The organism is Blautia sp. MSJ-9 (assembly GCF_018919065.1).
GTDB lineage: Bacteria > Bacillota > Clostridia > Lachnospirales > Lachnospiraceae > Blautia_A.
In genome coordinates this window covers 1-182,374 of record NZ_JAHLQG010000031.1, presented here as the reverse complement: position 1 = coordinate 182,374, position 182,374 = coordinate 1, and the positions used below count along the sequence as shown (strand labels likewise).

The window sequence follows — 182,374 nt, the reverse complement described above, 5'->3', positions numbered from 1 at the left end:
CCCCTTCCGGTAACGGAAAGGTCTTTGCTGGAGGCAAAAGTCCCTTCGGTAAAGCGTAGAACCTCATGTGTTTATGCAGATCTGAAAGAACTTCATTTACAAATGGAAATCTTAAAGGCAGCATAAATGCAGGCAGATATACAGCGGACTACCTGCAATGTGGGAACCTGCCATATCTGGCATGGAAAAATGCGCATAACTGCGCTGGCCTAAGTTACAGGCGTATCCGCCGATATTTAGTCTGACGCCTAAAGCGTCTGGAAGCACGCGACTTCAGTCGTGTGAGGATAAAGTTTTTAATTCACGGTTTATCCATCTGGAAAAGGGAAGAATATCGCAAACTTCAGGGAACCTATCCTGTGATATATATGAGTTTTGCAAATATTAGAGGAAGGGGAACAAACACTGCAAGACACCGTAGCAGCAGCCAGAAAACAGATACAGGACAAACAATATACCAGAGAACTGGAAACAAGAGAAATAAGGCTGGAGAGAATACGGTGTTATGGATTTGCGTTTCAGGGGAAAAATGTATTAATTGGATGAAAGAAGAGGCATTTAAAAACTCTCTTTTGTACAGGAATTGATTTTTCTTGAGTATCTCGTATTATTAATTTTAAGATATGTTTGTCGGAACTAATTTAACCAAATCAAGTAAGTCCCCTGCTTCAATTGCGAAAAGCAATAAACAGTGGGTGGGGACTTGCTTGTATCAGGAAGAGTGCAAGCTCTTTCTGATAAACTGCGGAGCAGTTATTTGGTTATGAGCAAGTAGCGAAGCGGATTGCGAATATCCGCTTGACTGCTTATAAATGGAGGAAATCGTTATGAACAGAATAAAGATTCAAGACACAGACCTGGAGTTATCCAGACTTGGATTGGGATGCGTGAAAGCCGGTGTGAAATGGGACGGACAGGAAGCTTTTAACCTGTTTGATGCGTTTCTGGATATGGGTGGAAATGTATATGACACTGCAAGAGTGTATTCAGACTGGATTCCGTCTGAGAGAGGCCGCAGCGAGCGTGTGATCGGCCAGTGGCTGGCACAGAGCGGTAAGCGCCATGACATTGTTCTGGTAAGCAAGGGCGGCCATCCGGATATGACAAAGCCAAATCCGGACATGCATCAGTCAAGGATCAATGAAAGAAGCGTAAGATATGATCTGGAAGAGTCCTTAAGAGTGCTGGGAACAGACTATATTGATATTTATTTTTATCACAGAGATAATGAAGAAATTCCAGTTTCCGAACTGATAGACCTTATGGAAGATTTCAGACAGCAGGGAAAAATCCGCTACTATGCATGCTCCAACTGGACAACTGCCAGAATGAAAGAAGCAGATGTTTATGCTGTGTCCAGAGGCTATCGTGGTTTTGTAGCAAATGAGGCATTATATAATGTGGGTGAACCGTGGATGAAACCTATGGCAGATGACACACTTGTAATGCTGGATGAAGAAATGCAGAAATATCATGAAGAGAATCCACGAAGCCTGGCAATGCCATATTCATCTGTCTGCAATGGATTCTTCCACAAACTTTTTGCAGAAGGCAAAGGCGCAGTTTCCGGTTCGGAATATTACACAGAAGGAAACCTGAAGAATGCAGAACGTCTTCACGAACTGATGGAAGAGTACGAGATCTCTGTCACACAGGCAGTTCTTGGATATCTTACCTGTCAGAAATTCCCTTGTCTGCCGTTATACGGCCCAAGAAATATTGCAGATCTGAAAGAAGCTATGGAAACATTTAGAATTCCATTCAGACTCGAAGACTATCCACAGAAATAGAATGGAAAAACGCTTATTTATAAGAGAATGCCGGAAAATGGTATAAATTCTCAATAAAAAACAATGGAAGAACAGATGCCAGAAAAAGTTTAATTTTATAGAAGAACATAGCTTAAGGGGCGAACGTTTCGATAGGACACCTCCTAAGTAGACAAGGTAAATAATCAAAATCTACTTAGAAGGTATCCTATCAGTTAATGTTCGTCCCTTATTATAGGTTGTTATTTAATTCTGAATTTCAGCAAGTGCCTTTTTAAACTGAACCGCAAATAATGCGGATGTAAAGAGTACCGCAATAATATCAGCGATCGGTTCTGCCATATATACACCAGTAGTTGAATCAGATACCATATGTGGCATAATATAAATAAGCGGGATCAGCAGTACGAATTTACGGACAACTGCAACAATAATAGAATTTACCGCTTTTCCAAGGGAAGTAAATGTCATCTGGCAGGCAATCTGGATACCGAACAGGAACAGACCGCCAAGATAGATTTTCAGCATTGGTGCAGTAAATCCGATAAGATTTGTATCTGCAGTAAAAATGCTTACGAACACTCTCGGAATAAGCTGTACAGTAGCCCAGAGAATTGCAGAATATGACAGACAGACAATCAGAAGTAAACGGAAAGTTTTCTTTACTCTGTCTGCATTTTTTGCTCCATAATTGTAGCTGGAAATTGGCTGTGCTCCCTGCGCAATTCCCTGAAGCGGAAGCATGGCAAACTGCATAACACTGGTCAAAATGGTCATGGCTCCAACTGCAATATCTCCTCCGTAACGGAGCAGAGAAGAATTAAAGCAGATAGATACAACGCTTTCACTTGCCTGCATAATGAAAGCAGCAAGGCCAAGTGCGACACATGGAAGAATTACCTTTGGTATCAGACGCATATATTTCTTTCGGAGATGAAGCTGAGTCTTTTTACTGCAGAGAAACAGAACTACCCAGATTGTAGAAATTGCCTGAGAAATAATAGTTGCCAGCGCTGCACCTTTTACTCCCATATGAAGAGCAAAGATAAAGATGGGGTCTAACGTAATATTGCAGACAGCACCGATCAGGACAGACACCATGGAAATGGTTGTAAATCCTTGCGCAGTGATAAATGCGTTCATACCAAGAGTTAACTGTACAAACAGAGTACCGAAAGCATAGATATTCATGTAATCTACGGCATAACTGATCGTGTTTTCACTGGCACCGAAAGTCAGTAATAAATCTTTTCCCCAGATCAGCAGGATGGCTGTCAGAATAACAGAAAAAATGATCTGGAGACTAAAACAGTTACCTAATATATTCTCGGCGGAGTCATTATCCTGTTTGCCCATATAGATAGAAGCTCTTGGTGCGCCACCGGAACTGACCAGCGCTGCAAAAGCGGAAACGATCATGATGATTGGCATACAGACTCCCACACCGGTAAGTGCCAGACTGCCGTCTCCTGGAATATGGCCGATATAAATTCGGTCTACAATGTTATAAAGCATGTTGATAAGCTGGGCGATCACTGTTGGAACAGACAGCTTCAGCAGAAGCTTTCCAACAGGCTCCGTACCCAGAAAATTTTTTGTGTTCTGCATGGACGTAACCTCCCTTTTTGAATTGTATTAAATGATACGATATGGTGGAAGGAAAGTCAACGTAAGAGATAATACTTTTGGGCAGGGATTGATTTTTCTTTGAGTATCTCGTATTATAAATCTTAAGATGTGTTTGATATGACTATGGGTATAAAGGAAAAGTGTAAGGCATGCAGATAGAAGAAATTTTACAGGAAATCATACGAATATGCAAAAATAATTCAGTAACAAAAGTTATACTGTTTGGCTCAAGGGCAAAAGGAACTGCACTGGAAAGAAGTGATATAGATATTGCTGTATGCGGTACAAAAGATATCGAGAAACTCCGAGAAGAACTGGAAGATATTCCTACATTATATACAATTGATGTAGTTGATATGGATGAATGTAGAAATGAATTATTATTGGAGGATATAAAGCAATATGGACGAAAAATTTATGAGAAGATATGAATCCTTTAAAAACTCACTCGCTTCTCTTTCAGAAGCACGGGAACGTGATATGTCAGATTCTTTTGTATTAAGTGGAACAAGTGCTAAGTTCAGTATTACTTTTGACCTAGCGTGGAAAGTAATGAAAGATATTCTGGTTCAGTATTATGCGATTACCGGATTTGTTGCAGGCTCACCGAGAGAGGTTCTGCGAGAATCTTTTCAGGCAGGAATGATCCAGGGAGATGAATGGCTTACAATGTTAAAAACCAGAAATCAACTGGCACATGACTATGATGGAGAAATCGTGAAGGCTTGTTGTGATACGATTGTGAATGTGTATCTGGTTAAATTCGAAGAATTTCAGAAGCGTGTAGAGCAGTTGCTTTCAGAAGAGAATTATTAAGGGGAAAAGAGCACATATGAAAATTACAGCATATGAAGTAAGAGAAGACGAAACAGAAATCATGAAAAAACTTGCAGATAAACTTGGAATAGATGAACTGGTCACCACAGCAGAACCACTGACACTTGACACTGCACATCTTGCAAAGGGAGCAGCAGTAATCAAAAATCTGTCCGGTTTTGGATGTAAGATCCTTGCACATTCCAGACATGAAGATGAACAGATTGGTGCACTGGCTCTGGATGTATTCGAAAACGAAAACGGTATTTATCACCACGATCGAAAAACTGACATCATCAAAAACAAAGAATTGTACGGATCGTTTACAGGGTTGATCAATAATGATACTTGTTTTACCGTTTATCTGGATGAAGATATGACACTGGGAATGAATTCTAATATTGTGAATGAGTGAGCATAAGAAATAAAAAGGCTGACTGATCGTACGAAAAGAACTCGATCAGCCAGCCTTTTTATTAAACGCTATGATTGGTATAAATAACAATAAAAAATATAGAAAACAGAAATAAATGTTACATATACTATATTAATCCAAATAAAAATTATATATATTAAGTGCAACAAAACAAATTATACAGAAAGAAATACATAAGGAGGAAATTGAAAATGAAAGCAGTGATCGCAATTGATTCATTAAAGGGAAGTTTAAGTTCCATGGAAGCAGGTTATGCTATCGCAGATGGAATCCGCAAAGTTCATGGACAGGAAGCGGAAATCGTAGTAAGACCTCTGGCAGATGGAGGGGAGGGAACTGTGGAAGCATTAGTAAGCGGAATGAACGGAGTGACACAGAATGTAATGGTAACAGGACCTCTTGGAACACCTGTAAACTGCGAATATGGTATCATTGAAAGTAGCCACACTGCAGTTATCGAGATGTCCGGTGCAGCAGGAATTACACTTGTTCCGGATGAGAAACGTAACCCGCTTTACACCACAACTTATGGAGTTGGAGAAGTGATCAAAGATGCCATTGCAAAAGGCTGCAGACGCTTTATCGTAGGAATCGGCGGAAGTGCTACCAATGATGGCGGGATCGGAATGCTTCAGGCATGGGGATATGGGTTCCTTGACAAAGAAGGAAAACAGGTTCCTTTCGGTGCAAGAGGACTGGAAGTGCTGGAAGAGATTACAGATGAATATGTACTTCCGGAACTTGCAGAATGTGAATTCCGTGTTGCATGCGACGTAACAAACAGCTTGTGTGGAGAAAACGGCTGCAGTGCAGTATTCGGTCCACAGAAAGGTGCAACCCCATCCATGATCATGCAGATGGACAAATGGTTGGAAAACTATGCCGCACTTACAGAGAAGAAATACACAAAAGCTAATGCACACCAGGCTGGTACAGGTGCAGCAGGCGGACTTGGGTTTGCATTCTTAAGCTTTACCAATGCGGTTCTGGAATCCGGGATTAAGATTGTTTTAGAGGAAACCGGGCTTGAGAAATATATGGAAAATGCAGACATCGTAATTACAGGAGAAGGCCGACTGGATGGTCAGACTGCAATGGGCAAAGCACCCGTCGGAGTTGCCCGTCTGGCAAAGAAACATGACATTCCTGTCATTGCTTTTGCAGGAAGTGTAACAAAAGAAGCCGTTGCCTGCAACCAGAACGGAATCGACGCATTCTTCCCAATCCTCAGAGGTGTGGTGACACTGGAAGAAGCCATGAAACCGGAGAATGCAAAAGCCAACATGACTGATACTGTAGAACAGGTATTCCGCCTATTAAAAACTGCAGAAAAAAACGGTTGATAATTTTAGGCAAATATTCATAAAAAAAGTTCCGGTAATCTATCTGAGTAGATATCCGGAACTTTTTGGTTAATTGAGTCAGGTAAGTAGTAAATGCGTATAATTTATTGGTTTGACTAATAATGCTTCAAGTCAGGCGGATATTCGCAATTGAAGCAGGGGATTTACCTGATTCGGTTAAAATACGATTACTATTGAATTATTGAAACATGTTTTGGAAATTCGAAAACAGATCAGATAGTGATCACATAAGCTCTGTTTCCTTTATAATACGGGCGACCATCCACACCGCTCAGATCATAGCTCATGCGGTAATACCGTTCAATATTTCCAGTGCCTTTTGCCCAGTTTGGATCGCAGACTTCTCCTTTGATCTCGGCCCATCCATGTCCACCGGAAGAGATAACCTTGGCTTCATATCCGACAGCATTTGCCAGATAAGCGAATGCAGAAGCAAATGCGAAGCAATCACCACGTCCACGGTAGAACATGTCTTCTGCGTAGCTGACATCCCAGTTGGAATAATAGTAACGGAAATCATAATCATTGCCTGTTCCGCCGTATCCATAGCTGACTGCTTTCAGATAACATTTCCACAGTTTCTCAGGTTTGGACATATTTCGTTTGGTTGAGTGACGCATGATCTGATTGGCAGTGACCATCAGGTTCAGTTTCCGTTTTTCCTCACTGTTATAACGTGCTTTTCCATTCTTGGTAAGGTAAATTCCATTGACGCGCTGGGAAGTTACCATATAAGCGTAGGAACCATTACGGATCTGGAAGAAATAATAGTCTCCTTTGATCTTCTGCCAGCCATTCTGCTGGATTCCCTTTTCATTAAAGTAATATTTTTTTCCTTTAATGGTGACCAGTCCCTTTACTGTGTGACCGTCTTTATCATAGTAATAGATATTTCCGCTTGGTTTGTGGTCGAATTTGCTGCGGATCTTAGATGCTGCAGATGCGGAAACCGGGAACATCAGACAGCAGCAGATGGCAAGAAGAATTGCCGAGATAGAGAATACTTTTAACTTTTTCATGAGACACCTCCGTTTATTTGTTGAAACAGGTGTATGCTTTTTTATTCATGTGAATAAATCTGACATCTTGTGAATATCTGAAAGAATTGCCTGTCTCAATTGTAAGATATACTTTATTATATAAGACGATTTCACTTTGCGCAATACACAAATAAGTGAGTATTTAGTTACTGTTCACTTTGTGCCCAGCAACAGCATTTATCCAAATCTGATACAGTAAGTCTCCTTCGAACAGCAATAAGCGGTCAGATACCAGTTATAAACGAACAGCAAATATAGATTGCCAATATTGCTTTAAAGGGGAAATTTTACGGTGATAATCATGTAATGAAATAAAATGCATAAAAAACCCCCTTTAAAAAAGAATTTCTCCCCTCTTTTGCACAAATAAAAAATGCCGTATGATTATGACATAGAAAAAAAGAACAAAAAACAAAGACAAAAAAGCTTTGAATGGGGGAAAATATATGAACGAAGTCATTGTCTCCATGAACAATATAAGCAAGACTTTCCCGGGTGTTAAAGCTCTGGATAATGTACATTTTGAGTTACGTTCAGGAGAAGTTATGGCACTGCTTGGTGAAAATGGTGCAGGTAAATCCACACTTATGAAAATATTGAGTGGCGTTTATACCAGAGATGGTGGTACCATGGAGATATTCGGAAAGTCATATGATGACTTAACACCGAAGCAGGCACAGGAAGCAGGCGTTGCCATTATCCATCAGGAATTGAACATGTGTAAGCATTTATCAGTAGCAGAGAATATGTTCCTTGGTCGTGAGATGGTTGGAAAAGGGATCCTGGACAACAGAAAAATGCGTCAGGAAGCAAGAAATATCCTGAACGAACTGAAAATCGACATTGATCCGGATCAGACAGTCGGAGATCTGCCGGTATCCAAACAGCAGATGGTTGAGATTGCCAAGGCATTATCCATCCATGCGAAGATCCTGATCATGGATGAGCCGACCTCAGCGCTGACAGCAAGAGAGATTGAAGATCTTTTCAGGATTATCAAAGATCTGAAAGCACAGGGATGCGGAATCGTATACATATCACATCGACTGGAAGAACTGGCAGAGATCGTTGACCGTGTAACGATCATGCGAGATGGCCAGTACATCACAGACGGTAATTTCAAAGACATGACTATGGATCAGATCATCACAAATATGGTCGGTCGTGAGATCAAAGAGAAATTCCCGAGAGTCACCTGCACAAAGGGCAAGAAAGTATTCGAAGTGAAGAATCTGAATGCAGGAAGAATGGTAAGAGATATCAACTTCTCCCTTTACGAAGGTGAGATCGTAGGATTTGCCGGACTGATGGGTGCAGGAAGAACAGAAACCACCAGAGCAATCTTTGGAGTAGATGCAAAAGAAAGCGGCGAGTTTTATCTGGATGGACAGAAAATAGAAATCCACAATCCGATGGATGCCATCAAAAACGGCGTCGTACTTGCACCTGAGGACAGAAAGAAAGATGGTCTCTGTACCAAGCTGAGCATCAGACAGAATCTCGCACTTCCAAATCTGGATATCATTTGTAATAAACTGGGAGTGATCAGAAAACAAAAAGAAGATGGGCTTTGTGCAGAAGCAGTACGAAACTTAAGGATCAAAACCCCTAATGTAGAAATTGATTCCGGAAATCTTTCCGGTGGTAACCAGCAGAAAGTAGTAGTTGGAAAATGGCTTGCAAGAAATTCCAGAGTGGTCATCTTTGATGAACCGACCAGAGGAATCGACGTAGGTGCAAAAGTAGAAATCTATAACCTGATGAACGATCTGAAGAAACAGGGAATCGCAGTTATTTTTGCAAAAAATCAGAATACACTTACAGAGGAAGTTCTGGAAGATACCTACCATATCTATCTGAAACCAGGATTTATCTAGGCGTTTTGCCTGAAGATGGATTGTGAGGAGAATGCACTTGGAAATTTATCGGTTGATGTACTGATGGACAAAGCAAAGGAGATCCTTGAGAGGAATCTGAAGGATAAATGCCTGGAGCTGGCAATGGAAATCAGGGGATTTTACTGTCTTGGATTTGTAAATTATGAGGGCAGATATCAGGATGAGATCCGTCGTGTGCTGAAGAATGCGCTCAATCAGATTGAAATACAGAAAGCAATTTTTAAACAGGTGGATTTCTCCATGTCACTGGGAAGTGCATCAAAAGAACTCCGGGAACTGCCGGACTCTGCACAGGAAGCCCAGAAGCTGATCTATCAGAGGCTTGTGAAAGGAAGTGGACGTCTTCTGGAATATATGGGGGAAGAGAATTCCATGCAGGGTGAGAAAATGCTGGACCGATATCTGCGGGAGATTACCCATGCAGCGGAAACACTCAGCACAGAACTGGCAGATCAGGCAGCAGAATATCTACAGGAGAAAGTCCGTACGATCAGAAATCCAAGGGGATGCGAGATTCAGGAACTGATATCCTGTGCCGCAGATATTTTTGGAGCCTGTGTACAGATGCAGGACAGATTGGCAGAACTTGAAAAATTCAGGAAACAATGTGAACAGTGTTCCAGTGTGGACAGACTGTTTGAATGTCTGAAGAAGTTCCAGCAGGAGTATATTGAGAAGATTGTAGAGAGCAGAGAGAATGAGCGGGTACGCCCGGTACGTAAGGCAAAAGAGTATATCCAGAATCATTACGGGGAACCGTTATCTCTGGAAGAAGTAAGCGAAGAAGTTGGTTTAAGTCCGAATTATTTCAGTGTTTTATTTAAGAAAACCCAGGGTGAAGGATTTGCCAAATATCTGATCAATGTACGAATTGAGCAGGCAAAAGTGCTGCTTCGGGAGACGAATTATCCGATTGTGGAAATCTGCCGCAGAGTTGGCTACAATGACCTGAAGCATTTTACACAGACCTTTGAGAAAGTGACAGAGATTAAACCATCTACTTATCGTAAACTTTATGGATGATCTGATGCACGACAAAGATATCTGCCATAGGATTTCACGCTCTGATAGGCTTGATTAAGATGCATTATTTTAGAGGATTGTTATAGATTGGGAAAGGAATCCGTATGGATAAAAAGAAAGATACACTTTATATATCTGACAGAGTTTGGCGCCTTGGTTTATTTGTACTTGGAATGATAACAGTAATGTTTTTGCTGTCTATCTGGGAATATGTGAGGGAACAGATCCCTTTGTGGCCGACAATACTGACTGGGATTTTCGGGTTGTCCTACTGTCTGGCAGGATGGTTCTGGATCATAAAACCTTACCGTAATTCTGAAAAGATCATAGAACGATTTCTGGAAGGATATCTGGTTTCTGAAGCTGATGCGGCGCAGGCAGCACTTCTGACACCTTATACTGCCGAACAGGTGAAATTCATGGAGAAATTTCTCTATTCTCCTAAACTGATGGATCTGAATAAGAGACAGGCACAGTATCTTGCACTGCAGAATCAGATCAACCCACATTTCCTGTACAATACACTGGAGAGTATCAGGGGAGAAGCACTGATCGCAGGACTTGACGGTGTGGCAGATATGACTGAAGCACTGGCGAAATTTTTTCGCTATACTATTACAAAGGTAGAGAACCTTGTATCTGTGGAGGAAGAACTGGACAACTGCGAAACCTATTTCGGAATACAGAAATATCGATTTGGTGACAGATTGAAGCTTCATATAGAATATGATCCGGATGAATATGAAAAGATCATGAACTGCCGGATTCCGAAGCTGACGTTGCAGCCAATTCTTGAGAATAGTATCATACATGGAACAGAACTGAAGCTTGGAGCAGGAAATCTCTATATCCGCTTTGCCTGCACTGAGGACAGACTGATCATCTGTGTTTCGGATGATGGAGTAGGAATGGATGAGGAGATTACCATTCCTCTCACAGAGAATGACAGAGAGGTAAAGAACCGGAGTGTGCTGAAATGAGAAAAGAAATTTTCAGAATGGAAAGAGTCACCTATAAAGAAGCAGAGATTACCCGTCTGGAAGACTTCAATCTTCAAATTTATGAAGGAGAGATTATGGGAATGGTGCCGTTTAACGGTTTTGGAATGGCAGCATTTCTGGAACTTCTTCAGACGAATCTTCCTATTTATGATGGTTATATTTATTATAACGGAGAACTGGTCAATTCCTGGAAAAAATCGCCGGGAACACATAATCGGATAGGCATTATACAGGCAAAGAGTTCTCTGGTGGAAACTATGACGATTGCTGATAATGTGTTTGTTATGCGTCCGGGATTTAAACAGGAACTGATCCGGACAAAGCTTCTTAACAGGCAGTTGCAGCCATTTTTAAAAGAAATTGGAATTGAGATACCGGCAGATGCGAGAATTGAGAATCTGTCGGTTTTTCAGCGTGTGGTGATAGAATTGCTGCGTGCAGTAGTGGCAGGCAGTCACTTGATCGTGTTGGAAGAAATCGGTGCGTTGATCAGTTACAGAGAACTGAGACAGCTTCATGAGATTATCAGGCATTATGCTTCCAAAGGCTTTTCTTTTCTTTATATCTGTCCGCATTTCGAAGAAGTAAGTAATATCTGTGACAGAGCAGCTATGCTGACGAACGGAAGGATCTGGAAAATTATTTCCAGAGATATGCTGCGGGTAGAAGTGAGGGAAGTTTATTCTTATACAGAGGAATATGACAAGATGGTCCGAAGTCATCTGCAGAAAAGAGAACAAAATGGCAAAAAAACAGAAGAAATCCTGAAATGGAAAAGTTACAGTGAGTCAGCAGGGAAAGAAATTTCTTTTCCAATATATAAGGGAGAATACCTGGCAGTCCAGATCCATGAAAACAGGATTCTGCAGGAAATGACAGAGATTTTAAAGGAAGATTTTTCCGGCAATGCGAAAATGTCTGTGATACAGGAATCGCCTACAGTGAGTATGATTTTTCCAGAACTGGATTATATGGATAATTTGTGTATGGCTTTGTCCCGAAGGATGGGAAATTTCTGGCCAAATCACAAAATAAGAAATAACATTCGGCAGGAATATAGTGAAAAATTAGGAAATGAAGTATTTGAGATGCCTGTGGAGGCGTTGAGTGAGAAGCAGAAATACCAGTTAGTCTATTCCAGAGTGATGCTTCAGAATCCACAGATCGTTTTCTGTATGAAACCATTTAAAGGGGCAGACCTTACTCATCGAATGGTGATATGGAAACTTTTGGAAGACTTTCTGGATAAAGGAATTACAGTTGTGGATCTTTCTTTGAATTTATCGGATTCTTTATCACTGGCAGATCGGCTGCTGCTGATCCAGACAGATGGAAGCATCCGGGAAATATGCAGAGAAGATTTTGCATCTGTTTCCCGACAGATTCCATGGAGACATGTGTATAAAGAAAATTCACCTCTGGCGGATAAATGAGAATTGTTACTGAGAATTAACAGAAGACGGGTTATTGCGCGGATACAGTTTGTGGTGTATAATTAATCGCAATAGGCTTTGTGGACAGCAGCACTGTAATTTAAAGCAAGGATATAAGGTGGACAATTTTGAAGAAGACGATAGAAGAACTATTAAGTGGAAAATTCAGATACGAACATCCGCAGCTCATTTTTTCACAGGATAAGATAGAAGTGATTCTGAAGGCAGGAGACGTGTATAAAGGAGAACTGTATTTTGGAGCAGAGGATGACCAGAGAATTCGTGGATATATTACCTCTTCTAACAGACGCGTGGTGCCGGGGATAGAGAAATTTTCGGGAACTGCCGTGAGACTGCAGTACGGAATTGATGGCGTAGGAATGCGTCCGGGTGAGAGACACGAAGGATGGATCTGCTTTACGACCAATATTGGAGAATATAAGCTTCCGTTTCTGATCCAGACGGAGAAAGCAGAACTGAAGAGTATAGCCGGAGAAGTTCCGGATATGGATACTTTTGCAGAGATTGCGAAAGATGATTTCAAGGAAGCATACCGCATTTTTACAGATAGTAAATTTGAACTTCTCTTAAAAGACGCTGATAAGAAAGAGAAAGCTCTCTATAGAGGACTTTCCAGACAGCCGGTAACTTTCCAGAATGTAGAAGAATTTCTCATCGGAACAGGAAGAAAAGAACCTGTAAAGATTGAATTGAAAGCAGACCATAACAGCTTTTATGATATCAGTGAATCTGTTAGGGAATCTTTTGTCATTCAGAAGAGCGGATGGGGACATCTCAGACTGGATGTGGAGACAAAGGGAGATTTTCTGGAGGTTTCCAGACATGTGGTTACGGATGAGGATTTCATAGGCAGTTATTATCAGGTAGAATATGTGATCCATAAGGAGAGATTGAAGAAGGGACGTCAGTTTGGCGAAATTATCGTAAAGAGCCCTTATCAGCAGCTGACTTATCAGATTACCGCATCTGTAGAACCGAAAGTGCAACTTCGAACGGAGATTCATGTGAAGAGGCACAAACTGGAATTGCTACGTGATCTGCTGGAATATTCCTGCAGGAGAATGGACAGCAAAACATGGATTGGAAGCAGCCGATTTGTGATCAATCAGCTGAAAGAAGAGGGCTGCGATTATCCGGAATATCAGATTTATGAAGCATATCTTCTTTATATGGAAGGGGAAGTAGAGCAGGCCAGAGAGATTCTGAAAACATTTAAGAATCAGAATTTTACCAGAGAGAATCTGGAACTGGCAGGTGCGTATCTGTATCTTTGTTTTCTTACCGGATTATATAAGGATAAAGAGCAGGCAGCCAGACGCCTGCGCAATTTCTTTCTGCAGAAAGAAGATAGTTTCCTTCTGTTTAAACTCTGGCTGGAGATGAATCCGGAGGATCAGGGATCACCTTCCAGACTTGTTTTTATGATGGAGGAGCTTTTTGACAGGGGATGTAGAAGTCCGTTCCTTTATCTTGAAGCGTGGAATTATATCAGTAATGATACGTCGCTTCTGCATAGAATGAGCAGTTTCTGGACGCAGGTGTTTTTGTTTGCAGGTCAGAAAGGTCTTCTGACAGAAGAACTGGTGATGAGATTTGCTTATCTTACCGGATATGAGAGAGAATTCAGCAGAAGTATGTACAGAGCACTGGCGCTGGGATACGATGCCTTTGAATCGGATGATACGCTGGAAGCAATCTGCCGATATATCATGCTCGGAGATCCGCGGAAACAGGAATATTTCAGATGGTTTTCTCTGGCAGTGGAGAAAGGAATCCGTCTGACAAGACTGTATGAGTATTATGTGGAAACAATGGATACTTCTTATCAGAGAGAACTTCCGAAGCCGGTTCTGATGTATTTCACATATAACAATACATCTCTTGGAGATGACAAGAAAGCATTCATCTATGCAAGTATTATAGGCAATAAAGAGCGACAGCCTCAGGCATATGCCGATTATCGTGATCATATGAAAGTTTTTGCCATGCGTAAGGCAAAAGAGGGACGCATGAATGAGAATTATGCAGCCCTTTATCAGGAATTTCTGAACAGCCCGAAGACAGAAGGGCAGGCAGAACTGCTTGCGCAGAAGATGTTTACCTGCAGACTGTACTGTGATGACAGAAAGATCCGCTATGTGATCGTGCGTCATGAACAGCTTAGAGAAGAAGAGAACTATCCGTGCATTCATGGTGTGGCTTATCCAAGAATTTATACAGATGATGCAGTGATCTTATTCCAGGATGAGAAGCAGAGACGCTATGCGGCAACTGTAGATTATAATGTCAAGAAATTATTTAATGAACGGGAAATGATCGACAAAGTTCTTGCCTTTGATATCGAAGAAAAAGGATTAGTACTTCATTGCAGTGAGAATACAGAGCCAGATGCACTTAATCTGAAAGTATTTCAGAGAATTCCGGATACAGAGGGATTTTCGGATGAATACCAGAGAAATATCAGGGAGAAATTGTTGGTATATTATGCGGAGCATATCTGTGAAGAGGATATGGACAGTTATCTGAAACAGATGGATTACCGAAAGTTTGCAGAAGTGGACCGTACGGGACTTCTGGAAGTACTGGTCGGCAGAGGTCTGTACAGACAGGCGATGTCAGTTGTTTCAGAGTATGGATATGAAGGAATTTCTATAGAGAGCCAGCTTAAACTGACCAGCAGGATGCTGACAAGATGTGAGATGGAAGAGGACGATGAACTACTTGCACTTGCATCTGATGTATACAGACATGGAAAATATGACGAAGTGATCCTGAAATATCTGATGGATTACAGATTTGGTCCGATCGACGAGCTGATGGCAGTGTGGAAAAGTGCTCAGGGATTTGAAATGGATACCTACGAACTGGAAGAGAAACTTCTTGGTTTACTGATGTTCACAGCAGATTTCCGCAAAGAGGGAGAGAAGATTTTGGAGGACTATGTCCATCACAGTGGAAAAGAGCAGATCACAGGCGCATATCTTACACAGGTGGCATATGGAACTTTTGTAAGGGAATATCCGATGAGTACTTTTGTGAGAGGACAGCTGGAATACGTATACAGAGAGAAATGGCCGGTTGATTTTGTATGTAGCCTTGCTTTGCTGGAAGCTTATTCAAAGGAGAAGAATCTGGATGAAGAACAGCTTCAGAATGTAAAAGAAATCTTGCAGAAATGTGTGAAGAATGATATGCGTTTTGCATTCTTTAAGAAGCTTCCAGTATCAGTTCTCAGTCCATATCAGTTGGATGATAAGACTTTTGTGGAATATCATACAGACCCGGATGCAAAAGTTACTCTTTATTATGCGTTGGATGCTGGACTTGGAAATCAGGTGAAATACCAGACTGAGCCGCTCCGAAACTTATATGAAGGTATTTACTCAAAAGCATTTACACTGTTTTATGGTGAAACATTGAGATATTATTTCAAGGCAGAGAAGGGTGATCAGGTAAATCAGACACAGGAACGCGTAATTACCATGAGTAAGGTTGAGGGTGCGCCTGTAAGTAAGTATCATATGATCAATCAGATGCTTTCTGCACGCAGACTGGACAAGAACAAAGAAGTGCTTTCTCAGATGAAGAAGTATCTTCGCCAGGAGCAGTATGTGCAGAACATGTTTGGGATTGAGAAGGAAGGACAGGAGCAGATTACTCTGAAACCAGGAGGAATAAATGAACGAAATTCGTGATATAATTGTTGGAATTGATTTTGGCAGAGAATATTCGCAGATCTGTTATTATGATCGAAAAGGAGATGAAGCCAGATCTCTTTCTATGAAAGTAGGCGGAAGTCAGGATGAAGCGCCGAGCTGTCTTTGCTGGAGACCGGAGCAGAAAGACTATTGTGTAGGTCTTGAAGCAGAGTATTTTGTCCGTGAGAAGGGCGGGATCATGATCGACAATGTTTATGGGCTCTGCGAGAAGAGAGATTCTGTTCTGATCGAGGGAAGAGAGATTGCGCCCTGGGAAATCCTTGCGCAGTTTTTACAGGGAATGCTGAAATTTCTTGGAGTGACAGAGCTGACCAGAAATATCAAGTGTGTAGCTGTGACACTTCAGAAACTGACAGTGATTCAGGTTGAGAACTTTCAGAAAGCGTTTGAATCCCTTGGATTTCCGCATGAGAAATATATGCTTCTGGATTATGGAGAAAGTTTCTTCTATTATGTATTATCCCAGAAGAGAGAAACCTGGAACCGAAGTGTTGCCTGGTATACATTCAGACAGGACGGCGTATCTTTCCGCAAGATGACCATGAACGGAGCAACGAAACCAGTTACAGTAAAACTTGAGGAAGCCGTAGAGACATCTCTACCTGAGGATGGAGAAGAGAGAGACTCTGAATTCTGTAAATTTGCGAAGAAAACTCTCGGAAAGGATTTGTATTCCAGTATTCAGATCACTGGTGAAGGATTTTCACAGGACTGGGCAGAACAGTCAGTCAGACTATTGTGCTATCAGAAACGCAAAGTTTTTTATGGAAATAATCTCTTTGCGAAGGGAGCCTGCTCTGCAGGGAAAGAGAGACTGGAGAATAAGGCTCTGAAAGGATATCGTTTCTTAAGTGAATCTCTGGTTATGGCAGACGTGGGTATGGAGATGAGAGTGATGGGATCTCCGACCTATTATCCGCTGATCGAAGCCGGAAACAACTGGTATGACAGCAAAGCATCCTGCGAATTTATCCTTGATGACACAGAGGAGCTGGTTTTCGTGGTAAGTACTTATGACAGACCGGAGAAGAGACGGGTAGGTATGATGCTGCCTGGCATCCCGGTACGTCCAAACAAGACTACCAGACTTCTGCTGGAATTACAGTATGTTTCTGCAACAGAGTGTAAGGTGACGGTAAGTGATCTGGGATTTGGAGAGATGTTCCCTTCAAGCGGCAAGACCTGGACAGAAACTGTAGAATGGTAAAGGAGAGGGATGAATGAGCGGATATATTTTATGTCAGACAAAGAAAGCAGAGCATCCGTATTTTATTGAGAATATCAGTATGAATATCTATTCTATAGAAGAACTCTGCTATTATCTGTACCACAATCTTTACCTGGCAGATCATACGATCTTTAATGAAGAATTATGTACCTGGATCAAGGAGGAACTGGAACTTCCGGCACTGGCAGCAAAACTGAAACAGAGTCTGGAGAGAAATGTAAGTGCAGAGGATATGCTGTATCCGATTTTTAAAGAGATCAATTATCTGACTTATGAAGAGATGAAGGAACTTAACAGTCAGCTTGCAGCACTTGGCAAAGAGCGTACAGCAGTCCGTCAGAAGAGAAAAGGGGATGCTCTGGTTGAGAATGGGATGTATGTAAATGCGATCCAGATATATCAGAAGATTCTGGAGAGAGATGACCTTGCTGAGCAGAGAGCCGGATTTGAGGCTTCTGTGGTGTATAATCTTGGCTGTGCATACAGTTATCTTTTTCAGATGGAGAAGGCAGCAGAATGCTTCTTACTGGCTTATCAGAAAGAGCAGTCGGTAAAGAACCTGCAAGCTTATCTGCTGGCATACAGAAGTATTCATGAAAAAGTGGACTATGACAAAATACTGTTAGATCTTAAAGTAGAAGAAGGATTGGGAAAAGAAGTCAGGGAGAGTGTGAAACAAGCACTGAATTCTTTTGCCGGAATTCCAGAGAAAAAAACAGAAGAAGAGAATCTGGACGGGCTGCTTGAAACGCTTACCAGAGAATATCACAGAAGTACAGGATCATGAGTAAAAAAGAACTGCAATAGCGGTTCTTTTTTAAACTTGACAGAAGAGAAAGTGTGTGATAGGATTAACACATACTTTCACATGGTAGAGTGGCTGTGTGGTAAATAACAAAACAGATAAAGAGGAGATATTTATCATGAAAAAGAGATCTTTAGCAGTACTCATGGCAGGGATTATGGCAGCTTCTATGATGACAGGTGTTGTTTCTGTATACGCAGATGCTGACAGCAAGACATTAACTGTAGGATTTGACGCAGAGTATCCTCCTTTCGGATATAAAGACGATAATGGAGATTATGTAGGTTTCGACCTTGATCTTGCACAGGAAGTATGTGACAATCTTGGTTGGCAACTTGTAAAGAAACCAATTAACTGGGATTCTAAGGATATGGAACTGAATTCCGGTTCTATCGACTGTATCTGGAACGGATTTACAATTAACGGACGTGAGGATGACTATACATGGTCAGATCCATATCTGAACAATGAGCAGGTAATGGTTGTTGCTGCTGATTCAGGAATTGAGAAGCTGGATGATCTGGCTGGTAAGAATGTAGTCGTACAGGCTGCTTCTGCTGCACTGGATGCATTAAACAGCGATGACAACAAAGATCTGACAGCAAGCTTTGGTTCTCTGACAGAGAATCCTGATTATAATACAGCATTTATGAATCTGGATTCCGGAGCAGCAGATGCGATCGCAGTAGATATCGGTGTTGCCAAATATCAGCTTTCCCAGAGAGAAGAAGGCAAATATGTGATCCTTGACGAGCCGATCCAGAGCGAACAGTATGGTATTGGTTTCAAGAAAGGTAATGATGAACTGAAAGATACTGTATGGGCAGAAGTTCTGAAACTGTATGATGCAGGTGAAGTTGACAAGATTGCAGAGCAGTATGAAGTTGCAGATATGCTTTGCATCGGAAGTGATGATGAAGAATCTGCAGACAAGAAAGATGATACAGCAGATGATGCTGATGCAGATGTTTCTGAGACAGAAGATACAGAGGAAGCTGCAGAATAGTACACTGTGCCTGATCGCTGTGGTCAATGAATCACTGTTTATAGATTGAACAATATAGAGATAAAACAGTGATAATGTAATGGCGATGATAAAAAGTAATGATACAAGAGGACGGGTTTGTGCAGGTCTGTCCGTATTATAAAAGGAATGGAGGGTACATTTTGTGCACCCTCTTTTCTTACTGTACAGGAGAAATTTTTTGGAGGAAAAGTTATGTCTTTAAGTGTAATGCTGCAGCAGCTTGCCAGTGGTATGGTAGTTTCTGTAGAGATTTTTGTAGTGACATTGATTTTTTCGCTTCCATTGGGACTACTGATCTGCTTCGGCAGAATGGCTAAGAATCCGGTGATCCGTGGAATCGTGTCTGCCTACATATCAGTTATGAGAGGAACTCCGCTGATGCTGCAGTTGATGGTAGTATATTTCGGACCGTATTTTATTTTTGGAATCCGTATTTCCATGGGATACAGTCTGATCGCGGTATTTATTGCATTCAGTATCAACTATGCTGCATATTTTGCAGAGATTTACAGAGGCGGTATTGAATCTATTTCTGCAGGACAGTATGAAGCTGCGAAGATTCTTGGATATAGCAAAGTACAGACATTTTTTAGGATTATCCTGCCGCAGGTGATTAAGAGAATCCTTCCGTCTGTGACAAACGAGGTCATCACGCTGGTAAAGGATACGTCACTGGCGTTCGTGGTTGCAGTTGCGGAGATGTTTACCATTGCAAAGCAGATCGCAAGTGCACAGACAACCATGATGCCGTTCGTGATCGCAGCGGTGTTCTATTTTATCTTTAACCTGCTTGTTGCAATCGTGATGGATAAGCTGGAGAAAAAACTGAATTATTATCGTTAAGAGTCAGGCCGGGAAAAAGTTTTTATTTCCCGGCAGTTTTAACAAATCAGGGAAATGACAAAGTGGATGATGTTGTCTGTCTGATCTGAAAAAAATATCATTACTGTTCACAAACGATGTTCTGTAAATTGTATTACCAAACGCAGAGTGAACAACCAAATATCATATTTGAGAGGAAAATTATTATGGTATTATTTGAAATGAAACATATAAAGAAGAGCTTTGGAAGTCTGGAAGTACTGAAAGACATTTCTCTTCAGGTAGAGGAAGGTAAGGTTTTAAGCATTATCGGTCCTTCCGGTTCCGGTAAATCCACACTTCTTCGCTGCGCAACAGGGCTTGAGACACCGGACAGTGGTGAGATCATCAAGCAGGGAGATGTGGGACTGGTATTCCAGAATTTCAATCTTTTTCCGCATTTTTCCGTATTAAAAAATATTACAGATGCGCCGATCAGAGTGCAGAAGAGAAAGAAAGAGGAAGTTTATGTGCAGGCAAGAGTGCTGTTGAAACAGATGGGACTTGCTGACAGAGAGAATGCATATCCGTTCCAGCTTTCCGGTGGACAGCAGCAGCGTGTATCCATTGCCCGTGCATTGTGCATGAACCCAAAGATTCTGTTCTTTGATGAGCCGACTTCTGCACTTGACCCGGAACTGACAGGTGAGATCCTCAAGGTAATCAAAGACCTTGCTGCAGAACATATTACAATGGTGATCGTTACTCATGAGATGACATTTGCAAGAGATATTTCCGATCATATCATCTTTATGGACAAGGGGCTGATCGCAGTAGAAGGAAGTCCACAGGAGGTATTTGCCTCAGATCATGCACGAATGAAAGAATTTCTTGGTAAATTCCATCAGGGATAAGGTTTTTGTAGTTGCTTTTAGAAGAATGATGTTATATAATTTCAACGTACGTACTGATGTGCCGGTCTGCCGGCATTTCAGAACAGGTACAGAAGCGAAATAAAAAAGGATAAAGTCCTATAAGAAACAGGAGAGTGAAGATGAGTACAGACAGATATGTAAGTCCTTTATCAGAACGTTATGCCAGCAAAGAAATGCAGTATATTTTTTCTCCGGATATGAAATTCCGTACATGGAGAAAACTCTGGATCGCACTTGCAGAGACAGAGAAAGAGCTTGGCCTTAACATTACACAGGAGCAGATCGATGAACTGAAGGCACATGCAGAGGATATCAACTATGACGTTGCCAAAGAACGTGAACGTCAGGTACGTCATGATGTTATGTCTCATGTATACGCATACGGTGCACAGTGTCCGAAAGCAAAAGGGATCATCCATCTGGGAGCAACCTCCTGTTATGTAGGTGATAATACAGATATTATTGTAATGACAGAAGCGCTGAAGCTTGTACGCAAGAAACTGGTCAATGTCATTGCTGAACTTTCTGCTTTCGCTGATAAATATAAAGAACAGCCGACTCTGGCGTTCACACATTTCCAGCCTGCACAGCCGACTACAGTTGGTAAACGTGCAACACTCTGGACACAGGAATTCCTGCTTGATCTGGAAGATCTGGAATATGTTCTTGGAACAATGAAGCTTCTTGGATCCAAGGGAACAACCGGAACACAGGCCAGCTTCCTGGAGCTGTTTGACGGAGATCAGGAGACCATTGATAAGATCGATCCAATGATCGCAGAGAAAATGGGATTCAAGGAATGCTATCCGGTATCCGGACAGACTTATTCCCGTAAAGTAGACACACGTGTTGCTAATATTCTTGCAGGAATCGCAGCAAGTGCGCACAAGATGTCCAACGATATCCGTCTCCTTCAGCATCTGAAAGAAGTAGAGGAACCATTTGAGAAATCTCAGATTGGATCTTCCGCAATGGCTTATAAGAGAAATCCTATGAGAAGCGAGCGTATTGCCTCCCTTTCCAGATATGTAATGGTAGATGCTCTTAATCCGGCAATCACATCCGCAACTCAGTGGTTTGAAAGAACTCTGGATGACTCTGCAAATAAACGTCTGAGCATTCCGGAGGGATTCCTTGCAATCGACGGAATCCTGGATCTCTGCCTGAACGTTGTAGATGGACTGGTTGTTTATCCGAAGGTTATCGAGAAACACATGATGGCTGAGCTTCCGTTTATGGCTACAGAGAATATCATGATGGATGCTGTTAAGGCAGGCGGTGACCGTCAGGAACTTCATGAACGTATCCGTGAGCTTTCCATGGAGGCAGGCAAGACTGTCAAAGTAGAAGGTAAGGATAACAATCTGCTGGAGCTGATCGCAGCAGATCCTGCATTCAATCTTTCTCTGGAAGATCTGCAGAAGTCCATGGATCCGAAGAAATATATCGGACGTGCGAAAGAGCAGACAGAGAGATTTGTGAATACAGTAGTTCAGCCAATCCTTAATTCTCACAAGGAGCTGTTGGGAGTTAAAGCTGAGATCAATGTCTGATCGTAATTGTTCAGTATTTACACAGAGTTGTGTAATAATGAACAGTTATATCTGATTTATATGTGATCATAACAAAACAAGATAAAAATGCAGCAAGCCGGGATCTGTTCTGTGAGACCCCGGTGTTGTTGCGCAATAACAGGAGGAATTCTATAATGGTAAAAGCAGTTGTTGGTGCTAACTGGGGAGATGAAGGTAAAGGTAAGATTACCGATATGCTCGCTGAGAAAGCTGATATTATCGTAAGATTTCAGGGTGGTGCAAACGCAGGCCATACAATCGTAAACAACTATGGTAAATTTGCACTTCATACTCTGCCGTCAGGTGTATTCTACAATCACACTACAAGCGTGATCGGAAACGGTGTTGCCCTGAATATCCCGGTATTTTTCAAAGAGTACAATGAAGTAGTAAGCAGAGGTGTTCCGGCTCCGAAGATCCTGATCTCCGAGAGAGCACAGATGGTTATGCCATACCACATTCTTTTTGATCAGTACGAAGAAGAGCGTCTGGGCGGTAAATCCTTCGGATCTACCAAATCTGGTATTGCTCCTTTCTATTCAGACAAATATGCAAAGATTGGTTTCCAGGTAAGCGAACTCTTTGACGAAGAACATCTGAGAGAGAAACTTACAAGCGTATGCGAGACAAAGAACATTCTTCTTGAGCACTTATATCACAAACCGCTTCTTAACGTAGATGAGCTGTTTGCAGAATTAATGGAATACAAGAAAATGGTTGAACCATATGTATGCGATGTATCCCTGTATCTGTGGAACGCATTAAAAGAAGGCAAGGAAGTTCTTCTTGAGGGACAGCTTGGTTCTCTGAAAGACCCTGATCATGGTATTTACCCAATGGTTACCTCTTCCTCCACACTGGCAGGATATGGTGCAGTAGGTGCCGGCCTTCCTCCATATGAGATCAAACAGATCGTTACTGTATGCAAAGCTTACTCCAGTGCAGTAGGTGCAGGTGCATTCGTTTCTGAAATCTTTGGCGAAGAAGCTGATGAGCTGAGAAGACGCGGTGGCGACGGCGGTGAGTTCGGTGCTACTACAGGACGTCCGAGACGTATGGGATGGTTCGACTGCGTTGCTTCCAAATATGGATGCCGTCTGCAGGGAACTACAGATGTTGCTTTTACAGTTCTTGATGTACTTGGATATCTGGATGAAATTCCGGTTTGTACAGGATATGAAATCGACGGAAAAGTAACAACAGACTTCCCGACAACTACACTGCTTGAGAAAGCAAAACCGGTTCTGGAAACACTTCCAGGATGGAAATGCGATATCCGCGGAATCAAGAAATACGAAGATCTGCCGGAGAACTGCAGAAAGTATGTTGAGTTCGTAGAAGAACATATTGGATTCCCGATCACAATGATCTCTAATGGTCCGGGACGTGATGACATTATCTACAGAAATAAATAATTAAAAGCTATAAATAAGACGATATACGCCGGGGGAATTCTCCGGCGTGTCTTTTATCCTGAAGATTGTATGATACCAGATATCGAGTTAAGGGCAAAATGTCTTTTGACCCTGACATTAATTTACAGGAATAGTACAAATTCTGTAAAGCATGAATCTTTAGTAAAAAGTAATATATTGGAGGATTATGAAAAAAGACAATAATAAATTAAAAAAAATCGGGGCATGGGTGGCAATCATCATATTGCTTCTTGCGTGTTGTATGCCTATGTTTTTTGCATTTGGAAATGGTGAAAACGCGCAGAGTTATTTTAAGGCGTCACTTGCAGTAGCGATTATGGTTCCATTGCTGGCTTATGCGATGTGGATGGTATATAAACTTTTGAATAAGAATAAAAAGGTGGCAGATTCGGATATGGAGAATATTATTTTTGATGTCGGTAAAGTCCTTGTGAAATATGAATGGGAAAAATATCTGGACGGTTTTGGATTTCCGAAAGAGGAACGGGATAAACTTGCAAAGGTTGTTTTTCAGAGTAAAACCTGGGATGAGAGAGACAGAGGCAGTGAAGAGGAAGAATATTATATAGAGCAGATGATAAAAGAAGCTCCGGAATATGCAGATGATATCCGCGAGGTCATGCGCCGTTCAGGTGAGACTATCGAGATGATGGATTATGCAGAAACCTGGATCAGATATCTGAAAGATAAAGGTTATCATATTTATATTCTCTCTAATTATTCGACCTATATGTTAGAGAAAACTCAGGATGAACTTACATTCCTTAAATATGCAGACGGAGCTATTTTCTCCTGTCAGGTAAAACAGATCAAGCCGGAACCGGCTATTTACCAGACATTGCTGAACCGTTATCATCTCGACCCGGAGAAATCTGTATTTCTGGATGACAGAGCCGAGAACTGCGAAGGAGCCAGAAAAGAAGGCATTCATGCGATTCAGTTTGAGTCTTTCAAACAGGCAGCAGCAGAACTGGAGAAATTGGGTGTGAAATAGTTGATAGCAAATTACTGTTTACACACTACTATTCCGAGACATACAAGGTTACTGTTTACTCCGTGCCCAGTAACCATACAAGTCAAAATTCACCAAAAATACAAAGAATATGGTTTGTATTTTTATCAAAAAGATGATATAATAAAAAAGCTTGTGGGAGGAATGTTTTCCATATGTTTCCGCACAGGCATAATACCTATGAAATATTGGAAAAGAGGATAAAGGAAATGAGCGATAAAACAATCTTAGAGCAGTGGCGTTCCATCGCCTATGACCAGCAGGCAGACCGTAACAAACTTCAGAGATTTTGGGCAAACTATTTTAATATTGAAAAAGGAATTTATGAGCAGCTTCTTACTAACCCGGACGAAGTAGTAACCGGTACAGTTAAGGAACTGGCTGAGAAATATGGTCAGGAAGTTCTGACAATGGTTGGTTTCCTTGATGGAATCAACGACAGTCTGAAGATCCCGAACCCGATCGAGACAATGGATGAGAATACAAAAGTTTCTCTGTGCTTCGACAAAGAACTTTTGTACAAGAACATGGTAGATGCACGTGCTGACTGGCTGTATGAACTGCCACAGTGGGATGCAATCTTCACACCAGAGAAGAGAAAAGAACTCTATCTTGAGCAGAAGAAATCCGGAACAGTAGTTAAGGCTAAGAAGATTGGCCGTAATGATCCGTGTCCATGCGGAAGCGGTAAGAAGTACAAATACTGCTGCGGAAGAAATGCGTAAGCATCCAAATCTGGAATATATTATCGTGCTTGGTGCCCATGTAGAGGGTACCCGGCTTACCAAAGCCCTTCTGGAACGTACCAGGAGGGCTTTAGAGTATCTGGAGGAGAATCCTGATACGAAAGCAGTGCTGTCTGGTGGAAGAGGAGAGGGAGAATCTATTACCGAAGCACAGGCGATGTGTAATTATCTGACAGAACATGGAATTGACAGGGATCGTCTGATCCTGGAGGAGAAATCTACCAGTACAGCAGAGAACCTGAAATTCAGTCTGGCGCTGATTGGTCTGGATCATTCCGTGGGAGTGGTTACAAACAATTTCCATGTATTCCGCGGCACTGCTATTGGAAGGAAATGCGGATGCAGAGAAATTTATCCGATTCCGTCCAGATATTGCTCCTGGAGACTGCTGATATATATTCCAAGAGAAATCCTGGCGATCATAAAAGATAAAATAGTGGGAAATTTGTAATAAAAAAACGTCACAAAATGAAATTCGATTCAATGAATGCGGAAGAAATCATTTTATGACGTTTTTGTTTTTGGGTATTCAGTTAATCTTTAATCGAATCAAGTAAGCCTTCCGCTTTAATTGAAAATATCCGCTTGACTAAGATCAAGAAAGCCATCGGTTCGTTTCTGTTACGGATATCCTCCTGATTCAGATTGATCAGAGAAACAGATGTCGTATCTGAATTTATTTTACAGAGAAATATTTCTCTTTGATAATAGAAACCGGCATATCCTGTCCCATCCAGATCTTAAAGGCTTTGGCACCCTGATGAAGGAGCATGTACATTCCGTTAAAGGTCTGACATCCGACAGCTTTTGCTTCTCTGAGAAGACGGGTTTCCTGAGGTTCATAGACAACATCTGCAACTACCAATCCCGGGCGGAACAGGGAAGTGTCTTTGATAATGGTATCATCAATATCAGGAATCATACCTACGGAAGTCGCATTGATCAGCAGATAACTTTGCGCGATGGAATCTTTCAGCGCTTTATGGTCATCATTGTCAAAAAGACAGACCTCACATCCTGTTTTGGCGCTGAGGTTCTCGGCAAATTTCTGAGTACGGTTCCAGTATCTGCTGGTACGTCTGGCGAAGATATGTACAGAATTTGCTCCATCCAGTGCGGACTGTGCACAGATTGCCATGGACGCTCCACCTACTCCCATAACTGTGATATTTTTTCCTGTGATGTCATGTCCTGCATCGCGTACAGACTGCATGAAACCATATCCGTCAGTGTTATATCCGATCAGCTTTCCATTATCATTGAGAACCGTATTGACAGCTCCGATCAGCTGCGCCTCAGGGGAAAGTTCATCTACCAGTTCTACAATCTTATTCTTATTCGGCATCGTGAGGTTGAAACCACGGATACCGCATGTTCTTAAACCTGCAACTGCTGCAGGAAGTGTCTCTTCATTTACGTCAAAACACAGATACACATAATCAAGTCCCAGAAGCCGGAATGCCTCATTGTGCATTAAAGGGGAAATGCTGTGTGCTACGGGACTACCCAGAAGTGCAGTAAGACCTGTGTGTCCGGTGATTGTACTCATACTCATATAAAAAAGTCCTCCAGTCTGTTTCGTATCAGGTATGCCGCTGCTGTCTGCAGGAGGCCAAGTATAGGTTATATATAAAAAACACCTGCATAAAACATAGAAATTATCTATCATTTTATTCTATGTTGTGGAATATGTCAATAAAACCGGTAAGAAAAATTCGTCGATTTAGTGCGATAAATTCTAAGCGGCACATCCGCTCTTTTGACAAAATCCGCGCGTTTCATCCCGTATAATGAGTAACACTTACCAAAGTGAATGTCTGGCTGACAGCAGACGGGAGGAAGGAAATGCGTTATGAGATATACATAGATGTGGTATTTTTCACAAATCTCCTGATAGATTACATACTACTCAGATTTACAGGAATTTTATTCCAATGTCCCAGAAACAGAAAACGAATACTTCTGGGAGCAGTAACAGGAGCACTATTCTCCTGTGGGATTATTTACCTTCGTTCCTGTCTGAAAACTGAGATTTATCTTCCGGCACTGGTCCTGCTACATGGTGGCTGTGCAGCGGGAATGCTGGTGATCGGATGTGATCTGAAAAGGGGAAGCCTGCTGCTTAAAGCAGTTCTTACGCTATATTTTGCTGCATTTCTGTGTGGAGGATTCTGGGAAGTAATTTCCAGTGAGAATCTGACACCGAAGATGTTTCTGATCCTGGCAGCCGCGACTTGGTTTGGAAGTACTGCATTGTCGTATTTGATGGATTCTTTGAGAATACGGGCAAAGAACATTTATCCTGTGACGATCTTTTACAGAGAAAAGGGATATGAATGTCAGGGGTTTTATGACTCAGGAAATCTGCTTGTGGATTCCGTGAATGGAAAACCGGTATCAGTAGGTACGCTGGATATTTTGTCCGAGATATGTTCGAAAGAAACAGTGAAATGTTTGAAACACCTGAAAGAAAATCCTGGGGAGATACAAAGTACAGAAGTCACAGGGCTTCATCCACACTTTATTTTTTTTCACAGCATTGGAAAAGAGCAGGGGATGATGCTGGCTGTTACGCTGGAGAAACTTTGTATTCAGACTCCGACAAAAGTTGTCTGTGTGGACAGACCAGTGCTTGCATTTTCGCTTGATACATCCGCTTTTGGTAAGGAATACGAAGTACTTTTGAATTCCAGATTACTTTAACGGGAGGGGTTGTGACTATGAGCTGTTATCCATTTCAGGTAGTTTCGAGAATGGTGATGAACCGTTCGGGAGATGTTTTTTATATTGGCGGGAACGATGTTTTACCTGCACCGCTGGAACCGCAGCGGGAGGCGTTTGTACTGCAGAAGCTTGGAACAGGGCAGGAAGAAGAGGCGAAATCAATTCTTATTGAACATAATTTAAGGCTTGTGGTATATATTGCACGGAAGTTTGATAATACAGGAGTCGGAGTAGAGGATCTGATTTCTATTGGAACCATCGGTCTGATCAAAGCAATCAATACATTTAATCCGGTAAAGAATATTAAACTTGCTACTTATGCATCAAGATGTATCGAAAATGAGATCCTGATGTATCTGAGGCGTAACAGTAAGACCAAGATGGAAGTTTCCATTGATGAGCCCCTTAATGTAGACTGGGATGGAAATGAACTGCTGTTGTCTGACATTCTGGGAACGGATGAGGATGTGATTTCCAAACGTCTGGAGGATGAGGTGGAGATTTCCCTGCTTTCCAAAGCAATCAGTAAGCTTTCACCAAGGGAACAGACCATTATCCGTCTGAGATTCGGCCTGGGTAAGGATAACAGCACAGAGAAAACACAGAAAGAGGTGGCAGACTTTCTGGGTATTTCCCAGTCTTATATTTCAAGGCTGGAGAAGCGGATTATGAAACGTCTGAAAAAAGAAATTGTAAAATATGAATAGACGGGAACAGGGAATGTAGTATAATGGATTTACGTATCAGTGAGGCTTATGCCGGAGAGATAAAACTCTGAAATGAAAGAGAAGTCATCGAAAAGAGCATAAGAGAAAAACAGAACATCATCCGTGATAAACGGGTATTTTCAGAAAAACATAAGAGAAAAGGACAGAGGAAAGTGAAAACAGGTACATTAGAGATACAAAAATGTGGAGATAAAGCGGAAACACAGAAAGCAGAGAACCAGAAGACAGGAAACAAAATCCTTGAAAACTGTAGTTTATGTCCGAGAAACTGTAAGGCAGACAGACTGGCAGGAAGAACAGGTTATTGTGGAATGGACGGGAAACTGAGAGTGGCGAGAGCAGCATTGCATATGTGGGAGGAACCGTGCATTTCTGGCAGCAGAGGTTCAGGTGCGGTTTTTTTTACAGGATGTAACCTGAGGTGTTGTTTCTGTCAGAACAGGGATATAGCGATCGGAGACAGTGGACTTGAGATTTCAGTGGAGAGACTTTCTGAGATTTTTCTGGAACTGCAGGGAAAAGGCGCTGCCAATATCAATCTGGTAACAGGAACACATTATATCCCCCAGATTATCACAGCACTGGATCTGGCAAGAAAACAGGGATTAAATCTTCCGGTTGTCTATAACTGTGGCGGATATGAAAACGTGGAAGCATTGAAACTGCTGGAAGGATATGTGGATGTTTATCTGCCGGATTATAAATATGCCCAGAGTGAGCTTGCCCAGAAGTTTTCCCATGCATCAGATTATCCGGAGAAGGCATTGCTGGCAGCACAGGAAATGGTGCGTCAGACAGGCGCGGTGCAGTTTGATGAGAATGGTTATATCCGGAGAGGTACGATTGTACGCCATCTTATCTTGCCGGGGCATACAAAGAATTCCAAAGAGGTGCTGAAAGTTCTGCACCGGACATTCGGAGCTCAGATTTATATCAGCATTATGAATCAGTACACACCAGTCTTTGAGCAGAAGGAATATCTGGAATTGAATCGGCGAGTGACAGGAAGAGAGTATGAAAAAGTTTTGGATTATGCATTTGAGATCGGGATTGAAAATGGATTCTTTCAGGATGGAGAAACGGCCAGAGAGAGTTTCATTCCGGCATTTGATTATGAGGGAGTTCAAAAAAGCGTTATAAAATAAAAAAACTCCCATAAATGGAAGGAGGCCGGTACTTTCGTACCGGCGCGTATGAAAAAGAAAAATATTTATAAGAAAGACTCATCGTCTTTCTGAATATCATTATATCTAATAGTTGTGAATAAAGTATGAACATAATGTAAAAAGAAAAACTTTTTTATCAGAAATATTTTTAAAATTTCTTCCATGTATCTCTTACGAATAACAGCAGCAGTGGAAAGATTTCCAGTCGGCCTGCAAGCATATCGAATGTGAGAACCAGTTTGGAGAAACAGGAAAACATACTGAAGTTTCCGGTAGGTCCTACGAGTTCAAGACCAGGTCCGATGTTATTGAATGTTGCCACAACTGATGTAAAATTCGTGATCAGATCGAAATCATCAAATGCGATCAGGAATATGGAGGCTGCGAAGATCAGCACATATACGATAAAGAAAATATTAGTAGAACGGACTACTTCGTGAGGGATGGCTTTGCCATCCATTTTTATTTTCTTTACAGCATTCGGATGCAGGAAAATATGCAGCTCCTTGCGTACCGTTTTGCACAGGATCAGGATTCTGGAAACTTTGATACCACCGCCTGTACTTCCTGCGCAGGCACCGATGAACATCAGAAGTACCAGTATTGTTCGTGAAATCTCCGGCCACATATTGAAATCAGTGGTTGCATATCCGGTGGTAGTAATAATAGAACCAACCTGGAAGGCAGCCTGCTGGAATGCTTTTCCAGCACTTCCGAAAATATGGTAGACGTTGCAGGTGATGATCAGGATGGCAGCACCAATGATTCCGAAATAGTAACGCACTTCTTCCATCTTAAACGCCTGGGCGAACTTCTTGGTGAGAATAAAGAAGTAAGCATTAAAGTTGACGCCGAATAAAATCATAAAGACGGTAATGACATTCTGCAGATACGGACTGTAACTTGCCATACTGTCATTCTTGATACCAAATCCACCGGTACCGGCTGTACCGAAAGCTGTACAGATCGTATCAAAAAGAGGCATGCCGCCAAGGAGAAGTAGAATCATTTGAACAACAGTCATTGCAAAATAAATGGTATACAGGATCTTTGCAGTTGACTGTACTTTTGGAGCAAGTTTACTCACAGAAGGTCCCGGGCTTTCGGCTTTCATCAGGTTCATGTGATAGCCGCCGGTAAGAGGCAGAAGAGAGAGGATAAAGACCAGAACTCCCATACCTCCGATCCAGTGAGTGAAACTTCGCCAGATCAGCATACAGTGAGGAAGTGCCTCTACGTTATTCAGAATACTGGCTCCTGTTGTGGTAAAACCGGAAACGGTTTCAAACAGTGCATCAATAGGATTTGGAATACTGTGACTGATCACAAATGGAATCGCGCCCATGATACTCAGAACGATCCAGCTCAGTGCTACAGTTACGAAACCTTCTTTTGTATAAAAAGCCTTTCGTGTTGGCTTCTTCCATGTAAGAGGAATTCCGATCGCCAGACACAGTATGATAGTGATCAGAAAAGCAAAGCCGGATGTTTCCTGATAAATCAAAGAGGTGACGATAGGAAGAACCATGAATGCTGCCTCAAGTTTCAGGATCATTCCGATGATATAAATAATAATGGAATAATTCATAAGCCGGCTCCTTTACTTCTCCAGAATGTCTGTGATATCACGCAGTCCTTTGTGGGTGGTTACGATGATTACAGTGTCACCAACCTGAATGGTATCCTGACCACGTGGAATCTTTACCTGACCATTCCGGTTCAGATAACCTACAAGAAGATTCTTTTTCAGGTTCAGATCAGACAGTGGAATGCCGACTACCGGTGAATTCTCACGGATGGCAAATTCCAGAGCTTCTGCCTGATTATCCAGGATGTGATAGAGGGTTTCAATGTTACTTCCGATACTGTTCTGCATGGCACGTACATACTGCAGGATATAGTCGGCAGTAATATATTTCGGATAAATAACACTTCCGATATCAAGACTGTCAATGACATCATCAAAGGAGAGTCGGTTTACTTTTGCCACCAGTTTGGCTTTGGAAATTGTTTTGGCAAAAAGTGCCAGAAATACATTCTCCTCGTCCATATTGGTGAGTGATACAAACGCCTCTGCGCGGGCCAGGCCTTCTTCCATAAGAAGAGAACGGTCTGTACCGTCACCGTTGATGATCGTTGCGTCAGGAAGCAGATCGCTTAAAGCTTCGCAGCGCTGTTCATTCTGTTCGATGATCTTTACAGAGATGTTCATGTCAAGCAGAGCTCTTGTCAGATAATAAGAGATGGTACCGCCGCCGACGATGATTGCGTTCTTTACCTGATTGGTTTTAAGTCCGATCTTTTTGAAAAATGCTGCTGCATTTACCGGTGATGCAAGGATGGAAACCATATCTCCATTGTGTATCACATAATTACCACCAGGGATGGAAACAGAATCACGACTCTCTACTGCGCAGAACAGAACATCGCAGCGAAGCTTCTCTGTAATGCGGGAAATAGTCATGCCATCCAGGTCAAATTCAGGAAGAACTTTGAATTTAAGCATTTCCACACGGCCTCTGGCAAAGGTGTCAATTTTGATCGCAGAAGGGAAACGCAGCAGACGGGAAATCTCCTGTGCAGCTGCAAGTTCCGGATTGATGATCATGGTAACACCAAGGCGTTTCTTGATAAAACTGATTTCGTTGGCATAGATAGGATTACGGACGCGGGCGATGGTCTGGCAGTGTCCGGTTTTCTGTGCGATCAGACAGCACAGAAGGTTCATTTCATCAGAACCGGTTACTGCAATCAGGATATCCGCATTCTCAATTCCTGCTTCCATCAAAGTATTGATGCTGGCGCCGTTTCCGACGATTCCCATGGCGTCAATGTCGTCCTGAAGGGAATTGATCACGTTAGAAGAAACGTCTATCAGAGTAATATCGGATTCTTCTTCCTGAAGCTGTTCTGCCAGGGTACGTCCAACTTTACCGCACCCAACAATAATTATCTGCATAATTCCTCCAATAAGGGGGCTGTCACATAAAGATTTATATGAAACAGCCCCGTTTATATAATGTATTTGCTTTTTTGTTGCTAATAAAGCAAGGATACTATAGCACTGTTAGAACTATTTGTAAATATGAAATTTTTGTGATTTAACGAAACCAAATTGCCGCATCAAATCAATGTCTTGCTTCAATCGAAAAGTTCTTTTGGGGTATGTCATATTTTACGTATTCTTGCCAGTTATTATTCTGTGAGATGTTATGATAAGTATATGTTTTTTGACAGATGCTGTTATGATGAAAAGCACAAAACAGAAGATATAACATAAAATATAGAGTAAACAAAAAACTTTAATATAAAGAAAGGAATTGTTTATGGAGAATTATCGGATGGGACGCGCATGCAGCAGGCCTTATAACAGAACCTGCGGTATGAACAGACCTCAGCCTGCTGACAGGGAAATGAATAACCAGGAATGTTCCTGTAGAAATAAAAACTCCTGTAATTGTGTAATGCCTGAAAGTAAGGGGAAAAATGATGAGATGTTTTCTCATTTGCAGCATCTGGAGCCTGCGATGGCCTATGTACCCTGCCAGGAATTTACCGAGAACTTTCCATTGCAGTATGCGCTGAATGTGGGAACCATTTTTCCTCAGTTATGCAAGCCGTTTTGCGGAAAGAGAGGTGTGCGTCGATGAAACAGAATTGTTCCAGACAACAGCTTATGGCCCGAATTAATGAGGTCAGTTTTGCTGTAAATGATATGAATTTATATCTCGATACACATCCCTGTGATGAAAAAGCCCTTGTCTATTGCCGGGAACTTGTACAGGAGCGAAAGAAACTATTGAAAGAATACGCTGAAATATACGGCCCTCTCACCATCGACAGCACAGTCTGGACCGAGGAATCTGTCTGGAAATGGATGGAGCAGCCATTTCCATGGGAAAAGGAAGGAGGGTGCAGATAGTTTATGTGGAATTATGAAAAGAGACTCCAGTATCCCGTAAATATTACACAGCCCAATGCGAAGATCGCACAGTATATCATGAGCCAGTATGGTGGCCCGGACGGAGAAATTAGTGCATCTATGCGGTATCTTTCACAGAGATTTACCATGCCGAACCGTATGGCTGCGGCTGTGCTAAACGATATAGCCACAGAAGAACTGGCACATCTTGAGATGGTATCTACGATCGTGCATCAGCTCACGCGTGACCTTTCTATGGAAGAAATTGAGAAGTCCGGTTTGGGTCCTTACTATATTGATCATACAGTAGGTGTCTGGCCACAGGCAGCCGGTGGGGTTCCGTTTAATGCCTGTGAATTCCAGAGTAAAGGAGACCCGATCACAGACTTGTTTGAAAACCTTGCTGCAGAGCAGAAAGCACGCTCTACTTATGACAACATCCTTCGTGTGGTGCGCGATATGCCTGAAATTGCAGATCCAATCAAATTCCTTCGTGCAAGGGAAGTGGTACACTTCCAGAGATTCGGGGAAGCACTCCGCTCTATTCAGGAAGAACTGGATGCCAAGAATTTCTATGCATTTAATCCAAGTTTTGACAATCCATGTACTGCGTCCTGTGAAGGATGTAAGTGATGTTACTGTCCATTTCGTGTCCGGTAACAAATGATATATAATATAGAAGAAAAGTGTTCTGCGAAGATGGAACACTTTTCTTTTCTGTGGTATACTTACAGGAAAGAGAAATTGCTGTACCGGCAGCAGGAATCTTTGGAAGAGAAAATTCAAATGAAATAACCGGAGGTATACAGAGAAATGAAACTTACAATACTGGGAACCGGAAATGCGAAAGTAACAAAATGCTATAATACCTGCTTTACTTTAAATGAAGGCAGCGAATACTTCATGATAGACGGCGGTGGCGGAAGCACGATTCTGAAACAGCTGGAGGATGCAGGAATCAGCTGGAAAGATATCCGCACGATTTTTGTTACGCACAAGCATATCGACCATCTGCTGGGAATTATCTGGATGTTACGCATGTACTGTCAGGGAATGGCAAGAGGACAGTTTGACGGTGAGGTGACAATTTACGGACATGATGAAGTAATCAGCCTGTTGAAACAAATGTCCGAGATGCTCCTGACACCAAAGGAAACAAAGTACATTGGAGAGAAAGTTTATCTGGAAGAGGTAAAAGATGGAGAAGAAAGAGAAATTCTTGGACATAAGGTAACCTTTTTCGATATCCTGTCTACAAAAGCAAAACAGTTCGGGTTCTGTATGGAATACGCAGACGGTAAGAAACTGACCTGTTGCGGAGATGAGCCATATAATGAATGCGAACAAAAATATGCGGTGAACAGCACCTGGCTTCTTCATGAAGCGTTCTGTCTGTTTTCCCAGGCAGACAAATTCAAACCGTACGAGAAACATCATTCTACAGTTAAGGATGCCTGTCAGCTGGCACAGGAACTGAATGTGGATAATCTGATTCTGTACCACACAGAGGACAAAAATATTTCCAGACGAAAAGAACTCTATACAGAAGAAGGAAGAGAATACTATAAAGGAAATCTTCTGATCCCGGATGATCTGGAGACATTTGAATTATAAGATATTTTTATCAGTTTGACTATTTGAAAATAACGGATCTGGAAGAACAATACCCGGATTATGGGAAATTATATTATTAAATTAAATCAGGAGAATTCATTTATGAAAAGAAAAAGCAAACTACAATCAATAATTTTATCTCTGCTTCTTTTACTTTTCACATTGGTTCCACAGTCAGCGCTGACAGTAAATGCGGCAGCTGGCGGGGATATGGCAGTTCATTTCCTCGATGTTGGACAGGGAAATGCCATTCTGGTACAGTCTGGCGGACAGAATCTGCTATATGACGGCGGAGATCAGAGTCATGCAGACCAGGTAGTATCTTATTTACAGCAGCAGAATGTAGAGACGATCGACTATATGATCTCTTCTCATTATGATGAAGATCATCTTGGTGGTCTTGTCAAATGCTTAAACAGCTTTAATGTAAGCAATGTTCTGGGATCAGATTACGTTCATACATCTAATCTGTTTAATACATTTATGAATACTGCAACTGCAAATGCGATCATTGTACAGTATCCATCTGTAGGCGACACCTTTGATTTTGGTACCGGAAGCTTTACTGTTCTTGCACCGGATGGTATCAGCCAGAACAGCAATGATAACTCTGTTGTGATCAAACTTGAAAATGGTTCTAACAGTTTTATCTTTACAGGAGATGCGGAAGAAACCAGTGAGCAGGATATGATCAGTACGGGAATGAACCTGGACTGTGATGTTCTTTCAGTAGGACACCATGGATCTGCAAGTTCAACAACATGGGATTTCCTTGAAGCAACATCTCCATCTTATGCAGTGATCAGCTGTGGAGTGAATAATCAGTATAATCATCCGTCAGCAGAGACAATGGGACGTTTGTCCGATATGGAGATTCCGGTATTTCGAACAGATAAGCAGGGAACTATTATTGCGGTATCTGACGGAACGACAATCTCCTGGTCACAGGATCCATGCAATGATTATTCTTCCGGTGATGCAGTACAGAGTCAGCAGGAGACAGCAGCTGCTTCTGAACAGATACAGGCTCAGGAGCAGGAACAGGTACAGGAACCGGCACAGGAGGAAAATTATGGAACTATGGTATGGATTCCTGCAACCGGCGAAAAATATCACAGTATTCCAAATTGTGGCAGAATGAACCCTGATACAGCCAGACAGGTGACACAGTCTGAGGCAGAAGCGATGGGATATGGCCCATGCAGTAAGTGTTTCTGACAGAATCGGTCAGACAGAGAATTCAGAATGGAAAGGAGCGACTGATATGAGATATGAAATTAAAGGTGATACCCTTCCGGTAGTGATCTGTTATCTGGATAACGGAGAGAAAATTGTAACAGAAGGCGGCGGAATGTCATGGATGTCCCCGAATATGAAGATGGAGACAACTTCCAATGGTGGGATCGGAAAGATGTTTGGACGAATGTTCTCGGGTGAGAAAATGTTTCAGAACATTTATACAGCAGTTGGAGGCAACGGAATGATCGCATTTGCGTCCTGTTTTCCGGGATCTATCCGTGCATTTGATATCACACCGGGAAATGAGATCATAGCACAGAAAACGGCATTTCTTGCCAGTGAAGCAAGTGTGGACTGTTCCGTATATTTCAGCAGAAAGTTCAGTGCAGGACTCTTTGGCGGTGAAGGATTTATCATGCAGAAATTCTCCGGAAACGGAACGCTTTTTGCTGAATTTGACGGACATGTGGTGGAATATGAACTGAAAGCAGGACAGAAGATCGTAATTGACACAGGACATCTGGCCGCTATGAGTGCGAGCTGTCAGATGGAAATTGTAACAGTTCCGGGTGTGAAGAATATGCTCTTCGGTGGCGAAGGTGTATTTAATACAGAAGTGACCGGCCCTGGTCATGTATGGCTTCAGACTATGCCGATCAGTAACGTGGCAGGTGTACTCAGACAGTATATCTCTACTGGAAAAGAATAGAAATTATATAAAACAAAAGAAAGCTTCGAAATATTCAGATACAGGTTCTGATTTTCGAAGCTTTCTTTTGTTTTATATAATAATATAGATAGAGAATCCGGCTGCTATGCACTGTGATCGATGGCATCCGCAGGAGGCAAGGCTGCGCAGGTGTTGTTATCCTGGGCAAATGTTTCCATGATCCCTGAAATTGTCTTGTGCAGATAAGGACGATACTCCGTCATAGGTACTGGCTGCTGATACAGGATACAGCTATAACATGTGGAGCCTACCAGTTCAATGATGGTAAAGAGCATCAGTTCCGGATTCTTATAATGAAGTCCATTCTGCGCCAACATATCCAGATAGGACTGATAGAAGTTATATTCATCATCCGGCATTTTCTCTTCAAAAGCACCCTTAAATACGCCCCATGCCAGATTCTTGGAAATAAAAAGAAGAAGGTTCCGATCCTGTCCAAGCTCCGTGAGGATATAATCTACGATAAAATGCACCTGCTGGTCAAATTCAGTTATCCGGGAAGCCTGCAGTGCCTCATGTGCACGGAAAAACAACTCACCTGTTTTATGGGAAACCAGTTTGTTGCGGATATCATACTTATCCTTAAAATAAAGATAAAAAGTACCCTTGGCAACCCCGGCCTGATTTACAATATCTGAAATTGTGGTTTTGGTAAGCCCTTTTGTTGTAAAAAGTTCAAAGGCGGTGTTAAACAGAGCGTCCTTTTTCTTTTTCTTATTTAAATCCAGCTTTCCCATTACAGATCCTTCTTTCATACATTCTTAATTTCATTTTAAACAAAAATGACTAAAAGTCAATATTATATTTTTTTCCCATATTTTTGAACAACAATTTTTGTCAATGTGTCTATATTAACTGGTGGAAAAATTTAGACAAATTGTGAAGAATGATTATTGACTGACAGTCAGTTTTGTTATATAACATTCCATGAGATAAAAAATGACTGTTGGTCATAGAATGATTAAACAGTATCAATAAGAAAAGAGAAAAGGAGAAAAAGATGATTAAGGTAGGAAAGTGGATTGCAAAACACAAAATACTGATCATTATCATCGGAATCGCATTACTGATTCCGGCGTATCTCGGTATGGCTGCAACCAGAATCAATTATGATGTATTAAGCTATCTGCCGGATACCCTGGAAACAGTTGAGGGTCAGGATATCATGGTAGACCAGTTTGGAATGGGAGCGTTCTCCATGATAGTCGTGGAGGATATGGAACTAAAAGATGTAGCTGCTCTGAAAGAGAAAATAGAAGCAGTAGACCATGTAAAGAAAGTTTTATGGTATGACAGCATCATGGATGTTTCCGTTCCTGTAGAAATGCTTCCAAAGGATTTGAGAAATGCATTCTTTAATGGAGATGCGACAATGATGATTGCGTTGTTTGACAATACAACATCATCTGAAACCTCTATGGATGCGGTAACCGAAATCCGTAAGATTACTTCTGAGAACTGCTTTGTCAGCGGAATGACAGGTATCGTTACTGATATCAAACAGATTGCACTGAAAGAGATGCCGATCTACGTTGTCATTGCATCCTGTCTCTCATTAGTAGTACTGCTTCTTGCAATGGATTCACTGGTTGTTCCGGTACTCTTCCTGCTCTGTATCGGCGTTGCAGTTTTATACAACCTTGGAAGTAACATTTTCCTGGGTCAGATTTCCTATATCACTCAGGCACTGACAGCAGTCCTTCAGTTAGGTGTTACCATGGACTATTCCATCTTCCTGCTGAACAGTTATGAGGAGAACAAGAAACGATTTGAAGGTGACAAAGAGAGAGCTATGGCACATGCCATCAATGCAACTTTCAAATCTGTAATCGGAAGTTCCATCACAACAGTTGCCGGATTTATCGCACTTTGCTTTATGACCTTTGCACTTGGACGTGACATGGGTATTGTAATGGCCAAGGGTGTTGTTATCGGTGTTTTATGTTGTGTAACTTTACTTCCTGCTCTGGTACTTACCTTTGACAGAGCAATTGAGAAGACAACACATAAGCCGCTGCTTCCAAGCTTTGATAAAGCATCTGCTTTTATCACAAAGCATTATAAAGTATGGCTGATCATTTTCCTGGTAATGCTTTTCCCGGCTATCCACGGAAACAACAACCTGAAAAACTACTATAATATTGATAAATCACTTCCTTCTACTCTGGATAGTAACGTGGCAAACGCAAAACTTCAGGATACCTTTAACATGAACAATGTACATATGGTATTATTAAAGAAGGGACTGACATCAAAAGAAAAGACAGAAATGCTCAACCAGATCAAAGATGTTGACGGTGTGAAATGGGCACTTGGAATGGACTCTTTCGTAGGCGCTGCATTCCCGGATACCATGATCCCGAGTGATCTGAAGAAGATGCTGGAGAGCGATGAATATGAGATGGAATTTATCTGTTCTGAATATAAGACAGCGACAGACGAAGTAAATAACCAGATCGATGAGATCCAGAAGATTGTAAAAGGCTACAGTCCGGAATCCATGGTAATCGGTGAAGCACCTCTGACAAAGGACTTACAGGATGTTACAGATGTAGACTTAAAGACAGTAAATACAGTTTCCATCCTGGCGATCTTCATTATTATCATGATCGTATTCAAATCAATTTCTCTTCCGTTTATCCTGGTTGCAGTTATTGAGTTTGCGATTTTCGTTAACATGTCTGTTCCGTATTATCAGGGAAAAGAAGTTGTATTCGTAGCAAGTATCGTTATCGGATGTATCCAGCTGGGTGCAACTGTTGACTACGCGATCCTGATGACCAGCAGATATCAGAAAGAGCGAGGCTTTGGAAAGAGTAAGAAAGAATCCATTGCTATTGCGCATAAGACTTCCATGAAATCCATCGTGATAAGTGGATGCAGCTTCTTCGCAGCGACCTTTGGTGTTGGTCTTTATACACAGGTTGATATGATCGGAAGTATCACAAACCTGCTTTCACGTGGTGCGGTTATCAGTACATTAGTCGTACTTTTGGTACTGCCGGCAATGTTTATGATATTTGACCCGCTTATCTGCCATACATCTATTGGATTTGCCAAGAAGAAAACGGCAGAAGAGAAGAAATAAGAAAGAAAATTATATAAAGAAGCTTATTGTTGTAAAGAGAGAATATAAAGGAGTAATCTATTATGAACAGAAACAGAAAGAAAGCAGCTGCAGCGTCACTTGCAGCAGGAATGGCCGTAGTTCTCGGAGCAGGTACTGTAATGGCAGCTGTTGCTTCAACAAGTGACAACAGTGTTCAGAAAGAAGAGACTGTTTATGTAAATACAACAGCAGCCGGAGATGTAACAGATGTTACTGTATCCAACTGGCTGAAGAACTCGGGAGACAGCTCAGGATCTGAGATTAAAGATACCTCTGATCTGACAGATATCAAGAACGTAAAAGGTGATGAAACTTTTACACAGAACGGTGATAACCTGACATGGAGTACAGACGGAAAAGATATTTATTATCAGGGAAAAACTGATAAAGATCTCCCAGTTTCCGTAGGAATCAAATACTATCTGGATGGTACAGAAGTTTCTCCGGATGACCTGGCAGGAAAGACCGGTCACCTTAAAATGGAAGTTACTTATACAAATACTTCCAAGACAACTAAGAAAGTAAACGGAGAGAAAACAGATATCTATTCTCCATTCGTTATGGTAACTGGAATGATCCTTTCTACAGACAATTTCTCCAATGTAACGGTAGACAATGGAAAAGTAATCTCCGACGGAAGCAGAAATATCGTGATCGGTCTTGGAATGCCTGGAATGAAAGAGAGTCTTGATCTGTCCGATGATATCGCAGATGATGTTGATATTCCGGAAGGATTTACAATGGAAGCAGATGTTACAGACTGCGAGATGAGCTCTGCATTTACAGTAGCGATGTCAGATATCTTCAGCGATATTGACTTTGATAATATCGATGGACTGGATGATCTGAAGGATTCCATGAAAGATCTGACAGATGCAGCAGTAAAATTGGTAGACGGTACAAAAGATCTCTATGATGGAACAACGACACTGAATGATAAATACAAAGAATTTTATGATGGAATCGGTACTCTGAAATCCGGTGTCAGCGACCTTAATGATGGTGCGAAAGAACTGGATGACGGTGCACAGCAGTTAAGCAGTGGAGCGCAGACATTAAATACAGGAGCACAGTCTTTAAGCAGTGGAGTTTCTTCTTATACTTCAGGAGCAGACACACTTTCAGCAGGAATTCAGCAGTATACAGCCGGTGTAGATACACTGGACAGCAAGATGGCAGAATATGAAGAGGGAATGAAAACCCTTACTGAGGGCGTAAATGCATACGTTGCAGGCGGTAATCAGCTGGCAGGAGGTGTACAGAGTTATGTGAATGGTACAACTACTCTGACAGACGGCATGCAGCAGTATATTGCAGGTGTTAATCAGCTGGCAGGAGGTGTAAGCCAGTACGCAGGAGGTATTAAGAGTCTGGTAGAGGGTATTGGACAGATGACTCCTGGAATTAATTCAGCAGTAACCGGAATCCAGACTGCTGTAGATAAAATGACAGCTCTTTCCAGCCAGATTAATGCAAATGAGCTTGCTAATTTCAGTCAGAATATTACAGCTTATACAACAGGTGTTTCTACTTATACTTCTAAAGTACAGGAGTACATTGAGAGTGTAGAGAAACTTGCAGCAGGTCTGGAACAGCTTGAAACTGCCCTGGAAGGTATGAGTGCTTCGACAGCTTCTGAAGTACAGGCGAGTGCGCAGGCAATGTCCGGTCAGTTAAATGACAGCGCAGATACAATGAACAGCCAGGCTGATGCAATTGAGTCCTGGATCAGTGATTCTTCTGATGTTTCTGTTGATGCATCTTCTGTAGAAGCAGGAGTTGCAGCAGTCAGCAGTCAGCTGGAAGCAGCAGAATCTGCTTTATACAATATTGACACAAGCAATATGGATGATGAGACAGCTGCTGCTGTAGAATCTGCAATTAACGGTGCTTTAGGTTCTATTCAGGCAGCTGAGGACAGCGCATCTAATATTGATACTTCTACAATTACAACTTCTGCACCTGACACATCTGCACTTCAGGCAGCAGCAGACAGCTTAAGAGCATCTGCAGACAGTGCTGAATCAGCAGCAGATACACAGGAAGCAGCAGTAAACAGCAGCATGGAACAGCTTCAGCAGCAGTTACAGGCATTAAGTCAGGGAATGCAGCAGGTACAGGCAACTGTAGCACAGTTGAATGCAGGGGCAAAGGAACTTACTTCTAATGACGATGCACTGACAGCCAGCGGAAGTCAGCTTGCAGCAACAGGAAATGAGATTGCAAATGGTGTGAGCACTCTGAGCGGACTGTTTGGAGGTCTTGAGCAGCAGTTACCGGAAATGTTAGAGGGAATCAATCAGCTTAAGAGCGGATCTGACCAGCTGACAGCTGCAAACAAAACTCTGCAGAGCGGATATGAAAGCCTTGCAAAAGCAAGCACAGAGCAGATGATTTCAGGTGCAGATACACTTCTCAGTTCAGGTAAGACATTAACAGCAGGAATCACACAGCTTCAAGGTGAGAACAATGCCAATGCGCAGGCATTGTTAAAAGGTGCTAAGACTCTTAAGAGTGCCAGAAAGAGCCTTACAAGTGGTATGTCACAGATCAGTTCTGCAACAGGTCAGCTTGTAAGTGGTGTAGATACTCTGTCATCCAACAGTGGAGCGCTTTACAGCGGAGCGTCCCAGCTTTCATCCAACAGTTCTACATTAAACAGTGGAGCATCTCAGCTTGCATCCGGAGCACAGACTCTCGCATCTGGAGCACAGACTCTTGCATCCGGAACAGGCAGCCTTGTTTCCGGAACAAAGACATTACTTGATGGAACAAATGAACTGTCAGACGGCAGTGATCAGCTCAAAGATGGTATCAAAGATCTCAATGACGGTGCAAAAGAATTAAATAAAGGACAGAAGAAGTTCTACAAAGAAGGTATCAAGAAACTGGATGATACTGTAAATGGAGATCTTCAGGATATCCTTGACAGATTCGAAGCAATTCAGTCTGACGATGTGATGTACACAACATTCACAGACAGATCCAGTGATATGGATGGAAATGTTAAATTCATCTTTGAATCTGACCCGATTGAAATTGATGATGAAGAATAATTTTGTGGAATTGTTACGGGAAAGAACAGTGACTAATAAGAAATGTTGCTGAGAATGGAAAGAACAGCAGCGGCGGACTTAGTGGGGCAGATGCATTGTGCAACTGCCCCATTGCTTATAAGAAAGGTTTCTGCTATAATGAGAACGAAATCCGGGGAAAATAGATCTTATCACTTCGGAACAGATAGGAAATCAAGTTTATCTTTCACAGAAAAATAAATTTAGAAAGCAACAGGTGATTAAATGTCAAATACAAAATCACAGAAGCAATCATACAGAACTTCGGCGGGAAGGAGCAATACACGGCGAAAGACCAGGGCAGATTATTATGACTACAGTCTGGTTGCTGTTATTGTACTGCTGACCTGTTTTGGACTTATTATGCTGTACAGTACAAGCTCGTACACGGCGGAACTGAAATATGGAGACGATATGTTTTTCTTCAAGAAACAGGCGCTGATCAGTGTGGCGTGTATTATTATGGCACTGGTCATTTCCAAGATCAACTATCGTATTCTGAATCGTTTTGCAACGATATTGTATGTAGCGGCGGTCGTGCTGATGATGCTGGTTAAGACCCCTCTTGGACAGTCTGCAAACGGAGCCCAGAGATGGCTGAATCTGGGACCGATTCAGTTCCAGCCGGCTGAAATTGCAAAGATTGCAGTTATTGTTTGCCTGCCATATATGATCGTACATATGGGAAAGAAAGTAAAGACCTTAAAAGGATGTATGGTGCTTGGCGGTGCAGGAGCATTTCTTGCATTGATCGCATATGTATTTACCGATAACCTGAGTACAGCGATCATTATTTTCTGTATCACTGCAGGATTGATCTTTGTTGCACATCCTGATATAAAGATTTTCCTGATCATTGCAGGAGTTGTGATTGTTTTGGGCGTTATAGGAGTTCTCTTCCTGAATGCAACATTAAGTGTTGATGGAAGTGGAAGTTTCCGTCTGAGACGAATCATGGTATGGCTTCATCCCGAGGACTTTGCAGATACCTGGGGATATCAGACGATTCAGGCATTGTATGCGATTGGTTCCGGTGGATTCTTTGGCAGAGGACTTGGGAACAGTATTCAGAAGCTGGGAAGTGTACCTGAGGCTCAGAATGATATGATTTTCTCGATTATTTGTGAGGAACTTGGAATTTTTGGAGGTCTGATCGTATTGATGCTGTATGCATATCTGCTGTACAGACTGTTTTTTATCGCACAGAATGCACCGGATATGTTTGGCTCTCTGATGGTCAGCGGAATTTTTATCCATATTGCGCTGCAGGTTATCCTGAATATCGCAGTTGTTGTAAATCTTATGCCGAATACGGGTGTTACCCTGCCGTTTATCAGTTACGGAGGTACGTCAGTTCTGTTCCTGATGGCGGAGATGGGCCTTGCACTGAGTGTGGCAAGGCAGATTAAGTTTGAAGAATGACCTGAAATAAAAAATAAGAATGTTTCAGGAATCAACTTGTCGACAGGTACTGTCGATACACAGGCGTTAAAAATTAAATAAAATAGTGCTTGACAAACAGAAGTGGAGAATATATACTTTGAGCATCAAAGTAATTGGGCCGTATGTAACGACTATGCTGATAGAACTGAGTATCATACTGTCCGGTTAGAAATAAGCATGAAAGCGGATAAATCCCGCTTAATAAAAATAAAAACAAGAAAGAAACAAGTAATATCCGGAGCTGGAGACAAGAGAAAGAAATATCCGGGGCTTGAATTAAAGGAGAAGAGAACTATGTTAGAAAAAATGAGTGAAATGATCGCAGAACAGTTAAATTGTGACGCAGCAGAGATTAATGCTGACACATCTTTCAAGGATGACCTTGGAGCAGATTCCCTTGACCTCTTTGAACTGGTTATGGCTCTGGAAGACGAATATAATATTGAGATCCCTGCAGAAGATCTTACAGATCTGACAACAGTTGGCGCTGTTATGGATTACCTGAAAGATAAAGGTGTAGAAGCTTAATCTTACAGACAAAGATAAAAACTCCCCGGAGTCGGAAATGGCTCCCGGGAGAAATTTTTTGATATTATAATTTGAATATCAAAATATTTTAAAATAAAATAATTTGAAACAGAAACAAAGAAAGGAAACAGATATGTCCAAAATTGCATTTGTATTCCCGGGACAGGGCGCACAGTATACAGGTATGGCAAAGGATTTCTACGAGAAATTCCCTGTAAGCCGTGAGGTGTTTGAGAAAGCATCCAAAGCATCCGGTCTTGATGTGGAAACTTTGTGTTTTGAAGAAAATGAGAACTTAAATATTACAGAATATACACAGATCGCCATGCTGGCAGCAGAGATCGCAATCTTAAGAGCAGCAGAGGAATCCGGGATCACATCCCAGGTAAATGCCGGGTTAAGTCTTGGCGAGTACGGTGCTCTTGCAGCGTCCGGAGTAATGACAGAAGAGGATGCCTTCGCAGTAGTGCGAAAAAGAGGAATCCTGATGCAGGAGGCATATCCGACAGGCGGCGCAATGTCAGCAGTCCTTGGAACAGATGCAGAACTTATCGAAAAGGTCTGCCAGGAGACAGAAGGAATTGTATCCATTGCAAATTATAACTGCCCTGGACAGATTGTGATAACAGGAGAAGAAAAAGCAGTCGCAGCAGCAGGAGAGGCATTAAAAGCAGCCGGTGCAAGACGTGTGATCCCACTTAAAGTCAGCGGACCTTTCCACTGCGGACTTCTGAGAGAAGCCGGAGAGAAACTTGGACAGGCTCTGGCAGATGTGGAGATTCAGAAGTTTGCCATTCCATATGTGACAAATGTAACTGCACAGAACGTGACAGAGCCTGAACAGGTAAAGGAGCTTCTCGTAAAACAGGTGTCTTCCTCCGTGCGTTGGCAGCAGTCTGTAGAGCAGATGATCAGTGATGGTGTAGATACATTTATCGAAATCGGACCAGGAAAGACACTGACCGGATTTCTTAAGAAGATCAACAGAAATGTAAAAGCCTTACATATAGAGAAAGTAGAAGACCTGGAAGCAGTAAGAAAGGAGTTGTCTGTAAATGCTGGAGAATAAAGTAGCACTTGTCACCGGTGCAGGACGCGGGATCGGACGCGCTATCGCCATTGCGCTTGCAAAAGAAGGTGCAGAGGTGATCGTCAATTACAATGGCTCCGAAGAGCGTGCAAAAGAAGTAAAGCAGACCATCGAAGAAAACGGTGGAAAAGCTTCTATATATAAATGCAATGTCAGCGATTTCGAAGCCTGCGAAGCCATGATCAAAGATGTGGTAAAAGAATACGGACATCTGGATATTCTGGTAAATAACGCCGGGATCACCAAAGACGGTCTGATCATGAAAATGAAAGAAGAAGATTTTGATTCCGTATTAAATGTAAACCTGAAAGGCACATTTAATACCATCCGTCACAGTGCCCGTCAGATGCTGAAACAGAGAAGCGGAAAGATCATCAATATTTCCTCTGTTTCCGGAATCCTTGGAAATGCAGGCCAGGCAAACTATGCAGCATCCAAAGCAGGAGTTATCGGCCTGACAAAGACAATGGCAAGAGAACTCGGAAGCCGCGGAATCACAGTAAATGCCATTGCACCGGGATTTGTAGACACAGAAATGACAGAAGTACTTTCTGAAGAACTGAAAGAGAATGCTTGTAAGCAGATCATTCTGGGACGATTCGGAAAACCGGAAGATATTGCAAATGCGGCAGTATTTCTGGCATCAGACAAAGCAGATTATATCACAGGACAGGTCATCAGTGTGGATGGCGGTATGAATGTATAAAGCAGAGACAGATAAAAGTGTCGGAAGAAGATGCTTATTTGTCAGAAAGATTGAATAATGTTACATAGATGAGGAGAAGAAAATGAGAAGAGTAGTGATCACAGGTATGGGAGCTATCACTCCTGTAGGTCTGAATGTAGAAGAATTCTGGAACAGTGTAAAAGAGGGCAAAACAAATTTTGCAGAAGTAACCCGTTTCGACACAACCAAATACAGAGCACACATGGCAGCAGAAATCAATAATTTTAATGCCAAAGATTACATGGATTTCAAATCAGCCAAACGTATGGAACTTTTCAGCCAGTATGCAGTTGCAGCAGCAAAAGAAGCCATCGAGCAGTCCGGTCTTGACATGACAAAAGAAGATCCGTTCCGTGTAGGATGCAGCGTAGGAAGCGGCATCGGAAGCATGCAGGTAGTAGAGAAATCCTGCGAAATTCTGGAAACAAAAGGACCGGGCAGACTGAATCCACTGATGATCCCGCTTCTGATCTCCAACATGGCATCCGGAAATGTATCCATTCAGTTCGGCCTCCGTGGAAAGAACATCAATGTTGTAACAGCCTGCGCAACAGGAACCCACAGTATCGGTGAAGCATACCGCACCATCCAGTGGTCTGATGCAGACGTAATGGTCGCAGGTGGAACAGAAGCAGCCATCACACCAACAGGCTTCGGTGGTTTCGCAGCCTTGACAGCTTTGACATCTTCCACGGATCCGAAGAGATGTTCCATTCCTTTTGACAAAGAAAGAAGCGGTTTCGTTATGGGTGAGGGTGCAGGTGTCGTAGTTTTGGAAGAACTGGAACATGCAAAAGCCCGCGGCGCAAAAATCCTTGCTGAAGTCGTAGGCTACGGCGCAACGGGCGATGCATTCCACATCACATCCCCTGCAGAAGACGGCTCCGGTGCAGCCAAAGCTATGGAACTTGCAGTAAAAGAAGCAGGCATTTCCACAGATGACGTATGGTATGTAAACGCTCACGGTACAAGTACACACCACAACGATTTATTCGAGACCATCGCCATCAAGAAGACATTCGGTGAGCATGCAAAAGAGATGAAAGTAAACTCTACTAAGTCCATTACAGGCCATCTTCTGGGAGCAGCCGGTGCAGTAGAAGTGATCACCTGCGTGAAAGAACTTCAGGAAGGACTGATCCACCAGACCGTAGGCTATCAGGTACCGGATGAACAGTGCGACCTGGATTATGTAGGAAACGGCCCGGTTAAGATGGATATCAAATATGCACTGTCAAACTCCCTGGGATTTGGCGGACATAACGCATCTTTACTTATTAAGAAATACGAAGACTAATCTTACAGAAACAATAATTAATACAGATCCGGCGGAGCGAAAAATCAGATATCTGTCTGGATCAGACAGTCTGAATATTCATTTGATCGAATAAACTGAGAATCATTTATTCGGTCATGAGCAGGTAGAAGATTTTATTCGCCTGATATCAGGCAGGAGGAAATAAATGGAATTATCAAATATATTAGAACTGATCCATGCAGTCAGCGATTCAAATCTGACACAATTTAATCTGCAGGACGGAAATTTAAACATCTCCATGTCAGCAGAGAAAACAATCGTGCAGCAGGTAGCAGCAAATGCAGATGCAGCAGCATTTGCTGCCCAGTATCAGGCAGCAGTACAGCCAGTTGTGCAGTCAGCGTCCCAGTCTGCCGGACAGAATGAGACAGGCGCAGGCATAGTATCTGATGAGGAAACACTCACAGGAAATGTAGTGAAATCCCCGCTTGTAGGAACCTACTATGCAGCCTCATCACCTGACAGCGCTCCGTTCGTAAAAGTCGGAGATAAAGTAAGCAAAGGTCAGATTCTTGGCATTGTCGAAGCAATGAAACTGATGAACGAGATTGAATCAGAATTCGACGGCACAGTTAAACAGATTTTGGTAGAAAATGAACAGATGGTAGAGTTCGGACAGCCTATGTTTGTGATAGAATAGAGAAAAAGATAGTTACTGTTCACACGCCACTATTCCGCGAGGTGCTTTGGCATGAGTATGCCAAAATTCTGAGACATACGGCGCGAAACGTGTTACTGGACATGGAATGAACAGTAACAAAAGATAAGGAGGTATTTATAATGAAACTTACAACAAAAGAAATCATGGAAATTATTCCCCACAGACACCCGTTCCTCCTGATCGACACAATCGAAGATCTGGTTCCGGGCGTAAAAGCAACAGGAAAGAAATGCATCACTTACAATGAGCCGCAGTTCGCCGGCCACTTCCCACAGGAACCGATCATGCCGGGAGTCCTGATCATCGAAGCACTTGCCCAGACCGGTGCAGTTGCAATCCTGAGCAAACCGGAAAACAAGGGAAAAATTGCATACTTTGCATCCATTAACAATGCGAAATTTAAGAACAAAGTAGTCCCGGGCGACACTCTTACACTTGAAGTAGAAATTATCAAAGAAAAAGGTCCGATGGGAGTCGGCAGAGCAAAAGCCACAAATCAGGACGGTAAAGTAGCAGTGATCGCAGAACTGACCTTTGCAGTAGGAGCATAACAGATGTTTGGAAAAATTTTGATCGCCAACCGAGGCGAGATCGCAGTGCGCATTATCCGTGCATGCCGCGAAATGGGAATCCGTACAGTTGCCGTATATTCAGAAGCAGACAGAGATGCCCTGCACACACAGCTTGCAGATGAAGCAGTCTGCATTGGCAAAGCACAGTCCATAGACAGTTATCTGAACATGGAACGGATCTTAAGCGCAACTATCGCCACAAACGCAGAAGCCATTCATCCGGGCTTTGGTTTTCTCTCAGAGAACAGCCGTTTCGTAGAGATGTGTGAGAAATGCAACGTAGCATTTATCGGTCCATCCGCGGAAGTCATTTCCAGAATGGGAAATAAATCCGAAGCAAAAAACACAATGCGCAGAGCCAAAGTCCCGGTAGTCCCAGGCACAAAAGAGCCGGTCTACACAGTGGCAGAGGCACAGAAAGCAGTAAAAGAAATCGGCTTCCCGGTCATGATCAAGGCTTCTGCAGGAGGCGGCGGAAAAGGAATGCGTGTAGCCAGAAATGAGCAGGAATTTGCTAAATTATTCGAGACAGCACAGCAGGAGTCCGTCCATTCTTTCTCCGACAATACCATGTATCTGGAACGTTTCGTAGAGAATCCGAGACATGTGGAAGTGCAGATTCTTGCAGACAAATACGGAAATGTGATCCATCTCGGAGAACGTGACTGTTCCGTCCAGAGGCGTCACCAGAAAATGATCGAGGAATCCCCGTGCATCGCGATCTCTGACAAACTGCGAAAGAAAATGGGTGAGACCGCGGTCCGCGCCGCAAAGGCAGCAGGTTATGAAAGCGCCGGAACCATAGAGTTTCTGCTGGATCAGTCCGGCGAATTCTACTTCATGGAAATGAACACCAGAATCCAGGTAGAACACCCGGTAACGGAGTTTGTATCAGGTGTAGACCTGATCAAAGAGCAGATCCGCATCGCAGCAGGCGAACCATTAAGCGTTCAGCAGAAAGACATAGAAATCCGTGGTCATGCCATGGAATGCAGGATCAATGCCGAAGATCCTGAGAGACATTTTATGCCATGTCCCGGCAGGATCACAGATCTGCATTTGCCCGGTGGCAACGGAATCCGCGTGGATACAGCAGTCTACAATGACTACGCAATTCCACCATACTACGATTCCATGATCGCCAAGATCATCGTCTACGACAAAGACCGCCACAGCGCCATCCGGAAAATGATCAGTGCACTGGGGGAAGTTGCGATCGAAGGGGTAAAGACAAACGTAGACTTCCTGTACGAACTGCTGAACCAGCCGGACTTCCAGGAGGGGAATATCACTACGGATTTCATTCCGCAGCATTATCCGGACTTATAAAAATCTGGTGTAAATATATTCTGCGGTTCGATAGAAATTACATATTTACTGAAGGGTAATATTTACTTTATTGTTTGAAAACAATATTGAATTGGGTTACATAAAGGAGCAGGATTTTTAATGGCAGACTTGAAGAGATTTTTTAAGAAAACAGTTTCAGAAGAGCGGAATAAACAGTCCGCATCTGTTTCCGTACCTGAGGGTTTATGGATCAAATGTCCAAAGTGCGGAGAAATGGTTTACAGAGAAGACGTAATATCCAACGCCTACGTGTGCCCGAAATGCGGAGGATATTTCAGGATCAGCGCGAAACGCCGTATCAAAATGATCGCAGACAAGGGAAGCTTCAAAGAGTGGTTTACAGGAATCGAAAACAGTAATCCTCTGGATTATCCGGATTATCCGCAGAAAATCGAAAACCTAAAAGAGAAAACAAAAATGGACGAGGCAATCCTCATCGGAGAAGCCACCATCGGAGGCATCCGCACTGTAATCGGAGCTATGGACGCCAGATTCCTGATGGCCTCCATGGGATATGTAGTAGGCGAAAAAATCACCAGCTCATTCGAAGAAGCCACACGTCAGGGCCTTCCGGTCATTCTGTTCTGCTGCTCCGGCGGCGCCAGAATGCAGGAAGGAATCGTATCACTGATGCAGATGGCAAAAACCTCCGCAGCCATCAAACGCCATTCCGAAGCAGGACTTCTCTACACATCCGTACTGACAGACCCGACCACCGGCGGCGTCACTGCAAGCTTCGCCATGCTCGGAGATATCATCCTTGCAGAACCAGGCTCCCTGATCGGATTCGCCGGCCCAAGAGTCATCGAACAGACCATAGGCCAGAAACTCCCGGAAGGCTTCCAGAGACCGGAATTCCTTCTGGAACACGGCTTCCTCGACGGAATCGCAGAACGTAGCACCATGCGAGATACCCTCTCCCTCATCCTGAAACTGCACAGCATCAGAGATCAGTACGGAGAATTTCCACAGGAAACTCCGGCAAGAGCCTTCGACACCTTTGGCAAAAAGAAAAAGCAGAAGAAACCAAAGAACCTCACCGCCTGGGACAGAGTCCAGATCGCCAGAAGCAGCGACCGCCCGTCTGCTGCAGAATACATTGACACGATCTTCAACGACTTCATGGAACTTCACGGTGACAGAGGCGTCAGAGACGACAATGCCATCATCGGCGGCATCGCCACACTGGACGGACAACCCGTCACCGTAATCGGAATCCGCAAAGGACACACCACAAAAGAAAACATCAAATGCAACTTCGGAATGCCATCACCCGAAGGCTATAAGAAAGCCCTCCGCCTGATGAAACAGGCAGAGAAATTCGGACGCGCAGTCATTACATTTGTAGACACTCCAGGCGCATTCTGCGGACTCGAAGCAGAAGAACGCGGCCAGGGTGAAGCCATCGCACACAATCTCCTTGAAATGTCAGACTTGAAAGTGCCAGTACTTTCTATCGTAATTGGCGAAGGCGGCAGCGGCGGTGCACTTGCACTGGCAGTCGGTAACGAAGTCTGGATGATGGAAAACGCAACCTACACCATCCTCTCACCGGAAGGATTTGCCTCCATCCTCTGGAAAGACAGCAGAAAAGCACCAGAAGCTGCGGAAGTTATGAAAGTAACAGCGGCTCATCTGAAAGAACTGGGAGTCATCGAACGCATCATACCGGAGGAATATCCGGCAAGCGAGGAGAATTTACCTGAAATCGCAGAATATATGAAAATCCGGATGAAGCAGTTTCTGGTGAAACAAGCTGGTAAGAGTGGAGAACAGCTTGCACAGGAACGGTATGAGAGATTTCGCAGGATGTAAATACATTAAAAAGGGACGCGCATAAAAATATTTTATTTCAGGTGCGGTTTCGGCATCTAAGATCTTCTAAGGCGAAAAAAATCTGCTAAAACCATGAGCCATCAAGGTCAAACTCGCTGACACTCAGACAGTGACCTTGATGGCTCATAACGCATATTTTTTTCACCTAAGAAGATCTAAGATACCTGCAAATGCACCTGAAATAAAATATTTTTATGCGCTGTTTTGTTGTATGTTAGTAGGCAATTTCTAAAAATTTGTACTGAGTGGGAAAAGTGTTATTTTGTCAGTAGCCAGATATCATCTTCTTTCTCCTTGTGCCTCTTCACAGGTTACTATTCAAAACAGAGCAGATGAAATAACAATCTTTTCAGCTTTACGCTAAAATGGTTTCATGATATCATTATTTTGATTAATTGTAATCAGAAAGTGATATTATGAAACTTTTTTATTTTACAAAAAAGATTGCCGTTGCTAATTTATCATTATGGATAAAGATAAAGGAGTACATGGATTATTTTCAAATTACATATTAGTATATTAAGAGAGAAAAATAATGATAAGAATTATGTGAAAGCGAGGCGATAAAGGTGCTGATGAATACATCTGAGTATCTCACTATTATTGAAAATATTAAGAGTGAAATTATTGCGGCACAATACCGTGCTACAATTCATGTAAACGCAGATATGCTGCTTCTTTATTATGACATCGGTTGTGTGATCAATGAACATAAGTCATGGGGCAATAAGTTTATTGATAACCTTGCAGCAGATATTCGGATAGCTTTTCCAGAAAGCAAAGGTTATTCTGTTCGTAATTTGAAGTATATGGCGAAATTCTCTGAGACTTATCCGGATCGAGAATTTGTGCAACAGGTTGTTGCACAAATTCCGTGGGGGGCACAATATTGTCCTTTTGGATAAGGTTGCGAATATGGATGAGCGCAAATGGTATATTAAAAAGTCAGCAGAAAACGGTTGGTCTCGAAATGTTCTTGTTCATCAGATTGAAAGCGGTTTGTATCAGCGGCAGGCTCTGGCAGATAAGGTTACAAATTTTGAACACCGTCTGCCATCTCCACAGAGTGAACTTGCAGTGCAGACTATGAAAGATCCGTATGTCTTTGATTTCATTCCATTCAAGGAAGATATGCTTGAACGGGATATTGAGCAGGCATTGGTTCGGGATGTTACAAAGCTTCTTCTGGAGCTTGGAACAGGATTTGCATTCCTGGGAAATCAGTATCACCTAAATGTAGGTGGTGATGATTTTTACATTGATTTGCTGTTTTATAATCTGAATCTGCGCTGTTATGTGGTTATTGAATTGAAAACCGGTGACTTTAAACCGGAATATGCCGGTCAGCTGAACTTCTATCTTTCAGCCGTAGACGGCATCTTGAAAAAAGAACAGGACAATCCGTCTATTGGTTTGCTTTTGTGCAAAAGTAAGAATAATGTCGTCGCAGAATATTCGCTCAAAGATATTTCAAAACCAATTGGTGTGAGCGAATATAAAATAACCAGCAGCCTGCCAGATGATCTGGAAAAGCAACTGCCATCTGTTGAGGATATTTAGAAACGGATTAAGTAAATCTGATTTAAAAATTTGAAATAAAGATACCAGAAATTTGTTGACTTTATAGAAAAATATATTTTTTTAAGATACAACTTCCGATAATGAGAATTATCCCTTCTGAAAATGACAGATTCGTGCTTGTCTCGTTTAATTTTTCCTTCTTGAATCAATCGTTCTTTCTCGGCATGAATATGTTCCAGAAGGACAGAAGCCGGTTCATCTGTTGGTTCTTGAGAAACGAGCTTTCCCTGAACAGCTTCTTGCAGAATGGATTTCTTTAATTTATTAGTAAAACCATTATTTAGAGATTTTGCCTCCGAGTATTTTACTCCGTATGTAACAACATATGGCAATACGTCTTTAAGTTTTTTAACGATACGTTCTTGTTCGGCCTTAGGAGGAACGGGTATCAACGCCTGATATAGTTTATTATCATTGATTGCCGGATAGGCAACTCCCTTAGCATTGTCTGTATTATTTGCATATGTATCGAAATTTGGTGACATCAGATAATAAAATAAAAACTCATTTAAAAATCCAGAATGGCAAGTAAGCACTGCAAATCCAGTGCTTGCAATGGGAGTATGGCTAAAAGAACGGTCAATGATACACATATTATGCAAATACGGACGAACAGTAGAGTAAAGAATATCACCAATAGTAACAATTTTTCTCGCTCTTGATGGTGCTTTATCCGCAGTAACAATGTTTTCTTCGATACTGAGTTTCTGATTTTTGTTATCAATAGATCCAATATCTATATAGCAAAAATCTTTAGCAGGTGTCATTTGACCTCTATTGTAAACAATTTTGCTTAGTCGTACCCACTCCCAACTTTCTGGAATCTCAAACGGTACCTCATCCGCAATGCACACCGGTTCATTTTTACCGACTTTCTCATAAGGCAAGTTATCGGCAGTGCCAGTATCTGTCTCCTATCTATATTTAGTGGCAAATATCATAAAAGATAGTGGTTACTCAAAGTTGAGAAATTTGTCTGCAGAGCAGATTGAAATTTTTAAAATATTTTTCCATCATATTGTAATAGGGGGTGGAAAAAGTTACTAATAAGAAACAAAAGATAGAAGAATACCTTTATTAAAAATGCAAAGACTACCATGAAGCAAAGGGGAGGTACCCGAATGCCTAGAAATACAATGGTTCTGAAACTGAGCCCCCCGGACATGATTGCTTCCCATGCGTCCCTTTTCAAAAAACATTAAAATTTTCCAATATCTCGACTTGAAATAAGAAAGCCTCTGACGTATAATAAACCCGAAAGTAGAAAGGCGCTGCTTTTAAGCAGGGTCTTTTTTTACAGATTTTGAATATATGAAAATTCAGGAGTGAAAAAAGTTATGACCAAGATCAGAACAAGATTTGCACCAAGCCCTACAGGCAGAATGCATGTTGGAAATTTAAGAACAGCATTATACGCATACCTTATTACAAAACACGAAGGCGGAGATTTCATTCTCCGTATTGAAGATACAGATCAGGAACGTTACGTAGAAGGTGCCGTAGACATCATCTACCGTACCCTTGCAAAGACAGGACTTCTCCACGACGAAGGTCCGGACAAAGACAAAGGCTTTGGACCATACGTACAGAGCGAACGTCAGGCACAGGGAATCTACATGAAATATGCACAGCAGTTAGTAGAACAGGGAGACGCATACTACTGCTTCTGCCACAAAGAAGAACTCGAAGGCATGAAACGTATTGTAGCAGGAAAAGAGATCTCCATCTACGACAAACGCTGCCTCAAACTCTCCAAAGAAGAAGTACAGCGCCGTCTTGATGCCGGAGAACCACACGTAATCCGCTTCAACATGCCGACAGAAGGAACTACAACGTTCCACGATGTAATCTATGGAGATATCACAGTAAACAACGAGGAACTCGAAGACCTGATCCTTATCAAATCTGACGGATATCCGACATATAACTTTGCAAACGTAGTTGATGACCATTTAATGGAGATCACACACGTAGTAAGAGGTAACGAATACCTTTCCTCCGCTCCGAAATACAACCGTATCTACGAAGCATTCGGATGGGATATCCCGGTTTATGTACACTGTCCTCTGATCACAGATGAGACACACCAGAAACTTTCCAAACGCTGCGGACATTCTTCCTATGAAGACCTGCTTGATCAGGGATTTGTATCAGAAGCGATCATTAACTATGTAGCACTTCTCGGATGGAGCCCTGCAGATAACAGAGAGATTTTTACACTGGATGAACTGGTACAGGCATTTGACTACCGTCATATCAACAAATCACCGGCAGTCTTTGACATTGCAAAACTGCGCTGGATGAACGGCGAATATATTAAGAAAATGGATCCGGATGAGTTCTATGAGAAAGCACTTCCATACATGAAAGAAGTTCTGAAGAAAGATTACAACTTCAAGAAGATCGCAGGAATGGTACAGACAAGAATCGAAACATTCCCTGATATCCCGGCTCTGATCGACTTCTTTGAGGAAGTACCGGAATATGATTCCGCTATGTACTGCCATAAGAAAATGAAAACAAATGAAGAGACTTCTCTTGCAGTATTAAAAGAAGTACTTCCGGTTCTGGAAGAGCAGGAAGATTATACAAATGATCCGTTATTTGAGACCTTAAGTGCATTCGTAAAAGAGCACGGCTATAAGAACGGATACGTAATGTGGCCTCTGCGTACTGCTGTTTCCGGCAAGCAGATGACACCGGCCGGTGCTACTGAGATCATGGAGATCATCGGTAAAGACGAGACAATCAAACGTGTAAAGGCGGCTATTGAGAAATTAAGCAAATAAATATGAAGAGAAACCCATCTCAACTCCGGGCGATCGCTCACCTGTCGGGACCCATGATGGTCCTGGCAGGCCCCGGCTCGGGGAAAACTTCCGTTATTGTGGAGAGAACTGCATACATGATCAATGAGGGGAAGATACCGGCTTCTTCTATTTTGGTTGTAACTTTTTCCAGAGCAGCGGCAACAGAGATGAAAGAACGATTTTTGAAATTCGTGGGACAGGACAGAAGTGAAGTTACTTTTGGAACATTCCACGGAATTTTTTATGGGATTCTGAAAGCAGCGTACCATCTGAGTGCTGCTAATATTCTTTCCGAAGAAGAGAAGTTCAGCATTCTCCGTGAGATGACCGAGAAATACGGACAGGAGATGGCTCAGGAAGGAGACTTCATTGAGGAGGTCGCCAAGGAGATTAGTGTGGTAAAGGGAAACTGTATTTCCCCGGAGCATTATTATGCGTCCTGCTGTTCGGATGAGATATTCAGGGATATTTTTTATGGATATAAGCAGGCGTTGAAAGCGAAACGCAAGCTGGATTTTGATGATATGATCCTCTGCTGCTATGAACTTTTTTCCCAGAGACCGGATATCCTGAATGCATGGCGGCGAAAGTTTGTCTATATCCTGGTGGATGAGTTTCAGGATATCAACAGCTTACAGTACAAGATCCTGCAGATGCTGGCGGCACCTGCCAACAACCTGTTTATCGTAGGGGATGACGACCAGTCCATCTATCATTTCCGCGGAGCAAGACCGGAGATCATGCTGAATTTTACAAAGGATTACCCGAAAGCAGAGACAGTTCTTCTGAATGTGAATTACCGATGCAGCAAGAATATCCTGCGCACAGCTATGGAAGTGATCGGATGCAATACCAGACGTTTCAAAAAGCAGCTGGATACTCCGAACGAAGAGGGTATGCCTGTAACCTGTAAGGAATTTGACAATCCAAGAGAAGAATACATGTGCGTGGTGGCAGCATTGAAGAAGAGACTGGAGCGCGGCGAGGATCTGTTGAATACCGCAATCCTGCTTCGTACCAATCAGGAATCAGAAGGTCTGATCAATGCACTGATGGAATATCAGGTTCCTTTTACGATGAAAGAACAGCTTCCCAATCTTTTCCGCCACTGGATCTGCCGGGCCATACTGGCGTATCTGGAAATGGCGGCAGGAGACAGAAGCAGGAAGAACTTTCTGGAAGTAATGAACCGTCCGAACCGATACATTTCCAGAGAAGCGCTGAAGAGTTCAAAGATTAATTTCGAGGAACTACGGGAATACTATAAAGATAAAGACTGGATGTGCGACAGGATCACCACGCTGGAGACACACCTGAGGATTCTTGGCACCCTTTCCCCTTTTGCAGCAATTAATTTCATAAGAAAAGGAATGGGATTCGAAGAATACTTGCGCGAATATGCACAGTATCGTAAAATAAAACCAGAGGAACTGCTTGAGACTCTGGACCGGATCCATGAGAGTGCAAAAGGCATGAAAACCCTGGCGCAGTGGCAGGCATATATAGAGGAATATACGAAACGCCTGAATGAGCAGGCAAGGAAACAGCAGGATCACAGGGAGGGTGTGACCATATCCACACTTCATGCAGTGAAAGGTCTGGAATACGATATCGTATACATCCTGAATGTCAATGAGGGAAGCATCCCTTACCGTAAGGCAGTTCTTGCAGAAGCAGTAGAAGAAGAACGAAGACTGTTTTATGTGGGCATGACAAGAGCGAAGAAGAAACTTGTGCTTGCCTACGTGAGACGCCAGTATGAGAAGGAACTGGAACCATCCCGGTTCCTTGAGGAGACGGGCCTATGAATAAAGGGATTATTTATTATACAAAAATACGGGAAGAGTACGCAGGTGCACATATGGAGCATATGATCGCCGAGAAGCTTTTGAAAACTGCACTCAGAAAAGAATTCAATATCGACCTGAAATATGAGCCGAGAGCAGAGGGAGAACACGGGAAACCATTTTTGTCCTACCGCCCATCTCTGCACTATAATATCAGCCATTCAGGGGACTATGTGGTATGTATCCTTGCTGATCAGGAAGTCGGGATTGATGTGCAGGTTCACCGTAAGGCCAATTACGAAAGAATGCTCAGACGCATGGTGCCGGAGGAGCAGTATGACGAAATCCTGGCAGGAGCAGATGCAGAGCAGAAATTTTTTGAACAGTGGGTGCTGCGGGAAGCTTATATTAAATGGACCGGAGAGGGACTTTCCAGAGATCTCCGGACTATATCTATGGATGAGGGAAGCCATATGCTTCTGGATATGGAAGAGGGATACAGCGGAGCGGTCTGGGCAATGAATCCCATGGAGATCAGCTGGAAGTTTGAAGACATCATACTTGGGTAAGACATGAACAAACAAACGAAGAAAGAAATCCGGAGACTGGCAGTGAAAGTGCTGGTGGTGGTATTGGCACTGGGACTGGCTTTCTGGGGATATGCCTATGTATACAGAGGCAGAACAGAGCCTCCTGCGAAATATCTGGTAACCAATCAGGATGCTGCGGTATATTCGCTGAGAGGACAGCTTCAGATGCTGTCTCAGCAGGAGGAACTGAATAACTTTGCCTTTGACGGCAGAAAAAAAGAGAAAGAGTACGGAACTTATATTATTCCGGGTTTGAAATATACAAGAACATTCCTGAATGCACAGGGTACCGAACAGGCAGTATGTACCTCCATGACCCCTCAGGGTCTGGCTGTCACAGACGAATATGTCCTGATAAGTGCCTACTGCCATACAGGAAAACATAACTCTGTCATATACGTGATCAATAAGGAAACCCACAGATTTATCAAGGAAGTGGTACTGCCGGGTCTTCCTCATGTAGGCGGACTTGCCTATGATCCGGATCATGACATGTTATGGTATTCTTCTAATACAAATGGTATTGCGCAGGCGATCAGCATTAAGATGGATGTACTGCGTGAATACAGTTATGCAGATAACCGCATGCCCGTGCAGGTGAACCAGACATGCAGCCTTTACGGAATCGTTCGTGATTCCTTTATGACTTTTTACAAAGGGTGCCTGTATGTGGGATGTTTTAATAAATATACAGAGAGTACGATCGCGAGATATGCGGTGGACGATGAGGGAAATCTGGTCAATACGTTTGACGAGGAACTGGGCATGATGTTTGAGATGGCAGTTCCGCTGGATTATTCCACGATTTCAGAGCAGGCACAGGGAATGGCTTTCTACAATGACAAGCTGCTTCTTTCGCATTCCTTTGGAATCCTGCCGTCCAGGATCGTCTTTTACGAGCAGTCGGATAAGAGACTGTATGTAAATGAAAATTCCGCCAGATCATACAGAATGCCTGAGATGATCGAGCAGATCGTGGTAGACGGAGATAATCTCTATGTACTTTTCGAATCGGGTGCCTATGCATACAGGGGGTATGCAGGCAACGTGGTAGACCGTGTTTTGAAACTGGATCTGAAAAAAATGGAAGAAGATTATTCCTGACAGAGGTAATAAAACGGGTTTGTCCACATATATTAAGTGTAAAGAGGTGAGACACATAGAAGCGCAGCAGATTGAGAACCTGTTTGCCGGAAATATCCGGCAGCTACTAATGGATGCGAAGCTTGACTATGATAAATTATATGAGATACGCCTGAGAGTAGGGCGTCCGTTATTTCTGACATATGACGGTGGAGAGTGTTTCTTAAGGAAACCCGGCCAGGAACAGTATCTGGTTACAAGGGAAGATCTGACAGAAACACTGGAATACGTGACAGGATATTCCCTGTATGCTTATGAGGATGAGATCAGGCAGGGATATATCAGTGTCCAGGGCGGTCACAGAGTAGGAGTGACCGGAAAAGTAGTGCTGGACAGAGGCAGGATCATGGGAATGAAATATATTTCCTGTATTAATGTCCGCCTGGCACATGAGATTCAGGGATGTGCGGACAAAGTAATGTCCTATATCCGCACAGAGAAATGGGTTGCAAACACACTGATCATTTCACCGCCGCGTTGTGGAAAGACCACGCTTCTGAGAGATATTATCAGACAGCTGAGCAACGGTTGGGCAAACACCCCGGGACTGACAGTTGGTGTGGTGGACGAGAGAAGTGAACTTGCAGGATGCTATCAGGGAATCCCGCAGAATGATCTGGGAATGCGCACAGATGTGCTGGACTGCTGCCCGAAATCAGAGGGAATGCAGATGCTGGTACGTTCCATGTCACCGGATGTGGTAGCGGTAGACGAGCTGGGGTGCGAAGAAGATTTCAAGGCAGTAGAGTCCGTGATCCACTGCGGATGTAAACTGATCGCAACCGCTCACGGAAACTGTCTGGAAGATGTTCTGGATCAGCCATTTTTTTATAAGCTGATGGGCGAGAAAGTATTTGAACGCTACATCATCCTTGATAAGAATGACCAGGCAGGATGTCTGGAAGCAGTGCTTGACGAAAATGGTAGGGTATGCTTAAAACAATAGGATTATGTGTAATTATGATTTCCGGCGCAGGTCTGGGATTTGCCGCAGGCAGCGAACTTACCGGACGAAAAAAAACGCTGGAAATGATCTTACGGATGATCATCCTCTTAAGAGGAGAAATACGTTATGGAAATAAATCTCTGTACGATGCCTTTACAGGCGCCTCCGGGAAACTGGCAGGAAAGTACAGAGAATTTTTTATACTTACTGCACAGGAAATGCGGCAAAAAACAGGCACATCATTTGGAAAAATCTTCCGGGATTGCGCCGAAAAATGTCTGAATCTGGACTGCCTTTCCGAAGAAGAAAGGAACCGGTTTTACTCTCTCGGAGACAAGCTTGGATATCTGGGCCTGGACATGCAACTGAAACAGCTGGACCAGATGGAAAAAGAAACAGAATATGCAATTAGAGAACTGGAGAAAGACTTCCGGGAAAAGAAAAAGCTGTACCGCAGTCTGGGTATTCTGGGCGGAATATTTGTGGCGGTGCTCTTTTTCTAAAAGTGATATGATATATAGTGCCAGCTTTGGTGAATGCATAACAAGTTCAGGAATAAATATGTTTGTGTATTTGGACAATTGTAAGTAAGAAATCAGAGGCAGAAGCCGGAAAGGAGAAATTGTGGAGATAAGTCTTATTTTTAAAATCGCTGCAGTGGGAATCCTGGTTTCTATTCTCTGCCAGATTCTGAAGCACAGCGGAAGAGATGAACAGGCTTTTCTGGTAAGTCTTGCGGGACTGCTGATGGTACTGTTCTGGATCGTGCCGTATATTTATGAACTGTTTGAAAGTATCCAGCAATTATTTGTACTATGAGCAGAGTATGAATTTCCACAAAATGATCTGCTGAAAGAGTATCTGTCGGACATGTTATTGTGGATCAACGGGAGGCATAGAAACTATGGACATTGTAAAAGTTTCGATCATGGGAATCTGCGGAATGATGCTTGGCTTTATCCTGAAAGAAACCCGGCCGGAGTTTGCAGCACTTGTGACCATGACAACCGGTTTTCTGATCCTCGGACTGGCAGCAGGAAAGGTTTCCTACTTATTTGAAACCATGAACAGATTAAAAGAGAGCTTCCCCATGGACAGCAGCTATCTCACAGTTCTGATAAAGATCATCGGAATTACATATATTGGCCAGTTCTCCTCTGCGATCTGCAAAGACGCAGGCTATCAGACTATCGGAACACAGATCGATCTCTTTTGCAAATTGTCAGTAATGGTATTGAGTATGCCGGTACTGTTGGCAATTCTGGATATGATTTCGGAGTTTATGATATGAAGCGGATTGCATGGAAAATAATACGGCATGAATCCAAAGTAAGATGCAGAATTAGAAAGAGGTGTATAATTAAATGGTGGGTTACATGTATGGAGATGCGTACTGAAAGATGGACCAGGATGCGAAGAAGATTTTCGGGAAAGATTTTGACAGATATTCTTATATTTGGAGTTATATTGTGTATTGCAATACAAAGCATTGCATTTTTTGAGAATCAGACAGTATTGGCATATGCCGCTGAACAGACAGAACAACAGGAGGATTCCACATCGCAGATATTACAGGAGAATCTGCTGGACGAAATCCAGATCGACGACATGCAGAAGATGCTGGATGAGATCATGGCAGACCATTCTTTTTCAGTCAGAAAAGTACTGACAAACATTATAAACGGGGACGACCCCATTTCAAAAGAGACTGTACGGAGCTTTTTGTACAGTCTCTTTTTTTCGGAAATAGAGAACGAAAAAGGTCTGATCATGAAACTGCTGTTGATCATTCTGATCGCTGCAGTACTGGCAGAATTCGCAGATGTTTTCGGAAACGGACAGGTTGGAAATATCAGTTTCTACATTGTTTATCTGGCTCTGTTCATGATCCTTATGGAGAATTTTACACAGCTTGGAAGCACACTGTCACAGCGCCTCCTAGGGCTTGTGAATTTTATGAAAATTCTGTCCCCTGCCTATTTCATGACAGTAACCGCTTCCACTGGTGCAGCCACAGCAGCAGTTTTCTACGAAGGCGTTCTGCTGATGGTATGGGCAATCCAGTGGCTCCTTGTAAATTTATTTCTGCCGGTCATAAAACTGAGCGTTCTCCTGAAAATGGTGAACCATCTGTCGAAAGAGGAAATGCTCACCAAGATGGCAGAACTTCTGGACATTGCCGTAAGCTGGGGACTCAAAACACTTCTGGGAACTGTAGTAGGACTTCAGATTGTGCGGAACATGGTAAGTCCCGTGATCGACACCCTGAAACGCTCCGCCATCGGAAAAACAGCAAGTGCGATTCCCGGAATCGGAAATGCAGTAACTGCAGTGACAGAACTTGTCCTGACCAGTGCAGTGATGGTGCGAAACAGTCTTGGAGTAGTGATCGTGATCATACTTCTGTTTATTTGCGCAGGTCCGGTGATCCACTATGGAAGCCTGTCCCTGATCTACCGATTCCTGGCAGCACTCGCACAGCCAATCTCTGATAAGAGAGTTGTAGGCGCACTTGGTACGATCGGAGAGGGGTGCGCATTGCTTCTGAAGCTGCTTCTGACAGCGGAAGTTCTTTGCATGTTAACGTTTTTGATCATTATTGCGGGGGTATCGTGATGAAAGAAGAATTATATTTATGGATCAGAAATCTCGCAGTATTTTACATCTTTTTTACCGCCATCCTCAATCTGGTCCCGGATCAGAAATACGAGAAATACGTCCGCTTTTTCATGGGTCTGCTCCTGATCTTCATGATGAGCACTCCCGTATTCTCTATCCTCGGAAAAGGCCCGGAACTGACAGAGAGTTTTCTGGATAACTTTTCCAAAGAAAACAGGGAAAAAGAACTTCAGGAATTTCAAAATCTCCAGAAAGTTTATCTGGAGAAAGGTTACGAGCTGGAACTGGAACAGAAAATCCGGGAATCTTTGGAAAAAAGAGGCATAGAAGTATATAAGGTAAAAGTAAATATAGAAGGAGAAGACACACAGGCAGCAGTCACACTGGAGAAAGATATTTCGCAGGAGGAGAAAAGGAGGCTTGCAGATGAACTGGTGGAAGAATGGGGACTTAAACAAAGCCGGCTTACTATCCGGACTGTCAAAGATGAGTCCGGCAAAGTGGGGAATTCTGTTACTTCTTGGAATACTTCTGGCAGTAGCGGCCATGCCGGTCTCCAGTAAACAGCAAAAGAACACCTCTGTATCCATTCAGACTGCAGATGCACAGAAGAGCGAACTGGAGGAAAAACTGGAATCACTTCTTACGAACGTAGACGGAGTGGGAAAAGTACAGGTCATTCTGATGACAGATGAGAAGAAAGACCAGCAGAGCTTTTATAATTCCGGCACCATACAGGTGACAGGAGTCCTGATCTCGGCAGAGGGCGGGGGAGATCCTGTAGTAGTCCAGAATATTCAGCAGGCGGTCATGGCATTATTTCAGGTAGATGCTCATAGAATTAGAATAATGAAAATGAAATGAGGAGAGAAATGTGAAAAAAGTCATCAAAAAAAATCAGGTCATCATTACGTCACTGGCAATTCTTATTGCAGTAGCAGGATATCTGAACTTTGCAGATGTAGATCTTGGATTTAAGGATAAGGAGGCAAGCACAGACAGCAGCAGTATCCTTGAAGATGCAGGATATGATCTCACAGATGAGACAGCCCTTTTGGATGAAAACCAGGCGGGTACCGGTCTTACAGATGACAGCCTCACAGATACTCAGGAAACAGATACTCCAGGTGAAGCTGTACTAACAGGCTCCACAGGTTTTGCAGCTCAGGCAAAGATCAGCAGAGAACAGGTCCGTTCCCAGAACAAGGCAGATCTGCAGGACATTATCAACAACGAGAGTATTGATGATGAAGAAAAACAGGAAGCCATACATACTATGGTCTCTATGACAGACCTCTCAGAGAAAGAAGCCGCCGCAGAACTTCTGCTTGAGGCGAAAGGCTTTAAGGATGTGGTAGTAAATCTCACCGGTGAAACCGCAGATGTCGTAATCCCGGATGCCGAACTCTCTGACGCACAACGCGCCCAGATCGAAGACATCGTAAAAAGAAAAACCGGGATCGCCGCAGAGAATATCGTGATCACGCCATTAAAAGAAAGCGAAGATGTAGCGGAAAGTGATACGGTAGATACTTCTGCAGACATTGGAGAAAGCACTGACACAACAGACACAGAGACAGATTCAAGTGTAGATGGTGCTGCGGATGACACTTCCTATGAGGATAGTGAGACATCCGCACAGCCATATGAAGATGCCACGATCGACACAACAGATATTTATGACTAATATACGATGAATAACGAATATCCCAAACATATATCTTGACAGGAAACCAGTGCATATACTAGAATAGGAATGCTGTAAAAAAATAGGAAACGTAGCTAATATCAGTGATTATATGCAGAAAAATTGTTTGCAGGGCATGTGTCACGAAGCATATTTTCAGGTATGCAGTGAACTGCAATAATTTTGCAATCATGGTATTAGGTAAAACGAATAAAGATACGTAACTGTCCGATATCTCTGCAGTTACGAAGAAACCAATATAACAATAATTAAGAAAGCGCACACAGGAGGCTAAACGTGTCTAAGTATACGAACGAAATAGAAAAAAGAAGAACATTTGCCATTATTTCCCACCCGGATGCAGGTAAGACCACACTGACCGAGAAATTCCTGCTGTATGGCGGAGCTATCAATCTTGCCGGAAGTGTTAAAGGTAAGGCAACTGCCCGCCATGCAGTATCAGACTGGATGGAGATCGAGAAAGAGAGAGGTATTTCCGTTACATCTTCCGTTCTCCAGTTCCATTATGACGGCTATTGCATCAACATTCTGGATACTCCGGGACATCAGGACTTCTCAGAGGATACCTACCGTACTCTTATGGCAGCAGACTCAGCAGTCATGGTAATCGACGGTTCCAAGGGTGTCGAGGCACAGACAAGAAAGTTATTCAAGGTCTGCGTAATGCGCCACATCCCGATCTTTACTTTCATCAACAAGATGGACCGTGATGCAAACGACACATTTGACCTGCTTGATGAGATCGAGAAAGAACTCGGGATCGCAACCTGCCCGATCAACTGGCCAATCGGTTCCGGTAAGAAATTCCGCGGTGTTTACGACCGTAATACAGAGAAAATCCTTACTTTCTCTGATACACAGAAAGGAACCAAAGAGGGTGTCATCGAGGAAATCCCGTTAAGCGACAGCCGTGCAGACGAGATCATGGATCCGGAGCAGAAAGCACAGCTTCTGGACGAGATCGAACTTCTGGACGGAGCAAGTGCAGACTTTGATCAGAAACTGGTAAGCAAGGGAGAATTAACCCCTGTATTCTTCGGTTCCGCTCTGACAAACTTCGGTGTGGAAACATTCCTGGAGCATTTCCTGAAAATGACAACATCCCCGCTTCCGAGAATGTCTGATGCCGGTGAGATCGACCCGATGGATGACAACTTCTCAGCATTTGTATTTAAGATTCAGGCAAATATGAATAAAGCTCACAGAGACAGAATCGCATTTATGAGAATCTGTTCCGGTAAATTCGATGCTTCCCAGGAAGTATATCATGTGCAGGGTGACAAGAAGATGCGTCTGCTCCAGCCACAGCAGATGATGGCAGAGTCCCGTCATGTTGTAGACGAAGCATATGCAGGAGACATCATCGGTGTCTTTGACCCGGGTATCTTTTCTATCGGTGATACCATCTGCGCACCTGGAAAGAAATTCGCATTTGAGGGAATCCCGACATTTGCACCGGAGCATTTTGCAAGAGTCCGCCAGATCGATACCATGAAGAGAAAGCAGTTTGTTAAAGGTATCAACCAGATCGCCCAGGAAGGTGCGATCCAGATCTTCCAGGAATTTAATACAGGTATGGAAGAGATCATCGTAGGCGTTGTAGGTGTCCTGCAGTTTGATGTTCTGAAATATCGTCTGGAAAATGAATACAACGTAGACATCCGTCTGGAAACACTTCCATATGAGCATATCCGCTGGATCGCAAACAAGGAAGAGGTAAAAGTGGACAAGATCGTCGGAACTTCTGACATGAAGAAAGTAACTGACCTTAAGGGAAATCCGCTGCTCCTTTTCGTAAATTCATGGAGTGTCGGAATGACAGAAGACAGAAATCCGGGCTTAATATTAACGGAATTCAGCAAATAACCCTTTTCATTTATCTGCCGATTTGGTATAATAAACAAAGACTATGAAAGTCCCTGCTCATTTTATTTCCGGAACAGATCTCGTAATACAGACTTTCGGAGAAACAGAATATGAGCAGTGACAAAGAATTCCTCAGGAGGTTTTCCAATGGCAGAGAAAAGAACAACATATAAAATACAGGATTTAGGCGGCATTGGTGAAGTTCAGATCGCAGACGAAGTGGTCGCTATCATTGCCGGACTTGCTGCTACAGAAGTAGACGGAGTCGCTTCCATGGCAGGCAATATCACAAACGAACTGGTAAGCAAGCTTGGAATGAAGAATCTTTCCAAGGGCGTTAAGGTTACTGTACTCGAAGGAGTCGTAACAGTAGATCTGAACCTGAACATCGAATATGGTAAGAACATCCTTGAGACAAGCAAGAAAGTCCAGGAGAAAGTCAAATCATCCATAGAGAATATGACAGGTCTTGAGGTTGCAGACGTCAACATTCACATTGCCGGTGTAGATATGGAGAATGAAAAAGGAAAGTAACCCTTTCCTTTTTTGTGTAATTAAGAAAAGAAGAGATTACTGTTCATTGAAAAATTGTTTTATAAAGGATGCGGATGGTCTGATCCGCCGGGCGAAGATAAGTGGACAGTAACAGATATAATAGAAAGGAAAGCTGTTTATACAGCGGGAATTATGCGAAGAAGAGAGCAGAGAGAACACATTTTTAAATTACTGTTCATGACAGAATTTAATTCAGAGGAAGAGATGAGTGAACAGCTTTCACTTTATTTTGACACCCTGGAGGAGCTTTCAGAGAAAGACCAGGAATACATGAGCCAGAAATACCGTCATGTACTTGAGAAATTAGACGAGATCGATGCACTGTTAAATGAGACAAGTAAAGGATGGAAGACAAAGAGAATGAGCCGTGTCGACCTGACAGCCCTGCGTCTGGCAGTGTATGAACTCAAATATGACCAGGATGTACCGACAGGAGTAGCCATTAACGAGGCAGTAGAACTTGCCAAACGTTTCGGCGGCGATACTTCAGGTTCTTTTGTAAACGGTATCCTTGGTAAGATTGCAAACAGCGCAGCTGAAGAGAAAACAGAATGAAAAATGCATATTCTGTAGGACAGGTAAACCGTTATATCAAGAATATGTTTACCCAGGATTATTTACTGCAGAAGATTTATGTAAAGGGAGAAGTGTCCAATTGTAAATACCATACAAGTGGACACATCTATTTTTCCCTGAAAGATGAGACAGGCACACTAAATTGTGTGATGTTTGCCGGACACAGACGGGGACTTGCATTTGCTATGAAGAATGGCGATAAGGTAGTTGTAGGCGGAAGTGTGGATGTATATGAACGTGACGGCCGCTATCAGATGTATGCAAAGGAGATCACCCTGGAGGGTGCCGGTGCTTTGTATGAGAGATATCTTGCACTGAAGCAGGAACTCGAAGATATGGGGATGTTTGCACAGGAGTACAAGCAGCCCATTCCCAGATTTATCAAACGTCTAGGTGTGGTAACTGCACCGACAGGTGCGGCTGTTCAGGATATCCGCAATATTTCCTATCGAAGAAATCCCTATCTCCAGATTATTCTATATCCGGCTCTTGTGCAGGGCACAGGTGCGGCAGAGAGTATTGTCAAAGGCATCGAGATGCTGGATGCAGCAGGCGTAGATGTGATCATCGTCGGCAGAGGCGGCGGTTCTATCGAAGACCTGTGGGCATTTAATGAAGAAATCGTAGCCAGGGCAATCTTTCAGTGCCGGACACCGGTCATTTCTGCAGTAGGTCATGAGACAGACTTCACGATCGCTGATTTTGTTGCAGATCTGCGTGCACCGACACCATCTGCTGCAGCAGAACTGGCAGTGGATGATTACCGAAGTGTAGTAGAGGCGGTCGGCATTTACAGGCAGAGAATTTACCGTGCCATGAGCAGCAAAACGGACCTGTACCGCAGTAAACTGGAACATTTTCAGATGAAATTTGGTTATCTGAGTCCTGAGAACAGACTGCGTGAGCAGAGACAGCGTCTGGCAGATCTGGAGGAGTCCATTCAGAACGGAATGAACCGGAAACTTCAGGATAACAGGCACAGATTGTCTATTTATCTGGAACGTTTTGCCGGACTTTCTCCACTGAAGAAGCTGAATCAGGGATATTCTTATGTGGCAGACAAGAATAAAAAGACATTGACAAGTGTAGAACAGGTACAAAATGGGGATACCATTTATATATCCGTAACAGACGGTACGATAGAGGCACAGGTTGAGAGTACAGTAAAGGAGGAGAGAATCCATGGCGAAGAATGAGAACAGTGAACAGTTACAGGAGGAGAAACCTCTGGAGGAAATGTTTGCAGAGCTGGATCTGCTGGCAGGAAAGCTGGAGGATCGTGACACATCACTGGAGGATTCTTTCAGACTGTACAGACAGGGTATGGAACTTTTGAAACTTTGCAGCGACAAGCTGGATACAGTGGAGAAGAAGATGCTGCAGCTCAATGAGGATGGTACGTTTAGTGAATTTTCAAGATGAATTAACAAAAAGAACTGAGGATGCGGAGCGCGTGATAAAGAGTTTTCTGCCTGCAGAAGAAGGCTTTGCCAGGACAATGGCACAGGCCATGAATTACAGTATGCTGGCAGGCGGCAAACGCCTGCGCCCGATCCTGATACAGGAGACTTACCGTTTATTCGGCGGTGAGGGAAAAGTTGTGGAGCCGTTTATGGCAGGAATGGAGATGATCCATACCCATTCCCTGATCCATGATGATCTGCCTGCGCTGGATAACGATGATTACAGACGCGGAAGACTGACCACTCATAAAGTCTACGGCGAAGCCATGGGTGTGTTAAGCGGTGTTGCACTGCTCAATTACGCATATGAGACCATGCTTCAGGCATTTTCTCTTACAGAAGACCAGAGCAGAGTGATCCATGTGCTGAGAGTAATGGCAGAGAAAACAGGCATTCACGGAATGCTTGGCGGACAGAGCGTTGATGTAGAAAATGATGGCAAGCCCCTGGAGAAAGAGATACTGGATTATATCTACAGAAACAAGACTTCTGCACTGATTGAGGCATCTATGATGACAGGTGCGATCCTTGCAGGAGCAGATGAACAGGAAGTTTCCGTAGTGGAAGAAGCTGCCGGAAATATCGGTCTGGCTTTCCAGATTCAGGATGACATTCTGGATGTAACCAGCACGGACGAAGAACTCGGCAAACCTGTACACAGTGATGAGAAGAACAATAAAGTCACGTATGTGACTCTTTTTGGAATAGAGAAGGCATCTGAGCAGGTAGAGCTGCTTTCGGAGAAAGCGGTTGAACTGCTGAAGAGCCTGAACAAAAATAACGAATTTCTGTATTTATTAATTGAAAAACTGATAAATCGCAGAAAATAAAGGAAGGATACAAATGATTCTGGAAAAGATAAAGAAACCCAATGATATCCACAAAATACCGTTGGCAGATTTCGAGCCTCTGGCAGAGGAAATCAGAGACTTTTTAATCCAGTCTGTCAGTCAGACAGGAGGTCACCTTGCGTCCAATCTTGGCGTGGTGGAGCTGACTCTGGCGCTGCATAATGTGCTGGACTTTCCGGAAGACAAACTGATCTGGGATGTGGGACATCAGGCATATACACACAAAATCCTTACAGGACGAAAGGATGAGTTTGTGAATCTGCGCAAAGAGGGCGGTTTAAGCGGCTTTCCGAAGCGAAGTGAGAGTGACTGCGATTCTTTTGATGCAGGACACAGTTCAAACTCGATCTCTGCAGGACTTGGGTATGTGCGTGCCAGAGATATTCTGGGACAGAAGCATCATGTAGTTTCTGTTATCGGAGACGGTGCCCTCACCGGAGGAATGGCGTATGAAGCGTTAAATAATGCTGCGGAATTAAAGACAAACTTTATTATCATCATCAACGATAATAATATGTCTATTTCAAGGAATGTAGGAGGAATGTCCACCTATCTGAGTGCCCTGAGGACTGCGGAAGCATACACAGGGATAAAAATGGGCGTGACAAAAACTCTCAAGAAAGTTCCAAAAGTAGGAACTGCGATGGTAGACACCATGCGGAGGACAAAGAGCAGTATCAAGCAGCTTTTTATTCCGGGAATGCTGTTTGAGAATATGGGGCTGACCTATCTTGGACCTGTAGACGGTCACAATATGCGCCAGATGATGAAATTGTTTAACGAAGCGAAACGCGTGGAAGGACCGGTCGTTGTCCATGTTCTGACCAAGAAGGGAAAAGGATACGGACCTGCAAGTGCCCATCCGGACAGATTCCACGGAACCGGCCCGTTTGATATTAAAACAGGAAAAGTACTGCAGAAGAAAACGGTACCAGGTTACACAGATGTTTTTTCAAAAGCGCTGGTTTCCCTTGCAGAGAAGAATAAGAAGCTGACTGCCATTACAGCAGCCATGCCGGACGGAACCGGACTTGTGGAATTTTTAAAGAGATTTCCGGAGCGTTTCTTTGATGTGGGAATCGCGGAGGAACATGCAGTCAGCTTTGCAGCAGGACTTGCGCTTGGAGGACTGGTTCCTGTAGTTGCAATCTATTCTTCATTCCTGCAGCGTGCAGTGGATCAGATGCTGCATGATGTATGTATGCAGAAACTGCATGTGATCTTTGCCATTGACAGGGCAGGACTGGTAGGAGCAGATGGAGAGACACATCAGGGCTGCTTTGATCTGTCGTATCTGTCCATGATGCCGAATATGACAGTTCTGGCACCGAAGAATGATAAAGAACTGGCAGATATGCTGGCATTTGCAGTGGACTATGACGGACCGGTTGCCATCCGATATCCGAGAGGCAGTGCATACCAGGGACTGCAGGAGTATCAGGCACCTGTAGAATATGGTAAGAGTGAGATTATCCACAGAGGAAAGAAGATCGCAGTGCTGGGAGTGGGAAGTATGATTCCGTCCTGTCTGGAAGTCTGTCAGGGATTGAAAGCAGACGGCTATGACCCGACGTTTGTAAATGCAAGATTTGTAAAACCACTGGATGTGGATCTTCTTGATGAACTTGCAAAAGACCACAATCTGTTTGTAACAGTGGAAGAGAACGTAAAGAGCGGCGGATACGGAGAACATGTATCTGCTTATATGGAAGCCTGTCATCCGGAGGCAAGAGTGTTATCCGCATCTGTTTGGGACCGCTTTGTGCCTCAGGGAAATGTGGACAGTCTGCGTACCAGGATCGGTCTTGGCGTGGCAGATATCCGACAGGCAATAGAGGATAGTGAGGAAGTAAGAGAATAATGAAGAAACGTTTAGACATGCTTATGATGGAACGTGCCCTTGCACCATCCCGTGAGAAAGCAAAGGCATATATCATGGCAGGAGATGTATATGTAGATGGTCAGAAAGAAGACAAAGCAGGAACCATGTTCCCGGAGACAGTAAAGATCGAAGTCAGAGGAAATACCCTGCCATATGTAAGTCGCGGCGGACTGAAGCTTGAGAAGGCTATGAAGAATTTTGATGTGACACTGGACGGTAAGGTCTGTATGGATGTAGGCGCATCCACAGGTGGTTTTACAGACTGTATGCTCCAGAACGGGGCAGTAAAAGTATACTCCATTGATGTAGGATACGGCCAGCTTGACTGGAAGCTTCGCAATGACCCGCGAGTTGTTTGCATGGAGAAAACGAATATCCGTTATGTGGTACCTGAAAACCTGGAAGGACCGGCAGATTTTTCCTCCATTGACGTATCTTTCATTTCTCTTACAAAAGTGCTGCTTCCTGTGAGAAATCTTCTTACAGATGAAGGTGAGATCGTATGTCTGATCAAACCGCAGTTTGAGGCAGGCAGAGAGAAAGTCGGCAAGAAAGGTGTGGTAAGAGACCCTGCTGTTCATCAGGAGGTTATTGAGAAAGTGCGTAATTATGCTATGAGCATATTTATGGAACCATGTCATCTTTCTTTCTCACCGATTAAGGGACCGGAAGGAAATATTGAATATCTTCTTCACCTTAAGAAGCGTCCGGAGGGCAGTGAAGTGACAGACAGTCTGCAGGTATCTGTAGAGGACGTAGTGGCAGAAGCTCACGGACAGTTAGATAAATAGTACTGGATCAGGAAATAACTATGGACAGGTTTTATATTATAACAAACAGTGACAAGGATCCGAACCTTAAGATCACAGGAAAAATTACAGATTATCTGAAAGAACATAACAGAAACTGCGAAGTGCAGCAGGCAGAAAGAAAGCACGAAGGTACTTATCATTATACGGATCCCGATAAGATCCCGGATAATACACAGTGTATCATTGTGCTGGGCGGTGACGGTACGCTTCTGCAGGCGGCCAGAGATGTGGTCCATAAAGAAATCCCGCTCCTCGGCATCAATCTTGGAAATCTGGGCTTCCTTGCGGAGGTAGATCTGTCATCTCTGTACAGTGCATTGGATCAGCTGATGGCAGATGACTATGAAGTAGAAGAACGTATGATGCTTGAGGGCAGAGTATACCGTGGTAAAGAGCTGATCGGAAAGGATATCGCACTGAATGATATCGTGATCGGCAGGGATGGACACCTCCGCGTTGTGCGTTTTAAGAACTATGTAAATGATGTTTATCTGAATTCTTATAACGCAGACGGAATCATTATCTCCACACCTACCGGTTCTACCGGATACAGCCTTTCCGCAGGCGGACCGATCGTATCGCCTAATGCGGCAATGACGATCATGACTCCGATCGCACCTCATACACTGAATACAAGAAGCATTATTTTTCCGGCACAGGATGTAATCACTGTAGAGATAGGAAAAGGAAGACACTGTGACTGCGAAAAAGGAATCGCATCTTTTGACGGAGATACATTTATTCCCATGGTTACCGGTGACTGCATACAGATCCGGATGGCAGATGTAAAGACAAAGATCCTGAAGCTGAACCATTTAAGCTTCGTGGAAGTGTTGCGCCGGAAGATGAGAGACAGCTGATCAGCAGGAGGGAATAGAGTGAAAGTTGCGAGACATGAAAAGATTATTGAACTGATCCATCAGTATGATATTGATACACAGGAAGAACTGGCATCCAGACTCAATGAGGCAGGATTTAAAGTGACACAGGCAACTGTTTCCAGAGATATCCGTGCCCTTAAGCTGACAAAAGTGGCAGGAAAGGACGGAAAGTCCCGCTATGCCATCATAAACAATGAATCAGGCAGTCTTGGAGCGAAATATACCAGAGTACTGGAAGATACCCTGCTTTCTATTGATGTGGGACAGAATATCATTGTGATCAAGACCGTTTCCGGAATGGCAATGGGTGTGGCAGCAGCGCTGGACGCTCTGAAATGGCCGGAGATACTGGGATGCATTGCAGGTGACGACACCATCATGTGCGCTGCAAAGAACGCAGACATGGCACTGGGAGCAGCTGAGAAATTGAGAAGTTTTGTAAGATTAAACCAGTAACAGTAAATATTACTGCTCAATTCGTGGACAATAACAAGCGTATTGTTCATGAACTGAGCAGTATTTTTGACAAATAAGTTGCGGAGCAACTATTTAACCGAATAAACTGCGTAGTAGTTATTCGATTATGAGCAAGTAGCCAAGTGGATGTTTTTATCCGCTTAACTTATGACATATTAATGGAGGCAATAAATGTTAGCTCATCTGCACGTAAAGAATCTTGCACTGATAGAAGAAATAGAAGTAGAATTTGGCCCTGGACTGAATATCCTGACCGGTGAGACCGGCGCTGGTAAATCCATCCTGTTAGGATCCATGCAGCTGATCCTGGGAGCTAAGACTTCTAAGAATATGATAAGAGAAAACGCACCCTACGCACTGGTAGAACTGCTTTTTCAGATAGAGAACGAGAAAGCTATGGAAGCCCTGAAAGAACTGGATATCTATCCAGAAGATGGACAGGTGCTTCTTTCCAGAAAGATCATGGACGGAAGAAGCATCAATAAGATCAACGGTGAGACAAGCACAGTCGGCCAGATGAAGGCCGCCGCAGCCTGCCTGCTGGATATCCATGGACAGCATGAACACCAGTCTCTTCTGTATCAGGACAAGCAGCTTGCAATTCTGGATGCATATGGCAAGGAGAACATTCTTCCTGCAAAGGAGAATGTATCTCTGGCATACAAAGAATACAGCAAATGCAAAACAGAGCTCAATTCCATGAACATGGACGAGGAACAACGAAACCGCGAACTTGCGTTTCTGGAATTTGAGATCAAAGAAATTAAGAAAGCAAATCTGCAGCCTGGAGAAGACGAGGAACTGGAAGCTCAGTACAGAAAAATGAGCAATGCCAAACTCATCGTAGATTCCCTGCAGTTAGTACATAATCTCACAGGCTATGACAGTAAAGAAGGAGCTGGAGAAACCGTGGGAGAAGCAATAAAAGAGTTCTCCCACGTAACCCAGTATGATCCGGAACTGGAGCCTCTGTCAGAGACACTTACTTCTGTGGACGGTCTGCTGAATGATTTTAACAGAGAATTGTCAGCTTATCTGGATGATATGACTTTTGATGAGAGCGAGTTCTATGAGACAGAGCGACGTCTGGATCTGATCAATGGACTGAAAGCGAAGTATGGACGTACCATTGAGGACATTTTCTCCTACCGTAAACTTCAGGAAGAAAAACTGGAAAAATTACGTAAATATGAGGAGAATTTACAGGAATTAAAAGATCATCTCAAAGAACTGGAAGAAATTCTCAGAGAAAGATCGGATGATTTATCACAGATCCGCAAAGAATACAGTAAACAGCTGGAACAAAAGATCATTCAGGGACTGAAAGATCTAAACTTCCTAGATGTAAACTTTGCCATTGATTTCCAGAAAAAGAAAAATTATACAGACAACGGAAATGATGATATCCAGTATCTCATTTCAACAAACCCGGGTGAGAGCCTGAAACCGTTAGGCCAGATTGTATCCGGCGGTGAGCTTTCACGTATTATGCTTGCACTGAAAGCAATCCTTGCAGACAGAGACCAGATCGAGACATTGATCTTCGATGAGATCGACACTGGTATCAGTGGAAGAACTGCACAGAAAGTATCCGAGAAAATGGCAGTGATCGGCCAGCATCATCAGGTGCTTTGCATTACTCATCTCCCTCAGATCGCAGCTATGGCAGACAGTCATTTCGAAATTGAAAAGCACCTGCAGGGAACCGAAACCATCACCCAGATTCATGTACTTGAGGAAAATGATTCCATCCGTGAGCTGGCAAGACTGCTGGGTGGTGCAGAAATCACACCTGCTGTTCTCGAGAACGCAAAAGAGATGAAAGAATTGGCACAGAAACAAAAAAATACAAGACTCAAATAAAAAATAGACCACATACTAAGAGAGGATAATCTTATTGCAGATTGTTCTCTCTTATTTTTTTACCGAAAGGATGTGCGTGAATGAACAGAAGAAAAAAATATAGATTTTTTGTAATATGCTGTCTTGCACTGGATCTGCTGGTGATGCTTCTGTTAGGGTACCAGTATCTGGACAGAAAAATTCCGGATGAAATCCAGATATCCAGAGACAGTGGAGAAAATGCGGAAGATGTAACAGAGGTACTTTCCCCGCCTCTGGTTACATTCGAAGAAGCAGTCACAGTTTCGCAGGACGGAGGTTATATTCTGCCCTGTAAACTGCTTGGCTATATTCCATTCAAAAATATAAAAGTAACACCCGTAGATGACCAGGAAGTCTATGTCAGCGGAAGCACTATTGGAATCTACATGGAAACAGAGGGAGTTCTTGTCATCGACACTGGAGAAATTCAGGATCAGAACGGCGAAACAAAGGAACCCGCAAAGAATATCATCAGGCAGGGAGATTACATTGTTTCATTTAATGGACAGAAAATCTCTACGAAGAAAGAACTGATCAGTGATATCGCAGAACTGGACGGAACAGCAGTTACATTAGAAGTAAGCCGTGAGGGCGAAAGCATCCCTGTGTCCGTAACTCCTGTGAAAGATACGAAAGGAGATTATAAACTGGGAATCTGGGTAAGGGACGACACCCAGGGAATCGGAACTCTTACTTACGTAGACCAGAATGGTAATTATGGAGCTCTTGGCCATGGTATCAGCGATATTGACACTACACAGCTTCTGAATATCCGCAACGGTGCTCTCTACAAAGCCCAGATTCTTGCAATCAATAAAGGAAGCAAAGGCAACCCCGGTGAACTTGCAGGTTTCATCCGTTACGATGATCGCAATATCCTTGGAACTATAGAAACGAATACTAAAAACGGAATATATGGTCAGTTTACTAAAACCGCAGACGATGGAATCACTTTAAAAAAGATGCCGATCGCACATAAGCAGGAAGTAAGAACCGGACCTGCTACAATTCTCTGCAGTGTAGATGGACAGGTAAAAGAATATGATGCAGAAATCAAAAGAATTGATCTAAATCATGAAGACACAAATAAAAGCTTTGTGATACAGGTGACGGATGAAGAATTGTTAAATGTAACAGGAGGCGTGGTACAAGGAATGTCGGGTTCACCTTTGTGCCAGAATGGTAAAATAATTGGCGCAGTAACCCACGTATTCGTGCAGGACTCCACCAGCGGTTATGGAATATTTATAGAAAATATGCTTGAAAACACCAGAAAAGTGACGTAGGGGTATTATATAGTACTGCATTCTTATTTATCATGAACAGAGAGCAGAAAAAACTCCGCAGGCTGTGGTTTGCAGTAATAAAACCCCTGTCTTTGCGTTGTTTTAAAATCTTACAGAGATCCTTGTTATCGATGATTCCGAGATGAACAGACATCTGCTCAGGGATGTACTTGGAGATGATCCTGAACGGAGAATGTGGAACGTTTAATCCGTTGCTTTTGGACAATCTTGTGGAAATCAAAGATAAGATCCGCAAAGAGATTTATGAAACAGCTTAAAATAACTTAAAAAGTTTTGACATTTGAGTGACTGCGTGCTACTATAATGGCATATATGTGGATGAAATCAGGATAGATTTTAAGTTATCATGTCTGTAAAAGGACATGATAACTTCTGAATAACAAAAATAATATGGCAAAACAATCGAAAGGTTGCGACGCAAAGCTACAGGGCCTGTAAAATGGCAGCCAGCTGCAGGGTGTTGATCAAAAGTATTGTTATTGTTATAACAATACTTTTTTCACGTTCATAAAAAGCTGCAGTGTAGCAGAAAAATTCAGTATCAGAACAATTTATAATAATGAAAGCAGAAAAGTGGGCATTTTTGTTTTTGTTAAAAGGTTATTTGAAACGAAAAGGCGGCATTTTATGAATACAGTAATGACAATGGACGAAGCGCATGAGAGCATGCGACAGATGAGACAGGTTTTTGATGTTGTCCGTCTGCTTGAAGCAGAAACTGTACAGAAGATTAATGAAAATAAGAAACATCCGGAGGGCGTTGATCCGTGCTTTGCTTTCTGGAGAAAGAGTCATCCCTGCGAGAATTGTGTATCATTCAAAGCATTAGAAGCAAAAAGCAAGAAAGTAAAAATGGAATTTATTGATTCTGTTTTATATCAGGTAGTTGCAAAGTATGTAGAGATTGATGGAAAAGCATATGTCATGGAAATGATAAATTGTCTGGACGATGACGTGATGCTTGACTCAGAGGGACGTGACAGGCTTCTTCGAAAACTCAGTGGTTATGACGATGAACTGTATATTGATGCATTGACAGGAATTTCCAACAGAAGATACTTTGAGGATCAGATCAGAAAGATGAAGGCATCAGCCGGAGTTGCAATGATCGATCTGGATGATTTTAAGATTTACAATGATACATTTGGACACAGAGTAGGAGATGTAGTTCTGAAAACAGCTGCAAAAGTGATCAGAGAGGGAATCCGTAAATCAGATATTATCATCCGTTACGGAGGAGATGAATTCCTTCTTGTAATGCCCGATATTTCAGCAGAAGTCTTTGCAGAAAAACTGAAGCAGATCCGTAAAAATATCAGCGAAGCAAAAGTACCGGGATATTCCCGGATTCATCTGACAGTCAGCATTGGCGGAACTCTTTCATCCGGAGATACAGTGGAAGATGCGATTATCAGAGCAGATCAGTATATGTATCAGGCAAAATTAAGGAAGAATATGGTTGTTACTACTGATGTAGTTTCTGACGGAAATCTGGAAGAACATGAAAGCAGCAGATTCAGACAGAAGATACTGATCATTGATGATTCAGAATTTAACCGCGCGATCCTGGCAGAAGTACTGGGAGGCGAATTCGATATTCTGGAGGCAGAGAACGGAAAAGAAGGACTGGAGGTTCTGGAACAGTATGAAAGAGATATTTCCCTTGTACTGCTTGACATTATCATGCCTGTAATGGATGGCTTTGAAGTGCTTGGGGAAATGGTAAACAGAAACTGGATCGATGATATTCCGGTGATCATGATATCCAGTGAAGACTCAGAAAATATCATCCGCCGGGCATATGAGATGGGCGTGTCCGATTATATCAACAGACCATTTGATGCACAGGTAGTATACAGAAGAGTATACAATACCATCAAATTATATGCAAAACAGCGAAGACTGATCCAGCTTGTGACAGATCAGGTTTATGAGAAACAGAAGAACAGCCAGATTATGATCGGTATCCTCAGCCAGATCATGGGCTACAGAAACGGTGAAAGCGGACAGCATATTTTAAGGATCAATCTGATCACAGACATTCTGCTTGATGAACTGGCAAGAAAAACGGACAGGTACAATCTTTCCTGGTCAAGACGGTCAGTGATCATTATTGCATCCGCTCTTCATGATATCGGCAAGATCGGGATCAGTGGGACAATCCTGAACAAACCCGAAAGTCTGACTGCTGAGGAACAGCAGATCATAAGAGCGCATACCCTGATCGGTGCTGCACTGCTGAAGAATCTGGAACTATATCAGAATGAAGAACTGGTAAAGACAGCCTATGAGATCTGCAGATGGCATCATGAGAGATACGATGGAAATGGATATCCGGATGGTCTGAAAGGTGAAGAAATCCCAATTGCAGCCCAGGTGGTATCTCTGGCAGATGCGTACGACATCCTTGTCAGCAAGAGGGCATACAAAGAAGCAATCCCTCACAGAGAGGCTGTCAAAAAGATCCTTGAAGGAGAAAGTGGTATATTTAATCCTGTTTTGCTGGAATGTCTTGTAAATGCACAGGGCAGGATCCAGAGGGAACTTGGGAGCCAGATCATCAGTTACATGAAATTCGATTGCTGTCCAAGAATATCCAATTTTGTAGAAAAATGAAAATGAACAGAAAACAAGGTCAAAAACGGTCGACAGAAAATAGGACTAAATCTCCTGTTCCAGCTTGATTTCTCCCGTATCATTCCTCTATAATATGTAATGTGCCGAAAAAAGAAAACATATTTGTAGAAGAATCAGGGAGGAGATGGCCTCATGGAAAAATTAAATGTGGCAGTTGCGGATGATAATGAGAGAATGGTGGAAGTACTTGGTCAGATCATAGAGGAAGATAAAGACCTTGAACTGGTTGGAAAAGCACATAACGGAGAAGAAATCTGTAATATTATTCGTGAAAAGGAACCAGATGTTGTTGTTCTGGATATCATTATGCCGAAAATGGACGGACTGGCAGTAATGGAGAAATTTGCCCATGACAAAAGCCTCAAAAAAACGCCGGCATTCATCGTGGTTTCTGCTGTAGGGCAGGAACGGATCACAGAGGATGCGTTCAGTCTGGGTGCAGATTATTATGTATTGAAACCTTTTGACAACAACATGCTGCTCAATCGGATCAAACATACGCGCAGAGCAGGAGTAAGGCGGATGAGAGAAATCAGCCGCCAGCAGGAGAGTGTACAGGCACAGCAGGTTCCTGTAAGAAATCTGGAGACAGATGTGACAAATATCATTCATGAGATCGGGGTGCCTGCTCACATCAAAGGCTATCAGTATCTGAGGGATGCGATCATTCTTTCCGTTAATGACATGGAGATGCTCAATTCCATCACAAAAATACTCTATCCGACGATCGCAAAGAGACACCAGACGACGGCAAGCAGAGTAGAACGCGCGATCCGGCATGCGATCGAAGTCGCCTGGAGCAGGGGAAAAATGGACACGATCGATGAACTTTTTGGCTATACGGTCAGCACTGGAAAGGGAAAACCGACGAATTCAGAATTTATTGCCCTGATCGCAGATAAAATCAGACTGGAATATAAAAATCGCTCTTTCCAATAGTCATATTTTGGAGTATAATTGTATATAACAAAGGCTACCAAGGAGGGTTTTTCGCATGAAAAATATTTTATTTGCAACATCTGAAGCTGTTCCGTTTATAAAAACAGGAGGTCTTGCAGATGTAGCAGGCTCTTTACCGAAATATTTTGACAAGAGATATTTTGACATTCGTGTGATCTTACCGAAATATGCATGTATGAAACAGGAATGGAAAGATAAAATGGAATATATCACACATTTCTACATGGATCTTGGATACAAGAACTGCTATGTAGGAATCATGCATATGGAATATGAGGGAATTCAGTTCTATTTTATCGATAATGAATACTATTTCAGTGGACCGAAACCATACGACAGTGCACCATGGGATCTGGAGAAATTTGCATTCTTCTCCAAGGCAGTATTATCTGTACTTCCGGTTATCGGCTTCAGACCGGATATCATCCACTGTCATGACTGGCAGACAGGTCTCGTACCGGTATATCTGCATGACAGCTTCCAGCAGAATGAGTTCTTCTGGAACATTAAGACGATCATGACAATACATAACCTGAAATTCCAGGGTGTATGGGATGTAAAAACTGTTCAGAATATTACAGGACTTTCCGATTATTATTTCACAGCAGATAAGCTGGAAGCATACAAGGATGCCAACTTCCTTAAAGGCGGTATCGTATTCGCAGATGCAGTTACAACTGTAAGTAATACCTATGCTGAGGAGATTAAGACACCGTTCTACGGCGAGAAACTTGATGGTCTGATGTGTGCACGTGCGAACAGTCTGCGTGGCATCGTAAACGGTATTGATTATAACACATTCAATCCGGAAACAGACCCGTATATCACAAAGAACTACAACGCAACTACATTCAGAAAAGAGAAAGTTAAGAACAAACTGCAGCTTCAGAAAGACCTTGGTCTGGAAGAGAATCCAAAGGCAATGATGATCGGTATTGTTTCCCGTCTGACCGATCAGAAAGGTTTTGACCTGATCGCATATGTAATGGATGAACTCTGTCAGGACGCAGTTCAGATCGTAGCCCTCGGAACCGGTGATGAGCGCTATGAGAACATGTTCCGTCACTTTGACTGGAAATATCATGGAAAAGTATCTGCACAGATTTACTATGATGAGACAATGTCCCATCGCATTTATGCAGCATCCGATGCATTCCTGATGCCGTCCTTATTCGAGCCATGCGGCTTAAGCCAGCTGATGAGTCTCCGTTACGGAACACTTCCGATCGTCCGAGAGACAGGCGGACTTAAGGACACTGTTGAGCCGTACAATGAATACGAAGGCACAGGAACAGGTTTCTCATTCAGAAATTATAATGCTCATGAGATGCTTGCTACTGTACGTAATGCAGAGAGAGTCTTCTATGACAAGAAACGTGAGTGGAACAAAATGGTTGACCGCGCAATGGCAGCGGACTTCTCATGGAACAATTCTGCACGCCAGTATGAAGAAATGTACAACTGGCTCATCGGAGACAAACCAGAATAAAAGATATCTGTTTATATGTAAAAGTTTATAGTTGAGAATACGAAAGAGCAGGGAATGCAGAAGAGAGTGCGTTTCCTGTTCTTTCTGTCTTAAACTGTCGTTTTTTGACAGACAAAATAAATGGGTGGAGCAGACAAAAAAGCTTGACATCCGTCGCGAAGTATAATACTATAATGAATAGAAAACGAACATAAGTTCTGAATATGCTTAAGGAGATTATATAAAAAATGATAAATGAAGAGAAACAGAAAGCACTGGAAGCAGCGCTTGGACATATTGAGAAACAGTACGGCAAGGGTTCTGTAATGAAACTCGGAGAATCCGGAGCAAACATGCAGGTAGAGACTGTTCCAACAGGATCATTAAGTCTTGATATCGCACTTGGCGTAGGCGGTGTACCTAAGGGACGTATCATCGAGATCTACGGACCGGAATCCAGTGGTAAGACAACCGTAGCACTTCACATGGTAGCGGAAGTACAGAAACGCGGTGGAATTGCAGGTTTTATCGATGCAGAGCATGCGTTGGATCCTGTCTATGCCAAGAATATCGGTGTAGACATCGATAATTTATACATATCACAGCCGGATAACGGGGAGCAGGCTCTGGAGATCACAGAGACTATGGTTCGTTCCGGTGCAGTGGATATCGTGATCGTGGACTCTGTAGCTGCCCTTGTACCGAAGGCAGAGATTGACGGAGATATGGGTGACAGCCATGTAGGCCTTCAGGCACGACTGATGTCACAGGCTCTTCGTAAGCTGACTGCAGTTATCAGCAAATCTAACTGTGTCGTTATCTTTATCAATCAGCTCCGTGAGAAAGTAGGTGTCATGTTTGGTAATCCAGAGACAACAACAGGTGGACGTGCACTGAAATTCTATTCCTCTATCCGTCTCGATGTCCGAAGAGTAGAGACACTGAAGCAGGGCGGTGAGATGGTTGGTAACCATACCAGAATTAAAGTCGTGAAGAATAAAGTAGCTCCGCCATTCAAACAGGCAGAGTTCGATATTATGTTTGGAACAGGTATCTCCAAAGAAGGCGATATCCTGGATCTGGCAGCAGACTGCGGCATCGTAAATAAGAGTGGCGCATGGTATGCATATAATGGAGACAAGATCGGACAGGGTCGTGAGAATGCGAAACTGTTTCTGAAAGAGCATACAGATATCTGTGATGAGATCGAGAGGAAAGTAAGAATTCAGTATCACTTACTTCCTGATGATGCAGCCCAGGAAGAAGAGACTGCTGCAGTGTCCGTTACAAATCAGGATGATACTGAGGAATAAATGATGAAATCAGATTCATTCGGGAGTCTGAAGGGACAGGAACCAGTCAGATCAGATAACAGAGTATCATTAGAAGAGTTTCTCAGATTAGCTGAGAAACAAAAAAGACAATTGACAGAGAAACCGGTGAGAAGACAGCAGGGAATTGCGCAGGAACCGGAAGAATACAGAGACGCACGGCATAAAGCTATGCGTCTCTTAGAACATATGGATCGTACGGAAAGAGGTCTGAGAGACAAACTGCGCCAGGCCGGTTTCAGTCCTCTGGCGGTAGATTATGCTCTGGCATATGTGGAATCTTACGGTTATATAGACGATGAGCGTTATGCCAGAACTTATATCGCATACAGGATGAACACAAAAAGCCGCCAGAAGATCATACAGGAACTGATCGGCAAAGGAATAGATAAAGAAACTGTGTCAGCGGCGTGGGAAGAAGAGGCTGCCTTAAATATGCCAGATGAACGGGAAATCCTGTATCGGACAGTAGAAAAGAAATATGCTCCTGATACGGAACTCGATGAGAAAGAAATGCGCAGACTTCAGGGGTATCTGATCAGACGTGGATTTAGTTATCCGGATATAAAAAGCGTGCTTGAGAGTATGAATATCCGGACGGCTGATCAGTGGTAAATGCTGGTAATATTCTACGGAATTCTGCTTTTGTGAGGTCAGGCGGGAAACTTTTCAAAAACGGAAAAATATTCAAACATTTCCCTTGAAAAACTTGACATAAGTATGAAAAAAAGATAAACTTGTATTGTTGTATTTGTACAATGAAAACAAAATAAGGAGGTGCTCCTGTGACAACAACAATTATTGTTGCAATTGTCGCTGTGGTAGTCGCGCTACTTATTGCGGTTCCTGTTACTTGCAAGGTCGCTGTAAACAACAAGATTCAGAAGGATGCTGAAGTCGTTGGAACAGCAGAAGACAAAGCAAGAAGCATCATAGATGAAGCTCTGAAAACAGCCGAGACTAAAAAAAGAGAAGCTTTATTGGAAGTGAAGGAAGAATCTCTCCGTACTAAGAATGAACTGGAGAAAGAAACCAAGGAACGCAGAAACGAACTGCAGAAGTATGAAAACCGTGTATTAGCCAAAGAATCCGCGGTAGACAAGAAAGCAGATGCAGTAGAGAAGCGTGAAGCGGAATGCACAGCGAGAGCAGCTGAGGTGCAGAAGAAAGAAAAACGAGTAGAAGAACTTGAGCAGAAGGGAGTACAGGAACTGGAACGAGTTTCAGGTCTTACCTCCGAACAGGCAAAAGAAGAATTACTCAGATCCGTTGAAGACGATGTGAAAGTGGATGTTGCCAGACTCTACAGAGAGCTGGAGAGCAGAGCAAAGGAAGAAGCAGGAAAGAAAGCCAAAGAATACGTAGTTAATGCCATCCAGAAATGTGCAGTTGACCATGTAGCTGAGACTACAATTTCTGTTGTTCAGCTTCCAAGCGATGAGATGAAAGGAAGAATCATTGGTCGTGAGGGACGTAACATCCGTACCTTGGAGACACTTACAGGTGTAGATCTTATTATCGATGATACCCCGGAAGCAGTTGTATTATCTGCCTTTGATCCGATCCGTCGTGAGATCGCACGTGTAGCTCTTGAGAAACTGATCGTTGATGGACGTATCCATCCGGCCAGAATCGAAGAGATGGTTGAGAAAGCGCAGAAAGAAGTAGAAGCACAGATCCGTGAAGATGGTGAGAATGCTGCAATGGACGTTGGCGTTCATGGCATCCATCCGGAATTACTGAAACTTCTTGGCCGCATGAAATTCCGTTCAAGTTATGGACAGAATGCTTTGAGACATTCTATCGAGGTAGCTCAGTTGTCCGGAATGCTGGCAGGTGAAGTTGGCGTAGATGTCCGTATGGCTAAGAGAGCCGGTCTTCTTCATGATATTGGTAAATCCATTGACCATGAGGTTGAAGGTTCCCATATTCAGATTGGTGTAGATCTCTGTAAGAAGTATAAAGAATCCCAGATCGTTATCAACACAGTTGCATCCCATCATGGTGACTGCGAACCGGAATCTCTGATCGCTTGTATTGTACAGGCTGCAGATGCGATTTCAGCAGCAAGACCTGGTGCAAGACGAGAGACACTGGAAACTTATACAAATCGTCTGAAACAGCTGGAGGATATTACGAACCAGTTTAAGGGCGTTGATAAATCTTTTGCTATTCAGGCAGGTAGAGAGATCCGTGTAATGGTAGTACCGGAGCATATCAATGATGCTGATATGGTTCTCCTGGCACGTGATATTGCGAAACAGATCGAAGCAGAACTTGAATATCCTGGTCAGATCAAAGTCAATGTGATCCGCGAAAGCAGAGCGGTTGACTACGCAAAATAATTAGTTCTTTGAAGATATAAGCTACATAGATTGTATATTATATATACAGTTTATGTAGCTTTTTTGTTATATCAAGAAATAATCTGATAAAGGTGGAGAATCTTGACTATATAAAATTTAGCGGTCAAACAGGCATACTTTCCATGAAGTACAAGTAAACTGGTACAGGGTGATGCTATGAGTATGATTGCGAAACAAAAAAGAAAATTTCCGGCGCTGATCCTGTTTCTCCTGGGATTTCTTGCAGGAAATCTGATACCAAATCTGATCTGGAAAATGAAATGGCAGCAGAAAACCTGGGCATCCATATATTTCTTAAGTACATTTGCAGGTAAAGACATTTCCGGAAAAGAATATCTTTTGGAAATCCTGAAATACAGAGGCTGTTATTATCTGCTGAATCTGATCTGTGGATTTTCTGTTTTTGGAGCACCACTTGCAGTTCTCACACTTCTGCTGTCAGGATTGTACACAGGTATGATCATGTCGGCGTCTATCCTGGAATTCGGATTTGCAGGCGGAGTGATCGGAATGGGACTGTTGCTCCCGCAGTATCTTTTTTATATTCCGGTCTGGCTCTATTCCATGGAACAGGAGTGGAAAATGTCTGTAGAAATCTGGAGAAACAGAGGAATATTCTCTCAGAAAGCAGGTGCTTATGCCGGCCGAATGTGCATTGCTGCCATCGGTTACCTGCTGGGAATCCTTGTAGAATGCTTTATAAACCCATGGATCATCAGTAGAATTTTGAATTATATAAAAATTTTTTAGAGAGTATTTTTACCATATTTAGTTGTGGTTGTCATAAAATATCCGACATATGGTATCTGATGCCGAAAAAGCTTGAAATATCAGCTTTTTCCATGAAAAAAGGGTTTGATTTTATGTAAAATAAACAGTATAATACATATACATTTTAGAATGAGAAACTGTCAGGAGCAGTAAATGCGGTAAGGAACTGCTCCTGATAACACAGGGATTAGAAAAGGGAGCGCGAAACAGGGAAGTATGGATATAGAAATAAGAGAGTTTATTACATATCTTCATAATATAAAGAAGACATCGGCTAATACAGAGGTATCTTATCAGAGGGATCTCAAGAAAATGGCAGAATTTCTGGAAGAGAGGGGAATCAGAAACTGCAATGATGTAAAGGAACTTGAACTTGAGGGATATATAAGCTATATGGAACGTGAGAAATTTGCGTCATCCTCTATCTCCAGAAGTGTTGCATCCATGAGAGCCTTTTTCCAGTATTTATGGAAAGAGGGAGTCATTGCGAAGGACCCTGCGGAGAATCTGAAACCGCCGAAAGTAGAGAAAAAGGCACCGGAGATCCTTACAATAGAAGAAGTGGACAAATTACTTCAGCAACCAAATCTGAATACTCCGAAAGGGATAAGAGATGCAGCAATGCTGGAGCTGCTCTATGCTACAGGAATGCGCGTAAGTGAGATGCTGCATTTACAGATATTTGACGTGAATCTGCAGTTTGGTTATGTTGTGTGCCATGAGAACGGTAAAGAGCGTATCATTCCGATCGGAGTTCCCTGTAAGAAAGCCATGGAACGCTATCTGGAGACAGGCAGAACTGTTTTTGTAAAAGATGATAAAGAGACCGCATTGTTTACAAACTGTTCCGGAAAAGCCATGAGTCGTCAGGGCTTCTGGAAAGTACTGAAAGGCTATGCAGATGATGCCGGGATTAAGAGAGATATTGCGCCTCATACGCTGCGGCATTCTTTTGCCGTGCATATGCTGCAGAACGGCGCAGACATCAGAAGCGTTCAGGAGATGCTTGGGCATTCAGATATTTCTACTACACAGATTTATCTTGGCATGAATATGAATAAGATGAGAGATGTGTATATGAAAACACATCCGCGTCATTAAAACAAAAAACTTCCACAGCCTGACGCTATGGAAGTTTTTTGCGTTATATAATTAGCACATTTCAGCGATTGTATACAGAAGGCGTTCAGATTCTTCCCATCCAAGACATGGGTCAGTGATGGATTTACCATAAATATGATCGCCGCCGATTTTCTGATTTCCAGGTTCAATATAACTTTCAATCATAAGACCTTTAACCAGAGTATGAAGTTCCGGATCAACCTGACGGCTGTGAAGAACTTCTTTTGCAATACGAACCTGCTGATCATACTGTTTATTGGAATTGGAGTGGTTAGTATCAACAATAACAGCCGGGTTCTTCAGATTCTTCTTCTGATATTTCTCCCACAGAAGACGAAGATCTTCGTAATGATAGTTCGGGATCGCTTCTCCGTGTTTGTTAACTGCACCACGAAGAATTGTGTGAGCAAGCTCATTTCCTGATGTTTCTACTTCCCAGCTTCTGTAGATGAAACGATGACCGCCCTGAGCTGCAACAACTGAGTTAAGCATAACTGCAATGTCACCACTGGTCGGGTTCTTCATACCTGCAGGAACTTCCATACCGCTGACAGTAAGACGATGCTGCTGATCCTCAACAGAACGTGCACCAACTGCTACATAAGAAAGCAGGTCAGAAAGATAACGGTAGTTCTCCGGATAAAGCATTTCATCTGCGCATGTCATACCGCTTGTCTGGATCGCATGGATATGCATCTTACGGATCGCAACAAGTCCTGCAAGGAGGTCTGGCTGTTTCTCGGGATCCGGCTGATGAACCATACCTTTATAGCCCTCTCCTGTTGTTCTTGGTTTATTTGTATAAACACGTGGAACGATCAGAACCTTGTCAGCTATTTTCTCCTGAACATTGCGTAATCTGGTAAGGTAATCCAGAACAGCATCTTCGTTATCTGCTGAACAAGGACCGATGATTGCAAGGAATTTATCGGATTTTCCGGTAAACACATCACGCAGTTCCTTATCTCTTGCATCTTTAATGGCCTGAATTTCAGCATCAATGGGATACTGATTGCGGATTTCTTCAGGGGTTGGTAACTTTTTGATAAAATCGAATCCCATGGTTGTATCTCCTTTGTGTCTTTTTGGCAACTTTTGTGTTGCTTTTTCGGCATTAATTATAAACCATTCCTATCTGAATGTCGATAGGGAAAATATTTTTCGGACAATGCACGGATATGAAGAACTGTGAGGATCAGCTCGCTGCAGAGGATTCCGTACAGATATCCACGTATACCGAACTGGGGGATTGCAAATAATACAAAACTTACACGGATGCAGATACTGATGATGCTGTGCATCAGGCAGATGTCGGATCTGCCGAGTCCGTTCAGGACACTGGTCAGTGTTGTATTCAGATACAGAAAAGGACAGATATAAGACATTGTCCGGATATAAACACCTGCAGTCTCGCTGTGAAACAGAAAAACTCCAAGAAAATCCCCCAGAAACAGGAAAAAGATCATGCAAAAACCGCCAAGCAGAAGACAATATCGGAAAATCTGCCCGATCACATACTGGATCCGCTTCTGATATCCGAGAGTCTGAAGTTCTGTGATAGATGGCAGAAGCATTACTGCAGCTGAGTTCGTGATGGTTGCCGGAAACAGGATCAGAGGCAGGGCCATTCCGGTGAAAACACCGTAAATACTTAAGGCATTTCTGGAACTGAGCCCGGACATCCGCAGTCTGGCAGGGATCATGATCACTTCTGCACTGCTGAGAATGGTCAGCAGAATCTTGTTCAGAGTAAGAGGTACAGAGATCCTGAAGAGATTTTTTAAGATCTGTCCTGCTTTTTTTATATGTAAGAAAGTATAATGTGTTTTACGAAAATGCATACTTATAGTAAACAGAGAAAGAAAAGCTGCAGCGGATTCTCCGATAAGATTAGCGCCCACAGCGATCAACGGTGTGACGGTACGCCCCTGAGAAATGGTGATAAGATAGAGCAGATAACATCCGCCCACACGGAAAATCTGTTCCAGAAGCTGTGTTCCGGCAGGAAAGCCGGCCTGCTTTTTTCCAAAGTAGTAGCTGTTGACACATGCATGAAAAGTACTCAGAGGAATACTGAAAGACAATAGCTGTATCAGAGCTGCTGTCTGTGGTTCTCTCAGGATCCGGACAGCCCAGAAATCTGCATAAGTATAGAGAAACCATGCAAACAGACAGGAAACACCAACAGAGAAAGCGGTTCCAGCAGCAAAGTAATCCCCCGCACGTCCAGAATGTTCACTTGCAGTTTCAGAGGCAGTCAGACGGGAAATAGCAGTCTGGATACCTGAAGCGCATACAGACATTACCAGCATCTGCAGAGGAAGTACCAGCTGAAAAATCCCCAGTCCGTGTGCACCAATCGTATGGGAGAGGAATATCCTGTAAAAGAAACCGATCAGTCTGCTGAGCAGGCCTGTGACAGTCAGCAGGAGTGTTCCTTTGATAAAAAGCTTTCTCGACATAATAAGCTCCTGGATTTATGAATGCGTTATAATAAGCAACGCTTTTATGACAATATATGTTTAAAACATCCTTGACAGAACTAGCAGTTTCTGGTAGAGTAAGTATGAAAATCCGAGGGAAACACTGGGAATTAAAAACGAGGTGAGAAAATGAAACTGTCAACAAGAGCACGCTATGGTTTGAAAGCACTGATCGATCTGGGATTACACAGTGAGAATGAAGCAGTGTCTTTACAGAGCATTGCGGAGAGACAGGATATTTCCACAAGCTATCTCGAACAGCTTATGGCCATGCTTAAGAAAGCAGGTCTGGTAAAGAGCAGCAGAGGTGCTTACGGCGGTTACCAGCTTGGCAAGCCGGCAGATGAGATCTCAGTCGGTGAAGTCCTGCGTGTGCTGGAAGGCAGTCTGGAAGCAGCAGCCTGTCCTGGGATTGAGAATGACGGAACCTGCCACGGCAGTGACGTATGTGTGGCGAAACTCGTCTGGAAGAGAATTAACGACAGCATCACCAATGCTGTAGATACCCTGATGCTTGGTCAGCTGATCGAAGAGAGCAGAAGAGTACATGAAGAGAAAATAGCAGGTCTGAACACGAAAGAAGCTGTGTCGGACGTACTTAAATAAAACAGGAGGACAAGAAAATGGGAAAAATGATTTATCTGGACAATGCAGCAACAACTAAAACAGCACCGGAGGTTGTCCAGGCAATGCTGCCATATTTTTCAGAATTTTATGGCAACCCGTCTAGTATTTATGATTTTGCAGGTAAGAGCAAAGAAGCAGTGACTAAGGGAAGAGAGCAGATCGCTGAAGTCCTTGGCGCAAAGAAAGAAGAGATTTACTTCACAGCCGGCGGTTCCGAGTCTGACAACTGGGCTCTGAAAGCTACTTTTGAAGCATATAAAGCAAAAGGAAATCACATTATCACAACTAAGATCGAGCATCATGCAATTCTTCATACATGCGAATATCTGGAGAAACGCGGTGCAAAGATCACATATGTAGATGTAGACGAGAACGGTATTGTGAAACTGGATGAGCTTGAGAAAGCGATCACACCAGAGACAATCCTGATCTCCGTAATGTTTGCAAACAATGAGATCGGATCCATCCAGCCGATCAAAGAAATCGGACGTATCGCAAAAGAGCACGGCGTTCTTTTCCACACAGATGCTGTTCAGGCTTTTGGTCAGGTTCCGATCAATGTAAATGAGTGCAATATCGATATGTTAAGCTCCAGCGGACATAAGATTAACGGACCAAAAGGAATCGGCTTCCTCTACATCCGTAAAGGTGTTAAGATCCGTTCCTTCGTACATGGCGGTGCACAGGAACGTAAACGTCGTGCAGGTACAGAGAACGTACCGGGAATCGTTGGATACGGCGCAGCAGCAGCACGTGCAAATGCTTCCATGAAAGAACGTACAGAGAAAGAAATCGTTATCAGAGATCATCTGATCCAGAGAATTGAGACAGAGATCCCTTATGTAAAAGTAAACGGTGACCGTGTAAAACGTCTTCCGAACAATGTAAATGTCAGCTTCCAGTTCGTAGAAGGTGAATCACTTCTGCTGATGCTCGACAACTATGGAATCTGTGCATCCAGTGGATCTGCCTGTACCTCAGGTTCTCTTGATCCGTCTCATGTACTTCTGGCAATCGGCCTGCCTCATGAGATCGCACATGGTTCTCTGCGTATGACACTCAGCGAAGAGACAACAATGGAAGATGTAGACTTCGTAGTAGACAAACTGAAAGAAATCGTAGCACACTTAAGAAGCATGTCTCCATTATATGAAGACTTCATGAAAAAACAGAAATAATGTTACTGTTCACTACGTGTCCAGTAACATACTTCGTAGGATGTTGCCAGTAAACAGTAACGAAATAATATTAAACAGGACAGCAATGTCAGGATAACAGGAGGAAACACAAATGGCTTACAGCGAGAAAGTAATGGATCATTTTCAGCATCCACGTAATGTTGGAGAAATAGAGAACGCAAGCGGCGTTGGTACAGTAGGAAATGCAAAATGCGGTGATATCATGAGAATTTTCCTTGATATCGATGATGAAACACATATCATCAAAGACTGCAAATTCAAAACATTCGGATGTGGCGCAGCAGTTGCAACAAGCAGCATGGCAACAGAGATGGTAATGGGAAAAACTATCGAAGAAGCTATGGAAGTTACAAACAAAGCAGTTATGGAAGCTCTCGACGGACTTCCGCCAGTAAAAGTACACTGCTCTCTGCTTGCAGAGGAAGCAATCCATGCAGCTCTGTGGGATTATGCACAGAAACATCATATCGAGATCAAAGGACTTAAGAAACCGAAGTCTGATATTCACGAAGGCGAAGAAGCAGAGGAAGAAGAATATTAATAAAAATTTTTTCAAAAATTGAATCTGTTTGTAATTTGAAATCGTTATTTATAAAGAAGGGGCGGGTGATACTCATCATCTGCCCTGTACTTTATATTCGGATATTTTTCGCCGAGGTTTTGTCTGACGTTATTCTATAAAGAAAGTCGTTAAGCAAAAGGCGAATAATAACTATTTTCTGCAGGAGGTAATACATGACAGGACTTACAAATGAACAAGTGCAGGAAAGGATTGCAGAAGGAAAGGTTAATGCCAACGAGAACCCGAACACCAGGACATACAAGCAGATTATTCTGGAGAACACACTTACATTCTTCAATTTTCTGAACCTTGTGCTTCTGGTAATGGTGCTTTTTGTAAGATCTTACAAGAACTCCATGTTTATGGGAATCATTCTGATCAATACAGTGATAGGTATTGTGCAGGAGATCAGAGCAAAGAAGACCATCGACAAACTTGCAATTCTTACTGAGAGCAAGACAGTAGTCTTGCGTGATGGAAAGAAATGGAGTATTTCCACAGAGAAGCTGGTACTTGATGATCTGATCTTTTTGAAAACAGGTGATCAGGTTCCAGCAGATGTGAAAGTACTGGAGGGAACCGTCGAAGTAAACGAGTCCCTGCTGACAGGTGAATCGGACAATCTTTCCAAGAGTCAGGGAGATGAGCTTTTTTCCGGCAGCTTTGTGACATCAGGAGAAGCCTGTTGTCAGGTGATCCATGTCGGAAAAGACAACTATGCGTCTCAGATCACCAGTGAGGCAAAAGAATTTAAGCGTCACAATTCAGAACTCCGTAATTCTCTGAATGCGATCCTGAAAGTGATCAGTATTATCATTGTACCGCTTGGGGCAATGCTGTTCTATAAACAGTATTATATTGTCGGAGACACATTAAAGGATTCCGTAGTAAATATGGTTGCCGCAGTTCTGGGAATGATCCCTGAGGGACTGGTGCTCCTGACAAGTGTGGCGTTAACTCTGGGCTCTATGGTTCTGGCAACCAAGAAGACACTGGTACAGGAACTCTACTGTATCGAGACTCTTGCCAGAGTTGACACTCTCTGTCTGGATAAGACAGGTACTATCACAGAAGGAACTATGAAAGTCGAAGATGTGCAGCTGTATGAGGGCGGACAGAATCATGAGGAGATAGCTGTCACTGCAGCCACAGAAGCCGGTTTGGTTAACCTGGAAACAGAGGAGGAATCTGTAAAGACAGAAACTGTGAATGCGGACACAAATGCAGGAATTAAGGAAACAGTTTCAAAAACAACAGAGAAAACAGAAGCAGAGAAACAGAAACTGCAGGAAATCGACCGTATTATGGGAAATCTGATGTCAGTTCTGCATGATCAGAATGCGACAGCTGATGCGCTGAGAGACCGTTTTCCTGCCAAGTCTGATCTGAAACTGATCCACGCCATTCCATTCTCTTCGGACCGAAAATACAGCGGAGCAGTATTTGAAGGAAAAGGTACTTATCTGATGGGAGCTGCACAGTTCCTCTTCCCGGAAGGAAATGAAGAGTTGTTGGCGCATTGCAGCACTTATGCGGAGGCTGGATTCCGTATTCTGGTTCTTGCTCACAGTGAACAGGAAACAGAAGGTACAGAACGTCCGGCTGGATTGGAACCAATCGGTCTGTTCCTTATTACAGATGTAATCCGTGAGGAAGCACCGGATACTCTGGCATTCTTTGACAGCCAGGGCGTTGATCTGAAAGTTATTTCCGGAGATGATCCGGTGACAGTTTCTGCCATTGCAAAGAAGGCTGGACTGAAGAACGCAGATCATTATATTGATGCCACAACTATCACAACACCGGAAGAAATGCAGCGTGCAGTTGCAGAGTGCAGTGTATTCGGCCGTGTAACCCCGCAGCAGAAGAAACAGATGGTACAGGCACTTCAATCTCAGAAACATACAGTTGCCATGACTGGTGACGGTGTAAATGACGTACTTGCGTTAAAAGAAGCAGACTGCAGTATTGCCATGGCAGCAGGAAGCGATGCAGCCAAGAACATTGCAAACGTGGTATTGCTGGATTCCAATTTTGGAGCAATGCCTCATATTGTAAATCAGGGCCGTCGCGTGGTAAATAATATTCGAAGTGCAGCATCCATGTTCCTGATCAAGACAATTTTCTCTGTTCTACTGGCACTGATCACGATCTTTTTCGGAGATGCATATCCGTTCGAGCCGATTCAGATGTCACTGATCAGTGCATGTGCAGTAGGTATTCCTACATTTCTGCTGACACAGGAGAATAACTACAATAAGATCGATCACACCTTCCTTAGACATGTATTTATGAATGCATTTCCGGCAGCGGTTACCATCACAGGATGCGTATTTACGATCATGCTGGTATGCCAGAATGTATATCATTCTAATGTCATGCTGAACACAGCCTGTGTTCTGGTAACAGGATGGAACTATATGTCTGCGCTGCGTACAGTATATTCGCCGCTGAACACATACAGAAAGGTGATCATCTACGGAATGCAGTTTGCATTTTTTATAAGTGCAGTTGTACTGCAGAATTTACTGACATTAGGTTCTCTGGAATTTGGAATGATCATTCTGGTATTTGTACTGATGACATTTTCACCGATCCTGATTGAAACCATCACAGAATGGATTCGTCGGATTTATGCGAAATCTCTGGATAAAGAAGATGAGGATAAGGGATTTTTTGCAAAGTTTCTGGAGAGAGTACAGAAATAAACGTAAGAAATAAGCGTATAAAAATAAGGACAATCTGTAGAAGAAGTACGGATTGTCCTTATTTGCGTCTGCTATAATAAGTATTTGTTATACTGAGTATTATCTGCTATTGCAGAAGCTTATGAATTATTTCTTTCTGCACAGCCAGAAGCATCCGAATGCAGGGATCATAACCCCTTTAGCTTCCATCTGGTGCTCTGTGATAAGGTCTGTATAAATACCATCATCTTCATTGATCCATGCTACCTTATCCTGATCGCCGAAGTTATAGATACCAAGGAATTTCTCTTCATCATTCTCACGTACAATAGCAAGAATAGAAGAATCCCAGGTATCAATTGTTCGAAGAGATGCAGTTGTGCTGAAAACGCTATGAGCACTTCTGATATGCTCCAGATGATCCAGTGCATGGAAAAGTTTTCCCTGTACAGTATCTGCAATATTTCTGTTTGGAGCAAGAGACCAGTTGAATTCTCCTCTGTGGAGATAACGGGAATCTGCAGCTTTGTTCGGATCATTTTTGTAAGAATAGTCATTTACCTGGCCGATCTCGTCGCCACTGTAGATAACCGGGATACCTGACTGAGAAAGCATAAATGCGTGCAGAGTAATGTCATAACGGACACTTCTGTCCACACCTTCTGCATTTCCCTCAAATCCATATTTCTCAATACCACAGAGAGAAGCAGTAGTACCGCAGAGTCTTGCATCGCCCAGACGAGGATCATCATTGTAGAGCTCACCGCGGCCAAAGGTATCCGGATATTTTCCTGTAAAGAAATCATTCAGGAATTTCTTGTGAGGAACCTCTTCGATAGAGAAGTTCTGCAGGAAGTCATAATCTAATCCCCAGCCGATATCATCATGGCAGCGCAGATAATTCTGGAATACATATTCTGTAGGAAGTGATCCGAGGATATCCAGCTGTCTGCGCAGAAGAGATACATCTTTCGTTGCGACAGTGTGCCAGGTACTTGCCATAGTAGTAACATTGTACAGGATATGGCATTCCGGTTTCTCAAGAGTACCGAAATACGGAACAACTTTCTCAGGAGCCATAACAACTTCGCCGAGAAGAAGAACACCCGGGCAAACGATCTCACAGATCATACGCATCATACGCACGATGGTATGAACCTGTGGCAGGTTACGGCAGTTTGTGCCAAGCTGCTTCCAGATATAAGGAACAGCATCCAGACGTACGATATCTACACCCTGGTTTGCAAGATAGAGCATATTATAAACCATCTCATTAAATACAACAGGGTTTCTGTAATTCAGATCCCACTGATATGGGTAGAATGTAGTCATAACATGTTTGTGAACGTCATCTAACCATGTGAAGTTTCCAGGTGCAGTAGTCGGGAATACCTGAGGGCAGGTTTTCTCATAAAGAGCCGGAACATCATAGGAATCAAAGAAGAAATAACGATCCTGATATTCTTTCTCACCTGCACGTGCACGTTTTGCCCACTCATGATCTTCGGATGTATGGTTCATAACGAAGTCAAGGCAGATATTAATGCCTCGTTCATGGCATTTTGCAGTTAATTCTGAGAAATCTTCCATTGTGCCGAGTTCCGGCTGAACGGTACGGAAATCAGCAACTGCATAACCGCCATCACTTTTTCCTTCCGGTGAAGCGAGCAGAGGCATCAGATGAAGATAATTAACATTGCATTCTTCTACATAATCCAGTTTCTCTTCCAGACCTTTTAATGTATGTGCGAAATTATTTACATACATCATCATGCCAAGCAGGTCATTGCGTTTATACCAATTCGGGTCAGATTCACGTTTTCTGTCGGATGCTCTTAATGTTGCATTTCTGCTGTTATAAAAAGCTTCCATATTAGATGTCAGGTCATTCAGGAATGTCATAACATCATCACGGTCCTGATATAATTCACAATACAGCCATTTCAGTTCGTCATAATGTTTCTGAAAACGTTCATTATATATAGTAAGATCAGCAGGAGCCTCAAGTTTCACCGGCTCCACTTTGGAAGTTTCAACTTTCGCAGGTTCAACTTTAGAGGTTTCAACTTTGACCGGTTCGACCTTGGAAGTCTCAACTTTAACCGGTTCAACTTTAGAAGTCTCAACTTTAACCGGTTCAACTTTAGAAGTTTCAACCTTAATAGGTTCGACTTTGGAGATCTCAACTTTGACTGGTTCCACCTTAGAAGTTTCAACCTTAACAGGTTCAACTTTGGAAGTTTCAACTTTCGCAGGTTCTGTTTTAGAAGTAGCAACTTTTAAAATTTCAGCCCCCTGTTTGCTGACTGTTGATGAAGCACGCTTCTTCTGGAGTCTTTTTTTTGCCATAATATTCCTCCCTGGTTTATAAATAAATATTTGTGTTACTGAAACCGAAGCGGCCAGTAACGTATTTGTAAAACATTATAGTACACGGATGACCGTATAGGCAAGTCCTCATACTATTTATAAAACAATTTTATAAAGAAATAAATTCCGGTTTGTGATCCTTAAATACTGTATAATACCGGAAGCCACAGTTTTCAAGTACAGTTGCGGCTTTGTCAAACGCATAGGCTACTTTGTCCGGTGTATGTGCATCTGCACCGATCGTAATGATCTCACCGCCAAGTTCTCTGTAACGCTTTATGACTGCTGTACATGGATTAGGTTCACCGAGTCCGTAATGGTATCCGCCTGTATTGAGCTCGATTCCTTTTCCTTTGGAAATCAGTTTCCGGAGGATCTCATCCAGAATATCTTTGTATCGTCCATAAGAATATTCCCGGTTCTTATTCGGACCATAGCGCACAACATAGTCGATATGCCCGTATACATCAAATCCGTCATAGACAGAGATGTTCTCAAGAATGGATTCAAAATATTCCATATAACATAAGAACTCCTTGCGCCCCTCAAAAAATTCCGGATAATAAGGATCATATCCGTGAACAAGATGAGAAGAGCCAATAGCAAAATCAAATGGTACCTGTGCAAGCAGAGAATCAAAATATTCTCCCAGATGCATCTGCAGACCAAGTTCAATTCCGAAACGCATCTGGATCTTATCCTTATATGTATCTGAAAGTTCTGCGAGCTTCTTCTGATAGGAAGGAATATCCAGAGAGAAATCCAGCCCATCAGGAGTAGCCGGGTAATCCGGGTCCAGATGTTCTGTAAAAGTGATCCCCTTCAGACCAAGCTCCACTGCACGCTGGATCATGGATTCCATAGGAGTATCTGAATCCGCAGAAAAAGAAGAGTGCATATGACAGTCCCATAATATCTTTCTGTCCATAATTTCAGTCCTTTCATAATATAAAATAGTGACTGTTCACTTCATATCCGGTGACATTTGTCATGGGGATAACAATATGTGAACAGAAGTAACCATTCAGCAGTCCACTATCCCGCGAGGTGTTTTGGCATGAAAATGCCAAAATCTCGAGACGTACAAGTCAAAAACCCATCGCCGCAGGCAATTTTTAATGGATTTTGACTCGTAACTGTGAAGGTACTGAACAGTTACGAACAGAAATAAAAAAGATACTGTATGCAGAAATTGTATAAATGTCTCGTAAACAGGACACACTTAAACCAGAAATTCCGCAAAACAGCAGGATGTGGGCAGCAACACGGATATTTACAGTGCACTGCATACCCAGTATACCATAGAATTTACAATTTTTACTTAATTTTTATTTGTTTTTTAGAAAATGGTCTTGAATTTTTGTTTAGAATTATGTACAATACATTACAGGTTGATGATTCTTTAACAAACAAAGGATTACCATAATTAACCACTTAATTCATAGGAGGAATTTTATCATGGCAGTAAAAGTTGCAATCAATGGTTTTGGACGTATCGGACGTCTTGCATTCCGTCAGATGTTTGGAGCAGAAGGATTTGAAATCGTAGCAATCAACGATTTAACATCTCCTAAAATGCTTGCTCACTTATTAAAATATGACTCAACACAGGGAAAATATGCTCTTGCAGACACAGTAACAGCAGGAGAAGATTCCATTACAGTTGACGGAAAAGAAATCAAAATTTACGCAAAAGCTAACGCTGCTGAACTTCCATGGGGAGAAATCGGTGTAGACGTAGTTCTTGAGTGTACAGGATTCTATACATCCAAAGATAAAGCTCAGGCTCATATCGATGCAGGTGCTAAACACGTTATCATTTCCGCTCCGGCTGGAAACGACCTTAAGACAATCGTTTACAATGTAAACCATGAAACTCTTACAAAAGAAGACCACATCATCTCTGCAGCTTCTTGTACAACAAACTGCTTAGCTCCAATGGCTAAAGCATTAAATGACCTCGCTGCAATCAAATCTGGTATCATGTGCACAATCCACGCTTACACAGGCGATCAGATGACACTTGATGGACCACAGAGAAAAGGTGACTTAAGAAGATCCCGTGCAGCTGCAGTTAACATTGTTCCTAACAGCACAGGTGCTGCTAAAGCTATCGGTCTTGTTATCCCAGAACTGAACGGCAAATTAATCGGATCTGCTCAGCGTGTTCCTACCCCAACAGGTTCTACAACAATCTTAACAGCAGTTGTTGAAGGAAACGTAACAAAAGAACAGATCAATGCAGCTATGAAAGCAGCTTCTAACGAATCCTTCGGATACAACGAAGATGAGATCGTATCCAGCGATATCGTTGGTATGAGATTTGGTTCTCTGTTCGATGCTACTCAGACAATGGTTCTTCCACTTGAGAATGGCACAACAGAAGTACAGGTAGTTTCCTGGTATGACAACGAAAACTCCTACACAAGCCAGATGGTTCGTACAATCAAACACTTTGGTAAATTACTGAACGCTTAATTTTCAGTAAGTGTAGAAGAATAGACTCCAGCGAAGGGTCCGGTCTGATATGGGCCGGATCCTTTTCGCGTTGTCTGAACAGTATGCATAGTTTGCCGCTGACAATTGGCAGACTATATGGAAATCATATGTTATCGCCCACAAATTACGCGGTAACAGTTAAAGAATATTATTAAGGAGGCACCACAAATGCTGAACAAAAAATCTGTTGATGATATCAATGTAAAAGGCAAAAAAGTTCTTGTAAGATGTGACTTCAATGTTCCGCTTCAGGATGGAAAGATTACAGATGAGAACCGTCTGGTAGCAGCTCTTCCTACAATCAAGAAGCTCGTTGCAGATGGCGGAAAGATCATTCTTTGCTCTCACCTTGGAAAACCGAAGGGAGAACCGAAACCGGAATTATCTCTTGCACCAGTTGCAGTTCGCCTTTCCGAATTATTAGGACAGGAAGTTAAATTTGCAGCAGATCCGGAAGTAGTAGGACCAAATGCAAAAGCAGCAGTAGATGAGATGAAAGACGGAGACATCATCTTACTTGAGAACACACGTTATCGTGCAGAAGAAACAAAGAATGGAGACGAATTCAGCAAAGAACTCGCTTCTCTTTGCGACGTATTTGTAAACGATGCATTCGGTACAGCACACAGAGCACACTGCTCTAACGTTGGTGTAACTAAATATGTTGATACAGCAGTTGTTGGTTACTTAATGCAGAAGGAAATCGATTTCCTTGGAAACGCAGTTAACAATCCTGAGAGACCATTCGTTGCTATCCTTGGCGGAGCTAAGGTTTCCAGCAAGATCTCTGTAATCAATAACCTTCTTGATAAAGTGGATACTCTTATCATCGGTGGTGGTATGTCCTACACATTCTCCAAAGCTATGGGTGGACATATCGGCAGATCCCTCTGCGAGGATGATTATCTTCAGTATGCATTAGACATGATGAAGAAAGCAGAAGAAAAAGGCGTAAAACTTCTTCTTCCTGTAGATAACAGAATTGGTGATGACTTCTCCAATGACTGCAACATCCAGGTTGTGAAACGTGGTGAAATTCCGGACGGATGGGAAGGAATGGATATCGGACCTGAAACAGAGAAACTTTTCTCTGACGCTGTAAAAGATGCTAAGACAGTTGTATGGAACGGACCGATGGGCTGCTTCGAAATGCCGAACTTTGCTCATGGTACAGAAGCGGTTGCCAAAGCACTTGCTGATACAGACGCTACAACTATTATTGGTGGTGGTGATTCTGCAGCTGCAGTTAACATTCTTGGCTATGGCGACAAGATGACACACATCTCCACAGGTGGCGGTGCATCTCTTGAATTTCTGGAAGGAAAAGAACTCCCGGGCGTTGCAGCAGCAAACGATAAATAGGCATTGAACACTTAATAAGGTCAAGCCGTAGGTGCAGGCCGAATTTAGTGTGAAAGCCTACCTATCTACTTAATGAAAGTGAGCCGTGGGCGAAGCTTGAATTTAGTAGATGTGGTGTTACCATATAAATAACGTCCCACAAGGGACACTAAGGAGATAAAATTATCATGGCAAGAAAGAAAATTATCGCTGGTAACTGGAAAATGAACATGACACCAAGCGAAGCCGTTAAATTAGTAGAAACATTAAAACCATTAGTAGTAAATGACGAAGTTGACGTTGTATTCTGCGTACCTGCAATCGACATCATCCCAGTTGTAGAAGCTGCTAAAGGAACCAATATCCAGGTTGGTGCTGAGAACATGTACTTCGAAGAGAAAGGTGCCTACACAGGAGAAATCTCCCCTGCAATGCTCGTAGACGCTGGAGTTAAATACGTTGTTCTCGGACATTCCGAAAGAAGAGAATACTTCGGAGAAACAAACGAAGACGTTAACAAGAAGATCCTCAAAGCTTTCGAACATGGAATCACACCTATCATGTGCTGCGGCGAAACTCTTACTCAGAGAGAGCAGGGCGTGACAATGGATTTCATCCGTCAGCAGGTTAAAGTTGGATTCCAGGGTGTTACAGCAGATCAGGCTAAGACAGCAGTTATCGCTTACGAGCCAATCTGGGCAATCGGAACAGGCAAAACAGCTACAACTGAGCAGGCTCAGGAAGTATGCGCTGGTATCCGTGCTTGCATTGCTGAAATCTATGATGAAGCAACAGCAGAAGCAATCCGCATCCAGTACGGCGGATCTGTAAATCCTGCAACAGCTCCTGACTTATTCGTTCAGAACGATATCGATGGTGGTCTTGTTGGTGGCGCTTCTCTGAAAGCTGATTTCGGAAAGATCGTAAACTACAAATAAGAATTATAAATTCAAAACTGATTATAAATAGATAATCTTTGTGCCCAGACAGAACACGCCCTGACAGTTTCGACTGCCAGGGCGTGTATTATTATCTACCGCTGGAATAGGTAGAAAGTCTTACGTATTCTCTGGTGATAAAAAGACAGAAACTCTGATTTTTACATAAATAAAAGACAGTCTCGTTTAGGAAACTGTCTTTTTAGCTTTTGTATAATATTTTCACAATGTGTATATCTTTTGTATTTCAGATAGAAATCTTTAGTGATTAGGAGATGAATCATTACAATTTTAGACGATTCTCTTTAGTGGTTTATAATTTGAACATTTGTATTTTAAATATTTATCTTTTGTATTTTAACTTTTGCAAGTTGATTACTTTGTGAGTTTATTCATTAGTAATCTGGATAACTCTTTTGTATCTTGTTTTCATCTCTTTAGTATGTATAAACTATACCACATTTTTCTACATTCGTCTACAGGATTAACCATAAATCTGCTTAGAACATTTCGACAAAATAATCTAAAATCCGACATAACATAGATTTCTTCTGGGAAAATTCTGTATAAATTAACAATTGTTTTACAGAAAAATGATAGTGAAAAATATATAAACATGATAATATAATAACTATTCGATTATACACAGACAATGAATCGTAATGACTTATCTGCCTGATAACAGCAATTGCAGAAATGGGGAGAGGGATATAAAAAAAGAAATAGAGAAAATAAGAAATGAAATGAATAAAGACCAATATTATCTTCACTGTCAGTATGTGATGGGAGTCCTGGCTGTAAAAGTCAAAATAATTGGCGAACAGTTGGAAAGCAAATATAACAGAGAAGTAATCCAGAATGTTTCGCAGAGGATAAAGACACCGGAAAGTATCTATGCCAAGATGAAACGCAAGAACCTGAAACCAGAATTTACACTTGCCAAAACCAAATTGAATGATTTAATCGGAATCAGGATAGTTTGTCTTTTTGTAGATGATGTATATGAAATTGCGAAAATGTTGAAGGAACAGAAAGATCTTACGCTTATCAAAGAAAAAGATTATATTGCAAAACCAAAGAAAAGCGGATATATGAGTCTGCATCTGATCATGGGAGTTCCTGTCTGTATTGATAATAAAATGGAAACAAAAACAGTGGAAATCCAGATTCGAACAACAGCTATGGACTTCTGGTCTGTTTTCGAATATCAGCTCCTTTACAAAAAGAATGTAAAAGGTGCTGATAAAATAGGAAAAGAACTAAAGGGATATTCTGAAGAAATTGCATCTTTGGATCGAAAAATGTTAAAATTGAGAAATAGAATAGATGCTATTTGATTGCAGGAACCTGTTTTCGCTGTTATAATTATAAAAAGTATGCAGACAGAAAGCAGGTTAATTTTTCATGGAAGAAAAAATAAAAAAATGTAGCGTATCAAAAAAATGTGGAAGCTGTCAGTATCAAGGCGTTCCTTACAAAGAACAGCTGGCTGCTAAGCAGAAGAAAATGAGCAAACTTCTTAAGAAGTTTGGAAATGTAAAGCCAATTATTGGAATGGATGATCCATTTTATTATAGAAACAAAGTTCATGCAGTATTTGACAGAGATAGAAAAGGCAACATCATCTGTGGAACTTATGAGGCAAAAACACATAAAGTAGTTCCTGTAGAAGAATGTATGATCGAAGACAGGATCAGTCAGGAAATTATCCGTACAATTCGTGATATGTTGAAATCTTTTAAAATAAAAACATATGATGAAGACACAGGTTATGGCCTTCTTCGTCATGTTTTGGTAAGAAGAGGGTTTTCTACAGATGAGATTATGGTAGTCCTTGTTGTAGCATCTCCGGTATTTCCATCAAAGAATAATTTCGTAAAATACTTACGAAAAAAATATCCACAGATCACCACAGTGGTATTGAATGTCAATGACAAGAAGACCAGTATGGTGCTGGGAGAACGAGATATTGTAATTTACGGAAAAGGATTTATCCGCGATACACTCTGTGGATGTTCTTTCCGAATTTCTCCACAGTCATTCTATCAGGTAAATCCTGTACAGACGGAAATCCTGTATAAGACGGCAATTGAGTATGCAGGTCTTGGCAGAAAAGAAACAGTAATTGATGCTTATTGTGGAATCGGAACGATCGGATTGGTTGCTGCAAAGAGAGCAAAGAATGTCATAGGTGTGGAATTAAATCCCGATGCTGTGCATGATGCAAAAATTAATGCAAGAGAGAATAAGATTACAAATGCACATTTCTATCAGGGTGATGCCGGGGAGTTCATGGAAGCAATGGCAGAGAACGGTGAGACTGCGGATGTAGTGTTTATGGATCCGCCGCGTACAGGCAGTGATAAGAAATTTATGTCATCTATGATTAAGCTGGGACCATCTAGGATTGTATATGTATCTTGTGGCCCTGAAACTCTCGCAAGAGACCTGGAGTATCTTACGAAACACGGATATGAAGTAAGAAAAATACAGCCGGTTGATATGTTCAGTTTTACAGACCACTGTGAAACTGTCTGTCTTCTGACAAAGAGAAGAGGAGACAAGGTATCTGCGAAGTTTTAACAGAATCATGCATCAAATCGAAAGAGAGTATTAGTTTGATTAAATAGAATAACAGTGGAGGGAGTCTATTGCCATGGGTGAACAGCATGTGGATGAAAAAAAGATTCTTCACACATCAAGAATCGGACTTTGGAGAGTGGAATTTTGCGATAATGAAGTAGGGCGGTTCTATGCAGATTCTATGATGGATGAACTTCTGGGGATCACAGAACCTGTAACACCGGAAGAACGTCAGGCATTTTTTTTAGAACGGATCCATCCGGATGACAGAGAACTGTTTCGGGAATATATGAGTAAACTGACAGAAACGCGAATAGAGATTGTATATCGTTATATTCATCCTGTTTCAGGTGAAATGCTGGTTCGCTGTGGCGGATGCAGAGATATGTCGGTGACAGACTGTGCCAGCATAATCGGTACGCATCAGGATATTTCGGATATCATGCGTCTGGAACGTGATAAATTTGCAGAACGCCGTCTGGCAGAACAGAATATGAATCTCAGAAGAGAACAGGTTATCCAGGAGAATTATTACAGAGATCTTCTGGATGTACAGAGTTGTGGACTGCTGACATATACACTTCCAAGTCATAGAGTTATACATATGAACAAAGAAGCACTGAGAATGTATAATGTAAAAGACATCAGGGAAGCGCAGAAGAATCTGGGCACAATCCTTAAGAAAGTATATTATCCGGAAAAGGAAACTATTGAAAAATTAAAGCGTTTGCGCGATGAAGATGTTGTAGTTGACTATGAATGCATCATTAATAAAGACAGTGAGAAAGAATGCCATGCCATGGCAAAAACAAAGTCTATTTATCTGCCAAGTGGAGAAAGAGTTGCAGTAACTACATTTCTGGATGTTTCTGATATGATGATGCTTCGAAAAGCCTTGCAGCAGGCACAGGAAGGAAGCAAAGCCAAAACAGATTTTTTGTTTGCCATGTCGCACGATCTCAGGACTCCGATGAATGCGATTATTGGGTATGCGAATCTGATGGAGAGTCATTGGGGAGAAAAAGAGAAAACAAAAGAATATTTAAACAAATTAAAAGACTCCAGCTGTTTTCTGCTGGCACTGATCGGAAATATTCTGGAAGTGTCAAGAATTGAGAGTGGGAAGGAAACGCTGCATGAAACTGTATGGGATATCAGAAAACTAAATGGAACACTGGATGTTTTGCTGGAAAATGAAATCACTCGTAAGTGTCTGAAAGTTACCCGTCATATTGATATAACTCATCAGAATGTACTGTGCGATACAATGAAATTGAGAGAGATTCTGATGAATCTTATGAGTAATGCAGTAAAATATACACCGACATATGGAAGCGTAGATGTAAATATAGAAGAGCTTTCTGCGGCAGAGCCGAATCATATGTTATTAAGGATCGCGGTGGCAGATTCTGGTATTGGGATCAACAAAGAATATATTCCACATCTGTTTGAAGCATTTTCCAGGGAAAGAAATACTTCGGAAAGCGGCATTATGGGAACCGGGCTGGGTCTGAGAATCGTGAAATCATTTGTGGAGTTGATGAATGGAACGGTCACAGTAGAGAGTACTCAGGGAAAAGGCAGCTGCTTTACAGTTGAAATCCCGTTAAAGCTGGCTTTGGCAGAGAACAGTAAACCGAATGAACAGCAGAAGCCGGAGATATCATTAAAGGGCAAAAGAATCCTTCTGGTTGAAGACAATGCCCTTAATGCGGAGATAACTTTGACGATTCTTTCTGATGCAGGAATTCAGGTGGAAATCGCAGAGAATGGAGAAATCGCACTTTATATGCTGAGAACAGCAGATGCAGGATATTATGATCTGATCATTATGGATATTCAGATGCCTGTTATGAATGGTTATCAGGCTGCGAAAATGATCCGTAAATTGCCTGACAGTCGGTCGAAGATTCCAATCATTGCTATGACTGCAAATGCATTCGAGGAAGACCGCAGAGCTGCTTTTGAAGCAGGAATGAACGGGTATGCTGCCAAACCGATTGAAATCGAAAAACTTATGCGTATAATTGCAGAGACAATAAATTAGAAACATAAAATGAGACTACTATTATATAATACGAGGGTCAATATATATGGAAATAAGAAAAGCATCTGTGCAGGATCTGGATCAGATCATGCAGATTTATGAAAAAGCAAGAGAATTTATGCGTACAAACGGCAATGCAGAACAGTGGGGAGACGACTATCCGTCAAGAGAACTGATAGAGCAGGATTTAGACCGCATGTATCTGTGCATAGAAAAGGAACAGATTGCCTGTGTATTTTACTATGCAGTGGAAGAAGATGAAGACTACAGACGGATTAATGGAAAATGGCTGAACGAAGAACCTTATGCGGTAGTTCACAGGGTTGCATCAACAGGAATTGTGAAAGGCGCCGCCTCTTACTGCCTGGACTGGGCATATTCGCAGATACCGAATATCCGAATGGACACCTATGCAGATAATATTCCAATGCAGAGACTTCTGGAGAAATGCGGGTTTCAATATTGTGGTTCTTTTGAACGTGTAGGATTAGATAAATGGATGGCATATCATAGAGCATGATCTTAGATGTTTGGGCTGATTCTTTTAAATTAACCAGAATATAAACTAATGAGAATATAAAAATGGGGACTGTAGGTTCGAATGAGCTACAGTCTCCATTTTTTAACTGAAACTGCGGAGCAGATCAGTTTTATTCGATTATGAGCAAGTAACGAAGCAGATGCTTTTATCCGCTTGACCGGATTTATCAGGTGGTAAAGAAACTATAGCTGTCTGATAAATTACATATTCTCAACAATCTGACGTGCTACATAAACACCACTTGCAGAAGCATGTGACAGGGAATGAGTGACACCACTTCCGTCACCGATGATATACAGCCCTTTATATCTGCTCTCCAGATTTTCATTAATCTCAACTTCCATATTATAGAACTTAACTTCCACACCATAGAGAAGGGTATCGTCGTTTGCTGTACCAGGAGCAATTTTATCCAGAGCATAAATCATCTCGATGATTCCGTCAAGGATACGCTTCGGCAGAACAAGGCTCAGGTCACCAGGAGTAGCTGCCAGTGTCGGGCGTACCATACCCTCTTCGATACGTGCGACGGTACTTCTTCTTCCACGTACCAGATCTCCGAAACGCTGAACAATAACGCCACCGCCAAGCATATTGGAAAGGCGTGCGATACTTTCGCCGTATCCATTACTGTCCTTAAAAGGCTCTGAGAAATGCTTTGCAACCAGAAGTGCAAAGTTTGTATTCTCGGTCTGCTTGGACGGATCTTCATAGCTGTGTCCGTTAGCTGTGACAATACCGTTTGTATTTTCGTTTACGACAATACCGTAAGGATTCATACAGAAAGTTCTTACATTATCTTCGAATTTTTCTGTTCTGTAAACAATCTTGCTTTCATAAAGCTCATCAGTCAGATGGGAGAAGATAACGGCCGGGAGTTCTACACGTACACCAAGGTCTACGCGGTTAGATTTGGTTGGGATATCCAGCTCCTTACAGACTTCTTCCATCCATTTGCTTCCGCTTCGGCCAACAGAAACAATACATTTGCTGCAATCTGTTGTACCGTCTTTTGTGATGATACGATAACCGTCATCCAGGAGCTCCAGATGTTCTACCGGAGTATTAAAGAAGAAATCCACATGCTCTTTTAATTTGGCATAAAGATTCTCCAGAACTACATAATTGATATCTGTTCCCAGATGACGCACAGAAGCATCCAGAAGTTTTAATTTATTCTGCATACAGAGCTTCTTAAATTTTGTTCCTGCAGTAGAATACATTTTTGTATCCTGACCGCCGTAGGCAACGTTAATGTCATCTACATAACGCATCAGATCAAGAGCTTCTTTCTTACCGATGTGCTCATAAAGAGTTCCGCCAAAGTCATTGGTGATGTTGTATTTACCGTCAGAGAAAGCACCGGCACCACCGAAACCACTCATAATAGCACAGGTTTTGCATTTAATACAGGTTTTTACTTTATTTCCATCGATTGGGCAGTGCCTTTTATTCAGGGGATTACCTGATTCAAAAACAGCAATCTTAAGATCCTTGTTCTGTTCCATCAGCTCATAAGCAGAAAAAATGCCGCCAGGTCCGGCGCCAATGATTACTACATCATATTTCATATAGGTTACAATCCTTTCAAGTGAATATTTTTTACGGGTTGGTTTAATTATGGTTAGCATGTTGTATAATCCTTAAAAAGTATAACATAAATGCAGAAAAAAATCCTTTGTTTTTATAAATAAATTCATAGGTTAGATTTATAAATGAGTGCATTTTGAAGGAAATTTAGAAGAAATCAAGTGTAGGATTTATGAAAGAAGAAATGCAGAAGAAACATTAAAAAATAGTGCAGATTGTTCTACCAAAAGATACAAAACAATTATAACACAAAACAGATTATTTTTCCTGAGATACAGAGCTGTCCGGGATATGTTCTACAATATCTCCGAAATCGCAGTCAAGAATTGAACATAAAATATCAAGACTGCGGATTTCTACATTTTTATTATGGCGGAGTTTATCCAGAAAAGAATTACTGATCCCATAGTAGGTATACAGGTCATACTGGGAAATTCCACGTTTTTTCATTGTCTTCCATAATTTTGCGTAACTTATCATTTGTTATAACCGTCCATTTTGTTCTTGCTTCGTTTCTATTATCAAGGTAAAATGATTCTTATAACAGTGTCTTTATAACGACACTATGAGAAGGAAAGTGATAAGATGAAGACGATCAGAAAGATAATGACAGGTGCAGGAACAGCATTGATATGTGCGGTAATGTATTACTGTTTTGTATGTGGTGCGCCGCGGCAGGGAAGAGGGCATCTGTTTTATATGGTAATAACAGGGATATTCTGTGTTTCAGTATGGACGGCTGTTATGGGAACTATATGGTATGTAAAATGGCTTCGCAGAAAGAATTCAGAGTTTGAAAATATGATAGATACTTTGCTGAAAAACATAGACGAACTTGACAAATAGGCGATTCTGCCCTAGTATAAAAACCAACGAACAAGAAAGGGGAATCCTGCAAAATGAGTGAAAAAGTCATCAAAGCCGCACTGTTAGGATTTGGAACAGTAGGAACAGGTGTATATAAAGTACTAAAGAATCAGGAAGAAGAAATGACAGCCAAGATCGGCTGTAAAGTTGAGATCAAGAAGATCCTTGTCAGAAATATCGAGAAAGCAGCAGCGAAACTGGAGGATGCATCCATTCTCACCAGCCAGTGGGATGAGATCGTAAATAATCCGGAGATTGAGATCGTGATAGAGCTGATCGGAGGTATTAATCCTGCCAGGGAGTATATCCTTTCTGCATTAAAAGCAGGCAAGCATGTAGTATCTGCAAATAAAGACCTGATTGCAGTACATGGACATGAACTCCTGGAAGCGGCACATGAGAATAAAGTAGATTTTCTGTTTGAGGCAGCAGTAGCAGGTGGAATTCCGATCATCAGACCGCTGAAGCAGTGTCTTGCCGGAAACCATATGACAGAAGTAATGGGTATCGTAAACGGAACCACAAACTTTATTCTGACCAAGATGACTCAGGAAGGTATGGAATTTAAGGATGCCCTGGCACTTGCCACAGAACTTGGCTATGCAGAGGCAGACCCGACAGCAGATATCGAAGGTCTCGATGCAGGCCGTAAAGTTGCGATCCTTGCATCTGTAGCTTTTAATTCCCGCGTAGTATTCAATGACGTATATACAGAGGGAATCGCAAAGATCACATCAAAGGATATCAACTATGCAAAAGAGATGGGACGCGATATCAAGCTTCTCGGTGTTGCCAGAAACGAAGCAGACGGAATCGAGGCATATGTCTGCCCGATGCTGATCCCGAGTTCTCATCCACTTGCAACTGTAAATGATTCCTACAACGCAGTATTTGTTCACGGAGATGCAGTAGAGGACGCTATGTTCTTCGGAAGAGGAGCAGGAGAACTTCCAACAGCAAGCGCAGTAGTAGGTGATGTATTTGATATCGTAAGAAATATCCTGATTGGATGCTGCGGAAGAATCGGATGCACCTGTTATAAGGAAATTCCGGTTAAGAAGATGGAGGACACACATAACCGTTATTTCATCCGTCTCAAAGTAGAGGACCGCTGCGGTGTACTTGCTGAAATGACCGCTATTTTTGCAAAATATCAGGTCAGCGTAGCTCAGATCATCCAGAAAGATACCAAAGTAGAAGGATGTGCAGAGGTAGTTGTGATCACTGAGAGCGTAAGAGAAGGCGATTTCAGAACTGCCATCGAAGAACTGAGAAACAGAGATTCCGTAAGAAAGATTTCTACGATTATCCGTGTATATGGCAAATAAATCAGGAATAATAAAAGATATAAGTAAAAAAAGAATTGAAAAATCCTGAAATTTTGTTACTATATAAAGAGGCAAATCAGTTACTAATGAAACACATATAAAAGGAGAACATTATGAGCAAAAAACCAACCGTATTAATGATTCTTGATGGATATGGTCTGAATGACAAAAAAGAAGGAAACGCTGTATACATGGCTAAGACTCCTGTAATGGACAAGCTGATGGCAGAATATCCTTTTGTAAAAGGAAATGCAAGCGGACTGGCAGTAGGTCTTCCGGACGGACAGATGGGTAACTCCGAAGTAGGTCATATGAACATGGGCGCAGGTCGTATCGTATACCAGGAACTTACCAGAATCACAAAAGAGATCCAGGACGGAGATTTCTTCAAGAATGAAGCTCTTCTTGCAGCAATGAAGAATGCAAAAGAGAACAACTCTGCAGTACACTTTATGGGACTTCTCTCTGACGGTGGTGTACACAGCCACAACACACATCTCTATGGATTGCTCGAGATGGCTAAGAGAGAGGGCGTTGAGAAAATTTACGTACACTGTTTCCTCGACGGACGTGACACACCTCCTGCATCAGGAAAAGAATTCGTAGAAGCTCTCGAAGCAGAGATGAAGAAGATCGGTGTAGGTGAAGTTGCTACAGTTTCCGGACGTTACTATGCAATGGACCGTGACAACCGCTGGGATCGTGTAGAGCTTGCATACAATGCTCTTACATCCGGAGAAGGCGTAAAAGGAACAGACGCTGCAGCAGCAGTTCAGGCTTCCTATGACAATGACAAGACAGATGAATTCGTACTCCCTACAGTAATCGAGAAAGACGGACAGCCGACAGGTGTTGTATCTGACAATGACTCTGTTGTATTCTTCAACTTCCGTCCTGACCGTGCACGTGAGATCACAAGAGCATTCTGCGATGATGATTTCCAGGGATTTGAGAGAAAAGCAAGACCACACGTTACATTTGTATGCTTCACAGAATATGATGATACCATTCAGAACAAACTGGTTGCATTCCACAAAGTTCAGCTTCAGAACACATTCGGCGAATATCTTGCAGCTCACAACATGACTCAGGCACGTATTGCTGAGACAGAGAAATATGCACACGTTACATTCTTCTTTAACGGCGGTGTAGAGGAGCCAAACAAGGGCGAGGACAGAATCCTTGTAAAATCTCCGAAGGTTGCAACTTATGACCTTCAGCCGGAGATGAGCGCACCACAGGTTTGCGAGAAACTGGTAGATGCGATCAAATCTGACAAATACGATGTGATCGTGATCAACTTCGCTAACCCGGATATGGTTGGCCATACAGGCGTACAGGAAGCTGCAGTAAAAGCAGTAGAGACTGTAGACGAATGCGTAGGCAAAGCAGTAGAAGCTCTGAAAGAAGTTGACGGACAGATGTTCATCTGCGCTGACCACGGTAATGCAGAACAGCTTATCGACTATGAGACAGGTGCTCCGTGGACTGCACATACAACAAACCCTGTACCATTCATCCTTGTAAATGCAGACCCGAAATACACACTGCGTGAGAACGGATGCCTTGCAGACATCGTTCCTACACTCATCCAGCTTATGGGAATGGAACAGCCTGCAGATATGACAGGTAAATCTCTTCTTGTAGAGAAATAATAGATGAAATAAATGTTGGTGGGTAAAACTCAATACTCTGAAAAGGGAAAACAGCATCAACCAGCAGTAAAAAATTAAACATAAAATTGACCTTGTAGATTTGTAGTAGTGCAGATCTTCAAGGTCTTTTTTTATTGGATTTTAGGGAAAAACCTTGATTTGTGCAACTTTTTTAGCACACAAATAAAAATCAAATTTTATTTAGTTCAGGATAATGGATATTACCTTTTGAAAGATAACGTAAATTTGCAAGAATATAGAGAAATTTAGAAATTGCATTTTAGGGAAAATAAAATAGTAGAGATTCCTGTAAAAATGGCGATTTCCAGAAATGCCTTTTCCCAAAAATGAATTTATTATGTTTTTGGGAAACAAAAATTCAATTTTGGGATATTTTTGGGAACTAAATATTATTGAGAAAGGTGGAATAAGATGAGGAAAAAGAACTATAAGGGACGTTGTGAAAAGCGTATGCTTTCAAAGTGCAGAGATATATGTCGTACTTATGATCCAATTCAAACTATCTATGCGGAAATTCTTGAAAGAGATTCTGAAATAATAGAAATTCAATGTAATGTTGTACTAGAAGATTTAGAAGATGGGATATATATGTCTGATTTCCTATGTACAAGAACAGATAATGAAAAAATGGTGAGAGAATGTGTGAAAAGAAATCATTTAATGAAACCACTGACAGTAAAATTGTTGGATATGTCGAGAGAGTATTGGCTAAGACATGGTATTGAAGATTGGGGGATAGTAATTAATGAAGAATAATTGTCTTTTAAAAAATGGTAACAATATCATACGAATATTGGATCAGCAACCAGATAAAAAACTTATAATTGATTGCATAAAACAGACAATGCCAAAATGGGTAAAAAATGAAAAAATTAGGTTGTTTTCACCTTGCACAGAACAAGAGTTACATAGTATCACAAATACAAAGATTAAATCAATGGAATCATTTGATACAGACAGCAGAAAATTTATTCATACGCATTTTTCTTTGATTGCCAGTATCTTGCCTTTTATTGCAGATAGTGCAAAGAGAAGCCAAATGATAGAAAATATCGCAGAAGAAATGCATGTAAGTAAACAAACGATACGTCATTATTTATGCTTATATTTAATTTATCAGGATATATCTGTACTAGCCCCAAAACAGAAACAAGAAAGAGAACTTTCCAGCGATCAGAAAAACATGCGTTGGGCACTTAACAAATTTTTCTATACAAGAAATCAAAATAGTTTAAAGACAGCGTATACTTTAATGCTGAAACAGAAATATTGTGATATAAATGGAAAACTGCTGCCAGAATATCCGACATTTAACCAATTTAGATATTTTTACCGTAAAACAAAAAGTATGCAAACTTACTATATTTCACGAGATGGATTGAAAAATTATCAGAGGAATAATAGACCGTTGGTTGGTGACGGCGTACAGCAATTTGCGCCAAATGTTGGGGTGGGCATGTTGGACGCAACCATTTGTGATATTTATCTTGTTGATGATGCTGGAAACCTTGTAGGAAGACCCGTGCTTACTACTTGTATAGATGCTTATAGTAGTCTATGTTGCGGATATTCGTTGACTTGGGAGGGTGGTATGTACAGCTTAAGGAATTTGATGATAAATGTTGTTACAGATAAGGTAGAGTGGTGCAAAAAATATGGAATAGTCATAAATAGAAATGAATGGAATAACAGTCAACTTCCGGGTGTATTGGTTACAGATATGGGAACAGAATACAGATCAGAGAATTTTGAACAATTGATAGAATTGGGGATTACAATAACGAATCTTCCTCCATATCGTCCAGAATTAAAAGGGTCGGTGGAAAAGTTTTTTGATTTAGTGCAGGGATACTATAAAAAATATCTCAAAGGAAAAGGCGTTATAAACTCCGATTTCCAAGAAAGAGGATCACACGATTATAGAAAAGATGCATGTTTAACGATGAAAGATTTTGAATGTGTAATATTACGCTGCATTATTTTTTACAACTCAAAACGTATCGTAGAAAATTTTCCATATACAGATCAGATGATTGCTGAAAATGTATTGCCGTATGCAAATTGTATATTTGAGTGGGGTAAAAATCAATTAGAAGCAAATATGATTTCTGTTAGAAAGAATGAAGTCATATATTCTCTGCTGCCTAGAACAAGCGGTAAATTTACTAGGTTGGGTTTAAAGGTTAATAAAATGCGATATCATCGCAAAGGATATACAGAAGAATATTTGACCGGTGGCGAAGTTTGTGTGGCATATAATCCTGATGATGTGACAACAGTGTGGGCATTGCTAGATGGTCAATATATGGCTTTTGATCTTATAGAAAGACAATATAACGGCAAAAGTATGGAGGAAACACAAATACTAAGAAAGTGTCAGAAAACACTTATATCGGGCGAAAATAGGAAAAGTACGCAAGCTCAGATAGACCTTGCACGTTATATTGAAAATATTGCGAATAATGTATGTTATAAGTCAGACGTAAAAGTGAAAGATATCCGCCAAACACGAAAACGTGAGACACGGAGGGCGCATATAGACTTTGTAAAGGACAGTGAAAAGAATGAATAAAATTCCTAATATTATAGATAATTTACCGCCGATGTTATCAGGAAAAGAACTAATATCTGCATTGAGTGTTCTGCCGGAGTATGATTCTGAAATTGTAAATGCAAGTGCAGCAGAGCGATTAATGGCGCTATCTGATATATATAGAATCTATATTCCGTCAAAAATGTCACAGGAAATATACAGTAAATTTTATCTTGCTTTAATGCGATCTCTACAGAAAAAATGTATAAATACAGCTAGGCAGCAGAGAGAGAATTTTAAAGTAATACAACATAAATCATCTTATAATGGCGGGATTATTGGAGGTTCGGATTCGTTTTCTATTATCGGAAATTCTGGGATAGGAAAAAGTGCATCTATTTTTAGGTCAATTCAGCTATTAAGGGGCAATAAAGTAATAGAAATGAAAAATCCATATGCAAAGATTATTCCTATTTTGGTTGTACAAACACCGTTTGATTCATCAACAAAAGGATTAATGCTTGAAATTTTGAGAAAAATTGATGAATTACTTGGCTCGAAATATTACGAAAATGCTATAAGATCAAAAGCGACAACAGATTCATTGATTGGTTGTGTAAGTCAGATTGCATTGAATAATATTGGATTACTCGTTCTCGATGAAATTCAAAACATATGTCATTCGAAAAATGGAAGAAACTTGGTTGGAAGTATTACGCAGCTAGTTAATAATTCAGGTATTAGTATTTGTTTTGTTGGTACGCCGGAATGTAAAGATTTCTTTGCTAAAGCAATGCATCTTGCTAGGAGAACAATGGGATTGCAATATGGGTCTATGGAGTATGGAACAGAGTTTATTGCGTTCTGCAAAATAATTTTTCAGTATCAATATATGGAAAAACATGTGGAAATCACGGAGAGAATTATAGAATGGTTGTATGAACATTCAAATGGTAATGCGTCTATAGTGGTATCAATTTTACATGATGCACAGGAAATTGGCATTCTTTCAAGTGAAAAAGAGCTAACATTGGGACTATTAGAAAAAGCATATAACAATCGTATGGAGGTATTACATAACTATGTAGAGTTTTCAATGATACGAAAATCAACCAAAAGAAAAAAGAATGAACAACAGCCAAATGATGAACTATTACTAAGCGATAGTGTCAAAATTGCAGACATTGTTGTAGAGGCAAAAGAAAGCGGAGAGAACATAGTTACATTATTAAAGAAAAATCTAACAGTTGTGGAGGTGAGAGTATGATTTTATATTTACCAGAAATATATGAAGATGAAACTATGTATAGTTTTCTATCGAGGTCATATGAAAAAGGTGGCTATGTATCGCAGACTCAGGCAATGGAAGAATTTCTAAAAAATCCAAAAGAAAGATTAGAATTTGCATTTTGTAATGATATGTCTAAGGAGATTGTTGATTATCTGACAAAAAATTGTAAGTGGGAAGATATGTTAAATAATCATACTTTATGCAATTATTATGGGCGATATTTAGATTTAAAACAAAGAGTTAAAGCTATGCAAGCACTTAGGGAGTTAAAAGGGAATTACGCCAATTTGTTTTCAATTACGCCAATTAGAAATGGAACAGAATATTTAAGATATTGTCCAATGTGTGTAAAAGAAAATAGAAACAAGTACGGAGAAACATATTGGAATAGGCTTCATCAAGTGCCGGAACTTACAGTGTGTCCAAAACATAAATGTAAGCTATTAAATAGTACAATCAAAAAGGATAGACATAAAATGCATACGTTTAATACTGCAGAAAACAATATAACGAATTTGAAATTTGAAAAGGGATCAGATTTGGAAATAAAAATTGCAGAGTATATAAGGGCAATGGTTTGTTTACCGATAAATGTTTATTCTGTCATACATCCAGGACAGTATCTTATATCACAAATGGAGAGTACGAAGTATCTTTCGAATAGAGGAAAGATTATAAAATCAAGTTTGTTATATAGTGATATGATAAAATTTTACAAAGATCTGGATAGAGGGATTCAAGAACAATGGCAGATTTCGAAAGTATTACATGAAGAAAGAATAAATCCATATGAAATTATTCAGATAGGGCTTTTCTTGAATATTTCGCCGGAAGAACTAATAAAATGTCAGTTATCTGATAAGAAACCAGAACAGAATTTTGATGACAGAGTTATAGAAATGCTTCAGGCGGGTAAAAGTACTTATCGTGTTGCGAAAGATTTATATGTTTCTACTGCACTTATCAATTTAATTAGAAGAAAACATGAAATACCTACTTATACAGATCCAAGATATATAACAAAGAAATCCGAAAATACGCAAGAGAAGATTGTTAAGTTAAGGAAAATTTGGCTTGAAACAGTTTCTAAATATCCAGGATATTCATTTACACAGATATGTGAAACATCAGAATATAAATTACAACTAAGATGGTTAAGAAGAAATGATTATGAATGGACAGAGAAACATTTTCCACAAAAATGTAAAAGTCAAGTGAAAAATAAAAGACTGGAAGAGCTAGATAAAAAATATTTTCCGCAAATGGACTCTATTATTGCTGACTATAAGAAAACAAGTGATGGAATACCTAAAAGGGTTACAGTTAATGCAATAAATAAATTCATGGGATTAAATAATCGCGATTTGTATAATATGAAGAAATGTAGCGAAACAGTGAAAAAATATGAAGAAAGTCAAGAGGAATTTTGGGCACGAAAGATACTATGGGCATTATCTGTTATTGAAGAGCGAGGTGGAAAGTTGGGATGGAACAGTGTGAAAAATTTGGTTCATATAAGTAATATGAACTTTTACCAACATAAAGATTATTTTAGTAATAAAATAGGAAAGGAAGTAATTGATATGATTAGTCCGAGATGAATAAAGAAAGGATTATTATAAGTTGTGTCTAACTTTAAAAATCTTCCTATACTATTCGGAATTATTTTGAAGTTTTGTTGAATTACATGAAAATACTTGACAAATTAGGAAAAGTGTGTTATTCTAAATAAAAATCAAACAGAACAAATGTATCTAGGTATGCTTTGCATAAGGCATAATATAATTAGGCACTAACAGCAATCAATTTTAAAATGGGAAAGCCCAAGTTACAAGGTGGATTCCCTAAAAAATTGGTTGCTTTTTTATTGTCAAAATTTTGAAAATGAGGTTAAACAAATGAGCGAAACGAAATATTATACGATTTTTTCACAAAGACTGATGAGTAAATTAATTGCACAGGGGTTTGTGCTGGTAAATATGCGACCAGATGAAAGAGGAAGTGGCAGAAATGTCTTTTACTTTCGTAATACTCCAGAACTTCGACAAGCCGTTGAAAAATACAAAAACAGATAGTTGAGGGAGAAGAAACAAATGAGTGAAACTAAATATATTTCTGAAATTATTTCGGAGGAAGAGATTAACAGATGGAAACCAGGAGATAATATCTTTCTTTATAATGGCACTGGAACGGGAAAAACAACATTTGTAAATAATAAGCTGGCTAACTTTGTGCAGTTACAAGGGAAAAAAATTCTTCAATTAGAGCCACGATTACTTTTGAAGAGGCAGCAGAGAAAAGAGGTTACTACTGCTGCCATTGATGTCGAATCCTATCAATCACTTGAGTCGATAAAAAACTTTGAAAAGTATTTAATTGTTGTGTTGGACGAGTGCCACTATCTTTTTTCGGATAGTGGAATCAATGACCTTACTGACAGACACTACAACATATTAAAGAGTTTAAACTGTATAAAAATCTGGATAACTGCAACGCCAGATGATGTTTTTGAGTATTTTCATAGTAATTTGATGGATTACAAGCTATACCCGAAAGATTATACCGAATCAAAAGTGATTAACGAGATTTATACATATAAATCCGATGAAGAACTTGAAAATATTCTTGAATTTGTGGCACATGACACAAATGTAAAAGCTATGGTTGTTATGAGCAGCACAAAGAAATTACTGAAAATGTATAGAAAATATGAAGACGTATCTTCGATTGTGCTTGGTTCTGGTAATTTAAGCGGAAAGACAGCCAAAATGAAAAAAGCAATATCATCAGAAATTGCGAAAATCTCAGAGGATAAAGTTTTTTCCGGACAAAAGTTTCTATTTGGTACATCTGCATTAGATTGTGGCGTATCTATGAGAGACTATAGCTTTTCAATCATAATCATTGATGGCATTTATGATATACAGACCATTAAACAGATTGTTGGTCGTAAGAGAAAACAGGATGATTGTGACGTAGCAGCTCTTTATATAAGAAATATCTCAAATAGTACGCTCAATGGCTTTAATTCTGCCGAAAAACGGTGGATAAAACCGGCGCATATATTATTGACGAAGGGCATTGATTACTACTTAGAATGGTATCTGAAAAATGGGAACAGATACCCGGACAAGCACCGAATAATCCGGGACGAAAAAATAAATGGTGTACTGACAAAGACAGTGAACGATAAAAAGCTGACATTTTTTGAAAATCGCATTCAGCGCACAACGGATATGATTCGCCGGGGCAAGAATGGTTTTTTGTTGACATTAAAAGATGCTTTTGGTATCAATATAAGTCCCTGGAATGACGATGCAAAGATTTATACAGAAAAATTATTGGAAGATCACTACCAGAAACAAACGGTTTGGTGGAATCGGTCGGAAACACAAGAATTTGCTAAATCACTGGGATTTACAGATAAATATCGGCATATCATTACAAGCTATAAAGCTATAAATGCCATACTTGAAAATCAATACAAGAGTACATATAGAATTGTATGCAAGCGAAAAAAGAAAAAAGTTGATGGAAAAGTCAAACGGTTTGACAATGTGTGGATGATTGAAAAGAGCAGATAATGAACAAAGGGGGGCTTTCTGACCGCAAAGCTATTATTATAACTCTGCGGTTAAAAACACCCCCCCTAGATAAAAAAGTATTATATATGGACTTATCTGGGATAAGGACATAGCGTCACGAAAGTGACAAGAGTAAAGCCAACACTCTGTGTTGTCTGCCACTCAAAGATTCGTGGCATTTTAAACAAAATCAAAGTTCTTTTCTTACATGAGAAGAATTTTGTTGTAGATATAAATATTCTTATCAGTGCATGATATCGTGCCAGAGAAGCTTTGACTTCTTATGAGGTATCGGCTGGCACTCTGCCGACCAATGAAGAAAGATAAAGGGTATTTTCATATATATATAATTTGATAAGTAGGTGGTTTGGCGAAAACTATATCATACATTTATTTTTTCTCTCTGGTTGGGGCGTTAGCCTATATATAAATTTAAAATAAGGAAAAAGGAGTAACATACTATGAAACGTCAGCAGATGATTAGAAGATATTCCGAGATACAGAATTGTACATACGAACAAGCGGAGTTTGCTATTGATACGGTGGCAACACTGATATGTGAGGGATTGACGGAGGACGGAAAAGCGTCATTAAAATATGTGGGAAAATTCGAAATCAGAAATTATAAGGAACATAAAGGATTTGACTTTCGTAATGGAAGAAGTTTGGAAATTCCGGCGCATAATAGAATTAAATTTACACCAAGCGAAAAATTACGAGAAGAGATTTTGTATAAGGAAATTGTAAATAAGTAAAATTGTATTCCTGTTGGTTGGGAGAGGGTAAGGGATAAATATAGAATAATACAAATACATAATGGATGCAGAGCATTATTCTGTTTATCTGCATTTTTGCTCGAACATTTATTACTTTTTAAGTAAAATAAGCTGAAAAGTAAGCAAAAAAGAGTTTTACCGAGCTTAGTGCAAAATATCTTTTAGCTTTTGCATTTGTTCCTTAAATTGTTGAACTTCTTCTTCAGTTTCTTTTTTTATGATTGTGAATGTACGTATGAATGTCTATTTGTTCTTTTATGGCGATTATCAAGATAAAAATTAGAACTATAAGAACTTCCATAGACGATCCTCCTGTTAAGGTTATAGAGATGGTATGGTTAGCAAATGTTTTAGTTTATTTATATCAACTTATGGTAAGATAGCCACGATAAAGTGAGCTATCCTATTGAGGCTACATAGTAGCGACAATAACAATAGAATTGTCAGCAGTAACAGTATTGGCATATGATTCAGCAGATTCTAATGTTGAAAAATGTCTTTCATTAACAATTCTGCTGCCAAATAGTCCAACTTCGACGACAATTACCTTGTAAAAGCAGTTGAAATTTAGTAACATTTGCTTTACCTCCTTATTTAGTTGGTGTGAATATAACATATTTAGGATTTAAAGTCAATAAAAAGTCAGAATAAATAAAAATAATAGTATCAGTTATCAGATTTTATTTGTATCACCTTATCAAGAAGATTGAGTAATTGTTTTATTTTTCTTTCCTGATAATTAATGTAGTGCCACATGATGCATATAATAATTGGTACGGAACATGAAAAAATAGCCGCACATACATAATACAAAGTAATGTGATTTGTGACTTTAGATGTAAAACAATGAAACATACAGAAACTCATAAATGCAATGAACAATAATGAAGTTAAGGCTTTAAATATCTTTTTCATTTGGTGGAATCCTCCCTTGAATAAATTATAGTCACTTTCCTGATTATAGTCAACAATATAACTATCATTTATGCTTAAGTATATTGTTGAAAGGGGGATGCAGTGTTGATAGAGTATAGTCCATTCTGGGATACATTGAAAAATTCGCAAGAATCAACTTATACGTTAATTCATAAGCATCATGTGTCTGGCGCTATCGTAGACAAATTGCGAAAAAACAAACCATTAAATACGACGACTCTGAATGACCTTTGCCGCATTTTCAATTGTCAGATACAGGATATTTGTCAATACATGCCATCCGACGAAGATCAAAAGTTATAAGAAAGCTTGCCAGTAAGTAAATTGGTGGGCTTTTTTTATTGCTATAAAACCGTCAAAATATCATCTACGAGAAAGAAATAAAACAAAAGTGTCAAAATATATTGACAAATAGTTAATTTGATTATATGATGAGGTTATCAAAATAACTAAAGTTTAAATGACACTATAAAAGGGGGAAAGAATATGTGTAAGACGTTTGCATATATGAGAATCAGTACAAAAGAAGAACGTGGTAAGCAGAAGTTTACAAGACAAGAACAGGCTATTGAGAGATGGTGTAGAGAAAATAATATAGAAATCCCAGAACGTAGAATCTACCGAGATGATGCAAGCGGAAAGAGCTTTGAACGTCCGTCATGGAAAGAATTAATACAGGATATACAAATAGGTGATACAATCGTATTCAAGGATATTTGCAGATTTACAAGAGAATATGAAAACGGATTTAAAGAGTATATGAAATTACTTGATAAGGGAATCAATCTTGTATTTCTTGATAATCCTACTATTAGTACTGAATATATAAAGAATATGATGGGGGTTGCAGAACGGCAGCAGAACAGGATTGCTAAGAAATCTTTAAAAGATACAATAGAGTTGTTAATCCTTGTTGAATTAGACAGAGCAGAACAGGAAAGAGAAATAACTGTCAAACGTATTAAAGACGGAATAGCTGCAAGTAATAAGAAATCGGGGCGCAAAACAGGACAGCTTGATAAGATGACACCAGAACTTAAAGCAGATATTCAGAAGTTTCTTGTGGATCGAAGCATAAAACAAGTAGATCTGATGAATAAATATCATATAAGCAGAAACACATTAAAAAAATATATTACAATTGTAAGTTCAAAAGAATGAGATAAGTCCGGGGGGAAACTCCCGGATTATTCTATTTGGGTTAAAGGGCTTATGTTTTTATTAGAATGAGAAAAGTAGCTGCCTATGTGCAAGCAGGGGGGATTATTTACATTTTTAAGAAATACCAAACGTAATAAGTCTGCTTTCGTGGTATCCATTAGTGTCATTCATTTAGTGTAAGTTCGAACAGAAAAAAGACCCGGCATAATACCGAGTCTTTTAGCTATTCATGTATGGATGTAACAATTCCATTATCCAAAAAAATATATCTGCTGGAATCATATGACCACATTTCACTAACATTGTTCGCTGTTGTAGTTTTACTGATATCCGTTGGACTTCCCCAAGTAGAATTTCTAACTTCATCAGCAGTCATTCCTACTGCTGGATCTATTTTTAAACTCTCGATAGCAGCTTGTTTTTGAAAATCATCTATATATTCTCTGAAATATTCAACTAATGCGGGTTGGATCAAATATTGGTCAGGGTAATCTAACGTATAAGTGTATACTGTATAAATCATCTCAGGTGTTACATTATCATTTAGAATGTCATTTAATTTATTTCGTGTACTTTCGTTTGCATCTTCATAGTATTTAGACATGTCACGTAAGCGTGAACTTGCGCATTTTAAACTTGCGTCTTGACCTATTGCGTCAGTGTGATTGCAGTATTTGTCATAATATTGAACCAACTCTTCAGTATTTTTGGAAAATTCCCTGTATGATGTTTGACAGGCAGTAAATGTTGTTAAAGTAGCAACAACTAATAAAGTAAATACTTTTTTCATTTTAGATATCTCCGTTATTTGATTACGTTTTTGTGTCCACAATAATCGCATTCATATGTATTGTTATATAAATTTGTGCAATGGATGGGACGATAGTCACTATAGATTACTTTGCTACAGTATGTACAGCGAACTTCGCCACCGGAATATCCGGAACTGCTGCTAAAGCATGATCCTAAGAGCGAAAAAATAGCGATTACAAAAATGATAATTATAAAGTAACCAGACCATTGAGACTTTTTCGTTGTGTTTGTACTCATTCTTATGTACCTCCCTCTATAAAAGTTGACTAAATTTGGAATAAGTTGACCATTGGATGTATACATTATAGCCTAAGCCTTTGATATAATCAAGATAAAAATATGGTTTAAAAAGTTGACTAATATTGGAAAAATGAGGTAATTATATGACATTTGGCGATAATCTGAAACGATTGCGACAAGAGAACAATTTAACACAAGAACAATTAGCAAAAAAACTAGGAATTAGCAAATCCTCGATATCATTTTATGAACATTCTAAAAAAACGCCATCTCCAGACATTGTGGCGCAATTTAGTGAAATCTTTAATGTTTCAATGGATATGCTGATGGGAATAAATAAGCCGCTAAAAGATCAAAGTATAGATGTATCAGGACTGACACCGAAAGAGATAAAAGTAATTGAAAACTTGATTGATGTAATGAGAAGTGGAAGAGATTGAGAAGCCTGGCATAAGTCGGGCTTTTATTTTGGTTCAAAAAGACTTGTCTTTTTTTAAATATATATTATAATGAAGTGTATCAAGGTTATTTCTATGTTGGTGGGTAAAACTCAATACTCTGAAAAGGGAAAACAGCATCAACCAGCAGTAAAAAATTAAACATAAAATTGACCTTGTAGATTTGTAGTAGTGCAGATCTTCAAGGTCTTTTTTTATTGGATTTTAGGGAAAAACCTTGATTTGTGCAACTTTTTTAGCACACAAATAAAAATCAAATTTTATTTAGTTCAGGATAATGGATATTACCTTTTGAAAGATAACGTAAATTTGCAAGAATAATAAAAAATGAAATAATCAGCGAAGCACTGAATGGATTCTTCGTGATTATAACGAAAAAGACCTCTGGGTTACCGGGGGTCTTTTTGTGATTATGTAGAAAATTGCGGAAATGGAAAACACATCTTGAAATGGAAAAAGTTTTCAACTATAATCGCTCTGATATCTGATGAAAAGTCAGGTAAATAAAATAATTTAAGAAAGGAATTTAGGGGGTATTGGAATGCAGACAGACATGACAGTTGGGAAACCAATGAAGATGATACTAGACTTTACTGTACCTGTATTTATAGGTAATGTATTCCAGCAGTTTTACAACATGGCAGATGCCATAATCGTAGGAAAATTCGTAGGAACCAAAGGACTTGCAGCAGTAGGCTCCACAGGAACTATCATGTTCCTGATCATCGGTTTTCTTATGGGACTCACAGCCGGATTTACAGTTCTTACCTCACAGAAATTTGGTGCAGGAAAGATGGATGAGATGCGCCAGTCAGTAGGAAATGCGGGATTGTTATCCATTATTATTTCTGTGATCATGACCATCGGCAGCATGGTGGGAATGAGATCACTGCTGACACTGATGAATACACCGGAAGATATTTTTCAGGATGCGTATACTTACATTATGATCATCTGTGGAGGCATTTTTGCCCAGGTATTATATAATATCCTGGCGAGTATCCTGAGAGCTCTGGGAAACAGTAAGACACCATTGTATTTCCTGATCCTTGCGGCACTTCTGAATATCGTGCTTGACCTGGTATTTATCATTGTTTTCCATATGGGCGTTGCAGGTGCTGCGTGGGCAACCATCACGGCACAGGGAGTATCAGGCGTACTCTGCCTAGTCTATATCATAAAATGTGTACCGGAACTGAGGTTAAAGAGAGAGGACTGGAGATTCCGTTCGGGGATTGCAAAAAATGAGATCATGGTAGGAATTCCTATGGGACTTCAGTATTCTATCACAGCGATTGGAACCATGATGGTGCAGTCAGCACTGAATATCCTGGGTTCTTATGCGGTAGCAGCATTTACAGCAGGCAATAAGATTGAGAACATTTTTACGCAGGCATACGTTGCGATCGGAACTACAATGGCAACTTACAATGCACAGAACATTGGTGCCCGCAAGCTTGACAGAGTGAGACAGGGATTTAATAGCGCACATATCGTAGGGATCATTTATGCCATTGTGACAGGTGTAATTATTTTCTTCTTTGGAAAATATCTGTCCTATCTGTTTATCTCAGATAATGCGGCAGAGGTTATTCCAATGGTTGACACTTATGTAAAATGTGTTGCAGTATTCTTCATTCCGCTGCATTTTGTCAATGCACTGCGAAATGGTATCCAGGGAATGGGATATGGACTGCTTCCTATGCTTGCAGGCGTAGCTGAACTTGCAGGCCGAGGTATCACAGCCATGATCGCAGCAGCTCATAAGAGTTACTTTGGTACATGTATGGCCAGCCCTATGGCGTGGGTACTTGCAGGCGGGCTTCTGATCATCATGTATTTCTATGTCATGAAAGATATGAAACGCAGACTGGGACTGTAGAAGTTCAGGCAGTTAATTGCCCGTTTATAAAATCTTTAAAAAAAAATTAAGAAAAAAGTGAATACTACATGCAAACTGGAAGAATTATGTTATAATGAGAAAGCTGACAAAAGCGAATGAAACAGTAACACTTATTTATCGAGGAGAAAATAGATGGGCAACAAAGAGGAAAGAAACAATACTGCATCGGAAGGCAGCACAGAGGCAGTAAACAGACCCCGCAAGTCTGCAAGACCCGGACGGATTGCATATGTGCCGATCAGTGACGAGGATCTTGCACCATACGAACCACCTGTCTGTAAGAAACATAAAGGGTTAAAGATTACGGGAATCGCAGCCGCTATGGTGCTAGTAAGTGCAGGTGCAGCATATGCAGGAATGTCATATTATTACTCTGACAAATTTTTTGAAGGAACTTCCATCAACGGCATCGACTGTTCCGGCAAGACTGCATATGAGGCAGAGCAGGAGATTGCGAAGACGGTAGATGGGTATTCCATAGAAATAGATGCCAGAGATCAGGATCCTGAGACAATTAAAGGAGATCAGATCGGCTACAGCTATGTTTCTGACGGAAGTATTCTTAAACTTCTGAAAGCACAGAAACCATATGAATGGATCCAGGGCTATTTTGAGAAGAAGAACTATACAGTAACAGAGAACACCACTTATGATAAAGAAAAACTGAAAGAACAGGTCAAAGCACTGAACTGTGCACAGGAGGAGAATCAGGTGGCACCGGAGAATGCATATGTTGCATACGGTGATTCCCAGTTCGAGATCGTCCCTGAGACTGAAGGAAGCGAGCTTAATTTAAGAGAAGCATACAACGTTCTTTCAGAAGCTGTTTCGGAGAATGAGACATCTGTCGATTTTAACAGTAATCCAGATGTTTATGTGAAGGCAGACATCACCAGCGACAGTCCGGATCTGCAGGCTTCACTTGATGCATGCAACAATTTTACAAATGCAAGCATCACTTATACTTTTGGAGATGAGACAGTAACACTGGACGGAAACACGATCAAAGACTGGCTTAACTTTGATGAGAAGGGTCAGTTGATCATGGATGATGCATCCTTCCAGCAGAATATTGCCAATTATGTGGCACAGCTTGCAGCTTCACATGATACAGTGGGAACTGAGAGAGAATTCCAGACAACAAGCGGCAGAACAGTCAGTGTCTACGGTTCCGCATATGGATGGCAGATCGATCAGGCATCTGAAGTGGCACAGCTGACGCAGGAGATCCGGTCAGGAACACAGACTACCAGAGAGCCGGTTTATTCTATGACAGCGAATGCTCACGGATATAATGATATCGGTGATACTTACATTGAAGTAGACTTGAGTGAACAGCACATGTATTATTATCAGAATGGTGCGGATATTTTTGAATCAGACATCGTTTCCGGCGATATGCGTTATTCTGACCGCCAGACTCCTTCAGGTATTTATACACTCTATTATAAACAGAGTCCGGGAGTGCTCAGAGGTAAACAGCTTGCAAACGGTAAATATGAATATGAAGCAAAGGTAAATTACTGGATGCCGTTTAATGGAGGCATTGGTTTCCATGATGCGGACTGGCAGCCGTATTTTGGAGGTGACCGTTATCTGGAAGGCGGATCTCACGGATGCATCAATATGCCGCCTGACAAAGCAGGAGAACTTTATAACATTATTGAGTGTGACGTGCCGATTGTGTGCTTCTACTAAAAAGGATATTACGGGACTGTTGTGCAGGCAATAGTCCCGTAATTTTAACCGAATCAAGTAGCGAAGCGGATTATGAATATTCGCTTGACAATGTTTTGAGTTGTCATATAAGAAAATTGGAAGGAGAATAATTGTGGATTCTTTAGATCTGATATTAACAATTGCTGCTCTTGTAATAGGCGTAATGCTTCTGACAGGACATGGAAGTGTTTTTATGAAAGGTGGAAATGCAGAAGCACGAAAGAAATTTTACGATGAGAAGAAGATGGAGAAGGGCTGTGGTGTAGCGTTGATTCTGATTGGTATTTTGACAGGAATTGATATGTTTACAACAGGAATGACTTTTAAGATTGGATACATAGTAGTTCTGCTGATTATCATTGTTGGTCTGATGTATTATCTGAGAGTAAAATGTAGAAAAACAGAAAAAGAAAAATAGAATAGAATTTAAAGGGGATTGTTCACGATTGAAAGAGCGTGTACAATCCTTTTTGCGTTTCTTGATATTTTATGTTAAGATAGAGAAAGCTATCAGAGAGTAAATGAGGAAACCAGTAAAGAAGATGAAATATAATAACATAGAAAAAGCAGTCTTTCAAAACAGACCGAATCGCTTCATTGCACAGGTAGAATTAGGGGGACATACAGAAACCGTACATGTGAAGAATACGGGAAGATGCAGAGAACTGCTAATTTCGGGAACAGAAGTAATTCTGGAAAAGAGTTCCAACCCTGACAGAAAGACGAAATATGATCTGATTTGTGTAAACAAATCCGGTCGATGGATCAATATGGATTCTCAGGTACCAAACAAAGCAGCAGCAGAATGGATCAGAAACGGCGGTCTTTTTCCGGAAGAAGTGACAGTGAAGACAGAAAAAACTTACGGTAATTCCAGATTTGACATCTATGTGGAGTCAGAACAGAGAAAAGCATTTATTGAAGTGAAAGGTGTGACTCTTGAGGCAGATAACATTGCCAGATTTCCGGATGCACCTACCGAGAGAGGGATAAAACATGTGGAAGAACTGATCCGGTGTCTTGAAGATGGTTATGAGGCATATCTTCTGTTTGTGATCCAGATGAAAGGGGTTAAGAGGTTCGAACCTAACTGGACGACGCATCATGAATTTGGCGAAGCACTGCAGAGAGCACAGAAGGCAGGTGTAAAACTGATCGCAAGAGACTGTCTGGTCACAGAGGATACGATCAAGATACAGGATCCTGTCGAAATATGTTTAGTGGAGAAAAATCATGCTTGAAGAAATTGTAATACCTCTGGTAAAATGGTACAGAGACAATAAGAGAATACTTCCATGGAGAGATAAACAAAATGCGTATTATACATGGGTATCTGAAATTATGCTGCAGCAGACCAGAGTAGAAGCAGTGAAACCGTATTTTCAGCGTTTTATCACAGAACTTCCGGATATAGAAGCACTGGCAGACTGTCCGCAGGAGAAGCTTCTGAAGTTATGGGAAGGACTGGGGTATTATAACCGTGTCCGAAACATGCAGGAGGCGGCTCTGACTGTAAAAAAAGAATATAATGGCAGATTACCTGAGGATTATCAGGCTCTTCTGTCGTTAAAAGGAATAGGAAGCTACACTGCCGGTGCCATAGCATCTATTGCATACGGAATATCAGTTCCTGCAGTAGACGGAAATGTACTGCGTGTAATTTCCAGAATTACAGAGAGTACGGAAGATATCAGTAAGCAGTCTGTTCGCAAAAAGATAGAGCAGCAGATTCAGAAGATTATGCCGGCAGAATGTCCGGGGGACTTTAATCAGGCATTGATGGAACTGGGTGCTGTTATATGTGTCCCTAATGGTCAGGCAAAATGTGAAGAATGTCCTGTGGCATCTGCCTGTCTGGCACGAAAGCATGACAAAGTGGATGATATTCCTGTAAAAGCACCAAAGAAAGCCAGAACACTGGAAAACAAAACTGTATTTATAATTCAGGATGGAGAATATACAGCCATCAGAAAGCGCCCAGAGGCAGGGCTGCTGGCAGGATTGTATGAACTGCCGAATATACAGGGACATCTGGACAGAGAGGAAGCCATTTCCTATGTTGAAGGTCTGGGACTTGATCCCCTGTATATAGAGAAACTTCCGCCTGCAAAGCATATTTTCTCCCATATTGAATGGAGAATGCAGGCATACAGAATAAAGGTCTCATCCCTGAAGAGAACACAGGATAAAGAACTTATTTTTGCAACCAGAGAACAATCCGGTAAACAATACGCAATTCCATCTGCTTTTGGAGCGTATGCAAAGTATATCAAGGAGGAAACAAGATGAAACTGTTAAGTATTGCGATTCCATGTTATAATTCTCAGGATTATATGGAGAAGTGTATAGAGTCATTATTAGTAGGAGGAGAGGAAGTTGAGATTCTGGTCGTTGACGACGGATCCTCAGACAGAACTGCTGAGATCGCCGATGCTTATGCGGCGAAGTATCCTACGATCGTGAAAGCTATCCACCAGGAGAACGGCGGCCACGGAGAGGCTGTAAATGCAGGTATCAGAAATGCTACAGGTCTGTATTTTAAAGTAGTAGACAGTGATGACTGGGTAAATAAAGAAGCATATATCAAGATTCTGGAGACTTTATATGAATTGTTAAGAGGTCCGCAGACAGTAGACCTTCTGATCAGTAACTTTGTATATGAGAAACAGGGTGCAGCCCGCAAGAAGGTTATGCAGTACCGCAGATGTCTGCCGCAGGACAGAGTATTCGGATGGGAAGAGGTAAAACATATGCCAAAGGGTAAATACCTTCTGATGCATTCCATGATCTACCGTACCGAACTGCTTCATGAATGTGGTCTGGAGTTGCCGAAGCATACATTCTACGTAGATAATCTGTTTGCTTTTGAACCACTTCCATATGTAAAGAATCTCTACTATCTGGATGTGAATTTCTACCGCTATTTTATCGGCAGAGATGATCAGTCCGTTAATGAAAAAGTAATGATCAAACGTATCGACCAGCAGATCCGTGTAAACAAACTGATGGTAGATGCTTATATTAACTGTCCAAATACAGATAAACATCTGAAAAATTATATGTTCAGCTATCTGGATATTATCACAACGATCTCTTCCATTATGCTGATCCGCGCAGATACAGAGGAATCATTACAGAAGAAAAAAGAACTTCTTGAGTACATCAAACTGAAGAACCGTGCTGTGTACAGAAGACTGCGCCACAGTCTCTTCGGCAGAGTCATGAATCTCCCTGGAAGGGGCGGCAGAAAGGTGTCTGTAGCAGCATATAAGATCAGCCAGAAATTCTATGGATTCAATTAATTTTATCTGACAGTATTTGCCTGATCTAACAAAACCAGGTAAACAGCGAAGCGCATGATTTTATCTGTCTGACTAAATTACAAATAAATTTTGAATATCAAAAAAGCAGAACACCTGATAAGAAACAAATAGTTGTTTCAGACAGGTGTTCTGCCTTTATTTTTTAACCGAATCAAGTAAGTCCCTTGTTTCAATTGCGAATATCCGTTTGACTATTAATTTTCACTTTTTTTTCTTTCTGCATTTCTGAAATAATCGGCTCTGGAAGATTCAGTCACCTTTCTTGGGTAAAAAACCACAAAGCCAAACAATGCAAGTGTAGCGCCCATACATACATCAATTACAGAATGCTGCTTCAGGAACATCGTTGACATGATGATCAGAGAAGTAAGGGTAAGGGACGCAGCCTTTACAAGCTTCTTATCTCGAAGAGCCTCACAGTTTGTAAGCGACATATGAATCGCAAGAGAATTAAATACATGGATACTCGGAAGAATGTTTGTAGGAGTATCTGTACTGTACAGCCACTTTACTGCAGATGTGAAGAAGTTGTCCCTTGGAAATTCTGTCGGGCGTAAATGCTGGGCATTCGGATAAACGTAAGAAACGATCAGAAAAACGGTCATTCCCATCATAAGATTAAATGCCAGCTGATAATATTCATGTTTATTCTTATTAAAAAAGATAAAATAGGCTACCGCCAGGATCATATATGGAAACCATAACATGTAAGGAACAATAAAGAACTCACAAAATGGAATCCAATCGTCAAAAACTGTATGTACGATATGATAGCTGTGGATTGGTCTGTGCTCCAACCAGCCAAACATCAGAATATAAACAATGCTGTAAATAATAATAACAAGTCCGTGTCGATATTTGTCAATAAAACGCTTCACAATGTCACCTTCCTTGTATGATCTGTTATGAACGATAATCTGTATTAATTCTGTAACGCTTTATTTCTTTCATTATCATATCATCTTCATACTTTTTTTACAAATAAATTTTCTCATAAAGTATATAAAAATTTTATTAAAAAAATCGGAAATAAAATGTGGGATTTTACAAAGTTTTAACGGAAAGTCAAACAAAGATTTAACGGGGAATCTTTATACTAAGACTAATGAATTAAATAAAGAGGCTTTTATTTCTGTGTAAAACAGAGATATCTGCCAGTAAAAAATATTAAAAATGGAGAAAAACAAAATGATATATTTGGTAGAAGATGATGAGAGCATTCGTGAACTGGTAATTTACACCCTGAAAAGTCAGGGATTTGAAGCAAAGGGTTTCGAGAGACCATCCCTTTTCTGGAAAGCACTTGAAAAAGAACAGCCGGTATTGTTGCTTCTGGATGTTATGCTTCCTGAAGAAGACGGTATTTCCATATTGAAAAAACTGCGCATGCGTCCTGATACTCGGAAACTTCCGATCATCATGCTGACTGCCAAGAGCAGTGAATATGATACAGTAGTAGGCCTGGACAGCGGAGCAGACGATTATATTCCAAAGCCCTTCCGAATGATGGAACTGATTTCCAGAATCCGTGCATTGCTGAGAAGAACAGAAGATGACGGTGTAGAGGAATATCAGATAGGAAATCTCTATGTCTGCCCTGCAAGACATATCGCCACAGTGGATAAACAGAATGTAAACCTTACGTTAAAGGAATATGAAGTTTTATGTCTGCTGCTGAAGAACAGCGGAACCGTTCTCTCAAGAACACAGCTTCTGAATCAGGTATGGGGATACGAATTTGACGGAGAGAGCAGAACAGTGGATGTACATATCCGAACACTGAGACAGAAACTGGGTACAGCAGGAGAACTGGTGGAAACAGTACGTGGAGTTGGATATAAGATTGATATAAAGCAGGATTGATATAAAGTAGGCAGAATTATTTGTAAATTAGACCTATCTATGCTATACTTTCATAAGAGAAAAAATCAGCGGTCAGGGCAATAGAAAACCCTGGCTGCAGATTTTTTATGCCATAGAAAATTATCAGAAAAGTATTTCATAATATTTCAATGACATAAAAAGGAGTTTATCTATGAAATCATTAATAATAGCAGAGAAGCCATCTGTTGCCAGAGATATTGCCAGAGTCCTTCACTGTACGCAGAAAGGCAACGGAACTCTGGAAGGAAAAGAATATGTAGTTACCTGGGCACTGGGGCATCTTGTGACACTGGCAGATCCTGAGGAATACGATAAGAAATATACAAAATGGGAAATGTCCACACTTCCCATGATGCCGGATAAGATGAAACTGGTAGTCATCCGTCAGACCGGTAAACAGTACAATGCAGTTAAAACACAGCTTTACAGAAAAGATATCAAAGATATTATCATTGCCACAGATGCCGGACGAGAAGGAGAACTGGTTGCCCGTTGGATTCTTGATAAAGCAGACTGCCACAAACCAATCCGCAGACTTTGGATCTCATCTGTTACAGACAAAGCGATCAAAGAAGGCTTTGCGAATCTGAAGAACGGACATGAGTACGATAACCTGTACAGAGCAGCAGCTGCAAGAGCAGAGGCAGACTGGCTCGTAGGAATGAACGGAACCAGAGCACTCACCTGTAAATACAATGCGCAGCTTTCCTGTGGACGTGTACAGACACCGACACTTGCAATGATTGCGAAAAGGGAAGAGGAGATCCGTGCATTTAAGCCAAAAGAATATTACGGGCTTACGCTGAAAGCCGGAGATGTTATCTGGACATGGAGAGAATCAAAGAGTAAGAGTTTCAGAACTTTTAATAAAGAGAAAGCAGAGGAAATCGCATCTGCTGTCCGAAATCAGGCACTGGAAGTATCTTCCGTAACCAGTAAAGAAAAGAAATCTTTTGCGCCGGGCTTATATGACCTGACTACATTACAGAGAGAAGCAAATCAAAGATATGGTTATTCAGCCAAACAGACACTGAACATTATGCAGCGTCTGTATGAGAATCATAAAGTCCTTACGTATCCGAGAACAGATTCCAGATATATCGGCAAAGATATTGTACTTACGATCAAAGAACGTCTGAAAGCCTGCGCAGTCGGACCGTACAGAAAACTGGCAGGAGCACTGATGAATCAGCCGATCCGTGCAAACGGAAGCTTTGTGGATGATAAAAAGGTCAGTGATCATCATGCGATCATTCCTACAGAACAGTTTGTCCAGCTTGATCATATGACAAATGAGGAGCGAAAGATTTACGACATGGTAGTACGCAGATTCTTAAGCGTGCTGTATCCGCCGTTTATTTACGAGCAGGTAAGTATGGAAGGAAAGACAGTTGGAGAACTGTTTGCAGCCAGCGGTAAAGTTGTAAAGAGCGTCGGATGGAAAGAAGTGTACGAGAATATGGACACAGATGGAAGCGATGACGATATAGATTCGGCTGATGAATCTCAGAAACTGAAAGATCAGAACCTTCCTCAGATGAGAGAAGGTGAGAAGCTACATATTGATAGTGTATCCATGAATACAGGCAAGACAAAACCGCCTGCGAGATTTACAGAAGCTACACTTCTCGCTGCGATGGAGAATCCTGTACGATATATGGAGAGTCACGATGTGAAAGCTGTGAAAACTCTTGGCGAGACAGGCGGTCTGGGAACCGTTGCCACCAGAGCAGATATTATTGAGAAACTTTTTAATAGCTTTCTTATGGAAAAGAAAGGCAATGAAATCCATTTGACTTCCAAGGCAAAACAGCTCCTGGAGCTGGTACCTGAAGAACTACGCAAACCGGAGCTGACTGCAGACTGGGAGATGAAGCTGGGAAATATCGCCAAGGGCAAGATGAAGCAGGAAACATTCTTAAAAGAAATCCGAAATTATACCTGCGATATTGTAGATGAGATTAAGACTGGAGAGGGGATCTTCCGTCATGATAATCTTACAAACAAGATCTGTCCAAATTGCGGCAAGAAGCTTCTTGCAGTTAACGGAAAGAATGCAAAGATGCTGGTGTGTCAGGACAGAGAATGTGGTTACAAAGAGACTGTATCCAGAACTACTAATGCACGCTGTCCAAAGTGTCATAAACGTATGGAAATGTATGTGAAAGGTAAGGAAGAAACATTTATCTGTGCCTGCGGATACAAGGAGAAACTCTCTGTTTTCCAGGCAAGAAGAGCCAAAGAAGGCGCAGGAGTCAACAAGCGTGATGTCCAGAAATATATGAGACAGCAGCAGAAGGAAGCCAAAGAACCGGTAAATAATGCATTTGCACAGGCACTTGCAGGATTGAAACTGGATTAGAGATAGAAAGGATGAAACAGATATGGCAGTACAGGATGATCATATGATAAGAAATATTCAGGATGTAGGAAGACTGATCGCAAAGCTTTTGCTCCACGAACAGCAGCCGAATTACACACTTCCTGAGAATGAAGCAGATTATACAGAAGCAGATAAACTTTTTGTAACTATTATGAAACTTGCAGAAGAAGGCAAGATCAATGAAGCAGAGAATGAACTTTATGTAGGTATGGTAGAAGATGACGTAGATTATCTGGAACTGGCACTGACCTTTTACCTGTACCTGAATGATATGGATGGAGATTTCTTGGATAATAATGGATATTCCAGAGAAGAAGTACTTGACGGAATGAAAGAACTTGCTTCTGACTGGGGAGTAACCGGGCTGGAGGCTTTCTGATGCGGAGAGAACAGACGCTGGAAGAGATTTCAGATGGAAAGTTATATGATTCCAATGATATGGTAAAAGCAGACAGCCATAACTGTGAAGGATGCTGTGACTGCTGTCAGGGAATGGGCGATTCAGTAATCTTAGACCCATTTGATGTATACAGATTATCAGTGGGATTAAAGAAACCGGCAGAGCAGTTACTGCAGGAATGTCTGGAACTGGGAGTATCAGACGGCAATATCTTGCCGCATCTTCGAATGACAGGTGCAAATGAGCAGTGTGTCTTCCTCAACAGAGAAGGCCGCTGCAGCATCCATGTTATAAGACCGGGATTCTGCAGATTATTTCCGCTTGGAAGATTTTATGAAGACGGCGGCTTCAAATATATTCTTCAGGTTCACGAATGTCCGAAAACAAACCGCAGTAAGATCAAAGTAAAAAAATGGATTGACACACCGGATCTGAAAAATTATGAGAAATTTGTAAATGACTGGCATTATTTTCTGCTGGACGTACAGGAAGTACTGTATAATGCAGAGGATTCAGAACTAATTAAGAATCTGAATCTCTTTGTGGTAAACAGATTTTATCTTAAACCATACGACCAGAACGAAGATTTCTATCAGCAGTTCTATGAAAGACTGAAAGAAGGCAGAGATCTGTTGGCACTGGCATAAAAAATCAACCTGGAAAATCATTAGAGATCTTCCAGGTTGATTCCTTTTGGACGTTCCATATGCTGGATCGTGATATCATAAATATGCTCTACATCTCCGGATTGCATGGCATTCAAAATGTCCATGTGTTCTTTATAAGTATTCTCCATTCTTCCTTCATGAGACAGAGAAAGTTTTGCAAGGCGTTTCATCCGATACATGAATGTAGCGAAAATAGAAGAGAACTGTTCATTTTCCAGATAATTAATAATTTGGGTATGAAAACGAAAATCGTATTCACAGAAATCATCAATAGAGTGGGAAGAAATCATAATCTTCTCCATCTTCTCCATAATCTTATTCAATTCTTTAAATAACTTTCCGGCTTTTCTGCTGTTAGCTTCCTTACAGATCTGTAAAGTACAGTAGCTTTCCAGCGCAGAACGGATCTGAAAAGTTTCATTTACATCTTCCTTACTAAGCTGATGCAGCATAAATCCCTTATTTGGAATAATGTCAATATATCCTTCCTGTGCAAGCCTGTGGATTGCATCACGAAAAGGAGTACGGGAAATTCCAAGTTCTTTTGCAAGTTTGGTTTCAGAATAAATTTCATGATAGGAAAACTGATTGTCCATAATCAGGTTTTGAAGATGTTGATAAGCCTGTTCATTCAATGGTGTCATTACTGTTGCCATAAAAACTCCTTAAAATCAAATAATTATTTTTTTAACAGAATATAGTATTTTTTACCCTTAAAACATTAAAAATATCATAGCGCAATCTGAAAAAACGGTCAATAGAAAAAACAAGATCACAGAAAAAGAACCGCAGAAAATCTGAATTACACAAAGAATTTCCGTGCTTTTGTGTGATATTTTTAGATATTGAACAAATAGTTAAGAAAATAACAGATAAAAAAGAGTAGTCTGTGAAAATTTTACAAAAAACAGAAGTCATAAATGGATAAAAGAGAGAAAGATAAAAAAGTTATGGGCGGTGTTTCCGACCAGCCACTTCTTACAAGACAGCAGATGGTTACGAAAGAAACAGATAATGGTGGAATTATTGTGGTAGGTTCTCATACGGATAAAACTACCCGTCAGGTAGAAGAACTGAAGAAATTAACAGATATTGAATTTATTGAGTTAAATGCAACTCTGGTAAGAGATGAGAAAGCATTCGAGACAGAAGTAAACAGATGCCTGGAACGTGAAGAAGAATGTATCAAAGCAGGAAAAACAGTCTGCTGCTATACAACAAGAGTGCTGATCACAGCTGATACTGGAGATAAAGAAGATGAACTGCGATTATCTGTTAAGATTTCTGATGCAGTTCAGTCATTGGTTGGAAGGTTGAAAGTAACTCCGGCATTTGTGATCGCAAAAGGTGGAATCACATCCAGTGATGTAGGAACGAAGGCTCTGGCAGTAAAGAAAGCGAATGTTCTGGGTCAGATCAGACCGGGAATTCCGGTATGGCAGACAGGTGAAGAAAGCAGATTCCCAATGACCCCATATGTAATCTTTCCAGGAAATGTAGGAGAAATTACAACTTTGCGGGAAGCCGTAGAAGTACTTCTTGATAAATAAATATAACAAAGAAAACTGACAGCATAGAAGAGCAGAATCGTAAAAAAAGGAAAAAAATATTAGAAAAAGGACAAGGGGTGACAAACGTTATGGATATTACGATTACAACTCTGGGAGCACTGATCGGCCTGGCAGTCGCAATCTTTTTGATCGTTAAGAAAGTAGAACCTGCTTACAGTATGATCGCAGGAGCATTTGTAGGCGGTGTGATCGGCGGAGCAGGAATAGAAGGAACCGTAACATGTATGGTAACAGGAGCACAGGGAATTATGCCTGCAATTCTCAGAATTGTAACTTCAGGTGTGCTGGCAGGAATTCTGATTCAGTCTGGAGCAGCAGTTAAAATTGCAGATCAGATTATTCGCTTGTTTGGAGAAAAAAGAGCATTATTTTCCTTGGCATTGGCAACTATGATCCTGACAGCAGTTGGTGTATTTGGTGATGTTGCAGTTATTACAGTAGCACCGATCGCCATGGTTATTGGACAGAGAATTGGATGCAACAATTTTATTCTTCTTGCAGCGTTAATGGGTGGAGAAAAAGCGGGAATGGTAATTTCACCAAACCCAAATACGATTGCGGCTGCAGAAACTTTTGGTGTAGATCTTTCTGCGTTGATGGCAGCAAATATTATTCCGGCAATTGTGGGTCTGGCAGGAACAGTTATTATTTGTAAAATTCTTTCTGGAAAGAATAAATCAGTAAATGTTGCAGATAAAACACAGTCAGTGGAAGTAAATACACAGCCAATGGGGTTACCGTCTATATGGGCATCTATTGTTGGACCGTTGATTGCAGTGATTCTGCTGATGCTTCGTCCGATCTGTGGGATTACTATTGATCCACTGGTAGCGCTTCCGGCAGGAGCGATCATTGGACTTGCCTGTATGAGAAAGATGAAGCATCTGGGCGAATACATTTCATATGGTCTGGGGAAAATGATGCCTGTAGCTATCCTGCTGATTGGAACAGGAACCATTTCAGGAATTATTAAAACTTCGCAATTTCAGGTGGATATGACAACTGTATTGAATGCAATGAATCTGCCGGCATTTCTTCTGGCACCGATTTCTGGTATTGTAATGGCAGGAGCAACTGCGTCTTCTTCTGCAGGAGCAACTATTGCATCTGCCACATTTTCCGGAACTATTACACAGATTATGCCGGCTCTGTATGGGGCAGCAATGCTTCATGCAGGAACTATTGTACTGGACTCTCTGCCTCATGGTTCTATTTTCCATGCATCAGCCGGTGCAATGGGAATGCCGATCAATGAGAGAATTAAGTTACTGCCGATAGATATTCTGGAAGGATTTATCATTGTATTGGCATCAACAATTATATATGGAATTATTTTATAACAGAAATCTGAAGGACTCTAAACGGTTCTTCAGATTTTTTGGTAATGACAAATTTTATTCTAAAAATCCAGAGATTATGATAGCGGGAACACCAAAATTATGTTATGATACAACTAAAGAAATTATGACAAAAGTCCCTGCTTGTAGTTTATTGCTCAGACAATGAAAGCAGGGGCTTACTTATTCAATGAAAATAATAAACAGAAAGGAAATCGTAAAATGGAGAAGTATAAAAGAATATTTGTGATCGTGCTGGATTCTCTGGGGATTGGAGCAATGCCTGATTCAGAGAGATTCGGAGATGTAGGGGTAGACACTTTTGGACATATCCTGGATCGTATGGGAACACTGGATATTCCGAATCTGCAGAAACTGGGAATGGTAAATCTTCATCAGGGAGGAAAGATGGAGACTGTCGAGAATCCAATGGGACGTTTCATGCGTGTCAGCGAAGCCAGTAATGGTAAGGATACTATGACAGGACATTGGGAAATGATGGGAATCAAGACAGAGAAACCATTTAAAACCTTTACAGACACAGGATTCCCGCCAGAACTGATCGCGGAACTTGAGAAACGCTGTGGTAAACGTGTAATTGGAAATAAGAGTGCCAGCGGTACTGAGATCATCGAGGAACTTGGCGAAGAAGAGATCAATACAGGTGCAATGATCGTCTATACATCTGCTGATTCAGTCCTTCAGATTTGCGGAAATGAAGAGACATTTGACCTTCAGAATCTGTACCGTTGCTGCGAGATCGCACGTGAGATCACAATGAAAGATGAATGGCGTGTAGGCCGTGTTATTGCCAGACCATATGTCGGTAAGAAGAAAGGCGAGTTCAAGCGTACAAGCAACCGTCATGATTATGCACTGAAGCCAACAGGTTTAACAGCTATGAATGCTCTGAAAGATGCAGGTTACGACGTGATCAGTGTGGGAAAGATTAACGATATTTTCTGTGGCGAAGGTGTGACAGAAGCACTGCATTCCAATAGTTCTGTACATGGAATGGAGCAGACTATTGAAATCAGTAAGAAAGATTTCCACGGACTTTGCTTTACTAATCTGGTAGATTTCGACGCACTCTGGGGACACCGCAGAAATCCAGAAGGATACGGACAGGAGATAGAGAAATTTGACAAAAACCTGGGTGTTCTGATGAACGAGATGACATCCGATGATCTTCTGATCATCACAGCAGACCATGGTAATGACCCGACATACACAGGAACAGACCATACCAGAGAATATGTACCATTTATCTCCTGGTCACCAAAGATGACAGAGGGCGGTCAGTTAGAGGAAGAGAATACCTTTGCAATCATCGGAGCAACTATCGCAGACAACTTCCAGGTAAAAATGCCGGAAGGAACCATTGGACATTCTATTCTGGATAAATTAGTGTAACAAAATCAAACTGCGGAGCAGTTATTTGGTTATGAGTAAGTCGTGAAGCGGATGACTTTATCCGTTTGAAATTGGATCAGGAAAATAGGTATGATATCAGGCGGTAAACCAGATTAGGTTATCCGCCTGATTTAGGTAATGATTATATATTGTGAACAGGGAGAGGATACATATGGATAGCAGAGCATTTCTGGATTTTTTAAAAGTAGCAGAGAGATTAAAGTGCAACACCAGACATTCTTACACATCTTCTGGGCGACATGAAAGTGTGGCAGAACACAGCTGGCGGCTTACTATGATGGCTTATTTTATGCAGGATGAGTTCCCGGATGCAGATATAGACAAAGTAATTAAAATGTGTATGTTCCATGATATGGGCGAAACAATCACAGGGGACATCCCTGCATTTGAGAAAACATCCGCAGATTCAGACCATGAGAATCATGTAATGGATGAACTGCTGGATACACTCCCGGAACCATACAGAATAGATTTAAAAGAATTGTTTGCTGAAATGGAAGCTCTGGAGACCCTGGAAGCAAAGATATACAAGGCTCTGGACAAATTAGAAGCTCTGATCCAGCATAACGAAGCAGATCTTTCTACGTGGATTCCACTGGAATATGATCTTCAGATGACCTATGGAACCAAAGAATGTAGTTTCAGCGAATATATGAAGAGTCTGCGCGATATGGTGCGCGAAGATTCCCGAAAGAAAGCTGGCATGGATAAATAATTAAAAACTTGCTGTACAGAAGAAATTTTCAACTGTGCAGCAAGTTTTTTGTTTAACATATTTTTAGTATATTTTCGAAAGAGAATATTTTATTTTCTGACATCAGTTCCTCAAATTTATTCAGATTAAGATCTGAATGCTCTAACTCTCTGGAGAACTGATAACAGATCTGAATCTGGTTACCCAGATGAAATTCGCGGTTATTTTTCAGATAAGTGCCGACGCTCAGATCGTGGATAAACAGAGTACAGACAACTGCCATTTTGATTTTGGCAAAGATCTCATCATCATAAACTGCACCGCAGAAATAAGTATAGATCCAGTAAACCAGAAGCTGTTCTTCCTGAATCTGCCAGTCCGGATAATAATAATCAAATTCGCTTTTCTGATACGAATAAAGATTTCCTGAGTCAGACTGCTGAGCTGCATCTTCTTTATACAGTGGAGTCAGACAATCCCTTAAGTATTCCTGCCATCCTGGACGAAGAACCTCCATTTCCGGAATAACAGTTTTCCACATTTCTTTATATAATTCTTTTGATGTATCTATAAAGTTAGATTTATCAGAAGTGCTGGATATATTTGAAGTATTAATTGCATTATCGGTGATATGATTATCAGCATCATCTGTTGTAGTGACTTCTGCACTGTCTGTTATTATAGGAGAACTGGAAACATTCTTTGAACTATTTGGGTTTATTCGGGAGTAAACTTTGCTGCAAAATGCATCTCTATATCCGGAATCTTCATGACGCTTCCGTATATCTTCCCATTGAAACAGCTCATTTTTATCCACGCACAACTGAAAATCATGTGCGATTGCCAGCACTTTCCACAGACGTTTCTGCATAAGAACACTTCTGTCCTGGATCACATCTATAAGCATATCTCTGGTATCCATCAGAGCGGTAAACAGAAGATAATCAAAGTCATCATAAACCTCTTCGCGGGTCTCTTTTTCTCTGGTAACAAACTGTACTTTCTCTTTCTGAGACAACAGGATCCTCGCAGCCTCCGGACAGGAAAGGGACAGGGAAATCTCCCGCAGACCTTCAAATTCTTCAATATGTCTCGGATAATTGCGGCAGGTTTTACAGAACATTTTCGGTCCCGCCTCTGTATAAATATCACACAGATTCTCCTCATTCAGAAATGCACAGCGATGGTCATACTGGCGGAAAACATGTTCCTTCCAGTCAATATCATTGTGCAGACGATTGCGGAACGGCCCTTTGAGATGCTGATATTTCTTTAATGTTTTATCATCAATCACAATTTGCCACCCTGCGCAGCAGGTATCCGGACAGGCTCCTGCAATGCAGGAGAATTCCTTATAATAATTGGGAATTGTAAATTGCATAGCTTACATAGCTTCCTTTCTTTTTTTCTTAAGTTTACGGTAATTTCCAGCAGTCATCCCACAGGATTTCCGAAAGCTCTGGGACAGATAACTCTGAGAAGAGAAACCTGCCAGATGAGCAATATCTGAGATTCCGTAATCTGTATTTTCCAGTAATTCTTTACACACTTCAATCCGTTTATGATTCAGATAATTAATAGGAGAGATTCCATAATACTTCGTAAATTCATGACTCAGATAATACTTATTCAGATGACTGAGCGCCGAAAGATGATCCAGAGTAATATTTTCTCCATAATTGGAATCCAGATACCGTTTAATAGCTGCGCATTCCTTGGTCGGATGTTGAGCTGTGATTAAGTCAAAGGGGGAATCCGTAATTCGTCGAAGCTGCAGGATCAGGACATCCAGCATATGTTTACAGATCTGTTCATACCCTTCAGACTGCTTATCCAGTTCCTGAAAAATGGAATTAAAATAAAACAGCAGATCCGTTTTCTTCTCTCTGCAGTTAAAAATGCGGTATTCTTTGTGGTCATTAAAAGAAAAACATAGTCCATCTACGCCCACCGTAAAGTAACTCAGAGGCGGACTTCCCCTGGAAATCTCTGTGTGATTGATGTGAGGATTAACGATAATTAAGTCATCCTTTGAGATTGGAAAGATATTATCCTCTATCAGAAACTCGCCCTGCCCGTCACGCACATAAAACAGTTCTGTAAATGCATGAGAATGCGGAATACTTGGCCAATCGCCTTCATAGCGGGAAGCGGATGCATTTAAAAGTGTGACCTCCTGAGGCGTTCTGTCTTCGGGACTGAAGCGGAGTGATTGTGTACTCATGGAATCCCCCTCCTTTGAGTTATGGGTGGAAAATAATTTTCAGCAGATAAAGTCTGCAGAGATAAGTTTTTATTGTGCTACTTATGTACATGGAAATTTAGTAATTTTGTTTGCGGTAGATAAATAAGCATTCCAAATACTTTCTTCGTAAAATACTCTGGATATTGGGATAAATGCATAAAAAATAATAAAAAATAAAATCATCATAGTTCATTATGATTAAAAAATAAATGCACACAAAATTTATTGATAACATTTTTTATATAATAACATAATTATAGCGAGACAGCAAGATTTCTAAAAAACAAAGCAAAAAGCGAATTGAAATAATTTTCAAAAGAAAGTATTCTATAAACAGATTAAAAGCAACGGAAATTTTCAAACGATAATCTAAGGAGGAAAAGAGTTATATGAAGAAAAAAGGATTTTTAAGTGTTTTACTGGCAACTGCAATGTTAGGATCTATGGTAGCAGCAGTTCCGGCTGCAGCAGCTGATGATGACCAGACATTAACCGTATGGTGCTGGGATCCGAATTTTAACATTTATGCAATGCAGCAGGCAGAGAAGATTTATCAGGAAGATCATCCGGATTTCAAACTGGATATTCAGGAGAATGTATACAGCGATATCGAGACAAAACTGATCACAGCCGCGACATCAGGCGATTACAGCACACTTCCAGACATCTTCTTAATGCAGGATTATTCCTATCATAAAGATGTTACAAGCTTTCCGGATGTATTTACAGATCTGACAGATTCAGGAATTGATTTCTCTCAGTTCTCTACAGGTAAACTTGCAGATTCCACAGTAGATGGAAAGAATTACGGCGTACCGTTCGACAATGGTGCAACCATCATGGCAATCCGCTCCGATATCGTAGAAGAAGCCGGATTAACAACAGATGATTTCAAAGATATCACATGGTCCAAATTTATGGAACTTGCAAAAACTGTAAAAGAGAAAACAAATACTCCAATGTTGACAACATCTGGCGGATCAGAACTTATACTGGAAATGCTCCAGTCAGCAGGTGCTTCCCCGATCGTAGATGGCGAAGTAAAGATTGCTGATAATGAAGTTCTGAAACAGGCAGTAGAAGTTTATGCACAGCTTGTAAATGAAGGATACATGACAGAGTACACTGACTGGGATCAGTACATTGCTTCTATGAACAATGGCGATGCAGCAGGCGTTATTAATGGATGCTGGATCATGTCATCCGTACAGGCAGCAGAAGATCAGTCTGGTAAATGGACAATCGTAGATATGCCTGCATTAGACGATGTAGAAGGTGCTACAAACTATGCAAACTGCGGCGGCGCAAGCTGGGCGGTATCTTCCAACTGCAAGAACCCTGATCTTGCTTATGATTTCATCAAATCCACATTTGGTGGAAGCGTAGAACTTTATGATGACCTTCTTGTAAACGCAGGTGCGATCGCAAGTTACCTTCCGGCAGCAGAATCTGATGTATATCAGGAAGCATCCGACTTCTACGGCGGACAGAAAGTTTATGCAGACATTGTAGACTATGCAAGCAAAGTTCCTGCATTTGACTGTGGCGCATACTATTCCGATATCAGAAGCGCACTGACAGACGTAGTTACAAACGTTGTACAGAGTGGCGCAGACGTAGCAGAAGAACTCCAGACAGCACAGGAAACTGTAGAGTTTAATATTGAAGGATAGTAAATAATATCAGGTATTTCAGATATAAGATATCCGTTTGATAGTTATTGTATAGACAGAACAGGATTTATGACTTTGATACCATATATATTCACTGACAGTAAGTAACCTCGGGCTGTCGCAAAATTCAAAAGGAGATTTTGCGGCAGCCCTGTTTTTCAGGAGGACATCAATGGCAAATACATCAGGTACAAAAAAGAAAATGAGTCTTCAGAAAAAGCACAACCTGATCGGCTGGGCGTTTCTGATCCCTGCATCATTGCTGATCTTTGTATTCTGCTTTTATCCCATGTTCCAGGCAATCCTGCTTTCCTTCAGAAAAGGAATGGGAGCAGCACAGACCTGGGTGGGAATCGCCAATTACAGCAGAATTCTAAAAGACAGAACATTTAAACAATGTTTATTTAACACCGTATTTTACTTTATTATTCAGGTGCCGGTCATGCTGATCCTGGCATTGATCCTGGCACAGCTTCTGAATGATGCCACACTTCGTTTTAAGGGATTATTCAGAACCATGATCTTTCTCCCATGTGCGACTTCTCTGGTATCTTATTCAATGATCTTTAAGTCCCTGTTTGCACCGGACGGATTTGTAAACATGGTGCTTACAAAGATGGGAATTGGAGCTGTGGACTGGTTCCAGAATGCATGGGCAGCCCGGTTTGTAATTATCATTGCCCTTGTGTGGAGATGGACCGGATATAATATGGTATTTTATCTGGCGGGACTGCAGAACATTGACCAGTCCATCTATGAAGCCAGCCGTATTGACGGAGCAACTGCATTTCAGCAGTTCTTTAAAATTACCATTCCATTACTGAAACCGACGATTCTTTTGACAGCGATCATGTCCACATCAGGTACTTTGCAGTTGTTTGATGAGTCTGTAAACCTGACTGCAGGAGGTCCTGGTAAATCAACGATGACCCTTGCACATTACATATTTAACATCTCCTTTGTGGAGACACCGAAGTTTAATTATGCGGCAGCATTGTCCGTATTTATCCTTGTTTCCGTAGCAATCCTGTCTGCAATCCAGATGAAAGTAGGTGACAGCCGTGACTAGAAAAATCAAACGTTTCATATCCTACGCAATCTTAATTATTGCAAGCTTACTGTCTGTATTTCCGCTGTATTACATGCTCTCCGGTGCGACTAATAAGAGTATTGATATTGTAAGAGGAAGACTGATCCCGGGTGGATATCTGGTGGAGAATTTCAAGACTTTGGTAGCCAATCAGAACCTTGGACTTGCCATGTTTAACTCATTCAGAAATGCGATTCTGATTACAATTATTTCCCTGCTGGTATGCTCTATTGCGGGATACGGATTTGAGATTTACCATGACAAAGGAAAAGATACTTTGATGAGTATTCTGCTCCTGGCTATGATGCTGCCGTTCGTGGCATTGATGATCCCGTTGTTTAAGATGTTCTCCAGCATGGGACTAGTAAACAGCTGGATTGCACTGGTTCTGCCATCAGTTTCCACACCGTTTATGATCATGCTGTTCCGTCAGGCATCCAGATCCTTCCCGATAGACATTATCGAAGCCAGCAGATTGGAAGGAATGAGTGAAGTAGCGATCTTTTTCCGTATGTATGTGCCAATCATGAAATCTACTTATGGCGCAGCAATGACTGTAACTTTTATGAATGCATGGAACAATTATCTGTGGCCAAAAGTTATCCTGCAGGATAATGCATCGATCACAATGCCGATGCTAGTTGCCAACTTAAAGAGTGGATACAGTGTTGATTATGGAATGCTGATGTTGGGTGTTCTGATTTGTACACTGCCGACCGCGGTCATTTTCTTCTGTCTGCAAAAGAGCTTCTCAAACGGATTGACAGGTGCGGTGAAATAAAGATTACTGTTTCCGGCAATGCCGATATTTCGTCCTAAGAAGTGAGATGCCGGGCATGGGGATGGACAGTGATAAATAAAGAGGAGTTTATGGGTTATGTATGAATTGATCATGAATGAAAAAGAGCAGAAACAGCTGAGAGCAGAGCTGATTTTTGCAAAAAAACTGGGATTGATTGAAGACGATACTTTGAATGGATTGGAAGACAGACGGCAGAAAGAAAACCGGAAAAGAGAACAGATGCTGCAAAAAGGTGAAATCGTTTATGGCCCTGAACAGCTTTCTCTGCCTGCTTATGTCCGATATGAACAGACAAGATTTCACCTGGATTTTGTATCAGAATGTGAAAAAGTAAAAAAATATTATACATATCAGACGATTTTTGAAGAAGAAAAACAAATGTTTTATGAGGCGAACAGAGATCTGTTTACAAGATACAACGGAGACAGTTTTACTTATGAAGAAGTATCTGGGATCATTAAAAAAAGAATGCGGGAGATAGAATATGAAAAGGAAATCCATAACATATTATGTCAGCTCAGTTAATGGAAATGACAAGAACGATGGTCTGACACAGGAGACTCCTTTCAGAACGCTACACCGGATCAGGGGGAGTGAGCTTGGTGCAGGAGACCGTGTTCTTCTGGAAAGAGGGTCCGTTTTCGAAGACCAGTATCTGCATATCAGAGGAAAAGGAGAGATAGGTGATCCGATAGAAATCGCATCTTATGGAGAAGGAGAACTGCCACATATTTGTGCAAATGGAACGGGAATCTGGTATCAGAATTATGGTATACAACTGGATTCTCCTGTTCATGTATATCAGGGAAATGTATCCTCTGCAATTCTGCTTTATGATGCGGAATATATCTGGATCCATGATCTGGAAATCAGTAATAAGGATATTGTTAACCGAGATGTTGTTGAAAAATACCTGAGTCAGAATATTACAAAACAGGAGAAGTCTGCAGGGGAAGATTCGGAGGAAACCGCAGATAGTGCAGTGGAACAGTATTGTGCATCAGATAAAATGGATCGAACTGGAGTTGCTGTTATTGCACAGAATGCAGGTACACTTCATGGGATTACGTTACAAAATCTTATGATCCATGACGTAAATGGGAATGTGTATAACAAACACATGAATAATGGTGGAATTTATATGACTGCCCTGAAACCACAGAATGAAAAACAGACAGGCATTGCCAGATATGACGGAGTAATGGTGGAGAACTGCTGTGTATGGGACGTCAGCCGCTGGGGAATTGCAGTGGGTTATACTTATCAGCATGCCAGATTTACAGGCGCAGAACTTCAGGAAGAATGTTTTTTGCAATACGGACATGAGAATATTGTTCTAAGAAATAACTATGTAAAAGGTGCAGGCGGGGATGCAATTACACCGATGTATGCACTCAGGCCACTGGTTGAACACAACACTTCAGATTCCTGTGCAACAGAAATGAATGATCGTTTTTACCGTTATCCGGGAAAGAGAATGGGAAAAGTAGCAGCAGCTATCTGGCCGTGGAAATGTAAAGATGCACTGTTTCGATTCAATGAAGTTGTGGACACAAGACTGAATCAGGACGGCATGGCATATGATGCAGATTCCGGGGATGGAACCATATATGAATATAATTACAGCAGACAAAACGAGGGTGGCTGTGTCATGTTTTGTCTGGAAGAGTCAATTCATAATATCTTTCGAAAGAATGTAAGCTATGATGATTTGGGCGGAATTCTGAGCCCTTCCGGAAATCCGGATGCATATGTGGCGGAAAATCAGTTTTATATCAGAAAAGGAGTTCCGCTTCTGCGAAAAAATATGAGTGATGGTGAAATAATACTGAAAAATAATACAATTGTGGAATTATAGCAATCCTCTTAAATCAGACAGATTATGAAATAAATGATCCTATCTGACTGAAAGCAGAACAAAATAAAGGAGGCAAAAGAAAATGGGAAAAGGCCGTGTAACTATACCAACTGACTTAGATGTGGTGCCACAGACATTGGAAATGATAGAAGAATGGGGAGCAGATGCCATTCGTGACTGTGATGGCACAGAGTTTCCGCAGGAACTGAAAGATACAGGTGCCAAGATCTATGCAACCTACTATACTACCCGCAAAGATAATGCCTGGGCAAAAGCACATCCGGAAGAAATCCAGCAGATGTACATTATGACATCCTTCCATACAGCGACGGCTGATGTGTTGGAAATTCATCTGATGGATCACCTTTACCCGGATATGCTTGCGGTAAATACAAGAGATGATATTTATAGATGGTGGGAAGTGATAGATCGTACTACTGGTGAAATAGTACCAACAGATCAGTGGACATATGAGGAAGCAAATGGTAATGTAGTGATTAGATCAGCGGAACTGTTTCATGAGTATACGGTAAGTTTCCTGGCATATATTATGTGGGATCCAGTACATATGTATAATGCAGTAGTGAACGACTGGAAAGATGTGGAACCGCAGATTACTTTCGATGTGCGGCAGCCAAAAACAAGAGCACATTCCCTGGAACGTCTGCGCCGATTTCTGGATACACATGAGTATGTAAATGTTGTAAGATTTACTACTTTTTTCCATCAGTTTACCCTTATATTTGATGAACTGGCAAGAGAGAAATACGTAGACTGGTTTGGCTATTCAGCATCAGTCAGCCCATATATTCTGGAACAGTTTGAACAGGAAGCAGGTTATCCTTTCAGACCGGAATATATCATTGATCAGGGCTACATGAATAACACTTACAGAATCCCGTCAAAAGAATTTAAGGACTTTCAGGCATTCCAGAGATGTGAAGTAGCGAAGCTTGCCAAAGAGATGGTAGATATTGTACATGAATATGGAAAAGAAGCTATGATGTTCATGGGTGACCATTGGATCGGGATGGAACCATTTATGGATGAGTTCGCATCGATCGGGCTGGATGCAGTAGTTGGAAGTGTTGGAAATGGTGCAACCCTGCGTTTATTCAGTGATATTAAGAATGTAAAATATACAGAAGGAAGATTCCTGCCATACTTTTTCCCGGATACTTTCCATGAGGGCGGTGATCCTGTAAAAGAGGCAAAAGTAAACTGGGTAACGGCCAGAAGAGCAATCCTTCGAAGTCCAATCCAGAGAATCGGATATGGTGGATATTTGAAATTGGCACTGGAATTCCCGGATTTTGTACAGTATATCAAAGAGGTCTGTGAGGAATTCCGTACTTTATATGATAATATTCAGGGAACTACTCCGTATTGCGTGAAACGTGTAGCAGTTCTGAACTGCTGGGGAAAAATGCGTTCCTGGGGTAACCATATGGTACACCATGCCATCTATTATAAGCAGAATTATTCATATTTCGGAATTATCGAAGCACTGAGTGGCGCACCGTTTGATGTATCTTTCATCAGCTTTGACGATATTAAAGCAGACAAAGATCTGCTGAAGAAATTTGACGTAGTGATCAACGTAGGAGATGCAGACACAGCACAGTCCGGTGGCGAGAACTGGATTGACGAGACGATCATCACAGCAGTCAGAGAATTTGTCTACAATGGCGGCGGCTTTATCGGCGTCGGAGAACCTGCATCACATCAATGGCAGGGCAGGTTTATTCAGTTAGATGATGTACTTGGGGTAGAAGAAGAACACGGATTTAATCTGAATACAGACAAATATAACTGGGAAGAACATAGAAATCATTTTATCCTTAAAGATGCAGAAGGTGAGGTTGATTTCGGTGAAGGTAAGAAGAATATTTACGCCTTACCTGAAACAGAAATCCTGATTCAGAAAGACCAGGAAGTACAGATGGCAGTAAAGACCTTTGGCAAAGGAAGAGGTGTCTATATCAGTGGTCTTCCATACAGTTTTAAGAACAGCCGTGTACTTTATCGAGCAGTTCTTTGGTCAGCATCCGCAGAAGAAGAACTCCATTGTTGGTATTCCACCAACTACAATGTAGAAGTACATGCCTATGTAAAAAATGGCAAATACTGTGTAGTCAACAACACCTACGAACCACAGGATACAGTCGTTTACAGAGGCGATGGAAGCAGTTTCCAGTTACATCTGGAGGCAAATGAGATTAAATGGTATCAGATTTGAAATCGTACAGACGGACATTTATTTACAAGTCCGTCCAAATAGATGCATAAGAGAATATAAAACATAAATAAGAACAGAATCATCATATGAGCTGAGCAGATGTAATGCTTCAGGATGATTCTGTTTTTTGCTGGAAATTACTATATTTATTTCTTCTTAGATATAAATATGGCAGACAAATTATATCATTATTCCTGAAAACTATAGTTATTCATTACTTATAAGTATTTGATATACAAAAACAATCTGTTTATACTTATGATTGAAAACTTGTTGCAGATAGAGTTGTCTTGATTTTTGGGATATTTATTTTATAATAAATATGTATACGAAAAATGGATGAGGGGGGAAATAACAGTGTCAGCAAATGAAAAAGGTCGGAGAATGGAAGGAAAAGTGAAAACAGGTTCCAGACCGGTTAAAACCATGACAGAAGGAACCATCTGGAAGCAGATCCTTCTGTTTTCAATACCACTGATACTGGGAAATCTGCTTCAGCAGATGTACAATACAGTGGACTCAATTATTGTAGGAAATTTCGTAGGAAGCAATGCGCTGGCGGCAGTCGGTTCCAGTACATCGCTGATCTGCCTGCTGATTGCATTCAGTATGGGGGCATCTGCGGGAGCAGGTGTTATCGTATCACAGTTCTACGGAGCTGGAGATGAAAGAGGCGTTCAGCGCGCCGTACATACCGCATTGATGCTTGCCTTTATCCTTGGAATTGTTCTTACTATTGCAGGAATCATATTTTCACCTGCAATCCTCAGATGGATGAAAACCCCGGAAGAGGTTATGGATCAGTCCGTATTATATTTGAGAATTTATTCCTATGGACTTGTGTTTAATGTTATCTACAATATGGCAGCAGGAATTCTGAATGCAGTAGGCAATTCCAGACGTTCCCTGATGTATCTGGCTGTAGCTTCTTTTTCCAATATTTTTCTGGATCTGTGGCTGATCGGTGGAATGCATATGGGAGTCGAGGGTGCTGCGATCGCAACAGATATCAGCCAGGTACTCTCCGGTATCTTTGCATTATGGTTCCTTGTAAGAGTTCCGGATATTTACCGTGTAAATCCGAAGAAGCTGTCCATTGACAAGACAATGGCAGGGCGGATCATTCAGGTAGGTCTGCCGACCGCAATCCAGAATACAGTGATCTCTTTTTCAAATGTTCTGGTACAATCCGGTGTCAATGGTTTTGGTGCCAGTGCAATGGCAGGTTTCGGTGCATATCTGAAAGTAGATGGATTTAATATTTTGCCGGTAATGAGTTTCAGTATGGCAGCGACAACCTTTACAGGACAAAACTACGGAGCAGGAAAGACAGACAGGATTAAGAAAGGCCTGCGTGTGACACTTGCAATGAGTGTTCTTTATACTATAGTAACAGGAATCCTTCTACTGACTTTCTCGAGACCGATCATTGGAATTTTCAGCGGTGACAAAGAGGTAATCTATTATGGTGCTCAGGCAATGAAATATTTCTGCCCATTTTATTTTCTGCTTGGAATTATGCATTCTCTTGCCGGGACTATCCGAGGAACAGGCAAGACCGTACCGCCAATGGTAGTAATGCTTCTGGCACTGTGTCTGTTCCGTATTTCATGGATACAGTTCGTAGTTCCACATTTTAGCAGCATTGATATTATTTATATACTGTATCCGGTATCCTGGGCAGTAGGAATGGTGCTGATGCTGATCTATGCATGGAAAGGAAAATGGATGCCGGAGCCTGGCAAACAGACAGAATAACGTTTTAGGGCCTAAAGATGTTTTGGCGTTGTTGCCATACAATATGAAATTTAAGTTGAAATAGCCAAAATATATTGAAGACTAACCGAATTTATTGTAAAATAAAACGAAAATAAAGGCTTTTCGAAAGGAAGCAGAAATCGTGAATAAAAAATATACGATTGGTGTAATGATAGGAAATGCAAACTCTCCCCATACGATGGATCTGATGCAGGGAATTTTCCATGCAGCAGAATCTATGGATGTCAATGTACTGTTTTTCCTTGGAATTCACAGCAGTTATTATTATAAATCCTATTTTGGAGAAGATGCAGAGGACGATTATGATTACCAGTTTAATGCGGCATACGATTATGAGGCGTTTGCAGATTTGGATGCGCTGATCATTGCTTATGGATCGCTCTGTATATTTCTTGACGAGAAAGAGAGTGCTGTATTTCTGGAAAAATATAGAGATAAGCCTCGCGTTCTTCTGGAAGAAAGAGACAAAACAGGAACATCAACTTCAATTATTGCGGATAATTACAATGGAATGTATGCAATCGCAGAACATCTGGTAAAAGATCACGGATACAGAAATTTTACCTATCTGGCAGGTCCTCACGGTAATACAGATGCCAGAGAACGAAGACAGGCAGTATATGATGTAATGAAGAAATATGGAATTGAGTTTGGGGCTGACAGGATTGCTTACGGAGATTATTCGTCCTGTGTGCAGAACCAGGTGAATGAGCTGCTGGATGCATACCCGGATATGGAAGCTATGATCTGTGCGAATGATGTCATGGCAGAGACTGCATACAAGGAATGTGCCAGAAGAGGGAAGATCGTCGGCAGGGATATTGCAATTACCGGCTTTGATGACTGGGAACTGGCTGAGACCATGAATCCTCCGTTGACAACTGTATTGCAGAATGCATTTGATATGGGATATATGGCAGTGATCAGTGCGGTAGAACTCTGTAAAGGAAAGCAATGTCATTCTATTGTAGTGCCGGCAGGAGTAAAGATTCGAGAGTCCTGTGGATGCCGTGTGGAGAGAAAGGTTTATGAGAAAACCTCTATTCTCGGACTGGAAGAGGGATGGACGGATATCACAGAACATTATCTGGACAGTATGGTAAAAGGAATTCTTCCGGATAATTCAGATAAGGGACTAAAAGAGAAGACCAGAGAATATCTGCGGGCTATCCTCAGAGTGGATTTTCGTATTCCTGAAAGTGAAGAAAATATAAAAAAAAATCTCCAAAAACTGTTCGTAAGTGATCTTGGCGGGATGCTCAGCGGTCATTCCCTGATGAAAGTATTTGACCAGTTTGTGGATGAATGTATCCAGAAAGAACTGCAGAAGGAAAAAGCAGACAGGGAAATCGTACAGAACCTACTTCTGAGAAAACGGCTGATGAATGACAAAATCACAGCGTATATCATAAAAGGAGAAAAAGAACATTTTAGCACATTTCAGCAGGAGAGCTGGTTTGTACCACTGATTTCCAAAGATATGCTGTGTCATATGAATGATGAGCAGGAAATGTACAGACGTGCACTTGTGAAACTTAATGCTCTGAATGCGAAGGCTTCTTATCTTTATATATTTAAGGAACCGATTGCTCATTACAGAGACGAAGATTGGAAATGTCTGGATAAAATGTATCTGGCTGCATACCAGATGGGTGAGGAGATTATTTCCTATAAAGAGGATGAACGTCCTGAAGTTTCTACAATATATGCAGGCAATGGCAGAATTGTGTGCAGGAAGGAAGAAGACCAGAATTATGTGGCAACTATTCTCTGTCTGTTTTCAGGTGAGATGCAGTATGGAATTCTGGTTGCAGAGATTAACCCTGCAAATCTGGCTCTTTTTTATCTGATCAGCAGGCAGATCGGAAATATGCTTCGTATGTATCAGATGTCAAAAGAACAGCGCAGAATGCAGCAGAAGTTAGAAGCACTGGTCAGAGAGATCAGGGAAAAGAACGAAGTCCTGAACTTTCTTTCTGAATCTGATGCACTGACAGGATCTCTGAATCGCAGAGGTTTTATGGAGAAAGCGGTACAGATAAACAGAGAGAATGCGGGAAAAGAGATGGTGATTCTGTTTGCTGATCTGGATCATCTGAAGGAAATCAATGATTCTTTTGGACATATAGAGGGAGATTTCGCAATCCGGCAGTGTGCAGAAGTCTTAAAGTCTGCAGTGGGAGACAGTGGAGTTATAGGAAGGATTGGTGGTGATGAGTTCTGCGCAATGCTTCCGGGAAATGTAGACGACGGACAGAGAATCCGGGAACGGGTGAGAAGAGAGAGCAATGAGTTTAACAGTGATTCTGACAAACCATATTATGTGGAATTGTCGGTAGGATATCATGTTGTCTGCTGTGGCAGTGATCTGATAATTTCAGATGTGTTAAAAGATGCAGATGAGGCTCTTTATGAAGAGAAAAAGAAAAGAAGAAAATCTGTGAAGAAATAAGCAGTGGATGGGAACTTGTAGTTAGCTAATAGATAATAAAGTAAAATAAAAACAGGTTCAGATGAGAGATCATACTCTTTGTCTGAACCTGTTTTTATATTCTTTGTGGTTTATGAAAATTATTTAATCAGGCTGTTATCATCAAAGTAGTTAATCTGCATTGCAGAACGCACATCATGAAGTGTCTGAGCTGCTTTTGCTTCAGCGACTTTGCTGCCTTCTTTGAGGATTTCATATACATCATCCAGATGCTGCTCCCAGTATTTACGTCTTTCACGGATTGGAGAAAGCTCTGCCTGGAGTACTTTGTTCAGGAATTTCTTAACCTTAACATCACCCAGACCGCCGCGTGTATAATGTGCCTTCAGCTCATCCAGATTCTGATATTCAGGCAGGAACTCTGCGAAATATTCCGGCTTGCAGAATGCATCCAGATAAATAAATACAGGGTTTCCTTCTACGCGTCCCGGATCTTCCACACGGAGATGATTCGGGTCTGTGAACATGGACATAACTTTCTTTTTAACGTCCGCTTCCTCATCTGCAAGATAGATGCAGTTTCCGAGAGACTTGCTCATTTTTGCTTTTCCATCAATACCTGGCAGACGAAGGCATGCCTTATTGGATGGCAGAATGATCTCAGGCTCTGTCAGAGTCTCACCGTATACTGTATTGAATTTGTGTACGATCTCTTTGCACTGTTCAAGCATTGGAAGCTGATCCTCTCCAACCGGAACAGTAGTAGCGCGGAATGCAGTGATATCTGCAGCCTGGCTGATCGGATAACAGAAGAATCCAACAGGGATACTTGCTTCGAAATTACGCATCTGGATCTCGGATTTAACTGTAGGGTTACGCTGTACACGTGCTACAGTAACAAGGTTCATATAATAGAAAGTAAGCTCTGTAAGCTCCGGAACCATGGACTGGATAAAGATAGTGGATTTCTCAGGATCAATGCCGCATGCAAGATAATCCAGGGCAACCTGAAGGATGTTCTGGCGAACTTTCTCAGGGTGTTCAGCGTTATCTGTTAATGCCTGTGCATCTGCGATCATAATATAAATTTCATCATATAAGCCGGAGTTCTGTAAACGAACACGCTCGGATAATGAACCAACATAATGTCCAACATGAAGGCGGCCTGTTGGGCGGTCACCGGTTAAAATAATTTTGCTCATTTTGCTCTCCTAAAAGTAAATTTCGATTTTCCAGAGAGTTTCTGGAAATTCTCAGTTATCCCTATTATAAAGCCTGCGGATGTTACCGTCAATGATTTTGGCGGAATAAATGAGGATATAATGTTACTGTTGTTACTGTTCACACACCACTATCCCGCGAGGTGTTTTGGCATGAATATGCCAAAATCCCGAGACATACAAGCCAAAATTCCATTGCCGCAGGCAATCTGGAATGAATTTTGGCTACGTTACTGAGAATGGAGTGAACAGTAACGATATAATTTTTTGAATAATTATGCAATAAATACATTTACAGAATTGATAAAAAGAAAAGATTCTGCTAGAATAATAAAGAGTTGTACATTAAAAATTACACACTGATTAAGGATAAAATAAAAGGAGTATTTACCATGCCAGTATTTGATTTCAGCGGTGCTTCAGACAAGAAACCAGGTGTACAGTCTGAATGTACCTACACTACTTTCCAGTCTAATGAAAAGGAGACTTCCCCTGAGAAACCGATCATGATCCTGGATAACAGCAGCCGTCAGTGGAAACATCATTCCTGCGGTATTTTTACTAATCCGATCAAACGTACATCCTTTGAGTTTAAAGAGGATGACGGCGTTTTCAGTGCAGATATCATCAGTATTGATTCAAGATTTGTAAGTCTTCTGAAATGGCTTGGGGAGAATCATATCAATGTGCGCCTTTCAGGAGAGAATAAAGAGAATGGTTATGCAGTTTATAAGATTCGTGAGACTGCTTTTGGCGGCGGCACGAAACTTTCCGCAGAGGACGGATTTCTTCAGTTTATGATCGAGAGACTTCTTGCAAGCAGTGCACCTGCAGAGATTGTTGAGGATGAAGATGAGGAAGAAACAGGGGACGAGATGAAGCTGACAAGCATTCAGAGCATCACTGATTTTATGACCTGCGCAGGCAGAACCCTGCCGGATAATATCCGTCTCTGGGCGAGAAGAAACCTTGCAGTTGCCCGTTCACACGAAGTATCTCCGGAGGAGAGACGTCATGCTCAGAGAGCACTTTCCATCATGATGAATGTACAGTGGAAGAGCAATTACTTTGAAGCAATCGATCCTCAGGAAGCCCGCAGGATCCTTGATGAGGAACTCTACGGAATGGAATCTGTAAAGCAGCGTATCATTGAAACAATCATCCAGATCAACCGTACCCATACACTTCCTGCATACGGACTTCTCCTTGTGGGCCCTGCAGGTACAGGTAAATCCCAGATTGCATACGCAGTTGCCCGTATCCTGAAACTGCCTTGGACAACTCTGGACATGAGTTCCATCAATGATCCGGAACAGCTTACAGGAAGTTCCAGAATCTATGCAAACGCAAAGCCCGGAATCATCATGGAAGCTTTCTCAGCAGCAGGAGAATCCAACCTTGTATTTATTATCAACGAGCTTGATAAAGCAGCGTCAGGTAAGGGCAACGGAAACCCTGCAGACGTACTTCTTACTCTGCTTGACAACCTTGGATTTACAGATAACTATATGGAATGTATGGTGCCCACAGTGGGCGTTTATCCCATTGCTACGGCAAACGATAAATCCCAGATCAGCGCACCTCTTATGTCCCGTTTTGCAGTGATCGATATCCCGGATTATACATCAGAAGAGAAGAAGATCATCTTCTCCAAATATGTTCTTCCGAAAGTTCTGAAACGCATGAGCCTCAAGGCAGAAGAATGCGTAGTAACAGAAGAGGGTCTGAATGCCATCGTTGAATTGCATAAAAATACAAGCGGTATTCGTGATCTGGAACAGGCAGCAGAGCATATCGCAGCCAATGCCCTGTACCAGATTGAAGTAGATCACCTGACAGGTGTGACATTTAATGCAGATATGGTAAGAAGATTACTTTCCTGAAAAAAATCTTGACAGAGATAAAAGTTGAGAGTATACTGTCAGACATCAGCAAGATAAATCGCAAAAATTGCTGATAAAAATAAAATAAGATCTTCAGGGCAGGGTGCAATTCCCTACCGGTGGTAAAGCCCACGAGCCATAAGGCATGATTCGGTGCGATTCCGAAGCCGACAGTACAGTCTGGATGAAAGAAGATAACAGTAGAGATACAGAAGAATTAACTGATCTGTGAAAGCTGACTGCTCTGGAATAATTAATTTATTCCAGAGCTTTTTTATATCAATTAAAGTGATTTCAGTGATGAAATAAAGAGTCAGATTCATCGGAAGATAATTCATATCAAATATTAATTACCGAGCCCTGGATGTTGAAAAAACACCGGGGCTTTATTTTATGGAATTTTTATGGAATTGTTATAAAAGAGCAGGAGATGATGGATTGAAAAATATAACGGATATGGAACAGGACAGGCAGTACATGAAAATGGCTTTGGAACTGGCGCAAAAAGGAATGGGTTTTACAGCACCTAATCCGATGGTAGGTGCTGTGATCGTTAAAAACGGAAGGATCATTGGTCAGGGATATCACAGAAAATACGGTGAACTTCATGCGGAGAGAGAAGCTCTGGCAGCATGTACGGAAGAACCCGAAGGAGCATCTATATATGTTACTTTAGAACCCTGCTGCCATTATGGAAAACAGCCTCCGTGCGTGAATGCAATCCTGGAGGCCGGAATCAGACGCGTGATCATCGGATCATCAGATCCTAATCCACTGGTTGCAGGAAAAGGAATCCGGATTTTGAAGGATCATGGAATTGAAGTAACAGAAAATATTTTAAAAGAAGAGTGTGATAAATTGAATGAAGCATTCTTTTATTACATCCAAAATAAAAAACCGTATGTGGTCATGAAATATGCAATGACTATGGATGGAAAAATTGCCGCTTATACAGGAGAATCCAAATGGGTGACAGGAGAAGCTGCCAGAATTCATGTACAGAAACAGCGACTGAAATATACAGGAATTATGGTTGGGGTGGGAACTGTGCTGGCAGATAATCCGATGCTCACCTGCAGACTGGAAAACAGCAGAAATCCTGTGCGTATTATCTGTGATTCCCATCTGAGAACACCACTGACATCTAAGATTATAAGAACAGCAGCGACAATTCCTACAATCATTGCAAGTAGCAGTAAAGATCAGCAGAAGATAAAGAATTATGAAGAACTGGGATGCCAGGTTCTGTATGTTCCGGAGAAAAATGGACACATAGATTTAAACAGACTAATGGAACTTCTGGGAGCTGCAAAGATAGACAGTATCTTACTGGAAGGAGGAGGCACTTTAAACTGGTCAGCACTCGAAAGCGGTATTGTTCAGAAAGTCCAGACCTATATAGCACCCAAACTTTTTGGGGGAGAAAGTGCAAAGACACCGATAGAAGGAAAAGGATTTCCTGATCCTGCCAGCGCAATATTATTAAAAAACAGCGAAATAATCAGAATAGGAGATGATTTTCTTATAGAGAGTGAGGTGAAGAGTAATGTTCACGGGAATTGTTGAAGAACTGGGAACTGTGAAAAAAATAAAAAAAGGAGCAAATTCAGCAGTATTTACGATACGGGCAGAGAAAATTCTGGATGATCTGAAAACAGGGGACAGTGTAGCTGTAAATGGAATCTGTCTCACTGTAACTGCATGTCTGGAAGATGGTTTTACAGCAGATGTGATGCATGAGACATTGAATCGTTCTGCGCTGATTCAGCTTTCTTTGGGACAGCATGTAAATCTGGAAAGGGCAATGCCTGCAAATGGAAGATTTGGAGGACACATTGTTGCCGGGCATGTGGATGGAACAGGAAAAATCACGGAAATTCGCAGAGATGATAATGCTGTCTGGTACACCATTCAGGCTTCACCACAAATTATGAAATATATTGTGACAAAAGGTTCTGTAACAGTTGATGGAATCAGTCTTACAGTGGCAAAAGTCTCAGAAACAGACTTTTCCATTTCTGCAATTCCTCATACAGTAAAGATTACAGTCCTCGGAGAACGCAAAGAAGGAGATATCGTCAATCTGGAGACAGACATAATTGGAAAATACGTGGAAAAATTAATAACGCCTGTGAAAGAACAGCCGATAAAAAGTAATATTACACGGGATTTTCTGAATAAGTATGGCTTTTGACAGAATTAACCACAAAGCGGTTATTCGATTGATGCAGAACTGTACAGTGGATGTTTTATCTGCCTAACACGAACCAGATAAGCAGCCAATACGAATGATTTTGCCCTCTTAACAACAGAAAAATATATTGTATAAGGAGAGAAAAAATGAACGGATTTGATTCAGTAGAAGAAGCTCTGGAAGAACTTCGGAATGGAAAAATTATTCTGGTAACGGATGATCCGGACAGAGAGAATGAAGGAGATTTTATCTGTGCAGCAGAGTTTGCCACAACAGAAAATATTAACTTTATGGCAACTCACGGAAAAGGACTTATCTGTATGCCAATGTCTGAGGAATATGTAAGAAAACTGCAGTTCCCGCAGATGGTAGCAGAAAATTCAGATAATCACGAAACTGCTTTTACTGTTTCCGTAGACCATATCAGCACCACTACAGGAATCTCTGCGGCAGAACGTTCTGTTACTGCCATGAAATGTGTGGATGAGAATGCAAAACCCGAAGATTTCAGACGCCCCGGACATATGTTTCCACTTCTGGCGAAGAAGAACGGTGTTCTGGAAAGAAACGGACATACAGAGGCAACTGTAGACCTGTGCAGACTTGCAGGGTTAAAACAGTGCGGGCTGTGCTGTGAAATTATGAGAGAAGACGGCACTATGATGCGGACTTCTGAGTTACGGGAACTTGCCGGAAAGTGGAATCTTAAATTCATAACAATTAAAGATATTCAGAATTACCGTAAATGCCATGATATTCTGGTGGATCGCGTGACGACCACAAAAATGCCGACCAGATACGGAGAGTTTATGGCGTATGGATTTGTAAACCGCCTGAATGGGGAACATCATGTAGCACTGGTAAAAGGTGAAATCGGAGATGGAGAAAACGTTCTGTGCCGTGTGCATTCAGAGTGCCTGACAGGAGACGTTTTTGGATCACAGCGTTGTGACTGCGGACAGCAGTTTGCAGCGGCGATGGCCCAGATTGAGGAAGAAGGCAGAGGGATACTCCTTTATATGAGACAGGAAGGAAGAGGAATCGGACTGATCAATAAACTTCGTGCCTATGAACTTCAGGAACAGGGAATGGATACACTCGAAGCGAATCTGGCACTTGGATTTGCCGGAGACGAAAGAGAATACTACATTGGTGCGCAGATTCTGAGAAATCTTGGGGTAAAAGAGCTGAGGCTGCTGACAAATAACCCGGATAAAGTTTATCAGTTGGAAGAATTTGGCATCAGGATCAAACAGAGAGTTCCGATACAGATGAATGCCACAGCGTATGATCTGCGTTATCTTAAGACAAAACAATTACGAATGGGACATATTCTGAAGTATTAAATACAGCGGGGATTTTCATATATAACGATAACGTTCCCGAAAATAAAATTTACCGTATATAAAAACCTGTACAGGTTAAAAAATATAAATTTACAGATGAAAGGACCAGAAAAAATGAAAACATTAGAAGGAAAATTAGTATCAGATGGAATGAAAGTAGGAATTGTAGCAGCCCGCTTCAATGAATTTATAACTTCCAAGCTGGTAAGTGGTGCCATGGATGGGCTGACACGTCACAATGTAAAAGAAGAGGACATCCAGGTAGCGTGGGTACCAGGTGCTTTTGAAATCCCACTGATCGCGTCTAAAATGGCAAAAAGTGGAAAGTATGATGCGGTTATCTGCGTAGGTGCTGTGATTCGTGGAAATACCAGTCATTATGATTATGTATGCAATGAGGTTTCCAAAGGGATTGCATCAGTATCACTGGAAACAGGAGTTCCGGTATTATTCGGAGTACTTACCACAGAAAACATCGAGCAGGCAATTGAACGCGCAGGTACAAAAGCAGGAAATAAAGGCTATGACTGTGCACTCAGTGCCATTGAAATGGTAAATCTGATCAAAGAATTTGAAGCTTAAATAGACAACAGATCAGACCCTGAAAGTGAAACCAGTTCACGAAAATCGAAAGGTAATGGTGCTTCCAGAAGGAGCATTTCATCTCTGAAAGGATGCTGAAAAGAAACTTTCCATGCATGAAGGGCTGCCCTGGAAAAGGAAGCACAGGAAGATATTTTATCGTTTGAATGATAAAGAGTATCTCCAAGCAAAGGATGTCCTGTGGATGCCATATGGACACGGATCTGGTGGGTACGTCCGGTATCCAGCTTAAGTGTGATAAGCGACCAGTCCTGACTGGAAAAAAGAGTATGATAATGAGTAACTGCTGTTTTGATTTTTCCCGATAATGCAGATGAATGTAAGGAAAGATCAGCAGCAGTTTTCATTTTCAGATGATTCTCCGGGTCCTGCATCAGCGGTAAATCTAAGGTATGCCAGACACCAGGCATATCTACAGGCAAAGTACCGGATACAGCGGCAAGATATTGCTTGTGAATTTTGCATGGAGATTTTACAGATTGAAGCCTTGAAGCTGCTACCTGATTTTGGGCAAAAACCACAATCCCGGAAGTCTCCTGATCCAGCCGCCCCACCGGGCGGACACAGACCTGTTCATTTTTCTCTCGAAAGTAACCGGCAACAAGATTGGAGAGGCTGTCTGTATAATGCATTCCCGTCGGATGCGTAACCATTCCTGCCGGTTTATCAACTGCCAGAATATCCGTATCTTCATATAAAATATTCAGAGAGAAAGAAGTTTCGGAAACTGGAGCTGAAGCTTTGTTGGAATGGAAATCCGACAAATCTTTACTTTTGATTCCGTCATTATAATTTTCAAGATGCGCAGAAGCAGTCCCGGCTTCCTCCAGACAAACGCGGATCACATCGCCTGGATATATTGTCTCAGTTACACGACAGCGAACTCCGTTTCTGGTAATCCCGTCCGGTCGAAACTTCGCCTGGCTGATCTGCCGTTTTGTAAGTCCTGCATTCTTTTTCAGAAATGCTTCCATTTTAAGTTCTGTAGTTTGTTCATCTATTCTAAATTCCAGATATCGTTCCATCTTAATACTTTTCCTGTGTAATATATTCTGATATTGATACCATTGATATTACAGGGCAAAAAATAAACTGTCAATGCAAAATTATGTCAGCGTAATGCATAAAATATACTGAAGAAAAATTGCAATTGTGCTATGATATAAGAATCAAAACAATGAAAGCGGGGCAGAAAATAAATATGAAATACTTAATCATTGGAGCCGGAGGAACCGGTGGTGTTACCGGATATTATATGAAAAAAGCAGGCAAGGACGTAACCCTGATCGCGAGAGGCGAACACCTGAAAAAGATCCAGAAACAGGGTCTTACATTGGAGAAAATGTGGGATAAAACAGAGGAAAACATAAGCATTCCTGCTACAGATATGGAGCATTATGCAGAGCATCCGGACGTAATTTTTGTCTGCGTAAAAGGCTATTCCTTACAGGAAACGATTCCGTTTATCAAACGCATTGCCAGGAAAAATACTATCGTAATTCCAGTGTTGAATATATATGGAACAGGTGGAAAAATGCAGAAAGAACTGCCGGATCTTCTGGTAACGGACGGCTGCATCTATGTTTCTGCCAACATTAAAGAACCGGGAAAACTTCTCCAGCATGGACAGATCCTGCACATTGTATTCGGCGTAAGAGACAAAGCAGAATTCCGACCGGAACTGAAAGAGATTCAGAAAGACCTCTGTGACAGTCATATCGACGGGACTCTTTCGGAAAACATCCGCCGTGAAGCACTGGAGAAATTTTCCTATGTATCCCCGATCGGGGCAGCAGGACTCTATTACCACGCAACTGCCGCAGATTTCCAGAAAGAAGGCGAAGCCAGAGAACTTTTTAAGACCATGATAAAAGAAATCGCAGCACTTGCAGAAGCCATGGGAGTTCCTTTCCAGAAAGATATGGCAGAAGTAAATTTAAAAATCCTTTCCAACCTCGCACCGGAAGCAACCACTTCCATGCAGCGGGATATCATGGCAGGAAAACAGTCCGAAATTGACGGATTAGTTTACGAAGTAGTAAGAATGGGAGAAGAATATCACGTTCCGGTACCCGCATATGAGAAAGTGGCAGAAAAACTCAGAGCCCTGTAGCGAAGCGGATTGCGAATATCCGCTTGACCACCGAAACAACATGAAAAAGGGATGCGAATTACTCGCATCCCTTTCGTACTCATTTGGACAATAAAATTATAATTTAATTATAATTAACTTTAATTCAGCAATTATAATTATAACTGAGGACCAGCTGCAACAAGTGCTTTACCAGCAGCGTTTCCTTCGTATTTAGCAAAGTTCTTGATGAATCTTCCAGCAAGATCTTTAGCTTTTACTTCCCATTCAGAAGCGTCAGCATATGTGTCACGAGGATCAAGGATACCTGTGTCTACGCCGTTAAGCTCTGTTGGAACTTCGAAATCGAAGAATGGGATCTTCTTAGTAGGAGCGTTAAGGATATCTCCGTTAAGGATTGCATCGATGATACCACGAGTATCTTTGATGGAGATACGTTTTCCTGTTCCGTTCCATCCTGTGTTAACCAGGTAAGCTTTTGCTCCGCTCTTTTCCATTTTCTTAACAAGTTCTGCTGCGTATTTTGTCGGATGCAGTTCAAGGAATGCCTGTCCGAAGCAAGCAGAGAATGTAGGTGTAGGCTCTGTGATTCCACGCTCTGTACCAGCAAGTTTAGCTGTGAATCCAGACAGGAAATAGTACTGAGTCTGAGCTTCTGTCAAGATAGATACTGGAGGAAGTACTCCGAAAGCATCTGCGGACAGGAAGATTACGTTCTTAGCTGCCGGTGCAGAAGAAATCGGGCGAACGATGTTTTCAATGTGGTTGATCGGATAAGATACACGAGTATTCTCTGTTACACTCTTATCTGCGAAATCAATCTTGCCTTCAGCATCAAGTGTTACGTTCTCAAGAAGAGCGTTACGTTTGATCGCATTGTAGATGTCTGGCTCAGATTCTTTGTCAAGGTTGATAACTTTAGCGTAGCATCCGCCTTCGAAGTTGAATACGCCGTTGTCATCCCAGCCATGCTCGTCATCACCGATCAGGAGACGTTTCGGGTCTGTGGAAAGAGTAGTTTTACCTGTTCCGGAAAGACCGAAGAAGATAGCTGTGTTTTCGCCGTTCATATCTGTGTTTGCAGAGCAGTGCATGGAAGCCATGCCTTTCAGTGGAAGGAAGTAGTTCATCATAGAGAACATACCTTTCTTCATTTCTCCGCCGTACCATGTGTTTACGATAACCTGCTCTTTAGTTGTGATGTTGAACATTACAGCTGTTTCAGAGTTCAGGCCTAATTCTTTATAGTTTTCAACTTTAGCTTTGGAAGCGTTGTATACAACGAAATCTGGCTCGAAGTTTTCAAGTTCTTCAGCTGTTGGCTGGATGAACATATTTGTTACGAAATGTGCCTGCCAAGCAACTTCAACGATGAAACGGATAGCCATACGAGTATCTTTGTTAGCACCGCAGAATGCATCTACTACGAAAAGTCTCTTGTTGGAGAGCTCTTTTTTAGCGATTTCTTTTACTGCATTCCATGCTTCCTGAGTTGCAGGATGGTTATCGTTTTTGTATTCGTCTGTTGTCCACCATACTGTATCTTTGGAGTTCTCATCCATAACGATGTATTTATCTTTAGGAGAACGTCCTGTGTAGATACCTGTCATAACGTTAACTGCACCAAGTTCGCTGACCTGACCTTTTTCAAAGCCTTCCAGTTCCGGTTTGGTTTCTTCTTCAAATAATACTTCATAAGAAGGGTTGTAGACAATTTCTGTAGTTCCGGTAATGCCATACTTGCTTAAATCGATTTTTGCCATCTTACGTTTAACCTCTTTTCTTCGTTAATGAAAGCGCCTGTTTAAACAGGCTTAAGATACCTTACCATAAAAGCGAATGGGTATCGCTTCTCTTTTACTATTATACATATTTAACGCTTAAAATCAACAGGATTTTTGCGTTTTTTTGAAATTTGTTAAAGATTTATCAACTTAAATTTGATGAAAAAACCGTCATTTTTCACAAAAGGTATGTAAATTTATTATAGTGGCAATATGGGAATACTATTCGTAGATATGATAATATTCTGTCTGACTGGAACAGGCAGGAAAGACAACCAGGAAATACTAATCAGGAGAGCTGCCACTATGTGGTTGTGCTGATAAAAGATGCATGTTAAAATAGGAAAGAATTATCTGTCTGAAAAATGACAGAATATTATACAGCAGAGAAAAAAAGAGAGGATGAAGATTATTAAAACTTATTATTTGATTGATTATGAAAATGTAGGAAGTGAAGGCTTCAAAGGATGTGGTAAATTACGGGAAACAGATATTATCCATCTTTTTTATACAGATAACAGCAGAAAAATAGACCTTGATATTATCAATGATCATGGAGAGTCAAAACTGGTCACACATAAAGTACCGACCGGAAATCAGTCTGCAGATATGCATCTGGGATCTTATCTGGGATATCTGATAGGAAAAGAGTGCACAGGTCAGGATGAAGAATATAAAATTGTTGTAATCAGTAAGGATACAGGATTTGACCATATTATAGAGTTCTGGAAAACAGAAAAAAATGTGAAAATTTCCAGAAACGAGAAGATTTCCGGAAAACAGATACAGACAAAGAAACAGGTAAAAAAACAGACCAGTAAAGAAAAAGACAAACAGGTGGCAGAACAAACTGATCAGAAAACAGAAAAACAGTTGAATGAACAATCTGAAAAGCAGTCTGCCAAACAATCAGAGAATCAGAATACAAAAAAGCCAAAACAAAAGATAATTGACATGAAAGCCGGAACAAAGAGATTACAGCAGGAATTAGTATTGGTTCTTGACAAGGCAGGTATGCCAAAGGAAGTGGTAAACTATGTTTCCACAACTGTGGAGAAAAATGCAGAAGACAAAAACAGAAAGCAGCAGATTTACAGATCTATCATTTCCAAATACGGACAGACAAAAGGACTGAATATCTATAACCATATTAAAAAGAAAATTTAATGGAATAGTACTGAAAAATATCGGAATAAAAGAAGGAGGCCGGGAACCTTATGGATTCCCGGCAAAAGTATGAAAAAGAAAAAGTTTTATTTGCAATTACTCTTTGCTCTGTACAGGTATTAATATAACCGGAAAATGTGAGAAATATGTGGTGAGAATTTGAAAAAAATGTGAAATAGATGGAAATTTAAAGTGAACAGGAACAACAATCCTCTGGAAAATGGGAGAAAGTATTAGATTATGAATATACAGATTTTTGGTACAAAGAAAAACTTCGACAGCAAAAAAGCAGAACGCTACTTCAAAGAACGGGGAATTAAATATCAGTTTATAGATATGAAAGAAAAAGGCTTAAGTAAAGGTGAATTCCAGTCTGTCTGCCAGGCAGTTGGTGGTTATAACAAGCTGATAGATACTGACTGCAAGGATAAAGACCTGCTGGCATTGATCACTTATATCGCAGAGGAAGACAAAGCAGAGAAAATCCTCGAAAACCAGAGTATCATCAAAGTCCCTGTGGTAAGAAACGGAAAACAGGCGACAGTAGGATATCAGCCGGAGATATGGAAGAACTGGAAGTGATAATTATAGCCTTTTACAAGCTTTCAGATTTTACAATATTATATTGAATAAAATAGCTGTTTGACATATTTATATGTGTTATAATATAAAATTATTATAGAAGTTACTTTATATTGTCGTGCGACAGATATAATGAACTGATTTATAAAAATGGAAATATTGAGGTGATGGAAATGCCATTAACAAAGATTGCAGCAGAGAATTTTACGGTATTTGAAGATATAAAGATTCCTTTTTGTGAAGGATTAAATGTATTAGTTGGTGAAAATGGTGTGGGAAAGACTCATATTATGAAATTAGCCTATGCAGCATGTCAGGCTTCCAAACATGATGTGTCTTTTTCACAGAAAACAACTATGTTATTTCGTCCTGATCAGTCTGGAATTGGACGTCTGGTAAACAGAGGAAAGAGTGGAAGCAATAAAGCCATGGTTTCTGTGGAATCTGATACTGCCAAAATAGGAATGACATTTTCAACCAAAACACGAAAATGGGATGCAGAGATTAATTCAGAAGAGAAATGGGAAAAGCAGATGTCTGATCTCACAAGCGTATTTATTCCGGCAAAAGAGATTTTGTCAAATGCCTGGAATCTGGATGCTGCAGTAAAAATGGGAAATGTGGAATTTGATGATACGTATCTGGATATTATTGCGGCTGCCAAAATTGACATTTCCAGAGGAGTGAATTCAACTGTAAGGAAAAAATATCTGGATATTTTACAGAAAATCAGTAATGGGAAAGTAACATTGAATGAGGATCGTTTTTATTTAAAACCTGGTACACAGGCAAAGTTAGAATTTAATTTGGTAGCAGAAGGATTACGTAAAATTGCTCTTTTATGGCAGTTGATAAAAAACGGGACACTGGAGAAGGGATCCGTTTTGTTTTGGGACGAGCCAGAAGCAAATATCAATCCGAAATATATTCCGGTGTTGGCAGAATTGTTGATCATGCTGGAGACAGAAGGTGTACAGATTTTTGTTTCTACACATGACTATTTTTTGTCCAAATATATTGAAGTAAAGCGGAGACAGGACAGCAAAGTGCAGTACATTTCCTTATATAAAAATGAAAACAGCAAAGTATTATGTGAGATAGCTCCGGAATTTGAATTGTTGGAACATAATACAATTATGGATACATTCCGTCAGTTGTATCGAGAAGAAATCGGGGTGGCATTAAAGTGAGCGTTATACCAGAATCAGGAATGAATTTTGGAAAATATGATGAAAAAGATTTATTTCATATTGAAACATCTGAAATTTATAAAAAACTTGGAGATGGAATCCCAACGGTTGAGTTTATCCTGAAATATAATGAAAATAATATAGTGTTTCTGGAAGCAAAGAAAAGTTGTCCAAATGTGGCGAATCGATATGAATCGAAAGAAAAAGAACAGAAATTCGAAGAATATTATGGTTCAATAACTGAGAAGTTTATATCATCTTTGCAGATATATCTGGCGGCAATTATGAACAGATATCAGGATACGTCAGAGATAGGAGACAATCTTCGATCAGTAAGCAATATGAAAGATGTAAAATTAAAATTTATTCTGGTTGTAAAAAACGCAGAAGATATTACGTGGCTAGCTGGGCCATTGGCAGAATTAAGAGCCAGATTGCTTAAGGTCAGAAAAATATGGGGTGTTGAGGTGGTTGTTTTAAATGAAGAACTTGCTGGAGAATATAATCTAACGTGTTAGAGCGTGAAATCAGTACTTTTCTGATTACATGAAGTAAGAACTATATACAGGAGATGATAAAATGGCAAAGATCAGAATCATAAAGAAAAATAATGACTGTAGCATGGAGTATGAAGTAGGTGATATTTGCGAGGTCACAGGTACCTGGTATGGCGGTGTCCACATCAACGGCCGTTCCGGAATTCCGGTTTCCCTTGATAAAGAAGAATATATGGAACTCAATACAGAACCGGAAGAACCTGACAGTGCGGAAAATGGAAATACATCGGAACCACCGGAACACAATATCCATGCAGGCGACATTGTACAGCATTTCAAAAGAGAATGGGTATCCCCGGATACTTCCGAATATCTTTATAAAGTCCTTGCAGTAGCCCATCACACAGAAAATGGTGAGAAACTGATGATCTACCAGGCACTCTATGCACCTTTCAAGATCTGCGCCAGACCCTATGATATGTTTATGAGTGAAGTAGACAGAGACAAATATCCGGATATTAAACAGAAGTACAGATTTGAAAAATATACTGAAAAATAGATGATTGATATTTTATGGAATTGCTATAGTAAAACAGGCACTTTTGCCTGTACAAAAATATTTTGTTGTTGTATAGTAATAACAAATAATAGCAGCACACGTTTCCAGAGATTTTATGGGATTATCTGAAAAAATGTGCAGAAAGAACGAAAGGGAAGGAAATATGCAGAAAGTATTAGTAGTCGTAGACATGCAGAATGATTTCATCGACGGAGCTCTTGGAACAAAAGAGGCAGTTGCCATTGTACCTGGTGTAAAAGAGAAAATCAAAAACTTTGATGGAGTTGTTCTTTTTACCAGAGATACCCATGAAACTTACTATCTCGACACCCAGGAAGGAAAGAAGCTTCCTGTACCGCACTGTATCCGTGACACCGAAGGATGGCAGATCAGAAGCGAATTAGATGCACTCAGAAAAACAGAACCCATTGACAAAGAAACCTTTGGTTCCACAGATCTTGCAGGAGAACTGGTGGCAATGAATGAGGATAATGAAATCGAAAGTATCACATTCGTAGGTTTATGCACAGACATCTGTGTTATTTCCAATGCACTTCTGGTTAAAGCATCACTCCCGGAAGTTCCGATCATCGTAGACGCTAAATGCTGTGCAGGTGTAACACCGGAAAGTCATGAGAATGCATTGAAAGCAATGGAAGTATGCCAGATTCAGATTGACAGATAAACTGCAGAGCAGTTATTCAGTTATAAACAAGCAGTAAAGCAGATGATTTTATCCGCCTGACAATTCAGATATGAGGAGTGACAAAATAATGAAGACAATTACACGAGACGAGGCATTTACATTATTAAAAAAATACAACAAGGATCCATTCCACATTCAGCATGCCCTGACTGTGGAAGCAGTAATGAAATGGTATGCCAATGAACTTGGCTATGACGAAGATGCAGAATATTGGGGAATTGTAGGACTCCTTCACGACATCGACTTTGAACTATATCCGGAAGAACACTGTCTGAAAGCTCCGGAAATGCTCCGCGAAGCAGGCGTAGGCGAAGACGTAATCCATTCAGTTGTATCCCACGGTTACGGCATCACAGTAGGATGCGGTACAACCATTGATGTAGCACCGGAACACGAAATGGAAAAAGTACTCTTTGCAGCGGACGAACTTACAGGACTTATCTGGGCAGCAGCACTTATGAGACCATCCAAAAGCACAAAAGACATGGAACTCAAATCTCTCAAGAAGAAATACAAAAGCAAAGGCTTCGCAGCAGGATGCTCCAGAGAAGTCATTGAACGCGGCGCTGACCAGCTCGGCTGGGAACTGCAGAAGCTGCTCACTATGACACTGCAGGCAATGTCAGACTGCGAGGATGAGATTAAGGCGGAGATGGATGCGGAAGCGTAATTGAATGTCTGCTTTATTGACTTATTACCAGAAATGAATGATGGAATCAGAGAACCAGACTGTATGTAGGGGAAGAAACCTATGTGCAGTCTGGCTTTCTTTTTTATATGGAAGTTGATGAAAGAGAAAAGATATCAAAAAAGAAATATGCAACAGTTTTTGCGTATTATAGATAAGTGAATATAATAAAAAATGTCTGACGAAAATTGTTGCTGTTTATGTCAAAAAACTGTATAATATGTCACAAAGAAGTTAGATTTATCAGAAAAATTAAGGCATAAGAAACAAAACAGGTATTTTGCAGATAAAACAGGAGTGAAATCAGTGCTGGATGGCATTTGGTGAGTGAATATATGGCAGATATAGATAAAACATTAAAATATTACAACGAAAATGCGCAGTCTTTTGCATCTGGGACTGTTTCAGTAAAGTTTACAGAAGTACAAGACAAATTTCTGGAGAAACTTAACCCAGATGCGTATATTCTCGACTTTGGCTGCGGTGCAGGTAGAGATACAAAGTACTTTCTGAGTCGTGGATATCAGGTGGATGCAGTTGATGGTTCAGAACAATTATGCCGGATTGCAAGTGAATATACGGGAATCAAAGTCAGGCAGATGCTGTTTCAGGAATTGGATGAAAAAGAAAAATATGATGGCATATGGGCTTGTGCATCTATTCTCCATTTGCCGAAAAAACAACTGCGTGAAGTTTTGGAAAATATGTATGCAGCATTGAAATCGGAAGGTTGGATTTATACCTCTTTCAAATACGGAGAATTTGAAGGTGAACGAAATGGAAGATATTTTACCGATTTTACAACAGATACATTTAAAGAGTTCATACATGACATGCATGGCCTTAAAAAAGAAGAACATTGGATTACAGGAGATGTCCGACCGGGAAGAGGTGAGGAAAAATGGCTGAATTTACTTCTACAGAAAAAGTAAACATCGGGTATGAAAACGAATATTCCACAGATGTAATGACCGGCGGACCGGATAAAAGAAGACAGTTATATTATCAGCTGATACAGAGCATGAAAAAAGCAGAAAGCGTTGATATCATTGTCTCTTTTCTTATGGAATCCGGAGTGAGAATGTTGCTGAAAGAACTGGAACATACCTTGAAACGTGGAGCCAAAATCCGAATCCTGACAGGAAACTATCTTGGAATTACACAGCCATCAGCACTATATCTGATCAAAAGAAAACTTGGTGACAGAGTTGATCTCAGATTTTATTGTGAAAAAGGACGTTCCTTTCATCCAAAGTCTTACATTTTCCATTATACAGATTACAGTGAACTTTACATCGGTTCTTCCAATATTTCCAGAAGTGCGCTGACCTCAGGAATAGAATGGAATTATCGGTTCAGCAGTCAGAAAGATCCGGAAAACTACAAAGAGTTCTTTTGTACATTTGAAGATTTATTTGTGAATCATTCCATTATCATTGATGACAAAGAATTAAAACGTTACTCCCAGAACTGGCATCGTCCGGCGGTGGCAAAAGACCTTGACAGATATGATTTTGCAGAGCCGGAAACAAATGATACGAAAATAAAACCTTTATATGAACCAAGAGGAGCACAGATCGAGGCATTGTGCGCATTGGAAGATACAAGAGCAGAAGGAGCACGGAAAGCACTCATTCAGGCTGCAACGGGCATCGGGAAAACATTTTTAGCTGCTTTTGATTCAAAAAAATATGAGAAAGTGTTGTTTGTTGCGCATAGGGAAGAGATTCTGAAACAAGCAGCAGTTTCTTTTCAGAACGTAAGAAATTCCAAAGACTATGGATTTTTTATGGGAGCTGAGAAATGTACAGATAAACCGCTTATATTTGCCTCGGTAGCAAGCCTTGGGAAACCGGAATATTTAAATGAAAAATATTTCGTTCCGGATTACTTCGATTACGTGGTGATTGATGAATTTCATCATGCAGTCAATGACCAATATCGAAGAATTGTAGAATATTTCAGACCGCAGTTTCTCCTTGGACTGACGGCAACGCCTGAGAGAATGGACGGCAAAAATATATATGAAATCTGCGATTATAATGTGCCGTATGAGATTTCACTGAAAGATGGAATCAATAAGGGAATGCTGGTTCCGTTTCATTACTATGGAATTTATGATGAGACTGACTACACAAAGCTACATATAGTTAAGGGAAAATATGTAGAAGAAGAACTGAATAGAACTTATATCGGGAATGCTTACAGGCATGAGTTGATTTACAAATATTACTGCAAATATGGCTCCAGTCAGGCATTAGGATTCTGCTGTTCCAGAAAACATGCAGAAGAAATGGCAAAAGAATTCGGTAAAAGGGGAATTCCGTCGGCAGCAGTTTATAGTAATGCAGATGGAGAGTTTTCCATGGACAGAGCAGAAGCGATTGAGAAACTGAAAAGTGGGGAAATCAAAGTTATCTTTTCAGTGGATATGTTCAATGAAGGCGTAGATATTCCGTCAGTCGATATGGTAATGTTCCTGCGTCCGACAGAATCCCCGGTTGTATTTCTACAGCAGCTTGGAAGAGGATTGCGCAGAAATAAGGGAAAAGAATATCTCAATGTTCTGGACTTTATCGGCAATTATGAAAAAGCGGGAAGAGTCAGATATTTGCTGACAGGGAGAAACAAAACAGGGAAAGAAATCTATTGTCCGGCAGACAAAACGAACTACCCAGATGACTGTTTTGTTGATTTTGATATGAGATTAATTGATCTGTTTGCGGAAATAGATAAGAAACAGCTGACGATCAAAGAACAGATCAGAAATGAGTATTTCCGGATCAAAGAATTGCTTGGTAAACAACCAACCAGAATGGATCTGTTTACTTATATGGATGATGATGTTTATCAGATGGCAGTTACACATTCGAATGAAAATCCGTTTAAAAAATATCTGAATTACCTGGAAGAATTGGATGAACTCACAGATGAGCAGAAAAGATTCAGCCAGGGAATGGGAAAAGACTTTATAAATCTGCTGGAAAACACCAACATGAGCAAGGTGTATAAAATGCCGGTACTGATGGCTTTTTATAACCATGGGAATGTGAGAATGGAAGTGTCAGAGGCAGAACTTCTGGCAAGCTGGAAAGAATTCTTCTCTACAGGAATAAACTGGAAGGATTTGGAGAAAGAGATTACATATGAGGAATATCGCAAGATTTCGGATAAGAACCATATCCAAAAGATAATGAAAATGCCGGTACACTTTCTGTTAAAATCTGGGGAAGAATTCTTTGTGAAAAAGGATGGAGCGGCGTTGGCATTGAGGGATGAAATGGAAGAAATTGTGAAGGAGCCAGTGCTGGCGGAACAAATGAAGGATGTTATTGAGTATAGGGCGATGGATTATTATCGGAGACGGTATAAAGAGCAGATAAAAGCACTTTTATAGTGATGGAGAAGATGCGTATGGAATCAGAAAATTATGTGTATAAAAAAGAAATAGATTGGTCTACGTTGATGGAAGGCTTTACCTTGCCGTTAGATAATCAGGTGATTTTTCTTCGAAATATGGAGAATTTTTTACAACGTGGACAATCTAAAATCATTCATTTTTTCATGAATGGAAAAACGTATGATGCCAAAATCGTTAATATGAATAACTCAGTTGAAAAGAGAAAGAAAGATGCCTATCAGATCAGATATCCGAAAAATGGTGAACTGTCACAGGCACTCCAGCAATACTTTTTCAAAAGCATGAGTTACATAAAGATGGTTCGTGAAAGTAGAGATCCTAAAGACAGAAGTTATATAAAACTGCCGGATGGACTAAAAGAATATCTTGCTATTTATACCACAGAATATGAAGATACTTTTCTTCTGGAGCCAATAGCACAGGATGATTTTCAGGTTATGAAAAAGGCAATTCAAGGAATGCGAGAGCGGACTGTGGAGAACGAAATAGAATATGAGATGGAAGATAAAAGCAGTGGAATAGAAAAGAGATTACAGATTGTAAAGATTCGTAAACTGAACAGAAAAATTGGAGAAAATTTGAAGCTGTTGTACGAATACCGATGCCAGATATGCGGACAGGTGATTGGAGAAAAGTATGGTTCACATATCGCAGAGGCACATCATATTGATTATTTTGTTAATAGTTTGAATAATGATGCGAATAATCAGATGATTGTATGCCCGAATCATCATAGCGTTATACACGATGCGAATCCGGTGTTTGATCGGAGGATGATGATGTATAGGTTTGATAATGGGGTGGAAGAGAGGATTAGACTTAATAAACATTTAGTGTAGTTTATCAGAGAAAAATATGTAACTATATATTATGTCGTAAAAGATACAGCAAGAATGGATTAAAAATAGTATTTTAGTTGAACGAATAAAATCAAAGAATAAGTAATTTGAAAGGAAAATTATAAACGAACAAAATGGTTAAAATATTTACATTGCCTGCGAATGAAGGCGATTTTATATGGATTTGCTATGGTGAAAATGAAGTATTTAGCCATATCTTAATCGATGGAGGTACTAAAGAATGTGGAGAAGAATATGCATCAATTATTAATATTATTGATGAGCGTAAAGAAAAAATAGAAGCGCTTGTGTTGACTCATGTAGATTATGATCATATACAAGGAGCACTAGAGGGAATTTGTAGAACTTCCAATGATTTATTAACTAGAACAGTGAAAAAGGTTTATTTTAATACATGTCGGGGTATTCGAAGAAGTATAAAAAAGACAGAAAAAATTTCAGAAGATTCTGATTGTGTGGAAGATCAGATTTGTGTAAATCAGAATTACAAAGAATATGGGGTGGGCGATGGAATCAAATTTTTGGAGTTATTATCAGAGAAAGGCTTAAAAGACCGTTTAGTAGATTATGTTATATATGGCAAGCAAGATGTTTTAGCTGATAACGCAATAATACGATTTATTAGTCCTGGAGAAAAGGAATTAATAAAATTTGCAAACCAATGGGAAAAGTATGAAAAAGAAAACGAGAATGTTCAATATGCAAGTAATCTTGATATGGTGAAAAAAAATTTGGCTGATTTAATGAACGAAAATTTAGTAACTGATCCATCTATAAATAATGCATCTTCGATAGCTTTTATTTTTGAATACCAGAATATAAAATTGGCTTTTTTAGGAGATGCAAAACCATCAGTGTGCTTGCAAGGAATTAAAAAAATAAACGACTCAGCATATTTAGAAGTCGATTTATTAAAATTGTCACATCATGGTAGCAGAAGTAATACTTCTGATTCCTTGTTAAAGACAATTAAGACGAATAATTATTTATTAAGCACAAACGGTCATCATAAGAAGGTACCCAATAAAGTTGTACTTTCTCATCTGCTGAAAAATGCAACTGAAAAAGGCATTAATCTGTATTGTAATTATGATTGGTATAATACAGAATACCATGAAAAATATTTTACATTTGAGGACCGTAAAGAATTTTTAAATACAAAAAAGTTATCTTTGTATCTGTTAGATGACCAAGCTTTAGAGATAAAGGATGGATGTTATATATATGGAGAATACGGAATGTTTTGAGATAATTAATCGACTGTCAGTAAGAATTGCTAAAAATGGAACAGAACAGTTAAAAGGATCTGGAATTTTGCTTTTAAGGCAGTCTGGAGAAATGGCTGTTGTTTTTACAGCTGCACATGTGGTGACTAATATATTCAAAGAAGCTGAATCACAGATATGTTTGTTGTTAGGGTGCACGGATAGTTTGGGAAATGCTCAAGAAATTAATGTTGAAGCAAAATTAGTTTCAGATATTTCAGATTTTGTACCCGAAGAAGGAAATGTGTACATTCATCCGGATTATAAGCAATCAGAACCATCTTCTATTGCTGATATTGCTATTATTCTTATACCATGGCAGGAATGGATGGATGCAATGGAATATATACAATTTAGTCAGGGAAGCCTTGAAGAGCAAATATATGGTTATGGATTTCCGATGTCTATGGATAAAGAGCGTGAGAAAGTAGGTGCAAATTTCCTTGATGGAAAACGAAAATTGCAAGGTAAAATCAATAATATCGTTAAAAATCAAACATATTCCATAGAATATGATTTTGGTTCGATAGGGAGAACTGGTTCACGTAGTAGTGTGATGGAGGGTTTTTCTGGAACAGGACTATTTGCTATTAGGAATAATGGTATTAATTTTATATGCGTTATTTCAGAAGAATGTGGTGACAATTCTTCTGGAACATTATTAAGAGCTACTTCTTCTGAAAAGTGCAGAGAATTATTGGAACTTATCAATTTAGACTTAAAGTATCCTTGTTCTTTTGAAAAATATAAGAAATTAGCTATTTCTATATTTCCACACAATCGAAAGGAAGCAAAAAGATTGTTTTGCGATTTTTCAGAAGAATTAATTGAAGAGTATAATTTATTACCGATAAATTGTGTTGAAAAATGGTATGAAGAATTATCTTGTAAAAGTAATCGAAGAAAGTGTGATAATTTTTGGACTGGAAAATTACAGCTAATGGTTATACTTTGTGGTTCAAGTTTGGTTTCTGGCGATAATGTAATTAAGCCCGTGATAAATATGCCAGATCCTTACAAAGATGACCAAGTTGAGGTGGAATACATTTGTACCGAAGATGAAACAGAATCGGTTTTAGGTCGTTTAATAGAAGCTGAATATTTTGCAAAGCAAGGGAAATTAAGAAATGGAACAATATTTGTTTTAAATAGTAAAGATAGACTTTTTTTGTTATGCCCAAGACATGAATGCCGTGCAATTGTAAGAGATATTACGGCAGATACAGAATATTCTAACAGGGTATTAAAGAATAAGTTAGGACAGTTTTTATCTGAAAACAACAAAGATTCGAGTGATTTTGATATTATTGATGGTGTATCAGCACAATGTAATTTAGCAGCAATAAGTGTTGATCGTATGTTGGATTTGATCAATAGAAGTCGAATTAATAAAGACCTGTTACAAGAAAATATGAAAGGGGTATTAAGAGAGTTATGGAAAGAGTGACTAATTTAATAAATTGGAAGTTGCAAACTAGACTAGAGGATAAATGGGGATGTAAATGTAGCTACTATACTCGTAAAATGTATGCTGATACCCCGTATCATTCACATATATTTATCTGTGTATTTTCTGAGTTGGAAAATTTATATCAAAATTGGAAAGAGATAAATTATTATGTGGCAGTAAAATATCAAGCTAAAGTAGAATCAGTTATAGAGAAAAGTAATTTTTACATTTGTATGTTTACTTCAGAAAAACCTGCTAACAAAAGTCAAGTACTTTTAAGCAGGTTTTTAAAATTATTTCTTTAATCTATTTTTGTGTACAACAAGAAGACTGGCGTTATTTCCAGTCTGTATAATTACATCAGATG

The 182,374-nt window shown here is 41.0% G+C and carries 157 protein-coding genes, 2 pseudogenes and 2 riboswitches; of the genes and pseudogenes, 138 read left to right on the top strand and 21 right to left on the bottom strand.

Going from position 1 to position 182,374, the window contains the following annotated elements; genetic code table 11:
• Window positions 1-281: 281 nt before the first annotated feature.
• Together KQI87_RS08700 and KQI87_RS08695 are read left to right on the top strand one after the other, a co-directional pair.
• Window positions 282-587, top strand: a complete 306-nt coding sequence (locus tag KQI87_RS08700; RefSeq protein ID WP_216459792.1) for a hypothetical protein — start codon at window positions 282-284, stop codon at window positions 585-587.
• Between the two features lie 240 nt (window positions 588-827).
• Complete coding sequence (locus KQI87_RS08695; RefSeq protein WP_216459775.1) at window positions 828-1,790, top strand: aldo/keto reductase; 963 nt, start codon at window positions 828-830, stop codon at window positions 1,788-1,790.
• A gap of 225 nt (window positions 1,791-2,015) precedes the next feature.
• Here KQI87_RS08695 and KQI87_RS08690 read toward each other — a convergent pair whose 3' ends face one another.
• Window positions 2,016-3,377, bottom strand: a complete 1,362-nt coding sequence (locus KQI87_RS08690; RefSeq protein WP_216459774.1) for an MATE family efflux transporter — start codon at window positions 3,375-3,377, stop codon at window positions 2,016-2,018.
• A gap of 170 nt (window positions 3,378-3,547) precedes the next feature.
• On the opposite strand from KQI87_RS08690, the gene KQI87_RS08685 reads away from it, so the two are divergent.
• The 4 genes from KQI87_RS08685 (at window position 3,548) to KQI87_RS08670 (ending at window position 5,993) form a co-directional block, all read left to right on the top strand.
• The gene (locus tag KQI87_RS08685; protein ID WP_216459773.1) at window positions 3,548-3,829 is read left to right on the top strand and encodes a nucleotidyltransferase domain-containing protein; all 282 of its coding nucleotides are present in this window, start codon (window positions 3,548-3,550) and stop codon (window positions 3,827-3,829) included.
• Window positions 3,801-4,214, top strand: a complete 414-nt coding sequence (locus KQI87_RS08680) for an HI0074 family nucleotidyltransferase substrate-binding subunit (protein ID WP_216459772.1) — start codon at window positions 3,801-3,803, stop codon at window positions 4,212-4,214. Before KQI87_RS08685 ends, KQI87_RS08680 begins: the two co-directional genes overlap by 29 nt.
• A 16-nt stretch (window positions 4,215-4,230) precedes the next feature.
• Window positions 4,231-4,629, top strand: a complete 399-nt coding sequence (locus KQI87_RS08675; protein ID WP_216459771.1) for a DUF5300 family protein — start codon at window positions 4,231-4,233, stop codon at window positions 4,627-4,629.
• Window positions 4,630-4,841: 212 nt separating this feature from the next.
• Window positions 4,842-5,993 (top strand): glycerate kinase family protein, encoded by a 1,152-nt coding sequence (locus KQI87_RS08670; RefSeq protein ID WP_216459770.1) that lies wholly within the window; start codon window positions 4,842-4,844, stop codon window positions 5,991-5,993.
• Window positions 5,994-6,226: 233 nt separating this feature from the next.
• Here the strand turns inward: KQI87_RS08670 and KQI87_RS08665 are convergent, their stop codons facing one another.
• The gene (locus KQI87_RS08665; RefSeq protein ID WP_216459769.1) at window positions 6,227-7,033 is read right to left on the bottom strand and encodes a transglutaminase domain-containing protein; all 807 of its coding nucleotides are present in this window, start codon (window positions 7,031-7,033) and stop codon (window positions 6,227-6,229) included.
• Window positions 7,034-7,500: 467 nt separating this feature from the next.
• On the opposite strand from KQI87_RS08665, the gene KQI87_RS08660 reads away from it, so the two are divergent.
• The 15 genes from KQI87_RS08660 (at window position 7,501) to KQI87_RS08590 (ending at window position 26,164) form a co-directional block, all read left to right on the top strand.
• Entirely contained in the window at window positions 7,501-8,931 is a 1,431-nt protein-coding gene (locus KQI87_RS08660; RefSeq protein ID WP_216459768.1) for a sugar ABC transporter ATP-binding protein, read from the top strand.
• A gap of 15 nt (window positions 8,932-8,946) precedes the next feature.
• On the top strand, window positions 8,947-9,975 hold the full coding sequence (locus KQI87_RS08655; RefSeq protein ID WP_216459767.1) for a helix-turn-helix transcriptional regulator: 1,029 nt from the start codon (window positions 8,947-8,949) through the stop codon (window positions 9,973-9,975).
• 104 nt (window positions 9,976-10,079) lie between these two features.
• Window positions 10,080-10,955 (top strand): sensor histidine kinase, encoded by an 876-nt coding sequence (locus KQI87_RS08650; protein ID WP_216459766.1) that lies wholly within the window; start codon window positions 10,080-10,082, stop codon window positions 10,953-10,955.
• Window positions 10,952-12,409, top strand: a complete 1,458-nt coding sequence (locus KQI87_RS08645; RefSeq protein ID WP_216459765.1) for an ATP-binding cassette domain-containing protein — start codon at window positions 10,952-10,954, stop codon at window positions 12,407-12,409. Before KQI87_RS08650 ends, KQI87_RS08645 begins: the two co-directional genes overlap by 4 nt.
• 128 nt (window positions 12,410-12,537) lie before the next feature.
• Window positions 12,538-16,125 (top strand): DUF5717 family protein, encoded by a 3,588-nt coding sequence (locus KQI87_RS16585; protein ID WP_253292427.1) that lies wholly within the window; start codon window positions 12,538-12,540, stop codon window positions 16,123-16,125.
• Window positions 16,109-17,356 (top strand): DUF5716 family protein, encoded by a 1,248-nt coding sequence (locus KQI87_RS08635; RefSeq protein WP_216459764.1) that lies wholly within the window; start codon window positions 16,109-16,111, stop codon window positions 17,354-17,356. The genes KQI87_RS16585 and KQI87_RS08635 overlap by 17 nt, the downstream gene beginning before the upstream one ends.
• A 13-nt stretch (window positions 17,357-17,369) precedes the next feature.
• Window positions 17,370-18,164 carry a hypothetical protein gene (locus tag KQI87_RS08630; RefSeq protein WP_216459763.1) on the top strand — a complete coding sequence of 265 codons (795 nt, stop codon included), beginning with the start codon at window positions 17,370-17,372 and terminating at the stop codon, window positions 18,162-18,164.
• A 136-nt stretch (window positions 18,165-18,300) separates the two neighbouring features.
• On the top strand, window positions 18,301-19,188 hold the full coding sequence (locus tag KQI87_RS08625; protein ID WP_216459762.1) for an amino acid ABC transporter substrate-binding protein: 888 nt from the start codon (window positions 18,301-18,303) through the stop codon (window positions 19,186-19,188).
• 213 nt (window positions 19,189-19,401) lie between these two features.
• The gene (locus KQI87_RS08620; protein ID WP_216459761.1) at window positions 19,402-20,052 is read left to right on the top strand and encodes an amino acid ABC transporter permease; all 651 of its coding nucleotides are present in this window, start codon (window positions 19,402-19,404) and stop codon (window positions 20,050-20,052) included.
• A gap of 185 nt (window positions 20,053-20,237) precedes the next feature.
• Window positions 20,238-20,924 carry an amino acid ABC transporter ATP-binding protein gene (locus KQI87_RS08615; RefSeq protein WP_216459760.1) on the top strand — a complete coding sequence of 229 codons (687 nt, stop codon included), beginning with the start codon at window positions 20,238-20,240 and terminating at the stop codon, window positions 20,922-20,924.
• A gap of 140 nt (window positions 20,925-21,064) precedes the next feature.
• The gene (gene purB, locus KQI87_RS08610) at window positions 21,065-22,498 is read left to right on the top strand and encodes an adenylosuccinate lyase (RefSeq protein ID WP_216459759.1); all 1,434 of its coding nucleotides are present in this window, start codon (window positions 21,065-21,067) and stop codon (window positions 22,496-22,498) included.
• Between the two features lie 155 nt (window positions 22,499-22,653).
• Window positions 22,654-23,934: an adenylosuccinate synthase gene (locus KQI87_RS08605; protein WP_216459758.1), complete on the top strand. Its 1,281-nt coding sequence runs from the start codon at window positions 22,654-22,656 to the stop codon at window positions 23,932-23,934.
• A 187-nt stretch (window positions 23,935-24,121) separates the two neighbouring features.
• Complete coding sequence (locus KQI87_RS08600; protein WP_253292426.1) at window positions 24,122-24,949, top strand: HAD family hydrolase; 828 nt, start codon at window positions 24,122-24,124, stop codon at window positions 24,947-24,949.
• A gap of 227 nt (window positions 24,950-25,176) precedes the next feature.
• On the top strand, window positions 25,177-25,692 hold the full coding sequence (locus KQI87_RS08595; RefSeq protein WP_216459757.1) for an SEC-C metal-binding domain-containing protein: 516 nt from the start codon (window positions 25,177-25,179) through the stop codon (window positions 25,690-25,692).
• Entirely contained in the window at window positions 25,631-26,164 is a 534-nt protein-coding gene (locus KQI87_RS08590) for a YdcF family protein (protein ID WP_330655755.1), read from the top strand. Before KQI87_RS08595 ends, KQI87_RS08590 begins: the two co-directional genes overlap by 62 nt.
• A gap of 225 nt (window positions 26,165-26,389) precedes the next feature.
• Here KQI87_RS08590 and KQI87_RS08585 read toward each other — a convergent pair whose 3' ends face one another.
• Window positions 26,390-27,262 (bottom strand): shikimate dehydrogenase, encoded by an 873-nt coding sequence (locus KQI87_RS08585; protein WP_216459788.1) that lies wholly within the window; start codon window positions 27,260-27,262, stop codon window positions 26,390-26,392.
• Window positions 27,263-27,558: 296 nt separating this feature from the next.
• On the opposite strand from KQI87_RS08585, the gene KQI87_RS08580 reads away from it, so the two are divergent.
• The 3 genes from KQI87_RS08580 (at window position 27,559) to KQI87_RS08570 (ending at window position 30,310) form a co-directional block, all read left to right on the top strand.
• On the top strand, window positions 27,559-28,416 hold the full coding sequence (locus KQI87_RS08580; RefSeq protein WP_216459756.1) for a sigma-E processing peptidase SpoIIGA: 858 nt from the start codon (window positions 27,559-27,561) through the stop codon (window positions 28,414-28,416).
• A gap of 17 nt (window positions 28,417-28,433) precedes the next feature.
• Window positions 28,434-29,144, top strand: coding sequence for an RNA polymerase sporulation sigma factor SigE (sigE, locus tag KQI87_RS08575; protein WP_216459755.1), 711 nt, complete (start codon window positions 28,434-28,436; stop codon window positions 29,142-29,144).
• Between the two features lie 173 nt (window positions 29,145-29,317).
• Window positions 29,318-30,310: a radical SAM protein gene (locus KQI87_RS08570; RefSeq protein WP_330655753.1), complete on the top strand. Its 993-nt coding sequence runs from the start codon at window positions 29,318-29,320 to the stop codon at window positions 30,308-30,310.
• A gap of 169 nt (window positions 30,311-30,479) precedes the next feature.
• Here the strand turns inward: KQI87_RS08570 and KQI87_RS08565 are convergent, their stop codons facing one another.
• Both KQI87_RS08565 and trkA read right to left on the bottom strand, forming a co-directional pair.
• Complete coding sequence (locus KQI87_RS08565) at window positions 30,480-31,919, bottom strand: TrkH family potassium uptake protein (protein WP_216459754.1); 1,440 nt, start codon at window positions 31,917-31,919, stop codon at window positions 30,480-30,482.
• Window positions 31,920-31,931: 12 nt separating this feature from the next.
• Window positions 31,932-33,290: a Trk system potassium transporter TrkA gene (gene trkA, locus KQI87_RS08560; protein WP_216459753.1), complete on the bottom strand. Its 1,359-nt coding sequence runs from the start codon at window positions 33,288-33,290 to the stop codon at window positions 31,932-31,934.
• Window positions 33,291-33,657: 367 nt separating this feature from the next.
• Here trkA and KQI87_RS16580 point away from each other — a divergent pair, with 367 nt between their 5' ends.
• From KQI87_RS16580 to KQI87_RS08530, 6 genes are all read left to right on the top strand, one after another.
• The gene (locus tag KQI87_RS16580) at window positions 33,658-33,981 is read left to right on the top strand and encodes a spore coat associated protein CotJA (RefSeq protein WP_253292425.1); all 324 of its coding nucleotides are present in this window, start codon (window positions 33,658-33,660) and stop codon (window positions 33,979-33,981) included.
• A complete protein-coding gene (locus KQI87_RS08550; protein ID WP_216459752.1) occupies window positions 33,978-34,253 on the top strand; it encodes a spore coat protein CotJB in 276 nt (91 codons plus the stop codon). Before KQI87_RS16580 ends, KQI87_RS08550 begins: the two co-directional genes overlap by 4 nt.
• A 3-nt stretch (window positions 34,254-34,256) precedes the next feature.
• Complete coding sequence (locus KQI87_RS08545) at window positions 34,257-34,886, top strand: manganese catalase family protein (protein WP_216459751.1); 630 nt, start codon at window positions 34,257-34,259, stop codon at window positions 34,884-34,886.
• Window positions 34,887-35,066: 180 nt separating this feature from the next.
• Window positions 35,067-35,867 carry an MBL fold metallo-hydrolase gene (locus KQI87_RS08540; RefSeq protein WP_216459750.1) on the top strand — a complete coding sequence of 267 codons (801 nt, stop codon included), beginning with the start codon at window positions 35,067-35,069 and terminating at the stop codon, window positions 35,865-35,867.
• A gap of 102 nt (window positions 35,868-35,969) precedes the next feature.
• Window positions 35,970-37,085, top strand: a complete 1,116-nt coding sequence (locus KQI87_RS08535) for a ComEC/Rec2 family competence protein (protein ID WP_216459749.1) — start codon at window positions 35,970-35,972, stop codon at window positions 37,083-37,085.
• 46 nt (window positions 37,086-37,131) lie between these two features.
• On the top strand, window positions 37,132-37,815 hold the full coding sequence (locus KQI87_RS08530; protein WP_216459748.1) for a TIGR00266 family protein: 684 nt from the start codon (window positions 37,132-37,134) through the stop codon (window positions 37,813-37,815).
• Window positions 37,816-37,919: 104 nt separating this feature from the next.
• Here KQI87_RS08530 and KQI87_RS08525 read toward each other — a convergent pair whose 3' ends face one another.
• Complete coding sequence (locus KQI87_RS08525) at window positions 37,920-38,573, bottom strand: TetR/AcrR family transcriptional regulator (protein WP_216459747.1); 654 nt, start codon at window positions 38,571-38,573, stop codon at window positions 37,920-37,922.
• Window positions 38,574-38,836: 263 nt separating this feature from the next.
• Between KQI87_RS08525 and KQI87_RS08520 the strand changes: the two genes are divergently transcribed.
• The 12 genes and pseudogenes from KQI87_RS08520 to KQI87_RS08465 all read left to right on the top strand — a co-directional run bounded on the left by KQI87_RS08520 (window position 38,837) and on the right by KQI87_RS08465 (window position 55,104).
• Window positions 38,837-40,924, top strand: a complete 2,088-nt coding sequence (locus KQI87_RS08520; protein WP_216459746.1) for an efflux RND transporter permease subunit — start codon at window positions 38,837-38,839, stop codon at window positions 40,922-40,924.
• A gap of 62 nt (window positions 40,925-40,986) precedes the next feature.
• Window positions 40,987-44,001 carry a hypothetical protein gene (locus KQI87_RS08515; RefSeq protein ID WP_216459745.1) on the top strand — a complete coding sequence of 1,005 codons (3,015 nt, stop codon included), beginning with the start codon at window positions 40,987-40,989 and terminating at the stop codon, window positions 43,999-44,001.
• Window positions 44,002-44,244: 243 nt separating this feature from the next.
• The gene (locus KQI87_RS08510; RefSeq protein WP_216459744.1) at window positions 44,245-45,441 is read left to right on the top strand and encodes an FtsW/RodA/SpoVE family cell cycle protein; all 1,197 of its coding nucleotides are present in this window, start codon (window positions 44,245-44,247) and stop codon (window positions 45,439-45,441) included.
• Between the two features lie 315 nt (window positions 45,442-45,756).
• Window positions 45,757-45,990: an acyl carrier protein gene (acpP, locus tag KQI87_RS08505; RefSeq protein WP_216459743.1), complete on the top strand. Its 234-nt coding sequence runs from the start codon at window positions 45,757-45,759 to the stop codon at window positions 45,988-45,990.
• Window positions 45,991-46,123: 133 nt separating this feature from the next.
• Window positions 46,124-47,059 (top strand): ACP S-malonyltransferase, encoded by a 936-nt coding sequence (gene fabD, locus KQI87_RS08500; protein WP_216459742.1) that lies wholly within the window; start codon window positions 46,124-46,126, stop codon window positions 47,057-47,059.
• Complete coding sequence (fabG, locus tag KQI87_RS08495; protein WP_216459741.1) at window positions 47,046-47,786, top strand: 3-oxoacyl-[acyl-carrier-protein] reductase; 741 nt, start codon at window positions 47,046-47,048, stop codon at window positions 47,784-47,786. The genes fabD and fabG overlap by 14 nt, the downstream gene beginning before the upstream one ends.
• Window positions 47,787-47,868: 82 nt before the next feature.
• Window positions 47,869-49,104, top strand: coding sequence for a beta-ketoacyl-ACP synthase II (gene fabF, locus KQI87_RS08490; protein WP_216459740.1), 1,236 nt, complete (start codon window positions 47,869-47,871; stop codon window positions 49,102-49,104).
• A 166-nt stretch (window positions 49,105-49,270) separates the two neighbouring features.
• A complete protein-coding gene (gene accB, locus KQI87_RS08485; protein WP_216459739.1) occupies window positions 49,271-49,765 on the top strand; it encodes an acetyl-CoA carboxylase biotin carboxyl carrier protein in 495 nt (164 codons plus the stop codon).
• Between the two features lie 140 nt (window positions 49,766-49,905).
• Window positions 49,906-50,337: a 3-hydroxyacyl-ACP dehydratase FabZ gene (fabZ, locus tag KQI87_RS08480; RefSeq protein WP_019162348.1), complete on the top strand. Its 432-nt coding sequence runs from the start codon at window positions 49,906-49,908 to the stop codon at window positions 50,335-50,337.
• 3 nt (window positions 50,338-50,340) lie between these two features.
• Window positions 50,341-51,687 (top strand): acetyl-CoA carboxylase biotin carboxylase subunit, encoded by a 1,347-nt coding sequence (locus KQI87_RS08475; protein ID WP_216459738.1) that lies wholly within the window; start codon window positions 50,341-50,343, stop codon window positions 51,685-51,687.
• A gap of 120 nt (window positions 51,688-51,807) precedes the next feature.
• Window positions 51,808-53,523, top strand: coding sequence for an acetyl-CoA carboxylase carboxyltransferase subunit alpha (locus KQI87_RS08470; protein WP_216459737.1), 1,716 nt, complete (start codon window positions 51,808-51,810; stop codon window positions 53,521-53,523).
• A 596-nt stretch (window positions 53,524-54,119) separates the two neighbouring features.
• Window positions 54,120-55,104: pseudogene (locus KQI87_RS08465) on the top strand (PDDEXK nuclease domain-containing protein).
• Here KQI87_RS08465 and KQI87_RS08460 read toward each other — a convergent pair.
• Window positions 55,101-55,979, bottom strand: a complete 879-nt coding sequence (locus tag KQI87_RS08460; RefSeq protein ID WP_330655756.1) for a restriction endonuclease subunit S — start codon at window positions 55,977-55,979, stop codon at window positions 55,101-55,103. The pseudogene KQI87_RS08465 and the gene KQI87_RS08460 sit on opposite strands and share 4 nt — an antisense overlap.
• A 483-nt stretch (window positions 55,980-56,462) precedes the next feature.
• Between KQI87_RS08460 and gltX the strand changes: the two genes are divergently transcribed.
• The 32 genes from gltX (at window position 56,463) to xerD (ending at window position 89,916) form a co-directional block, all read left to right on the top strand.
• Window positions 56,463-57,914, top strand: a complete 1,452-nt coding sequence (gene gltX, locus KQI87_RS08455; protein ID WP_216459735.1) for a glutamate--tRNA ligase — start codon at window positions 56,463-56,465, stop codon at window positions 57,912-57,914.
• Between the two features lie 2 nt (window positions 57,915-57,916).
• Window positions 57,917-59,743 (top strand): ATP-dependent helicase, encoded by a 1,827-nt coding sequence (locus tag KQI87_RS08450; protein ID WP_216459734.1) that lies wholly within the window; start codon window positions 57,917-57,919, stop codon window positions 59,741-59,743.
• Window positions 59,740-60,291 (top strand): 4'-phosphopantetheinyl transferase family protein, encoded by a 552-nt coding sequence (locus tag KQI87_RS08445; protein ID WP_216459733.1) that lies wholly within the window; start codon window positions 59,740-59,742, stop codon window positions 60,289-60,291. The genes KQI87_RS08450 and KQI87_RS08445 overlap by 4 nt, the downstream gene beginning before the upstream one ends.
• Window positions 60,292-60,294: 3 nt before the next feature.
• Window positions 60,295-61,416 carry a hypothetical protein gene (locus KQI87_RS08440; protein ID WP_216459732.1) on the top strand — a complete coding sequence of 374 codons (1,122 nt, stop codon included), beginning with the start codon at window positions 60,295-60,297 and terminating at the stop codon, window positions 61,414-61,416.
• 46 nt (window positions 61,417-61,462) lie between these two features.
• Window positions 61,463-62,401, top strand: a complete 939-nt coding sequence (gene spoIIIAA, locus KQI87_RS08435; protein WP_291810956.1) for a stage III sporulation protein AA — start codon at window positions 61,463-61,465, stop codon at window positions 62,399-62,401.
• A complete protein-coding gene (locus KQI87_RS08430; RefSeq protein WP_216459731.1) occupies window positions 62,386-62,904 on the top strand; it encodes a stage III sporulation protein AB in 519 nt (172 codons plus the stop codon). The genes spoIIIAA and KQI87_RS08430 overlap by 16 nt, the downstream gene beginning before the upstream one ends.
• 121 nt (window positions 62,905-63,025) lie before the next feature.
• Entirely contained in the window at window positions 63,026-63,220 is a 195-nt protein-coding gene (gene spoIIIAC, locus KQI87_RS08425; protein ID WP_216459730.1) for a stage III sporulation protein AC, read from the top strand.
• Between the two features lie 85 nt (window positions 63,221-63,305).
• A complete protein-coding gene (locus KQI87_RS08420) occupies window positions 63,306-63,692 on the top strand; it encodes a SpoIIIAC/SpoIIIAD family protein (protein WP_216459729.1) in 387 nt (128 codons plus the stop codon).
• Between the two features lie 89 nt (window positions 63,693-63,781).
• Window positions 63,782-65,017, top strand: coding sequence for a stage III sporulation protein AE (locus KQI87_RS08415; protein ID WP_253292422.1), 1,236 nt, complete (start codon window positions 63,782-63,784; stop codon window positions 65,015-65,017).
• Entirely contained in the window at window positions 65,017-65,583 is a 567-nt protein-coding gene (locus tag KQI87_RS08410) for a stage III sporulation protein AF (protein ID WP_216459728.1), read from the top strand. The genes KQI87_RS08415 and KQI87_RS08410 overlap by 1 nt, the downstream gene beginning before the upstream one ends.
• The gene (locus KQI87_RS08405) at window positions 65,567-65,884 is read left to right on the top strand and encodes a hypothetical protein (RefSeq protein WP_253292421.1); all 318 of its coding nucleotides are present in this window, start codon (window positions 65,567-65,569) and stop codon (window positions 65,882-65,884) included. The genes KQI87_RS08410 and KQI87_RS08405 overlap by 17 nt, the downstream gene beginning before the upstream one ends.
• A gap of 10 nt (window positions 65,885-65,894) precedes the next feature.
• Window positions 65,895-66,707 carry a SpoIIIAH-like family protein gene (locus KQI87_RS08400; RefSeq protein ID WP_216459727.1) on the top strand — a complete coding sequence of 271 codons (813 nt, stop codon included), beginning with the start codon at window positions 65,895-65,897 and terminating at the stop codon, window positions 66,705-66,707.
• Window positions 66,708-67,004: 297 nt separating this feature from the next.
• The gene (locus KQI87_RS08395; protein WP_216459726.1) at window positions 67,005-68,594 is read left to right on the top strand and encodes a peptide chain release factor 3; all 1,590 of its coding nucleotides are present in this window, start codon (window positions 67,005-67,007) and stop codon (window positions 68,592-68,594) included.
• A gap of 147 nt (window positions 68,595-68,741) precedes the next feature.
• Window positions 68,742-69,128 (top strand): Asp23/Gls24 family envelope stress response protein, encoded by a 387-nt coding sequence (locus KQI87_RS08390; RefSeq protein ID WP_216459725.1) that lies wholly within the window; start codon window positions 68,742-68,744, stop codon window positions 69,126-69,128.
• A gap of 153 nt (window positions 69,129-69,281) precedes the next feature.
• Complete coding sequence (nusB, locus tag KQI87_RS08385; RefSeq protein WP_216459724.1) at window positions 69,282-69,704, top strand: transcription antitermination factor NusB; 423 nt, start codon at window positions 69,282-69,284, stop codon at window positions 69,702-69,704.
• The gene (gene xseA, locus KQI87_RS08380; RefSeq protein WP_216459723.1) at window positions 69,701-70,921 is read left to right on the top strand and encodes an exodeoxyribonuclease VII large subunit; all 1,221 of its coding nucleotides are present in this window, start codon (window positions 69,701-69,703) and stop codon (window positions 70,919-70,921) included. Before nusB ends, xseA begins: the two co-directional genes overlap by 4 nt.
• The gene (gene xseB / locus KQI87_RS08375; RefSeq protein WP_216459722.1) at window positions 70,908-71,147 is read left to right on the top strand and encodes an exodeoxyribonuclease VII small subunit; all 240 of its coding nucleotides are present in this window, start codon (window positions 70,908-70,910) and stop codon (window positions 71,145-71,147) included. Before xseA ends, xseB begins: the two co-directional genes overlap by 14 nt.
• Complete coding sequence (locus KQI87_RS08370) at window positions 71,131-72,018, top strand: polyprenyl synthetase family protein (protein WP_216459721.1); 888 nt, start codon at window positions 71,131-71,133, stop codon at window positions 72,016-72,018. The genes xseB and KQI87_RS08370 overlap by 17 nt, the downstream gene beginning before the upstream one ends.
• Before the next feature lie 13 nt (window positions 72,019-72,031).
• Complete coding sequence (gene dxs, locus KQI87_RS08365; protein WP_216459720.1) at window positions 72,032-73,900, top strand: 1-deoxy-D-xylulose-5-phosphate synthase; 1,869 nt, start codon at window positions 72,032-72,034, stop codon at window positions 73,898-73,900.
• Window positions 73,900-74,712, top strand: coding sequence for a TlyA family RNA methyltransferase (locus KQI87_RS08360; RefSeq protein WP_216459719.1), 813 nt, complete (start codon window positions 73,900-73,902; stop codon window positions 74,710-74,712). Before dxs ends, KQI87_RS08360 begins: the two co-directional genes overlap by 1 nt.
• 20 nt (window positions 74,713-74,732) lie before the next feature.
• Complete coding sequence (locus tag KQI87_RS08355) at window positions 74,733-75,593, top strand: NAD(+)/NADH kinase (protein WP_216459718.1); 861 nt, start codon at window positions 74,733-74,735, stop codon at window positions 75,591-75,593.
• Between the two features lie 18 nt (window positions 75,594-75,611).
• On the top strand, window positions 75,612-76,070 hold the full coding sequence (gene argR / locus KQI87_RS08350) for an arginine repressor (RefSeq protein WP_117677117.1): 459 nt from the start codon (window positions 75,612-75,614) through the stop codon (window positions 76,068-76,070).
• Window positions 76,071-76,262: 192 nt separating this feature from the next.
• Window positions 76,263-77,954, top strand: coding sequence for a DNA repair protein RecN (gene recN, locus KQI87_RS08345; RefSeq protein WP_216459717.1), 1,692 nt, complete (start codon window positions 76,263-76,265; stop codon window positions 77,952-77,954).
• Window positions 77,955-78,034: 80 nt separating this feature from the next.
• A complete protein-coding gene (gene spoIVB, locus KQI87_RS08340; protein WP_216459716.1) occupies window positions 78,035-79,261 on the top strand; it encodes a SpoIVB peptidase in 1,227 nt (408 codons plus the stop codon).
• A 403-nt stretch (window positions 79,262-79,664) separates the two neighbouring features.
• Window positions 79,665-79,740: riboswitch (cyclic di-GMP riboswitch) on the top strand.
• 169 nt (window positions 79,741-79,909) lie between these two features.
• Complete coding sequence (locus KQI87_RS08335; RefSeq protein ID WP_216459715.1) at window positions 79,910-81,898, top strand: diguanylate cyclase; 1,989 nt, start codon at window positions 79,910-79,912, stop codon at window positions 81,896-81,898.
• A 153-nt stretch (window positions 81,899-82,051) separates the two neighbouring features.
• A complete protein-coding gene (gene spo0A, locus KQI87_RS08330) occupies window positions 82,052-82,858 on the top strand; it encodes a sporulation transcription factor Spo0A (RefSeq protein ID WP_216459714.1) in 807 nt (268 codons plus the stop codon).
• 55 nt (window positions 82,859-82,913) lie between these two features.
• Entirely contained in the window at window positions 82,914-84,368 is a 1,455-nt protein-coding gene (gene glgA, locus KQI87_RS08325) for a glycogen synthase GlgA (RefSeq protein WP_216459713.1), read from the top strand.
• A gap of 227 nt (window positions 84,369-84,595) precedes the next feature.
• The gene (gene recA, locus KQI87_RS08320) at window positions 84,596-85,660 is read left to right on the top strand and encodes a recombinase RecA (protein WP_216459712.1); all 1,065 of its coding nucleotides are present in this window, start codon (window positions 84,596-84,598) and stop codon (window positions 85,658-85,660) included.
• On the top strand, window positions 85,661-86,293 hold the full coding sequence (locus tag KQI87_RS08315) for a regulatory protein RecX (RefSeq protein ID WP_253292419.1): 633 nt from the start codon (window positions 85,661-85,663) through the stop codon (window positions 86,291-86,293).
• Between the two features lie 170 nt (window positions 86,294-86,463).
• Window positions 86,464-88,023 (top strand): ribonuclease Y, encoded by a 1,560-nt coding sequence (gene rny, locus KQI87_RS08310; RefSeq protein ID WP_216459711.1) that lies wholly within the window; start codon window positions 86,464-86,466, stop codon window positions 88,021-88,023.
• A 177-nt stretch (window positions 88,024-88,200) separates the two neighbouring features.
• Window positions 88,201-88,794: a stage II sporulation protein M gene (locus KQI87_RS08305; protein ID WP_216459710.1), complete on the top strand. Its 594-nt coding sequence runs from the start codon at window positions 88,201-88,203 to the stop codon at window positions 88,792-88,794.
• Window positions 88,795-89,031: 237 nt separating this feature from the next.
• The gene (gene xerD, locus KQI87_RS08300; RefSeq protein WP_216459709.1) at window positions 89,032-89,916 is read left to right on the top strand and encodes a site-specific tyrosine recombinase XerD; all 885 of its coding nucleotides are present in this window, start codon (window positions 89,032-89,034) and stop codon (window positions 89,914-89,916) included.
• Window positions 89,917-89,967: 51 nt separating this feature from the next.
• Here xerD and KQI87_RS08295 read toward each other — a convergent pair whose 3' ends face one another.
• Complete coding sequence (locus tag KQI87_RS08295; protein WP_216459708.1) at window positions 89,968-90,999, bottom strand: 3-deoxy-7-phosphoheptulonate synthase; 1,032 nt, start codon at window positions 90,997-90,999, stop codon at window positions 89,968-89,970.
• A gap of 56 nt (window positions 91,000-91,055) precedes the next feature.
• A complete protein-coding gene (locus KQI87_RS08290; RefSeq protein ID WP_216459707.1) occupies window positions 91,056-92,399 on the bottom strand; it encodes a polysaccharide biosynthesis protein in 1,344 nt (447 codons plus the stop codon).
• Between the two features lie 150 nt (window positions 92,400-92,549).
• On the opposite strand from KQI87_RS08290, the gene KQI87_RS08285 reads away from it, so the two are divergent.
• From KQI87_RS08285 to KQI87_RS08270, 4 genes are all read left to right on the top strand, one after another.
• Complete coding sequence (locus tag KQI87_RS08285) at window positions 92,550-93,026, top strand: RrF2 family transcriptional regulator (RefSeq protein ID WP_216459706.1); 477 nt, start codon at window positions 92,550-92,552, stop codon at window positions 93,024-93,026.
• A gap of 17 nt (window positions 93,027-93,043) precedes the next feature.
• Window positions 93,044-94,225, top strand: a complete 1,182-nt coding sequence (gene nifS, locus KQI87_RS08280; protein WP_216459705.1) for a cysteine desulfurase NifS — start codon at window positions 93,044-93,046, stop codon at window positions 94,223-94,225.
• Window positions 94,226-94,337: 112 nt separating this feature from the next.
• Window positions 94,338-94,787 (top strand): Fe-S cluster assembly scaffold protein NifU, encoded by a 450-nt coding sequence (gene nifU, locus KQI87_RS08275; protein ID WP_008704067.1) that lies wholly within the window; start codon window positions 94,338-94,340, stop codon window positions 94,785-94,787.
• Between the two features lie 194 nt (window positions 94,788-94,981).
• Window positions 94,982-97,516, top strand: coding sequence for a cation-translocating P-type ATPase (locus KQI87_RS08270; RefSeq protein WP_216459704.1), 2,535 nt, complete (start codon window positions 94,982-94,984; stop codon window positions 97,514-97,516).
• A 126-nt stretch (window positions 97,517-97,642) separates the two neighbouring features.
• Here KQI87_RS08270 and KQI87_RS08265 read toward each other — a convergent pair whose 3' ends face one another.
• Both KQI87_RS08265 and KQI87_RS08260 read right to left on the bottom strand, forming a co-directional pair.
• A complete protein-coding gene (locus KQI87_RS08265) occupies window positions 97,643-99,844 on the bottom strand; it encodes an alpha-amylase family glycosyl hydrolase (protein WP_253292418.1) in 2,202 nt (733 codons plus the stop codon).
• 130 nt (window positions 99,845-99,974) lie between these two features.
• Window positions 99,975-100,793, bottom strand: a complete 819-nt coding sequence (locus KQI87_RS08260; RefSeq protein WP_216459703.1) for a histidinol-phosphatase HisJ family protein — start codon at window positions 100,791-100,793, stop codon at window positions 99,975-99,977.
• A 530-nt stretch (window positions 100,794-101,323) separates the two neighbouring features.
• On the opposite strand from KQI87_RS08260, the gene gap reads away from it, so the two are divergent.
• The 7 genes from gap (at window position 101,324) to KQI87_RS08225 (ending at window position 109,793) form a co-directional block, all read left to right on the top strand.
• A complete protein-coding gene (gene gap, locus KQI87_RS08255) occupies window positions 101,324-102,343 on the top strand; it encodes a type I glyceraldehyde-3-phosphate dehydrogenase (RefSeq protein WP_008704062.1) in 1,020 nt (339 codons plus the stop codon).
• A 189-nt stretch (window positions 102,344-102,532) separates the two neighbouring features.
• Window positions 102,533-103,726, top strand: a complete 1,194-nt coding sequence (locus KQI87_RS08250; RefSeq protein ID WP_216459702.1) for a phosphoglycerate kinase — start codon at window positions 102,533-102,535, stop codon at window positions 103,724-103,726.
• A gap of 167 nt (window positions 103,727-103,893) precedes the next feature.
• Window positions 103,894-104,643 (top strand): triose-phosphate isomerase, encoded by a 750-nt coding sequence (gene tpiA, locus KQI87_RS08245; protein WP_118508414.1) that lies wholly within the window; start codon window positions 103,894-103,896, stop codon window positions 104,641-104,643.
• 743 nt (window positions 104,644-105,386) lie between these two features.
• Window positions 105,387-105,980 (top strand): GTP pyrophosphokinase, encoded by a 594-nt coding sequence (locus KQI87_RS08240; protein ID WP_216459701.1) that lies wholly within the window; start codon window positions 105,387-105,389, stop codon window positions 105,978-105,980.
• A 67-nt stretch (window positions 105,981-106,047) separates the two neighbouring features.
• The gene (gene rlmD, locus KQI87_RS08235) at window positions 106,048-107,226 is read left to right on the top strand and encodes a 23S rRNA (uracil(1939)-C(5))-methyltransferase RlmD (protein WP_216459700.1); all 1,179 of its coding nucleotides are present in this window, start codon (window positions 106,048-106,050) and stop codon (window positions 107,224-107,226) included.
• A 73-nt stretch (window positions 107,227-107,299) separates the two neighbouring features.
• On the top strand, window positions 107,300-109,273 hold the full coding sequence (locus tag KQI87_RS08230; protein ID WP_216459699.1) for a hybrid sensor histidine kinase/response regulator: 1,974 nt from the start codon (window positions 107,300-107,302) through the stop codon (window positions 109,271-109,273).
• Between the two features lie 46 nt (window positions 109,274-109,319).
• Window positions 109,320-109,793, top strand: a complete 474-nt coding sequence (locus KQI87_RS08225; RefSeq protein ID WP_216459698.1) for a GNAT family N-acetyltransferase — start codon at window positions 109,320-109,322, stop codon at window positions 109,791-109,793.
• A 221-nt stretch (window positions 109,794-110,014) separates the two neighbouring features.
• Here KQI87_RS08225 and KQI87_RS08220 read toward each other — a convergent pair whose 3' ends face one another.
• Together KQI87_RS08220 and KQI87_RS08215 are read right to left on the bottom strand one after the other, a co-directional pair.
• Window positions 110,015-111,445: an NAD(P)/FAD-dependent oxidoreductase gene (locus KQI87_RS08220; RefSeq protein WP_216459697.1), complete on the bottom strand. Its 1,431-nt coding sequence runs from the start codon at window positions 111,443-111,445 to the stop codon at window positions 110,015-110,017.
• Between the two features lie 217 nt (window positions 111,446-111,662).
• Window positions 111,663-111,884 (bottom strand): helix-turn-helix domain-containing protein, encoded by a 222-nt coding sequence (locus KQI87_RS08215; RefSeq protein ID WP_216459696.1) that lies wholly within the window; start codon window positions 111,882-111,884, stop codon window positions 111,663-111,665.
• Between the two features lie 105 nt (window positions 111,885-111,989).
• Here KQI87_RS08215 and KQI87_RS08210 point away from each other — a divergent pair, with 105 nt between their 5' ends.
• The 12 genes from KQI87_RS08210 to KQI87_RS08155 all read left to right on the top strand — a co-directional run bounded on the left by KQI87_RS08210 (window position 111,990) and on the right by KQI87_RS08155 (window position 125,556).
• Window positions 111,990-112,250 carry a hypothetical protein gene (locus KQI87_RS08210; protein WP_216459695.1) on the top strand — a complete coding sequence of 87 codons (261 nt, stop codon included), beginning with the start codon at window positions 111,990-111,992 and terminating at the stop codon, window positions 112,248-112,250.
• Between the two features lie 53 nt (window positions 112,251-112,303).
• A complete protein-coding gene (locus tag KQI87_RS08205) occupies window positions 112,304-113,599 on the top strand; it encodes a homoserine dehydrogenase (protein ID WP_216459694.1) in 1,296 nt (431 codons plus the stop codon).
• A gap of 113 nt (window positions 113,600-113,712) precedes the next feature.
• On the top strand, window positions 113,713-115,254 hold the full coding sequence (gene gpmI, locus KQI87_RS08200) for a 2,3-bisphosphoglycerate-independent phosphoglycerate mutase (protein ID WP_216459693.1): 1,542 nt from the start codon (window positions 113,713-113,715) through the stop codon (window positions 115,252-115,254).
• Window positions 115,255-115,686: 432 nt separating this feature from the next.
• A complete protein-coding gene (locus tag KQI87_RS08195) occupies window positions 115,687-116,031 on the top strand; it encodes a hypothetical protein (RefSeq protein ID WP_118247697.1) in 345 nt (114 codons plus the stop codon).
• The gene (locus KQI87_RS08190) at window positions 116,021-117,847 is read left to right on the top strand and encodes a DDE-type integrase/transposase/recombinase (protein WP_118247698.1); all 1,827 of its coding nucleotides are present in this window, start codon (window positions 116,021-116,023) and stop codon (window positions 117,845-117,847) included. The genes KQI87_RS08195 and KQI87_RS08190 overlap by 11 nt, the downstream gene beginning before the upstream one ends.
• A complete protein-coding gene (locus KQI87_RS08185; RefSeq protein WP_216459692.1) occupies window positions 117,840-119,075 on the top strand; it encodes a TniB family NTP-binding protein in 1,236 nt (411 codons plus the stop codon). Before KQI87_RS08190 ends, KQI87_RS08185 begins: the two co-directional genes overlap by 8 nt.
• Window positions 119,072-120,700 (top strand): TnsD family Tn7-like transposition protein, encoded by a 1,629-nt coding sequence (locus KQI87_RS08180; protein WP_118247700.1) that lies wholly within the window; start codon window positions 119,072-119,074, stop codon window positions 120,698-120,700. The genes KQI87_RS08185 and KQI87_RS08180 overlap by 4 nt, the downstream gene beginning before the upstream one ends.
• Window positions 120,701-120,997: 297 nt before the next feature.
• Complete coding sequence (locus KQI87_RS08175) at window positions 120,998-121,174, top strand: DUF5659 domain-containing protein (protein ID WP_182464971.1); 177 nt, start codon at window positions 120,998-121,000, stop codon at window positions 121,172-121,174.
• An 18-nt stretch (window positions 121,175-121,192) separates the two neighbouring features.
• The gene (locus tag KQI87_RS08170) at window positions 121,193-122,683 is read left to right on the top strand and encodes a hypothetical protein (RefSeq protein ID WP_118247701.1); all 1,491 of its coding nucleotides are present in this window, start codon (window positions 121,193-121,195) and stop codon (window positions 122,681-122,683) included.
• A 461-nt stretch (window positions 122,684-123,144) separates the two neighbouring features.
• Entirely contained in the window at window positions 123,145-123,438 is a 294-nt protein-coding gene (locus KQI87_RS08165; RefSeq protein ID WP_118247702.1) for an HU family DNA-binding protein, read from the top strand.
• 1,038 nt (window positions 123,439-124,476) lie between these two features.
• Window positions 124,477-124,698: a helix-turn-helix domain-containing protein gene (locus tag KQI87_RS17225; protein WP_334300730.1), complete on the top strand. Its 222-nt coding sequence runs from the start codon at window positions 124,477-124,479 to the stop codon at window positions 124,696-124,698.
• 183 nt (window positions 124,699-124,881) lie between these two features.
• On the top strand, window positions 124,882-125,556 hold the full coding sequence (locus KQI87_RS08155) for a recombinase family protein (protein WP_118247705.1): 675 nt from the start codon (window positions 124,882-124,884) through the stop codon (window positions 125,554-125,556).
• A gap of 223 nt (window positions 125,557-125,779) precedes the next feature.
• Here the strand turns inward: KQI87_RS08155 and KQI87_RS08150 are convergent, their stop codons facing one another.
• Complete coding sequence (locus tag KQI87_RS08150) at window positions 125,780-126,346, bottom strand: hypothetical protein (RefSeq protein WP_216459691.1); 567 nt, start codon at window positions 126,344-126,346, stop codon at window positions 125,780-125,782.
• Between the two features lie 406 nt (window positions 126,347-126,752).
• On the opposite strand from KQI87_RS08150, the gene KQI87_RS08145 reads away from it, so the two are divergent.
• The 7 genes from KQI87_RS08145 (at window position 126,753) to KQI87_RS08115 (ending at window position 133,991) form a co-directional block, all read left to right on the top strand.
• Window positions 126,753-127,049, top strand: coding sequence for a helix-turn-helix domain-containing protein (locus tag KQI87_RS08145; protein WP_118247707.1), 297 nt, complete (start codon window positions 126,753-126,755; stop codon window positions 127,047-127,049).
• Between the two features lie 559 nt (window positions 127,050-127,608).
• Entirely contained in the window at window positions 127,609-128,949 is a 1,341-nt protein-coding gene (locus tag KQI87_RS08140; RefSeq protein ID WP_216459690.1) for an MATE family efflux transporter, read from the top strand.
• 153 nt (window positions 128,950-129,102) lie between these two features.
• Window positions 129,103-130,668 (top strand): L,D-transpeptidase family protein, encoded by a 1,566-nt coding sequence (locus KQI87_RS08135; RefSeq protein WP_216459689.1) that lies wholly within the window; start codon window positions 129,103-129,105, stop codon window positions 130,666-130,668.
• A gap of 133 nt (window positions 130,669-130,801) precedes the next feature.
• Entirely contained in the window at window positions 130,802-131,107 is a 306-nt protein-coding gene (locus KQI87_RS08130) for a DUF3784 domain-containing protein (RefSeq protein ID WP_330655748.1), read from the top strand.
• 103 nt (window positions 131,108-131,210) lie between these two features.
• The gene (sfsA, locus tag KQI87_RS08125) at window positions 131,211-131,930 is read left to right on the top strand and encodes a DNA/RNA nuclease SfsA (RefSeq protein ID WP_330655747.1); all 720 of its coding nucleotides are present in this window, start codon (window positions 131,211-131,213) and stop codon (window positions 131,928-131,930) included.
• On the top strand, window positions 131,923-132,978 hold the full coding sequence (mutY, locus tag KQI87_RS08120; RefSeq protein ID WP_216459688.1) for an A/G-specific adenine glycosylase: 1,056 nt from the start codon (window positions 131,923-131,925) through the stop codon (window positions 132,976-132,978). The genes sfsA and mutY overlap by 8 nt, the downstream gene beginning before the upstream one ends.
• Window positions 132,975-133,991 (top strand): glycosyltransferase family 2 protein, encoded by a 1,017-nt coding sequence (locus KQI87_RS08115; RefSeq protein ID WP_216459687.1) that lies wholly within the window; start codon window positions 132,975-132,977, stop codon window positions 133,989-133,991. Before mutY ends, KQI87_RS08115 begins: the two co-directional genes overlap by 4 nt.
• 215 nt (window positions 133,992-134,206) lie before the next feature.
• Here the strand turns inward: KQI87_RS08115 and KQI87_RS08110 are convergent, their stop codons facing one another.
• Window positions 134,207-134,890 carry a phosphatase PAP2 family protein gene (locus KQI87_RS08110; protein WP_216459686.1) on the bottom strand — a complete coding sequence of 228 codons (684 nt, stop codon included), beginning with the start codon at window positions 134,888-134,890 and terminating at the stop codon, window positions 134,207-134,209.
• Between the two features lie 310 nt (window positions 134,891-135,200).
• Between KQI87_RS08110 and KQI87_RS08105 the strand changes: the two genes are divergently transcribed.
• The 4 genes from KQI87_RS08105 to KQI87_RS08090 all read left to right on the top strand — a co-directional run bounded on the left by KQI87_RS08105 (window position 135,201) and on the right by KQI87_RS08090 (window position 139,326).
• Window positions 135,201-135,875 (top strand): response regulator transcription factor, encoded by a 675-nt coding sequence (locus KQI87_RS08105; protein WP_216459685.1) that lies wholly within the window; start codon window positions 135,201-135,203, stop codon window positions 135,873-135,875.
• A 172-nt stretch (window positions 135,876-136,047) separates the two neighbouring features.
• Window positions 136,048-138,258, top strand: a complete 2,211-nt coding sequence (locus KQI87_RS08100) for a DNA topoisomerase III (protein WP_216459684.1) — start codon at window positions 136,048-136,050, stop codon at window positions 138,256-138,258.
• Between the two features lie 22 nt (window positions 138,259-138,280).
• On the top strand, window positions 138,281-138,658 hold the full coding sequence (locus KQI87_RS08095; protein WP_216459683.1) for a DUF6483 family protein: 378 nt from the start codon (window positions 138,281-138,283) through the stop codon (window positions 138,656-138,658).
• The gene (locus tag KQI87_RS08090; RefSeq protein WP_216459682.1) at window positions 138,658-139,326 is read left to right on the top strand and encodes a YkgJ family cysteine cluster protein; all 669 of its coding nucleotides are present in this window, start codon (window positions 138,658-138,660) and stop codon (window positions 139,324-139,326) included. The genes KQI87_RS08095 and KQI87_RS08090 overlap by 1 nt, the downstream gene beginning before the upstream one ends.
• 20 nt (window positions 139,327-139,346) lie before the next feature.
• Here KQI87_RS08090 and KQI87_RS08085 read toward each other — a convergent pair whose 3' ends face one another.
• Window positions 139,347-140,003: a GntR family transcriptional regulator gene (locus KQI87_RS08085; protein ID WP_253292416.1), complete on the bottom strand. Its 657-nt coding sequence runs from the start codon at window positions 140,001-140,003 to the stop codon at window positions 139,347-139,349.
• A 288-nt stretch (window positions 140,004-140,291) separates the two neighbouring features.
• Here KQI87_RS08085 and KQI87_RS08080 point away from each other — a divergent pair.
• From KQI87_RS08080 to KQI87_RS08065, 4 genes and pseudogenes are all read left to right on the top strand, one after another.
• Window positions 140,292-140,897: pseudogene (locus KQI87_RS08080) on the top strand (nucleotide-binding domain containing protein); the annotation flags it as partial.
• Between the two features lie 89 nt (window positions 140,898-140,986).
• Window positions 140,987-142,258 carry a GntP family permease gene (locus tag KQI87_RS08075; RefSeq protein WP_216459681.1) on the top strand — a complete coding sequence of 424 codons (1,272 nt, stop codon included), beginning with the start codon at window positions 140,987-140,989 and terminating at the stop codon, window positions 142,256-142,258.
• Window positions 142,259-142,477: 219 nt separating this feature from the next.
• Window positions 142,478-143,668, top strand: coding sequence for a phosphopentomutase (locus KQI87_RS08070; RefSeq protein ID WP_216459680.1), 1,191 nt, complete (start codon window positions 142,478-142,480; stop codon window positions 143,666-143,668).
• A 172-nt stretch (window positions 143,669-143,840) separates the two neighbouring features.
• Window positions 143,841-144,404, top strand: coding sequence for an HD domain-containing protein (locus KQI87_RS08065; protein ID WP_216459679.1), 564 nt, complete (start codon window positions 143,841-143,843; stop codon window positions 144,402-144,404).
• Window positions 144,405-144,456: 52 nt separating this feature from the next.
• On the opposite strand, the gene fliB is transcribed toward KQI87_RS08065, so the two are convergent.
• Window positions 144,457-145,764, bottom strand: a complete 1,308-nt coding sequence (fliB, locus tag KQI87_RS08060; protein WP_216459678.1) for a flagellin lysine-N-methylase — start codon at window positions 145,762-145,764, stop codon at window positions 144,457-144,459.
• Between the two features lie 3 nt (window positions 145,765-145,767).
• A complete protein-coding gene (locus tag KQI87_RS08055) occupies window positions 145,768-146,607 on the bottom strand; it encodes an AraC family transcriptional regulator (RefSeq protein WP_216459677.1) in 840 nt (279 codons plus the stop codon).
• A 410-nt stretch (window positions 146,608-147,017) separates the two neighbouring features.
• Here KQI87_RS08055 and KQI87_RS08050 point away from each other — a divergent pair, with 410 nt between their 5' ends.
• The 8 genes from KQI87_RS08050 to KQI87_RS08015 all read left to right on the top strand — a co-directional run bounded on the left by KQI87_RS08050 (window position 147,018) and on the right by KQI87_RS08015 (window position 158,521).
• Window positions 147,018-148,301: an ABC transporter substrate-binding protein gene (locus KQI87_RS08050; RefSeq protein WP_216459676.1), complete on the top strand. Its 1,284-nt coding sequence runs from the start codon at window positions 147,018-147,020 to the stop codon at window positions 148,299-148,301.
• Window positions 148,302-148,473: 172 nt separating this feature from the next.
• Entirely contained in the window at window positions 148,474-149,370 is an 897-nt protein-coding gene (locus KQI87_RS08045; RefSeq protein ID WP_216459675.1) for a carbohydrate ABC transporter permease, read from the top strand.
• Between the two features lie 73 nt (window positions 149,371-149,443).
• Complete coding sequence (locus KQI87_RS08040; protein WP_253292429.1) at window positions 149,444-150,172, top strand: carbohydrate ABC transporter permease; 729 nt, start codon at window positions 149,444-149,446, stop codon at window positions 150,170-150,172.
• Window positions 150,173-150,268: 96 nt separating this feature from the next.
• Entirely contained in the window at window positions 150,269-150,718 is a 450-nt protein-coding gene (locus KQI87_RS08035; RefSeq protein ID WP_216459673.1) for a hypothetical protein, read from the top strand.
• Window positions 150,678-152,051 carry a polyhydroxyalkanoate depolymerase gene (locus tag KQI87_RS08030; RefSeq protein WP_216459672.1) on the top strand — a complete coding sequence of 458 codons (1,374 nt, stop codon included), beginning with the start codon at window positions 150,678-150,680 and terminating at the stop codon, window positions 152,049-152,051. The genes KQI87_RS08035 and KQI87_RS08030 overlap by 41 nt, the downstream gene beginning before the upstream one ends.
• Window positions 152,052-152,133: 82 nt before the next feature.
• On the top strand, window positions 152,134-154,290 hold the full coding sequence (gene gnpA / locus KQI87_RS08025) for a 1,3-beta-galactosyl-N-acetylhexosamine phosphorylase (protein ID WP_216459671.1): 2,157 nt from the start codon (window positions 152,134-152,136) through the stop codon (window positions 154,288-154,290).
• A gap of 384 nt (window positions 154,291-154,674) precedes the next feature.
• The gene (locus tag KQI87_RS08020) at window positions 154,675-156,048 is read left to right on the top strand and encodes an MATE family efflux transporter (RefSeq protein WP_216459777.1); all 1,374 of its coding nucleotides are present in this window, start codon (window positions 154,675-154,677) and stop codon (window positions 156,046-156,048) included.
• A 142-nt stretch (window positions 156,049-156,190) separates the two neighbouring features.
• Window positions 156,191-158,521, top strand: coding sequence for a GGDEF domain-containing protein (locus KQI87_RS08015; RefSeq protein WP_216459670.1), 2,331 nt, complete (start codon window positions 156,191-156,193; stop codon window positions 158,519-158,521).
• A gap of 119 nt (window positions 158,522-158,640) precedes the next feature.
• Here KQI87_RS08015 and trpS read toward each other — a convergent pair whose 3' ends face one another.
• On the bottom strand, window positions 158,641-159,702 hold the full coding sequence (gene trpS, locus KQI87_RS08010) for a tryptophan--tRNA ligase (protein WP_216459669.1): 1,062 nt from the start codon (window positions 159,700-159,702) through the stop codon (window positions 158,641-158,643).
• Between the two features lie 410 nt (window positions 159,703-160,112).
• On the opposite strand from trpS, the gene KQI87_RS08005 reads away from it, so the two are divergent.
• The 5 genes from KQI87_RS08005 to ribH all read left to right on the top strand — a co-directional run bounded on the left by KQI87_RS08005 (window position 160,113) and on the right by ribH (window position 165,725).
• Entirely contained in the window at window positions 160,113-161,603 is a 1,491-nt protein-coding gene (locus KQI87_RS08005; protein ID WP_216459668.1) for an AAA family ATPase, read from the top strand.
• Window positions 161,604-161,688: 85 nt separating this feature from the next.
• A riboswitch (FMN riboswitch) is annotated at window positions 161,689-161,803 on the top strand.
• Between the two features lie 256 nt (window positions 161,804-162,059).
• The gene (ribD, locus tag KQI87_RS08000) at window positions 162,060-163,169 is read left to right on the top strand and encodes a bifunctional diaminohydroxyphosphoribosylaminopyrimidine deaminase/5-amino-6-(5-phosphoribosylamino)uracil reductase RibD (RefSeq protein WP_216459776.1); all 1,110 of its coding nucleotides are present in this window, start codon (window positions 162,060-162,062) and stop codon (window positions 163,167-163,169) included.
• A complete protein-coding gene (gene ribE, locus KQI87_RS07995; protein ID WP_008704016.1) occupies window positions 163,150-163,797 on the top strand; it encodes a riboflavin synthase in 648 nt (215 codons plus the stop codon). The genes ribD and ribE overlap by 20 nt, the downstream gene beginning before the upstream one ends.
• Window positions 163,798-163,943: 146 nt before the next feature.
• Window positions 163,944-165,143, top strand: coding sequence for a bifunctional 3,4-dihydroxy-2-butanone-4-phosphate synthase/GTP cyclohydrolase II (locus KQI87_RS07990; protein ID WP_008704014.1), 1,200 nt, complete (start codon window positions 163,944-163,946; stop codon window positions 165,141-165,143).
• A 114-nt stretch (window positions 165,144-165,257) separates the two neighbouring features.
• Window positions 165,258-165,725 (top strand): 6,7-dimethyl-8-ribityllumazine synthase, encoded by a 468-nt coding sequence (ribH, locus tag KQI87_RS07985; RefSeq protein WP_020994061.1) that lies wholly within the window; start codon window positions 165,258-165,260, stop codon window positions 165,723-165,725.
• Here the strand turns inward: ribH and KQI87_RS07980 are convergent.
• Complete coding sequence (locus tag KQI87_RS07980) at window positions 165,722-166,771, bottom strand: RluA family pseudouridine synthase (RefSeq protein ID WP_216459667.1); 1,050 nt, start codon at window positions 166,769-166,771, stop codon at window positions 165,722-165,724. The genes ribH and KQI87_RS07980 overlap by 4 nt on opposite strands.
• Before the next feature lie 176 nt (window positions 166,772-166,947).
• On the opposite strand from KQI87_RS07980, the gene KQI87_RS07975 reads away from it, so the two are divergent.
• Window positions 166,948-167,859 (top strand): ketopantoate reductase family protein, encoded by a 912-nt coding sequence (locus KQI87_RS07975; protein WP_044952194.1) that lies wholly within the window; start codon window positions 166,948-166,950, stop codon window positions 167,857-167,859.
• A gap of 137 nt (window positions 167,860-167,996) precedes the next feature.
• Here KQI87_RS07975 and pckA read toward each other — a convergent pair whose 3' ends face one another.
• Window positions 167,997-169,601: a phosphoenolpyruvate carboxykinase (ATP) gene (gene pckA, locus KQI87_RS07970; protein ID WP_055052467.1), complete on the bottom strand. Its 1,605-nt coding sequence runs from the start codon at window positions 169,599-169,601 to the stop codon at window positions 167,997-167,999.
• Window positions 169,602-170,024: 423 nt separating this feature from the next.
• On the opposite strand from pckA, the gene KQI87_RS07965 reads away from it, so the two are divergent.
• From KQI87_RS07965 to KQI87_RS07910, 12 genes are all read left to right on the top strand, one after another.
• Window positions 170,025-170,789 (top strand): PIN domain-containing protein, encoded by a 765-nt coding sequence (locus KQI87_RS07965; protein ID WP_216459666.1) that lies wholly within the window; start codon window positions 170,025-170,027, stop codon window positions 170,787-170,789.
• 240 nt (window positions 170,790-171,029) lie between these two features.
• Window positions 171,030-171,371: an arsenate reductase family protein gene (locus KQI87_RS07960; RefSeq protein ID WP_025579520.1), complete on the top strand. Its 342-nt coding sequence runs from the start codon at window positions 171,030-171,032 to the stop codon at window positions 171,369-171,371.
• Between the two features lie 167 nt (window positions 171,372-171,538).
• Window positions 171,539-172,561 (top strand): AAA family ATPase, encoded by a 1,023-nt coding sequence (locus KQI87_RS07955; protein ID WP_173680715.1) that lies wholly within the window; start codon window positions 171,539-171,541, stop codon window positions 172,559-172,561.
• Window positions 172,558-173,079 carry a hypothetical protein gene (locus KQI87_RS07950; RefSeq protein WP_025579522.1) on the top strand — a complete coding sequence of 174 codons (522 nt, stop codon included), beginning with the start codon at window positions 172,558-172,560 and terminating at the stop codon, window positions 173,077-173,079. Before KQI87_RS07955 ends, KQI87_RS07950 begins: the two co-directional genes overlap by 4 nt.
• Before the next feature lie 61 nt (window positions 173,080-173,140).
• Window positions 173,141-173,617, top strand: a complete 477-nt coding sequence (locus tag KQI87_RS07945; protein ID WP_216459665.1) for a DUF1653 domain-containing protein — start codon at window positions 173,141-173,143, stop codon at window positions 173,615-173,617.
• Between the two features lie 163 nt (window positions 173,618-173,780).
• Entirely contained in the window at window positions 173,781-174,302 is a 522-nt protein-coding gene (locus tag KQI87_RS07940; RefSeq protein WP_216459664.1) for a cysteine hydrolase family protein, read from the top strand.
• An 88-nt stretch (window positions 174,303-174,390) separates the two neighbouring features.
• On the top strand, window positions 174,391-174,993 hold the full coding sequence (locus tag KQI87_RS07935) for an HDIG domain-containing metalloprotein (protein WP_216459663.1): 603 nt from the start codon (window positions 174,391-174,393) through the stop codon (window positions 174,991-174,993).
• Between the two features lie 353 nt (window positions 174,994-175,346).
• Entirely contained in the window at window positions 175,347-175,943 is a 597-nt protein-coding gene (locus KQI87_RS07930) for a class I SAM-dependent methyltransferase (protein ID WP_216459662.1), read from the top strand.
• On the top strand, window positions 175,913-178,408 hold the full coding sequence (locus KQI87_RS07925; protein WP_216459661.1) for a DEAD/DEAH box helicase family protein: 2,496 nt from the start codon (window positions 175,913-175,915) through the stop codon (window positions 178,406-178,408). Before KQI87_RS07930 ends, KQI87_RS07925 begins: the two co-directional genes overlap by 31 nt.
• A 17-nt stretch (window positions 178,409-178,425) precedes the next feature.
• Window positions 178,426-179,271, top strand: a complete 846-nt coding sequence (locus tag KQI87_RS07920) for an HNH endonuclease signature motif containing protein (protein WP_216459660.1) — start codon at window positions 178,426-178,428, stop codon at window positions 179,269-179,271.
• A gap of 134 nt (window positions 179,272-179,405) precedes the next feature.
• A complete protein-coding gene (locus tag KQI87_RS07915; RefSeq protein ID WP_118331476.1) occupies window positions 179,406-180,539 on the top strand; it encodes an MBL fold metallo-hydrolase in 1,134 nt (377 codons plus the stop codon).
• A complete protein-coding gene (locus KQI87_RS07910; protein WP_128865997.1) occupies window positions 180,517-182,004 on the top strand; it encodes a hypothetical protein in 1,488 nt (495 codons plus the stop codon). Before KQI87_RS07915 ends, KQI87_RS07910 begins: the two co-directional genes overlap by 23 nt.
• The last annotated feature ends 370 nt before the right edge of the window (window positions 182,005-182,374 follow it).

What these genes read in the sequence shown, in the direction of transcription:
- KQI87_RS07940 (WP_216459664.1), top strand. Translation starts at nt 173,781, where the DNA reads ATGCAGAAAGTATTAGTAGTCGTAGACATGCAGAATGATTTCATCGAC.
- KQI87_RS07910 (WP_128865997.1), top strand. Translation starts at nt 180,517, where the DNA reads ATGGAGAATACGGAATGTTTTGAGATAATTAATCGACTGTCAGTAAGA.
- KQI87_RS08420 (WP_216459729.1), top strand. Translation starts at nt 63,306, where the DNA reads ATGGACATTGTAAAAGTTTCGATCATGGGAATCTGCGGAATGATGCTT.
- nifS (WP_216459705.1), top strand. Translation starts at nt 93,044, where the DNA reads ATGGGAAAAATGATTTATCTGGACAATGCAGCAACAACTAAAACAGCA.
- KQI87_RS08230 (WP_216459699.1), top strand. Translation starts at nt 107,300, where the DNA reads ATGGGTGAACAGCATGTGGATGAAAAAAAGATTCTTCACACATCAAGA.
- KQI87_RS16580 (WP_253292425.1), top strand. Translation starts at nt 33,658, where the DNA reads ATGGAGAATTATCGGATGGGACGCGCATGCAGCAGGCCTTATAACAGA.
- pckA (WP_055052467.1), bottom strand. Translation starts at nt 169,601, where the DNA reads ATGGCAAAAATCGATTTAAGCAAGTATGGCATTACCGGAACTACAGAA.
- KQI87_RS08155 (WP_118247705.1), top strand. Translation starts at nt 124,882, where the DNA reads ATGTGTAAGACGTTTGCATATATGAGAATCAGTACAAAAGAAGAACGT.
- KQI87_RS08105 (WP_216459685.1), top strand. Translation starts at nt 135,201, where the DNA reads ATGATATATTTGGTAGAAGATGATGAGAGCATTCGTGAACTGGTAATT.
- KQI87_RS08190 (WP_118247698.1), top strand. Translation starts at nt 116,021, where the DNA reads ATGAAGAATAATTGTCTTTTAAAAAATGGTAACAATATCATACGAATA.
- KQI87_RS08650 (WP_216459766.1), top strand. Translation starts at nt 10,080, where the DNA reads ATGGATAAAAAGAAAGATACACTTTATATATCTGACAGAGTTTGGCGC.
- KQI87_RS07990 (WP_008704014.1), top strand. Translation starts at nt 163,944, where the DNA reads ATGAACGGATTTGATTCAGTAGAAGAAGCTCTGGAAGAACTTCGGAAT.
- KQI87_RS08170 (WP_118247701.1), top strand. Translation starts at nt 121,193, where the DNA reads ATGAGTGAAACTAAATATATTTCTGAAATTATTTCGGAGGAAGAGATT.
- KQI87_RS08515 (WP_216459745.1), top strand. Translation starts at nt 40,987, where the DNA reads ATGAACAGAAACAGAAAGAAAGCAGCTGCAGCGTCACTTGCAGCAGGA.
- KQI87_RS08295 (WP_216459708.1), bottom strand. Translation starts at nt 90,999, where the DNA reads ATGGGATTCGATTTTATCAAAAAGTTACCAACCCCTGAAGAAATCCGC.
- KQI87_RS08410 (WP_216459728.1), top strand. Translation starts at nt 65,017, where the DNA reads ATGAAAGAAGAATTATATTTATGGATCAGAAATCTCGCAGTATTTTAC.
- tpiA (WP_118508414.1), top strand. Translation starts at nt 103,894, where the DNA reads ATGGCAAGAAAGAAAATTATCGCTGGTAACTGGAAAATGAACATGACA.
- KQI87_RS08175 (WP_182464971.1), top strand. Translation starts at nt 120,998, where the DNA reads ATGAGCGAAACGAAATATTATACGATTTTTTCACAAAGACTGATGAGT.
- mutY (WP_216459688.1), top strand. Translation starts at nt 131,923, where the DNA reads ATGCTTGAAGAAATTGTAATACCTCTGGTAAAATGGTACAGAGACAAT.
- KQI87_RS08035 (WP_216459673.1), top strand. Translation starts at nt 150,269, where the DNA reads ATGTATGAATTGATCATGAATGAAAAAGAGCAGAAACAGCTGAGAGCA.
- KQI87_RS08055 (WP_216459677.1), bottom strand. Translation starts at nt 146,607, where the DNA reads ATGAGTACACAATCACTCCGCTTCAGTCCCGAAGACAGAACGCCTCAG.
- KQI87_RS08630 (WP_216459763.1), top strand. Translation starts at nt 17,370, where the DNA reads ATGAGCGGATATATTTTATGTCAGACAAAGAAAGCAGAGCATCCGTAT.
- xerD (WP_216459709.1), top strand. Translation starts at nt 89,032, where the DNA reads ATGGATATAGAAATAAGAGAGTTTATTACATATCTTCATAATATAAAG.
- KQI87_RS08005 (WP_216459668.1), top strand. Translation starts at nt 160,113, where the DNA reads ATGCCAGTATTTGATTTCAGCGGTGCTTCAGACAAGAAACCAGGTGTA.
- trpS (WP_216459669.1), bottom strand. Translation starts at nt 159,702, where the DNA reads ATGAGCAAAATTATTTTAACCGGTGACCGCCCAACAGGCCGCCTTCAT.
- KQI87_RS08265 (WP_253292418.1), bottom strand. Translation starts at nt 99,844, where the DNA reads ATGGCAAAAAAAAGACTCCAGAAGAAGCGTGCTTCATCAACAGTCAGC.
- dxs (WP_216459720.1), top strand. Translation starts at nt 72,032, where the DNA reads ATGATTCTGGAAAAGATAAAGAAACCCAATGATATCCACAAAATACCG.
- KQI87_RS07930 (WP_216459662.1), top strand. Translation starts at nt 175,347, where the DNA reads ATGGCAGATATAGATAAAACATTAAAATATTACAACGAAAATGCGCAG.
- KQI87_RS08550 (WP_216459752.1), top strand. Translation starts at nt 33,978, where the DNA reads ATGAAACAGAATTGTTCCAGACAACAGCTTATGGCCCGAATTAATGAG.
- KQI87_RS08405 (WP_253292421.1), top strand. Translation starts at nt 65,567, where the DNA reads ATGCCGGTCTCCAGTAAACAGCAAAAGAACACCTCTGTATCCATTCAG.
- gnpA (WP_216459671.1), top strand. Translation starts at nt 152,134, where the DNA reads ATGGGAAAAGGCCGTGTAACTATACCAACTGACTTAGATGTGGTGCCA.
- KQI87_RS07925 (WP_216459661.1), top strand. Translation starts at nt 175,913, where the DNA reads ATGGCTGAATTTACTTCTACAGAAAAAGTAAACATCGGGTATGAAAAC.
- gap (WP_008704062.1), top strand. Translation starts at nt 101,324, where the DNA reads ATGGCAGTAAAAGTTGCAATCAATGGTTTTGGACGTATCGGACGTCTT.
- KQI87_RS08225 (WP_216459698.1), top strand. Translation starts at nt 109,320, where the DNA reads ATGGAAATAAGAAAAGCATCTGTGCAGGATCTGGATCAGATCATGCAG.
- glgA (WP_216459713.1), top strand. Translation starts at nt 82,914, where the DNA reads ATGAAAAATATTTTATTTGCAACATCTGAAGCTGTTCCGTTTATAAAA.
- KQI87_RS08390 (WP_216459725.1), top strand. Translation starts at nt 68,742, where the DNA reads ATGGCAGAGAAAAGAACAACATATAAAATACAGGATTTAGGCGGCATT.
- KQI87_RS08680 (WP_216459772.1), top strand. Translation starts at nt 3,801, where the DNA reads ATGGACGAAAAATTTATGAGAAGATATGAATCCTTTAAAAACTCACTC.
- KQI87_RS08690 (WP_216459774.1), bottom strand. Translation starts at nt 3,377, where the DNA reads ATGCAGAACACAAAAAATTTTCTGGGTACGGAGCCTGTTGGAAAGCTT.
- gltX (WP_216459735.1), top strand. Translation starts at nt 56,463, where the DNA reads ATGACCAAGATCAGAACAAGATTTGCACCAAGCCCTACAGGCAGAATG.
- KQI87_RS08620 (WP_216459761.1), top strand. Translation starts at nt 19,402, where the DNA reads ATGTCTTTAAGTGTAATGCTGCAGCAGCTTGCCAGTGGTATGGTAGTT.
- acpP (WP_216459743.1), top strand. Translation starts at nt 45,757, where the DNA reads ATGTTAGAAAAAATGAGTGAAATGATCGCAGAACAGTTAAATTGTGAC.
- KQI87_RS07960 (WP_025579520.1), top strand. Translation starts at nt 171,030, where the DNA reads ATGAATATACAGATTTTTGGTACAAAGAAAAACTTCGACAGCAAAAAA.
- KQI87_RS08440 (WP_216459732.1), top strand. Translation starts at nt 60,295, where the DNA reads ATGAACAAACAAACGAAGAAAGAAATCCGGAGACTGGCAGTGAAAGTG.
- KQI87_RS08545 (WP_216459751.1), top strand. Translation starts at nt 34,257, where the DNA reads ATGTGGAATTATGAAAAGAGACTCCAGTATCCCGTAAATATTACACAG.
- KQI87_RS07915 (WP_118331476.1), top strand. Translation starts at nt 179,406, where the DNA reads ATGGTTAAAATATTTACATTGCCTGCGAATGAAGGCGATTTTATATGG.
- KQI87_RS08260 (WP_216459703.1), bottom strand. Translation starts at nt 100,793, where the DNA reads ATGGACAGAAAGATATTATGGGACTGTCATATGCACTCTTCTTTTTCT.
- spoIVB (WP_216459716.1), top strand. Translation starts at nt 78,035, where the DNA reads ATGAACAGAAGAAAAAAATATAGATTTTTTGTAATATGCTGTCTTGCA.
- KQI87_RS08140 (WP_216459690.1), top strand. Translation starts at nt 127,609, where the DNA reads ATGCAGACAGACATGACAGTTGGGAAACCAATGAAGATGATACTAGAC.
- KQI87_RS08635 (WP_216459764.1), top strand. Translation starts at nt 16,109, where the DNA reads ATGAACGAAATTCGTGATATAATTGTTGGAATTGATTTTGGCAGAGAA.
- KQI87_RS08095 (WP_216459683.1), top strand. Translation starts at nt 138,281, where the DNA reads ATGGCAGTACAGGATGATCATATGATAAGAAATATTCAGGATGTAGGA.
- KQI87_RS08220 (WP_216459697.1), bottom strand. Translation starts at nt 111,445, where the DNA reads ATGCTAACCATAATTAAACCAACCCGTAAAAAATATTCACTTGAAAGG.
- recN (WP_216459717.1), top strand. Translation starts at nt 76,263, where the DNA reads ATGTTAGCTCATCTGCACGTAAAGAATCTTGCACTGATAGAAGAAATA.
- KQI87_RS08195 (WP_118247697.1), top strand. Translation starts at nt 115,687, where the DNA reads ATGAGGAAAAAGAACTATAAGGGACGTTGTGAAAAGCGTATGCTTTCA.
- KQI87_RS08590 (WP_330655755.1), top strand. Translation starts at nt 25,631, where the DNA reads ATGATCCGTGTCCATGCGGAAGCGGTAAGAAGTACAAATACTGCTGCG.
- KQI87_RS08625 (WP_216459762.1), top strand. Translation starts at nt 18,301, where the DNA reads ATGAAAAAGAGATCTTTAGCAGTACTCATGGCAGGGATTATGGCAGCT.
- KQI87_RS08085 (WP_253292416.1), bottom strand. Translation starts at nt 140,003, where the DNA reads ATGGCAACAGTAATGACACCATTGAATGAACAGGCTTATCAACATCTT.
- KQI87_RS08520 (WP_216459746.1), top strand. Translation starts at nt 38,837, where the DNA reads ATGATTAAGGTAGGAAAGTGGATTGCAAAACACAAAATACTGATCATT.
- recA (WP_216459712.1), top strand. Translation starts at nt 84,596, where the DNA reads ATGATAAATGAAGAGAAACAGAAAGCACTGGAAGCAGCGCTTGGACAT.
- KQI87_RS08045 (WP_216459675.1), top strand. Translation starts at nt 148,474, where the DNA reads ATGGCAAATACATCAGGTACAAAAAAGAAAATGAGTCTTCAGAAAAAG.
- KQI87_RS08470 (WP_216459737.1), top strand. Translation starts at nt 51,808, where the DNA reads ATGGCAGACTTGAAGAGATTTTTTAAGAAAACAGTTTCAGAAGAGCGG.
- KQI87_RS08250 (WP_216459702.1), top strand. Translation starts at nt 102,533, where the DNA reads ATGCTGAACAAAAAATCTGTTGATGATATCAATGTAAAAGGCAAAAAA.
- KQI87_RS08100 (WP_216459684.1), top strand. Translation starts at nt 136,048, where the DNA reads ATGAAATCATTAATAATAGCAGAGAAGCCATCTGTTGCCAGAGATATT.
- KQI87_RS08145 (WP_118247707.1), top strand. Translation starts at nt 126,753, where the DNA reads ATGACATTTGGCGATAATCTGAAACGATTGCGACAAGAGAACAATTTA.
- KQI87_RS08150 (WP_216459691.1), bottom strand. Translation starts at nt 126,346, where the DNA reads ATGAAAAAAGTATTTACTTTATTAGTTGTTGCTACTTTAACAACATTT.
- KQI87_RS07920 (WP_216459660.1), top strand. Translation starts at nt 178,426, where the DNA reads ATGGAATCAGAAAATTATGTGTATAAAAAAGAAATAGATTGGTCTACG.
- KQI87_RS08675 (WP_216459771.1), top strand. Translation starts at nt 4,231, where the DNA reads ATGAAAATTACAGCATATGAAGTAAGAGAAGACGAAACAGAAATCATG.
- KQI87_RS08615 (WP_216459760.1), top strand. Translation starts at nt 20,238, where the DNA reads ATGGTATTATTTGAAATGAAACATATAAAGAAGAGCTTTGGAAGTCTG.
- KQI87_RS08180 (WP_118247700.1), top strand. Translation starts at nt 119,072, where the DNA reads ATGATTTTATATTTACCAGAAATATATGAAGATGAAACTATGTATAGT.
- KQI87_RS08475 (WP_216459738.1), top strand. Translation starts at nt 50,341, where the DNA reads ATGTTTGGAAAAATTTTGATCGCCAACCGAGGCGAGATCGCAGTGCGC.
- sigE (WP_216459755.1), top strand. Translation starts at nt 28,434, where the DNA reads ATGAGCTGTTATCCATTTCAGGTAGTTTCGAGAATGGTGATGAACCGT.
- KQI87_RS08595 (WP_216459757.1), top strand. Translation starts at nt 25,177, where the DNA reads ATGAGCGATAAAACAATCTTAGAGCAGTGGCGTTCCATCGCCTATGAC.
- nusB (WP_216459724.1), top strand. Translation starts at nt 69,282, where the DNA reads ATGCGAAGAAGAGAGCAGAGAGAACACATTTTTAAATTACTGTTCATG.
- fabD (WP_216459742.1), top strand. Translation starts at nt 46,124, where the DNA reads ATGTCCAAAATTGCATTTGTATTCCCGGGACAGGGCGCACAGTATACA.
- KQI87_RS08285 (WP_216459706.1), top strand. Translation starts at nt 92,550, where the DNA reads ATGAAACTGTCAACAAGAGCACGCTATGGTTTGAAAGCACTGATCGAT.
- KQI87_RS08210 (WP_216459695.1), top strand. Translation starts at nt 111,990, where the DNA reads ATGAAGACGATCAGAAAGATAATGACAGGTGCAGGAACAGCATTGATA.
- KQI87_RS08665 (WP_216459769.1), bottom strand. Translation starts at nt 7,033, where the DNA reads ATGAAAAAGTTAAAAGTATTCTCTATCTCGGCAATTCTTCTTGCCATC.
- KQI87_RS08030 (WP_216459672.1), top strand. Translation starts at nt 150,678, where the DNA reads ATGAAAAGGAAATCCATAACATATTATGTCAGCTCAGTTAATGGAAAT.
- KQI87_RS08660 (WP_216459768.1), top strand. Translation starts at nt 7,501, where the DNA reads ATGAACGAAGTCATTGTCTCCATGAACAATATAAGCAAGACTTTCCCG.
- KQI87_RS08355 (WP_216459718.1), top strand. Translation starts at nt 74,733, where the DNA reads ATGGACAGGTTTTATATTATAACAAACAGTGACAAGGATCCGAACCTT.
- sfsA (WP_330655747.1), top strand. Translation starts at nt 131,211, where the DNA reads ATGAGGAAACCAGTAAAGAAGATGAAATATAATAACATAGAAAAAGCA.
- ribD (WP_216459776.1), top strand. Translation starts at nt 162,060, where the DNA reads ATGGAACAGGACAGGCAGTACATGAAAATGGCTTTGGAACTGGCGCAA.
- ribH (WP_020994061.1), top strand. Translation starts at nt 165,258, where the DNA reads ATGAAAACATTAGAAGGAAAATTAGTATCAGATGGAATGAAAGTAGGA.
- KQI87_RS08605 (WP_216459758.1), top strand. Translation starts at nt 22,654, where the DNA reads ATGGTAAAAGCAGTTGTTGGTGCTAACTGGGGAGATGAAGGTAAAGGT.
- KQI87_RS08415 (WP_253292422.1), top strand. Translation starts at nt 63,782, where the DNA reads ATGGAGATGCGTACTGAAAGATGGACCAGGATGCGAAGAAGATTTTCG.
- KQI87_RS08090 (WP_216459682.1), top strand. Translation starts at nt 138,658, where the DNA reads ATGCGGAGAGAACAGACGCTGGAAGAGATTTCAGATGGAAAGTTATAT.
- fabZ (WP_019162348.1), top strand. Translation starts at nt 49,906, where the DNA reads ATGAAACTTACAACAAAAGAAATCATGGAAATTATTCCCCACAGACAC.
- KQI87_RS07945 (WP_216459665.1), top strand. Translation starts at nt 173,141, where the DNA reads ATGGCAAAGATCAGAATCATAAAGAAAAATAATGACTGTAGCATGGAG.
- KQI87_RS08205 (WP_216459694.1), top strand. Translation starts at nt 112,304, where the DNA reads ATGAGTGAAAAAGTCATCAAAGCCGCACTGTTAGGATTTGGAACAGTA.
- ribE (WP_008704016.1), top strand. Translation starts at nt 163,150, where the DNA reads ATGTTCACGGGAATTGTTGAAGAACTGGGAACTGTGAAAAAAATAAAA.
- KQI87_RS08065 (WP_216459679.1), top strand. Translation starts at nt 143,841, where the DNA reads ATGGATAGCAGAGCATTTCTGGATTTTTTAAAAGTAGCAGAGAGATTA.
- KQI87_RS08070 (WP_216459680.1), top strand. Translation starts at nt 142,478, where the DNA reads ATGGAGAAGTATAAAAGAATATTTGTGATCGTGCTGGATTCTCTGGGG.
- KQI87_RS08580 (WP_216459756.1), top strand. Translation starts at nt 27,559, where the DNA reads ATGCGTTATGAGATATACATAGATGTGGTATTTTTCACAAATCTCCTG.
- KQI87_RS08215 (WP_216459696.1), bottom strand. Translation starts at nt 111,884, where the DNA reads ATGATAAGTTACGCAAAATTATGGAAGACAATGAAAAAACGTGGAATT.
- KQI87_RS07955 (WP_173680715.1), top strand. Translation starts at nt 171,539, where the DNA reads ATGGAAATGCCATTAACAAAGATTGCAGCAGAGAATTTTACGGTATTT.
- KQI87_RS08535 (WP_216459749.1), top strand. Translation starts at nt 35,970, where the DNA reads ATGAAAAGAAAAAGCAAACTACAATCAATAATTTTATCTCTGCTTCTT.
- KQI87_RS07965 (WP_216459666.1), top strand. Translation starts at nt 170,025, where the DNA reads ATGAAGATTATTAAAACTTATTATTTGATTGATTATGAAAATGTAGGA.
- KQI87_RS08585 (WP_216459788.1), bottom strand. Translation starts at nt 27,262, where the DNA reads ATGAGTACAATCACCGGACACACAGGTCTTACTGCACTTCTGGGTAGT.
- KQI87_RS07975 (WP_044952194.1), top strand. Translation starts at nt 166,948, where the DNA reads ATGAAATACTTAATCATTGGAGCCGGAGGAACCGGTGGTGTTACCGGA.
- fliB (WP_216459678.1), bottom strand. Translation starts at nt 145,764, where the DNA reads ATGCAATTTACAATTCCCAATTATTATAAGGAATTCTCCTGCATTGCA.
- KQI87_RS08360 (WP_216459719.1), top strand. Translation starts at nt 73,900, where the DNA reads ATGAAGAAACGTTTAGACATGCTTATGATGGAACGTGCCCTTGCACCA.
- KQI87_RS08685 (WP_216459773.1), top strand. Translation starts at nt 3,548, where the DNA reads ATGCAGATAGAAGAAATTTTACAGGAAATCATACGAATATGCAAAAAT.
- KQI87_RS08540 (WP_216459750.1), top strand. Translation starts at nt 35,067, where the DNA reads ATGAAACTTACAATACTGGGAACCGGAAATGCGAAAGTAACAAAATGC.
- KQI87_RS08315 (WP_253292419.1), top strand. Translation starts at nt 85,661, where the DNA reads ATGATGAAATCAGATTCATTCGGGAGTCTGAAGGGACAGGAACCAGTC.
- spo0A (WP_216459714.1), top strand. Translation starts at nt 82,052, where the DNA reads ATGGAAAAATTAAATGTGGCAGTTGCGGATGATAATGAGAGAATGGTG.
- KQI87_RS08670 (WP_216459770.1), top strand. Translation starts at nt 4,842, where the DNA reads ATGAAAGCAGTGATCGCAATTGATTCATTAAAGGGAAGTTTAAGTTCC.
- KQI87_RS08270 (WP_216459704.1), top strand. Translation starts at nt 94,982, where the DNA reads ATGACAGGACTTACAAATGAACAAGTGCAGGAAAGGATTGCAGAAGGA.
- KQI87_RS08525 (WP_216459747.1), bottom strand. Translation starts at nt 38,573, where the DNA reads ATGGGAAAGCTGGATTTAAATAAGAAAAAGAAAAAGGACGCTCTGTTT.
- KQI87_RS08450 (WP_216459734.1), top strand. Translation starts at nt 57,917, where the DNA reads ATGAAGAGAAACCCATCTCAACTCCGGGCGATCGCTCACCTGTCGGGA.
- KQI87_RS08600 (WP_253292426.1), top strand. Translation starts at nt 24,122, where the DNA reads ATGAAAAAAGACAATAATAAATTAAAAAAAATCGGGGCATGGGTGGCA.
- KQI87_RS08645 (WP_216459765.1), top strand. Translation starts at nt 10,952, where the DNA reads ATGAGAAAAGAAATTTTCAGAATGGAAAGAGTCACCTATAAAGAAGCA.
- accB (WP_216459739.1), top strand. Translation starts at nt 49,271, where the DNA reads ATGGAATTATCAAATATATTAGAACTGATCCATGCAGTCAGCGATTCA.
- KQI87_RS08075 (WP_216459681.1), top strand. Translation starts at nt 140,987, where the DNA reads ATGGATATTACGATTACAACTCTGGGAGCACTGATCGGCCTGGCAGTC.
- KQI87_RS08115 (WP_216459687.1), top strand. Translation starts at nt 132,975, where the DNA reads ATGAAACTGTTAAGTATTGCGATTCCATGTTATAATTCTCAGGATTAT.
- KQI87_RS08655 (WP_216459767.1), top strand. Translation starts at nt 8,947, where the DNA reads ATGGATTGTGAGGAGAATGCACTTGGAAATTTATCGGTTGATGTACTG.
- trkA (WP_216459753.1), bottom strand. Translation starts at nt 33,290, where the DNA reads ATGCAGATAATTATTGTTGGGTGCGGTAAAGTTGGACGTACCCTGGCA.
- KQI87_RS08240 (WP_216459701.1), top strand. Translation starts at nt 105,387, where the DNA reads ATGAATAAAGACCAATATTATCTTCACTGTCAGTATGTGATGGGAGTC.
- nifU (WP_008704067.1), top strand. Translation starts at nt 94,338, where the DNA reads ATGGCTTACAGCGAGAAAGTAATGGATCATTTTCAGCATCCACGTAAT.
- KQI87_RS08135 (WP_216459689.1), top strand. Translation starts at nt 129,103, where the DNA reads ATGGGCAACAAAGAGGAAAGAAACAATACTGCATCGGAAGGCAGCACA.
- KQI87_RS07980 (WP_216459667.1), bottom strand. Translation starts at nt 166,771, where the DNA reads ATGGAACGATATCTGGAATTTAGAATAGATGAACAAACTACAGAACTT.
- fabG (WP_216459741.1), top strand. Translation starts at nt 47,046, where the DNA reads ATGCTGGAGAATAAAGTAGCACTTGTCACCGGTGCAGGACGCGGGATC.
- KQI87_RS08530 (WP_216459748.1), top strand. Translation starts at nt 37,132, where the DNA reads ATGAGATATGAAATTAAAGGTGATACCCTTCCGGTAGTGATCTGTTAT.
- KQI87_RS08430 (WP_216459731.1), top strand. Translation starts at nt 62,386, where the DNA reads ATGCTTAAAACAATAGGATTATGTGTAATTATGATTTCCGGCGCAGGT.
- KQI87_RS08020 (WP_216459777.1), top strand. Translation starts at nt 154,675, where the DNA reads ATGGAAGGAAAAGTGAAAACAGGTTCCAGACCGGTTAAAACCATGACA.
- KQI87_RS08335 (WP_216459715.1), top strand. Translation starts at nt 79,910, where the DNA reads ATGAATACAGTAATGACAATGGACGAAGCGCATGAGAGCATGCGACAG.
- KQI87_RS08165 (WP_118247702.1), top strand. Translation starts at nt 123,145, where the DNA reads ATGAAACGTCAGCAGATGATTAGAAGATATTCCGAGATACAGAATTGT.
- fabF (WP_216459740.1), top strand. Translation starts at nt 47,869, where the DNA reads ATGAGAAGAGTAGTGATCACAGGTATGGGAGCTATCACTCCTGTAGGT.
- KQI87_RS07935 (WP_216459663.1), top strand. Translation starts at nt 174,391, where the DNA reads ATGAAGACAATTACACGAGACGAGGCATTTACATTATTAAAAAAATAC.
- KQI87_RS08050 (WP_216459676.1), top strand. Translation starts at nt 147,018, where the DNA reads ATGAAGAAAAAAGGATTTTTAAGTGTTTTACTGGCAACTGCAATGTTA.
- gpmI (WP_216459693.1), top strand. Translation starts at nt 113,713, where the DNA reads ATGAGCAAAAAACCAACCGTATTAATGATTCTTGATGGATATGGTCTG.
- purB (WP_216459759.1), top strand. Translation starts at nt 21,065, where the DNA reads ATGAGTACAGACAGATATGTAAGTCCTTTATCAGAACGTTATGCCAGC.
- xseA (WP_216459723.1), top strand. Translation starts at nt 69,701, where the DNA reads ATGAAAAATGCATATTCTGTAGGACAGGTAAACCGTTATATCAAGAAT.
- KQI87_RS08565 (WP_216459754.1), bottom strand. Translation starts at nt 31,919, where the DNA reads ATGAATTATTCCATTATTATTTATATCATCGGAATGATCCTGAAACTT.
- KQI87_RS08305 (WP_216459710.1), top strand. Translation starts at nt 88,201, where the DNA reads ATGAGTATGATTGCGAAACAAAAAAGAAAATTTCCGGCGCTGATCCTG.
- rlmD (WP_216459700.1), top strand. Translation starts at nt 106,048, where the DNA reads ATGGAAGAAAAAATAAAAAAATGTAGCGTATCAAAAAAATGTGGAAGC.
- KQI87_RS08040 (WP_253292429.1), top strand. Translation starts at nt 149,444, where the DNA reads ATGCTCTCCGGTGCGACTAATAAGAGTATTGATATTGTAAGAGGAAGA.
- xseB (WP_216459722.1), top strand. Translation starts at nt 70,908, where the DNA reads ATGGCGAAGAATGAGAACAGTGAACAGTTACAGGAGGAGAAACCTCTG.
- KQI87_RS08445 (WP_216459733.1), top strand. Translation starts at nt 59,740, where the DNA reads ATGAATAAAGGGATTATTTATTATACAAAAATACGGGAAGAGTACGCA.
- KQI87_RS08185 (WP_216459692.1), top strand. Translation starts at nt 117,840, where the DNA reads ATGAATAAAATTCCTAATATTATAGATAATTTACCGCCGATGTTATCA.
- KQI87_RS08290 (WP_216459707.1), bottom strand. Translation starts at nt 92,399, where the DNA reads ATGTCGAGAAAGCTTTTTATCAAAGGAACACTCCTGCTGACTGTCACA.
- KQI87_RS08695 (WP_216459775.1), top strand. Translation starts at nt 828, where the DNA reads ATGAACAGAATAAAGATTCAAGACACAGACCTGGAGTTATCCAGACTT.
- KQI87_RS08510 (WP_216459744.1), top strand. Translation starts at nt 44,245, where the DNA reads ATGTCAAATACAAAATCACAGAAGCAATCATACAGAACTTCGGCGGGA.